Origin of the sequence: Brevundimonas sp., assembly GCF_046299535.1 — a bacterium.
GTDB lineage: Bacteria > Pseudomonadota > Alphaproteobacteria > Caulobacterales > Caulobacteraceae > Brevundimonas.
This window is the reverse complement of record NZ_JBKBIB010000001.1, coordinates 109,403-287,192: the sequence shown is the minus strand read 5'-3', so window position 1 is coordinate 287,192 and position 177,790 is coordinate 109,403. Positions and strand designations below refer to the sequence as shown.

General features: G+C 67.8%; 183 protein-coding genes and 3 tRNA genes (1 of these 186 only partly in view). 101 read left to right on the top strand and 85 right to left on the bottom strand.

Annotation, left to right across the window (positions count from 1 at the left end):
• Positions 1–59: 59 nt before the first annotated feature.
• From ACK4FB_RS01495 to coxB, 12 genes are all read right to left on the bottom strand, one after another.
• On the bottom strand, positions 60–2,177 hold the full coding sequence (locus ACK4FB_RS01495; RefSeq protein ID WP_409747053.1) for a PBP1A family penicillin-binding protein: 2,118 nt from the start codon (positions 2,175–2,177) through the stop codon (positions 60–62).
• Between the two features lie 125 nt (positions 2,178–2,302).
• Positions 2,303–3,970 carry a putative bifunctional diguanylate cyclase/phosphodiesterase gene (locus tag ACK4FB_RS01490; protein WP_409747050.1) on the bottom strand — a complete coding sequence of 556 codons (1,668 nt, stop codon included), beginning with the start codon at positions 3,968–3,970 and terminating at the stop codon, positions 2,303–2,305.
• 17 nt (positions 3,971–3,987) lie between these two features.
• Positions 3,988–4,587, bottom strand: a complete 600-nt coding sequence (locus ACK4FB_RS01485; RefSeq protein WP_409747047.1) for a GNAT family N-acetyltransferase — start codon at positions 4,585–4,587, stop codon at positions 3,988–3,990.
• A 30-nt stretch (positions 4,588–4,617) separates the two neighbouring features.
• Positions 4,618–5,829, bottom strand: coding sequence for a M16 family metallopeptidase (locus tag ACK4FB_RS01480; RefSeq protein WP_409747099.1), 1,212 nt, complete (start codon positions 5,827–5,829; stop codon positions 4,618–4,620).
• Positions 5,830–5,876: 47 nt separating this feature from the next.
• Positions 5,877–6,623, bottom strand: coding sequence for an SURF1 family protein (locus ACK4FB_RS01475; RefSeq protein ID WP_409747044.1), 747 nt, complete (start codon positions 6,621–6,623; stop codon positions 5,877–5,879).
• On the bottom strand, positions 6,610–6,906 hold the full coding sequence (locus ACK4FB_RS01470; RefSeq protein WP_409747042.1) for a DUF983 domain-containing protein: 297 nt from the start codon (positions 6,904–6,906) through the stop codon (positions 6,610–6,612). The genes ACK4FB_RS01475 and ACK4FB_RS01470 overlap by 14 nt, the downstream gene beginning before the upstream one ends.
• A 95-nt stretch (positions 6,907–7,001) precedes the next feature.
• On the bottom strand, positions 7,002–7,877 hold the full coding sequence (locus ACK4FB_RS01465; RefSeq protein ID WP_409747039.1) for a cytochrome c oxidase subunit 3: 876 nt from the start codon (positions 7,875–7,877) through the stop codon (positions 7,002–7,004).
• Positions 7,878–7,932: 55 nt separating this feature from the next.
• Entirely contained in the window at positions 7,933–8,484 is a 552-nt protein-coding gene (locus ACK4FB_RS01460) for a cytochrome c oxidase assembly protein (RefSeq protein ID WP_409747096.1), read from the bottom strand.
• An 11-nt stretch (positions 8,485–8,495) separates the two neighbouring features.
• A complete protein-coding gene (locus ACK4FB_RS01455) occupies positions 8,496–8,627 on the bottom strand; it encodes a hypothetical protein (protein WP_409747036.1) in 132 nt (43 codons plus the stop codon).
• A complete protein-coding gene (locus ACK4FB_RS01450; RefSeq protein ID WP_409747033.1) occupies positions 8,618–9,595 on the bottom strand; it encodes a heme o synthase in 978 nt (325 codons plus the stop codon). The genes ACK4FB_RS01455 and ACK4FB_RS01450 overlap by 10 nt, the downstream gene beginning before the upstream one ends.
• Before the next feature lie 70 nt (positions 9,596–9,665).
• A complete protein-coding gene (gene ctaD / locus ACK4FB_RS01445) occupies positions 9,666–11,318 on the bottom strand; it encodes a cytochrome c oxidase subunit I (RefSeq protein ID WP_409747030.1) in 1,653 nt (550 codons plus the stop codon).
• Between the two features lie 21 nt (positions 11,319–11,339).
• On the bottom strand, positions 11,340–12,263 hold the full coding sequence (gene coxB, locus ACK4FB_RS01440) for a cytochrome c oxidase subunit II (protein ID WP_409747027.1): 924 nt from the start codon (positions 12,261–12,263) through the stop codon (positions 11,340–11,342).
• 255 nt (positions 12,264–12,518) lie between these two features.
• Between coxB and ACK4FB_RS01435 the strand changes: the two genes are divergently transcribed.
• The 5 genes from ACK4FB_RS01435 (at position 12,519) to ACK4FB_RS01415 (ending at position 17,847) form a co-directional block, all read left to right on the top strand.
• Positions 12,519–12,875 (top strand): PadR family transcriptional regulator, encoded by a 357-nt coding sequence (locus ACK4FB_RS01435; RefSeq protein ID WP_409747024.1) that lies wholly within the window; start codon positions 12,519–12,521, stop codon positions 12,873–12,875.
• Entirely contained in the window at positions 12,872–13,462 is a 591-nt protein-coding gene (locus ACK4FB_RS01430) for a DUF1700 domain-containing protein (RefSeq protein ID WP_409747022.1), read from the top strand. The genes ACK4FB_RS01435 and ACK4FB_RS01430 overlap by 4 nt, the downstream gene beginning before the upstream one ends.
• Complete coding sequence (locus ACK4FB_RS01425; RefSeq protein ID WP_409747019.1) at positions 13,459–14,190, top strand: GIN domain-containing protein; 732 nt, start codon at positions 13,459–13,461, stop codon at positions 14,188–14,190. The genes ACK4FB_RS01430 and ACK4FB_RS01425 overlap by 4 nt, the downstream gene beginning before the upstream one ends.
• Before the next feature lie 61 nt (positions 14,191–14,251).
• Positions 14,252–15,682, top strand: a complete 1,431-nt coding sequence (tldD, locus tag ACK4FB_RS01420; RefSeq protein ID WP_409747016.1) for a metalloprotease TldD — start codon at positions 14,252–14,254, stop codon at positions 15,680–15,682.
• A 119-nt stretch (positions 15,683–15,801) separates the two neighbouring features.
• Entirely contained in the window at positions 15,802–17,847 is a 2,046-nt protein-coding gene (locus tag ACK4FB_RS01415; RefSeq protein ID WP_409747013.1) for a TonB-dependent receptor plug domain-containing protein, read from the top strand.
• A gap of 104 nt (positions 17,848–17,951) precedes the next feature.
• Here the strand turns inward: ACK4FB_RS01415 and ACK4FB_RS01410 are convergent, their stop codons facing one another.
• Together ACK4FB_RS01410 and ACK4FB_RS01405 are read right to left on the bottom strand one after the other, a co-directional pair.
• Positions 17,952–19,697 carry a peptide MFS transporter gene (locus tag ACK4FB_RS01410; protein WP_409747010.1) on the bottom strand — a complete coding sequence of 582 codons (1,746 nt, stop codon included), beginning with the start codon at positions 19,695–19,697 and terminating at the stop codon, positions 17,952–17,954.
• Between the two features lie 190 nt (positions 19,698–19,887).
• Positions 19,888–20,865, bottom strand: coding sequence for an ABC transporter ATP-binding protein (locus ACK4FB_RS01405; RefSeq protein ID WP_409747007.1), 978 nt, complete (start codon positions 20,863–20,865; stop codon positions 19,888–19,890).
• A gap of 109 nt (positions 20,866–20,974) precedes the next feature.
• Here ACK4FB_RS01405 and ACK4FB_RS01400 point away from each other — a divergent pair, with 109 nt between their 5' ends.
• From ACK4FB_RS01400 to ACK4FB_RS01390, 3 genes are read left to right on the top strand one after another with little or no spacing between them, the layout of a single operon-like run.
• Positions 20,975–21,214: a zinc-finger domain-containing protein gene (locus ACK4FB_RS01400; RefSeq protein WP_409747004.1), complete on the top strand. Its 240-nt coding sequence runs from the start codon at positions 20,975–20,977 to the stop codon at positions 21,212–21,214.
• A gap of 2 nt (positions 21,215–21,216) precedes the next feature.
• Positions 21,217–21,657, top strand: a complete 441-nt coding sequence (locus tag ACK4FB_RS01395; protein WP_409747001.1) for a VOC family protein — start codon at positions 21,217–21,219, stop codon at positions 21,655–21,657.
• 13 nt (positions 21,658–21,670) lie between these two features.
• Positions 21,671–22,306, top strand: a complete 636-nt coding sequence (locus ACK4FB_RS01390; RefSeq protein ID WP_409746998.1) for a DUF6655 family protein — start codon at positions 21,671–21,673, stop codon at positions 22,304–22,306.
• 139 nt (positions 22,307–22,445) lie between these two features.
• On the opposite strand, the gene ACK4FB_RS01385 is transcribed toward ACK4FB_RS01390, so the two are convergent.
• Positions 22,446–22,961 carry a GcrA family cell cycle regulator gene (locus ACK4FB_RS01385; RefSeq protein WP_409746995.1) on the bottom strand — a complete coding sequence of 172 codons (516 nt, stop codon included), beginning with the start codon at positions 22,959–22,961 and terminating at the stop codon, positions 22,446–22,448.
• Between the two features lie 293 nt (positions 22,962–23,254).
• Here ACK4FB_RS01385 and ACK4FB_RS01380 point away from each other — a divergent pair, with 293 nt between their 5' ends.
• Together ACK4FB_RS01380 and ACK4FB_RS01375 are read left to right on the top strand one after the other, a co-directional pair.
• The gene (locus ACK4FB_RS01380; protein ID WP_409746992.1) at positions 23,255–24,073 is read left to right on the top strand and encodes an ABC transporter permease; all 819 of its coding nucleotides are present in this window, start codon (positions 23,255–23,257) and stop codon (positions 24,071–24,073) included.
• Positions 24,074–24,107: 34 nt separating this feature from the next.
• Complete coding sequence (locus tag ACK4FB_RS01375) at positions 24,108–24,989, top strand: M28 family metallopeptidase (RefSeq protein WP_409746989.1); 882 nt, start codon at positions 24,108–24,110, stop codon at positions 24,987–24,989.
• 3 nt (positions 24,990–24,992) lie between these two features.
• Here the strand turns inward: ACK4FB_RS01375 and ACK4FB_RS01370 are convergent, their stop codons facing one another.
• The gene (locus ACK4FB_RS01370; protein WP_409746986.1) at positions 24,993–25,661 is read right to left on the bottom strand and encodes a J domain-containing protein; all 669 of its coding nucleotides are present in this window, start codon (positions 25,659–25,661) and stop codon (positions 24,993–24,995) included.
• A gap of 55 nt (positions 25,662–25,716) precedes the next feature.
• On the opposite strand from ACK4FB_RS01370, the gene ACK4FB_RS01365 reads away from it, so the two are divergent.
• From ACK4FB_RS01365 to ACK4FB_RS01350, 4 genes are all read left to right on the top strand, one after another.
• Entirely contained in the window at positions 25,717–26,019 is a 303-nt protein-coding gene (locus tag ACK4FB_RS01365; protein WP_409746983.1) for a BolA family protein, read from the top strand.
• Positions 26,020–26,175: 156 nt separating this feature from the next.
• Positions 26,176–27,930: an ATP-binding protein gene (locus ACK4FB_RS01360; protein WP_409746980.1), complete on the top strand. Its 1,755-nt coding sequence runs from the start codon at positions 26,176–26,178 to the stop codon at positions 27,928–27,930.
• A 58-nt stretch (positions 27,931–27,988) separates the two neighbouring features.
• Positions 27,989–28,921, top strand: coding sequence for a mechanosensitive ion channel family protein (locus ACK4FB_RS01355; protein WP_409746977.1), 933 nt, complete (start codon positions 27,989–27,991; stop codon positions 28,919–28,921).
• Positions 28,922–28,924: 3 nt separating this feature from the next.
• The gene (locus ACK4FB_RS01350; protein ID WP_409746974.1) at positions 28,925–29,941 is read left to right on the top strand and encodes a threonine aldolase family protein; all 1,017 of its coding nucleotides are present in this window, start codon (positions 28,925–28,927) and stop codon (positions 29,939–29,941) included.
• Positions 29,942–29,943: 2 nt separating this feature from the next.
• Here the strand turns inward: ACK4FB_RS01350 and ACK4FB_RS01345 are convergent, their stop codons facing one another.
• Positions 29,944–31,986 carry an NAD(+) synthase gene (locus ACK4FB_RS01345; protein ID WP_409746971.1) on the bottom strand — a complete coding sequence of 681 codons (2,043 nt, stop codon included), beginning with the start codon at positions 31,984–31,986 and terminating at the stop codon, positions 29,944–29,946.
• 182 nt (positions 31,987–32,168) lie between these two features.
• On the opposite strand from ACK4FB_RS01345, the gene ftsY reads away from it, so the two are divergent.
• The 3 genes from ftsY (at position 32,169) to ACK4FB_RS01330 (ending at position 34,522) form a co-directional block, all read left to right on the top strand.
• Positions 32,169–33,104 (top strand): signal recognition particle-docking protein FtsY, encoded by a 936-nt coding sequence (gene ftsY, locus ACK4FB_RS01340; protein ID WP_409746968.1) that lies wholly within the window; start codon positions 32,169–32,171, stop codon positions 33,102–33,104.
• Complete coding sequence (locus ACK4FB_RS01335; protein ID WP_409746965.1) at positions 33,104–33,757, top strand: inner membrane-spanning protein YciB; 654 nt, start codon at positions 33,104–33,106, stop codon at positions 33,755–33,757. The genes ftsY and ACK4FB_RS01335 overlap by 1 nt, the downstream gene beginning before the upstream one ends.
• Before the next feature lie 171 nt (positions 33,758–33,928).
• Entirely contained in the window at positions 33,929–34,522 is a 594-nt protein-coding gene (locus ACK4FB_RS01330) for a MarR family winged helix-turn-helix transcriptional regulator (RefSeq protein ID WP_409746962.1), read from the top strand.
• A gap of 4 nt (positions 34,523–34,526) precedes the next feature.
• Here the strand turns inward: ACK4FB_RS01330 and ACK4FB_RS01325 are convergent, their stop codons facing one another.
• From ACK4FB_RS01325 to ccmC, 4 genes are all read right to left on the bottom strand, one after another.
• A complete protein-coding gene (locus ACK4FB_RS01325; RefSeq protein WP_409746959.1) occupies positions 34,527–35,015 on the bottom strand; it encodes a hypothetical protein in 489 nt (162 codons plus the stop codon).
• A 360-nt stretch (positions 35,016–35,375) separates the two neighbouring features.
• The gene (locus ACK4FB_RS01320) at positions 35,376–35,924 is read right to left on the bottom strand and encodes a DsbE family thiol:disulfide interchange protein (protein ID WP_409746956.1); all 549 of its coding nucleotides are present in this window, start codon (positions 35,922–35,924) and stop codon (positions 35,376–35,378) included.
• Positions 35,921–36,070, bottom strand: coding sequence for a heme exporter protein CcmD (gene ccmD, locus ACK4FB_RS01315; RefSeq protein WP_409746953.1), 150 nt, complete (start codon positions 36,068–36,070; stop codon positions 35,921–35,923). The genes ACK4FB_RS01320 and ccmD overlap by 4 nt, the downstream gene beginning before the upstream one ends.
• Positions 36,071–36,072: 2 nt before the next feature.
• Positions 36,073–36,795: a heme ABC transporter permease CcmC gene (ccmC, locus tag ACK4FB_RS01310; protein WP_409747092.1), complete on the bottom strand. Its 723-nt coding sequence runs from the start codon at positions 36,793–36,795 to the stop codon at positions 36,073–36,075.
• Between the two features lie 124 nt (positions 36,796–36,919).
• Here ccmC and ACK4FB_RS01305 point away from each other — a divergent pair, with 124 nt between their 5' ends.
• Entirely contained in the window at positions 36,920–38,374 is a 1,455-nt protein-coding gene (locus ACK4FB_RS01305; protein ID WP_409746950.1) for a peptidase S41, read from the top strand.
• Positions 38,375–38,386: 12 nt separating this feature from the next.
• On the opposite strand, the gene ccmB is transcribed toward ACK4FB_RS01305, so the two are convergent.
• Together ccmB and ccmA are read right to left on the bottom strand one after the other, a co-directional pair.
• Complete coding sequence (gene ccmB / locus ACK4FB_RS01300) at positions 38,387–39,052, bottom strand: heme exporter protein CcmB (RefSeq protein ID WP_409746947.1); 666 nt, start codon at positions 39,050–39,052, stop codon at positions 38,387–38,389.
• The gene (gene ccmA / locus ACK4FB_RS01295; RefSeq protein ID WP_409746944.1) at positions 39,049–39,666 is read right to left on the bottom strand and encodes a heme ABC exporter ATP-binding protein CcmA; all 618 of its coding nucleotides are present in this window, start codon (positions 39,664–39,666) and stop codon (positions 39,049–39,051) included. Before ccmA ends, ccmB begins: the two co-directional genes overlap by 4 nt.
• Positions 39,667–39,854: 188 nt before the next feature.
• Here ccmA and acnA point away from each other — a divergent pair, with 188 nt between their 5' ends.
• Positions 39,855–42,551 carry an aconitate hydratase AcnA gene (gene acnA / locus ACK4FB_RS01290; RefSeq protein WP_409746942.1) on the top strand — a complete coding sequence of 899 codons (2,697 nt, stop codon included), beginning with the start codon at positions 39,855–39,857 and terminating at the stop codon, positions 42,549–42,551.
• A 73-nt stretch (positions 42,552–42,624) separates the two neighbouring features.
• On the opposite strand, the gene ald is transcribed toward acnA, so the two are convergent.
• A complete protein-coding gene (ald, locus tag ACK4FB_RS01285; protein WP_409746938.1) occupies positions 42,625–43,737 on the bottom strand; it encodes an alanine dehydrogenase in 1,113 nt (370 codons plus the stop codon).
• Between the two features lie 129 nt (positions 43,738–43,866).
• Between ald and ACK4FB_RS01280 the strand changes: the two genes are divergently transcribed.
• Positions 43,867–44,343: an Lrp/AsnC family transcriptional regulator gene (locus ACK4FB_RS01280; protein ID WP_292106398.1), complete on the top strand. Its 477-nt coding sequence runs from the start codon at positions 43,867–43,869 to the stop codon at positions 44,341–44,343.
• An 8-nt stretch (positions 44,344–44,351) separates the two neighbouring features.
• Here ACK4FB_RS01280 and ACK4FB_RS01275 read toward each other — a convergent pair whose 3' ends face one another.
• The 6 genes from ACK4FB_RS01275 to ACK4FB_RS01250 form a co-directional block, all read right to left on the bottom strand.
• Positions 44,352–45,356 (bottom strand): hypothetical protein, encoded by a 1,005-nt coding sequence (locus tag ACK4FB_RS01275; protein ID WP_409746935.1) that lies wholly within the window; start codon positions 45,354–45,356, stop codon positions 44,352–44,354.
• Between the two features lie 83 nt (positions 45,357–45,439).
• Entirely contained in the window at positions 45,440–46,891 is a 1,452-nt protein-coding gene (locus tag ACK4FB_RS01270) for an NAD-dependent succinate-semialdehyde dehydrogenase (protein ID WP_409746932.1), read from the bottom strand.
• A 165-nt stretch (positions 46,892–47,056) separates the two neighbouring features.
• Complete coding sequence (locus tag ACK4FB_RS01265) at positions 47,057–47,194, bottom strand: entericidin A/B family lipoprotein (RefSeq protein ID WP_409746930.1); 138 nt, start codon at positions 47,192–47,194, stop codon at positions 47,057–47,059.
• A gap of 81 nt (positions 47,195–47,275) precedes the next feature.
• A complete protein-coding gene (locus ACK4FB_RS01260; RefSeq protein ID WP_409746927.1) occupies positions 47,276–48,928 on the bottom strand; it encodes a sensor histidine kinase in 1,653 nt (550 codons plus the stop codon).
• Between the two features lie 67 nt (positions 48,929–48,995).
• Positions 48,996–49,607: a sigma-70 family RNA polymerase sigma factor gene (locus tag ACK4FB_RS01255; RefSeq protein WP_409746924.1), complete on the bottom strand. Its 612-nt coding sequence runs from the start codon at positions 49,605–49,607 to the stop codon at positions 48,996–48,998.
• Complete coding sequence (locus tag ACK4FB_RS01250; RefSeq protein WP_409746922.1) at positions 49,604–49,807, bottom strand: NepR family anti-sigma factor; 204 nt, start codon at positions 49,805–49,807, stop codon at positions 49,604–49,606. Before ACK4FB_RS01250 ends, ACK4FB_RS01255 begins: the two co-directional genes overlap by 4 nt.
• A gap of 217 nt (positions 49,808–50,024) precedes the next feature.
• Here ACK4FB_RS01250 and ACK4FB_RS01245 point away from each other — a divergent pair, with 217 nt between their 5' ends.
• On the top strand, positions 50,025–50,819 hold the full coding sequence (locus ACK4FB_RS01245) for a response regulator (RefSeq protein WP_409746919.1): 795 nt from the start codon (positions 50,025–50,027) through the stop codon (positions 50,817–50,819).
• Between the two features lie 58 nt (positions 50,820–50,877).
• Here ACK4FB_RS01245 and ACK4FB_RS01240 read toward each other — a convergent pair whose 3' ends face one another.
• A complete protein-coding gene (locus tag ACK4FB_RS01240) occupies positions 50,878–51,174 on the bottom strand; it encodes a hypothetical protein (RefSeq protein WP_409746916.1) in 297 nt (98 codons plus the stop codon).
• Between the two features lie 349 nt (positions 51,175–51,523).
• On the opposite strand from ACK4FB_RS01240, the gene ACK4FB_RS01235 reads away from it, so the two are divergent.
• Together ACK4FB_RS01235 and ACK4FB_RS01230 are read left to right on the top strand one after the other, a co-directional pair.
• Positions 51,524–52,543, top strand: coding sequence for an NADP-dependent oxidoreductase (locus tag ACK4FB_RS01235; RefSeq protein ID WP_409746913.1), 1,020 nt, complete (start codon positions 51,524–51,526; stop codon positions 52,541–52,543).
• A gap of 2 nt (positions 52,544–52,545) precedes the next feature.
• Positions 52,546–52,956 carry an acyl dehydratase gene (locus ACK4FB_RS01230; RefSeq protein WP_409746910.1) on the top strand — a complete coding sequence of 137 codons (411 nt, stop codon included), beginning with the start codon at positions 52,546–52,548 and terminating at the stop codon, positions 52,954–52,956.
• Positions 52,957–53,028: 72 nt separating this feature from the next.
• Here the strand turns inward: ACK4FB_RS01230 and ACK4FB_RS01225 are convergent, their stop codons facing one another.
• Positions 53,029–53,820 carry a SapC family protein gene (locus tag ACK4FB_RS01225; RefSeq protein WP_409746907.1) on the bottom strand — a complete coding sequence of 264 codons (792 nt, stop codon included), beginning with the start codon at positions 53,818–53,820 and terminating at the stop codon, positions 53,029–53,031.
• A gap of 219 nt (positions 53,821–54,039) precedes the next feature.
• Between ACK4FB_RS01225 and ACK4FB_RS01220 the strand changes: the two genes are divergently transcribed.
• Both ACK4FB_RS01220 and ACK4FB_RS01215 read left to right on the top strand, forming a co-directional pair.
• Entirely contained in the window at positions 54,040–54,426 is a 387-nt protein-coding gene (locus ACK4FB_RS01220; RefSeq protein ID WP_409746905.1) for a Fur family transcriptional regulator, read from the top strand.
• A gap of 71 nt (positions 54,427–54,497) precedes the next feature.
• Positions 54,498–55,307 (top strand): alpha/beta fold hydrolase, encoded by an 810-nt coding sequence (locus ACK4FB_RS01215; RefSeq protein WP_409747089.1) that lies wholly within the window; start codon positions 54,498–54,500, stop codon positions 55,305–55,307.
• Positions 55,308–55,346: 39 nt separating this feature from the next.
• Here ACK4FB_RS01215 and ACK4FB_RS01210 read toward each other — a convergent pair whose 3' ends face one another.
• The 4 genes from ACK4FB_RS01210 to ACK4FB_RS01195 form a co-directional block, all read right to left on the bottom strand.
• Complete coding sequence (locus ACK4FB_RS01210; RefSeq protein WP_409746902.1) at positions 55,347–57,134, bottom strand: response regulator; 1,788 nt, start codon at positions 57,132–57,134, stop codon at positions 55,347–55,349.
• 71 nt (positions 57,135–57,205) lie between these two features.
• Positions 57,206–58,213: a cobaltochelatase subunit CobS gene (gene cobS / locus ACK4FB_RS01205; RefSeq protein WP_409747086.1), complete on the bottom strand. Its 1,008-nt coding sequence runs from the start codon at positions 58,211–58,213 to the stop codon at positions 57,206–57,208.
• A 115-nt stretch (positions 58,214–58,328) separates the two neighbouring features.
• Positions 58,329–58,598 (bottom strand): hypothetical protein, encoded by a 270-nt coding sequence (locus ACK4FB_RS01200; protein ID WP_409746898.1) that lies wholly within the window; start codon positions 58,596–58,598, stop codon positions 58,329–58,331.
• Positions 58,599–58,676: 78 nt separating this feature from the next.
• A complete protein-coding gene (locus ACK4FB_RS01195) occupies positions 58,677–59,105 on the bottom strand; it encodes an organic hydroperoxide resistance protein (protein ID WP_409746895.1) in 429 nt (142 codons plus the stop codon).
• A gap of 64 nt (positions 59,106–59,169) precedes the next feature.
• Here ACK4FB_RS01195 and mutM point away from each other — a divergent pair, with 64 nt between their 5' ends.
• The gene (gene mutM / locus ACK4FB_RS01190) at positions 59,170–60,033 is read left to right on the top strand and encodes a bifunctional DNA-formamidopyrimidine glycosylase/DNA-(apurinic or apyrimidinic site) lyase (RefSeq protein WP_409746892.1); all 864 of its coding nucleotides are present in this window, start codon (positions 59,170–59,172) and stop codon (positions 60,031–60,033) included.
• A gap of 37 nt (positions 60,034–60,070) precedes the next feature.
• On the opposite strand, the gene ACK4FB_RS01185 is transcribed toward mutM, so the two are convergent.
• Positions 60,071–60,147 (bottom strand) — tRNA-Arg (locus ACK4FB_RS01185).
• 149 nt (positions 60,148–60,296) lie between these two features.
• On the opposite strand from ACK4FB_RS01185, the gene ACK4FB_RS01180 reads away from it, so the two are divergent.
• Complete coding sequence (locus tag ACK4FB_RS01180; RefSeq protein WP_409746889.1) at positions 60,297–61,583, top strand: hypothetical protein; 1,287 nt, start codon at positions 60,297–60,299, stop codon at positions 61,581–61,583.
• Here ACK4FB_RS01180 and ACK4FB_RS01175 read toward each other — a convergent pair.
• Entirely contained in the window at positions 61,580–62,851 is a 1,272-nt protein-coding gene (locus tag ACK4FB_RS01175) for a dicarboxylate/amino acid:cation symporter (protein ID WP_409746886.1), read from the bottom strand. The genes ACK4FB_RS01180 and ACK4FB_RS01175 overlap by 4 nt on opposite strands.
• A gap of 98 nt (positions 62,852–62,949) precedes the next feature.
• Entirely contained in the window at positions 62,950–63,675 is a 726-nt protein-coding gene (locus tag ACK4FB_RS01170) for a ribonuclease T2 family protein (RefSeq protein ID WP_409746883.1), read from the bottom strand.
• 114 nt (positions 63,676–63,789) lie between these two features.
• Here ACK4FB_RS01170 and ACK4FB_RS01165 point away from each other — a divergent pair, with 114 nt between their 5' ends.
• Both ACK4FB_RS01165 and ACK4FB_RS01160 read left to right on the top strand, forming a co-directional pair.
• Positions 63,790–64,743 (top strand): ABC transporter ATP-binding protein, encoded by a 954-nt coding sequence (locus ACK4FB_RS01165; protein WP_409746880.1) that lies wholly within the window; start codon positions 63,790–63,792, stop codon positions 64,741–64,743.
• Positions 64,740–65,501 carry an ABC transporter permease gene (locus ACK4FB_RS01160; RefSeq protein ID WP_409746877.1) on the top strand — a complete coding sequence of 254 codons (762 nt, stop codon included), beginning with the start codon at positions 64,740–64,742 and terminating at the stop codon, positions 65,499–65,501. The genes ACK4FB_RS01165 and ACK4FB_RS01160 overlap by 4 nt, the downstream gene beginning before the upstream one ends.
• On the opposite strand, the gene ACK4FB_RS01155 is transcribed toward ACK4FB_RS01160, so the two are convergent.
• From ACK4FB_RS01155 to ACK4FB_RS01135, 5 genes are all read right to left on the bottom strand, one after another.
• Positions 65,491–67,641: a histidine kinase dimerization/phosphoacceptor domain -containing protein gene (locus tag ACK4FB_RS01155; protein WP_409746874.1), complete on the bottom strand. Its 2,151-nt coding sequence runs from the start codon at positions 67,639–67,641 to the stop codon at positions 65,491–65,493. The two genes, ACK4FB_RS01160 and ACK4FB_RS01155, sit on opposite strands and share 11 nt — an antisense overlap.
• A gap of 10 nt (positions 67,642–67,651) precedes the next feature.
• Complete coding sequence (locus ACK4FB_RS01150) at positions 67,652–68,209, bottom strand: biliverdin-producing heme oxygenase (protein ID WP_409746871.1); 558 nt, start codon at positions 68,207–68,209, stop codon at positions 67,652–67,654.
• Between the two features lie 127 nt (positions 68,210–68,336).
• On the bottom strand, positions 68,337–68,885 hold the full coding sequence (locus ACK4FB_RS01145) for a lipocalin family protein (protein ID WP_409746868.1): 549 nt from the start codon (positions 68,883–68,885) through the stop codon (positions 68,337–68,339).
• A 45-nt stretch (positions 68,886–68,930) separates the two neighbouring features.
• The gene (gene putP, locus ACK4FB_RS01140; RefSeq protein WP_409746865.1) at positions 68,931–70,433 is read right to left on the bottom strand and encodes a sodium/proline symporter PutP; all 1,503 of its coding nucleotides are present in this window, start codon (positions 70,431–70,433) and stop codon (positions 68,931–68,933) included.
• A 55-nt stretch (positions 70,434–70,488) separates the two neighbouring features.
• The gene (locus ACK4FB_RS01135; RefSeq protein ID WP_409746862.1) at positions 70,489–70,878 is read right to left on the bottom strand and encodes a hypothetical protein; all 390 of its coding nucleotides are present in this window, start codon (positions 70,876–70,878) and stop codon (positions 70,489–70,491) included.
• Between the two features lie 130 nt (positions 70,879–71,008).
• On the opposite strand from ACK4FB_RS01135, the gene ACK4FB_RS01130 reads away from it, so the two are divergent.
• From ACK4FB_RS01130 to ACK4FB_RS01120, 3 genes are all read left to right on the top strand, one after another.
• The gene (locus ACK4FB_RS01130) at positions 71,009–71,503 is read left to right on the top strand and encodes a MerR family transcriptional regulator (RefSeq protein ID WP_409746860.1); all 495 of its coding nucleotides are present in this window, start codon (positions 71,009–71,011) and stop codon (positions 71,501–71,503) included.
• A gap of 3 nt (positions 71,504–71,506) precedes the next feature.
• Positions 71,507–73,285 (top strand): acyl-CoA dehydrogenase C-terminal domain-containing protein, encoded by a 1,779-nt coding sequence (locus tag ACK4FB_RS01125; RefSeq protein ID WP_409746857.1) that lies wholly within the window; start codon positions 71,507–71,509, stop codon positions 73,283–73,285.
• Positions 73,286–73,520: 235 nt separating this feature from the next.
• On the top strand, positions 73,521–74,684 hold the full coding sequence (locus tag ACK4FB_RS01120) for an acyl-CoA dehydrogenase family protein (protein WP_409746854.1): 1,164 nt from the start codon (positions 73,521–73,523) through the stop codon (positions 74,682–74,684).
• Here ACK4FB_RS01120 and ACK4FB_RS01115 read toward each other — a convergent pair.
• Positions 74,653–75,207, bottom strand: a complete 555-nt coding sequence (locus ACK4FB_RS01115; protein ID WP_409746852.1) for a DUF4334 domain-containing protein — start codon at positions 75,205–75,207, stop codon at positions 74,653–74,655. The genes ACK4FB_RS01120 and ACK4FB_RS01115 overlap by 32 nt on opposite strands.
• A 52-nt stretch (positions 75,208–75,259) precedes the next feature.
• Here ACK4FB_RS01115 and ACK4FB_RS01110 point away from each other — a divergent pair, with 52 nt between their 5' ends.
• The 4 genes from ACK4FB_RS01110 to ACK4FB_RS01095 all read left to right on the top strand — a co-directional run bounded on the left by ACK4FB_RS01110 (position 75,260) and on the right by ACK4FB_RS01095 (position 79,955).
• A complete protein-coding gene (locus ACK4FB_RS01110) occupies positions 75,260–76,051 on the top strand; it encodes a 16S rRNA (uracil(1498)-N(3))-methyltransferase (RefSeq protein WP_409746849.1) in 792 nt (263 codons plus the stop codon).
• Between the two features lie 64 nt (positions 76,052–76,115).
• A complete protein-coding gene (locus ACK4FB_RS01105; protein ID WP_409746846.1) occupies positions 76,116–77,483 on the top strand; it encodes a glutamate--cysteine ligase in 1,368 nt (455 codons plus the stop codon).
• A gap of 64 nt (positions 77,484–77,547) precedes the next feature.
• Positions 77,548–79,161, top strand: a complete 1,614-nt coding sequence (locus ACK4FB_RS01100; protein ID WP_409746843.1) for an ATP-binding protein — start codon at positions 77,548–77,550, stop codon at positions 79,159–79,161.
• Between the two features lie 44 nt (positions 79,162–79,205).
• Positions 79,206–79,955 (top strand): DUF72 domain-containing protein, encoded by a 750-nt coding sequence (locus ACK4FB_RS01095; protein ID WP_409746840.1) that lies wholly within the window; start codon positions 79,206–79,208, stop codon positions 79,953–79,955.
• Here ACK4FB_RS01095 and ACK4FB_RS01090 read toward each other — a convergent pair.
• Positions 79,952–80,356 (bottom strand): cupin domain-containing protein, encoded by a 405-nt coding sequence (locus tag ACK4FB_RS01090; RefSeq protein WP_409746837.1) that lies wholly within the window; start codon positions 80,354–80,356, stop codon positions 79,952–79,954. The genes ACK4FB_RS01095 and ACK4FB_RS01090 overlap by 4 nt on opposite strands.
• 72 nt (positions 80,357–80,428) lie before the next feature.
• Between ACK4FB_RS01090 and ACK4FB_RS01085 the strand changes: the two genes are divergently transcribed.
• Positions 80,429–81,490, top strand: a complete 1,062-nt coding sequence (locus tag ACK4FB_RS01085; RefSeq protein ID WP_409746834.1) for an NAD(P)-dependent alcohol dehydrogenase — start codon at positions 80,429–80,431, stop codon at positions 81,488–81,490.
• A 28-nt stretch (positions 81,491–81,518) separates the two neighbouring features.
• On the opposite strand, the gene ACK4FB_RS01080 is transcribed toward ACK4FB_RS01085, so the two are convergent.
• The 3 genes from ACK4FB_RS01080 to ACK4FB_RS01070 all read right to left on the bottom strand — a co-directional run bounded on the left by ACK4FB_RS01080 (position 81,519) and on the right by ACK4FB_RS01070 (position 82,811).
• The gene (locus ACK4FB_RS01080; RefSeq protein WP_409746831.1) at positions 81,519–82,076 is read right to left on the bottom strand and encodes a lipocalin family protein; all 558 of its coding nucleotides are present in this window, start codon (positions 82,074–82,076) and stop codon (positions 81,519–81,521) included.
• A 91-nt stretch (positions 82,077–82,167) separates the two neighbouring features.
• Positions 82,168–82,243 (bottom strand) — tRNA-Ala (locus ACK4FB_RS01075).
• Between the two features lie 115 nt (positions 82,244–82,358).
• Positions 82,359–82,811 carry a TIGR02300 family protein gene (locus ACK4FB_RS01070; protein ID WP_409746828.1) on the bottom strand — a complete coding sequence of 151 codons (453 nt, stop codon included), beginning with the start codon at positions 82,809–82,811 and terminating at the stop codon, positions 82,359–82,361.
• 142 nt (positions 82,812–82,953) lie between these two features.
• Here ACK4FB_RS01070 and aroA point away from each other — a divergent pair, with 142 nt between their 5' ends.
• From aroA to mscL, 6 genes are all read left to right on the top strand, one after another.
• Positions 82,954–84,258 (top strand): 3-phosphoshikimate 1-carboxyvinyltransferase, encoded by a 1,305-nt coding sequence (aroA, locus tag ACK4FB_RS01065; RefSeq protein WP_409747083.1) that lies wholly within the window; start codon positions 82,954–82,956, stop codon positions 84,256–84,258.
• Positions 84,255–84,905: a (d)CMP kinase gene (gene cmk / locus ACK4FB_RS01060; RefSeq protein WP_409746825.1), complete on the top strand. Its 651-nt coding sequence runs from the start codon at positions 84,255–84,257 to the stop codon at positions 84,903–84,905. The genes aroA and cmk overlap by 4 nt, the downstream gene beginning before the upstream one ends.
• A gap of 154 nt (positions 84,906–85,059) precedes the next feature.
• Complete coding sequence (gene rpsA, locus ACK4FB_RS01055; protein WP_409746822.1) at positions 85,060–86,763, top strand: 30S ribosomal protein S1; 1,704 nt, start codon at positions 85,060–85,062, stop codon at positions 86,761–86,763.
• A gap of 207 nt (positions 86,764–86,970) precedes the next feature.
• Positions 86,971–87,261, top strand: coding sequence for an integration host factor subunit beta (locus ACK4FB_RS01050; protein ID WP_409746818.1), 291 nt, complete (start codon positions 86,971–86,973; stop codon positions 87,259–87,261).
• An 8-nt stretch (positions 87,262–87,269) separates the two neighbouring features.
• Positions 87,270–87,743 carry a GNAT family N-acetyltransferase gene (locus ACK4FB_RS01045; RefSeq protein WP_409746814.1) on the top strand — a complete coding sequence of 158 codons (474 nt, stop codon included), beginning with the start codon at positions 87,270–87,272 and terminating at the stop codon, positions 87,741–87,743.
• A 26-nt stretch (positions 87,744–87,769) separates the two neighbouring features.
• Positions 87,770–88,195: a large-conductance mechanosensitive channel protein MscL gene (gene mscL, locus ACK4FB_RS01040; protein ID WP_409746811.1), complete on the top strand. Its 426-nt coding sequence runs from the start codon at positions 87,770–87,772 to the stop codon at positions 88,193–88,195.
• Between the two features lie 7 nt (positions 88,196–88,202).
• Here the strand turns inward: mscL and ACK4FB_RS01035 are convergent, their stop codons facing one another.
• The gene (locus tag ACK4FB_RS01035; protein ID WP_409746808.1) at positions 88,203–89,285 is read right to left on the bottom strand and encodes an N-acetyltransferase; all 1,083 of its coding nucleotides are present in this window, start codon (positions 89,283–89,285) and stop codon (positions 88,203–88,205) included.
• Between the two features lie 120 nt (positions 89,286–89,405).
• Between ACK4FB_RS01035 and ACK4FB_RS01030 the strand changes: the two genes are divergently transcribed.
• From ACK4FB_RS01030 to ACK4FB_RS00960, 15 genes are all read left to right on the top strand, one after another.
• On the top strand, positions 89,406–90,170 hold the full coding sequence (locus ACK4FB_RS01030; protein WP_409746805.1) for a type II secretion system protein N: 765 nt from the start codon (positions 89,406–89,408) through the stop codon (positions 90,168–90,170).
• Between the two features lie 165 nt (positions 90,171–90,335).
• Entirely contained in the window at positions 90,336–91,766 is a 1,431-nt protein-coding gene (locus ACK4FB_RS01025) for a hypothetical protein (protein ID WP_409746802.1), read from the top strand.
• An 85-nt stretch (positions 91,767–91,851) separates the two neighbouring features.
• Entirely contained in the window at positions 91,852–94,458 is a 2,607-nt protein-coding gene (locus tag ACK4FB_RS01020) for a TonB-dependent receptor domain-containing protein (protein WP_409746799.1), read from the top strand.
• A 223-nt stretch (positions 94,459–94,681) separates the two neighbouring features.
• Positions 94,682–95,518 carry a type II secretion system protein N gene (locus ACK4FB_RS01015; protein WP_409746796.1) on the top strand — a complete coding sequence of 279 codons (837 nt, stop codon included), beginning with the start codon at positions 94,682–94,684 and terminating at the stop codon, positions 95,516–95,518.
• Entirely contained in the window at positions 95,515–97,617 is a 2,103-nt protein-coding gene (gspD, locus tag ACK4FB_RS01010; protein WP_409746793.1) for a type II secretion system secretin GspD, read from the top strand. The genes ACK4FB_RS01015 and gspD overlap by 4 nt, the downstream gene beginning before the upstream one ends.
• A gap of 2 nt (positions 97,618–97,619) precedes the next feature.
• Positions 97,620–99,104: a type II secretion system ATPase GspE gene (gspE, locus tag ACK4FB_RS01005; RefSeq protein ID WP_409746790.1), complete on the top strand. Its 1,485-nt coding sequence runs from the start codon at positions 97,620–97,622 to the stop codon at positions 99,102–99,104.
• Positions 99,104–100,312, top strand: coding sequence for a type II secretion system inner membrane protein GspF (gspF, locus tag ACK4FB_RS01000; RefSeq protein ID WP_409746787.1), 1,209 nt, complete (start codon positions 99,104–99,106; stop codon positions 100,310–100,312). Before gspE ends, gspF begins: the two co-directional genes overlap by 1 nt.
• A gap of 11 nt (positions 100,313–100,323) precedes the next feature.
• Positions 100,324–100,818, top strand: a complete 495-nt coding sequence (gene gspG, locus ACK4FB_RS00995; protein WP_409746784.1) for a type II secretion system major pseudopilin GspG — start codon at positions 100,324–100,326, stop codon at positions 100,816–100,818.
• Positions 100,790–101,257: a GspH/FimT family pseudopilin gene (locus tag ACK4FB_RS00990; RefSeq protein ID WP_409746781.1), complete on the top strand. Its 468-nt coding sequence runs from the start codon at positions 100,790–100,792 to the stop codon at positions 101,255–101,257. Before gspG ends, ACK4FB_RS00990 begins: the two co-directional genes overlap by 29 nt.
• Positions 101,250–101,606: a type II secretion system minor pseudopilin GspI gene (gspI, locus tag ACK4FB_RS00985; protein WP_409746778.1), complete on the top strand. Its 357-nt coding sequence runs from the start codon at positions 101,250–101,252 to the stop codon at positions 101,604–101,606. The genes ACK4FB_RS00990 and gspI overlap by 8 nt, the downstream gene beginning before the upstream one ends.
• Positions 101,603–102,184: a type II secretion system minor pseudopilin GspJ gene (gene gspJ / locus ACK4FB_RS00980; protein ID WP_409746775.1), complete on the top strand. Its 582-nt coding sequence runs from the start codon at positions 101,603–101,605 to the stop codon at positions 102,182–102,184. Before gspI ends, gspJ begins: the two co-directional genes overlap by 4 nt.
• Positions 102,181–103,170, top strand: a complete 990-nt coding sequence (gene gspK / locus ACK4FB_RS00975) for a type II secretion system minor pseudopilin GspK (RefSeq protein ID WP_409746772.1) — start codon at positions 102,181–102,183, stop codon at positions 103,168–103,170. Before gspJ ends, gspK begins: the two co-directional genes overlap by 4 nt.
• Positions 103,167–104,273, top strand: coding sequence for a type II secretion system protein GspL (gene gspL / locus ACK4FB_RS00970; RefSeq protein ID WP_409746769.1), 1,107 nt, complete (start codon positions 103,167–103,169; stop codon positions 104,271–104,273). The genes gspK and gspL overlap by 4 nt, the downstream gene beginning before the upstream one ends.
• Positions 104,270–104,743: a type II secretion system protein GspM gene (gene gspM / locus ACK4FB_RS00965; protein WP_409746766.1), complete on the top strand. Its 474-nt coding sequence runs from the start codon at positions 104,270–104,272 to the stop codon at positions 104,741–104,743. The genes gspL and gspM overlap by 4 nt, the downstream gene beginning before the upstream one ends.
• Positions 104,740–105,072, top strand: a complete 333-nt coding sequence (locus tag ACK4FB_RS00960) for a hypothetical protein (RefSeq protein WP_409746763.1) — start codon at positions 104,740–104,742, stop codon at positions 105,070–105,072. Before gspM ends, ACK4FB_RS00960 begins: the two co-directional genes overlap by 4 nt.
• On the opposite strand, the gene ACK4FB_RS00955 is transcribed toward ACK4FB_RS00960, so the two are convergent.
• The 4 genes from ACK4FB_RS00955 to ACK4FB_RS00940 are packed head-to-tail and all read right to left on the bottom strand — an operon-like array spanning position 105,051 to position 109,210.
• Complete coding sequence (locus ACK4FB_RS00955) at positions 105,051–105,677, bottom strand: prepilin peptidase (RefSeq protein WP_409746761.1); 627 nt, start codon at positions 105,675–105,677, stop codon at positions 105,051–105,053. The two genes, ACK4FB_RS00960 and ACK4FB_RS00955, sit on opposite strands and share 22 nt — an antisense overlap.
• Before the next feature lie 11 nt (positions 105,678–105,688).
• Positions 105,689–106,183 (bottom strand): LPS assembly lipoprotein LptE, encoded by a 495-nt coding sequence (lptE, locus tag ACK4FB_RS00950; RefSeq protein WP_409746758.1) that lies wholly within the window; start codon positions 106,181–106,183, stop codon positions 105,689–105,691.
• Positions 106,180–108,741, bottom strand: coding sequence for a leucine--tRNA ligase (gene leuS, locus ACK4FB_RS00945; RefSeq protein ID WP_409746755.1), 2,562 nt, complete (start codon positions 108,739–108,741; stop codon positions 106,180–106,182). Before leuS ends, lptE begins: the two co-directional genes overlap by 4 nt.
• A gap of 22 nt (positions 108,742–108,763) precedes the next feature.
• Entirely contained in the window at positions 108,764–109,210 is a 447-nt protein-coding gene (locus tag ACK4FB_RS00940; RefSeq protein ID WP_409746752.1) for a DUF3576 domain-containing protein, read from the bottom strand.
• Between the two features lie 354 nt (positions 109,211–109,564).
• Between ACK4FB_RS00940 and ACK4FB_RS00935 the strand changes: the two genes are divergently transcribed.
• Entirely contained in the window at positions 109,565–109,936 is a 372-nt protein-coding gene (locus ACK4FB_RS00935; RefSeq protein ID WP_409746749.1) for an NtrZ family periplasmic regulatory protein, read from the top strand.
• Here ACK4FB_RS00935 and ACK4FB_RS00930 read toward each other — a convergent pair.
• Complete coding sequence (locus ACK4FB_RS00930) at positions 109,933–110,583, bottom strand: thiamine phosphate synthase (protein WP_409746746.1); 651 nt, start codon at positions 110,581–110,583, stop codon at positions 109,933–109,935. The genes ACK4FB_RS00935 and ACK4FB_RS00930 overlap by 4 nt on opposite strands.
• On the opposite strand from ACK4FB_RS00930, the gene ACK4FB_RS00925 reads away from it, so the two are divergent.
• The gene (locus tag ACK4FB_RS00925; protein ID WP_409746743.1) at positions 110,582–111,256 is read left to right on the top strand and encodes a YggS family pyridoxal phosphate-dependent enzyme; all 675 of its coding nucleotides are present in this window, start codon (positions 110,582–110,584) and stop codon (positions 111,254–111,256) included. The two genes, ACK4FB_RS00930 and ACK4FB_RS00925, sit on opposite strands and share 2 nt — an antisense overlap.
• An 81-nt stretch (positions 111,257–111,337) precedes the next feature.
• On the top strand, positions 111,338–112,024 hold the full coding sequence (locus ACK4FB_RS00920) for a response regulator transcription factor (RefSeq protein ID WP_409746740.1): 687 nt from the start codon (positions 111,338–111,340) through the stop codon (positions 112,022–112,024).
• 2 nt (positions 112,025–112,026) lie between these two features.
• Here ACK4FB_RS00920 and ACK4FB_RS00915 read toward each other — a convergent pair whose 3' ends face one another.
• From ACK4FB_RS00915 to ACK4FB_RS00900, 4 genes are all read right to left on the bottom strand, one after another.
• On the bottom strand, positions 112,027–114,042 hold the full coding sequence (locus ACK4FB_RS00915) for an ATP-binding protein (protein ID WP_409746738.1): 2,016 nt from the start codon (positions 114,040–114,042) through the stop codon (positions 112,027–112,029).
• A 91-nt stretch (positions 114,043–114,133) separates the two neighbouring features.
• Entirely contained in the window at positions 114,134–114,931 is a 798-nt protein-coding gene (locus ACK4FB_RS00910) for an exodeoxyribonuclease III (RefSeq protein WP_409746735.1), read from the bottom strand.
• A gap of 686 nt (positions 114,932–115,617) precedes the next feature.
• Positions 115,618–116,538, bottom strand: coding sequence for a pirin family protein (locus ACK4FB_RS00905; protein WP_409746732.1), 921 nt, complete (start codon positions 116,536–116,538; stop codon positions 115,618–115,620).
• A gap of 34 nt (positions 116,539–116,572) precedes the next feature.
• The gene (locus ACK4FB_RS00900) at positions 116,573–117,058 is read right to left on the bottom strand and encodes an Lrp/AsnC family transcriptional regulator (RefSeq protein WP_409746729.1); all 486 of its coding nucleotides are present in this window, start codon (positions 117,056–117,058) and stop codon (positions 116,573–116,575) included.
• Positions 117,059–117,209: 151 nt separating this feature from the next.
• Between ACK4FB_RS00900 and ACK4FB_RS00895 the strand changes: the two genes are divergently transcribed.
• The 8 genes from ACK4FB_RS00895 to mnmD all read left to right on the top strand — a co-directional run bounded on the left by ACK4FB_RS00895 (position 117,210) and on the right by mnmD (position 126,667).
• Positions 117,210–118,463 carry a thiamine pyrophosphate-dependent enzyme gene (locus ACK4FB_RS00895; RefSeq protein WP_409746726.1) on the top strand — a complete coding sequence of 418 codons (1,254 nt, stop codon included), beginning with the start codon at positions 117,210–117,212 and terminating at the stop codon, positions 118,461–118,463.
• Positions 118,464–118,519: 56 nt separating this feature from the next.
• Entirely contained in the window at positions 118,520–119,587 is a 1,068-nt protein-coding gene (locus ACK4FB_RS00890) for an alpha-ketoacid dehydrogenase subunit beta (RefSeq protein ID WP_409747080.1), read from the top strand.
• A gap of 1 nt (position 119,588) precedes the next feature.
• A complete protein-coding gene (locus tag ACK4FB_RS00885) occupies positions 119,589–121,214 on the top strand; it encodes a 2-oxo acid dehydrogenase subunit E2 (protein WP_409746723.1) in 1,626 nt (541 codons plus the stop codon).
• Between the two features lie 152 nt (positions 121,215–121,366).
• Positions 121,367–121,702 carry a GIY-YIG nuclease family protein gene (locus ACK4FB_RS00880; RefSeq protein ID WP_409746720.1) on the top strand — a complete coding sequence of 112 codons (336 nt, stop codon included), beginning with the start codon at positions 121,367–121,369 and terminating at the stop codon, positions 121,700–121,702.
• 63 nt (positions 121,703–121,765) lie between these two features.
• A complete protein-coding gene (lpdA, locus tag ACK4FB_RS00875) occupies positions 121,766–123,160 on the top strand; it encodes a dihydrolipoyl dehydrogenase (protein WP_409746717.1) in 1,395 nt (464 codons plus the stop codon).
• A gap of 378 nt (positions 123,161–123,538) precedes the next feature.
• Positions 123,539–124,408 carry a flagellar motor stator protein MotA gene (motA, locus tag ACK4FB_RS00870; RefSeq protein WP_409746714.1) on the top strand — a complete coding sequence of 290 codons (870 nt, stop codon included), beginning with the start codon at positions 123,539–123,541 and terminating at the stop codon, positions 124,406–124,408.
• Between the two features lie 123 nt (positions 124,409–124,531).
• Positions 124,532–124,789 carry a hypothetical protein gene (locus tag ACK4FB_RS00865; protein WP_409746711.1) on the top strand — a complete coding sequence of 86 codons (258 nt, stop codon included), beginning with the start codon at positions 124,532–124,534 and terminating at the stop codon, positions 124,787–124,789.
• A gap of 108 nt (positions 124,790–124,897) precedes the next feature.
• Entirely contained in the window at positions 124,898–126,667 is a 1,770-nt protein-coding gene (gene mnmD / locus ACK4FB_RS00860) for a tRNA (5-methylaminomethyl-2-thiouridine)(34)-methyltransferase MnmD (RefSeq protein ID WP_409746708.1), read from the top strand.
• A gap of 7 nt (positions 126,668–126,674) precedes the next feature.
• Here the strand turns inward: mnmD and ACK4FB_RS00855 are convergent, their stop codons facing one another.
• Complete coding sequence (locus tag ACK4FB_RS00855; protein WP_409746705.1) at positions 126,675–128,030, bottom strand: peptidoglycan DD-metalloendopeptidase family protein; 1,356 nt, start codon at positions 128,028–128,030, stop codon at positions 126,675–126,677.
• 342 nt (positions 128,031–128,372) lie between these two features.
• Here ACK4FB_RS00855 and ACK4FB_RS00850 point away from each other — a divergent pair, with 342 nt between their 5' ends.
• From ACK4FB_RS00850 to ACK4FB_RS00835, 4 genes are all read left to right on the top strand, one after another.
• The gene (locus ACK4FB_RS00850) at positions 128,373–131,588 is read left to right on the top strand and encodes a YdbH domain-containing protein (RefSeq protein WP_409746702.1); all 3,216 of its coding nucleotides are present in this window, start codon (positions 128,373–128,375) and stop codon (positions 131,586–131,588) included.
• A gap of 81 nt (positions 131,589–131,669) precedes the next feature.
• Positions 131,670–131,858, top strand: coding sequence for a YnbE family lipoprotein (locus ACK4FB_RS00845; protein ID WP_409747077.1), 189 nt, complete (start codon positions 131,670–131,672; stop codon positions 131,856–131,858).
• A 12-nt stretch (positions 131,859–131,870) separates the two neighbouring features.
• Positions 131,871–132,233: a DUF1318 domain-containing protein gene (locus ACK4FB_RS00840; protein WP_409746699.1), complete on the top strand. Its 363-nt coding sequence runs from the start codon at positions 131,871–131,873 to the stop codon at positions 132,231–132,233.
• Positions 132,234–132,327: 94 nt separating this feature from the next.
• Positions 132,328–132,570: a hypothetical protein gene (locus ACK4FB_RS00835; protein ID WP_409746696.1), complete on the top strand. Its 243-nt coding sequence runs from the start codon at positions 132,328–132,330 to the stop codon at positions 132,568–132,570.
• On the opposite strand, the gene ACK4FB_RS00830 is transcribed toward ACK4FB_RS00835, so the two are convergent.
• Entirely contained in the window at positions 132,554–133,684 is a 1,131-nt protein-coding gene (locus tag ACK4FB_RS00830; RefSeq protein WP_409746693.1) for a DNA cytosine methyltransferase, read from the bottom strand. The genes ACK4FB_RS00835 and ACK4FB_RS00830 overlap by 17 nt on opposite strands.
• 83 nt (positions 133,685–133,767) lie before the next feature.
• Here ACK4FB_RS00830 and ACK4FB_RS00825 point away from each other — a divergent pair, with 83 nt between their 5' ends.
• The 3 genes from ACK4FB_RS00825 (at position 133,768) to ACK4FB_RS00815 (ending at position 135,436) form a co-directional block, all read left to right on the top strand.
• Positions 133,768–134,238: a COG3650 family protein gene (locus ACK4FB_RS00825; RefSeq protein WP_409746691.1), complete on the top strand. Its 471-nt coding sequence runs from the start codon at positions 133,768–133,770 to the stop codon at positions 134,236–134,238.
• Positions 134,239–134,361: 123 nt separating this feature from the next.
• Complete coding sequence (locus tag ACK4FB_RS00820) at positions 134,362–134,889, top strand: CHAP domain-containing protein (RefSeq protein ID WP_409746688.1); 528 nt, start codon at positions 134,362–134,364, stop codon at positions 134,887–134,889.
• Positions 134,890–134,914: 25 nt separating this feature from the next.
• Entirely contained in the window at positions 134,915–135,436 is a 522-nt protein-coding gene (locus ACK4FB_RS00815; protein ID WP_409746685.1) for a GNAT family N-acetyltransferase, read from the top strand.
• Here ACK4FB_RS00815 and ACK4FB_RS00810 read toward each other — a convergent pair.
• Together ACK4FB_RS00810 and ubiG are read right to left on the bottom strand one after the other, a co-directional pair.
• The gene (locus ACK4FB_RS00810; RefSeq protein WP_409746682.1) at positions 135,426–135,791 is read right to left on the bottom strand and encodes a hypothetical protein; all 366 of its coding nucleotides are present in this window, start codon (positions 135,789–135,791) and stop codon (positions 135,426–135,428) included. The two genes, ACK4FB_RS00815 and ACK4FB_RS00810, sit on opposite strands and share 11 nt — an antisense overlap.
• Positions 135,792–135,836: 45 nt before the next feature.
• On the bottom strand, positions 135,837–136,643 hold the full coding sequence (ubiG, locus tag ACK4FB_RS00805; protein WP_409746679.1) for a bifunctional 2-polyprenyl-6-hydroxyphenol methylase/3-demethylubiquinol 3-O-methyltransferase UbiG: 807 nt from the start codon (positions 136,641–136,643) through the stop codon (positions 135,837–135,839).
• Positions 136,644–136,697: 54 nt separating this feature from the next.
• On the opposite strand from ubiG, the gene ACK4FB_RS00800 reads away from it, so the two are divergent.
• The gene (locus tag ACK4FB_RS00800; RefSeq protein ID WP_409746676.1) at positions 136,698–137,957 is read left to right on the top strand and encodes an aspartate kinase; all 1,260 of its coding nucleotides are present in this window, start codon (positions 136,698–136,700) and stop codon (positions 137,955–137,957) included.
• A gap of 14 nt (positions 137,958–137,971) precedes the next feature.
• Here the strand turns inward: ACK4FB_RS00800 and ACK4FB_RS00795 are convergent, their stop codons facing one another.
• Entirely contained in the window at positions 137,972–138,337 is a 366-nt protein-coding gene (locus ACK4FB_RS00795) for a hypothetical protein (RefSeq protein WP_409746673.1), read from the bottom strand.
• Positions 138,338–138,430: 93 nt separating this feature from the next.
• On the opposite strand from ACK4FB_RS00795, the gene thrS reads away from it, so the two are divergent.
• Both thrS and ACK4FB_RS00785 read left to right on the top strand, forming a co-directional pair.
• Positions 138,431–140,365, top strand: a complete 1,935-nt coding sequence (thrS, locus tag ACK4FB_RS00790; RefSeq protein WP_409746670.1) for a threonine--tRNA ligase — start codon at positions 138,431–138,433, stop codon at positions 140,363–140,365.
• 322 nt (positions 140,366–140,687) lie between these two features.
• Positions 140,688–140,909: a DUF6968 family protein gene (locus ACK4FB_RS00785; protein WP_409747074.1), complete on the top strand. Its 222-nt coding sequence runs from the start codon at positions 140,688–140,690 to the stop codon at positions 140,907–140,909.
• A gap of 71 nt (positions 140,910–140,980) precedes the next feature.
• On the opposite strand, the gene ACK4FB_RS00780 is transcribed toward ACK4FB_RS00785, so the two are convergent.
• Positions 140,981–141,895: a hydroxymethylglutaryl-CoA lyase gene (locus ACK4FB_RS00780; RefSeq protein ID WP_409746667.1), complete on the bottom strand. Its 915-nt coding sequence runs from the start codon at positions 141,893–141,895 to the stop codon at positions 140,981–140,983.
• Positions 141,892–143,787 (bottom strand): glycosyltransferase family 39 protein, encoded by a 1,896-nt coding sequence (locus ACK4FB_RS00775; protein WP_409746664.1) that lies wholly within the window; start codon positions 143,785–143,787, stop codon positions 141,892–141,894. The genes ACK4FB_RS00780 and ACK4FB_RS00775 overlap by 4 nt, the downstream gene beginning before the upstream one ends.
• Positions 143,788–143,939: 152 nt before the next feature.
• Between ACK4FB_RS00775 and ACK4FB_RS00770 the strand changes: the two genes are divergently transcribed.
• Entirely contained in the window at positions 143,940–144,368 is a 429-nt protein-coding gene (locus ACK4FB_RS00770; protein ID WP_409746661.1) for a hypothetical protein, read from the top strand.
• 143 nt (positions 144,369–144,511) lie between these two features.
• Here the strand turns inward: ACK4FB_RS00770 and ACK4FB_RS00765 are convergent, their stop codons facing one another.
• From ACK4FB_RS00765 to trhA, 3 genes are all read right to left on the bottom strand, one after another.
• Positions 144,512–144,871, bottom strand: coding sequence for a hypothetical protein (locus ACK4FB_RS00765; protein ID WP_409746659.1), 360 nt, complete (start codon positions 144,869–144,871; stop codon positions 144,512–144,514).
• A complete protein-coding gene (gene phaR / locus ACK4FB_RS00760; RefSeq protein WP_409746657.1) occupies positions 144,868–145,518 on the bottom strand; it encodes a polyhydroxyalkanoate synthesis repressor PhaR in 651 nt (216 codons plus the stop codon). The genes ACK4FB_RS00765 and phaR overlap by 4 nt, the downstream gene beginning before the upstream one ends.
• Positions 145,519–145,594: 76 nt before the next feature.
• Positions 145,595–146,299: a PAQR family membrane homeostasis protein TrhA gene (gene trhA / locus ACK4FB_RS00755; protein WP_409746655.1), complete on the bottom strand. Its 705-nt coding sequence runs from the start codon at positions 146,297–146,299 to the stop codon at positions 145,595–145,597.
• Between the two features lie 149 nt (positions 146,300–146,448).
• Here trhA and ACK4FB_RS00750 point away from each other — a divergent pair, with 149 nt between their 5' ends.
• Positions 146,449–147,624, top strand: a complete 1,176-nt coding sequence (locus tag ACK4FB_RS00750) for an acetyl-CoA C-acetyltransferase (RefSeq protein ID WP_409746653.1) — start codon at positions 146,449–146,451, stop codon at positions 147,622–147,624.
• Here ACK4FB_RS00750 and ACK4FB_RS00745 read toward each other — a convergent pair.
• Together ACK4FB_RS00745 and ACK4FB_RS00740 are read right to left on the bottom strand one after the other, a co-directional pair.
• Positions 147,621–147,809, bottom strand: a complete 189-nt coding sequence (locus ACK4FB_RS00745; protein WP_409746651.1) for a hypothetical protein — start codon at positions 147,807–147,809, stop codon at positions 147,621–147,623. The genes ACK4FB_RS00750 and ACK4FB_RS00745 overlap by 4 nt on opposite strands.
• Positions 147,810–147,947: 138 nt before the next feature.
• Positions 147,948–148,613, bottom strand: a complete 666-nt coding sequence (locus tag ACK4FB_RS00740; RefSeq protein ID WP_409746649.1) for an OmpA family protein — start codon at positions 148,611–148,613, stop codon at positions 147,948–147,950.
• A gap of 163 nt (positions 148,614–148,776) precedes the next feature.
• Between ACK4FB_RS00740 and ACK4FB_RS00735 the strand changes: the two genes are divergently transcribed.
• Complete coding sequence (locus tag ACK4FB_RS00735; protein WP_409746647.1) at positions 148,777–149,715, top strand: isopenicillin N synthase family dioxygenase; 939 nt, start codon at positions 148,777–148,779, stop codon at positions 149,713–149,715.
• On the opposite strand, the gene ACK4FB_RS00730 is transcribed toward ACK4FB_RS00735, so the two are convergent.
• Both ACK4FB_RS00730 and ACK4FB_RS00725 read right to left on the bottom strand, forming a co-directional pair.
• The gene (locus ACK4FB_RS00730) at positions 149,712–150,464 is read right to left on the bottom strand and encodes a DUF502 domain-containing protein (protein ID WP_409746645.1); all 753 of its coding nucleotides are present in this window, start codon (positions 150,462–150,464) and stop codon (positions 149,712–149,714) included. The two genes, ACK4FB_RS00735 and ACK4FB_RS00730, sit on opposite strands and share 4 nt — an antisense overlap.
• Complete coding sequence (locus ACK4FB_RS00725) at positions 150,464–150,694, bottom strand: DUF1674 domain-containing protein (protein ID WP_409746643.1); 231 nt, start codon at positions 150,692–150,694, stop codon at positions 150,464–150,466. Before ACK4FB_RS00725 ends, ACK4FB_RS00730 begins: the two co-directional genes overlap by 1 nt.
• Positions 150,695–150,787: 93 nt before the next feature.
• On the opposite strand from ACK4FB_RS00725, the gene htpX reads away from it, so the two are divergent.
• The 3 genes from htpX to ACK4FB_RS00710 all read left to right on the top strand — a co-directional run bounded on the left by htpX (position 150,788) and on the right by ACK4FB_RS00710 (position 153,098).
• Complete coding sequence (gene htpX / locus ACK4FB_RS00720) at positions 150,788–151,717, top strand: zinc metalloprotease HtpX (protein ID WP_409746641.1); 930 nt, start codon at positions 150,788–150,790, stop codon at positions 151,715–151,717.
• A 41-nt stretch (positions 151,718–151,758) separates the two neighbouring features.
• Positions 151,759–152,115, top strand: a complete 357-nt coding sequence (locus ACK4FB_RS00715) for a hypothetical protein (protein ID WP_409746639.1) — start codon at positions 151,759–151,761, stop codon at positions 152,113–152,115.
• A gap of 119 nt (positions 152,116–152,234) precedes the next feature.
• A complete protein-coding gene (locus tag ACK4FB_RS00710) occupies positions 152,235–153,098 on the top strand; it encodes a hypothetical protein (protein WP_409746637.1) in 864 nt (287 codons plus the stop codon).
• Positions 153,099–153,159: 61 nt separating this feature from the next.
• Here the strand turns inward: ACK4FB_RS00710 and ACK4FB_RS00705 are convergent, their stop codons facing one another.
• Complete coding sequence (locus ACK4FB_RS00705; protein ID WP_409746635.1) at positions 153,160–154,032, bottom strand: isoaspartyl peptidase/L-asparaginase family protein; 873 nt, start codon at positions 154,030–154,032, stop codon at positions 153,160–153,162.
• Positions 154,033–154,144: 112 nt separating this feature from the next.
• Between ACK4FB_RS00705 and ACK4FB_RS00700 the strand changes: the two genes are divergently transcribed.
• Positions 154,145–155,149, top strand: coding sequence for an NADPH:quinone oxidoreductase family protein (locus tag ACK4FB_RS00700; RefSeq protein WP_409746633.1), 1,005 nt, complete (start codon positions 154,145–154,147; stop codon positions 155,147–155,149).
• Between the two features lie 4 nt (positions 155,150–155,153).
• Here ACK4FB_RS00700 and ACK4FB_RS00695 read toward each other — a convergent pair whose 3' ends face one another.
• Complete coding sequence (locus ACK4FB_RS00695) at positions 155,154–155,561, bottom strand: YkvA family protein (protein ID WP_409746631.1); 408 nt, start codon at positions 155,559–155,561, stop codon at positions 155,154–155,156.
• A 55-nt stretch (positions 155,562–155,616) separates the two neighbouring features.
• On the opposite strand from ACK4FB_RS00695, the gene ACK4FB_RS00690 reads away from it, so the two are divergent.
• From ACK4FB_RS00690 to lpdA (ACK4FB_RS00665), 6 genes are all read left to right on the top strand, one after another.
• Entirely contained in the window at positions 155,617–156,399 is a 783-nt protein-coding gene (locus ACK4FB_RS00690) for an SDR family oxidoreductase (RefSeq protein ID WP_409746629.1), read from the top strand.
• 131 nt (positions 156,400–156,530) lie between these two features.
• A tRNA-Gly gene (locus ACK4FB_RS00685) sits at positions 156,531–156,605 on the top strand.
• Between the two features lie 205 nt (positions 156,606–156,810).
• Positions 156,811–158,646, top strand: coding sequence for a fibronectin type III domain-containing protein (locus ACK4FB_RS00680; protein ID WP_409746627.1), 1,836 nt, complete (start codon positions 156,811–156,813; stop codon positions 158,644–158,646).
• An 85-nt stretch (positions 158,647–158,731) separates the two neighbouring features.
• A complete protein-coding gene (locus tag ACK4FB_RS00675) occupies positions 158,732–160,507 on the top strand; it encodes a PAS domain-containing protein (RefSeq protein WP_409746625.1) in 1,776 nt (591 codons plus the stop codon).
• Between the two features lie 71 nt (positions 160,508–160,578).
• The gene (locus tag ACK4FB_RS00670) at positions 160,579–161,049 is read left to right on the top strand and encodes a hypothetical protein (protein WP_409746623.1); all 471 of its coding nucleotides are present in this window, start codon (positions 160,579–160,581) and stop codon (positions 161,047–161,049) included.
• A 117-nt stretch (positions 161,050–161,166) separates the two neighbouring features.
• Entirely contained in the window at positions 161,167–162,588 is a 1,422-nt protein-coding gene (gene lpdA, locus ACK4FB_RS00665) for a dihydrolipoyl dehydrogenase (RefSeq protein WP_409746621.1), read from the top strand.
• A gap of 25 nt (positions 162,589–162,613) precedes the next feature.
• On the opposite strand, the gene ACK4FB_RS00660 is transcribed toward lpdA (ACK4FB_RS00665), so the two are convergent.
• Genes ACK4FB_RS00660 through ACK4FB_RS00650 form a run of 3 tightly spaced genes read right to left on the bottom strand, consistent with a single transcriptional unit; the run spans position 162,614 to position 163,965 of the window.
• Positions 162,614–162,838, bottom strand: coding sequence for a YdcH family protein (locus ACK4FB_RS00660; protein WP_409746619.1), 225 nt, complete (start codon positions 162,836–162,838; stop codon positions 162,614–162,616).
• A 36-nt stretch (positions 162,839–162,874) separates the two neighbouring features.
• Positions 162,875–163,357, bottom strand: a complete 483-nt coding sequence (locus tag ACK4FB_RS00655) for a TIGR02444 family protein (RefSeq protein ID WP_409746617.1) — start codon at positions 163,355–163,357, stop codon at positions 162,875–162,877.
• Positions 163,354–163,965, bottom strand: coding sequence for a UbiX family flavin prenyltransferase (locus ACK4FB_RS00650; RefSeq protein ID WP_409746615.1), 612 nt, complete (start codon positions 163,963–163,965; stop codon positions 163,354–163,356). Before ACK4FB_RS00650 ends, ACK4FB_RS00655 begins: the two co-directional genes overlap by 4 nt.
• Before the next feature lie 116 nt (positions 163,966–164,081).
• Here ACK4FB_RS00650 and ACK4FB_RS00645 point away from each other — a divergent pair, with 116 nt between their 5' ends.
• Positions 164,082–164,255 (top strand): YdcH family protein, encoded by a 174-nt coding sequence (locus ACK4FB_RS00645; RefSeq protein WP_409746613.1) that lies wholly within the window; start codon positions 164,082–164,084, stop codon positions 164,253–164,255.
• A 55-nt stretch (positions 164,256–164,310) separates the two neighbouring features.
• Here ACK4FB_RS00645 and ACK4FB_RS00640 read toward each other — a convergent pair whose 3' ends face one another.
• The gene (locus ACK4FB_RS00640) at positions 164,311–165,453 is read right to left on the bottom strand and encodes an MltA domain-containing protein (protein WP_409746612.1); all 1,143 of its coding nucleotides are present in this window, start codon (positions 165,451–165,453) and stop codon (positions 164,311–164,313) included.
• Positions 165,453–166,055 carry a TIM44-related membrane protein TimA gene (gene timA, locus ACK4FB_RS00635; protein ID WP_409747071.1) on the bottom strand — a complete coding sequence of 201 codons (603 nt, stop codon included), beginning with the start codon at positions 166,053–166,055 and terminating at the stop codon, positions 165,453–165,455. The genes ACK4FB_RS00640 and timA overlap by 1 nt, the downstream gene beginning before the upstream one ends.
• 219 nt (positions 166,056–166,274) lie before the next feature.
• Here timA and secB point away from each other — a divergent pair, with 219 nt between their 5' ends.
• Complete coding sequence (secB, locus tag ACK4FB_RS00630; RefSeq protein WP_409746610.1) at positions 166,275–166,796, top strand: protein-export chaperone SecB; 522 nt, start codon at positions 166,275–166,277, stop codon at positions 166,794–166,796.
• Positions 166,797–166,803: 7 nt separating this feature from the next.
• On the opposite strand, the gene dnaQ is transcribed toward secB, so the two are convergent.
• The 5 genes from dnaQ to ACK4FB_RS00605 are packed head-to-tail and all read right to left on the bottom strand — an operon-like array spanning position 166,804 to position 170,451.
• Positions 166,804–167,520 carry a DNA polymerase III subunit epsilon gene (gene dnaQ, locus ACK4FB_RS00625; protein ID WP_409746608.1) on the bottom strand — a complete coding sequence of 239 codons (717 nt, stop codon included), beginning with the start codon at positions 167,518–167,520 and terminating at the stop codon, positions 166,804–166,806.
• A gap of 6 nt (positions 167,521–167,526) precedes the next feature.
• Entirely contained in the window at positions 167,527–168,165 is a 639-nt protein-coding gene (gene coaE / locus ACK4FB_RS00620) for a dephospho-CoA kinase (RefSeq protein ID WP_409746607.1), read from the bottom strand.
• On the bottom strand, positions 168,162–168,992 hold the full coding sequence (locus ACK4FB_RS00615) for a shikimate dehydrogenase family protein (protein ID WP_409746605.1): 831 nt from the start codon (positions 168,990–168,992) through the stop codon (positions 168,162–168,164). Before ACK4FB_RS00615 ends, coaE begins: the two co-directional genes overlap by 4 nt.
• On the bottom strand, positions 168,989–169,585 hold the full coding sequence (locus ACK4FB_RS00610; protein ID WP_409746603.1) for a Maf family protein: 597 nt from the start codon (positions 169,583–169,585) through the stop codon (positions 168,989–168,991). Before ACK4FB_RS00610 ends, ACK4FB_RS00615 begins: the two co-directional genes overlap by 4 nt.
• Positions 169,582–170,451 (bottom strand): pyruvate, water dikinase regulatory protein, encoded by an 870-nt coding sequence (locus ACK4FB_RS00605; protein ID WP_409746602.1) that lies wholly within the window; start codon positions 170,449–170,451, stop codon positions 169,582–169,584. The genes ACK4FB_RS00610 and ACK4FB_RS00605 overlap by 4 nt, the downstream gene beginning before the upstream one ends.
• Before the next feature lie 446 nt (positions 170,452–170,897).
• On the opposite strand from ACK4FB_RS00605, the gene hemE reads away from it, so the two are divergent.
• From hemE to mnmG, 7 genes are all read left to right on the top strand, one after another.
• Positions 170,898–171,938 carry a uroporphyrinogen decarboxylase gene (hemE, locus tag ACK4FB_RS00600; protein ID WP_409746600.1) on the top strand — a complete coding sequence of 347 codons (1,041 nt, stop codon included), beginning with the start codon at positions 170,898–170,900 and terminating at the stop codon, positions 171,936–171,938.
• On the top strand, positions 171,935–172,978 hold the full coding sequence (gene hemH / locus ACK4FB_RS00595; protein WP_409746598.1) for a ferrochelatase: 1,044 nt from the start codon (positions 171,935–171,937) through the stop codon (positions 172,976–172,978). The genes hemE and hemH overlap by 4 nt, the downstream gene beginning before the upstream one ends.
• The gene (locus ACK4FB_RS00590; RefSeq protein WP_409746596.1) at positions 172,975–173,427 is read left to right on the top strand and encodes a CopD family protein; all 453 of its coding nucleotides are present in this window, start codon (positions 172,975–172,977) and stop codon (positions 173,425–173,427) included. Before hemH ends, ACK4FB_RS00590 begins: the two co-directional genes overlap by 4 nt.
• A gap of 202 nt (positions 173,428–173,629) precedes the next feature.
• The gene (gene rho / locus ACK4FB_RS00585) at positions 173,630–175,018 is read left to right on the top strand and encodes a transcription termination factor Rho (protein ID WP_409746594.1); all 1,389 of its coding nucleotides are present in this window, start codon (positions 173,630–173,632) and stop codon (positions 175,016–175,018) included.
• Positions 175,019–175,090: 72 nt separating this feature from the next.
• Positions 175,091–175,318, top strand: a complete 228-nt coding sequence (locus ACK4FB_RS00580) for a DUF6489 family protein (RefSeq protein WP_409746592.1) — start codon at positions 175,091–175,093, stop codon at positions 175,316–175,318.
• 85 nt (positions 175,319–175,403) lie between these two features.
• The gene (gene mnmE / locus ACK4FB_RS00575; protein WP_409746590.1) at positions 175,404–176,717 is read left to right on the top strand and encodes a tRNA uridine-5-carboxymethylaminomethyl(34) synthesis GTPase MnmE; all 1,314 of its coding nucleotides are present in this window, start codon (positions 175,404–175,406) and stop codon (positions 176,715–176,717) included.
• Between the two features lie 51 nt (positions 176,718–176,768).
• Positions 176,769–177,790, top strand: partial view of a tRNA uridine-5-carboxymethylaminomethyl(34) synthesis enzyme MnmG gene (gene mnmG / locus ACK4FB_RS00570; RefSeq protein WP_409746588.1) — the 5' portion only. Its footprint extends 913 nt past the window's final position; only the first 1,022 of its 1,935 coding nucleotides appear in the window; the start codon lies at positions 176,769–176,771; its stop codon lies beyond the right edge, outside the window.

The following is a 177,790-nucleotide window of genomic DNA, read 5'->3' as shown; positions in this document are numbered from 1 at the left end:
CTTCCGCTTCTTTTATGCGGCCTGACATCGCGGCCTGACATCAGGGGGTGACGCCGGGATCAGAAGAACAGCGGATCCGGGCGGCGCTCGGGGGTCCGGTCCGGCTCGGGGTTCTGGGCCGGCGGTTCCGTCTGGATGGGGTCGGGCGGCCGCACCCCGGGCCGATCCGGCGCAGGCTGTACAGGGCGCGGATTGGCCGGCGCTCCGGCCATGGGATCCCCGGCCGACGGCGGGAGCTGATCATCGCCGAACAGGTCGCCCAGCCCCCCGAGAAGATCGCCTACCGGATCGACGCCCGGCGGCGCCGGCGCAACCCAGCCCTCTGGCAACGGCGGGCCGTTGGGGATCGACTGAACGTTCAGCCGCGGCAGGGCCGCCTCCATGAAGCCGCGCCAGATGGCGGCGGGCGACGACCCTCCGGTGACCCCGCGCATGGCGGTGTTGTCGTCCTTGCCCACCCAGACGACGGCCGTGAAACCGCCGGTGTAGCCCGCGAACCAGGCGTCCTTGTAGTCGGACGTGGTGCCGGTCTTGCCCGCCAGATCCCGGCCTGAAATGGCCACCGACCTGGCGGTCCCCGAGGTGATCACCCCGCGCAGCATCTGGTTCAGGTAGTAGAGGGACGGGTTCTGGATCACCTGGTCGGCCCGCCGATCCTCGCCCTGCCTCTGATAGATCACCCGGCCCTGCGGCGTACGGATGCGCGTGATGCCATGGGCCTCCGCCCGGCGCCCGCCGTTCGAAAAGGCGGCGTAGGCCTGGGCCATCTCGAGCGGGCTGACCTCGACCGCGCCCAGAGCCATCGCCGGCTCCAGTCCCACCCGCGAGGTGATCCCCAGCCGCCGGGCCGCCCGGGCGACGCTGTCGCGCCCCACCTGGTCCGCCAGTCCGGCGGCGATGGTGTTGGTGGACTGGGCCACGGCGTTGGCCAGGGTGGTCTGTCCGATAAAGTTGCCGGAATAGTTGCGCGGCGACCAGTTGCCGATGGTGATGGGCTGGTCGACCACCGGGGTGTCCGGGGTGTAGCCCGCCTCCAGCGCCGCCAGATAGACGAACGGCTTCCACGCCGATCCGGCCTGGCGACGCGCGTCCACGGCGCGGTTGAACTGGCTGTCGGCGTAGGACGCCCCGCCGATCATGGCCCGGACCCGCCCGTCGCCATCCACGGCGACCAGCGCCGCCTGCTCCACGCCGCGCGAACCGTCCCGCTCCAGGATGCGGCGCACCGAACGCTCGGCCGAGGTCTGCAGGGTCAGATCCAGGGTCGTCTCGACGATCATGTCCTCGGTAGGCTCGCCCACCAGACGGCGAATGTCCTTGTCCAGCCAGTCCACGAAATACTGGGCGTGCTGGGTGGCCAGGGTGCGCGACACCCGCACCGGCTCCAGAACCGCGGCGTTGCGCTGCTCTGCGGAGATGACGCCGGATTCCTCCATCTCGTTCAGCACCACGGTGGCGCGGCCGGCCGCCCGTTCGCTCTCGCCCAGCGGGCTGTAGCGCGAGGGCGCCTTGAGCAGTCCGGCCAGCAGGGCCGCCTCGCCCACCGTCAGTTCATCCGCCGACTTGTCGAAATAGCGCTGGGACGCCGCCTCGATGCCGTAGGCGCCGGCGCCGAAATAGACCCGGTTCAGATACAGGGCGAGGATCTCGTCCTTGGAGAATTTCATCTCCAGCCAGACCGCCAGCATCAGCTCCTGCACCTTGCGGCGCATGTTCTGGTCGGGGGTCAGGAACAGGTTCTTGGCCAGCTGTTGGGTCAGGGTCGAGCCGCCCTGCACCACCCGCCCGGCGCGCATGTTGGCAAGAGCCGCGCGCATCATGCCGATAGGGTCGAACCCCGGGTGATGGTAGAAGCGCCGGTCCTCGATGGCGATGAAGGCGGCGGGCACATAGTCCGGCAAGGTGTCCAGCTCCACCGGGGGGGCGTGCTGGCTCCCGCGCACCGCGATCAGGGCGCCGGACCGGTCCAGATAGGTAATTGAGGGCTGACGCTCCACGTCATACAGCGCCGAGGTGTCAGGCAGGCCCCGGGCGAACACCAGGAAGAACACCGTCAGGAAGATCAGGCCCCACACGGCAAGCACCGCTGACCAGTAGATCAGCCGCTGCAGCAGCGTGCGGCCGCCGCCCTTGCCGCCGGCGCCCGAAGCCCCGCGTCCGATGGATGGACCCGCCATGAAACCCTCTAGCCCGTTGCGCTCTGCTCATAGCCCGCGAACGGGATCGGTGAAACGCCCCGCGTCAATGAGGCGAACCTGCCCGATGTTTCCGCCGAAAGCATGGCGACGGGCTTAACGTTCGTTCAGGCCGAGCGCGCCTTGATGGGCGCCGACCCGTCCGCCACCGACTCGTTCAGATACACTTCGGCTTCCTGCGCCGGCAGGGCGGGTGCGTAGCCGAAGCCCTGGCCGTAGTGGCAACCGGAGTCCAGCAGCAGGCGCGCCAGCTCCGCGTTCTCCACGCCTTCGGCCACCACCTCGAGCGACAGGTCGCGGCCCAGGTTCACCACCGACCTGACGATCTTGGCCGACCCTTCGTCCTGGCCCATGGTCAGAACGAAGTAGCGGTCGATCTTGAGCGTGTCGAAGGGCAGCCGCGCCAGATAGGACAGGGACGAGAAACCGGTGCCGAAATCGTCCAGCGCCAGACTGGCCCCCGCCTCGCGCAGCGACTTCAGCACCTCTGCGGCCCGCTCCGGGTCGCGCATGATGTCGCTTTCGGTGACCTCCAGCTTCAGGGCGCCCGCAGGCAGACCCGTGTCGGCGCGGATGCGCCGCACGTCGTCCACCAGTCCGACGCGCTCCAGCTCGTTGGTGGACAGGTTGACGCTGCAGAACAGCTTGCCGGCGCCCGGATGGCGCTTGAGCCACTCCGCCAGCTGGGCGGCGGCCTGACGCATCATCATCAGGCCCAGGTCGTTCATCAGGCCCATTTCGTCGGCCAGGCCCAGAAACTCGTCTGGCGGCACCAGGCCGCGCCGGGGATGGCGCCAGCGCGCCAGGGCCTCGAACCCGGCCACCGCGCCCGTCTCCAGATTCACGATGGGCTGGTAGAACGGCTCGATCTCGCCGCGCACGAAAGCGTTCCTGAGATCGCTCTCCAGCGCCAGACGCGACAGACTGTCGGATTCCAGGGTCCGGCCGTAGGCGGCCATGCCCCCCCGCCCGGCGGTCTTGGCGGATTCCACCGCCAGTTCCGCGCGGCGCAGCAACTCGGCCGCATCCGCCGCATCGGGCCCGCCCTCGGTGCGCACCGCGCCGATCGAGACGGTGGGATAGATGTCGAAGCCCGCCACGCGCAGGGGTTGCTCCAGCGCCTGACGGACGCGGGCGCAGGTGTCGCCTTCGTCGGCGCGGGCGAAGATCGCGAACTCGTCCTCGCCGATGCGAGCCGGCGCGGACTCTCCCGAAAACGCGGCGGCCAGGCGCGATCCCAGCGCCGACAGGACCATGTCCGCCCGCTCGTGCCCCAGGGCCTCGTTCAGGCGGCGAAGGCGATCCACGTCCGCCACCACCAGATCGTAGTCCCCGGGAGCCGTGAGGGCTTCGCCCACACGCGCCAGAAAGGCGCGGCGATCCAGAAGCCCGGTCAGGGCGTCGCTGGAGGATCCGGAAAATTTGCTTTCAAGCGCCACCACCCCGGCGGCCCGCAGCCCGTCCTCGAGCCAGACGCCGCGCCAGATACACAGGTCACCGCCCCGCATGCGCATACGAACGGCGATCTCGCCCCCTTCGTCCTGGGGCTTGAGGACCCGTTCGGCGAGGGCGCGATCCTGGGGCAGGGCCAGGGCCGTGAAGGCTGCGGCGGTGCATTCCGGGGCCAGCGGCCCCAGACCCAGCGAACGGGTGGAGCCGGTGAACTTGAGCTGGTCCAGGGCGGGGGTCCACACCCACAGCGCGGCGTCGGCGGCGGCGAGCGCCTCGATCGCCGTGGTAGGGTCCCACGCCAGGGCTCTGGATCGGCTGTTCAAGGCTTGCCGCCCTCCGGTCAGGACGGCGCGCGTCCGTCAACGCCAGCCTCTTCTGCAAGAAGGCCGAACAACAGATGGTCTGCCCATATCCCGTTAATTTTCAAATAAGCCCGGGCCTGACCCTCCAGCCTGAAACCCGACTTTTCCAGCACCCGGCGCGAGGCCTCGTTGGTGGGCACGCAGGCCGCCTCGAGGCGATGCAGCCTGAGCGCGCCGAAGGCATAGGTCGACAGGGCGTGAACGGACGCGGTGGCCAACCCCCGTCCGGCGTATGGCAGACCGATCCAGTACCCCACGGTCCCCGTCTCGGCCACGCCGCGCCGCACGTTGGAGAGGGTGATCCCGCCCGTCAGGCGGCCGTCCTGATCGAAGATGAAGAACGGCCAGGCGTTCCCCAGTTCGCGCTCACGCTCGTAGATCGACAGCCGGCGGCGAAAAGCCGTCCGGGTCAGGTCATCCTCCGGCCAGGCGGGCTCCCACGGCTGCAAATGGGCGCGGGAAAGGCTGCGCAGGGCCGACCATGCAACATAATCCCCGGCATTTGGCGTGCGCAGGGTTACGCCCTGGCCCTTCAGCACGGGGCCGACCGGTTCCGATATCCAGTCCAGAAGGGCCATGAGGCTGTATACCTGTTTCCCGGGATGACGTCAGGCGTACAGGGTCTCGGCGAAGACGCGCCCCGCATGGCCCGCCGCCTTTGGTCCCAGAACTGCCGTGGCGCTCTTGCCGGAGGCCAGCAAGCGTCCGCCGAGCCGCTGCAGGTCTTCCCCCGTCACCGCCGCCACGCGGGCCGTCAGGGTTTCAGAGGGAACAGGCGCGCCGAACAACAGGGTCTGGGCGGCGTTGCGTCCCGCCCGGGACGCCGGGCTTTCGTCGGCCATCCAGAGGCTGGCGCTCAGGATCGCCTTGGCCCTCGCCAATTCTTCCCCGGTGGGCCCGTCCATGGCCAGGGATCTCAGTTCAGTCGCCGCCACCCGGGCCAGCTCCTCGGACCGCCCCGGGGCGGCGCCCGCATAGACGCCCAGGACGCCTGTGTCCTCATAGCCCTCGAACCAGGCATCCACCGCATAGGCCAGCCCCCGGTCCTCCCGCGCGCTCTGAAACAGGCGCGAGGCCATGCCCCCGCCAAGGATTTCGGCGAACAGCCTGAGCGCCGGGGTGTCAGGATCGTGCGCCGACAGTCCCGGAATTTCGAAGACCAGATTGGCCTGCTCGATGCGACGAGTGAGGGCCGCGTCTCCTCCGGTGAAAGCGGCGTGCGCCGGCTCTTCGGCTGCTTCATGCCCGGCCTGTCCAAACCAGGCCTCGGCCAGCTCGCCCAGACGCACCGGGTCCACAGCGCCGGAGACCGCAACCACCATGCGGTGAGGGGCATAGAGCGCCGCCCGCCACGCCTGCATGCCTGCACGGTCCGCGCGGCCGATGCTCTCGACAGACCCGAGAATGGGTCGTCCCAGCGGTTGGCCGGTGAAGGCCTTCTCCCCGGCCATTTCGAACACATGGTCGTCCGGCGTATCGAAGGCCTCGGCGATCTCCTGAGCGACCACGTCCTTCTCGCGAGCCACCTCGGCCTCGCTGAGGGTGGGACGAAAGACGATGTCGGAGACCACCTGCATGGCCAGCGGCAGGGAGGCTTCCATGGCGCGCACTTCGAAACTGGTGCGCTCCTGACCCGTGGCCGCGTTGATGGAGCCGCCCTCGGCCTCGATGCGCTGGACGATCTCCCGTGCGCTCATCTCGCCGGCGCCCTTGAACACCAGATGCTCAAGGAGATGCGACCAGCCCGAGCGGTGCTCGTCTTCCCAGCGCGCGCCGCCACGCACCGCTACGGTCAGGGCGAAGGTCTTGAGGCCCGGCATGGGGTCGGCCACGACGCGGACGCCGTTGGGCAGGGTGTGGAGATGGGTCAACTGAAATCCCGGCCCGTCTGCGGGTCATTTCCCGGATGCGGACGCCGCCGCCGTTTCAGCATCAGGGCGTAAAAGACGATCAGGGCTGCGGCGAGACCGAACCATGTGAGGGCATACCCGAGGTGATTGTTGGTGAAGGCGGCCGGCGGAACCACCGGGGTCAGGGCCGCCCATTCGGGATTGGCGGAGGTCTCGGCGAACAGGACACGGGAGTCCACGGGCCCCTCGACGTCCAGCGCCCGGCCCATGGCCTCGTGGTCGCGAGCGAAGAAGCGACCGTCTTGCGGCGGGGGGCTCATCCAGTTCGGCTGCGGGGCCTCGCGCACCACCGCGATGATCCGGACCGGATCCAGGCCGGATGTGACCGCCGGGCGTGCGGAAATCTCTTCCCGCACGAAGCCGCGATCCACCAGAAAGGTGGTCTCGACTCCCGCGGGCCGACAGGCGGAGATCAGGCGCACGCCCGCGTCGCCGTCATGGATGGACTGAAGCTCCACAAAGGGCGCGGCGTTCAGGTTCGGGCATTCGAGGATCACTCGCCGGAACTCGCCGCCCGGCTGGTTCAGCGCCTCTGCGGCCGGAACCGGCGCCACGACGGCCGCAGCCCGGGCCTGGTCGATCAGGCCCTCCTTCCAGGCCATCCGCTGCACCTGCCAGACGCCGAGGCCCAGCAGGACGGCCAGCACGACCGCCGCCAGGACCGTCAGCAGCCAGGGAAAGCCCTTGAGTTCAGAAGTCGTCATTGCGCACCTCTCGCGCCCGGTTCCGCATGTGCAGCGCCGTCATCAATCCCTTGCCCGGCCGCATCAGGCCCAGCGACAGGGCCGCCACCAGCGGCAGCCAGATGATCAGATGCAGCCACATGGGGGGGCTGTAGGTGATTTCAACATACAGGGCCGAGAAGCCGACGATGGCTCCCGCGATCTGCATGATGAAGCTGGCCGCGCCGTCGCCGGTGGCTACGGACGCCAGATCGTAATTGCATGCGCCGCACACAGGCCGGACCTTCAGGAACCCTTCGAACAAGGGCCCCTTGCCGCAATTGGGGCACCGGCAAAGCAAACCCGCCCGGATCGGGTTGATCCGGGCGGGGGCTGAAGGCTGGGGCTGGTCGCTCAAGATCAGCCGTAGATGACGTAGACGAAGGCGAACAGGAACAGCCACACCACGTCCACGAAGTGCCAGTACCAGGCCGCCGCCTCAAAGCCGAAATGCTTCTCCGGCGACATTTGCCCCACCAGCAGGCGGATCAGGCAGACGGCCAGGAAAATGGTCCCGATCAGGACGTGGAAGCCGTGGAAGCCCGTGGCCATGAAGAAGATCGAGCCGTACAGCGTCGAGTTCAGGGCCTCATCGTTGAAGAACAGGTTCTCGTGCAGAATGTGATAATATTCATAGACTTGGATCGCCGTGAACAGCACCCCAAGCGCAACCGTCAGCCCCAGGCCGATCTTCGCGGCCTTGCGGTCGCCGACGACAATGGCGTGGTGGGCCCAGGTCACCGTGGTGCCGGAGAGCAGCAGGATCACGGTGTTCAGGAACGGCAGTTGCCAGGCGTCCAGCGTCTCGATGCCGGCCGGCGGCCAGGTGGACCAGGCTGCGGCCGTATCCGTCCAGTTGCCGAATTCGGGAATGAGCGTGCGCGCCTCATTGAAGAGCGTCATCTCGAAGAACATCCAGAAGAAGCCGGCGAAGAACATCACTTCAGAGGCGATGAACAGCACCATGCCGTAGCGCAGGCCCAGCGAGACAACGGGGGTATGATCCCCCGCATGGCTTTCCTTGATCACGTCGGCCCACCAGCCGAACATGGAGAACAGAACGCCGGCCAGGCCGGCGAAGAACACCCAGCTGGTGCCTGACGGCAGGCCGAACAGGCCCTTCATCCACATGACCGCGCCGATCATCATGATCGTCGTGGCGACCGAGGCCACCAGCGGCCACGGGCTCGGCGGGAGGATGTGATAGTCGTGATGAACGGCGTGGGCGTCGGCCATTTATGCGTCTCTTGGATGCGTCAGCGCGGGGTCGTCAGATGGGGCTATAGCGTCGCTATCCCTGTCCGCCAATAGCCGCGCGCTGTTCAAAGCGGTTCGTGGGATAGAAGGTATAGGACAGGGTGATGTCGTGGACGCCGCGGGCCTCGGGATCGGTGGCGATTTCCGGCGCGACGAAATACTGGATTGGAAATTCGACCGTCTCGCCCGGCTGTATCTCCTGGGGGTCGAAACAGAAGCACTGCAGCTTCTGGAAATACGGGCCGGCCCGCTCGGGGACCACATTGTAGGCGGCGGTGCCGCTGATGGGGCGGTCCGAGGTGTTGGTGACCCGGAAATAGGCGATGCCGGTATCACCGATCCGCACGGTCTGGCGCGTCTGCTCCGCCTTGAACTCCCAGGGCAGACCCCGGACATTGGTGTCAAAGCGGATGCGGACGGAGTCCTCCAGAATGCGATCAGGGGCGACATCGGCCCGCATCACCGTGCCGTTGAAGCCGGTGACCTGACAGAACAACTGGTACAGCGGCACGGCGGCGAAGGCGGCGCCGGTCATCAGCGAGAAGGTCCCTGCGCAGATCAGGGCGACTTTCGTATTCCTGTTCATGGCCACGCCGATCAGCCCCCCACGTTGGCCTGAAGCCGCAGCAGGGTGGTGGCGAAAACGAGCACCATGAAGGCCACCAGTCCCAGGGCGATGGCGATGTTGCGGCGCTTGCGCGCCTTCAGTTGTTCCGGCGTCAGCTGCATGAGGGGCAGGCTCCGATGACAGGCGCGTTCTCGACCAGCAGGACGGCGAACAGAGCCATCAGATACAGGATCGAGTAGGCGAACAGGTTCCTCGCAGGTTTGGCCTCCGCACGCACGTCATACAATGCGGCCTCTCGCCCCACCGCCTCGGCCTTGTCCGGCTGATCCCCCGCCCGGGATCGCCAGAGGCGCGCCGCAAGGGCGATGAAGAACACGCCGCCAAGGGTCGAGACGGCCAGATAGGCCGTGCCCGCCATGCCCAGCAGGGCCGGCGCGATGGCCACAGGCACGAAGATCAGGCTGTAGATGAGAATCTGCAGGCGAGTGGACTTCGCCCCCCGGGCCACGGGCATCATGGGAATGCCCGCCCGCGCGTAGTCTCCGGCTGAATAGAGCGCCAGGGCCCAGCTGTGCGGCGGGGTCCAGAGGAAAATGATCAGGAACAGCAGCCATGCCTGCCAGGGCGCGTCACCGGTCACCGCGGCCCAGCCGATGACGGGAGGGAGGGCGCCCGCCGCCCCGCCTATCACGATGTTCTGGGGCGTCCGGCGCTTAAGAAGCAAAGTGTAGAAGCCCGCGTAATAGACGATGGTCAGGGCCAGAAGGCCCGCTGCGAACCAGTTCACCGCCATACCCAGAAGCATGACCGAGAACAGCGACAGCACCACTCCGTAAGTCATGGCGTCGTTCGCGCTGACCCGCCCCGCCGCCACGGGACGGCCTCGGGTGCGCCGCATCAGGGCGTCGGTTTCGCCTTCCAGCGCCATGTTCAGCGCGCCGGCCGCGCCGGCGCCCACGGCGATGCACAGCACCGCGATGGCCGCCAGGAACGGATTGATGTCGCCCGGCGCCGCCACCAGCCCCGTGATGGCGGTGAACACCACCAGCGACATGACGCGCGGCTTCAGCAGCTGGAAATAATCCCCAGGCTGGGCGGTGGTCAGGGCAGGCGCTGCAGGTTCGGTCATGATGCGAAAAGGGGGCCGCGTGATCGGCGGCCCCCCATCCTACTCGGTTCGAGGTCCGGTGTGGACCGGATCAGTGATGGTCGTCCGCCTTCACCACCGGCAGTTCATTGAACTGGTGGTGCGGCGGGGGCGAGGACAGGGTCCACTCCAGGGTCGTGGCGCCTTCGCCCCAGGGATTGGCCTCCGCCGGGCGACGCCGCACGGCGGCCTCGATCAGGACGATGAAGAACACGATCACGCCCACCACGGTGATGCCATAGCCCACCGTGGAGACATGGTTCCACAAGGTGTAGGCGTCCGGATAATCCACGTAGCGGCGCGGCATGCCCTGCAGACCCAGGAAGTGCTGCGGGAAGAAGACCACGTTCACGCCGACGAACATGATCCAGAAGTGCGCGGCGCCGAGAAACTCGTTGTACTTCACGCCCCACATCTTCTCGAACCAGTAGTAGAAGCCTGCGAAGATGGCGAACACGGCGCCCAGCGACAGCACATAGTGGAAGTGGGCGACCACGTAATAGGTGTCGTGCAGGCTGTAATCGATGCCGGCGTTGGACAGGACCACGCCGGTGACGCCGCCGACCGTGAACAGGAAGATGAAGCCGATAGCCCAGAGCATGGGCGTCTTGAAGTCCAGCGAACCGCCCCACATGGTGGCGATCCAGCTGAATATCTTGATGCCCGTTGGCACCGCGATGATCATGGTCGCTGCCACGAAATAGGCGCGCAGGTTGATGGGCATGCCCACGGTGTACATGTGGTGCGCCCACACCACGAAGCCGATGAAGCCGATGGCCACCATGGCGTAGGCCATGGCGAGATAGCCGAAGATGGGCTTCCTCGAGAAGGTCGAGACGATATGGCTGATGATGCCGAAGCCCGGCAGAATCAGGATGTAGACCTCGGGGTGGCCGAAGAACCAGAAAAGGTGCTGGAACATGACCGGGTCGCCGCCGCCGGCCGGGTCAAAGAAGGCGGTGCCGAAGTTCCGGTCCGTCAGCAGCATGGTGATGGCCGCCGCCAGAACCGGCAGGGACAGCAGCAGCAGGAAGGCCGTGATCAGCACCGACCAGGCGAACAGGGGCATGCGGTGCAGCGTCATGCCCGGCGCGCGCATGTTGAAGATGGTGGTGATGAAGTTGATGGCGCCCAGGATCGAGGAGGCGCCGGCCACGTGCAGCGAGAAGATGGCCAGGTCCATGGCTGGGCCCGTATGTCCCATGGTGGATAGCGGCGGATAGATGGTCCACCCCCCGCCGAAGCCTCTGCCCGGGCCTCCGTCCACGAACAGCGAGAGGCACAGCAGCACCCACGCCGAAACCAGCAGCCAGAACGAGATGTTGTTCATCCGCGGGAAGGCCATGTCCGGCGCGCCGATCATGATGGGCACGAACCAGTTGCCGAAACCGCCGATCATGGCCGGCATGACCATGAAGAAGATCATGATCAGGGCGTGGGCGGTGACGGTGACGTTGTAGCCGTGCTTGGAGGCCTCCACGATGCCCAGGTACTGCACCAGAGAGCCTTCAGTGAAGACCTGGATGCCCGGCTCGGCCAGTTCCCAGCGGATCAGGCCGGACAGGGCGCCGCCCACCACGCCCGCCATGATGGCGAAGATGATGTAGAGCGTGCCGATGTCCTTGTGATTGGTGGACAGGAACCAGCGGGCGAAGAAGCCCGGCTTGTGGTCATGATCGTCGTGATGGGCGGTTGCGGTGGCCATGATGGTCGGGCTCGCGTTCTCTTACTGGGCCGCTTCGGCCGCGTCGGCGGCCGGGGCGACTTCGGTTTCGGTGGCTTCGACTTCAGAGGCCGAGGCGTCGTTGGCGGCATCTTCGGCGGGCTCCGCGCCAGGCATGGCGCCGCCGCGACCCGCCACCCACGCCTCGAACTCGGCCTGGGTCACCACATTGATCTGAATGGGCATGAAGGCGTGATCGACGCCGCACAGCTCGGAACACTGGCCGTAGAAAACACCGGTGCGATCCGCGCGGAACCAGGTCTCGTTGACCCGGCCCGGAATAGCGTCGGTCTTCAGGCCGAAGGCCGGCAGGGCCACGGCGTGAATGACATCAGAGGCGGTGATCAGCAGCTGGACCACCTGGCCCACCGGCACCACCATGGGCTCGTCTGCGGCCAGGCGGAAAGGAACGCCCTGGGCGATGGCCTCATCTTCGGGCAGCTGGTTCGAAACGTACTCGCCCACGCCGTGGTCAGGGTACTCATAGGTCCAGTTCCACTGGTTACCCGTGACCTTAACCGTCAGATCCGGCTCCGGCATGTCGTGATAGGCGAACAGAAGCCGGAAAGAGAACAGGGCGATAAAGATCAGGATCAGCACCGGGACCACGGTCCAGATGATCTCGATGGTGGTGTTGTGGCTCCACTTGGCCGGCACAGGGTTTCGACGCTTGTTGTAGCGGAACACGATCCACATCAGCAGGCCGAGCACCAGCAGACAGATGACCGTGATGATCGGCATCAGGATCGCGTCGTGGAAGATGTGCGCCTCGACCTTCAGGGGCGACGCCGCCGGCTGAAGTCCGATGCCGCCCGGCGTCGGTTGACCCACCAGTTCCTGCGCCCAACCCGGCGCGGCGGTGAACAGCGCCGTTGAGGCGAGAATCGCTGAGGCGATGAACGCCCTGGCCCGCTTGCCCATCCCCATTCGAGAAATCCTCATAATCCGTTCTGCAGCAACCCGTTGCGAGACGTTCGCAAACGGGAGTCGCGGGCCCGAAGGCTTCGCGGCGTTCAGGGCCGGTCCATATCGGCTCGACTCGCGCTTGCCAAGCATGCGGAGCGCAACATGGGGTCGCAGGGGGCGCCCCGATCGCCATTAAATCGCTGTCATGTTTTGCACGCTACCTTGCGATGAAAGATACCTTGCGGTAATCGCTGATGGTCACTTGGAGGGCCAAAGGTGCCTGAAGCCATTGAAATACAGCTGAAGAAGGGCGTGCTGGCGCTCTGCGTGCTGGCGCTGCTGGAGCGGGCAGATTCCTACGCCTACGAGATCGCCAGCCGTATGGCCCAGGCGGTCGATATGGGCGAAGGCACCGTCTACCCCCTGATGCGGCGCATGCAGTCCGACGGGCTTGTGGAAACCTATATGGTCGAATCCACCTCCGGCCCGTCTCGCAAATATTATCGCCTCACCGACGCCGGGCGCGCCAGCCTGGTATCCCAGAAAGTCGAGTGGGACGCTTTCGCCCGCGCTGTGAACGACCTTCTCGGCGGCGCGACCCAAACACAAACCGTAAGGGGAGACACGGCATGACCCGCGCCGATTTCATGCTTCGCCTGCGCCGGGGGCTGGCAGGATTGCCGCTCTCGGCCCAGGACGAGATTCTTGGCGATTATGAAACCCACTTCGCTGACGCGCTGGCTGCAGGCCGCAGCGAAGCCGAGGTTGCGGCCGCCCTGGGCGACCCCGGCAGGCTGGCCCGCGAACTGCGACTGGAGGCGGGCCTCAAACGATGGGAGGAGGATCGCAATCCGTCTTCCGCTGCGGCGGCGATCATGGCCCTGGTGGGTCTGGGCGCCATCGACATCCTGATCCTTCTGCCGCTTCTGACCGGCGTGGTGAGCGCCATCGCCGGACTTTATGTCGCGGCCATCGCCGTCTTCATCTCGGGCGGCGGTATTCTGGTGGCCGGGCCGTTCTTCGACCCGCCGGGCGGCCCCCTCTTCGCGGTCCTGCTAGGTCTCGGCCTGATGGGCGCATCGGTGACCGGGGCGGCCCTGCTGACCATCATCACCATCTGGCTGGTCAACGGTCTGGTCTGGTTCGGGCGGCTGCACTACCGCCTGATCAAGCCCGCCATCCAGCCTGAACCTTCGTACAGCGAAAGGGGGCTGTCATGATCCGCTCACTGTTCATCGTCGCCGGAGCCAGCCTGGTGCTGGCCATTGTGTGCCTGGCTGGCGCCGCCGCTATCGGCGGTCATGAGGTCACGCGCAACGGCTGGAGAATTTCGGGAGACGGCTGGGACCTGGCCAATGGCGATTTTCGGCGCGAATCCCTGGATCGGACCGTCGTAACCCGGGACATCGCATGGGAGGGCGGCGAGGCCCTGACTTTCGACCTGCCGGCCCGCGTCATCTACGCCCAAGGCGATCAGCCCTCCATCACCGTGGCCGGGTCCGCCGAGATCGTGGACAGCGTTACCTTCGCCGACGGCCGGTTCGATCTTCAGGACGGCGTCCGGACGGACCGCCGGTCCCGGCCGCGCATCACCGTGGTCGCCCCGGCGGTGACCCGCTTCACCCTGAACGGATCCCAGGACCTGGAGATCCGCGACTATGACCAGCCGACGCTCGCGCTGGCAGTGTCGGGCAGCGGCGATGTAGAGGGCTATGGCCGCACCGGGACCCTCACGGTCACCATTGACGGATCGGGCGATGTGAACCTGTCAGGCCTGCCGTCGACCGACGCAGTCATCGAGATCAACGGCTCCGGCGACGTGGAGGCTGCGCCGTCCGGACAGGCCGATGTGACCATCCGCGGCTCGGGCGACGTGGACCTGATCACCCGCCCCGCCCGGCTGAACAGTCAGGTCATGGGCTCGGGCCGGGTTCGTCAGGCGGACTGACGGTTCCAAGGGGCGGTCCGAACCCCTATCTAGGGCGCGAGATGTTCTTGAAGGACCGCCCATGACTGTCCCCGCCGCCATTCCGTCCCTGCTCGATCAATCCGGTGTCGGAGCTGAACGCGCCGGCTCTGTCCTGAGCGACGCCCTGCACGGCGCCGATGATGGCGAACTGTTCCTGGAGCGGACCGAAAGCGAAAGCCTGGTCTTCGACGACGGGCGGCTCAAGGGCGCCTCCTACGATGCGGGCGAGGGCTTCGGGCTTCGGGTGGTGGCGGGAGAAACCGCCGGCTACAGCCACGCCAACGAGATCTCCGAGGCGGCCCTGAAGCGCGCGGCCGGCAGCGCCGCCCTGGCCAAGCGCGGCCATGCGGGCGTGACGGCCGAGGCGCCCCGCGCCACCAACCAAAAACTCTACGGCGAGGACGACCCCCTCGCCTCGCCCGCCTTTGCCGAAAAGATCGCCCTCCTGCAGGAGATCGACGCCTACGCCCGCGCCGCTGACCCGCGCGTGGTCCAGGTCTCAGCCTCGCTGTCCGGCGAGCGTCGGGACATCGAAATCCTGCGGGCCGATGGACGCCTCCTGCGCGACGTGCGGCCCCTGGTGCGCCTGAACGTCTCCGTCACCGTCGAACGGGAGGGCAAGCGCGAGTCAGCCGGGGCCGGGGCCGGCGGGCGCAGCGGCTTCGAGACCTGGATCACTCCCGAACGCTGGCGCGCCCAGACCGACGAGGCCTTGCGTCAGGCCCTGGTCAATCTGGACGCGGTGGATTGCCCGGCAGGCGAGATGGATGTGGTGCTCGGCCCCGGCTGGCCTGGCGTGCTGCTGCACGAGGCGGTGGGTCACGGTTTCGAGGGCGATTTCCACCGAAAGGGCAGCTCGGTCTTCAACGGCATGATGGGTCAGCGCGTGGCGGCGCCCGGCGTGACCGTGGTGGACGACGGCGCCATCGCCGGGCGACGCGGCTCTCTCAGCGTCGACGACGAAGGCACGCCCACGGGACGCACGGTCCTGATCGAGGACGGCATCATGGTCGGGCTGATGCAGGACCGCCTCAGCGCGCGCCAGCTCGGCATGACCGCCACCGGCAACGGCCGGCGCCAGTCCTGGGCCCACATGCCCATGCCGCGCATGACCAATACCTTCATGGAAGGCGGCTCTCACACGCTGGAAGAGATGATCGCCTCCACGAAGCGGGGACTCTACGCCGTGAACTTCGGAGGCGGTCAGGTGGACATCACCAACGGCAAGTTCGTGTTCCAGTGCACCGAGGCCTATCTGATCGAGGACGGCAAGGTCACCGCCCCGGTGCGCGGCGCCACCCTGATCGGCGACGGCGCCACGGTCATGCAGAACATCACCATGATCGGAAACGACTTCGCCTTCGACCCCGGCGTCGGCACCTGCGGCAAGGCGGGTCAGGGCGTGCCCGTCGGCATCGGCCAGCCCAGCCTGAAGATCAGCGGACTAACGGTCGGCGGTACGGCGGTGTAAGACCACCATTACGGCCCGGTAATGATGTGTCGGTAATTTAATCTACATTTCAATGATGTAACTGGTCCATTCAGGCAGGCGTCAGGCACACATCCTCGCGAAAGTTTCGGGAGGATATCATGCGTTCCACGCTTCTGGCGGCCACATCGGCCTTCGCCCTGGCCATCGCCGCCACACCCACGCTGGCCCAGGAGGCGCCTGCGCCGGTTCCGGCTCCGGCCGTCGCCAACGGCCAGCAGGTGCTGGTCTTCGAGCCGGCCTTCTTCGCCGACCAGACCCCCAACACAGCCCTGGATATGGTCAACCGGGTGCCGGGCTTTCGTCTCAACGACGGCGACGGCAGTCGGGGCTTCGAGGGAGCCGTGGGCAATGTGCTGATCAACGGATCGCGCCCGGCCTCCAAGAACGATACGGGGTCCTCGGTGCTGGGACGGACCCTGGCCTCGCAGGTGGTGCGCATCGAGCTGATCCGCGGCGGGGCGACCGGCATCGACATGCAGGGCTATTCCGTCGTGGTGAACGTGATCACCTCCAGCGAAAGCAGCCGCCAGACCGTCCTGACGGCCAACGCCACCCTGTTTGACGGCGGACAGGACCTTTACGGTGGATCGCTCCAGTTCACCGCCCGCGACGGGGAACGCACCTGGGGTTTCACCCTCTCCGACGGCATGAGCATGAGCGATTCCAACGGCGCCGGTCCTTCCATCCGCCGGGGAGCCGACGGGACCGTTCTGCGGCGCGAGGATTTCCTCAACGACGGCTACGGCGGATCGAACTCGCTTCGGGGCAACTTCGCCTCCCCGCTCATGGGCGGCAAGATCGATCTGACGGCGCGTTACGGCGTCAATGACTGGCAAGATTTCGCCATCCTCACCACGCCCGACACCTGGCGTGAAAGCCGCTATGAGAACGACGGATCCTTCGGCGAGGTGGGCGTCGTCTACACCCGTCCCCTGAGCGAACGGTTGAGCGTTGAGGGCCGCTTCATTCACGAGTTCTCGGACTTCGACAACGTCTCCACGTACAATGAGGATATGGGCGCCGGTCCCGCACCCGAACAGCGCTTTGAATCCGTCGGCGACTCCTCCGAAACCATTCTTCGCGGTCTCGTTCGCTGGGAGCGGTCCCAGACCCTCACGCTCGAGACCGGGGGCGAGGTGGCCTACAATCGCCTGGACACCGCCCAGGCCTTCTCCGTGGGCGGTGTTCCCGAACCCCTGCCATCCGCCTCGGTCACCGTGGAGGAAACGCGCGGGGAGGTGTTTGGCCGGGGGACATGGCGCATCACGCCCGACCTGACCCTGGAAGGCGGCCTGCGGCTGGAGGCCTCCACCATCAGCCAGTCCGGCGACGCGGATCAGGAGAAGTCGTTCTACTTCGCCAAGCCGCGAGCTCTGCTGACCTGGACACCCATGGCGGACAACCAGCTGCGCCTGCGCTTCGAGCGCGAAGTGGGCCAGCTGGACTTCGGCGACTTCGCCGCAAGCGCGGAACTGAGCGACCAGAACGTTCTGGGCGGGAACGCCAACCTTGAGCCGGAGGAACGCTGGGTCAGCGAGATCATCTACGAACGCCGCTTCTGGAGCGACGGTGTGATCTCCCTCGGTTACCGGCACGATGAGATCGTCAACGCCATCGACCGTATTCCCCTTGAAGACGGTCTCTCCGCCATCGGCAACATCGGCGAGGGCACGCTGGACCAGCTGTCTCTGAACATGACCATCCCGACGGAGCGACTCGGGATTCCGGGGGGGCAATTCGGTTTCCGCAACGACTGGAACAGGACCGAGGTCACCGACCCCACAACCGGTGAAACGCGCCCCATCTCGGGTGTGCGGGCCCGTCAGGCTGTGGTCTCGTTCCAGCAGGACATTCCATCCTGGAGACTGAACTGGAATATCGCGTGGATCCCGCGCCTCGGCCAGGGGACCTATGGACCCGACCAAGTTCTGGAATGGGAGGGCAAGGATTATTTCGAACTGGCCGCCGAGTACAAGCCGACCTCATCCCTGTCGCTCAGGGCCCAGCTGAACATCTGGAACGACTTCCTGGTGGAGCGCACCGTCTTCTCCGACCGCACCAGCCCGCGTCCCATCGCCTATGTGGAGACCCGCGAGATCGATCCGCGCACCTTCGTTTCCATCAGGCTGAGAAAGACGTTCTAGGCCGGACAGACATCTGCCCGGGCATCAGACCCAGCGGCGCACCAAGAGAAAAGGCCCCCGTGGATCGTTCCACGGGGGCCTGATCATGTCCGGACAGGGCGGCGTCAGTGAACGCCGGCCATACCCTTCTTCAGGATGGGCGAAATCAGGAACAGGAACACGCCCACCCCCACGCCGACCCAGCCGATGGTCCCGAAGATCGAGCCATAGGTCTGAAGCGCCAGGGACGGGTCGGTGACCACCCCGGCCACGGTGTCGGTTGCGGTCGCCTGGGCGATCCAGCCGGCCACAATGTGCGCCACGGCGCTGGACAGAAACCACACGCCCATCATCAGGCCCACCACCCGGTCCACGGACAGTTTGGTGATCATCGACAGGCCCACCGGCGACAGACAAAGCTCACCGATGGTGTGCAGCAGGTAGGTGATGAAGAGGAACATCAGCGGCACCCGGAAGTCCACGTTCGCCTGTGTCGCAGCCGCCCATGTCAGCACCAGGAAGCCCGCACCCACGAACATAAGGCCGAAAGAGAACTTGACCGGCGTTGAAGGCTCAAGATTCCGGCGCGCCAGCCAGACCCATAAAGCAGCCAGCAAAGGTCCGCCGATGACGATGATGCCCGGGTTGAACATCTGCGTCTGGGCCGCATTGAACCAGCCCGGCATCTGGGTCGACTGGTCGGCGAACAGGGTCAGGGAAGACCCGGCCTGTTCGAACAGGGCCCAGAACAGCACCGAGAAGAAAATCAGGACCTGGGCGACCAGCATGCGCGTGCGCTCGGCGCCTTTCAGCCTGATCACGGTGTAGCCAACCACCAGCGCAAAGATGACACCGGCCAGCGTGGGCAGGGTGGCGGAGATGAACTCGTGCCGCTGCATCATCAACCAGGTCGGGAATACGGCGACCAGACCGCCGATCCAAAAGATCGCCTCGAACGGAAGGCCGAACAGGCCCTTGCGCTTCAGGCGCTCCGGGTTCGGAGCCTCGCCGCGGCCCTCCAGCCAACTCTGGCCCAACACGAAGGTAAGCAAGCCGAACAGCATGCCTATGCCCGCCAGCCCGAAGCCGTAGGCCCAGCCATAGGCGATTCCCAGCCAGGCGCACAGGCTGGTGGCCAGCACCGCACCCAGGTTGATGCCCACATAGAACAGGGTGAACCCGGCGTCGCGTCGCGGATCGTCCTTCTCGTAGAGGGCGCCCACCACCGTGGAGATGTTGGCTTTCAGGAAGCCGACGCCGACGATGATCAGGGAGAGTGCCAGAAACAGCACCGGCTCGGCGCTCAGATCCCGTTCCGTTCGGCGCTCATAGTCGCCGGACGTCACACTGGCGGGAAAACCACCGGCTGCGGCCACGCCGGCCTGAGGTGCCGGGGCGGCGCCTGCCTCCGCCTCCGCGACGGCCGTGCCCGCCAGGTCCGAGGCGATGGCTGCGGAGGGTTCTGCGCCCACCGTGGAAATGCCTTGCGGCGTGATGCGGATTTCAGATCGCTCATCGCCGTTGACCGCGAAGATGCGACGGTCGGTGTCGCGCCCTTCGACCTCAAGCATGTATTCGACGCCGGCCACCGTGATGTATTCGCGCCCGCCGCGGCCCTCGAAGGCCATTGTGAAGTGGCCCATGACCAGCAGCACGGCGCCGATGATGACAGCCTTGCGGGACCCCAGATATTTGTCGGCCAACAGGCCGCCGATGACCGGCATCAGGTAGACCAGCGCAGCATAGGCGGCGTAGATGCCCTGGGCCTCGGCGGGTCCGAACAGGAAGTGCTGGGTCAGGTACAGGACCAGCAGGGCCCGCATGCCGTAGTAGGAGAAGCGCTCCCACATCTCGGTCAGGAAAAGGATCACCAGCCCCCGCGGGTGTCCCAGGAATTCTTTACGGGGCGCGGTCGAAAGCGCGCCTCCCCCATCCGTCGTGCTCAACGGCGTAGCTCCCTAAGCCTCGCGCCGACATGGCGCGCGAAAGCGCATAACGAGCACGGTCGCGATTGCGTCACAAGAGGCCGTCCGGAATCGGGACAGAACGATCAGCGATCGGTCAGTCGCGGGTGGGGTCGGGCTGCGCCGCATCGCCATAGGTCAGGGCCAGGAAGACGTCCTCCAGATCGGGATCCTCGGTGGCGATGTCGCGGATGGCCACGCCTGCCGTACGCACCGCCGCCAGCACCTGCTCGACGCTGGATTCGCCTGTCCGGTAGGTGACGGCGAATGAGCCCTTGGGCCGCCCCTTCACCTCGAACCCCTTCAGCATGGGCGCCGTCGCCGAGGGATCGACCGGGGTCACCACCACATTGCGGGTGTCGAGCCGGGTCAGCAGCTGGGCCGTCGGCTCGCAGGCCACCACCCGGCCCCGGTTGACGATGGCGATGGTGTCGCACAGCTCCTGGGCCTCCTCCAGATAGTGGGTGGTCAGCAGGATGGTCACGCCCTCGGCGTTGATCTTGCGAACGTATTCCCAGAGTTGTCGGCGCAGTTCCACGTCCACCCCGGCGGTGGGTTCGTCCAGGATCAGAATGGGCGGATTGTGCACCAGGGCCTTGGCCACCATCAGGCGGCGCTTCATGCCGCCCGACAGGGCCCGCACATAGGCGTTGGCCTTGTCCGACAGGCCCAGGGCGGCCAGCAGCTCGTCCGACCGCCGCTCGTTCGCCGGCACGCCGTAGAATCCGGCCTGGACCTCAAGAGCCTCGCGCGGCGTGAAGAACACGTCCGCCACGATCTCCTGAGGCACCACGCCCAGGGCGGCGCGGGCGTCGCGGGGCCGCTCGTCGATGTCGCGACCCCATATGGCGACGGTCCCGCCGGACTTCTTCACCACCCCTGCCAGAATATTGATCAGGGTCGACTTGCCAGCCCCGTTTGGCCCCAGCAGCCCGAAGATGGCGCCGCGCGGCACCACGAGGTCGACGCCATGCAGGGCTGTCTTGGGCGGCGACTTTCGGTTTCCGGCATAGGTCTTCTCAAGCCCCCGGACCTCTATGGCGTTGTCGGGCAGTGGGGCGTCGGTCTGGGTCATGAAGGCTTCGGTTCGCTATGGAGGGAAGCGTGTCGTTGAAATTGACGGCTTATGGCGCGGGTCGTAGGTATGCCGCCTTCCTCCCCACGCCAAGGTCATGAGCCTGATTATGCCGCCGCGCCACCCAGACATCGCCGTTCCGCCGCCTGAACAGATTGTTGTGGCCACCAAGCGGGTGGCTTGCGACGGCGGCGGGGGCGCGCTCGGCCATCCGTTGGTGTACATGGACATGGGCGAGGACGACTACGTGGAGTGCGGCTATTGCGATCGTCGCTTCGTCCTGGCCGCCAACCCCGTGCCCGAAAACGAATATCTGGACCCGGCGCCGCGTCACGGCGAGGCGCACTGAGCATGCGCTATCTGCACACCATGGTCCGGGTGAAGGATCTGGACGCCTCGCTGCGCTTCTATTGCGATCTGCTGGGCCTCGAGGAGGTCCGGCGCGTGGACAACGAGAAGGGTCGCTTCACCCTGGTGTTCCTGTCCGCGCCCAAGGACAAGGCCCGCTCTGCCGCGGAACGGTCACCCGAGCTGGAGCTGACCTTCAACTGGGACCCGGAGGATTATTCGGGCGGTCGCAATTTCGGACACCTGGCCTACAAGGTCGACGACGTCTATGCGGTCTGTCAGCGGCTCATGGACGGCGGGATCGCCATCAATCGGCCGCCTCGCGACGGCAACATGGCCTTTGTCCGCTCTCCGGACGGTGTATCTGTTGAATTGCTTCAGGAGGGCGACCCCCTGCCCCCCGCCGAGCCCTGGTCCTCCATGTCCAACACCGGAAGCTGGTGATAGTCTGTCCTCGATGACGCGAACGGTTCTCCCCAGCCGCACAGCGCCGATCCTCTCCGCCCTGCTTGCGGCGGTTCTGGCGGCGGCGTGCGCCTCGACCAGCGAGACCAATCCCTCGCGCACGGCCACCGAGCAGCTTCTGGTGGCGCGGGCGGCGGATCGGGCGGTCGAGAATCTGACCCTGCCCGTTCCCGACGGCTCCGTCGTGTTTGTGGACGAGACCTATTTCCGCGCCGAGGCGTCCCCCTACGCCATCAGCGCCATCCGCGAAGCCCTGTCACAGGCCGGATACGCCTTGGCCCGCAACCGCGACCAGGCCGATGTGATCTTCGAAATCCGGGCGGGCGCCCTGTCGCTTGAGCAGATGCGGCGCCTGCTGGGGATCCCGGCCATGAGCGTGCCCCTGTCGGACTACCGGGTCGTTTCGTTTCCCGAGCTGTCGCTTTACAGCCGCCGCGACCGCTCAGGCGTGGCGGAGTTCTCGGGCTTCGTCTACCGGGCCGGGGACGGAGCGCCCATCGCCGCCGTCGCGCCCATGATCGGCCAGTACACCATCCGCAGCCACCGCCTTCTCATGATGATGACCTGGGGTCAGCAGTTCGCCGAACCGGGCGAGCAGGACCCTGGCGAGAGCTGGTGGGAATTCTAGGATCGATCCACCCGAAGGTGGGTGAGGGGCCGCGCCAACCCGGAGAATCGCGGCCCCGCCCCAGGCCCGCCGGCGAAACCGGCGGGGCGGACGGCGGCCCCTTAAGGGGCTTTCGTGACAGCCGTATGGCTGATCCGGGTCAGATGTAGCGACGCAGGGACCGGGCCAGTTCAGTGGCGCCGTCGCGCGAACCGCGCCGGATCTGCGGTTGGTAGGCCAGCTTGGCGTGCTCCACGCAGTAGGTTGCGCCTTCATCCGAGCGGCGGCCGCAGAAGCTGAAATCCGAGGATGTCGGATCCCCGATGGGCCATTTGCACATGTGGGCCCCGAGAGTCAGCACCGTCGCCGTGCCCGGCATGTCCGGCACCCGCGGCGCGGGCGGCGTCGGCGGTACGGGCGCAGAGCGCGGCTGGGCGGCCTCGATGCGACGCGGGGCCGAGGGCTGCGCCGGGCGCGGACGCGGCGCGCGGAAGGTCGTTCGTGCAGGTTGCGAGGGCGCGGCGCGGCCCGACAGGCCAAGCCGGTGCACCTTGCCGATCACGGCGTTTCGGGTGACCCCGCCGCCCAGTTGCTTGGCGATCTGACTCGCCGACTGGCCCTCAAGCCAAAGCTTCTTCAGCGCGCCGACGCGGTCTTCGGTCCAGCCTTGAGACATGCCACCCTCCAAGGTCGCGGATTCAATATCTTGTGCGAGAGGCGTCCTGCACGCCCTTCAACCACAACTGATCGTAAACCACTCCTTAAGAGACGCAACATCTGGCGCCCGTCGTATCCACAGAAACCACATCTTGAATCAATGTTCCGCCAAATTGCAGGGCGTTCCGGAAATGCACGGTGCAATTGGTGCAATTGGTGCAATCCGGACCGCTTCCTGATCACCCATAGGGCATGGCTGCGCCAATAGCGGACGCCTTGCGAACCATGGCCGGAAGGCGCATCTGGCGGCCCATGACCGATCTGAGCCGACTGCCCGCCACGCCGCCCAGCCCACGCGCCTACCCCGGGATCAACTGGATCGGGGTTCGGACGCTGTATCTGCGTGAGGTGCGGCGGTTCATGAAGGTCGGCGCCCAGACCGTCGCCGCGCCTGTGGTCACCACCCTGCTCTACATGATGGTGTTCGTCGTGGCCTTGCAGGGCGGCCGCCCCCCGCTTCTGGGCGTGACATTCGCCGAGTTCGTGGCGCCCGGACTGATCATGATGGCGATCCTGAACAACGCCTTCGCCAACGCCTCGTCCAGCCTGATCCAGGCGAAGATCATGGGCACGGCGACGGATTTCCTGACCCCGCCCCTGAGCCCGCTGGAGTTGATGATGGGGTTTTCGCTCGGGGCGGCCACACGCGGCATCCTGGTGGGGCTGGTGACGGCTCTTTGCGTCCTGCCTTTCGCGCGTCTGGGTATGGCCAACCTGGCCGCCATCCTGTTCTTTGGCGTCATGGCGTCCATGCTGATGGGACTGCTCGGCGTGCTGGCGGGGCTCTGGTCCGAGAAATTCGACCATCTGGCGGCGGTCCAGAACTTCCTCGTCATGCCCATGACCTTCCTGTCAGGCACCTTCTATCTGGTGGAGCGCCTTCCAGAGCCGTTCGCCACCTTCAGCCACTTCAACCCGATGTTCTACCTGATCGACGGCTTCCGCTACGGCTTCATCGGCCATGCGGAGGGGAACATGACGGCAGGGGTCATCGCCAGCCTGCTGATCACCGCCTTGCTGGCCGTGGTCTGCTATCTGGTGTTCCGCAGCGGGTGGCGGCTCAAGAGCTGATCCGCTAAGCGTGGCGGGAAACAAGGATACCGTCATGCTTCGCACCCTGACCGCCTGCGCCCTGCTGACCCTCGCAACGCCGGCTCTGGCCCAGGACGAGACCGCCCTGCGCGAGGCGGTGGCGGCTTATGCGCAGCCCAGCAACGCCGAACGGCTGGCGGTGCTGACCGGCCAGCTTGAGGCGGCGGGGCTCAATTACGAGATCCAGACCTTCGAAGGCGGCGGACGCGAACCCATGACCGGCTCGAACGTCGTCGTGACCCTGGGCGAGGGCGGGCGGGATCTGCTGCTCACCGCCCATTACGATTCCGTCGTCCTGCCCTCCGGCGAACTGGCCGACGGGCTGGTCGACAATGCAGCCTCCACCGTCGCCCTGATCGAAGCGGCCCGGGTTCTGAGCAGCCGCGACCTGAATCACCGCGTGCAGGTCATCTTTTTCGATCAGGAAGAACTCGGGCTGATCGGCGCGCAGCGCTGGATCGCGGCCAACGGAACAGACCGCGTGACCGCTGTGGTCAACTCGGACGTGGCGGCCTTCGGCGACACCCTGATGTACGGCGAGAACAATGGCGAGAGATCAGCCTTCGTGCTGGCCGCACTGCGCGAGGAATGCACGCTGCGGGCAATGACCTGCGTCGGCTTCCCCGTTTATCCGCCCAGCGACGATCGCGCCTTTGTCGCCGCCGAGGTCCCGGTGGTCTCAATCGGCTTCCAGAATCGCATCGGCGCCCACCAGATGTGGCTGGCCTTCAACGGCGGTCGCGACAACGGCCTGGCCGAAGGCTTTGTCCCCGAGGTGTTCCAGCTGATCCATTCTGAAGGCGATGTGCTCGAAGCGGTCGATCCGGCCACCGTCGCCCTGGCGGCTGATGTCTATGTGGATCTGATCACGCGCCTGGACGCCGCAGCTCAGTAGCCGTCAGGCCATCTTCGCCTTGGACAGGGTCTTCCACGCCCGGATGACCCGCTGAAGCTTGTCCTCGGCCGAACGGTCGCCGCCGTTGTGGTCGGGATGGCAGCGCTTGAGCAGTGCGTGATACCGGGCGCGGATGGCGGCCTTTTCAACCCCCGGCTCCAGGTCCAGGTCGGCCAGGGCCTGACGCTCCAGCTTGCCGATGTGCGCCGTCTCGGGGCCCTCGGCCTTCCGACCCTGATGATCCTGCCCAAACATGGCGAAGGGGTCGGACCAGCGGCCGGCGCCGGTCTTGTTTCCCGTGCCGAATTTGGCCGCGAAGGCGGCGGCCTCGCGCGACATGCGCCCGGCCTTCATTTCCCAGGTGGGACGCCCGCCGGTCATCTGCTCATTCTCGTAGCGGGCCCGGATCTCGCCCTCGCTCATGCCGGCGTAGAAGTTCCAGCTCTTGTTGTACTCGGCGGCGTGAGCCTGGCAGAAATCATAAAACTCGTTCAGCTGCTCGCGCGAGCGTGGCGCGCGGGCGGTGGCGGCCTTGCTGCAGTCGGGGTGCTGGCACGGCTTCTCGCCGGGCTTGAGACGCAGCACGTCGGCTGCGGCCTCCTCCTCCTCTGGGCGCGGCGGCTTGATCCGCATATCCTTGAAGCGAGGCTTGTATTGAAACGAGGCTGACATCACCCGAAGTGTAGGTGCGAATTGGACGTCATCAAGGAAGCGCGGCGGAAAACCGATGAATGAAGGCCCTGTTGCGACGATTATTCGCGAAAAACTGACTTCAGCCCTCTCTCCGGCCCGTCTGGAGATCGAGGACGACAGCGCCCGGCACGCCGGCCACCACCATGAGGGCGGCATGGACGCTCGCCCCGGGGGCGAAAGCCACTTCAATCTGGAGGTGGTTTCAGCCGCCTTCGAGGGCAAGGGACGGGTGGAGCGCCAGCGCATGATCAACGGTCTCCTGGCTGAAGAATTGGCCGGCCCTGTGCACGCCCTGTCGATCCGTGCCCGGACGCCTTCCGAGGACTCGGCGAAATAGAAAATTCTCCGTTCACCCCCTCTTAGGTGTTCCCGCTTAGCGTTCGCGCCATACTGTTCAGATTGGGGACTGAATATGGTGAGAGCGGCGCAGGGCGCAGAAGGCGCAACAACCAGGACGCCGCAGACGCCAGGGCGCTCTCGGGAGGCCGCCACGGTGCTGCAGAGCATCCTGGAGACCGGCAACCTGCGCTACTGGATCATCGCCAGCTGGGCTCTCGCCCTGGCGACGGCGGTGGGCCCGGTTCTAGCCCTGGCCTGGTTTCTGATCACCATGACCGCAGGCTGGATCCGCGGACGGGTCGAAAAAAGGGTCGCCGCAACCGGCCGCCGGGACTATAGCGCCACCTTCACCACCGTCGCCTTCCTGACGACATTCGCGTGGTCGCTTGCTCCGGGACTGGCCTGGTTCATGGGCGGCGTCCATGGCCCCGCCCTGGGCGTGGCGCTCCTGTGCGCCGGTTATGTGATGGTCTTCACCCAGATGCGCACCGCTCCGCGCCAGGCCCTGGTCATATCGGCGCCCTACAGTCTTCTGACATTCGGCATCCTGATCAGCCTGTGGGGCGATCCCGGCTTTCTGACGCTGCTGGCCGTTCTCCCCGTTCTGGGTTCAGCCATCCTTGTGCTGGTCATCATCACCATGATGAAGGAACGCAAGATCGAGGCGTTCCAGGAGCATCAGGCCCACCTGATCGGCGAACTGGAGGCCGCGCGCGACAAGGCTGACGCCGCCAGTGAGGCCAAGTCCAACTTCCTGGGCGTCATCTCGCACGAACTGCGCACGCCCATGAACGGCGTGCTGGGCGCCGCCCAGCTGATGGGCGCAACGCGGCTGGACCAGACCCAGAAGGAATACCTGTCGATCATCCGCAACTCGGGCGACAACCTGCTTTCCCTGCTCAACGACATCCTGGACATGACCAAGATCGAGGCGGGAAAAATGACCTTCGAGGTCGTGGATGTGTCGCTGCAGGATCTGCATGAGCGGGTCACCGGCCCCTTCACCGCCCAGGCCCAGGCGAAGGGTCTGACCTTCGTGTCGGAATTCACGGGCGAAACCCCCGCCGTCGTGAGGGGTGATCCGTTGAGGGTCTGCCAGGTGATCCAGAATCTCTTGTCCAATGCGGTGAAATTCACCGACGCAGGCGAGGTGCGGTATACGGTGCACAGCCAGCGCATCGCCGATGACCGCGCCCGGTTCCGGTTCTCCGTCAGGGACAGCGGTCCCGGCATATCCGACGAAGACCTCAGTCGCTTGTTCCAGCCCTTCACCCAGCTCGACGGCTCGTCCACGCGCCGGTTCGGCGGCACGGGCCTTGGCCTGACCATCTGCCGGCGCCTGGCCAACATCATGGGCGGCGACATCGAGGTGAGCTCCGAGGTGGGGCAGGGCTCCACCTTCGCCTTCGTGGTGGAGGCCGAAGTGTCCCAGTGGTCCAGGGCCGAAGCCGTCGAGGCCATCGGCGCCGAGATCGAGAACGGGCAATCCCTGAAAGTGCTGGTGGTCGAGGACCATCCGGTCAATCGCATGATCCTGGAAGCCTGGATGGCTTCGTCAGGCCATGTCACCGCCGCCGCCGAGAACGGCCAGGTGGCGCTGGAGGCGGCCTCTGCGGACCGTTTTGACCTGATCGTCATGGATGTGAACATGCCCGTGATGGACGGCCTCACCGCCACACGGACCCTTCGCGATACCGAAGGACCAAACCGCGATACGCCGGTGGTGGTCCTGTCCGCCTCCGCGCGCACCGAAGACCACGAGGCCGGCATGGCTGCCGGAGCAGACGCCTATTTGAACAAGCCCATCGACTTCAAGGCCCTGGCGGGGGTCATGGTGAAGGCCAGAGACGGCCGGGAGGCCGTGAGGGAAATCCAGAGCTTCGTGATGAGCGAGGCGGCGGCCGCCTGATTTCGGGAAATCAGCTCCGGCGGGTTCAAAACCGGTCTGGCCGCGCTAAACCGGGACCATGACCGACCTGACAACGACCCTGGCCGCTGTCGCGGCCTCATCGGACCGCGTACTGGCCCTTGACGCCGCCCTGGTGGCCCGCGCCACCCAGATGGCCGGCGACCTGGCAGTGAACCTGAGCATCGCGCTCCTGATCATCGCCGCCACCTGGTTCGGGTCGAAATGGGCCGCACGGACCGTTCGCCGGGCTCTGGGCCGGGTCAAGAGCCTCAAGGATGACCGGACGGTCGAGGGCTTCGTCGTCCAGGTGGTCCGCGTCGCGGTGGTCGTTGTCGGCCTGGTCGCCGTGCTTCAGCGTCTGGGTGTCCAGACCACGTCGATCATTGCGGTGCTGGGCGCCGCCTCCCTGGCCATCGGCCTGGCCATGCAGGGGGCCCTGTCCAATGTTGCGGCGGGGGTGGTCCTGTTGATCCTTCGCCCCTACCGGGTGGGCGACGTGGTCGACATCGGCGGCATGGCTGGTCTGGTGCAGAAACTGGACCTGTTCACCACTCAGATGTCCAACGCCAACAACGTCAAGATCGTCGTCCCCAACAGCCAGGTGCTGGGCGGGGTCATCCAGAACATCTCGGGCCAGATCACGCGCCGCATCGAGATCGATTTCACGGTCTCCTACAGCGCTGACCTGAACGAGGCGCGCGAGGTCATCCGCTCCACCACAGCCGGTCACGGAAAGGTTCTCGAGAATCCCCCGGTCTGGACGGGCGTCACCGGCCTGCTGGACAGCGCTGTGCAGATCACCCTGCACGCCCATGTTCTGTCGGGGGACTGGTGGCAGACGCGCGCCGACGTTTTCCAGACCGTTAAGGAAGCGCTTGACGGGGCCGGCATCGAAATCCCGTTCCCGCAGGCTGTCGAGTATTTCGGCGGCAATGTGGGCAAGGCCGCCGAGCCGCCGCCCCACAAGACGCCCCGCCGCAAGGAGGCCTGAACCGTGCGTTATGATTTCGGTTCGGACAACACCGCCGGCATGGCGCCCCAGGCCCTGGCCGCGCTTCAGGACGCCAATGCGGGCTTCGCACGCGCCTACGGCGCGGACGACGTCACGGCGCGGGCCGCAGACCTGATCCGCCAGCGGCTGGACGCCGACGCCGAGGTGCGGTTCGTCTTTTCCGGCACGGCGGCCAACGCCCTCGCGCTGTCCATGCTGGCCTTTCCGTTCGAGGCCGTGATGGCTCATCACGCGGCCCATGTGTGCACCGACGAGACCGGCGCGCCGGGGTTCTTCGGGCAGGGCGTGGGCCTGATCGGCCTGCCGGGCTTCTCGGGCAAGATCGATCCCAAGGCCATGACCGCCATTCTGGACGAGCCCGAGGTGGGTCATCGCCAGCCCCCCGCCGCCCTGTCGGTGACCCAGGCCACGGAGTATGGCGCGGTCTATACTGTCGATGAGTTGCGCCATCTAATCGAGCCGGTGAAAGCGAAGGGCTACGGCGTGCATATGGACGGCGCCCGTCTGGCCAATGCGGCGGCGGGCGGGTTCGACCTCACACAAATCGCCCGACTGGGCGTGGATATTCTGGTGTTCGGGGGCGCCAAGGCGGGGGCGCCGTGCAGCGAGGCCATCGTCCTGTTCGACAAGACCCTGGCGCGCCGTCTCGACAACCGGCTGAAACAGGCCGGACAGATGGCGTCCAAGGGCCGGTTCCAGGCCGCGCCGTTTCTGGGCCTGCTGGAAAGCGGCGCCTGGGAAGCGGGCGGCGCCCACGCCAATCTGATGGCCCGCCGGCTGGCCGAAGGCGTTGTCGCCAACAGCCGCTTCGTTCTGGCCCATCCGGTAGAGGCCAACGCGGTCTTCGTGCGCATGCCGGCCGCCGCCCACCGTCGCCTGAACGAGGCGGGATGGGCATGCTACCGCTTCGACGATGGTTCGGTACGCTTTGTCTGTTCCTGGGCCACGACGGAAGAGGCGGTTGATGATCTGATCGCGTCGGTGGCGAGCCTGGGCTGAGATCAGTCCGGGACGTTCGCGTCCAGCTCGTCCAGCCACACCCGCGCCGTGGCGTCCGACGGAGCCCGCCAGTCCCCGCGCGGCGACAGCGAGCCGCCGGTGACGACCTTGGGCCCGTTGGGCAGGGCCGAGCGCTTGAACTGGCTGGTCTGGAAGAACCGGATCAGGAATTTGCGCAGCCATGACTTGATGGTGGCCAGATCGTATTCGACCTTTTCCGCCTCCGGCAGATTTGCGGGCCAGGCGCCGTGGGTGCGGTCGCCCCACGCCTGATGGGCCAGATACGCCACCTTCGACGGCTTGAGGCCGAAGCGTGTGATGTAGAACAGGAAGAAGTCGTTCAGGGCATAGGGCCCTACCGCCGCCTGGGTCGACTGGATCGCCCCGCTCTCGTCGGCGGGCACCAGTTCGGGCGAGATCTCGGTGTCGAGGATGGCGTGCAGGGTCGGCGCCGCCTCGGACCCGACGATCGCCTTGTCGGCCACCCACCGGATCAGGTGCTGGATCAGGGTCTTCGCAACCCCGCCGTTGACGTTGTAGTGGCTCATGTGGTCGCCGACGCCGTAGGTCGCCCAGCCCAGCGCCAGTTCCGAAAGGTCGCCGGTGCCCAGCACGAAGGCGCCGTGGTGGTTGGCCAGGCGGAACAGATAGTCGGTGCGCAGACCCGCCTGAACGTTCTCGAAGGTGATGTCGTGGACGGGCTCACCCTGCGAATAGGGATGGCCGATGTCCTTGAGCATCTGTTCGGCCGCCGGGCGGATGTCGATCTCCTCGCCGGTAACCCCCAGCGCCTTCATCAGGGCCCAGGCGTTGGATTTGGTGCCCTCGGACGTGGCGAAGCCCGGCAGGGTGAAGGCCAGGATGTTCTGGCGCGGCAACTCCAGCCGGTCGAACGCGCGGCACGCCACCAGCAGCGCCTGCGTCGAATCCAGCCCGCCGGAGACGCCGATGACGATCCGCTCGCCGTTCGTCGCCTTCATGCGCCGCATCAGGCCCTGAACCTGGATGTTGAAGGCCTCGTAGCAGTCCTGATCCAGCCGCGCGGGGTCGTCCGGCACGAAGGGGAAGCGGTCCAGCGGGCGGATCAGGTCGGCGGCGTCTCCTGCGTCCCGAGCCTCGAACAGAACCCGGTCGAAGACCACGTCTGATTCCTCGCGCCGCGCGCAGTCCGCGAAAGTGCCCGTGCGCAATCGCTCCAGACCGATGCGCTCCACGTCCACATCGGCGATGGTCAGGTGGCTCTCGAGCGAGAACCGCTCGCCCGAAGCCAGGCAGGCGCCCATCTCGTGGATGGAAGCCTGACCGTCCCATGCCAGATCGGTGGTGCTCTCGCCCCATCCGGCGGCGGTGAAGACGTAGGCCGCGACGGCCCGCGACGACTGGCTGGCGCACAGCATGGCCCGCTCGTCCGCCTTGCCGATCACCACATTGGAGGCCGACAGGTTGCAGAGGACGCGGGCCCCCGACATGGCCTGACGTGTCGAGGGGGGCAGCGGAGCCCAGAAGTCTTCACATATCTCGACGCCGAACACGAAGCCCGGCCGATTGCCCGCTTCGAAAAGGAGGCGCGTCCCGAACGCGCCCCAGCGACCGCCAAGGTTCGCGAGCTCGTCGGTCGCCGGCGAGAACCAGCGCTTTTCGTAATACTCCCGGTAGTTCGGAAGGTAGGTCTTCGGCAGAGCGCCCTTGGCCTCGCCATTGGCCAGCACGACGGCGCAGTTGTAGAGCCGGTCGCCTTGCCTGAGGGGTGCGCCGACGATGACCGCCAGACCGGCCTTGCCCGCCGCCTCGGCGAGCCGTCCGATCTGCGCCTCCACCTCATCCAGCAGCGCATCCTGCATGAGCAGGTCGTCGATGGCGTAGCCGGTCAGGCTAAGTTCCGGGAACACCAGCAGGTCGACGCCCTGCTCGCCCGCCTCGGCGATCAGGGCGATGTGCTCATCCGCATTGGCTACAGGGTCGGCGGTGTGGACCACCGGCGTGGCCGCGGCCACGCGCACGAAGCCGTGGGCGGCGGGAGTGAAGAAGGGGTGCGTTGTGCTCATCAATCTTTCCGCTCATCCCCGCGCACGCGGGGATCCAGTGCTGTCCAGCATGGCCCGACGGGTTGGACCGACCCTTATGCTCATATAGGACTAATCCTTCACCCAAAGAACCGGCTCCCCGCTTTCGCGGGGATGAGCGGTATTTTGTGGTCGCACACCCGGCGGCCGGTTAAAGCGAACCCATGAACGACGCGCCGAAAACGGGCTGGTTCCAGCGGCTCAGCCAGGGACTGTCCCGATCCTCCAAACAGATGACCGAGCAGGTCGTCTCCTCCTTCGTCAAGGAGCCGCTCGACGAGGCGGCGCTGGAGCGGCTGGAGGAGCACCTGATCGAGAGCGATCTGGGTCCGGCGGCCGCCGCGCGGATTACGGAACGCTTCCGCGCCCTGCGCTTCGGCAAGGCCTCGGACGAGCGCGAGATCAAGGAAGCCCTGGCCGAAGCGGTGACCGCCGAACTGGCGCCGCGTCAGGCCGTGTTCGATCCGCTGTCGGGACCGAAGCCCTATGTGGTGCTGTTCGTGGGTGTGAACGGTTCGGGCAAGACCACGACCCTGGGCAAGATCGCCGCCGACCTGACGGGCAAGGGCGCCAGGGTCATGGTGGTGGCGGGCGACACCTTCCGCGCCGCCGCCCGGGACCAGCTGAAGGTCTGGGCCGAGAGGGCGGGCGCCGACTTCGAGAGCCGCCGCGACGGCGCCGACCCGGCGGGTCTGGCCTTCGACGCCTTCACCCGCGCCCGGAACGAGGGCCACGACGTGGTCCTGATCGACACCGCCGGCCGCCTGCAGAACAAGCAGGCCCTGATGGACGAACTGCTCAAGGTGGTTCGGGTGCTGAAGAAGATCGATCCGGATGCGCCGCACGAAACCCTGCTGGTGCTGGACGCCACGGTGGGGCGCAATGCGCTCGCCCAGGAACAGATCTTCGGCCGCACCGCCTATGTGTCGGGCATCGTCATGACCAAGCTGGACGGCACGGCCCGCGGCGGGGTTCTGGTGCCGGTGGCCCAAGCGTCCGACGCCCCCATCAAGCTGATCGGGGTGGGCGAGGGCATTGAGGATTTGCAGCCGTTCGACGCGCGGGCGTTCTCCCGCCTTCTGGTGGGACTTGAGGACTGATGACGACCGAGACGCCGGCAACGGAAAAGAAACGCCCCCAATGGATCCGACAGGCGGTGGATTTCGGGGCGCTGGTGGCCTTCATCGGCGCCTATTTCATCACCCGCGACCTGATCAAGGCGACCTGGGTTCTGGTGATCGCCTCGGGGATCGCGCTGGCGGTCGGCTATGTGGTGGAGCGGCGCTTCGCCCCCCTGCCCCTGATCACCGGGCTGTTCGCCCTGGTGTTCGGGGTGCTGACCATCTTCTTCAACGATGACCTGTTCATCAAGCTGAAGCTGACCATCCAGAACGTGATCCTGGGCGGCATCCTGCTGGGGTCGCTGCCGCTGAAGAAATATCCGTTCAAATATCTGCTGGGCGACGCCATCAAGGTGACGGATCACGGCTGGCGCATCCTGACGTTCCGGTACGGCGCCTATTTCCTCATTGTAGCCGCGGCCAATGAGGTGTTCCGCAGCGAAGCGGCCGTTCTGGCCATCTGGGACGCTTTCGGCTGGGCCACGCCGGACCCGGATGCGGTCTGGACCAGCTTCCGGGGCGTATTGTGGATCGCCGCCTCGGTGTTCGGCCTGTCGCAGATTCCGGTGATCCTTAAGCACATGATCAAGGACGAGGAGCCGGGGCCTGTCAGCCCGGACACCGGGCTTTAGACCGAAAGCCGGATTGACGGCATCGGTGGGATCGCGAAGCGATTTCATCTCGACCGATCAGGCTTCGGCCTGCGCAAGCCTTCACGGACCTGTCGCCAAACCGAAACACGGCGCTGCTAACCCTGCCGTGAACCGTGCCTTGCACGGATTATCGGCAAGCGGGGTCACGGCATGGTCAAGGATGGAAAGAAGGCGCGCTCCGGCCCGCTGGACGCATCGCCCAGTCACCTGATGCACCGGGCGCTGCAACTGGCGCTGGACATCTACGCCGAGGAAGTGGGCGCGGGCGGCCCGACCCAGCGACAGTTCGCCGTGCTGGAGATCGCCTCGCGGAACGAGGGCCTGACCCAGACCGATCTGGTCCGCGCCACCGGCATAGATCGCTCTACCTTGGCCGATCTGGTCGCCCGCATGACGGCAAAGGGCCTGCTCAACCGTGAACGTTCCGTGCTGGACGGACGGGCCAAGGCGGTCAGCCTTTCAGACGAAGGCCGCGCCCTGCTCGAGAGCGCCCGGGCCAGGGTCGAGGCGGCCGACCGCCGCATTCTGGCGCTGATGCCCAAGGCCAAGCGGGACAGCTTTATGAAGCTGCTGGCTGACCTGGCCGCTGTCGCTGACGCCGGACCGGACGAGGCCAAGGCCGCCAGGCGCGCCGAAAAGATGGCGCGCAAGGCGGAAAAGGAGGCCAGGAAAGCCGCCGAAAAGGCCAGGACCGCCAAGCCCCGTCGCAAGACCCGCGACGATCTGGACGCTCGCGCCGCCTGACCGGTCAGCGGACCTTGCGGGAACGCTCCAGAACAGGCCGTTGGCCTTCAGCGTTCAGGGCCCCGGAGGGAGCGATCTTGGCGTTGGGTGTCGGGTTCAGGCCTTCATCCGCGTTGCGATAGGCCGGGCCCGACCACTGATTGGCCTGCTTGCGCTTGAGGGCCTTGCGAAGATTGGCGGTGGCCGCATCGCCCCGGTTTTCCGCGCGGCGGCGATCCAGTTCTCGGTTCACCCGTTTCATGCCCGCAGCCAGAAGGGCTTTTTTGCGATCCGAACCCGTCTCGCCTTCCGTCGCCTTGCCCCCCCGCCGCGCTGTGCGGCGCTGATCCCGGGACACATCCCTGGCGCGGTTTCGGCGCTCCCTCAGCCGCTTGGCCAGGTCGACGAGCTCTTCGTGTTTCATCTCTTTGAGCGCGGGCTGGCGAGCGCTGTCGCAGAGTTCACGTTCGTCCTTGGTGAGATAGCGTTCGTCAGCCTTGCGAGACTGGGCCATGGGGCGCCTCCGTTCATGTCTGGGGTTCGGGAGAGAAAGCGCCTGAACGGTGAAGGTCGTTCCCGACCGATCGTTCAGACCCGGATGTCAATCAGCGACCCGGGTCGCCGCAGACGGTCTGAACTCTCGACTTCAGGCGAAGGGGATGAACGCCTTGCAGGTTCAGCGACGGGCGTCCTGTCCGTGGGCTGAGACTGCTGCGCCGCCCTTACGCCGGCCAGCGCCTGCTGAAAAAACGCAGCCTGGGCCACCCGCGCGGTGGTGGTGGCCACCGGGTGGGTGGCGGCGTGACGCGGCGTCGGCAAGTCAGGACGAATCGGGCTCATGCCCTGATGGTTAACAGGGCGTCTGGAAAAAGGGTTAACGCGACCAGCGCGCAGGGGCGAGACCTTCAGTCAGGCGGTCAAGATCGGCCTGGTCCACGATCGGCCCGGAATGCTTGGCGGTGATGGTTCCCCACGGATCGACTGCGAAAGTCTCAGGCACCCCTGACGATCCCAGTTCCAGTCCCAGCCTGCCGTCAGCATCCACCAGCACCAAGGCGAACGGATCGCCCAGCTCATCCAGGAAAGCGGCGGTGGCGGCGGGATCGTCCTTGTAGGCCACGCCAATGACCCGAACGCCCTGCTCGCGCAGCGCCATCAGTTGCGGATGCTCGATGCGGCACGGCGCGCACCAGGACGCGAACACATTGACGACTGTCGGCTGGCCCGCCGCCGCCGTGACAAGATCGGCCTGCCCCGGCCCGGCCGCGCCATCGATCAGAACCGCAAGGGTCAGGGCGGGCACAGCCTGCCCCACCATCGCGTCAGGCTGATAGGCCGGGTCCCGGCGCAGGGACCAGCCGGCGAACAACACCGCGAGAGCGACCAGAACGATCAGCGGAGCGACGGCCAGCCAGCGCTTCATTCTCCGTTCTCCAACCGGTCCAGCTCGCGTTTCCAGCGTCGCGCCGCGATGGTGCTGCGCGCAACGAGGGCGGCCAGGGCCAGAGCGCTGATCCCCCAGGCGGGCCAGACGAAGGCCGCGTAGGCGCCCATGTCCAGGTCGAGCATGGTCAAGCCTCCCGGGCCGCGCGGGCGCGCAGGGAAAGAACACGACGCCGACGCACCTCGCTGCGGATGTCGGTCAGCCACAGCGCCGTGAACAGCATCATATAGGCCAGCCCCATCACCAGCAGCGGCGTCAGGTGGGCGGCGGTCATCGATGGTCCTTCGGCCCGCAGCAGGGACGCGGGCTGATGCAGGGTGTTCCACCAGTCCACCGAGAATTTCACGACCGGCAGATTCACCAGTCCCACCAGTCCCAGAATTGCGGCGGCGCGAGCGGCCCGGGCCTCATCGTCGATGGCGGCGCGCAGCGCCATGTAGGCCACATAGAAAAGGAACAGGACCACGACGCTGGTCAGGCGCGCGTCCCATACCCACCAGGCGCCCCACATGGGCTTGCCCCAAAGCGAGCCCGTCGCCAGCGCCAGCGCCGTAAACACAGCGCCGGGCAGGGCCGCGGCGCGAGCGGCCGCGTCGGCCAGCGGATGACGGAACACCAGGGCGAAAAACGATGAAACCCCCAGCGCCACATAGGCGGCCAGGCCCAGCCATGCGGCCGGAACATGCACGAACATGATCCGCACCGTGTCCAGCTGCTGATAATCCTCCGGCGCGGTGAAACTCAGCCATACGCCAGCCAGCAGCAGCACGCCGGCCAGCGCCCAGACCACGGGCGTCACGGGCCGCGTGAACCGCATGAAGCGATCAGGATTGGCGAGGCCGAAAACCATGGTCAGGCGCATACGCGCGGGGGGGGCCACGGGCAAGCGGACGCGGCGCCGCATGACGTATCTTTAATTGGCCAATTCTCGCACTTCGGGCAGTCTGGGTCTTATTCTGAGGGGGGACATCGGCATGATCATTCTGGCTGCGCTGACGGCGTTTGCGACCGCGCAGGATCCTGTTCCGCAGCCCGCCGACTGGGGCGCCGCACTGGCGGAGGACGCCCGCGCCTTTCACGATGCAGTGGCCGAGAACCACGCGGGCCCGGTTGATTCCGAAAATCCCGGCTTCGGCGACCTTCTGGCGAACGGCCTTGCCCGCGCACTCGAGCGCGCGGAGACGGCGGACAGCTACCCGCACTGGTATTATGCCCTGCGCGAGTACGAGGCCTCTTTCGACGACGGGCATCTGGGCCTGACCGATTGGCAAGGCATGGGCCACAGGTGGCTCCTGCAATGGCCGGGCTTCATGACCGGCCTGCGCGACTCCGGCGGCGTGGAGCGGCATGAGGTTGTGTTCACCGGCGATGAAACAGCCCCCCCCATCGGCGCCGTGCTTCTTCAGTGCGACGGGCGTCCGGCCGGGACGCTGGCGACCGACCTTCTGGGGCGGACGGCCGGACGCTGGAACCTGAAATCCCAACGGTCCCGCCATTCCGCCAATCTGTTCATCGACCAGATGAACCCCTACGTCGCGCGGCCCCGCATGTGCGATTTTCAGGTGGGGGGCGAGACGCGGACCTACCGCCTGACCTGGCGGCCCTTGTCCGAAACGGAGCGGGATGAAGGCCGGGCCGCCGCGCGCGCCCCGCGCCATTTCGCGCCCGTAGAGATGCGCGTTCTTGATCAGGGGGTCTGGATCAGCCTGGGGAGCTTCGAGAGCGACCCGGCCACCGAGGAGGGGCGGCGCCTCACCGCCCTCACCGCAGAGGTTGAAGCCCGGGCTGATGAAATCCGGGCGGCGCCGATGGTTGTCTTCGACCTGCGCGGGAACAACGGCGGCTCGTCCCTCTGGTCCTCCCGCATCGCACGGGCCTTGTGGGGCGATGATCGATTCCGCGCACTCGGGCCACGTTCAGAGGGCGTCGACTGGCGCGTCTCGCCCGGAAACCTCGAAACCATAGAGTACTACAGGGACGTGGTCTTCGCCGATCAGCCGGAGGCGGTGACCTGGGCCAGCGAGATCGCCGAAGGCATGCGGGCCGCCATGGAGGCCGCACAGCCCTTGTGGCGGCAGAGCGAGGACGAGCCGTCCCCTGCGGCTCCGGAAGGACCTTCACCCATGAGGGGTCGGGTCTATGTGCTGACGGATTCCGGGTGCGCCTCGGCGTGTCTGGACGCCGTGGACTTCTTCACCGCCATGGGGGCCGTGACCGCAGGGCAGGAAACGTCGGCCGACAGCGTCTACATGGACGTCCGCGACATCCCGTTGCCGAGCGGACGGGTCGCCGCCTATGTGCCGATGAAGGTCTATCGCGGCCGGGCGCGGGGCAACAACGAAAGCGTGCCCCCCGCCCACGACTGGACCGGCGACATGGGCGACACGGCCGCCATCGAGGCCTGGCTTGTCCATTTGACGGCGAACTGAGACGGCCCGCGGCTACCCCTGTGCGTTCCGGATGGCCGCCGCGCCGGCGACGGGGCTGAGCGCAACCGCGAACAGGGTGTAGGCCCCCAGAAGCGCAAGGGCCGGCCATGGGGACAGCCCGGTCAGCGCCTGCTCCAGCGCACCCGCGCCGAAGATCACCGGCGGGATGAACAGGGGCAGCACCACCACAGCGATCAACAGGCCGCCCCGCTTCGAACCCAGCGCCAAAGCGGCGCCCAACGCCCCGGTGAAGGCGAAGCCCAGACTGCCCAGCAGGGCCGAGCCCAGGATCAGCGGCGCCCAGCCCGGATCGACCCCCAGCGCAATGGCCGCCACAGGCGCGGCGACGGCCAGCGGCAGGCCGATGGCCAGCCATTGGGCCAGAGCCTTGACGGCGAACACCGCCTCCAGCGGCAGGGGCCCCAGCGTCAGCAGATCCAGCGCCCCGTCCTCGAAATCCCGCTCGAATAGCCTTTCCAGCGACAACAGGCTGGCCAGGGCCAGCGCAATCCAGGCGACGCCGCCCGCCACCGGCTGGAGCACGCGCGGGTCGCCGCCCGCCGCCAGCGGCACGATGGCGGTCAGGGCCAGAAAGAAGCCGCAGGCCAGCAGCGGCCCCCCGCCCCCGCCCCAGGCCAGGGACAACTCGCGCTTCAGCAGGACGCGGACAGCGCTCATCGTCCCCCACCCACGTCCAGCGTGCGGCAGGGCAGGTCCAGCGGGTCGTGAACGGCGGTGATCACCATGCCGCCGCCCGCCAGATGCTCCCTCATCAACTGCGCCGCGACCCCACGCCAGCGAACGTCCAGCGGCGCCAGCGGCTCGTCCAGAAGCCACAGGGCGCGGGGCGCGGCGATCAACCGGGCCAGCGACAGGCGCCGTCGCTGACCGGCCGACAGCTTGCGGGTCTCCAGGTCCAGAAGGGGGGCGAGACCCAGGGCTTCTGTCGCCGGGGCTATGTCCGCGCCACCGCACCAGGCGGTCTGGAAGGCCAGCTCTTCCCGCGCCGTGCGGGCGCCCTTCAGCCCTTCCAGATGGCCCAGAAGATGGATGTGGCGGGCGCGGACGGTCTCGGGTTCGAGGTCGACGCCGGCCTTGTCGAGGAAGCGCACGCCGCCCGCATCCGGACGAATGAAACCGGCCACCGCGCGCAACAGACTGGTCTTGCCCGCTCCGTTGGCCCCGGTCAGGGCCAGGGCTTCGCCAGCCTTCAGATCAACGGTCAGGCCGTGAAACAGCACCCGCTCGCCCCGCGACAGCCCAAGATTGTCGATGGAGATGAGGGCGATCATGTGCGATCCGTTCGCAATGTCCACGTCGGCGTCGTGGATACATGGACGCCCGCGCCGCTTGGGCTTATATCCAGCCTCGCCGCAGCAGGCTTTCGCCGCGCGCGCCGGGGACCTGTGCGCCCCTGCGCCTGCAGCGCGAAGGCGCAACCGGATTGTCGGGCGGCGTAGACCAGAGGAACTCTCCTACCATGCCGTCGAACGACAGCCTCAAGACCCGTCAGGACCTTTCCGTCGGGCGCAAGAAATACGCCTATTACAGCCTTCCCGCCGCCGAGGAAGCCGGTCTGGCCGGGATTTCCCGCCTGCCGCGTTCCATGAAGGTGCTGCTGGAGAACCTTCTTCGCAACGAGGACGGTGTTTCGGTCACCGAGGACGACCTCAAGGCCGTGGCCGCCTGGATCGACAACAAGGGCTCGGTCGAGCACGAGATCGCGTTCCGTCCCGCCCGGGTGCTGATGCAGGATTTCACCGGCGTCCCGGCCGTGGTGGACCTGGCCGCCATGCGCGACGCCATGACCGCGCTGGGCGCCGATCCGTCCAAGATCAATCCGCTGAATCCCGTGGATCTGGTCATCGACCACTCGGTCATGGTGGACCATTTCGGCACCCCCAAGGCGTTCGACCAGAACGTGGACCGCGAGTATGAGCGCAACATGGAGCGCTACAAGTTCCTGCGCTGGGGCTCGACCGCCTTCAATAATTTCCGCGTCGTGCCGCCCGGCACCGGCATCTGCCACCAGGTGAATCTGGAGAATCTGGCCCAGACCGTGTGGACCGCCGAGGAAGGCCGCAAGACCGTGGCCTATCCGGACACCGTCGTCGGCACTGACTCTCACACCACCATGATCAACGGCCTTGCCGTGCTGGGCTGGGGCGTCGGCGGCATCGAGGCCGAGGCGGCCATGCTGGGGCAGCCGATCCCCATGCTGATCCCGGAAGTCATCGGCTTCAAGCTGACCGGGCGTCTGCCAGAAGGGGCCACGGCGACTGATCTGGTGCTGACCGTCACCCAGATGCTGCGCAAGAAGGGCGTGGTCGGCAAGTTCGTGGAATTCTTCGGCCCGGGCGTCACCGCCCTGACCATCGAGGACCAGGCCACCATCGCCAACATGGCGCCTGAGTACGGCGCCACCTGCGGCTTCTTCCCGGTGTCCCGGGCGACGCTGGACTATCTGACCGCAACCGGCCGCGACAAGGCCCGGGTGGCGCTGGTCGAGGCCTACGCCAAGGCGCAGGGGCTGTGGATCGACGAGTCCAGCGAGGACCCCGTATTCACCGACGTGCTGGAACTGGACATGGCCGAGGTCGTGCCGTCGCTGGCCGGACCCAAGCGTCCGCAGGACAAGGTCGAGCTGACCATCGCCGCCTCGGCCTTCGAAACGGCGCTGGGCGAGGTCTTCAACCGACCGACCGACGCCCCGCGCGCCGAGGTCGAGGGTGAGAAATTCGATCTGGGCGACGGCGACGTGGTGATCGCCGCCATCACCTCCTGCACCAACACCTCCAACCCTTCGGTCCTGATCGCCGCGGGTCTGGTGGCGCGCAAGGCCCACGCCCTGGGGCTTACGGTCAAGCCGTGGGTCAAGACCTCGCTGGCGCCCGGCTCCCAGGTGGTCACGGACTATCTGACGGCCGCGGGTCTGCAGAAGGATCTGGACGCCCTGGGCTTCAACCTTGTGGGTTACGGCTGCACCACCTGCATCGGCAACTCCGGCCCGCTGGACCCGGCCATCTCGAAGACCATCAACGACAACGATCTGGTCGCCACCTCGGTGCTGTCGGGCAACCGCAACTTCGAAGGCCGCGTGAACCCGGACGTGCGCGCCAACTACCTGGCCTCACCGCCGCTGGTGGTGGCCTACGCCCTCGCGGGCTCCATGCGCATCGACCTGAACACCCAGCCGCTGGGCCAGGACAAGAAGGGCAAGGATGTCTTCCTGAAGGACATCTGGCCGACCGGCGCCGAGATCGCCGAACTGCAGCGCTCCTGCGTCACGCCCGAGATGTTCGCCAAGCGCTACAAGGACGTCTTCAAGGGCGACAAGCACTGGCAGAAGATCGACGTGGAGGGCGGCCAGACCTACGCCTGGGACGACACCTCCACCTATGTGCGCAACCCGCCCTATTTCGAGGGCCTGTCGATGGAGCCGACCCCGGTCGAGGACATCATTGAAGCGCGCGTGCTGGGCATCTTCGGCGACTCCATCACCACTGACCACATCAGCCCGGCCGGGGCCATCAAGAAGGCCTCGCCCGCCGGCGCCTACCTGACCGAGCACGGCGTCGATCCGCTGGACTTCAACAGCTACGGCGCGCGCCGGGGCAACCATGAAGTCATGATGCGCGGCACCTTCGCCAACATCCGCATCCGCAACAAGATCACGCCGGAGATCGAGGGCGGGGTGACGAAGCACTTCCCGTCGGGCGACACCATGTCGATCTATGACGCGGCCATGCGCTATCAGGCCGAAGGCCGTCCGCTGGTGGTGTTCGCCGGCAAGGAATACGGCACCGGCTCGTCGCGCGACTGGGCGGCCAAGGGCACCAACCTGCTGGGCGTGCGGGCGGTCATCGCCGAGAGCTATGAGCGCATCCACCGCTCCAACCTGATCGGCATGGGCGTGGTCCCGCTGCAGTTCAAGCAGGACGGCTGGACCCGTCTGGGCCTGACCGGCGAGGAGATCGTCACCATCCGCGGCCTGTCGGACGTCAACACCGGCAAGCTGAAGCCCCGTCAGGAGCTGTGGGTCGAGCTGTTCCGCCCGTCGGACGGCAAGATGGCCCGTTTCCCGGTGCGCTGCCGCATCGATAACCAGACCGAGCTGGAATACTTCAAGGCCGGCGGCGTCATGCCGTTCGTGCTGCGGAATCTGGCGCGGGGCTGATCGCCTCCATACTGAAAAAACGAAGGGCCGGAGCATCGCTGCTCCGGCCCTTTTTCATGGCTGCGGTCCTGGTTCAGGCCCAGACGCCGTAGGGATCCACGTAGTCCATGCCGAGGGCTTCAGCCACGGCGGGATAGGTGATCTTGCCGCCCAGCACGTTCAGGCCCCGCGCCAGATGCGGGTCCTTCTTCAGGGCGTCCAGGCCATGGTCGGCGAGCGCCAGGCCGAAGGGCAGGGTGGCGTTGTTCAGGGCCTCGGACGAGGTGCGCGGGGCGGCGCCCGGCATGTTGGCGACACAGTAGTGCACCACGCCGTCCACCTCATAGGTGGGGTCCTCGTGGGTGGTCGGCCGGCTGGTCTCGAAACAGCCGCCCTGATCGATGGCCACGTCCACCAGCACCGAACCGGGCTTCATGCGCGACAGATGCTCACGCTTGATCAGCTTGGGCGCCGAGGCGCCGGGCACCAGCACCGCGCCGATGACCACGTCGGCCTTGAGGATTTCCTCCTCGATGGCGTTGATGGAGGAGAAGCGCGTGATGACCCGGCCCGAGGTGGCCTCGTCGATCTCGCGCATGCGGGGGATGGAGCGCTCCATCACCACCACCTCGGCGTTCAGGCCCAGGGCCATGCGGGCCGAGTTCATGCCGACCACGCCGCCGCCCAGAACCACCACGCGGGCGGGCGCCACGCCGGGCACGCCGCACAGCAGCAGACCCATGCCGCCGTTGTGCTTCAGCAGGGTCTCGGCCGCCGAGAACACGGCGATGCGGCCGGCCACCTCGGACATGGGCGCCAGCAGCGGCAAGCCGCCTTTGGCGTCGGTGACCGTCTCATAGGCGATGGCGGCGCAGCCGGACTCCAGAAGGCCTTTGGTCTGATCGGGATCGGGCGCCAGGTGCAGATAGGTGAACAGGATCTGGTCCGGTTTCAGGCGCGGCCACTCGGTCTTTTGCGGCTCCTTCACCTTCACGATCATCTGGGCCTGGTCGAAGACGGCGGCGGCGTCGGGGACGATCTTCGCGCCGCACGCCTCATAGGCGTCGTCGGCGAAACCGGCGCCCAGGCCGGCGCCCTTCTCGATCAGGACCTCGTGGCCCCGCGCGGCGTATTCCCGCACGGCGGTGGGGGTCAGGCCGATGCGGTGTTCGTTGGGCTTGATTTCCTTGGGCACGCCGACGCGCATGATGATCTCTCCCTGAGCTTGGTCCCGGTGTGGGTTGAGCGCAATCTACGCCCGGGCATTGGGCAGGTTCCTGCTTCTTTTCATCGCCTGATCCGCGTAAACATGCAGGATATTGCGTCAGGAGTCGCCATGAAGACCGTTTCCGCCGTTGAACTGGACGTCACCGACCGAAAGATGCTGCGCACCCTGCAGGAGGACGGCCGCATCAGCAATGTGGATCTGGCCCGCGCGGTGAACCTGTCTGAGTCCGCCTGCCTGCGTCGCCTGCGGGCCATGGAGGCAGCGGGCGTCATCAGCCGCTACACCGCCATCATCAATGAACGGGCCGTGGGCCTGCCGATCAGCGTCTTCGTCACCGTGACCCTGTCGTCCCAGTCGGAAAGCGCGCTGACCGCCTTCGAGACCGCTATCGCCACGGTGCCCGAGGTGGTGGAATGCCACCTGATGACCGGCGGTTCTGACTATCTGCTGCGTCTTGTGGTCCGGGACGTGGATGACCTCGAACGTATCCACTCCAAGGAGCTGACCCGCATTCCCGGGGTGACGCGGGTGTCCTCGTCGGTGTCCATGCGCACAGTGGTCAAGCGCGGGGCCTTGCCGGTCTGAACAGAAGGTCAGTCCAGCTTGGTGAGACAGGCCATCATCAGTCGGGCCTCGCCGGGGCCGTGGCCGGTCAGGGTGACGCTCAGACCGTCGGGATCGGTTGGAAGCTCCAGCTCGATGACATTCACCGTCGGCGGGCCCAGCGGTTCCAGTGCAATGACCTGGCTTTCGCCATCGTCGACGGTCACGGTCACTTCCGTCGGCGCGTCGCCGTCATTGGCCGCGCCGATCACCAGTCGCCAACGTCCCGCGGTCGCTCGAACATCGGTCTGCATGACGCCCTCGCCCTCGGCCAGATAGAGCGGCCCCTCGCCGGGCGTTTCCGGGGATGTCCAGCGCGGGGGCCGGCCGGCGGCGGCCTGCCACGCCCACAGCGTTTCCCTCGAGCCCATGAACACCCGCGAGACTGGAACCGCGCCGTCGTCCGTCGACGTCGATCCGGGAATGGCGAAGAAGGGGTTGCGCATGAGGTTGCGATAGCAAGAGGCCTCCTCGACGGACGGGATCGCAGCCGCCGCGGCGGCCGCCGCCTCGGCGATGACTAGGTAGCGGGCATGGTCTTCGGCCTCCAGTTCCCGGCCCGCGGCGAGGGTGGAGATTTCGTCCGCGCCGGCGTCCTGGCCGTTGCAGACCATGCCGTACACCACATAGTCCGGGATCACCGGGCTGAGATCGCGAGTCGCGTCATCCCACGCGTCCGCGTAAAGTTCACGGCCCCCGGCGTCGAAAGTCCTCGCCTCGATCGGACGGGTGCGGTTCTCGCCGCAATGGTACTCGGTCGTGATGACTGACCAGCCGCCATCCGGGTTCAGCATCATCATGCGCAGGCGCGGCCGTGCTTCGCCCTGCGCGACGGCCAGATCGGGCACGGAGAGCCAGAAGCGGAATGGCTCATGCACCTCGGTCGTCGGGGCGTATAGCCGCTGCAGCCGCCACGGACCGCCATCTGGCGTCTGGGCGACGGCGGGCGCGCAGGCCAGCAGGGCGGCGGCCACGGCGGCCGGTCGTACGATCATGAACCCCTCCCATCATGTCGCCGGCCAGTTGAAAGCGACGCGCCCAAGAGGGCAAGATGGCTCGGCCTGACGGCGCCTGACCTCTAGCGCAGGTTCAGGGTCACCGCCTTGATGTCCAGATATTCCTCGATGCCGTGGATCGATCCCTCTCGGCCGTAGCCGGACTGCTTGACCCCGCCGAAGGGAGCCACCGGCGTCGAGACCATGCCCGCGTTCACGCCCACGATGCCGTTCTCCAGCCTGCGGGCCACGCGCATGGCCCGGTCCAGATCGCGGGTGAAGACGAAGGAGGCCAAGCCATAGGGCGTGGCGTTGGCCTTGTGCAGGACCTCGGCCTCGTCCTCGAACGGAAACACGGGAATCAGCGGCCCGAAGGTCTCCTCCTCGCGGAACAGGGCGTCGTCGCCGCCCAGGGTCACGGTGGGCTGGAAGAAGCGGCCGCCCAGCGCGTGGCGCGATCCGCCGGTCAGCACCTTTCCGCCGGCGGCCTGGACCTTCGCCACATGCTCCTCGACCTTGTCCAGGGCCTTTCCCTCGATCAGCGGGCCGACCTTCACGTCCGCCTCGAAGGCGCTCCCGACCTTGAGCTTCGCCACCACGGCGGCCAGGCGCTCCGCATAGGTCTCGGCGATGGAGGCGTGCACATAGACCCGGTTGGGGCAGACGCAGGTCTGGCCGGAGTTGCGGAACTTGCCCTTGATGGTCTCGGCCACAGCCAGATCCAGATCGGCGTCCTCGAACACGATCAGGGGCGCGGCGCCGCCCAGCTCCATGGACACCCTCTTCAGGGTTGGGGCGCACTGTTCCGCCAGCTTGCGGCCCACCGGCGTAGAGCCGGTGAAGGACAGTTTACGGATCAGGGGCGAGGCTGTCAGGACGCCGCCGATGGTCGCCGCGTCGCCGGTGACGATCGACAGGGCGCCCTTGGGCAGGCCCGCCTCATAGGCCAGTTCGACCAGGGCGATGGCGGTGAAGGGCGTCTGGCTGGCGGGCTTGACCACCGCCGTGCAGCCTGCGGCGAAGGCGGGCCCCAGTTTCCGGGCCAGCATAGCGGCCGGGAAGTTCCACGGCGTGATCATGGCGCAGGGACCCACGGCCTCTTTGAAGGTCACGATCAGATGCCCCAGCGGGGTGTCCTGGGTTTCGCCCAGAATACGCTCGGCCTCGCCCGCCGACCATTTGATGAAGCCGTTTGCGTAGGCGACCTCGCCCTTGGCCTCGGTCAACGTCTTGCCGTTCTCCAGCGCCATCAGGCCCGCGAGGCCGTCGGCGTTTTCATCGATAAGGGCGGCCCAGCGGCGCAGGAAGGCGGCGCGCTCGTGAGGGTCCGATCGCGACCAGTCGGCGAAGGCGTCGTGTGCAGCCCGTACGGCGCGCTCGGTCTCGGCCGCGCCGAGATCCGGCACATGGCCGATTATCTCGCCCGTGGCCGGGTCGTCCACGGCGATGCCTTCGCCCTTCACCGGGATCGCTTCGCCTGAGATCAGGGCGTGTTCGCGGATCAGCGCGCGGCCGGCGGTCCTGGGGTCGGGCATGGCGAAACTCCTGGCGATGGGGAAGATGTCACGGGCAAACGTTCGCGCCGGGACCCGGATTTCAAAGCCGAATTCTAGTCTGTGAGCCGGAATGGGTCCAGACAGACGAAAGCCCCGGAACCATGAGATTCCGGGGCCTGGTCATGACTCAGACTTGGGCCGTGATCAGCAGGTCTGACCTTCGGCGCATTGCTCGACAGCCTGACCAGCGGCCTGGGCGTCCTGGCCAACGCCCGAAATGGTATTGCAGGCGGCGACGGTCATCAGGGCCGCAGCGGCGGCGAGGGTGAAAAGCTTGCGCATGAGTCTTGCTCCTATGGCCCCGGCGGCGCCGGAGCGTGACATTGACGGTCAAGCTAACGCGCGCGTGAGGCGGGCGTTCCGTCAGGCTGCGGCGTGGGGTGACGAAGGCGGCGGCCCGGGCTTCGGGAAGGTCAGACGCGCAATCATGCCGCCTTGTTCAGGGGTGTCGAAATCAAGGGTCCCGCGCAGTTGCCGAGCGAATGCGGTCATGAGGGTTCCACCCACGCCATCCACCAACGCAGCAGCGCCCGCCCCCGGGCCATCATCCTCGACTTCCAGCACGCACCGGTCCTCAAGGACACGGAAGCGCACCTTGAGCGATCCTCCCCGCTCGGCGAATGCGTGCTTCTGGGCGTTGGAGATCGCCTCCACCGCCCACAGGGCGAGCGGCGCCAGACGATCCGGATCGATAATGAGGGAATCCGCCGAAACCTCGCTGGAGACCACGGGGCCCCTTCCGGACTCTCCCGCAATCAACTGGCCTGTAAGCTCGCGCAGGAAATCCGCCAGATCCGCCTCGCGGATATCCTCGCTCTGGTAGAGGGTCCGGTAAATCAGGGCCAGGGCCGATATGCGTTGGCGTGTGTCGCCGATGGCGGCCCTGGCGGCCGGATCGGTCAGGGCTCGCTGCTGCATGCTGAGCAGCGATGAAATGATCTGGAGGTTATTCTTCACCCTGTGGTGGATTTCGCGCATCAGCGCGTCCTTCTCCGCCAGAGACTTGGTGAGCTCATGATCGCGTTCGCCTATGGCCTCGGCCATCTCGTCCAGGGTACGCGCGAGAACCCGGATTTCAGCCGGCGCGTTCTCGGCCTGCACGGGCCGCACGGTGAACCTTCCCTTGGCGTAGATCGAGGCGACCCGTTCCAGATAATCCAGCCAGCGGATGACGATGCGTTCCGTGAAAATCATCACAGCCAGAAACGCCATCAACCAGGCCGCCAAGGGCAGCAACAGCGTTCCGGTGGGGTTGAGCTGGGCCCAGGACAGAAGTCCCGGATCAGGCGTGGACAACAGAACATATACATCGCGTCCGGCAAGGGCCGCACCCGCGTACAGCCGGTTTCGACCGGAAGAATCTCGTGCGCGAAAATCAAATGCGCCCTGCCGCGCACGCTCCACCCACCCGGTGAGCCCGTCGGGCTCCCCCGTACGAAATGCATCCGCATCGGTCGCCGTGAGAATTGCACCCGACGCATCGGTCAACGCCACTTGGGTGCCTTCGGGAAGAGCCCGGTCGCTGACGTCCGGCTGTAGCGCCGACAGGGGAATGACGGCGACGAGCACCCCGTCAAACGCGCCCAGGGGCCGTTCTGAACGGACCGCCGCCAGCAGCGAGGGTTCCGTCGCCAGCCCATCGGGGGCGCGCGTCAGAACGACGGGCTCTCCGCCCTGAATTCTCGCAAACCAGCTCTCGTTGCGAACGGTAACGTCGCCCTGGACAGATGTTGAAGCACAGGCCACGCGACCCGTAGGGCTGAAACGATAAAGAGCGTCGTACCCATCCAGGTCTGTCACCAGCGCGCGCAAGCGCGGCGCACAATACAGACCCAGAGCTTCCGGCCGCAGGACCTCCAGCAACACCGTGGCGCTGTCCAGCCTCGCCTTGGCCGTGGCGGCGCTGCGTTCTGCGGCAAGGACCAGATCGTGGCGTCGGTCTTCCGACTCCCGCTGAAAGGCGGATTGGGTCTGCACCGCGCTGAGCAGGAGGATCGGCAGGAGCGCGACCGCCATGGCGGCGGCCAGACGGAAGCGAATTCCCTGGGCCCTGGAGGAGCGTCGCCCCAACCTGACCACGGCCCTAACCCTGCCGCTGCGCGCTCAGCCGGTCCGCGTCGGCGAGAATGGAGCGCATGGCGTCGCCGGCCGCCTTGCCGTCCCGGGCGTAGCCGCCGCGCTCCAGCGTCTGCTGAAGCGCCCTGCGCGCACGACTGACCCGGCTCTTCACCGTGCCGACCGCGCAGTTGCAAATTTCAGCGGCTTCCTCGTAGGCAAAGCCTCCCGCGCCTACCAGGACAAGGGCCTCACGTTGTTCTTCCGGAAGACTGGCCAGAGCCAGCCGCAATTCATCGAGAGCGACGGGCGCTTCCGGGTCATCCACCGCCACCAGCGTGCGTTCAGCCGCCTCCTGGTCCAGTTGGGACTGACGCCACGACCGACGCTTTTCGGAATAGAACTGGTTGCGCAGGATCATGAAGGTCCAGGCCTTCATGTTGGTGCCCATCTGGTAGCTGGCGCGTGCATCCCACGCCTTCATCATCGCGTCCTGAGCCAGGTCGTCCGCCGCCGTCGGGTCGCCGGCCAGCGTCCGCGCGAAAGCGCGCAAGTGCGGAATGAGGGTGACGAGCTGGGCCTTGAAGGCTTCATCGTCCGCCGAAGGGGGCTTGGGAGCCGCTGACCGCGCGCCCGTCATGAGCCGCCCTCGGCCTTCTGGTCGGCCTTGCGAAGAATATCGAGAAATTCGTCCGGCACGGGCTCATTGACCACCTGGTCGAACATGTGCCGCAACTTGACCCCTATGGCCTGCTGGCGCAGCCGCGCCTCTTCCAGCCCGGCGTCTCCTTCCTCCGACGGCTCCGGAATGCGTCGCGAGGGATGTGATTGATCGATCATGAAGCGCTTGCCGCCCAACTCTTGATGATGCGCACGCCATTGCGTGTCAGTGCGGGACGGTGAACGCCCGCTTCCGGCGGGAGTTCCTGCATGAACCCGATTTAATGCTCAAGCTTGATCATCCATCGGGAACCGTTGCCTTGCGGATACGTTGGCCCAGATCACACCCGGTTACGTACCGGGCCGGACGGAATGCAATTGTCGGGGAAATCCAAGAATGAGCCTTCTGGCGAGACTCGCGCCTCACCTGCCTTACGTGCGCCGCTATGCACGCGCCCTCACCGGCGACCAGAGCACCGGCGACAACTATGTCCGCGTTGCGCTGGAGGCGCTCGCGGCCGGGGAGCAACAGCTTCCCGCCAGCATGACGCCGCGTGTGGCGCTGTATCACATCTTCCATACCATCTGGCTCGCGACTGGCGCCCGGCTGGAGGACAAGAGCGGCCTTGAGAGCGGCGATGACGCTTCGCAGAGGCTGATGAAGATCGCGCCCAAATCCCGTCAGGCGTTCCTGCTGACGGCGCTGGAAGGGTTCACGCCCTCGGAGGCGGCCCAGATTCTGGGGGCTGAGCTCAGCGATATCGAGAGCCTCATCGGCGAAGCCCAGCGTGAGATTGACGCCGAACTGGCCACGGACGTGCTGATCATCGAGGATGAACCGATCATCTCGGCTGACATTGAATCCCTGGTCAAGGAATTGGGCCACAAGGTTTCGGCCACCGCCACCACCCACGACGAAGCGGTGGACGCGGTTTCCCGTCATCGCCCCGGTCTTGTGCTGGCGGATATCCAGCTGGCGGACGGCTCATCGGGCATCGACGCCGTCAAGGACATCCTGAAGAGCATCAATGTGCCGGTGATCTTCATCACGGCCTTTCCCGAGCGCCTCCTGACCGGAGAGCGTCCCGAGCCCACCTTCCTGATCACAAAGCCGTTCCAGCCGGAAACGGTCAAGGCGGCGATCAGCCAGGCGCTGTTCTTCCATCCGGCGCGCCAGACGGAAGTCGCCTGACGCCGTTCGGCCTCATTGGATAAGAAAAGGCCCGGCTTTCGCCGGGCCTTTTTTGTTCCTACTCAGGCGTGGCTGGCTGGACGCCATCCACGGGCGGCGGGGGGCCCGAGGCGTCACCCTCGAAAGTCGCGGCGGCGGCTCTTTCATCGGCGGAGGTTTCCAGCTCCCCCATCTGCTCCTGGGTTCCGCCCCACAGAAGCATGTAGAGCAGCACGATCAGGGCCAGAGAAACCACCATCACCAGAAGGATCCGTACGCCGGACCGCCCCTGACGGGCGCGTTGGGGAGACACTACTGCACCGGGGGCATCGGCGTTCCTGGTCCTGTCGGGGTCGTGCGGCGGCTGATCAGTCATTCTGGGCTCCAGGGTCTTTGGCCTTACAAGGGCCGTTGCTCGTTCCCTGAAGCAACGCTGAGCCGGCTTGGCTGTTCCGAAGCTTTGCCGTTCGCCCGAACGGGGAATTATTTTCCGAGGCGGCGGAACTGCCGGGGGCCCTTGGTGTTCTCATCATGCGGAGGCGGCGACGCCCCCCCGACTTGAGACTGGCGAAAGCCAGTCTGTCGCCTCCGCGCCTCATTCTCGATGATGCAGACTGGGCGGGTTCCTTCGGGAACCCGCCCTTTTTCTTGCCTTCGTATCGACAGGCGGCTCCCGCGCCGCCAAGGTGCGTTCTGAAAGAAAACGTCTTCAGTGGAGATTGATTATGGCCCTGACCAATCGTGAATGGCTCCTGCGACAACGCCCCAGGGGTCTGGTTCAGCCGACCGACCTGGAGCTGGTCGAAAGCCCTGTCCCCGCCTTGAGCGAAGGCGAGGTTCTCGTCCGGACCGTATATCTGTCCCTGGACCCCACGAACCGCACCTGGATGAACGACGCTGAAGGCTATCTTCCCGCTGTGAAACTCGGCGAGGTCATGCGCGGTCTGACCCTGGGCGTGGTTGAAGACACCCGGTCCGGTCGGTTCAAGAAGGGCGACATTGTCACGCCGATCTCGGGCGGCTGGTCACTCTACGCCGTGGTCCACGAAGACGGCCTGCGCCCGGTGCACCGGGCTCCGGGCCTGCCGTTGACCGCCAATCTCAGCGTCCTGGGGATGACCGGTCTGACCGCCTATTTCGGGGTAACCGACGTCTGCCGTCCCGAAGCGGGCCAGACCATGGTGATTTCGGCAGCGGCCGGCGCTGTGGGCTCCATCGCGGGCCAGATCGCCAGGCTGAGGGGCGCGCGGGTCATCGGCATCGCGGGCGGACCGGAGAAGTGTCGCTGGTTGACCGAGGATCTCGGTTTCGACGGCGCGGTGGACTACAAGAACGAGGACGTGGGCGAGGCGTTGGACCGCCTGGCGCCGGACGGCATTGATATCAATTTCGAGAATGTCGGCGGCGACATCATGAATGCGGTGTGGAACCGAATGAATGTGCATGGACGCATTGCGGTCTGCGGCCTGATCTCGGCGTACAATGCAACACGGCCGCCGCCCTCGCCCAATTTCGCCCGCATCATCACCCACCGTCTGAGCGTGCGCGGCTTCCTGGTGCTGGACTACGCGCACCGCGCCCGCGAAATGGTCGCTGAAATGGGGCCATGGCTGGCCGAGGGGAAAATCCAGTGGAAAGTCCATGTGGACGAGGGACTGGAATCAGCGCTGGATTCGCTGAACCGCTTGTTCACCGGCGACCATGACGGCAAGCTGCTGGTCAAGGTGTCCGAGGAGCCCGCCTGAGCATGACAGAACCGACCGACCCCCTGCATTTCGAGGACATCCAGGTCGGTCAGGTCATTCCTATTGGCGCGTGCGCCGTGGATGCAGAGGCGCTGGAAGGCTTCATCGAACGGTTCGCGCCTCACTGGCCGGCCGCAGACGGGGCCCCGGAGGCCATGGTCTACGCCCTTTGGCGAAGACTGGCCGATGAAGCCGAGCGGGGCATGGCGATCAGCAAGGGGCTGGCGGTTGACGCCCTGCGGTTCATGCGAAACCCGCCGGTCGGCGAGCTTTTGCGTGGAAGATTGACGGTGATGGGCAAGGATCCGGTTGGAGACACCCGCGGCGTCGTCATCGCCCAGCACGATCTGCTGGACGAGGACGGGCGGCTGGTTTTCTCGTGCCTGACCCGCACGCTTCTCATGCGCCGCTGAACGACTCGCGACCAGCAAACATACAAAAGGCGGCGGATCCCTCCGCCGCCTTTTGAACTTCAGCCCGGGTGATCAGGCGTTGGCGGCGGACGGCGCCGGGTTGGCGCGCTCGAACGTCATTGCCACAAGGCGGTCCCACCCCAGCAACGAAACCAGGTGGGCGTAAATCTGGCCCAATGCGCCGTTGTCGCGCAGTTCAGCCAGCTTCTCGGCGGGCAGGTTTTTCAGCTTCTCTTCGGACACGGCGTGATACTCGGCCAGCCGCTGCACCTGACCGGGCGTGCCGTCGGGATTACGCGGGGTGAAGTTGGCTTCCTTGACCTCGAACAGATCAAGCTCCTCCAGCACCTCGACGAAACGGACGGTGCGCTGGCGCTCGGTCTCGAAGTCGTTGCAGAACTTCATGGCCTGTTCGGTGAAGCTGGACGGCTTGCCGTCCTGAAACAACGGCACGGCGCCGCCCTCGGCCACGAAAGGCGCAGCGCGGTCGATACACAGCACCATGCGCTGGTTCTGGTCGTCATTGGCGAAAACGAACGGATAGCGCCGCACGAACGCCGGCAGATAGGCCGAGGCCTGATACTGACCGTCCTCATTAACGAAGAGGTTCTGGTCCTGACGCAGGCCCATAACCGCAACCGGCGACTTCGGCTGGCCGAGGAAAACGACCGGGAAGGACAACGCCGCAGGGGCGAACTCGGTCACCGTCAGGGGGACCAGATTGGTGCCGCTGACGAAGGAATAGGGCTTCTCCGCCTGGTTCACGCCCAGCTTGCCGTGAGTCTCCGCGTTCAGCGGTTCCGGCTGGCTGTAGAACAGAACGTTGCCGCTGAGCGGGCTTTCGGTCGCTTGTGTGTCGGACATGAAGACAAAGGCTCGGGTGTTAATGGGGAGCACGCGTTTACCCCACGACGCCGTCATCGGCAACGCAGGCGCGGATTGCGGATCGGCGCCGGAAGCACTAGCTGAGGGGATATGGCCGAAACATGCGCACATCACCGGCACGATACGGGTCTTGGGAAGGACGATGTGCGCGTCGCGCTCGTTGAAGCCGAAGCTCGTTGCGCCCGCCGGGGAGAGCGCATGACCGAGCCCCGCCGACGGGTGCTGGAACTGCTGCTGGCCTCCGGCGAGCCGGTCAAGGCCTACGACTTGATCGCGGCCTATGGCGCCGACGGACAGGCCGCCAAACCGCCGACGGTCTATCGGGCTCTGGAGTTTCTGGAGCGACAGGGTCTGGCCCACCGCATCGCCTCCATCAGCGCCTATGTCGCCTGCAGTCACGGGGAGCGGTCCCATGCGGCGGCCTTCCTGATCTGCGACTGCTGCGGCGCGGCCGTTGAAGTCAGCCCGCCGGCCATGGCGGGGCTAGGCGATCCTGCCGCCGAGCACGGCTATAAGCTGGAGCGAGTGGCCATCGAAGGTCACGGCCTGTGCCCGGATTGCCGCCGACCCGCGGCCGGCGCCTGAGCCCGCAGTCGCCATCGCCCCCATGCCGGACTGTGGCCGTTCCGGATCCACAGGGCGGCGCTCTGTCCGTGATGGACCTGGGCGACAGCGCTCGCCCCCCAGACCTGGTCTTCATACACGCCAACGGATTCAACGCCCGAACGTACCGCACCCTTCTGGAACCGCTGGCCGGGAAGGCGCGCATTCTGGCCCCGGATCTGCGCGGCCATGGTCTGAGCACGCTGCCGGCCCCGCCCGTGTGGCGCCGATCCTGGCGGGACCTGCGTGACGACATGGCGGCCCTGATCGACGCGATTCACGGGCCGCCCATGATCCTTGCCGGCCATTCCATGGGGGCGGTGGTGGCGCTGCTGGCGGCGGCTCAGCGTCCTGACCGGGTGCGTTCCGTGGTCATGCTGGATCCGGTGGTCCTGCCGCGCCCCACCGCCCTCGCCATGAGCCTGCCGGGGATCGGGCGCGTAGCCCGGCGCTATTCCCTGGCCAGAAACGCCTTGCGACGCCGCGACCGGTTCGGGAGCCGGGCTGAGGCCATGGACGCCTATCGCGGACGCGGCGCCTTCAGGGGATGGCCCGACGCCGTCCTGGCGGACTACGTCGCCGATGGATTCCGCGGCGCGGGCGACGGCGTTGAGCTGGCCTGCACGCCAGGATGGGAGGCGTCCAACTATGCCGCGCAGGGGTGCGATCCGTGGCCTGTGCTGCACAGCCTGGGTCGACCCGTAGTGATCCTGAAGGCCGAGCACAGCTCCACCTGCAGCGTGGCGCCGGGCCAGATCGCGGGAGTGGATGTATCGACGGTCCCGGGTGGAAACCACTTCTTCCCGCTGCTGAAGCCCGATCAGCCACGGGCGGCTCTGAGCGCGGCGTTGGACGTCGCCTAGTCGGCCCCTGTTCCCCTGCAGCCGGCTTCGGCCTGGCTCTCAGGCGTCGGCGTGCCGGGAGGTCGCTGCTTCGAGGACCGCCTGAAGGGCGGTGATTTCGATGGGCTTGCGCAGGACGCCGTCAGCGCCGGCCTGGAGGTAGCGGGCCACATCCTCATCAAAAACATTGGCGGTCAGCATGTGGATCGTGGTGCGCGGGCGGTCAGAAGCCGCCTCTTCGGCCCGGATTGCGATCAGCGCCTCGACGCCGTCCATCACCGGCATCATCACATCCATCAGGACCAGATCGAACTGGTTCGCGCGCACGGCCTGGACGGCCTCCTGACCGTTTTCGACCAAGGTCAGGTCCAGATTGAAGGACTGGAACAACAGGGTCAGCAGCTTGCGATTGGCCGGGTGGTCCTCGGCGGCCAGAACGCGCGGAGGCATGCCCCGTGGGGCGTGGACGAGCGAGCCGCGGGACGTGGACGATTCAGGCGTCAGCACGGCGCCGGGCTCCGCCCGATCAGCCGTGAAACGAAACCAGAAGACGGCGCCATGGGGCTGGGCGGAGCGAACACCCAGGGCTCCGCCCAGGGCCTGGACGCTGGCGCGGCACAAGGCGAGGCCCAGGCCGGAGCCCCCCGCTGCGCGTCCGGCGGCCAATTGTTCGAAGGGCAGGAAGATGCGGTCGCGCTGATCCTCGGGTACGCCTGGGCCCTGGTCGTGGACCTCGAAGTCCAGGTCGATGCGGCCGTCGCGGGCAGGCAGCGCGCGGGCCAGGATTCGCACAGTGCCGGACGACGTCAGTTTCAGCGCATTGGACAGATAATTGATCAGGATTTGCTCGACCCGCCCCTCATCTGTCAGGACGACGAAATTCCCGCGTTCGCCCTGAATTTCGATCTCCAGGGTCAGGCCCGCCTCATCCACCCGCGCACGCCAGACGCGGGCGATGGCCTCGATTCTCTCGCCGATATCGACGGGGGCGAGATGAAGGTCCACCTTCCCGGATTCAATCTTGGAAATATCGAGCGCGCCGTTCAGAAGGCGCAGCAACATGCCGCCGGCGTCCGCCATGTCCTCGATCACGGCCGCCTCGGCCCTGGGACGGCGGCGGCCGCGCAGCACTTCCGTAAGGCCCATGACCACATTCAGGGGCGTTCTGACTTCGTGGCTGATCATGGCCAGGAAACGGGACTTGGCCTGGTTGGCGCGCTCGGCAGCGGCGCGGTCAGTCTCCGCCTGGGCCAGGGCGGCCTGAAGTTCTCGCGAGCGCTCCACGACCGAGACCATCAGTTCGACCCCCTCGCGATCGCTGCGCCACTGGCGCCATGCGGCAGCGATCACGCCCAAGATGAACAGGGCTGTGCTCAGTTGCAGCGCGACGTCTCCGGGAGCCTCGGCGAACGTGATGAACAGCAGGGCGGTCGCGGGCGGCAGGACCGCGGCTGCGAAACTGCGCCGGCTCACGTGGACCTGGAGGGCCCCGACCATCAGACTACCGATGAGCAGAAGCAGCGCATAGGTCAGATGAGCCGGTTCCGCCAGCCACCCGGCCACGGAGAACAGCGCGTTGTGGGTGGCGAGGCCAAGGGTGACGGCCTCGCTCCACAGGCCGAGCCGCCGCCCGGCCCCGGCCGCCTCGGGATGGAGGCGTGCATCCTGAACCGCCCGCCAGAGCAGCGCATAAAGACAGTACTGGGCGATCGCGAAACTGGCCGCCCACCCCCAGCCCAGAACGATGATGGCGAGAATGACGATGCCGGCGATGGTGACCAGACGAACCGGGAACATGTCGCGGTACCGATCAGCGTACGCGCGCACATAGTCAGCATTGTAGATCACGTCGAACTCACACTACTCATACAAGCTTCGCCATAAAGATCGGAGCTTAATGAGGTCTCAACCGTGGAGAGTCAGCCCACTTTCACCCGCGTCGCCGCCTCGGGCAGATCCTCACCGAAGGCGCGCTGGTAGAACTCCGCGATCGTGGGCCGCTCCAGTTCGTCGCACTTGTTCAGGAACGTCAGGCGGAACGACAGCGCCAGGTCGCCGCCGAAGATGAGGGCGTTCTGGGCCCATGTGATGACGGTGCGTGGGCTCATGACCGTGGAGATATCCCCGTTCATGAAGGCGTTGCGGGTCATGTCGGCGACGCGGACCATGGCGGCGATCTTGCGACGACCTTCCGCGTCACGCCACTCCGGCACCTTGGCGGCCACGATCTCGGCCTCCACGTCGTGGTCCAGGTAGTTCAGGGTGGTGACGATGTTCCAGCGGTCCAGCTGGGCCTGATTGATCTGCTGGGCGCCGTGATACAGGCCAGTGGTGTCGCCCAGACCCACGGTGTTGGACGTGGCGAAGAGCCGGAACCAGCGGTTGGGGCGAATGACGCGGTTCTGGTCCAGGAGGGTGAGGCGTCCCTGCGCCTCCAGCACCCGCTGGATAACGAACATCACATCGGGGCGGCCCGCGTCATATTCGTCGAACACCAGGGCCACCGGTCGCTGGATCGCCCAGGGCAGGATGCCCTCCCGGAACTCGGTGATCTGCTTGCCGTCCTTGAGGACGATGGCGTCCTTGCCGATCAGGTCGATGCGGCTGACGTGGGCGTCCAGGTTGACGCGCACCATGGGCCAGTTCAGCCGCGCGGCCACCTGCTCGATGTGCGTCGACTTGCCGGTGCCGTGGTAGCCCTGAACCATCACCCGGCGATCGAAGGCGAAGCCCGCGCAAATGGCCAGGGTGGTCTGGGGATCAAACCGATAGGCCTCGTCCAGATCGGGCACATGACTGTCCTTCGTGTCGAAACACGGTACCGTCATGTCGGAATCGACGCCGAACGCCTCCCTGACCGTCACCTTGCGGTGCGGCTCCAGAGTCAGCATGGGATCGGGCGATGCGTCGAGGGGAGAGGGGGCCATGCTGTCCATCTAGAAACTCCGCGCCGCCGGGTCCAGCGGGTCGATGGGTTCCCAACGAAGAAAGCCCCCCGCCGAGGCGAGGGGCTCCCTTCTGAAATCCGAATGACCGGAAGGCTTAGTTGGCTTCGCTGCTTTCGCGAATCTGGTCGGCCTGGGCGTCAGCCTGATCCTGAACGGCGTCGGCTTCCTCGTTCAGGGCGTCGCCGCGCTGGTCCATGCCTTGATCATAGGCGGCGTCGGCTTGCTGCTCCAGCTGGGCGGCCGTCACATCGGCTTCCTGCTCGACCAGTTGAGCTTCCTGTTCAGCCACCGGATCGGCGGGCTGGCAAGCGGCGAGAGCCAGGGCGGCGAAAGCGCCGGTCGTCAGAATGGCGATCTTCTTCATGGGAAGTGTCTCCGTTAGTGTTGGAGCCTCACTAACCCCCCCGCCTCGAAAAGGTTCACGCGTTCGTGAGAAAAGGCCTCAATCGCGCCCGATTCGCACGTCCACGTTTCCGCGCGTGGCGTTGGAATAGGGGCAGACCTGATGGGTCTTTTCCAGGATATCGTCCGCCACGGCCGCGTCCAGGCCGTGGCCGGTCACCTTGATCTCGATGTCCAGATTGAAGCCCTCGCCCTTGTCGTTCTTGCCGAAGCCTACGGTCGCCTGAACGGCGGTGTCGGCAGCAACCGGGTGCTTCTCCCGGCCGGAAACCAGCCGCAGGGCGCCCAGGAAGCAGGCCGCGTAACCAGTGGCGAACAACTGCTCGGGGTTGGTCCCCTCCCCGCCCTTGCCGCCCATCTCGGTCGGCGTGGACAGTTTTACGTCGATCTTGCCGTCGTCGGTGCGCGATCGTCCGTCTTCGCGTCCACCGCCGGTGGCAGTCGCATGAGCCTTGTAGAGCACGTCCATCTTGATCTCCCTGTCTGTGAGACCGGGATGTAGGCGCCGCCCCGGGTCCGCGCTATGGCGGTTCATGCCTGAACTTCCCGAGGTCGAGACGGTGCGGCGCGGCCTGGAGCCGATCCTCACCGGCGCGCGTCTGACCCATGTGCGCCAGAACCGGCCGGATCTGCGCTTTCCCTTTCCGCCCGATTTCACGGCGCGGCTCGAGGGAACGACGGTGCGGCGGGTGGACCGGCGCGCCAAGTATCTGCTCATGCCGTTGTCCACCGGGGAGACCTGGGTGGCGCACCTGGGCATGACCGGCCGCTTCACCCTGGACGGTCGCCAATTGGGCGAATTCGAGGAACCTGCGCCCATCGCCGGCAAGCACGAACATGTCAGCCTGTGCGCCGAGGGAGCGGCCGGGCGCACCCGTGTGGGCTTCGCCGACGCGCGCCGGTTCGGCTTCATGGGCCTGATCGCCACCGACCAGGTGGAGACGCACCCCTGGTTCGCGGGACTGGGGCCTGAGCCGCTGGGCAACAGCTTCTCCGCCGCCCATCTGGCCGAAGCGTTCCGGAACCGGAAGCAGTCCGTCAAGGTCAGCCTGCTGGACCAGCGCATCGTGGCCGGTCTGGGCAATATCTATGTGTGCGAGGCCCTGTTCCGGGCCGCCATTTCGCCTCTGACCGCGGCGGGAAAGATCTCCCGTCCCCGGCTTGAGCGGCTTACCGGCGAAATCCGCAATGTCCTGAACGACGCCATCAGGGCGGGGGGCTCAACCTTGCGCGACTTCGCCAATGCCGATGGCGGGCAGGGCTATTTCCAGCACAGCTTCGACGCCTATGGCCGCGAAGGGCGCCCGTGCCGCACGCCGGCCTGCAGCGGCGTCATCCGCCGCACGGTCCAGGGCGGCCGCTCCACCTTCTGGTGCCCGGTCTGCCAGAAACGGTGATGAGGGCCAGGCCAGCCCACGACCATAAATGAGAAAATGGCGCACCCGACAGGATTCGAACCTGTGACCTCTGCCTTCGGAGGGCAGCACTCTATCCAGCTGAGCTACGGGTGCGTGAGCGGGCCGGGGCCCGTCGCGAGGGCGCTGCTTACAGCATGGGCGGCGGGCGCTCAATCCGCAAATCGCGAGCCATTCACGGGCCCGAGGCTTGGCGAGGCGCAAGTCACGCCCTAGCCTGAGAAAAATCACGGAGGAGACGCGCCATGAGGCCGATCCGCATCATTGCCGCCCTGTGCCTGGCGGGCGCCCTTGGCCTGACTGCCTGTTCCGGACGCAGCGACGACAGCCTGAACGCCATCGCCCAGGACTATGTCATCATGACACTGGAGATCGGCGAGCGCGAAGAGGGCTATGTGGACGCCTACCACGGCCCCGCGGAATGGGCCGAGACGGCGCGGGCGAACCCGCGCACGGTGGAGCAACTGCGCGCCGCCGTCGCCGCCCTGACCCGGCGGCTGGCACAGCTTTCCACCCGCGGCCTGTCAGAGGAGGAGGTTCAGCGCCGGGCCTATCTGATCGCCCATGTGCGCGCCGCCGAGACGCGTCTGCGCATGATCGCAGGTGAAGATCTGGCGTTCGCGGACGAAGCGGAGGGCCTGTTCGGCATCCGCCCTGAAACGCCGGCCCTGAGCGCCTATGACGACACCCTGGCGCGCATCGCCGCCCTGATTCCCGGAGACGCGCCGCTGCACGAGCGCGTCTCCGAATTCCGCAACCGATACATCATTCCCCGCGACAGACTGGATGCGGTGATGCGCGCGGCCATCGAGGAATGCCGCGCGCGAACCGTGCGCCATTTCGATCTGCCACAGAATGAGCGCTTCACCCTGGAGTTCGTCACCGACCAGCCGTGGTCAGGCTACAACTGGTACCAGGGCGATGCAGTCAGCCTGATCCAGATCAACACCGACCTGCCCATCTACATCGACCGCGCCGTGGATCTGGGGTGTCACGAGGGCTATCCGGGCCACCATGTCTACAACGCCCTGCTGGAGCGCAGCTTTGTGGACGAGAGGGGCTGGATGGAAATGAGCGTGTATCCGCTCTACAGCCCCATGTCCTTCATCGCCGAGGGCAGCGCCAACTACGGCATCGACTTGGCCTTCCCCGGCGAGGAGCGGGTGCGGTTCGAACGCGAGGTTCTTTACCCCCTGGCGGGTCTGGACCCCGCCACCGCCGATCGACAGGCGGAATTGCTGGGCCTTATGCGGGGGCTGCAGCGGGCCGAGTACACCATCGCGTCGGACTATCTGGCCGGGCGGATCGACCGGGACACGGCGCTGGATCAGCTACAGGCCTATTCGCTGGTGGCGCGGGACCGGGCTGAGCAGCGCCTGTCCTTCATCGAGCGCTACCGGAGCTATATCATCAACTACGGCCTGGGCCGCGACATGGTCCAGGCGTGGGTCGAGAGCCAGCTGGGTGATCGCTGGAGCGTCACCGAACGGCTCCTGTCATCCCAGACCCTGCCGACAGATCTGAAGGACTAGGCGGCTTCTCCGTCCGGTTCGCTATCGTCCAGAACGGCGGTGACGGCCATGTCGGCGCTGACGTTGCCCAAGGTGCGGAAGATGTCGGGGATCACCTCCACCGCCAGCAGCAGGGGCAGCAGCTCCAGCGGCACGCCCAACGCCAGGCAGATGGGCGCCATGGAGGTGAAGAAGGAGACCTGGCCGGGCAGGCCCACGGTGCCGATGCTGACCGCCAGGGCCACCACGCCCGCCGCCGCCATCTGGCCGAAGGTGGGCTCCAGTCCGAACACATGGGCGATGAACAGGGCCACGGACAAATTGGCCACCGGGCTGGTAATCCGGAAGATGGCCACCGACAGCGGCAGGACCAGCCCCGCCACGCGCTCGGGAATGCCCAGGAAGTCCTGGGCCCGCTCCACCATCACCGGCAGGGTCCCCAGGGACGACTGGGTCGAGAAGGCCACCGCCTGAACCGGCACAAGGGCGCGGGCGAAGCGGGCGATCGGCACCCCGCCGCCGAGCGCCGCCAGGGGATAGCTGGCCAGAACGGCGACAATACAGGCGCCCGACACCAGCACGATGTAGTGGATCAGGGCCGGGGCCGAGCCGAAGCCGCTGCGCAGGCCCAGCACCAGGGCAAGGGCGAAGACGCCTATGGGCGCCGCGAGCAGCACCCAGCGCACGATGATGATCATGATCTGGGCCACGGCCTCGAACACATTGACGATCAGAGCGCGCTGGCCGGCCGGCAGGCGGGTGGCGGCGAACCCGAAGAAGGCGGCGAACATCACCAGCGGCAGGACCGCGTTCTCGGCCGCGGCGCGTACAGGGTTGGCGGGTGCGAGCGAACTCAGCCACTGGGCGAAGCCGCCGCCCTCGGCCGCCGCCGCCAGCCCCTCCGCCGAGGCGCCGCCGGCCCCGGTGATCAGGGCCTGGGCCGCCTGGGGCGCCACCGGCCACAGAGCCAGCACCAGGGGAATGATCAGCAGGGTCAGGGCCGCCGCCGCCGCAACCAGTCCGACAAACAGCGCCACCGCCCGCGCCGCCAGACGGCCCGTGGCCGCCGCGTCCGAGGCCGCCGCGATACCGACGACCACCAGCGAAAAGACCAGCGGGATCACGGTCATCTGCAGGGTGTTCAGCCACAGGCCGCCGATCGCCTCGATCCCGGCCACCACGCCGGGGCTGATGACCATGTCCGAGCCCTGAACGACGGCGCCGATGCCGAGACCGATGAGGAGGGCGATCAGGACACGGGCGCTGAGGGAACGTAGGACGGCGGTCATGGGCGGCTCCGCGTAATGAGGGCCGCGAGCCTTAGCTGATTTTCCGCCCGCGTCGAATCCAGCCGCGCTGTCAGCCCCGTGGGAGGCGGGCTTCAGGCTCAGCGAGGCTGGACGGTCAGGGCGGCGCGGTCCGGGGCCCCCAGGCCGCGCGGGCAGGCGCTCGGGGCATAGTCCAGGTCGTAGCAGAGGCGAACCTCGCGCAGACGTCCGTCGTCGGTGGTCGCCAGATAGACGCCATCGCGGCGCAGATGGGGATTGGCCCGGACCCAGGCGTCGCGCAGGGCGCCCGCCGTGGTTCGCGTCGGCGGCTCGGGCAGGGTCAGGGCGTTCCAGAGTTCGGCCGACTGGTCGAAATAGGTGTCCGGGTCGTCCCAGCCGCAGGTCCCGTGCGCGGCCCATTCATGCTGGAGCAGGGACTCCGACGGCATCATGCAGAAATGCTCGCGCACCTCGGCCTCGGTCATGGCGCGGGCCGGCGTGACCGAGCAGTAGCGCGGGTGATCGCCCTCGGCCGCGTTGGGCCACAGGCCGTGCAGGAAATAGCCCACGTCGCGGTCCTGGGGCGTCAGGGCGTAGCCGCGACCGTCGCGGTTGCCCTCCCGCCAGAAGGGTCCCCAGGCCACGGCCAGCATGTAGTAGGCGACCTCGGCGTCCGCGACGATCTCGTCCGGGTCGGGCGTTTCGGGCCCGGCGGGGCGGAGGCGGTCCGGCACGGCGCAGGCCTCGGCGGCGGGGGTCAGGGCGGCGGACGGCGGCACCTCGGGCTGGGACCGGCAGGCGGCGGCGAGAAGAAGCAGCGGAATCAGGGCGAAGGCGCGTTTCATGTCGTGTCTTCTAGCGGCTGCATGTGACGGCTGCGACAAATTGTGCGCGCCGCGCCTTGTGATCCGCGGATCGAAGGCCATCTTGTCGGGACTGCACAGCTAGGGGCCCGATCCATGTCCGCCGTATCCGTATCCGGCCTCACCAAGACCTACGCCGGGGGCCATCAGGCCCTGAAGCGCGTGGATCTGGAGATCGCCAGAGGCGAGATCTTCGCCCTGCTGGGCCCCAACGGCGCAGGCAAGACCACACTGATCAGCATCGTCTGCGGCATCGTCAATGCGACGACGGGCACGGTGCGCGCAGGCGGCTTCGACATCCGGAAGGACTATCGCAAGGCCCGGTCCATGATCGGTCTGGTGCCCCAGGAGCTGACCACCGACGCCTTCGAGACGGTGTGGGCCACCGTCAGCTTCAGCCGGGGTCTGTTCGGCAAGCCGCCGAACCCGGCCATTATCGAACAGATCCTTCGCGACCTGAGTCTGTGGGACAAGAAGGACGCCAAGATCATGACCCTCTCCGGCGGCATGAAGCGCCGGGTGATGATCGCCAAGGCCCTGAGCCATGAGCCGGAAATCCTGTTCCTGGACGAGCCTACCGCCGGGGTGGACGTGGAGCTGCGACGGGACATGTGGAATCTGGTGCGGGGCCTGCGGGAAAAGGGCGTGACCATCATCCTGACCACCCACTACATCGAGGAGGCCGAGGAGATGGCCGACCGGGTGGGTGTCATCTCGAAAGGTGAGCTGATCCTGGTCGAGGAGAAGACCGCCCTGATGAAGAAGCTGGGCAAGAAGCAGCTGACCCTCAACCTGCAGGAGCCCATGACGGCGATCCCGCCCGAGCTTTCGGAGTGGGCGCTGGCGCTCAAGGCTGACGGCGCCGAGCTGGAATACGTCTTCGACGCCAACGCCGAGCGCACCGGCGTGCCCAGCCTGCTGAGAAAGCTCAGCGACATGGGCATCGGCTTCAAGGACCTCAACACACGCCAGAGCTCGCTGGAGGACATCTTCGTGGGTCTGGTGCACGACAGTTCGCGCGATGCGCCCAAACAGGAGGCCGCGCGATGAACGGTTATGGAATCTGGGCCATCTACCGGTTCGAGATGGCCCGCGCCCTGCGCACCGTGTGGCAGAGCATCGTCACCCCCGTCATCACCACCTCCCTGTATTTCGTGGTGTTCGGGGCCGCCATCGGCTCGGCCATGACCGAGGTGAACGGGGTGCCCTACGGCGCCTTCATCGTGCCCGGGCTGGTTATGCTGAGCCTGTTCACCCAGTCGATCTTCAATGCCTCATTCGGCATCTATTTCCCGAAATTCACCGGCACCATCTACGAGATTCTGTCGGCCCCGGTCAGCTACATGGAGATCGTCATCGCCTATGTTGGCGCAGCGGCCACCAAGTCGATCATCCTGGGCGTCATCATCCTGGCCACAGCGCGACTGTTCGTGCCGCTGGAGGTGCTGCACCCCCTGACCATGATCACCTTCCTGGTGCTGACGGCGGTGACCTTCAGCCTGTTCGGCTTCATCATCGGCATCTGGGCCCAGGGGTTCGAACAGCTGCAGTTCATTCCCATGCTGGTGATCACGCCGCTGACCTTCCTGGGCGGGTCGTTCTATTCCATCGACATGCTGCCGGGCGTCTGGCGCACGGTCAGCCTGTTCAACCCGGTAGTCTATCTGATCTCCGGATTCCGCTGGAGCTTCTTCGGAACCTCGGACGTGAACATCGGGATCAGCCTGACGGCGACCCTGGGTTTCTTCGCCATCTGTCTCGCCATCGTGGCGTGGATCTTCAAGACCGGGTACCGGCTCAAGAGCTAGAGGTCGGCTGGATCGGGGCGGTGACCACTATCCTCAGGCCCGGCTCATTGGGCAAGTGCTCGATCCGGCCTTCCAGCTGCTTGACCAGACTGTCGATCATGCGTGACCCGAAGCCGCCGCCCTGCGGAGCACCCTTGGCTTGGCCCTCGCCCTGATCGGCCACGATCAGGCGCAAGCGGTCCCGGTCTTCCTCAAGGCTGATCCAGACGGGACCGGCGCCGCCGCCATAGGCGTATTTCTGGACGTTGATCACCAGCTCGGTCAGCACCAGCCCCAGACTGACAGCACGCGTGGTCTGGATGGAGACCGGCGCCAGGGTCATCTGCACCTGCCGGCCCCAGTCGGCGCCCATGGACTCGATCAGCTCGTCGCCCAGTTCGCGAAGATAGCGGGACAGATCCAGGGTCTCGAACTGGTCGGCGCGGTAGAGTCGGTTATGGACGAGCCCCACGGCCTTGATGCGACGCCGCGCTTCCTCAAGGGCCGCGGCGACCGCGACCTCCTCCCTGTGCTCGCGCACCTGGAGGGCCAGGAAGCTGGAGACCAACTGCAGGCTGTTCTGGATGCGGTGATTGACCTCTCTCAGCAGGAAGTCCTGTTGCTTCAGCAGGGTGTCCTTGTCCGCCACGGTCTCGTGCAAGGTGTCATTCAGGCGGCGCAGCTGACGGGCCGACCGCAGCTCGAAGATCGACTGCCGCAGGCGCGTGGCGCTTTCGATCTGGGCGGCGGTCCAGCGACGGGCGCGCCCCCTCACCGTTTCGGCCCAGGCGTCGAAGGAAGCGCGGGGCGTCAGCTCGCCGGAAGGGCCATGCTTGACGGCCTCATGGGGATTGCCGGCCCAGCGCACCGTCTCGATCTGTTCAGCGCGGAACCACATCAAGACAAAGGGCTCCTCGGTGGTGACGGTGAAGGCCAGCATTCCGCTGGCGCCGGACGCCCAGTCGGCGGCGGCCGGATAGAGTTCCGGCAGGCGGTCGGTGACCAGGGGCTCGACACGGCCGCGCCCCGCCGCCCATCGGGCAAGGTCAGGCAGGGCTTCCTGCGGCGGGCACGAGCCGTAGCTGGCGATCTGATCGCCGCGAAGCACCACCGCGCCGTCCGCGTCCAGCAACTGGACCACCCGCGACAGGTGCCGGCCCAGGGGACGGTGCAAGGGTTCACTGAACGGAAGGCGCGCCACAAGCTCGTCCTCGAGACCCCGCAGGCGCAGGCGCTCGCGATAGATTTCAGCTTCCTCGCGCGATTTGATCTGACGCGAGAGATTGCGGGCCATGCTGGCTGCGGCGACACGGACTTCATGGGTCATGAGCTGGGGCCGCGCACTGTGACACGCGACCAGCCCCCACAGTTCGCCGTCCTTGACGATGGAGACGGAGGCCGAAGCGCCCACGTCCATGTTGCGCAGATACTGCAGATGGATCGGCGAGACGCTGCGCAAGGCGCAGTCGCTCATGTCCAGGGCTTCATCGGCGGCGGGACGCAGCGGCTGCGGCTCGTAGCGAACGTCGGGAATGGCCCGCACCAGATTGCGTACATAGAGAGCGCGGGCCTGACGCGGAATGTCCGCGCCGGGAAAGTGGTGGTTCATATAGGACGGAAGCTCGGGAGAGCCGTCCTCGGCCAGCACCACGCCGGATTCGTCATCCAGAAAGCGGTAGATCATCACCCGATCAAAGCCGGTCAGGCGACGAAACTCGCGGGCGGCGTTCTCACAGAGGGACTTGATGCTCGCGGCCCGCTCAAAGGCGGCGCCCGCACGATCAAGTCGCCCCAGCAGGTCGACCCCCAGGAAGGCCTCCTGAGAGCTCTGTTCGACCTCCACGATGTGAAAGTCGCCGACCCCGTGGGTCGTGACGTCGTAATGCAGACGGGACAGGGAACGCCACCGGGCCACATGCCCCGTCAGGCCAGCCGCCGCCATCTCCCGCAGGCTGTCGGCGACCGCTGCGCCAAGCACATCCGAAACTGGCGCGCCCTGCCAGTCCTCGACTCCGGCCAGACCCTCAATGTCACCGCCGACACGGCGGATGGTCAGGTCCGCACGGTCCAGAACCATGACGAAGCCGTGTGGCTGGATGGCTTCCGGAATATGGATCGGCTCTTGCGCGCACAGGTCCAGGTCGAGAGCCGTATCCGTCATATGCCGCGCCTTACTCAGTCAACCACATTCGCGCCAGTCGAAACCCGTCCAGGGCCCCGGCGACAATCTCTTTGGAGTCCGCGCGGCCCGCGGCATGCTCGCGGTCCAGAACGGCGATGAACGCACGCCATTGCGCGCCCGTCTGATCACCATAGGGATCGAAGAACGAAAGGCCGCGCTGGTCAACGTCCGTATGAGACAATTGCTTGTGGATCACCCGTCCCCCCAGGGACGACCCTTCGAGCACATAGAACAGGCCGAGCGCATAGCCCAGGGAGGTCACCGTCGGACGCTCTCGCGAGGGCGCAGGCTTGCCGCCCAGCGCCACGAGGTCCGCTCCGATGCGAGGCAGGCGCCTGCGCGCAGCGAAATCGAGGCCTTCCACCGGTTCCAGCCAAGGGGCGAGGCAGTACTCGGCGTCTGCGTGAAAACCATAGAAACCGGCCACAAGCGCGCGCCGCCGATCCGGGTCCGACAGACGGGCCTCCAGATTGACCGCGCCTTCCAGCGCCAGGTGCTCGGCGCCGGTTGCGCCGCGCAGGATGAAGATGATCTCAGGCTGCTTCATGCCGTCAAGCGTAACGGCGGTGTTTGGTCTGAAAGGGCCGCAAACTAGGCCGCACGGCCGGTTCCGGCCTCGCACGGGGCCATATCAAGGCCAAAACAAGAGCTTGGCCGTTAAATTCGCAGAATAATCAGTTCGCCAAGGGCTCCGGAAACTCCAGACGGTCGGTATCGTAGCCCAATTCTGCGGCCCGGCGGACCAGGGCGTCCAGTTGCTCAGGGGTGGGAATCTCTCGCGTGTAGATGAACAGCTTGTCGAAGGACGGGTCCGACGAGATGAACCAGCTGTAGTCTTCGGCCCGGTCCAGCACCCAGTACTCCCACACGATCAGCCACAGATAGCGGACGCGCAGTTTGGCGTTGGTTCCCGAATCGACAAAAGTCCCGACGCCGGAGATGGCGCGCTCGCGCCCCTCAGGCGTATCCACGTGGCAGGTGTCGCGCACATCCACCTTGCCGTCGTCACGCAGGGCATAAGCGGTGGCGGCGGCCACGCAACCCTCGGTGATATCCATAGGCAGACGGCCCACCTCCAGCCAGCGGCCTGAATAGAAGCGCTCCGCGTCGATGGGCTTCAGGGGCTGGGGCGCGCCGGGGCCGGAGCCGCCGCCGCTGAGGCTGGCGCATCCGGCCATGGCCAGGATCAGGGCGGCTGCGGCGATCAGGCGAAAGGCGGGCATGGGCGGGCTCCGGGCTGGGGTCGATCCCAGCTACGGAGCGCTGTCTCAGTCGGATGAGCGGGCGGCCCGAAGTTCGGCTTTGGCCTGATCGAAGGTGGCCGTGACGCTTTCCGGCGGACGACCCATCAGGCTGACGATAACGGTGGCCAGGGTCGCCAGGATGAAGCCGGGCACGATCTCGTAGATCACCGTGGTCAGGGCCTCGCCGCCCGGCAGGACCGGCGCGAACACCCAGAACAGCACCGTCACTGCGCCGACAATCATGCCGGCCAGGGCGCCGTTGCGGGTGACGCGGCGCCACATCAGGCTGAGGATCACAAGCGGTCCAAAGGCTGCGCCGAAGCCGGCCCAGGCGTTGGACACCAGTGTCAGGACATTGCTGTCCGGGTCATAGGCCAGATAGATGGCCACCAGCGACACCAGCACCACGGCCAGCCGGCCCACGGTCACCAGCTCCTTCTGGCTGGCGGCGCGGCGGAAGAAGACGCCATAGAAGTCCTCGGTCAGGGAGCTGGACGAGACCAGCAGCTGGGACGAGATGGTGCTCATGATCGCCGCAAGGATGGCGGCCAGCAGGAAGCCGGTCACCAGCGGGTGGAACAGCACGTCCGACAGGATGATGAAGATGGTCTCGGGGTCGGCGACCTCGATCCCGTTGTTGGTGGCGTAGGCCAGGCCCGTCAGGCCGGTGGCCAGGGCGCCGATGATGGTCACGGCCATCCAGGTCATGCCGATATTGCGGGCTGCGGGAATGTCCTTGACCGAGCGGATGGCCATGAAGCGCACGATGATGTGCGGCTGGCCGAAATAGCCCAGTCCCCAGGAGAGGGCGGATATGATTCCGATGAGGCTGGTCCCGGTCAGAAGTCCGAGCAGCGCCGGGTCGACGCCGCGCACCGTCTCGTTCAGGCCGCCCACCCCGCCCACGTCGGTCAGGGCCACGACGGGCACCACGATCAGCGCCACGAACATGATGCAGCCCTGGACGAAGTCGGTCATGCTGACGGCCATGAACCCGCCGAACAGGGTATAGGCCACGACCACGCCCGCAGTGACCCACAGGCCCCAGGCGTAGTCGACTCCGAAGGCGCTGTCGAAGAGCTTGCCCCCCGCCACGAGACCGGACGAGGTGTAGAGGGTGAAGAAGATCACGATCACCAGGGAGGAGATCACCCTGAGCAGGCGCGACCGGTCCTCGAACCGCTTTTCGAAATAGTCGGGAATGGTGATCGCGTCCCGGGCAAGCTCTGTGTAGATGCGCAGGCGGGGCGCCACGAGCAGGTAGTTGGCGAAGGCCCCGACAAACAGGCCCAGGGCGATCCAGGAGGCGGACAGGCCCGAAACGAACATGGCGCCCGGCAGACCCAGCAACATCCAGCCCGACATGTCCGAGGCGCCCGCCGACAGGGAGGTCACCGCCGGCCCCAGCTTCCTGCCGCCCAGCATGTAGCCGGACACATCGCTGGTGGAGCGCTTGAAGGCGTATAGCCCGATGCCCAGCATGAGGATGAAATACAGGGCGAGGGTGATCAGCGTGCCGGTTTCCATGGCCGAAAGGGGTAGCAGCCCTACGGTCAGGCTTCAAACGGCGGTGGCGAACACTTCAGCCTGGAGACGACGGCGGCGTTAGGTAGCCCCGCTCGACCATGCGTCGCATACCCTCATAGGCCTCGCTGAGCTCTTCGAAAACCGAGCGCATCTGGCCCAGACGCTGAGCCTGTTCGGCGGTGACAGCCTGACCTGCCCCGGTCAGACGGAGCGCCTCGGCCACCCAGGCGCCCCGAGCGCTCGCCGCAGCCACGGCAAGGCGCTGGAAAGCCGCCATATCGACTTGACCCAGGGTCCGCCCGATCAGCTCACGGTTGGAGATGAAGGCGGCGTAGTCGATCTGCTCCAGCTGACCGCGCAGGCGACGCTGCTCTTCCGGACTGATGTCCTGCGGCTCGAAATGATCCCGAACGCGGCGATAGCTGGAAGTCATCGTGGACGCCATGACGCCCCTCCCGTGAACGCGGCCCGATGGCCGCCAGACGCAGGATCGCGCACGTCGGTTAAGGCTTGGACAACAGGGGCTGCGGCGGAAAAAGCTTCCCTTTACGCACACGTCAAGTTATGAATGGGGCATGGCGTCCGCAGACGATCACCGCACCTATTCGATCCGCCAGCTCTGCCGCGAGTTCGGGGCCACGGCGCGCGCCCTGCGCTTCTACGAGGACAAGGGCATGCTGTCGCCAGCCCGCCGGGGCCAGACGCGGGTCTATGACGCCAAGGACCGGGCGCGGCTCAAGCTGATCCTGCGCGGCCGCCGCATCGGATTCACCCTGGCCGAAATCCAGGAGATGATCGACCTGTATGATCGCAAGGATCACAACGTCCATCAGATGGCGGTCGCCCTGCCCCGCCACCGCGCCCAGGTCGAGGCGCTGAAGCGCCAGCGCGAAGATCTGGACGAGGCCATCAAGGTGGCCGAAGAGGCCTGCGAGGCCATGGAGAAGCGGCTGTCGGAACACCGGCCCGACCTCCTGCCCGGCGCCGAGGACTATGAGTCCGCCCTGCGCTCGCGGCTGAACCACCACCATCACGACGACGATCAAGAATTTTTCAAAGCGAGAGCCTGACCCATGGCCTACAAGGCGCCTGTCCGCGATTTCCGGTTCATCCTCAACGAGGTGCTGGAGATCGACCGCTACGAAAACCAGCCCGGCTTCGAGGATGTGTCCTCCGATCTGGTGGGCCAGATCCTCGAGGAAGGCGCCAAATTCGCCGAGGAAGTGATCGCGCCGATCAACCGCGCGGGCGATCAGCACGGCTGTGAATGGAAGGACGGCGTCGTCACCGGCCCGCCCGGATGGAAGGAAGCCTACAAGCAGATGGTCGAGGCCGGCTGGCCCGCCCTGCACGCCCACACCCAGTACGGCGGCCAGGGCATGCCGGCGGTGGTGTCCATGGCCGTGGGCCAGATGACGGCGGCGGCCAGCCCGGCGTTCAGCATGTATCCGGGCCTGACCTCCGGCGCCTATGCGGGGCTGCACGCCAACGCCACCGACGCCATCAAGGACCGCTACCTGCCCAAGCTGGCCACCGGCGAGTGGGGCGGCACCATGAACCTGACCGAGCCCCAGTGCGGAACGGATCTGGGCCTGATCCGCACCAAGGCGGTTCCCAACGGCGACGGCAGCTATGCCATCACCGGCCAGAAGATCTGGATCTCGTCCGGCGAGCACGACTTCACCGACAACATCATCCATCTGGTGCTGGCCCGCATCGAGGGCGCACCCGCCGGGATCAAGGGCATAAGCCTGTTCGTGGTGCCCAAGGTGTTCGTCAATGACGACGGCTCGCTGGGCGAGCGCAACGAGGGCGTTCAGTGCGCCGGCCTCGAGCACAAGATGGGCATCCACGGCAACGCCACCTGCGTGATGGCGTACGAGAACGCCAAGGGCTGGCTGGTGGGCGAAGAGAACCGCGGCATGCCGGCCATGTTCGTGATGATGAACGAGGCGCGGCTGGGCACGGGCCTTCAGGGCCAGGCCATCGGCGACGCCGCCATGCAGGCCGCCGTGGAGTTCGCCAACGACCGCCTGCAGGGCCGCAGCCTGACCGGCCCCAAGAACCCGGACGGCCCCGCCGACCCGATCATCGTGCACCCGGACGTGCGGCGCATGCTGCTGGAGTCCAAGGCCTATATCGAGGGCGGACGCGCCTTCATCCTGTGGACCGCCCTGCAGGCCGACCTGCAGAAGTCCGGGGACGAGGCGGTCGCCACCAAGGCGAAGGACTACATGGGCCTGATCACCCCGGTGGTGAAGGCGTTCCTGACCGACCGCGGCTTCCATGTGGCCAGCCTGGCCATGCAGGTGCACGGCGGCTCGGGCTACACCGAGCATTTCACCGCCTCCCAGTCCCTGCGCGATGCGCGGATCACCATGATCTACGAGGGCACCAACGGGGTTCAGGCGCTGGACCTGGTGGGCCGCAAGCTGCCGGCCAACGGCGGGCGGGCGGTCATGAGCTGGTTCGCGGACATCGACGCCTTCGTGGGCGCGAACGGCGGGGACGAGGCGACCAAGCCCTTCATCGACGGCCTGGCCGACGCGAAGAAGAACCTGCAGGAAGCCACCATGTGGCTGATGCAGAACGGCATGCAGAACCCGGACAACGCCGGCGCGGCCTCCACTGACTATCTGCACATCTTCGGCCTGACCGCGATGGCCTACATGTGGGCCCAGCTGGCCGTGGCGGCGCATAAGAAGGCGGGCGACAGCGATCCGTTCTACGCCAACAAGCTGGCCGTCGGCCGCTACTTCGTCGAGCGCATCCTGCCCGACGCCGAGGCGCACCTGAAGAAGCTGAAGACCGGCTCGGACGTGCTGATGGCGCTGCCGGCGGAGGCCTTCTGATCCGTGCCTGCCTGCCCCGTCTGCAAGTGGGGACTGAGTTTCGACCCGACCCAGTCGTTCGAGATTTGTCCCTGCTGCGGCACCCAGTTTGGCTATGACGACGCGTCTTCAACTCATGCCGAGTTGAGGCAGAAGTGGGTCAGCATGGGTTCCCGATGGTGGTCGAAGTCAACGCCACAACCTGATGGCTGGGATGCCGAAACCCAGTTGAAGTCGTAGTCCTCGGAAGGACAGCATGAACATCCTCAACATCCCCGCCCCCGATTTCATGGCCGAGGAGGAGATCACCCTCTTCTCCGACAGCGTCGGCAAGTGGATCGACGAGCACGCCGGACCCGAGAAGATGGCCGAGTGGATCGCCGCCTCGTCGGTGCCGCGCGACCTGTGGACCAGGGCGGGGGAAGCGGGCTTGCTGAATCTGTCCATGCCCGAGGAATGGGGCGGCATGGGCGGCGACTATCGCCATGAAGTGGTGCTGATGGAGCAACTGGGCTGGAAGGGCGCGGACCATTTCGGCATCTCGCTGCACAACGCCATCGTCGCCCCCTATGTGGCCCACTACGGCTCCGACGAGCAGAAGGGGCGCTGGCTGCCGAAACTGGCCTCGGGCGAGCTGGTGGGCGCCATCGCCATGACCGAGCCGGGCGCGGGCTCGGACTTGCAGGGGGTCAAGACGACCGCCATCAGGAAGGGCGAACACTACGTCCTGAACGGCTCCAAGACCTTCATCACCAACGGCCAACTGGCCAATTTCATCATCGTGGTGGCCAAGACCGATCCGGCCGAGGGCGCCAAGGGCATCAGCCTGGTGGTGGTGGAGACCGACGGGCTGGAGGGCTTCGAGCGCGGCCGCAACCTGCACAAGATCGGCATGGAGGCCAACGACACCTCAGAGCTGTTCTTCAACGATGTGAAGGTGCCGGTGGAGAACATCATCGGCGAGGCGGAAGGGCGCGGCTTCTATCACCTGATGGAGCAGCTGCCCCAGGAGCGGCTGAACATCGCGGTGCAGGGCGTCGCGGCGGCCGAGCGCGGGCTCAGGGAGACCCTGGCCTACGTCAAGGAGCGCAAGGCGTTCGGCAAGCGGGTCATCGACTTCCAGAACACCCAGTTCAAGCTGGCCGAGGTCAAGACCAAGCTGACCGTGGCGCGGGTGTTCGTGAACCACTGCATCGGCCTGCACCTGAAGGGCCAGCTGGACGCCGCCACCGCCTCCATGGCCAAATACTGGGTCACCGACATCCAGGGCGAGACCATCGACGAGATGCTGCAGCTGCACGGGGGCTACGGCTACATGACCGAATATCCCATCGCCCAGCTTTACAAGGACGCCCGCGTCCAGCGCATCTACGGCGGCACCAATGAGATCATGAAGCTGCTGATCGCCCGGACGCTGTAGTCCTCGTCAGCAGGAAGAAGAACGGCGCCGGGGTCGGCCGCAGGTCCATCAGGCCCAGCAGCCGGTCCTCGTCCACGCGGCGGAAGTGATCGATGATGGGCTGATCGTCATAGATCATGGCCGCCGAGATCAGACCCCGGTGCTCCATGGAGCGCAGCCGGGCTGTGGGCCGGTCGGTGGCAAGCACCGGCAGCAACAGGCGGAACAGGCCCTGGGCCGCGCTCGTGCGCGCGATCCGCGGCAGGGCCAGCGCCAGACCGAGGGGCAGCCGGGCCGGATCCACCGCACGCACGGCGCCCGAATCCATGAACAGCAGCGGATCGACCCGGTCGCGGTCGGTGAACCGCTTGCCGTACCAGCCATAGGCCGCCAGCAGCCCGTCCAGCGGATGGCCGCTGGGCAATTCGCTCCCACGCCACTCGCCCGTCATGTCCTCGGGACGGACGGCGGGGAGGCTGTCGAAGAAGGCCAGACCCGCCTCGGCGGTCCAGCCCTGTTCGGCCCATTGCTGCAATCGGGGCATGGCGGTCTCCGCGACAGTGGAATGATCCCCTCATAACGATCTAGAACACGGCATGATCCGTCTTCATGTCCGCTCAGACCTGTCCCCCGGCGCCGCTGTCGCGCTGACCCTTGAGCAGGCCCGCTACCTGACCCAGGTGATGCGGCTGAAGGGGGGCGACGACCTGCTGGTGTTCAACGGCCGCGACGGCGAATGGCGGGCGACGGTGGCCGAGGTGCTCAAGCGCGGCTGCGTGCTGAAAGCGGAGGAACAGGTGCGGCCGCAGTCCTTCGGACCGGACCTGGACCTGATTCTGGCGGTGGTGAAGAAGGCGCGGGTGGAGACGGTGGTGGAGAAAGCCGCCGAGCTGGGCGCGCGGCGGGTGCGGCTGACCCTGACCCGCTACACCAACGCCGAGCGGCTGCGCATGGACCGGCTGGACACCATCGCCGAGGAAGCCGCCGAACAGACCGGTCGTCTGGATGTGCCCGAGATTCACGATCCGCTGAAGCTGGACGCCCTGCTGGACGGCTGGCCTGAGGGGCGGCAGTTGATGTTCTGCGACGAACGGGGGGGGCCGCCGGCCATGGAGGCCCTGCGCGACGGAAGCACCCCCTCCACCGCTACGCGGTCCCCCTCCACCGGTGGGGGAGGAGAGCCCTGGTCCATCCTGATCGGACCCGAGGGCGGGTTTTCGCCGGATGAGCGCGAACGCCTGCTGTCCCTGCCCTTCGCCACGCCCGTGTCGCTGGGGCCGCGAGTCCTGCGCGCCGACACCGCCGCCATATCGGCCATGACCCTGTGGCAGGCCGCGCGAGGCGACTGGAAGGGCGCGCATGTGACCACATGGTCAGAAGGGGCTTGAGCATTGACCCCGGCCCGCCCATCTAGCCGCCACAGGCCGCGCATGCGGCGAAGGGGCGACCGACATGGCCGACGACGCGAACGAGCCGCTGACGCTTGAGACCATGGCGGGCTATCTGGCCGAGGGCGCGAAGCCCAAGGACCAGTGGCGCATCGGCGCCGAGCACGAGAAATTCGGCTTCCTCAAGGACGGCTTCGGCCGCCCGGACTACGAGGGCCCGTCGGGCATCCGCGCCATGCTGATGGGCCTGACCCGCTTCGGCTGGGCGCCGGTGGAGGAAGGCGGCCACGTTATCGCCCTGGAGAAGAAGAACACCGAGGGCTATGCCGCCTCGGTCAGCCTCGAGCCGGGCGGCCAGTTCGAGCTGTCGGGCGCGCCGCTGAAGGACATCCACGACATCTGTTCGGAGACCGGCCAGCACCTGGTGGAGGTCAAGATGGTGGCCGACGAGCTGGGTCTGGGCTTCCTGGGGCTGGGGTTCGACCCCCTGTGGACCCGTGCCGACATCCCGGTCATGCCCAAGGGCCGCTATGACATCATGCGCGCCTACATGCCCAAGGTGGGAAGCCTTGGCCTCGACATGATGCTGCGCACCTGCACCATCCAGGCGAACATGGACTTCGAGTCCGAAGCCGACATGGTGATGAAATTCCGCACCTCACTGGCGCTGCAGCCCGTCGCCACGGCCCTGTTCGCCAACAGCCCGTTCACCGAAGGCAAGCCCAACGGCTTCCTGTCGGCGCGGGCCAATGTCTGGACCGACACCGATCCGGACCGCACCGGCATGCTGGATTTCGTGTTCGCCGACGGCTTCGGCTTCGAGACCTATGCGGAGTACGCGCTGGACACCCCCATGTATTTCGTCAAGCGCGACGGGAAATATGTGGACGCCTCGGGTCAGTCGTTCCGCGCCTTCCTGAAGGGCGAACTGCCCGCCCTGCCGGGGAATGCCCCGACCCTCAAGGACTGGACCGACCACCTGACCACCCTGTTCCCCGAGGTGCGGCTGAAACAGTATCTGGAGATGCGCGGCGCCGACGGCGGGCCGTGGAGCCGCATCTGCGCCCTGCCGGCCCTGTGGGCGGGGGTGCTGTACGACGCCCCGTCGCTGGCCGCCGCCTGGGACCTGTGCAAGGACTGGGACATCACCGATCATGAGCGCCTGCGCCGCGACGTCACCCGGCTGGGACTGAGGGCCGAGGTGGCCGGGCGTTCGGTCCAGGACGTGGCGAAGGACATGGTCGCCATCGCGCGTCAGGGCCTGAAGAACCGCGCACGCTTCTCCGGCGGCATGGTGGACGAGCGCGGCTATCTGGCGGAGCTGGAGGACATCGCCGAAAGCGGCGTCACGCCCGCAGAGCGCCTGCTGGAGGCGTATCACGGCCGCTGGAACGGCGATGTGCGTCAGGTCTATGCGGAGCAAGCGTACTGAGGGCGAAACCCGACCTTAACGGGTCATGGTCAAGCTGGCGGCAGTTCGCCTAGAGAGTTCGCCCATGACCTGCCAGCCGCTCGAAGCCTCCCCTCGTCCGAACGACGCAGGCGGGGCGTCGTCCGAGGTGGACTTGGGCACCTTCTTCGACGTGTCCCTGGACCTGCTGGTGGTGCGCGACCTGGACGGCACGGTGGTCAAGGCCAGCGCGTCCTGGCGCGCTGTACTCGGCTATCGCCCCGACGAGATCGAGGGCCACGGCCTTTTGCGCCTGGTCCATTCCGACGATCTGGCCGTGACCCGGCACAGCATCGTCGAGGTCGAGACCCGACGGCCCGGCGATCCGGTGCTGGGCCAGGTCAACCGTTATCGGCACAAACAGGGACATTACGTCACCCTGGAGTGGCGCGCCCGGCGACACGGCGACCGCATCTACGCGGTGGCGCGCGACGTGACAGACAAGGTCGCCGCCGAGCGCGATCTGATCGAGGCCAAGGCCGCGGCAGAGGCGGCCAGCCGAGCCAAATCCGACTTCCTTGCCAATATGAGCCACGAGATCCGCACGCCCCTGAACGGGGTGATCGGCATCGTCGACGCCCTGTCGCGGACGCCCCTGTCGCCGGACCAGTCGGAGATGGTCGCCCTGATCGCCTCGTCGGGCGTCACCCTTGAGCGGCTGGTGTCGGACATCCTGGACGTGTCCAAGATCGAGGCCGGACAGCTGGACCTGGAGGCGCGCCCGTTCGATCTGGACGAGGCCCTGGCCGCGCCGCTCGACGTCATGCGGCTGCGGGCCGAGGACAAGGGGCTGGATTTCGTCGTGCGTCGGGAGCCGGACGCCCGCGGCCTGTTAATGGGGGACAGCACCCGCATCAGGCAGGTGCTGGGCAACCTGCTGTCGAACGCCGTAAAATTCACCCACCAGGGCGCGATCACCGTCGGCATCGCCGTGGCGGAGTCCCGGGACGGCGACTCGCGGGTGATGCTGACGGTGGAAGACACCGGCGTGGGCTTTGATTCCGATCACGCCGCGCGCCTTTTCGACCGGTTCAACCAGGCCGACGCCACCATCACGCGCCGGTTCGGCGGCACCGGCCTGGGGCTGTCCATCTGCCGCTCTCTGGTGGAGATGATGGGCGGCCGTATCGCCGCGTCCTCCACCCCGGGCGTCGGCAGCCGGTTCGAGGTGGAGATCCCGCTCAGCCGCGCCGCCTCCCTGGCCGACTATGACGCCCGCGAACGCACCACCACCCTGACCGGCGGCGGATTGGACCGGCCATTGCGTGTGTTGCTGGCGGAGGATCACCCGACCAACCAGCGGGTGGTGCAGCTGATTCTGGGCGCCCACGCCGCCGAGGTGGTCATCGCCGAGGATGGGGCCCAGGCCGTGGCCGCTTTCGCAAATGACCGCTTCGACGTGGTGCTGATGGACATGCAGATGCCGGGCATGGACGGCCTGACGGCCACCCGCGAAATCCGTCGGCTGGAGGCCGAGCGAGGCGCGGCCCCCACTCCCATCGTCATGCTCAGCGCCAACGCCATGCCCGAGCACCGGGACCAATCCCGCGACGCGGGTGCGGACATCCATGTGCCCAAGCCGATCACCGCCGCCACCCTGCTGGCGGGCATACTGGCGGTGACATCGCCAGGATGCGCGGGCGAACAGACTGCGTCATAGTCCGAGGGCCGCATCAGGCGGCTGAATACGGAGCGGGACCGGTCATGAGCGGAGCCATCCACATCGGCGTCGGCGGCTGGACCTATGAGCCGTGGCGGGGCGTGTTCTATCCTGACGGCATGGTCCAGAAGCGGGAGCTGGAATACGCGGCCTCGAAACTGACCTCCATCGAGATCAACGGCACTTACTATTCCACCTTCAAGCCCGACAGCTGGCGGAAGTGGCGCGACGAGACGCCGGACGGGTTCGTCTTTTCAGTCAAGGCCAGCCGCTACTGCACCAATCGCAAGGTGCTGTCCGAGGGCGGCGAGAGCTTTGACCGGTTCCTGTCGCAGGGCCTGACCGCGCTGGGCGACAAGCTGGGGCCGATCAACTGGCAGTTCATGGCCACCAAGAAATTCGACCCGGAGGATTTCGAGGGCTTCCTGAAGCTGTTGCCGAGGGAGAAGGACGGCCTGCGCCTGCGCCATGCGCTGGAGGTGCGGAACCCCGGCTTCGATGTGCCGCAGTTCCATGACCTGGCGGCGAAATACGGCGCGGCCATCGTCTACGCCGAGGATGACGAGGCGCCGGAGTGGCCGCGCATCGACCAGGACACGACCGATTTCCGCTATGCCCGGCTGATGTCCAGCCGCGAGGACGAGCCCGCCGGCATGACGGCGGCGGAGCTGAACGCCGTGGCGAACCGGGTGAAGAGCTGGAGCAGGACAGGCGAGGTGTTCGCCTATTTCATCGCCGGGGCGAAGGTGCGGAACCCGGCCGCGGCCATGGCTCTCATCGAACGGATGGCCTAGCCGCCGTTCCTTGCGAACCAATCGACGATGGCGGGCATGTCTCGCTCGAAACCGCCCGGCACATAGATATTCAGAAGACCCGCGCGCCGGTCGGTGCGATTGGCGAAATCGTGGGTCACGCCCGGCGCCGCGCGCACGAAGGTTCCGGCGGGCGCCTCGATCCAGTCGTCGCCCACCAGGATGCTGACGGTTCCTTCCAGGACGTAGAATATATCGTCATTGGCCTCATGGCTGTGGGGGCCGGGGCCCTCCGTGTGCGGATCCAGCCACCATTCGGAGATAGAGTAGGCTGCTGAGGTCTCGCCTTCGTCCGCCTTGAACACCGCGCGCATGCCGCCCATGTCGTAAGCGCGTCCCTCGCCTGGCCGCAGGATGATGGGGTCGTTACGCTCAGCCGTCATTTGGAGCCCTCCGGGCGTCGGATTGCGATATTGTCGCGGCCTTCGCCGTCTGACCAGCTGAAAGGTTCCTTCATGCCTATCGCCGCCCGCGCCTTCGCCGCCGTCGCCGCAGACAAGCCGCTGGAGCCTTACCGCTTCGACCGTCGCGATCCGGGGGCGGACGACGTGGCCATCGAGATCAAGTACTGCGGCGTCTGCCACTCTGACCTGCACATCGCCAGGAACGACCTGGGCGGCACGCGCTATCCCGTCGTGCCGGGCCATGAGATCGCGGGCGTGGTGACGGCAGTGGGTGGGAATGTCAGCCGCTTCAAGGTCGGCGACCGCGTGGGCGTTGGCTGCATGGTGGACAGCTGCCGCACCTGCCCGGCCTGTCAGGAGGGCGAGGAGCAATACTGCGTCCCCGGCATGACCCAGACCTACGGGTCCGCCGATCCGTTGGGCGAACCGGTGGGTCAGAGCATCACCCAAGGCGGCTATTCGGACCGCATTACGGTGAACCAGGACTTCGTACTGCGCATCCCCGACAGCCTGCCGCTGGACGCCGCCGCGCCCCTGCTGTGCGCGGGCATCACCACCTGGTCCCCCCTGCGCCACTGGAACGTGGGCGAGGGCTCGAAAGTCGCCGTGGTGGGCCTGGGCGGCTTGGGCCACATGGCGGTCAAACTGGCCCACGCCATGGGCGCCGAGGTGACTGTGCTGTCCACCTCGGACCGCAAGAAGGCCGACGCCGAACGCATGGGCGCGAAACATTTCCTGATCAACTCGGACAAGGCGGCCATGAAGGCGGCGGCGGAGAAATTCGATCTGATCATCAACACCGTCTCCGCCACCCACGAGATCGCCGGGCACCTGAATCTGCTGGCCCGCGACGGGACCATGGTCATGCTGGGCCTGACCACCGAGCCCATGCCGGTATTCGCCATGCCGCTGCTATGGCGCCGCCGTTCGGTGGCGGGCAGCCTGATCGGCGGCATCCGTGAGACCCAGGAGATGCTCAACTTCTGCGCCGAGCACGGCATCGCCTGCGATATCGAGACCATCGCTCCGGACCAGATTAACGAAGCCTACGCCCGCATGGAAAAGTCGGACGTTCGCTACCGCTTCGTCATCGACATGGCCCGGATGAACTGACGGCGGCCGAAAGCCCCGCAGCCGGCCGTTACCGGGTCGGCTGACGGGTGGAGCGCAGCAGGGACAGATCATAGCCCAGGGCATGCGCGCGGCTCATGATCTCGTCACGGGTCGCCTCGTCTGGCCGGGGCTCGCGGCTGAGCAGCCACAGATAGCGGCCCGAGCCCTCGCCCACGATGGACCAGCTGTAGTCCTCCGCCCGGTCCAGCACCCAGTAGTTCCCGAAGTAGAACGGGCCGAAGAACGACACCTTCAGCTTGGCGCTGCCGCTGCCCTCCACAACCTTTGCGCGGCCCTCAATGGTCCGCAATTCGCCCTCGAGGCTGCCCTGGCGGCAGGCGTTCAGGACGCCCACCAGACCGTCGTCGCGCACGGTGTAGGTCGCGGTCGTTCCTTCGCAGCCCCGCTGAAATCCGTTTTCGTAGCGACCGATCTCGTACCACAGCCCCGCATAGCGGTTCAGGTCCACCGCCCGGGCGGGCTCGGGCACGGACGGGTTGCCCACCGGGCCTTGCTGAAGGGTTGCGCAGGCGCCCAGGACCGAGCCGGCGGCCAGGATCGACGCAACGGTCGTGACGGGTTTCATGAGCGGCCAAACGGCCAGGCTTGCGGCAGGTTCCGACGTGCGCAACGCCCGGAAATGGAAAACCCCCCGCCGTTTTGCGGCGAGGGGTTTATGGTGGAGCTAAGCGGAGTCGAACCGCTGACCTCTTGAATGCCATTCAAGCGCTCTACCAACTGAGCTATAGCCCCGAACCTTTCGGTCGGCCGCCGCATCCATCAGGGATGGGGCGGCGAAGGCGGCGGAACCTATGTCAGGCCGATGGGGCGATCAAGCCCTTCCGCCGCCTATTTTTTCATCCTGATTTCAGTCTTCGTCCTTCTTGGCGCCCTTGGTGATTTCTCCGTCGATGGAGTCGTCGTCCTCGTCTTCAAGGAAGGGGACGGAATCGTCGTCATCACTGATGTCGTCGTCATCGTCGTCGCCAGCGCTTACGGTGATCCCGGCGTCGTCTTCAGCCGCGTCGTCGTCATCGTCATCCGGCGTGAGGATAGGCTCATCGCCGCCCTGGTCGATTTCGGGGGCGGTGACTTCCTCGTCCTCGTCCTCGTCCGCATCGGCGGGCTTGGCCTTGACCTGATCCTCTTCGGTCTCGTCGACGAAGGGGGCTCGGCCCTTGCCACGGCGGGCCTTGACGGCTTCCTCCGGGTCGAACTCGGTGTCACATTTGGGACAATGGGCCGGGCGGCGGTTCAGGTCGTAGAACTTCGCCTGGCAGTTGGGGCAGACTTGCTTCGCGCCCAGTTCGGGATTGGCCAAGGTTCGAGCCTTACGGTTGGTCGATTTGAATTCGGGCGGCTCCCTTGCCACCACAGGACGCCGCTGTCAAAAGCGGATTCCGCGCCACGCGCATCTGATTGCAATTCGACCCACGGAATCGCGGGTGACATTCTCTGAAATCCTGACCGCGCACCGCTCGCGCGCACTGACCGGCGTGGTGAGCGCGCCGGGCGACAAATCCATGTCCCACCGGGCCCTGATGCTGGGCAGCCTGGCCCATGGCGACACCACGATCGAGGGCCTGCTGGAAGGCGACGACATCCTCGCCACCGCAAGGGCGGTCCAGGCGTTCGGCGCAACGGTTCAGCGAACAGGCGACGGCTCCTGGCGGGTCGAGGGGCGGGGCGGCTATCGAACGCCGGGCGGCGTCATCGACTGCGGCAACGCCGGAACCGGCGTACGTCTGCTGATGGGCGCGGCGGCCGGATTCGATCTGTCCGTCACTTTCGATGGCGACGCCTCGCTGAGAAAGCGGCCCATGAAACGGGTCACCGATCCCCTGTCGGACATGGGTGCGCGCTTCGACTGGGGCGGGGCAGAGGATCGGCTGCCCCTGACGCTGCACGGCGGCAAGCTGCAGGCCATGGTCTATCGCCAGCCGGTAGCCTCGGCCCAGGTGAAGTCGGCCATCCTGCTGGCGGGGCTGAACGCCGCTGGCGAGACGGCGGTGATCGAGCCGGAGCCCAGCCGCGACCACACCGAGCGTATGCTGCGGGCCTTTGGCGTGACGGTGGAGACCGTCGAGACCGTCGAGGGCCGTGTGGCGCGCCTGGGCGGCGGACAGCGGCTGACAGGGACTCACGTGGCCGTCCCGGGCGATCCATCGTCGGCCGCCTTTCCGCTGGCGGCGGGGCTGATCGTCCCGGGATCGGCGGTGACGGTTGAGGGCGTGATGCTGAATCCCCTGCGCACCGGCCTGTTCCAGACCTGGATCGAGATGGGGGCAAACCTAACCATCTCCAACCGCCGCATGGCGGGCGGCGAGGAGGTCGGTGACGTCACTGCGCGGTATTCCGCGTTGAAAGGGATTGTCGTTCCGCCTGAGCGGGCCGCCTCCATGATCGACGAATATCCCATCCTGTCGGCCACGGCCGCTTATGCGGAGGGCGGAACAGTGATGCGGGGCATAGGCGAGATGCGGGTCAAGGAAAGCGACCGGATTTCGCTCATGGCGGCCGGACTGGCGGCGTGCGGAGTGAAAGTGGATGAGGAGACGGAGGGCTTCATTGTCGCTGGCGCACTGCGCGTGGCCGGCGGCGCCACCGTGCGCACGGCCCACGACCACCGCATCGCCATGAGCCATCTGGTGCTGGGGCTGAACGCCGAGGAGCCGGTCGCCGTGGATGATCCCGGCATGATCGCCACCAGTTTCCCGGGGTTTACCGAGTTGATGCAGGGGCTTGGCGCCTCTATCGAGCGCGGATGAGCGCATCCTTCATCATCGCCGTTGACGGCCCGGCCGCATCGGGCAAGGGCTCCATCGCCTCGCGCCTGGCGGCCCTCTATGGCCTGCCGCATCTGGATACGGGGCTGCTGTACCGGGCCGTTGGGCTGAAGGTTCTGGCGGCGGGGGGCGACCTGGCTGACGCGGAGGCCGCGGCGCGGGCGGCCGAAAGCGTGACGCCGGACGACCTGATCGACGAAACCGCCCTGACCAGTCGGGGCGCGGGCGAGGCGGCCAGTCGGGTGGCGTCCCATCCGGGCGTGCGGGCGGCGCTGCTGAAGTTCCAGCAGGACTTCGCCAGACAAGCCGGCGGGGCGGTTCTGGACGGGCGGGATATCGGCACGGTGATCGCACCGGATGCGCCGGTGAAGTTGTTCGTGACGGCCAGACCCGAGACGCGGGCGCGGCGCCGCTGGCTGCAACTGACCGGGCGGGGCGAGGCCATCGCCTTTGACGACATGCTGGCCGACATCGTGCGCCGGGACGAGCGGGACGCCGGACGCGGGGCGGCGCCCATGATCATGGCCGATGACGCGGTCTTGCTGGACACCACCGAAATGGATATAGAAGCCGCCTTCGATGCGGCCCGCCGTATCGTCGAGGCGGCGCGCGTCCGGCACGGGTTCTGAACCCGCGGACAAATCCAACGCTCCGGTCCCTCGATAGCCGCGGGCGTTCAGGCCGGTTTCCTTAGCCGCCCGCATTCCAACTGCCTGACATTTCCGTTCAACCGCCGCGCGGACTCCGTTCGTGCGCCAACCTCTTTAGAAACAACACCAACGCATGACCGACACACTCTCCCCCACCCGCGACGATTTCGCCGCCCTTCTGGACGAACAGCTTTCCGGCCGTGACCTCGGCGAAGGCCAGGTCGTCCATGGCCGCGTCGTCGGCATCGAAAAGGACATCGTCATCGTCGATGTCGGCCTGAAGACCGAAGGCCGCATCGCCATGCGCGAGTTCGGTCAGGGCGACGGCGCCGCCCTGCCCAAGGTGGGCGACAACGTCGAGGTCTATCTGGAGCGCGTTGAGAACGCGCTGGGCGAAGCGGTCATCAGCCGCGACAAGGCCCGCCGCGAAGAGGCCTGGACCCGTCTGGAAGGCGTGTTCGCCGATGAGCAGCCGGTCATGGGCGCCATCGTCGGCCGCGTGAAGGGCGGCTTCACCGTCGATCTTGGCGGCGCCTCGGCGTTCCTGCCCGGTTCGCAGGTGGACATCCGTCCCGTGCGCGACGTCGGCCCGCTGATGGGCAAGGAACAGCCCTTCGCGATCCTGAAGATGGACCGTCCGCGCGGCAACATCGTCGTGTCGCGTCGCGCCATTCTGGAAGAAGCCCGCGCCGAGCAGCGCACCGAGCTGGTTGGCCAGCTGGCCGAGGGCGAAGTCCGCGACGGCGTGGTCAAGAACATCACCGACTACGGCGCCTTCGTGGACCTGGGCGGCATCGACGGCCTGCTGCACGTCACCGACATGAGCTGGAAGCGCGTGTCGCATCCGTCTCAGGTCCTGGCCGTGGGCGACACGGTCAAGGTGCAGATCATCAAGATTAACCCGGACACCCAGCGCATCAGCCTGGGCATGAAGCAGCTGCAGGCCGACCCGTGGGAAGGCGTGGAGGCCAAGTACCCCGCCGGCGCCAAGATGACGGGCCGCATCACCAACATCACCGACTACGGCGCCTTCGTGGAGCTGGAAGCCGGCGTCGAGGGTCTGGTGCACGTCTCGGAAATGTCCTGGACCAAGAAGAACGTCCACCCGGGCAAGATCGTCTCCACCTCGCAGGAAGTGGACGTGGTCGTTCTGGACGTGGACAGCGCCAAGCGCCGCATCTCGCTGGGCCTGAAGCAGGCCCAGAACAACCCGTGGGAAGCCTTCGTCGAAGCCCACCCGATCGGCTCGACCGTCGAGGGCGAAGTCAAGAACGCCACCGAGTTCGGCCTGTTCGTGGGTCTGGACAACGACATCGACGGCATGGTGCACCTGTCGGACCTGGACTGGAACGTCTCGGGCGAGGAAGCCATCCAGCGCTACCACAAGGGCGAGACCATCAAGGCCAAGGTGCTGGACGTGGACATCGAGAAGGAGCGCGTCTCCCTGGGCGTCAAGCAACTGGGCGGCGACCCCATGGAAGGCGACACCTACCGCAAGGGTCAGCAGATCACCGTCACCGTGACGGCGATCGAGAGCGGCGGCATCGAGGTCAAGTTCGGCGAGGACGACACTCCGGTCTCGGCTTTCATCCGCAAGTCGGACCTGTCGCGCGACCGGGCTGAACAGCGCCCCGAGCGTTACGCCGTGGGTGACCGCGCCGACGCCATGATCACCGCCGTGGACAAGGCCACCCGCCGCGTCTCGGTGTCGATCAAGGCGCTGGAGATGAAGGACGAGAAGGAAGCCATCGATCAGTTCGGGTCGTCGGATTCCGGCGCCTCCCTGGGCGATATCCTGGGCGCCGCCCTGCGCGAGAAGGCCGGCTCCAAGGAGTAGGTTTTCACCCCGGGAAGACAGATCAGGCGGCCGGGGCGACCCGGCCGCCTTTTTTGCGCCCGTTGAAGATTAAGGACGAATTCGCGCCTGAATCGCGGGTGGGGCTTTATTCCAAGCCCCAACGGTGGCTAAGGTCACCTCTTCGACGTCGCCCGGACGTGTGCCGGCGCGGTCTGGCGCACATCTCACGGCGGGGGCCGATCTCCGATGATCAAGTCACAGCTCATCGAAAAGCTGGCCGCGGAAAACACCCATCTGACCCACACGGAGGTCGAGCGGGTGGTGAACATCGTTCTGGACCGCATGATCGGCGCCATGAGCGGCGGCGGTCGTGTGGAGTTGCGCGGCTTCGGAGCCTTTTCCGTACGTTCGCGTCCGGCGCGCGCCGGACGTAATCCCCGCACCGGCGAGACGGTGGAGGTGCCCGCCAAGTCGGTGCCCTTCTTCAAGAGCGGCAAGGAACTTCGCGAACGGCTCAACGCCTCTGGCGACGCCTGAACACCTCCATGGACAGCCGCTGGCGCATCGCCCCGGCCGATTTCGAACATCCCCGGCTCCTCCATCTGTTGCGGTTTCATCTGGACGCCATGCGGCGGTCGTCGCCGCGCGACAGCGTGCACGCGCTCGATATCTCGGGTCTCAGGGGCCCCGGTGTGACGCTGTTCGCCCTTTGGGAGGATGACACCCTGCTTGCCATGGGGGCGCTCAGGACGAGCAATGGGTTCGGAGAGATCAAATCCATGCGCACCCATCCGGATCACCTTGGACGGGGCGCCGGGCGCGCCATGCTGGAGCACCTGATCGCTGAAGCCGCCCGGCTGGCGTGCCGGCGCGTGAGTCTGGAAACGGGATCGGGTGCTGCGTTCGAGCGCGCGCTGAACCTGTATCGTCGTCGCGGGTTCAGAAATGGGGCGGCCTTCGGCGGCTATGAAGCGACGGATTTCAACCAGTTTCTACATCTCGATCTGGCGCCTGGCTGAAGAGGCGTCAAAAGCAGGAGCAAGATATGGGCCTTTTCAGAGAGTTCCGCGAGTTCGCTGTTCGGGGCAACGTAGTTGACCTGGCCGTCGGCATCATTATCGGAGCGGCCTTCAACGGAATTGTCCAGGCCCTGGTCAACGGGGTGATCATGCCGCCGATCGGCCTGCTGACCGGCGGCGTCGATTTCGCTGAGCTGAAGTGGGTGCTGGTCCCGGAGAATCCTGCCACCGAAGCCGTGGAGGAGGTGGCCATCCAGTACGGCGCCTTCATCAACACCATGGTGCAGTTCGTCATCGTGGCCTTCGCCGTCTTCCTGCTGGTGAAGGGCATTAACAGCATGCGCCGCAAGCAGGCCGCCGAACCAGCTCCGGCAACGCCCCCCGCGCCCACGCCCACCGAGGCGTTGCTCACGGAAATCCGGGACGCATTGAAGGCGCGGCGCGACGCCTGACCGTGACTCAGGACGCAGGAACCGGGCGCAGACAGAAGCTGTAGTCGCCGTCGAAGGGGGTTGGCGACCATCCCCCCCGCAGTCGCCCGGCGTGTTCAGGGGCGAAGCGGGCATGGCCATGACCCCAACCGCCTTCTCGGCGAGCGCGGCGAGCCAGGGGGCCGAGCGCCTTGAGCATATCCGGCGAGACCACCTGAAGCCTGACCTTGGCTCCGCCGAGACGATGCGCATTGGCGATCAGGGCGCCGGCAAGGGCGGAGGCAGCGTCAGGCTCGGTTTTCAGGGTGACAAGATCGATGATGTCCAGAACCGGCGGCTCAAGGCGGCTCATCTTGGCCATCTGCCCCCATAGAAATCCGGTGATGGCGCCGTCCCGTCGGTAGGTCAGCAGGACAGGCGACAGGGTTCCGTCCGGTTCGCCCAGCCTCCAGCGCATGGTTTCAGCGCTTCGATCGGCGAGCACCCGGTCTTCGGACTTCAGCCGGGACCAGAACAGAGTCCAGTCGTCGCCGAACCCTTCGAGGGGAGTCACCCGGGGAGGCAATCGCAGCTGGGAGTTCCGGCCGAGGCGGCGATTCATCAGACGTTCGGGGCCGGATCTCCCGCTGAGGTCGGGCCACAGCCTGCGGACGATCCCGGCGCCGGCGGCGACCACCGGATCGATCATCCATGCCAGCTTCAGCGCATTGGAGGCCTCCGGGTAGGGCCCAAGGCCATGCCGATGGTACAGCGGCGCGGACAGGGCGTTGGCGTTCAGGGTGTAGATCAGGGCCGCATCGTCCCGGTTCATGATCTTGCGGATGAGACGTCCCGCCGCGCCCCTCAACTCCGGCGGCACGATAATGGAGTAGCCGGTGACGCCGAGAACCGGCTGTTCCCCGATCCAGAACCGCTGCGGAAATTCGCCCACGAAGGCGGCGCGCCCCCGGTCCTCCGCCAGCCATCCGATGGGAAAGTCGGGTGCACGCGCCGGATTGGCGGCCAGCCAGCGCCAGCTCTCAGCGGAGCGCACAGGCCAGTCCACCGCACTGTGCAGGGCGGCGACAGCGGGTGCGTCGGCAGGTGTGAACGGGCGGAGGGTGAGGGACATTGCGAGTCGGCGAGTTGGAGGGCCCACACCCTGGGGATCAAAGATTGTCATATGGTGACCTGCCTCCATGCCCGGCGAAGACCACGAAAGACTGTCACGATCACCGCTTAGGCTGGCTCCATGTTTGACTCCGGCCTTTTTCGCCGCCCCGCCACACGCGCCCAGGCCCTGACCGAGATCGTCCTGGTCGCACTTCTGGCGATTCAACCGGGGCTTTGGGCGTGGACGCTGACCGACAGGGGGCGCGGGGACGCCAAGGACTCGGTGATGCTGACGGAGGCGGCCGCCGCGCCGCATTTCACCACGACCTCGGACCCGTTCTTCGTCAGGCTATCGACGCACACGTCGCTCTTGCCCCACACCCTGTACGCCGTGAGGACTGGCGAGAGGGCAGGCGCAATTCTGGCCGGTCATGACGGAATCCAGAGGGCTGTAACGGTCGGCGAGACCGTCAGCGAAGGCGTCGTGCTGGCGGCGGTGGCGTCCGATCATGTGATTCTTGCCCACGGCGGGGCGCACACACGGCTGGATTTTCCGGCCTCGCCGCCGCCGTCGCTTTCGCCCGCGCCCCCGTCCACAGGCGTCGCCTCCGGCTACGGCGCGCCGGGAGCGGGCGCGGCCGACGCCTCCACCTACGCCACGGCGCTCCGACCAGTGTCGGGGAACGGCGCCGATGGCTATGTCTGGAGGCCAGGCGCCGACGGCGGCGTTCTGGCGGCGGCGGGATTGCGGCCGGGCGATGTGATCGTACGCCTCAACGGCACACCCTTTGACAGGGCCGAACGGATGGAAGAACTGGCTGGGGATATCGCGGCAGGCCACGCTGTCGACCTTGAGTATAAGCGAAACGGCCAGATTTTTTCAGCCCGTTACACGCCGGATTGAGTATATCATAAATATAAATATTGCTCTGCCATCGGACAGTTAGAGAATGTGGCGGAAATATTGTCATCTGATCATTGCAAAGAGCGGCTAATGCCGTCTCCCGAGTTGCGGGGGCGTCGGCATGGTGCGCGACAAGCCCTGGTTTCGCGCAACGAGGGGACTCTCATGTCACGTACCTACAAAATCCTGATGGCCGGCGCTGCTGCGCTCGCCCTGGCCTCCTGCGGCGCGGCCGAGGTGGCCTCGCCCGGCGAGGGCGGCTTCGGCGGCGGCGGAAGCGGCGGCGGCGGCGGCACCCCTCCCCCCACTGGTGGAGCAGCCGCAGACTGCCCGACCGGTTTCGACAACGTGGGCGTGATCGCGAACCTGCGCAACTGCCAGCTGCCGGCCAGGATCATCGGCAATCTGGTGGTGCCGCTGCGTGACGGCACCATCTATTCGCTGGGCGGCCGCACCGACGTGGGCGACGACCAGGGCGCCAACCCCGCCGCGCCGATCGCCGGGGCCCAGGACGGAACCCTGACCATCGAAGCCGGCGTGACCATCTTCGGCTCCAGCGGCGCCGACTTCATCGTGGTCAACCGCGGCTCGCAGATCTTCGCCGAGGGCACCGCCACGGCTCCGATCATCTTCACCAGCCGTCAGAACATCGAAGGCGCCACCGGTCCTGACTCCATCGGTCAGTGGGGCGGTCTGGTCATCCTGGGCCGCGCGCCCATCGCCGCCTGCCCGGGCGGCGTGACGCCGCCGAACATCGCCTGTGAAGCCCAGGTGGAAGGCACCAGCGCCTTCTACGGCGGCAACTCCGTGGCCGACAACTCCGGCCGCCTGCGCTATGTGCGCGTCCAGTTCCCCGGTTTCGAAATCCTGCCCGGCAACGAACTAAACGGCATCACCCTGGCCGGTGTCGGCAACGGGACCCTGATGGAGTACATTCAGGTCCACAACTCCTCCGACGACGGCATCGAGCCCTTCGGCGGCACGGTGAACCTGCGCTACGTCGTTCTGACCGGCAACGACGACGACAGCTTCGACACCGACACCGGCTATCGCGGTTCGGCCCAATTCATGATCATCCGCCAACGGGCTGCGGGTGGCGACCGGATGTTCGAATCCTCGTCCGCCGGCAACCAGGCCCTGTTCACGCGCCCCTATATCTCGAACGTGACCGCCATCGGCCGTCCGAACGGCGGCGACGCGATTATTCTGAACACCGGCCATTCCATGCAGATGTACAACTCGGTGATCACCGGGTCGGCCGCCTGCCTGGACATCGACGACGCCGCCACTGTGGCCAACGGCCCAACCTTCAACTCGGTCCACTTCAGCTGCCCGATCGCCTTCCGCGACGACACCAACGTCACGGGCGCCGAGGCCGCCGCCATCTTCAACGCCGGGTCGAACAACACCGCCAACGGGACCTCGACCCTCAATGGCTTCATCAACGGGACCAATGAGAACGCCGTGACCGCCACGCCGGTCAATTCGGTCAGCGCCTTCCTGCAGAACGTCGACTACATCGGCGCCGTCCGCGACAGCAACGACAACTGGTGGCGGGGCTGGACCTGCGGCCTGGAGAGCGGCTCGACCTGCTGATCAGAGCCCAAGGAGACGAGCGGCGACCTTTCAGGGGTCGCCGCTCATTCCCGTTTCGTCGACATCTCAAAGGCGCAAGAAGACCATGACCCGCATCATCCACACCCTGAGCGGGCTTCTGCTCGCCACAACGGCCCTGGCCGCGCCGCACTTCGCGGCGGCCCAGACCGCCGAACCTGAACAGCCCGACACCACCTCTGTCGAGGAAATCGTCGTGCTGGGCCGGTACATCCCCGAGCCCATGAGGGCGACCTCCGAAATCTCGGCCTTCGTCACGGCCGAGGATCTGCAGCGTACCGGCGACGCCAACGCCGCCGACGCCCTGGTCCGCGTCGCCGGCCTGACCGTAGCCGAGAACCGCTTCGTCTACGTCCGCGGCCTGGGCGAGCGGTATTCGGCGGCGCGCCTGAACGGTTCGCCCCTGCCCAGCCCCGAGCCCCTGCAGCGGGTCGTGCCGCTGGATCTGTTTCCAGCCTCCATCCTGCGTAGCGTCGCGGTGCAGAAGACCTATTCGCCGAACTATCCCGGAGAGTTCGGCGGGGGCATCATCGACCTCTATACCGTAGCCACCCCCAACGAGCCGTTCTTCAACTTCGGCGTCAGCATGGGCGGCAACACGGAGACGACCTTCCAGGACGGTCTGATCTATTATGGCTCGCGCTCCGATTTCACCGGCTTTGACGACGGAACCCGCGACGTGCCGGGACGTCTCCGCGCGGCCATGGCCACGGGCAACCGCGTGGTCCAGGGCGCCAATTTCAGCGCCGAAGACATCCAGCGCATCGGCTGGGACTTCGTCAACGCCCCCCTGAATTTGCTCCAGCTCGAGAACCGGATTCAGCCGGACTTCGGCTTCGACATCTCGGCGGGACGGTCTTTCGACGCGGGCTATGGCCAGTTCGGCGTCATCGCGGTCCTGGGCTATGACAACCAGTGGCGCACCCAGACCGGCGTGCAGGGCGAAGGCCGTGTGGACGTCGATCAGCTGTCCGCCACTCGCCAGTACGACTTCATGTCCACGGACAACACCATCGGCTGGGATGGCCTGCTGGGACTGAGCTGGCGCACGGCGGATCATCTGGTCCAGTGGACCAATCTGTATGTCCGGCGCACCACCAAGGAAACGCGCAGCCGCGAGGGCTTCGACTTCGACGCCCCCGGCAACAACCTTGTTCGTGACGACTACACCGCGTGGTACGTGCGCACCCTGCTGAACACCCAGCTGGCCGGTGAACACACGTTTGGCGACCTGGGCGTCAACTGGCGCGGGGCCTGGGCTCGTTCGACCCGCGACGCGCCCTACGAAAAGACCATCCGTTACTCCATCGACGATGACGGCGTGCCTTTCCACGAAGGGCAACGGAACTCGACCTCGTTCAGCGAACTGACCGACGACGTGGTCAGCGGGGGAATTGATCTGACCTACGCCGTAGCCCTGTCGAACCTGCGCGACATGACCTTCACAATCGGCGCGGAAACCTATGAGAACACGCGCGACGCTGAACAGCGCATCTTCTCGTTCCAGGGTTCGGGCCTGTCGCCCGAGTTCCAGCGCCAGCGGGTCGACTTCTTCTTCGCCGACTTCAACCAGGGCCCTGGCCTGATCCGCCTGGTGGAAACCACAGGCGGCGGCGGCGCGGCGGCCTATGACGCTGAACTGACCGTCAACGCGGCCTATGCCCAGGTGGAGGCGGACGTGCTGCCCCTGGTCAGCGCGTCCGTCGGCGTGCGCTACGAAGAAGCCGAGCAGACCGTCGTCTCGCGTGACCTGTTCGGTGGGACATCCCCGTTCCAGCCCACCCGGCTTGAGAACGAGTACTGGTTGCCCGCCCTCACCCTGACCTGGAACTTCGCCGAGAACATGCAGGTCCGTTTCGGCGCATCCCAGACCATCGGTCGTCCCCAGTTCCGGGAACTGGCGCCCCAGCAGTATCTGGATCCGGACAGCGACCGCCTGTTCATCGGCAACCCGTTCCTGACGGACAGCGAGTTGATGAATCTGGACCTGCGCTACGAGTGGTACTTCCAGCGCGACCAGTATCTGACCGCCGGCGTGTTCTACAAGGACATCGACCGCCCGGTTGAATCGGTCATCAACGACGTGGGTTCCGTGACCCAGCAGACCTACCTCAACGCTCCGCGCGCGGAGCTGTGGGGCATCGAACTGGACGCGAAGAAGTACTTTGACAGCCCGATGCGCGGCGGGTTCTGGGACGGCAAGCGCTGGCTGGTCCAGGCCAACTACACCTATGTTCAGTCCGAACTGCGGGTCGGGGCGGATGACCTGGTGTTCCCCCTGTCCGGCAACGGCACGTCTCAGTTGGCGACGAACTTCTTTACCGACGGCGTGCGTCTGCAGGGCCAGTCCGAGCATCTGGCCAACCTGCAGTTCGGCTGGGAGGACGACATTGTCGGCTCCCAGGCGACAATCCTGGTCAACTACGCCTCGGAACGGTCGTCCGCGCGGGGCCGTCCCGGCGAGCCGGACCTGATCCAGGAACCCGGCGTCATGCTGGACTTCGTCTATCGCCGGGACTTCGGGGCGTTCGGACGGGACTTCCGCTTCGGACTGGAGCTGCGCAACCTGCTGAACACCGAGTTCCAGGAGTATCAGGAACTGGGCCAGCGCGTGGACATCAACCGCTACGACATGGGCGCTTCCGGCTCCATCAGCCTGAGCACCAGCTTCTGACGCCCTGACCGAAATCGGCTCCTCCGGACGCCCGTCCAGGGGAGCCGAGATTTCGGGCAGCGCCAAAACTCTGGTCCGGCGGGGCGGTTCGCCGCCTCGCCGGATCGTCCGTGAACCCGGCGATCGTCACACGATTGTCGCCATTGCGTCATCGTCCCGAGCGGGCTTCGGACCCCTTCGCCGCGCTAATCAAGCGGCCGAAGAGGCCCGGGGGCGAACGTCCGTGTTCCAACTGATCCACAGGCTCAAAGCGGCGCGGCTCCCCACGGGGGCCGCGTTCGCCGTTCCGGGCGGCGCCCGCGGCCTGACCGAATCTGTGCTGGCGGGTTTGCTCGCGCTTCCGGCGGCCGCCGTCCTGTGGACCTTCGTTACCCCCGCCGGCCCGTTCGGAGCTCCGCCGCCCCGGGCGGTCGGCACGCCGGACATCTCCGTCCTCGCCCGCACTGACGGCTTTTTCCGCACCGGCGCGCCATCCAGTCTGGCGGAAGCCACGGCGGCCAACAGCGGCTCGCTGCGACTGTTCGGCGTACGGTCGGGCGGCTCAGGGAGCGGCTCGGCCATCATCGGCCTTTCCGACGGTCGTCAGGTCTCGGTCGCCGCAGGCGAGGAAATCGAGCCGGGCCTGAGACTGGAAAGCGTGGCCTCAGATCACGTGGTGGTGACGCGCGGCGCATCACGCACCCGCCTGGCCTTCAGCGAGGCGCCAGCAGGCGCCGCCTCCCCCCCGCCCCCGCCTTCGGGCCAGCAGATCATCGCCCCCAACCAGGCGGCTGCGGCCGGGTCGGGCGATCCCATGTCGTTGCTGACCTCCGGCGCCCTGACCCCCCATGTGGTGGACGAGCGCATCACCGGCTTCGTCGTCACCCCGGCGGGCGCCGGACCGGCCGCCCGGGCGGGCCTGCTGCCTGGCGACGTCCTCCAGGCGGTGAACGGGCAAGCGCTGGACAGCGTCTCCAGCCTGCCGCGCATCGCCGCGGGGCTGGCGGGCGCCGAGTCCCTCCACATTCGCTACGAACGCGGCGGCGAAGTCCGCGCCGCCACCTTCAGGATCGCTCAATGACCCCTGGCGCCAACCGCATCCTGGCCATTTTGGCCGCCGCCGTGATCGGCGTGTCGGCCCCCCTGGGCGCGGCCGCGCCTGCCTTCGCGCAGTCCAGCCCGCGCCAGACCCTGAATGTGCAGGGCGCCGACATCCGCGCCTTCATCCAGGACATCGCCCGCACCACGGGCCACACCTTCATTGTCGATCCACGCGTGACCGGTACGGTGACCGTGACCAGCGACCGGGCGCTCAGCCGGTCGGAACTGTTCGAGGTGTTCCTGTCGACCCTGAGGGCCAACGGCCTTGTCGTGTCGCCCACAGCGTCGGGCGCCTACCGCGTGTCGCCGGCGGAGGGCGCCGCGCAGGGGCCATCCACCGTGGGCTCAGAACGCTTCGCCACCGAAGTGTTCCAGATCGCCAACATCGACGCGGCCTCGGCCGCCGAGGTGGTGCGTCCGCTGGTGGGCGCGCAGGGGCAGGTGCTGGCCAATCCGCGAGGAAACACCCTTGTGGTGGCCGACTTCGCCGACAACCTGCGCCGCGTCCGCGGCCTGATCAGCCAGATCGACGTGGACCGGTCGGCGTACGAGGTGGTCACGCTCAGGAACTCCTCGGCCCGCGAGATCGCAAGGGTGGTGAACGAGGTGCTGGCGCCCCCCGGCGGCGGTTCGCCCGGGATGGTCAGCGTCGTGCCGGTGGAGAGCTCAAACTCCATCATCCTGCGCGGCGACCCGGCCGCCGTGGCACGCATCCGCCCGCTGGTGGACGATCTGGACCGCCGGGCGGAGTCCGCCGACGACGTGCGCGTGGTGTTCCTGGAACACGCCGACGCCGAGCAGCTTCTGCCGGTCCTGCAACAGATGACCGGCCAGATCTCGCGTCCGCTGGACGGCGTCCAGACCGCGTCGGCGGAGGGTGAGCCCTCCGCCGCATCCGCCGCCACCCCCGGCGCCCCCGGCGCCCCCGGCGCCCGCGCCAACATCGCCCGCTTCCCCGGCGCCAACGCCCTGGTCATCGCCGCCGCGCCTGAAACCCAGCGCATGCTGTCCGAGGTGATCCGCCAGCTGGACACCCGTCGTCAGCAGGTGCTGGTTGAAGCCATCGTGGTGGAGGTGTCCGACGACGCCGCACGGGCCCTCGGGGTTCAGTGGGCGCTGGCGGGCCGCGACGGGAACCCCCTGTTCGCCACCAACTACTCCAACACATCGCCCCGCATCCTGCCCATCCTTGGCGCCATCGCCGGGGAGCGCGAACTGGACGATGACGATCCGCTGCTGGAGGACCTGCGGGGCGCGGCCCTGAATTCCCTGCTGGGCGCCAACGGGGTGCTGGGCATGGGCGGCGGCCGCATCGGTTCGGACGGCCTGTTCGGCGCCATCATCAACGCCGTGCGCAGCGACGAGGGCTCGAACCTGCTGTCGACCCCGTCCCTGATGACCCTCGACAACGAGGAAGCCACCATTCTCGTCGGTCAGGAAGTGCCGGTGGTGGTGGGCGAGGTGCTCGGCTCCAACAACACCAACCCGTTCCGCACCACCCAGCGCCAGGACATCGGCGTCAAGCTGGAGGTGCGGCCCCAGATCAACGCCGGGGGCGCCATCACCCTGTTCCTGCGGCAGGAAGTGTCCAGCATCAACGGCGTGCTGACCGCCGGGGCCAGCGATCTGGTCCTGAACAAGCGAGAGATCCAGACCACCGTGCTGGTCGATGACGGCCAGATCGCCGTGCTGGGCGGGCTGCTGGACCAGAACGAGCGGCTGTCGGTCGAGAGCGTCCCGGGTCTGGGGGACATCCCGGTGATCGGAAACCTGTTCCGGTCAACCGCGCGGCAGCGGGGCCAGACCAATCTGATGATCTTCATCCGCCCCACCATCATCCGAAGCCCCGGGGACGCCGCACGGGTGGGCGCCCAGCGCTGGGACTACATGCGGGGTCGCCAGATCGACCGCGACCCGACGGTGGAGCCGTCGCTGGACATGCTGATCCGCGATTACATGGGCGGCTACCGTCCGGCCGCGCCGGCGTCGGGCGGCGACGTGATCTCGCCCGCCGGCATGACGCCCGGCCCCGTCGAAGGCGCGCCGCTGCCGCCGCTGCCGTCATCACCCGGGGGCTGATCATGATCACCCTGGTCAATCCGACCCTGCCCTATGCCTTCGCCAAGCGGCATGGCGTGGTGCTGCTGGACGCGGGCGAGACGGCTCTGGTCGGGGTGCGGGACGGCGCCGATCCGCTGGCGCTGGTGGAGGCGCGCCGGGCCCTGGGCCGGCCGCTGCGCATCGAACGGCTGACCGCCTCGGGCTTTGATCGCCGTCTGTCGGAAATCTACGCCGACGATCCGTTCTCGGGCGGGGAGCCCGGCGAGTTCGACATGCCATCCGGGCTGGACGGGCTGATCGACGACATGCCCGCCGCCGCCGACCTGCTGGACGTCACCGACGACGCCCCGGTCATCCGGCTGATCAACGGGGTGATCGCCGAGGCTGTGCGCTCCGGCGCCTCGGACATCCACATCGAGCCCTATGAGCAGGCCCTGCTGATCCGCATGCGGGTGGACGGAGTGCTGCACGAGGCCCTGCGCCTGAACAGCCGCATCACGCCGCTTCTGGTGTCGCGCATCAAGGTCATGGCGCGGCTGGACATCGCTGAAAAGCGCGTGCCCCAGGACGGGCGCATCCCCCTGGCGCTGGGCGGCAAGACCCTGGACGTGCGGGTCTCGACCCTGCCGTCCCGGGCGGGCGAGCGGGTGGTGCTGCGCATTCTCGACAAGGATCAGGCGGGCCTCAGCCTGGCCGAACTGGGCATGGACGAGCCTACGCTGGAGGCCTTCAGCCAGGCGCTGGCCGAGCCCAACGGCGTCATTCTGGTCACCGGCCCCACCGGCTCGGGCAAGACCACCAGCCTGTACGCCGGTCTGTCGGTGCTGAACGACGCCAGCCGCAACATCCTGACCGTCGAGGATCCGGTTGAGTACGCCATCGACGGGGTGGGCCAGACCCAGGTGAACACCAAGGTCGGCATGACCTTCGCAGCCGGCCTGCGCGCCATCCTGCGTCAGGACCCGGACGTGGTCATGGTCGGCGAGATCCGCGACGTGGAGACCGCCCAGATCGCGGTGCAGGCCGCCCTGACCGGACACCTGGTGCTGTCCACCGTCCACACCAACGACGCGGCGGGCGCGGTGACCCGGTTGCGCGACATGGGCATCGAGCCGTTCCTGCTGGCCTCCACCCTGCGCCTGATCGTGGCCCAGCGGCTGGTGCGGCGCCTCTGCCCCGACTGCCGCCGCCCGGAGCCGGCCGACAAGGCCACGGCCAAGCTGGCCGGGATCAAGGAAGGCAAGACCATCTGGCGCGCCGCCGGTTGCGCCCACTGCAACCAGACCGGCTATCAGGGCCGGGTCGGCCTCTATGAGACCATCCGCGTCACCGACGCGGTACGCCGCCTGATCGCCGAGGAAGCGGGCGAGGAGGCCATCACCACCGAGGCCTTGGGCAGGAAGGCCAGCCTGTCGGGTCGCGCCCGCGCGCTGGTGCTGGAAGGCGTAACCACCGTTGAGGAATCCGTCCGTGTGACCCGCCAGTCGGTGGAGGATCAGGACTGATGGCCGCCTACGACTATGTGGCGGTGGACCCGAAGGGCCGGACCCTGAAAGGGGTGGTCAGCGCGCCGGACGAGGCGGCCGCGCGCACTGTGCTGGGTCGCCGCCGGCTGATGCCGCTGGAGCTGTCCGTGTCGTCGGCGCGGCCCAATCGGGAAACCAAAGCGGGCGGGGGTCGTCTGGGCTCCAAGACCCTGGCCCTGACGACCCGCCAGCTGGCCACCCTCGTGGCCGTCTCGCCGGTGGAAGAGGCGGTGCGCACCATCGCCCTGCAGAGCGAGCGGCCCGCCGTGCGCCGGGTGCTGATGGGGGTGCATGCCGGGGTGCTGGAAGGCTTCCGCCTGTCCGAGGCCATGCGGCGTCAGGGCCCGGCCTTCCCGCCTCTGTACCGGGCCATGGTGTCGGCGGGCGAAAGCTCCGGCGCCCTCGGCCCGATCCTGGAGCGCATGGCCGATCTGCTGGAGCGCGAACAGCAGGTGCGCGGCAAGGTCATCACGGCTCTGGTCTATCCCATCGTGCTGGCGGTGGTGGCCATCGGCGTCATCGGCGCCCTGATGGCCTTTGTGGTGCCCCGGGTGGTGGAGCAGTTCACCAGCATGAACCAGACCCTGCCCCTGCTGACGCGGATAGTGATCGCGATCTCGAGCCTGATCACCGACTGGGGCTGGCTGGCGCTGATTCTGCTGGCCCTTGGCGGCGTGCTGTTCGCCGCGGGCCTGCGCCAGCCTGCCTTCCGCCTGAAAGTGGACGGGCTGATGCTGAAGCTGCCGGTGATCGGGCGACTGATGCGCGACCTGCATGGCGCGCGCATGGCCCGGACCCTGTCCACCATGATCGCGGCCGGCCTGCCCGTTCTGGAGGGGCTGACCATAACCGCCCGCACCGTCTCCAACCGGGTGCTGCGCGCCGCCACCGAGTCCATGGCCGAGTCCGTGCGCGAGGGCGGCGGGCTGTCGGCCGCCATGCGCCGGGCCGAGGTCTTTCCGCCCATCCTCGTCTACATGACCGCCTCGGGCGAAAGCAGCGGCCGGCTGGAGCCCATGCTGGAACGCGCCGCCGACTATCTGGAGCGCGAGTTCGCCACCTTCACCGCCGTCATGCTGAGCCTGCTGGAGCCGGCCATCATCGTCGTCATGGGCGGGATCGTCGCCGTGATCGTGCTGTCGATCCTGCTGCCCATTCTTCAGATCAACACCCTGGCCCTCGGATAGGGAAAATGCCCATGAATATTTTTGGCCCTAACGCTCGCCGCGCGGCGGCTCGCTGCCTGAGGGCGACGCCAGTCCGCGCCAACCGCCGCAAGCGCGCCGGCTTCACCCTGGTCGAGGTCATGGTGGTGGTGGTCATCATCGGCCTGCTGGCCACCGTGGTGGTCATCAACGTCCTGCCCGCCCAGGACCGCGCCATGATCGAGAAGGCTACGGCCGACATCGCGGTGCTTGAGCAGGCGGTGGAGACCTATCGCCTGGACAACCTGACCTTCCCCCGCAGCGAGGACGGCCTGCAGGCCCTGGTGGCGCCGCCCGCCAGCCTGACCCGGCCGGAGCGCTATCGCCAGGGCGGCTATGTGCGCCGCCTGCCCGAGGATCCGTGGGGCAACCCCTATCAGTATCGCCAGCCGGGTCGCGACGGCCGGCCCTTCGAGATCATCTCCCTGGGCGCCGACGGCCGCGAGGGGGGCGAGGGCAATGACGCCGACATCTCCAACTGGCGCTGACCGGGTCCGCCGCGCGGGCTTCACCCTGGTCGAGGTGATGGTGGTCACGGCCCTGATCGGCCTGGCCGCCGGCGCCGTGGTCATGACCCTGCCCGATCCGCGCCCGCCGGTGGGCCAGCAGGCCGAGGTCTTCGCCGCCCGTCTGGTGCGGGCGCGGGAGGAGGCGATCCTGACCGGCCGCCCGGTGGCGTTGACGGCGGACGCGCGCGGCTATGGGTTCGAGGTGTTCACCGGCGGCGAGTGGCGTCCGCTGGAGGATGGCCTGTTCCGCCGCGCCGACTGGGGCGAGGACGTGCGCGTCGCCCTGCCGCGCGAGACGGCCCGCACCGCCTTCGACCCCACCGGCATGGCCGAGCCACTCACCGTGGCCCTGTCGCGTGGCGAAGGCACCGTGAGCGTGACCGTGGACGGCTCCGGCGAGGTGCGCATTGATGACTGAGCGGCCGGGGTTCAGCCTGATCGAGATGGTGGTGGCCCTGGGCGTGTTCAGCCTGGCGGCCCTGGCCCTGCTGAACCTCATGGGCGAGGGGGTGCGCTCGGCCGTGCGCGCCGAGACCCGCGCCTTCGGCGCCGTGGTGGCCGAGAACGTGGCGGTGGAGGCCGTGGTCGCCCGCGATCCGCCGTCACAGGGGACCAGTGACGGACAGGTTGAACTGGCCGGGCGCGACTGGCGCTGGACCCGAACGGTGACCGTAACGGAAGACCCAGGCATCCTGCGCATCGACGTGTCGGTCACCGATGGCGGTGAGCACGCAGCCGACCTGGCCGTCTTCCGGAGCGTGCGATGACCCGGCGCGCGGGCTTCACCCTGGTGGAGGTTCTGGTGGCGCTGGCCATCTTCGCCATGGTCGCCTCGGCGGGCGTGGGCCTGCTGTCCTTCGCCATCGACAACCGTCTGGCCGTGCGCGAGGTCAGCGAGCGCACCGCCGCCTTCCAGCGCGCCCGCGCCCTGATGCGGGCTGATCTTGGCCAGGCCGCGCCCCGGCGAGTGCGCGGCGCGGACGGCGCCCCGCAGGCGGCGTTCGAACTGGGCGGCGATTCCCTGTTCGCCGTCACCCGCCGCGGCTGGATCAATCCGAGCGAGGCGCCGCGCGCCTCCATGCAGCGGGTGGATTACCGGCTGATCGACGGACGGCTCGAGCGCCGGGTGCGCGAGCGTCTGGACGGCGCCCGTCCGGCTGAACCGCAGGTGCTGCTGGAGAATGTGGAGAGCGCACAGGTGACCGTCATTCTGGACGGCGACCCTATCGCCGACTGGCGGCCGGTGCAAAACCGGCCTCTGCCCGACGCGGTGCGCATCGATCTGACGCTGGCGGGCTACGGCCCGGTCAGCCAGCTGTTTCTGGTGGCGGGAGCGGACGCATGAAACCGTCCCGGCGCGAGCGCGAGGGCATGGCCCTGCTGACCGTCCTGCTGCTGGTGGCGGTGATGGCGGCACTGTCCGTGGTCATGCTGGACGACATCCGCTTCTCCGTGCGCCGGACCACCAACGCTTCAGCCATGGACCAGGCCCGGTGGTACGGCCTGGGCGCCGAGACCCTGGCTCGGAGTCAGGTGCGCCGGCTGATGGACCAGAACAGCAGCCGCACGCCGCTGGAGCCCGAATGGAACGGCCGCACTTTCGACTTTCCCGTCGACGAGGGCGGCGCGATCCGTGTGACCGTGCGCGACGGTCAGGCGTGCTTCAATCTGAACAGCGTGGTGACCGGCCAGGGTGAGGCGCTGGCCCGCAATGACGACGGGGTGCGCCAGTTCCTGGCCCTGTCCCGCGCGGCGGGCGTGGCCGAGGCGCGGGCGCGGGCCATGGCCGACGGGCTGGTGGACTGGATCGACACCGACAGCCGGTCCGAGCCCCTGGGCGGAGAGGATGGCGCCTACGCCGGTCAGGCGACCCCCTACCGCACCGGCGGCACCCTGCTGGCCGAGGTCAGCGAACTGCGCGCCGTGCGCGGCGTGTCGGCCGAGGACTACGCCCGCCTGCGGCCCCATCTGTGCGCCCTGCCGGTGACGGGGGTCACCGGGATCAATGTGAACACCCTGACGCCGGATCAGGCCATGCTGCTGGTCATGATGACCGACGGCCGGCTGTCGGAGCCCGCGGCCCGGCGCGTGATCACGGCGCGTCCCCGCGGAGGCTGGACCGACACCGCCGCCTTCTGGAGCCAGCCGACCCTGGCCGGAATCATGCCCTCCAACGCCGCCTATGATCAGGCCGGCGTCTTCACCCGCTTCTTCGCCCTGGACGCCCGGGTCGCCCATGGCGGCGCCGAGGCGGTCATGAGCGCCCTGATCGAGGCCGTCCCCGGCGGGGCGGTGCGGACCGTGGCGCGCCGATGGACAACCGACGAATGACCCTGACCCGACTTCTTCTGCTGGCGCCCTCGGCGGACCAGCCCTCCCCCTGGCTGGCGGTGGACCGCGACGGCCGCGTGATGCAGCGGGGCCTGCTCACGCTCGACCGCGCCGGCGCTCCGCCGACCCCCATGCGCACCGTGGCCGTGGCGCCCGGCGCCGACGTGATGGTGCGCTGGCTGGACCTGCCCGGACGCAACGAGGCGCAGGGCCGGGCCGCCGCCCTGTGGGCCCTGCGTGACGATCTGGCCGCCCCGCCAGACCGGCTGCGGGTGTCGCTGGGCCCGCGACGGGAGACGGACGGAAAGCGTCTGGTGGCCGTGGCCAATGCGGCGCTGGTTGACGCCTGGATCGCCTATGCCCAGTCGCTGGGGGTGACGCCGGACGTGATCGTGCCGGATCACCTGACCGTGGCGCGGCCGCAACAGGGCGGGGGCCTGACCTCGGTGGGCTTCGGGCCGATGACCGCGCTACGGGGCATCGATCTGTCGGTGACGGTGGAGCCGGATCTGGCGCCCCTGATCGCGGGCGAGCGCCCCGTGACCCCGGTGGAGCGGGCCGAGGACGTAGAGGCCATGTTGATCCAGGCCGCACTCAACCCGCCGGTCAATCTGATCGGCCGCACCCGTACCGCCGCCGAAGGGCTCGGCGCCTGGCGCCGCGCGGCGGTGATGGCGGGCCTGCTGGTCCTGTCGCCCCTGCTTCTGCTCGGGGTGACGGCCGCGCGGGACGACCTGGCGGCGCGTGAGTTGAACAGCGAGAGCACGGCCATGCTGCGCGAGGCGTTCCCTGACATGGCGGCGGACGCCGATCCGGCTGCGGAGGCCCAGCGGCGCCTGAACGCCACCGCCGCATCCGGCGGCGTCTCCGGCGTCACCGCCGCCTTGTTCGCCGCCGTGGAGCAAGTGGCGGGGACCGAGCTGGACGCCCTGTCGGTCTATGACGACGGTCAGGTGCGGGCGACGCTCTCCTACGGCGCCTACGGGGATCTGGAGGCGCTGGAAGCGGCGCTCGCCGCCTCGGGCCTCGGCCTGACCGACGAGACCACCCTTGAGGAGGACAGCCGCATGGTCAGCGACGTGATCATCGGAGCCGCCGCATGAACGCCTTCAACGAACAGATAAAGGCCGCTCGCGTCTGGTGGGACGGCCGCACCGCCCGCGAGCATGTGATGTTGGGCGTGCTCGGCGGGGTGCTGGCGCTCGTGCTGGCGTGGTTCCTTATCCTTGCGCCCCTGCTGGCCTGGAAGGACGGGGCCGCCGACCGTCTGCACGCCGCCGTTCAGACCCACGCCCTGGCCTCGGCGGCGGCGGGGATCGACACCTCCGGCGGGGTCCCGCGGACGCCCGCCGATCTCGAGACATTGCTGACAGACAGCGCGGCCGAGGTGGGCGTCGCCGTTCAGGTTTCGCAGGATGGGGCCGATACGACCTTCACCGTGGAGTCCGCCGAGACCGCCCGCCTGTTCGGCTGGATCGCCGCTCTGGAGCGCAGCGGTTTGAGCATCGCCAGCCTCAGCGTACTGGAGAACGCCGACGCCACCCTGCAGGCGCAGGGGACCGTGGCGCCGTGAGCCGTCTGACCCTGTTGATCGTCTTCGCCGCGTCGCTGGTGCTGATGCTTGCGGTGCTGACGCCGCTGCGACTGGTGCTGGGCATGGCGGGGGCCGACGATCTGGGCCTGTCCGCCGAGCGGGTCGAGGGAGCCTTCTGGGGCGGGCGGGTGATCGGGGCGCGGGCGGGCGTCATGCCGCTGGGCGACCTGAAGGTTTCGGTCAATCCGTTCGGCCTGATGCTGGCGGGCGATGACGCGGGGCGGCTGAAGGCGGTGACCGTGCGGGACGCCTCGGGCGAGCGCATTCCGCTGGAAGGCTTCGCCGCCTACAGACCCAGCGGCCCGTAGAGCCAGGTCATCCAGATCCCGAGCGCCAGGAAGACGCCGAAGGGCAGGCGGTCCTCGCCCGACACCGGCTGTTTCAGGACCAGGCGCGCCAGCACCAGACTCAGGCCCGCCACGGAGGCCCACAGCAGCACGCTGGGCAGGCCCATCCATCCGGTCCAGGCCCCCGCCGCCGCCAGCAGGCGAAAGTCCCCGCCGCCCAGCCCCTCGCGTCCCCGCGCTCTTCGATAGAGCGCCGCAATCCCCCACAGCACGGCGAACCCTGCCGCCGCGCCGATCAGATGGTCGATCAGGGCGGGTCGGTCGAACAGCGCCGTCGCCGCCAGCCCGCCCGCCAGCAGCGGCAGGGTCAACCAGTCCGGCAGCCAGAAATGCCGCGCATCCACGGCCGCGATCAGCAGCAGGCTCCAGCCCAGCATGGCGGTCAACACGACTGGCGTGGCGACGCCTGTCCCGGCCCAACCGCCCAGCACGGCTCCGACAGCTGCAGATACGGCGACGAGAAGAATCGACGGCCGGCCCGGCCCCACTTCATCCAGCCGCGCGGTCAACCATGCTGACGCCGCGCCCGCCAGCAGGCCCAGCGGGATGAGAGCCCATGAAAACAAGAGCTCAGGCCCTAGGGTCGGTTCAGATCGGCAAGGGCGCGCGACAGGTCCAGCCGGATCAGACGCGCAGCCTCGGCCACGGCGCGCTGTTCGCCGTCGCGCTGGGCGGCGATGGCGGCGTAGGCCTGGTCGGCGGCGGCGTAGGTGACCGTGGCGGTCACGGCGTCGGTGATGGCTTCTCCGCCGGAAACGGGCGCCAGCTGGTACCGCACCGTCAGCACCAGCTCATAGCGCGAGACGGTGTCGTCCACCCGGCGCCCCAGGGCAACGCGGCGTTGCTCCACATCGGTCTGGAGGCGCCACAGGGGCGTCTGGCCGCGATCCCAGGCCAGTTCATCCTCCAGCGCCTGGCGCAGTTCGTAGCCCGCCCGGGTGTCCGGGACCGAAACCGAAATGCGCGACAGGGTCGGCGACACGCCAGGCTCGGCGTAAAGGGGCGTGAAGCCGCAGGCGGCCAGCATCATCAGGGCGCTGAAAGCGGCGCCGATGCGGGCCAGACGGGTCATCCGGCCACCAGGTTGATGATGCGGTCGGACACCACGATGACCTTTCGGACCGACTGGTTGACCGAGGCAAGGTAGGCCTGAACCGCGGGGTTCGCCAGAGCCGCCTCGCGCACCTGGTCCTCGGGCGCGCCGCGCGGCATGACCACCTCGCCCCGGCGCTTGCCGTTGATCTGGATGGGCAGGGTCACTTCGTCATCGGTCGCCAGCGCCGGATCGTACTCGGGCCAGGGCGCGTCCAGCACCATCCCGTCCTGACCCAGGCGGGTCCAGCATTCCTCGGCCAGATGCGGGGTGAAGGGCGCGATCAGCCGGGCGAGCGCCGACAGGGCCTCGCGCCGGGCCTCTCCGCCCGCCTCCGCATGGGCGCGGATGACGGCGACGAAGGCGTAGAGCTTGGCGATGGCGGCGTTGAAGCGGAAGCCCTCGACCCCCTCGCTGACCGCCTTGATCGCCTTGTGGGTTTCGCGGCGCAGGGCCTCGTCCAGCTTGATGTCGCCTGTCTTCGCGGCGTCGAAGCCGTCGAACTCGGTCCATACCCGCTGGACGAAGCGGCTGGCTCCCTCGACGCCGCCGGAGGTCCACTGCACGTCGCGCTCGGGCGGGCTGTCGCTGAGCACGAACAGGCGCCCTGCGTCCACGCCGTAGGTCTCCAGAATCTCTTCCGGGGCGACCACGTTCTTCTTGGACTTCGACATCTTCTCGATGTCGCCGATGGTCAGGGCCTCGCCGGTGGAACGGCGCGTCGCGGTGCGTCGGTCGCCCTCGGTGACGATCTCCACGTCGGTGGGCTCGACCCACTTTCCGTCAGGCGCCTTGTATGTCTCGTGGACCACCATGCCTTGGGTGAACAGGCCGGCGAACGGCTCCTTCACGTTCATCAGGCCGGCGTCGGACAGGGCGCGGGTGATGAAACGGGCGTAGAGCAGGTGCAGAATCGCGTGCTCGACCCCGCCGATGTACTGGTCCACCGGCAGCCAGCGATCCGCCGCCGCCTTGTCGATGGGCGCGTCGGCCGTGGGGTCGGCGAAGCGCGCGAAATACCACGAACTGTCCACAAAGGTGTCCAGGGTGTCGGTCTCGCGCCGGGCGTCCACGCCGCACGAGGGGCATTTGACGTGCTTCCAGGTGGGGTGGCGGTCCAGCGGATTGCCGGGCACGTCGAAGGTCACGTCCTTCGGCAGCTCCACGGGCAGCTGGTCGTTCGGGACCGGGACGGGTCCACACGCCTCGCAGTGGATGATCGGGATGGGGCAGCCCCAGTAGCGCTGGCGCGACACGCCCCAGTCCCGCAGGCGATAGACCGTGGCGCCTTCGCCAAGGCCCGCCGCCTCGATGCGCCCCACCGCCGCCGTCTTGGCGGACTCCACGTCCAGCCCGTCCAGATCGGCCGAATTGAAGATGCGGCCCGGGCCCACATAGGCCTCGTCGGCCACGGTGAAATCCTCGCCGGCGTTGTCGGGGCGCACCACCGGAATGACCGGCAGATCGTACTTGCGGGCGAAATCCAGATCGCGCTGGTCGTGGGCCGGGCAGGCGAAGATGGCGCCGGTGCCGTATTCGGACAGGATGAAGTTGGCGATCCACACCGGGACCTTGCGCGCCGGATCCAGCGGATGGACGGCGGTCAGGCCGGTGTCGAAGCCGATCTTCTCGGCCTGGTCGATTTCGGCCTGACTGGCGCCGCCCTTCTTGCACTCGGCGATGAAGGCGGCGGCCGCCGGATTGCGCGCGGCGAGGGCGGCGGACAGCGGATGATCGGGCGCCAGACCCACGAAGGACGCGCCATACAGGGTGTCGGGCCGCGTGGTGAACACCTCGACGCTCTCGAAGCCGGACGGGACATCACCCTTCAGGGGCCAGGTCACCCGGGCGCCGGTGGAGCGGCCGATCCAGTTGGCCTGCATCAGCCGGACCTTTTCGGGCCAGCGGTCGAGGGTGGACAGACCCTCCACCAGATCATCGGCGTAGTCGGTGATCCGCAGGAACCACTGGGTCAGCTTCTTCTTCTCGACCTCGGCGCCGGAGCGCCAGCCGCGGCCGTCGATCACCTGCTCGTTGGCCAGGACGGTGTTGTCCACCGGGTCCCAGTTGACGACGCCTTCCTTGCGATAGACCAGACCGCGCTTCAGCAGTTCGATGAACCACGCCTGCTGCTTGCCGTAATAGGCCGGGTCGCAGGTGGCGAACTCGCGGCTCCAGTCCAGCGACAGACCGAGCAGCTTCAGCTGGTCGCGCATGGCGGCGATGTTGGACCATGTCCAGTCGCCCGGATGCACGCCCCGCTCCATGGCTGCGTTCTCGGCCGGCATGCCGAACGCGTCCCAGCCCATGGGGTGCAGAACATCGAAGCCCTGGGCCCGCTTGTGACGGGCCACCACGTCGCCCATCACATAGTTGCGGGCGTGGCCCATGTGGATGTTCCCGCTGGGGTAGGGGAACATCTCCAGCACATAGTATTTGGGCCGCCCGGTGTCGCCGGTCGGGGTCACGAAGGCCTTCGCCGCCTCCCAGCGCGCACGCTGGCGGGGTTCGGCCGTCCGGGGATCGTAGCGCGTCATGCGGTCAGTCTGGCTCCGGCGATCAGCCGGCGTGGGCGAGGTTCAGTTGCCGGGCCCGCGTCAGGATGGCGTTTTCCAGGTCCGTTTCGGTCTGGGGATTCACCGGCTGTGCGATCCACTGGCCCGCCTCGTTTCGGACTTCGCGGGTCACGGTGACGTTCAGGGCGTCGGCGCGCAGGCGGGTGTCCAGAATGAACACCGTGGCCTTGAAACGCTCGCCTGGCGACGCGGCCGGGGTATGCCAGTCGTAGTTGATCACGCCGCCCCACGGGTCCGCCGTGATCAGCGGCATGAAGGACAGGGTGTCCAGGGAGGCGCGCCAGAGGAAGCTGTTGACCCCGATGCCTTGCTCGGCCCCGGCGGAAGCCGTGCCGCCCCCGCCACGCGAAAAGGGGTTCAGGCCGCCGCAGCTCGCCAGGGCGACGCTGGAGGCGATCAGGGCGATCGACACGCCGCGAGTGATGGCCATGGGAAACTCCGTCAAATATATTGCCGTCCCGCCCGGACGCGCACGACCGGACGACCGGCGCCGCGCCCCCACGGACCGCCTGAGCGTCTATAGCATGGCGAACCGCCGCGCTGACAAGCGGTCCCGCGCATTCTGATCCTGAACTCCCGTGTTGCGCGAGCCACAGGCCTGCATGAACCTGTCACGGAACCTTGTCAGGGCCATCGCATTGCGTTGACCGGGCTGTGAGACCATGTCTAATCGACTTCGCCGGTATCGGTCCCACCGACCGGTCGGCGAAGGGACGACCAACGGTCCACGCCGCTTTGGAAGGGCGGAAAAAAGGTGATGCGAGTCCAGGGACTCCTTGTTGCGATGGCCGCTGCTGCGGCTCTGATAGCGGCGTCGGATGACGTCGCCGCGCAGACTCGCGACTCCGCCAACGCCTCCGTCCAGCCATCCGCCGCCGTCCGCAACGATCTGGTCTCCGGGCGCGACACGCCAAGGCGTGGCCTGCAGTGGAACGAAGACGGTCGCTGGGGCCTTGACCTGAACCTCAGTCAGCCGGTCGGCCGTGAAGCGGACTGGAGCGACGTTCAAGCCGGCGCCTACTATCGTCTTAACCCGCGCCTCCGCGTCGGCGCCGCAGCCTCGCTGTCGGAGCCGCAGACCGATCCCGCCCGGCCGGTGGAGACGGACCGCCGCTCCCAGCCCCGGGTTCGGCTCGAGACTATTTTCAAATTCTAAGCGGATTCCGGGGCGAAAGCCCTGACGATCCCGTCGACCGCGCAGAGACCCGCAGCGCCGCTGGAGGCCAGCATGCGGACGTTCGCCGCGTGAATTCCGCCCAGCGCCAGAACCGGCAGGCGCGCGCCGCTGATCATTGCGCCGAAGCGTTCAGATCCCAGTGCCTCTCCGCCGGATGGACTGGCCGTCGGAAAGACGGGCGACAGCACAGCGGCGTCCAGTCCCGTGTCCGCAGCCCGGTCCAGCGCCTCCGGGGAATGGGCCGCGCCGGTGACCAGCGCCAGTCCGGCCGCTCGCGCCTCCCCCGCCCGGTGAAGCGTGCGTTCTGGCAAATGCACGCCGTCCGCGCCGACGGCGACGGCCAGGGCGATGTCCAGCCCGATCAGCAGGCGCACCTGCCCCTCAAGGGTGACAGCCCTCAGCCGTCGCGCGTCGGCCTCCGCCTCGGCACGGCCAAAGCCGCGATGAATGACGGCGGCGCCGGGAGGCAGGCGGGCTGCGATCTCCCATGGACGAGGCGTGCGGTCCGGGTCGGTGACGAAAAGGAGCGGCGGCAGGCGCGCCGCAGACGGGCTGACACGGGCCGCGGCGCGGTTTAAGGCCTTGGCTGTCTCCCACAGCCGGGTCGCTTCCTCGGACAGGACCATGGACTCTCTCGTCGCCTCAGCTCTGGAAACGGTGCGCCGCCGCATCACCAGGGCGGCCCGCGCGGCGGGGCGGGATCCCTCGGATATCACGCTGACCGCTGTTTCCAAGCAGCAGCCCGAAGCAGCGGTCCAGGCCGCCCTCGATACAGGCCAGCGTATTTTCGGCGAGAACCGGGTTCAGGAGGCGCAGGGCCGCTGGGCGGAACGGCGGGCCGTCCTGCCCGATCTGCATCTGCGGCTGATCGGCCCCCTGCAGTCCAACAAGGCGGATCAGGCCCTGGCCCTGTTCGACGTCATCGAAACCCTGGACCGGGAAAAGCTGGCGCGGGCGCTGGCCGAGGCGGGCCTGAAGGCCGGGATGCGGCCCCGGGTGCTGATCCAGATCAACACGGGCGAGGAACCACAGAAGGCGGGCGTCATTCCCGCCGGGGCGGACGCCTTCATCGCCCGGGTCCGCTCTGACTACGACCTCGACCTGCAGGGCCTGATGTGCATTCCGCCGCTGCAAGAAGAGCCGGCCATGCATTTCGCCCTGCTGTCGCGAATCGCCGCCCGCAACGGCCTGGGGGTGTTGTCCATGGGCATGAGCGGTGACTACGAGACGGCCGTACGCTTCGGCGCGACCCATGTTCGGGTGGGTTCGGGCCTGTTCGGCGCCCGTCCTGCCCCCTGATCGGTCGCAAAGTCCCGCCTCGGGAGCGAATTTCGCCGTTCAAGCCTTGGCGATCGGCCCGGCGCTCGCCATTCTTGTTGCATGGCGCAATCCAAGACCCTGCTGATCATCGACGACGATAACGAACTGCGCGAGGCCTTGGCCGAGCAGCTGGACATGCATGACGAGTTCAAGACCGTCCAGGCCGCCACGGCGACCGACGGCGTTCGCATGGGCCGCGAGATCCGCGCCGACCTGATCCTGCTGGACGTGGACCTGCCCGACATGGACGGACGCGAGGCCTGTCGCCAGATGCGCAAGGCCGGGGTCAAGTCGCCCATCATCATGCTGACCGGGGCGGCCGCCGATTCGGACGCCATCCTGGGGCTGGATTCCGGCGCCAATGACTATGTCACCAAGCCCTTCCGCTTCGGGGTGCTGCTGGCGCGGATCCGCGCCCACCTTCGCAGCCACGAACAGTCCGAGGACGCGGTCTTCGCCATCGGCCCTTACGAGTTCCGGCCCGCGGGCAAGATGCTCATGGGTCCGAAGGACAGGAAGATCCGGCTGACGGAGAAGGAAACCAACATCCTCAAGTACCTCTACCGCGCCGGCGCCAAGCCGGTGTCGCGCGAGGAGCTGCTGACCGAGGTGTGGGGCTACAACGCCGGGGTCACCACCCATACCCTTGAGACCCACATCTATCGTCTGCGGCAGAAAATCGAGCCCGAGCCGGGCCAGGCCCGCCTGCTGGTCACCGACGCGGGCGGCTATCGCCTTCAGCCTTAGGCCTAGACCCCGAGCGCGGTTTTCAGGGTCTCCAGCATGCGGCGGGCGTCCACGGGTTTGGGCACCCAGCCGTCCATGCCGACGGCCAGATAACCGTCGGTCTCGTGGGCCAGGATGCTGGCGGTCACCGCGATGATGGGCGTGCGGGGCCGGTCCTCGGATTTTTCGCGTTCGCGGATGCCGGCGGTGGCGGCGATGCCGTCCATCCTCGGCATGTGGATGTCCATGAGGATGGCGTCCCAGTCGCCCGACGCCCAGGCCTCGATCGCGGCCTCGCCATCCTCGACAGTCTCGCTCTCGATGGCGAACTGGCTGAGCAGGGTCGAAAGCACCAGCCGGTTGGCGGGATTGTCCTCGGCGATCAGCACCCGCACCGGGCGATCCGGGGCTGCGCCGCGGGCGTCCTCGCGCGGCGCGGAGTCCACGGGCGTCAGGGCGATCTCCAGCGCGAAGGTCGACCCCTCGCCCGGTGTGCTTTCAACGGTAACCGCCCCGCCCATGAGCGCGGCCAGATCCCGGCAGATGGCCAGACCCAGCCCGGCGCCGCCATGCTTTCGGGTGCTGGAGCCGTCGGCCTGGACGAAACGGTCGAAAAGGCGGGCGCGGTCCCGGGCGGCGATGCCCGGCCCGGTGTCGGCCACGCTGAGGCGCAGGATGTCGTCCTCCCGGGCGATGCGGCCCTCGATCCCGCCGGTTTCGGTGAACTTCAGGGCGTTGGAGAACAGGTTGCCCATCACCTGACGGATGCGCACCACGTCGCCCAGGAACCAGCCCTCGGCCTCCGGCTCCACGACCAGGCTGAACGCAAGGCCCTTCTCGGCGGCCAGCGGACCATAAAGGGCCGCCAGATCATTCCCGAAATTGCGCATGTTGAAAGGCGCAGGCTCAAGCGACAGCCGCCCGGCCTCGATGCGCGAGATATCGAGGATGTCGTTGATGATGCGCAGCAGGGCCGCGCCGGACTCATTGATGGTGTCCAGCCTCTGGCGCTGGGCCGGGGACAGTTCGTCGTGCGCCATGATCTGGGCCATGCCCAGCACGCCGTTGAGGGGGGTGCGCAATTCGTGGGTCATGGTGGCCAGGAATTCGGACTTGGCGCGATTGGCGGCCTGGGCCTCGATCATCAAGGCTTCGGTCTGGCGACGATGCTCCTCGGCCTCCCTTTCAAGGCGCATCTTGACCACGGCGGCGCGGCGGAAAGTGTCCACCGCCCGCGCCATGTCGCCGATCTCGTCGCGACGACCCACGCCGGGCGCGACGAAGTCGGTTTCGCCCGCGGCCAGGCGACGCATGATCCGGGTCAGGGCCGAGACAGGCGAGCCCATATCCCGCACCAGAATGGCGCCCATCAAGGCCGCGATCAGGGCGGCGCTCAGGATGCCCCCGACCAGGGCGATCTCCATGACAACCAGCGCCCGGCCGTTGGCCCCGTGGTATCCCCGCAGGGCGCTGCGAGCGTCATCGCGCAGGGCGTCCAGCACGTCCTCGGCCGGAGCGATCAGGCCGTCCGCCAGCCCGGCTTCGCCCACCAGGGCGACGGCCTCGGCCCGGCTTGCGGGGTCGGCGGCCAGGGCCATGGCCGGCGTCATGGCCTCTGCCTCCCAGCGGGCGTAGGCGGCGTTCAGGGCCGCAACCCGCGCCTGCATGGGGGGATCATCCGCCGCGAGACGCGCCAGTTCGTCGGCGTGCCGGATATAGCTGGGCCGGTGAACGGTCTCGATGCGGCGCAGATAGTAGGGCTCGCCCGTCAGCATGAAGCCACGCAGCGAGTTCTCTTGGCGGGCCAGGTCAAATCGCGCGCCGGCAGACGCGCTCAGGGTCGCCAGGGCCTTGACGCTGGCGGCCTCGAACCGCTTGACCGTCTGCATGTGGGTGAAGAGCACCACGCCCATCACGGCGATGGCCGTCAGGACCACCGAGAAGGCCACAACCATCTTCAGCGGGGTGCGCAGATGGAACAGGCCCATGCCCCGACTCAGGAGGGCCGTCAGTGCGCGCGAGGCTCCATAGTTCGGCATCAGCCCCCCTTGGACCGGCCCTCAATCCTGTACGGTCACACTAGGCCCTGACGCCGGTTGCAGGGGCGTTAATGTCAGACCATTTCGTCGATCAGACCGCCAGGTCGAGGGCCACGGGCGCATGGTCGCTGGGCCGTTCCCATGCGCGGACGTCCTCGTGGATGCGGGCCGAACCGGGGATGACGGCGGGGGTCAGACCGGGCGAGGTCCATAGGTGGTCCAGCCGAAGGCCCCGGTTGGACTGGCGGAAATCGGCGGCGCGGTAGCTCCACCAGCTGGCCAGCTTCTGGTCTTCGGGATGGGCGGCGCGGACCACGTCGGTGAACCCCAGCGAGGCCTGAAGCGCGCGCATGGCATCCACCTCGACCGGCGTGTGGCTGACGATCCTCGACATGTAGCGGTGGTTCCACACGTCGTTCTCGCCGGGCGCGATGTTCAGGTCGCCGGCCACCAGCAGGGGGGCCTTCGGGTCCCGGGCGCCGAACTGGCGGGTCAGGCGCTCGTAAAAATCCAGCTTGTGATCGAATTTGGGATTCAGGGTCCGGTCGGGAATGTCGCCGCCGGCGGGGATGTAGAAATTCTGGATCTCCACCCCCTGGATGACGCCGGAGACGCAGCGGGCGTGGCCTTCACGACAGGCGGCCAGATCGGGCGCATCGGCGATGGGGTGGCGCGAGGCGATGGCCACGCCATGCCAGCCCTTCTGGCCCGCCACCTTCAGGTGGGGCAGGCCCATGTCGCGAAAGGCGCTTTCCGGAAACTGGTCCGGCAGGCATTTGATTTCCTGCAGGCACAGCACGTCCGGGGCCTGTTCGGCCACGAAGCGGGCGACCTGTTCGGCCCGCAGGCGCACGGAGTTGACGTTCCAGGTGACGACGCGAAGGGACATGGCCCGGACCTAGAGGATTAGGGGGTGGCGCGCCACTTTTGTGCGCTACCGCGCGCCGCGCGGCGCTCGCTGCTTGAGCGCGTTTAGGGCGCTACCGCTCTCGGGACGCGGTCCCTCGCTGCTTGAGCGGGTTTCCTGGTGCGCTACCGCTCGGCGCGCGGCGCCTCGCTGCTTGAGCGCGGGCGTGCGCAATTGCTTGGGCTGAGCCGCGCTCAGGCTGAAGCGCCCGTCGGTGCGGGTTGATGGGAAGGGGACGGGGCGCCGGGCCATCGCCCGGTGTAGGGATAGACAAATACCGTTTCGACGAAGGCTGACGCCCCGCGCGATCGTTATCCCAGAGCCCCCGGTGGGCACGCGTCTTAGGCGCTAGCCGGTGTTTAGGCCCTGAACGGGCGGGCATGGACAGCGCTCCATGTCCCGGACCCGGCGAGTAATCCGCCCCGCCGCTATATCCCGCTCGATCACAGCCCGTCGCCGCAAGGTCGCCGGCCGAGCGCCCTTCCCGTGCGACGGGATGGGAAAAGCATACGGGCCGGGGGAACGCGGTCGGAGAACTGCACTAAGAATTTTGCGGAGATCTTATGCGGCAATGCATTGGCCCGGAAAAATGCGGGACGAACTCGGCAGTTCCGCCCGCATCAGAGCTGTCCCTTCTCCCTCAAGGGGAGAAGGAAAGGCGCCGTGGATCAAACCGGGTGGGTCGGCTCCGGTTTCGGGGCCGCGGGCGGCTCTTCGGGCAGGGGGATGAACTCCAGCGAGTCCTCCGACGGCAGGGCCATGCGTCCGGCCTTCCAGTCGGCCTTGGCCTGGTCGATGCGAGCCTGGCTGGAGGAGACGAAATTCCACCAGATGATGCGCGGGCCAACCGGCTCGCCGCCCAGCAGCATCACCGAGGCCTTTTCCAGCGCCTTGATGGTCGGCTCGGCGTGGGGCTCCAGCACCGCCATCTGGCCGGCCTGCAGCACCCGGTCGCCGATCTCGATGGAGCCTTTGGCCACGAACACCGCCCGCTCGCTCATGCCCCCGGCGCCCCGGCCCGGCGGCGGGGCGGAGCGCACGCCCGGCTCCATTTCCCAGTGCACATAGAACAGGGGCGAGGAGGTCTTGACCGAGGCGGCCGCGCCATAGGCCTCGCCCGCCACCAGCCGGGCGAACAGGCCGCCGTTCTCATAAGCCGGCAGGTCGGGCTCGCCGTGGTGGAAGAAGGCGGGATCGGTCTCCTCCGCCTCGTCGGGCAGGGCGATCCAGGCCTGCATCCCGTGCATGGGGCCGCCCTGGGTCTTCTTCAGGGGGTCCGTGCGCTCGGAATGGACGATGCCCTTGCCGGCGGTCATCCAGTTGACCTCGCCGGGACGGATGGCCTGGGTGTATCCCAGACTGTCCCGGTGCATGATCTCGCCCTCGAACAGATAGGTCAGGGTCGACAGGCCGATGTGAGGATGCGGCCGCACATTGATGGCGTCCGAGCCCGGCGCGAACTCGGCCGGGCCCATCTGGTCCAGAAAGACGAAGGGTCCCACCATGCGGCGCGCATGGAACGGCAGGATGCGCCCCACCTCGAACCCGCCAAGGTCCTTTTTCCGCGCGTCGATGACCATCTCGATCATGGCCGTGTCCCCTTCATATCCCGGCGAACGCAGACTAGACGTGCGGCGTGACCAGCGCCAGCGGCAGGGCGGTGACGTTCTTCACGCCGCGGGTGACGATGTGGCTCTCGCAGTCCGAGACGATGCCCAGGCTGAGCAGCTTCTCGCGCAGGAACAGGTCGAAGGCGTGCATGTCGCTGGTGATGATGCGCAGCACATAGTCCTCGCGCCCCGTGATGGTGGCGCACTGGATCACCTCGGGCCAGTGGGCGACCGCCTCCTCGAAGATCTGGAGGTTCTCCCTGGAGGGCAGGCTGAGCTTGACGATGGCGTAGACCTCGAAATTGAGGCCCAGCAGATCGGCGTCCAGCAGCGTGACCCGCTTGCGGATCAGGCCGCTATCCTCCAGTCTCTTGATGCGGCGCCAGCAGGGCGAGGCCGAAAGGCCCACCCGTTCGGCCACCTCGGCCACCGGCAATCCGGCATCCTGCTGCAGGATATCCAGGATGCGGGCGTCGATGGGATCCAGTTCTTCGGCCAAGCCGTTTCTCCAAATTGCGATTTGGCGCAATAATCTACCCCAATTCGTCCTTGTGCAAGGGCAAAATTGGGCGGACGTGGAGCGACCCCTCGTGCTATGCGTTCGCTGAGGAAGCCCCGCCCGCCAACGGCCGCAGACGCTGAGACGGACCATGAGCAAGACGCCCCCGGCCAAGCGGCCGAACGCACGACCGCTGTCGCTGCGAATTCCAGAGCCCTCGGGCCGGCCCGGCGACACGCCGGACTTCAGCCATCTGAGGCTGGACGAGCCCGGCGCGGTGGACCGCCCCGAGACCAATACGCCGCCGCTGGACATGCGCGACCACGCCTTCCGGCTGGTGCGTGTGCTGAACGATGCGGGCGAGGCGGTGGGGCCTTGGGATCCGAAGCTGGACGCCGAGACCCTGCGCAACGGCCTGAGGGCCATGATCCTGACCCGCGCCTTCGACGACCGGATGCACCGGGCCCACCGCCAGGGCAAGACCAGCTTCTACATGAAATGCACCGGCGAGGAGGCCATCGCTGTGGCCCAGGGCATGGTGCTGCCGCGCGAGGACATGGGCTTTCCCACCTATCGCCAGCAGGGCCTGTTGATCGCGCGGGGCTATCCGCTGGTCGACATGATGAACCAGATCTATTCGAACGCCTCGGACCCCATCAAGGGCCGCCAGCTGCCGATCATGTACTCCAGCCGCGACTACGGCTTCTTCACCATCTCGGGCAATCTGGGCACCCAGTATCCGCAGGCTGTCGGCTGGGCCATGGCCAGCGCCTATCGTGGCGACGACCGGCTGGCCATCGCCTGGATCGGCGACGGGGCCACGGCGGAAGGCGATTTCCACAACGCCCTGACCTTCGCGTCCGTCTACCGGGCGCCGGTGATCCTCAACATCGTCAACAATCAGTGGGCCATCAGCTCCTTCCAGGGCATCGCCGGGGGTCTGGAGACCACCTTCGCCTCCAAGGCCGTGGGCTACGGCCTGCCCGCCCTGCGGGTGGACGGCAACGACTTCCTCGCCGTGTGGGCCGCGACCCAGTGGGCCGAGGAGCGGGCGCGCGCCAATCTGGGGGCCACGGTGATCGAGCTGTTCACCTACCGCGGCGCCCCCCACTCCACCTCTGACGACCCCAGCCGCTACCGGCCGGGGGACGAGCACGAGAAATGGCCGCTGGGCGATCCGGTGATGCGGCTGAAGCAGCACCTGATCAAGCTGGGCGAATGGTCCGACGACCAGCAGGCCGAGGCCGAGCGCGATGCGGTGGAAAAGGTCCGCGCGGCGGGACGCGAGGCCGAGGCCATCGGCACCCTGGGCCAGTCGCGGCCCAGCGTGAAGACCATGTTCGAGGAGGTCTATGCGACCGAGGACTGGCGCCTGATTGAACAGCGGCGCGAGGTGGGGGTCTGATCATGAGCAACACCACCTTCACCGACGCCGACCGCACCGACGGCCTCGAGCCGGACATGGTCGATCAGGACGCGGCCCCGAAGTCCGTCGCCCCGAAAGGCGACGTGGTCCCCATGAACATGATCCAGGCCCTGAACTCGGCCCTGGACGTGAAGATGGCCGAGGACGGCAATGTGCTGAGCTTCGGCGAGGACACGGGCTATTTCGGCGGCGTGTTCCGGGTCACCGACAAGCTGCAGGCCAAGCACGGCATGACCCGCAGCTTCGACGCCCCCATCAGCGAATGCGGCATCGTGGCCGCGGCCATCGGCATGGGCGCCTACGGCCTGCGCCCGGTCGTCGAGATCCAGTTCGCCGACTACATCTATCCGGCCTACGACCAGATCGTGTCCGAGGCGGCCAAGCTTAGGTACAGGTCGGCGGGCATGTTCACCGCCCCCATCGTGGTGCGCTCGCCCTATGGCGGCGGCATCTTCGGCGGCCAGACCCACAGCCAGAGCCCGGAAAGCCTGTTCACCCACATCGCGGGGCTGAAGGTGGTGATTCCATCGAATCCCCATGACGCCAAGGGCCTGCTGATCGCCGCCATCGAGGACGACGATCCGGTGATCTTCCTGGAGCCCAAGCGGCTGTACAACGGCCCCTTCGACGGCTGGCACGAGAAGCCGGTGTCGCCGTGGAAGGCGCAGGATCTGGCCCAGGTCCCCACCGGCAAATATGTGGAGCCCATCGGCAAGGCGCGGGTGATGCGCGAAGGCGCCGACGTCACCATCCTGGCCTATGGCACCATGGTCTGGGTTGCGCTGGCTGGCGCCGAGCACGCGGGGGTGGACGCCGAGGTCATCGACCTGCGCACGCTGGTCCCGCTGGACATCGAGGCCATCGAGGCGAGCGTGAAGAAGACCGGCCGCTGCGTCGTGGTGCATGAGGCGCCGCGCACGTCCGGTCTCGGCGGCGAGCTGAGCGCGCTGGTGCAGGAGCGGTGCTTCTATCATCTGGAGGCGCCCATCGCGCGGGTGACCGGGTGGGACACGCCCTATCCCCACGCCTTCGAGTGGGAGTATTTCCCCGGCCCGCAACGCGTGGCCGACGCCCTGAAAGCCGTCATGAGCGGGGGACGCTGATATGGGACGTTATGTCTTCAAGCTGCCCGACGTGGGCGAAGGCACCGCCGAGGCCGAGCTGGTGGCCTGGCATGTGAAGGTGGGCGACACGGTCGAGGAAGACCAGGTCATCGCCGACGTCATGACCGACAAGGCCACGGTGGAGCTGACCAGCCCGGTGGCGGGCAAGGTCACCGCCGCCCACGGCGAGCCGGGCGAACAACTGGCCGTGGGCTCGCCGCTGGTGGAGTTCGAGGTGGAGGGCGCGGGCAACGCCGAGGCCGCCGCCGCGCCCGCCGCGAAACCGGCTGAAACCCCTGCCCCTGCACCGGCGGCTGAACCCGCCGCTCCGCCCCGTGCGAAGGATGAGGCGCCCGCCGCCAACGTCGGCCGCGTGTTCAAGCTGCCCGACGTGGGCGAAGGCACCGCCGAGGCGGAGCTGGTCACATGGCATGTGAAGGTCGGGGACGCGGTCGAGGAAGACCAGATCCTGGCCGAGGTCATGACCGACAAGGCCACCGTCGAGATCACCAGCCCCGTCGCCGGGACCGTCGCGATCCTGCACGGCGAGCCGGGTCAGGCCCTGGCCGTCGGCGGGCCGCTGGTGAGTTTCGCGGGGGAGGCCGGGTCGGCTGAGGCCGCCGCGCCCGCCCCTGCCCCCGCCGCGAGCACGGCGTCATCGGCCCCCGCGCCGGAGAAGGCCAAGGCGCCGGCGCTCCAGCCCGCCCCGGCGCGCGACGTCATCGCCCGCCAGCCCCAGGCCCCCGGCGTGCGCCCGCTGGCCTCGCCGGCGGTGCGCCAGCGCGCCCGGGACATGGGCGTGGAGCTTCAGTTTGTGCCCGGCTCCGGCCCCGGCGGCCGCATCGAGCACGGGGATCTGGACGCCTTCCTGTCCGGCGGATCGACCCCCGCGGCGGCGTCCTCCGGCGGCTCGCTGTATGCGGCGTCGGAGGGGACCACCGAGACCCGCATCATCGGCCTGCGCCGCAAGATCGCGGAGAAGATGGCCGACAGCGTCCGGCGCATTCCGCACATTACGTACGTGGAAGAGATCGACGTCACAGCGCTGGAGGCGCTGCGGGCGCACATGAACGCGACCAAGGCCAAGGACCAGCCCAAGCTGAACGTCCTGCCCTTCATCGCCCGCGCCATCGTGGTGGCCCTGCGCGACCAGCCCACTATCAACAGCCACTATGACGACGAGGGCGGGATCCTGACCACCCACGCCGCCGTGCATCTGGGCATCGCGGCCCAGACGCCGAGCGGCCTGATGGTGCCGGTGGTCCGCAACGCCGAGGCGCGCGACCCCTGGGACACGGCCAACGAGATCGCCCGGGTGGCGGGGGCGGCGAAGGACGGCTCGGCCAAACGGGACGAGCTGAGCGGCTCCACCATCACCATCACCTCGCTGGGGACCCTGGGCGGGGTGGTGCACACCCCCATCATCAACCACCCGGAGGTGGCCATCGTGGGCCCCAACAAGATCGCCGAGCGCGTGGTGGTGATCGACGGCCAGATGGTGGTGCGCAAGATGATGAACCTGTCGTCCAGCTTCGATCACCGCATCGTCGACGGCCACGACGCGGCCGTGTTCGTCCAGCGCATCAAGGGCCTGCTGGAGCACCCGGCGACCTTGTGGATGGGGTAGGCTTCCTTTCTTTCCGCTCATCCCCGCGAACGCGGGGACCCAGTGCTTTGGGTGATGAACCGTGAGAGTCTTGTTGGAACGATCTCCTCAAGCTCCAGCGCCAGGCTGGACAGGACTGGGTCCCCGCGTTCGCGGGGATGAGCGGAGCTAGAATGGCGTTCTTCACCTACATCGTGGCGAGTGGGCGAAACGGGACGATCTATGTGGGCTCGACCGACGACCTGGTCACGCGTGTGAACCAGCACAAGAACAAGACCTTCTGTGGCTTCACCGCGAAATACGGCGTGGATCGGCTGGTCTGGTACGAGGTGTTTGACAGCCGTGAGGCCGCGTTCAAGCGCGAGCGCCGGATCAAGAAATGGAATCGGGTCTGGAAGCTGGACTTGATCGAGAAGGCCAATCCGGGCTGGGACGACCTTCACGAACGCCTTCGCCTCGGCGATCTGGTGGATGTGAAGGACTGGGCGCCTCCCGTAGAGGAAGGCTGAAACGCCGGCGTCAAGCTGGATAGAACTGGGTCCCCGCGTTCGCGGGGATGAGCGGAAAAGAAGATGCAAAACATCAAAACCAAGGTCCTCATCATCGGCGCCGGGACCGGCGGCTACGTCGCGGGAATCCGCTGCGGGCAGCTGGGGCTGGACACCGTTCTGGTGGACGGGGGCGACGGCCTCGGCGGGACCTGCCTGAACGTGGGGTGCATTCCGTCCAAGGCGATCATCCATGCGGCCTCCAAGTTCGAGACGGTCGCGAAAGCCGCTGACGGCGGCACGCTGGGGATCACGGCGGCGAAGCCGGCCATCGACCTGAAGGCGACGGTGGCATGGAAGGACGGCATCGTCAAAAAGCTGAACGGCGGAGTCGCGGCCCTGCTGAAGAAGGCCAAGGTAAAGGTCATCACCGGCTGGGCCACCTTCTCCGACGCCAAGACCTGCACCGTCTCCACCGATGACGGCGACATCCGCATCACCGCCGAGCATGTGATCCTGGCCACGGGGTCCGAGCCGGTGGAGCTGCCGTTCCTGCCGTTCGGCGGCGACGTGATCTCGTCCACCGGGGCCCTGTCCCTGTCGGAAGTGCCGAAGAAGCTGGTGGTGGTCGGCGGCGGCTATATCGGGCTGGAACTGGGCATCGCCTACCGCAAGCTGGGCGCCGAGGTGACGGTGGTGGAGATGGCCGAGCGCATCCTGCCGCTCTACGACAAGGCCCTGACCGATCCGGTGATGAAGTGGATGGAGCGCCACGGCGTGACCCTGCATCTGGGCGCCCGCGCCGGGGGCTTCGAAAAGGGCAAGCTGTCGGTGACGACGAAGGACGGCAAGCCGATCCAGATCGCGGCGGACAAGGTGCTGGTGACCGTGGGCCGGCGCCCGCGCACGCAGGGCTGGGGTCTGGAGACCATGGGCCTGGCCATGGACGGGCCGTTCGTGAAGGTGGATGAGCGCTGCGCCACCGCCATGAAGAACGTCTGGGCCGTGGGCGACCTGACCGGCGAACCCATGCTGGCCCACAAGGGCTCGGCCCAGGGCGAGGTGGTCGCCGAGATCATCGCCGGGCATGAACGGGTGTTCGATCCCGTGACCATCGCGGCGGTCTGCTTCACCGAGCCGGAGATCGTCTCGGCGGGCTTGGGCCCCGACGACGTGAAGGGCCGCGACGACGTGATCCAGTCGGTGTTCCCCTTCTCCGCCATCGGCCGGGCGCTGGCGCTGGAGGCCGGCGACGACGGCGGCTTCGTGCGGGTGATCGCGTCGAAGGCCGATCACCGCATTCTGGGCATTCAGGCCGTCGGCCAGCATGTGTCGGAGCTGTCCAACAGCTTCGCCCAGATGATGGAGATGGGCGCGGTGCTGGAGGACGTGGCCGGCGTCATCCACGTGCACCCGACTCTGGGCGAGGCCTTCCACGAAGCCAGCCTGCGCGCTCTGGGCCATGCCATACATATTTAGGGCCCTACCGCTCGCGCCGCGGGCGCTCGCTGCTTGAGGGCGTGGAGCGCTTCTCCTCCCCATCGCTTGGGATGGGGAGGTGGCGCGGGCGCGACTCAGCGCCCGTGACGGAGGGGGCGTTGCGGGCGGTCAGGAACTGGCGATCATGGGGCGACACCGAGCCGCCCCCTCCACCACGCGGGCTGAGTCGCCCGCGCGGTCCCCCTCCCCGCAGGCGGGGAGGAGAAGATTGGCGCGAGGCGCTCTCGCGCCTGCGCTCAAGCAGCGAGCCGCCGCGCGGCGAGCGGTAGCGCACCTTAATGAAACACCGTTTTAAGCATTAACCGGCATGGTCCCCTGAAATCCGCGCCAGAACGGCGTGAAAAGGGCTGGCTTTCCATGTTTCAGATCATCGGCATCATCGTGCTGTTCGCAATGGTGTTCGGCGGATACACCATCGCGGGCGGGAAGATGGGGGTCATCCTGCACTCCCTGCCCTATGAGATGATGATGATCGGGGGCGCGGCCGTCGCCGCGCTGCTGATCTCGAACTCCGTCACCACCCTGAAAGGGGTGCTGGGCGGCCTGGGCAAGGTCTTCGCCGGGCCCAAGTGGAAGAAGGGCGATTACCGCGACCTGCTCAGCCTTCTGTTCCTGCTGACCAAGACCATGAAGTCCAAGGGCGTGATCGCCCTGGAAAGCCACATCGAGAAGCCGGCGGAGTCCACGATCTTCCAGAAGTATCCGAAGATCATGAAGGACCACTTCGCCACGGACTTCATCTGCGACACCCTGCGCATGATGACCATGAATCTGGAGGATCCCCACCAGGTCGAGGACGCCATGGACAAGCAGCTGGAGAAGCACCACCACGAAGCCCTGGCCCCGGCCCACGCCCTGCAGAACACCGCCGACGCCCTGCCGGCGCTGGGCATCGTCGCGGCGGTGCTGGGCGTCATCAAGACCATGGCCTCCATCACCGAGCCGCCGGAAATTCTGGGCGGCATGATCGGGGGGGCGCTGGTGGGCACCTTCCTGGGCGTGTTCCTGGCCTATGGCCTGGTCGGGCCGCTGGCCACGCGGCTGAAGGAGATCATCGACGGCGACGCGGCCTTCTACAAGATCATCCAGTCGGTGCTTGTGGCGCACCTGCACGGCAATGCGGCGCAGATCTCGGTGGAGATCGGGCGCGGCGACGTGCCGTCCAGCGCACAGCCGTCCTTCATCGAACTGGAAGAAGCCCTGTCCGAGGCCGGCGCCGCCGTCTGAACGCCAAAAGCTTGGCCGTAATCACGAACCCGTGAGAATCCGCTTGACGGGTCGCCTCACGATCGCGTTATCTGAGGGAGCGGGAATCATGACCCCGCACCACCCTTCTGAAGGATATCCCATATGACCATCCGTCAACTGCTCGTCGCCGCCGCCGGCGTCGCCGCCCTGTCCGTCGCCGCCTGCCAGCCGGCCGCCGAAGCCCCCGCCGCTGAAGAAGCCGCTGCCGAAGCCGACGCCGCCGCCGACACGGCCGCTGACGCCGCCGCCACTGCGGACGCCGCTGCTGAAGACGCCGCCGTCGCCGCCGGTGAAGCCGCCGCCGCCGCTGGCGAAGCGACCGAAGAAGCCGCCGCCGAGCCCGCTCCGGCCGCTCAATAATCCTTCGCTCGCAAGAGCACGGGATAAGAAAGGGGTCGCCCGTCGGGCGGCCCCTTTTTGCATGTCCGGCCTTGATCGCGCCGCCACGCGGATGCTCTAGCCCAGTCCATGACTGACGCACCCGACGCCCGCCTGGACTGGTCCGAGCCCGGCGCGCCGCGATCCCGGCGCTTCGGCGACGTCTACTATTCGATGGAGGACGGCCTCGCAGAGAGCCGCGCGGTTTTCCTCGAAGGCTGCGGCCTGCCGGACGCCTGGCGGGGCCGCTCCGGCTTCACCGTGGCTGAGCTGGGCTTCGGCACGGGACTGAACATCGCCGCCCTGCTGCACCTGTGGCGCGAGAGCGGCGCGACGGGACGCCTGCATGTCTTTTCCGTGGAAGGCTTTCCGGTTTCGCGCCAGGACGCCGCGCGCGCCCTGTCCGCATGGCCCGACATCGCCGAAGACGCCCGGGCCCTGTTGACGCGCTGGCCAGACGCCACGCCGGGCTTTCACCGCATGGACCTGCCCGGGTGGAACGCGACTATCGACCTGTTCGTGGGTGATGTGGCCCAGGCCCTGGCCCAGTGGAGCGGCATGGCCGACGCCTGGTTTCTGGACGGGTTCTCACCGGCCCTGAACCCGGACATGTGGTCAGACGCCGTGCTGGACGGCGTGGCCGCCCGGTCAGCGCCGGGCGCCCGCGTGGCCACATTCACCGTGGCGGGAGCCGTTCGCCGAGGCCTGACGGAGCGCGGGTTCGAGGTCCACAAGCGGCCCGGTCACGGCCGCAAGAGGGAGCGGCTGGAAGCCGCCCTGCCAGGCAAGCGGGCGGATCCCGGCGCGACCCGGGTCGCGGTCCTCGGGGCGGGCGTCGCCGGGGCGAGCATGGTCCGGTCCCTGCGCGCGCTCGGTCTCGACCCCCTGGTGATCGCGGAGGCGACAAGGGGCGCTTCCGGTTTTCCCGCCGCCCTGGCGACTCCCCGTCTGGACGTGGGCGACGAGGAGTTGGCCCAACTATTCGCCCAGGCGCTGGAGCGGGCCGGACAATTGTACGACGGCGTGGCGGGCGCGGTGGTGTCGCGCGGCGTGCTGAGACTGGAGCATGGCGACCGGGATGCGGGACGCTTCGACAAGGTGGCGAGACAGCCGATCTGGGGGAGCGCGGCCATGACCCGCATGGACGCCGCCCGGGCGTCAGGGATGCTGGGCGAGGCGGTGCGCGTCGGCGGCCTTATGATGCATGACGCCCTGACCGTCCGGCCGCCGGCGATACTGGACGCGTGGCTTGCGGGCGCGCCACGCGTGACGGCCCGGGCCGCGCGGCTGGAGCGAAGCGGCGCCGACTGGCGCGTCCTGGGCGAGGCCGGCGAGGTGCTGGCCCGGGCGGGGGCCGTGGTGCTGGCCGCCGGGTGGGGCGCAGCGGGGTTGGGCGTGGCGGGGCTTCAGCCTGTCCGGGGACAGGCGGGCTGGGCGGACCTGGCCGGGGCGCCGGCCATGGGTGCGGCCTGGGGCGGCTATGCCGCGCCCACCGGTGAGGGCGTGCTGTTCGGGGCCACCCATGACCGAAACGACACCGACGAAGCGGCGCGCGACGCCGACGATCAACGCAATCTGGAAACCCTGAAGGCGATGTTGCCGCAACTGGCAGGACGGCTCGGGGCCGGCCACATCCATCGCCATGCGGCGATCCGCGCGACCACCCGGGACCGACTGCCTGTGGCGGGCCGTCTGGAGGAGGGCCTGTTCGTTCTCGGCGGTCTGGGATCACGCGGCTTTACAGCGGCTCCGCTGCTGGCGGACCATGTGGCGAGCCTGATCGCCGATACGCCCTCGCCGCTGCCTCGGGCGCTGGCCCGGCGGGTAGCCCCGGACCGACCGGGGCTTGCGTCCCGCTGAGGGAAAATCAGCCCTGGGCGGGGCGAAGACCTTCGGTCGCGGCCTGCTGCGTCGGCGCGGCGCCGCCGTTGCGGCGCGCGGCGATCAGGGAGTCGATGCGACGACGCTCAGCCTGGAAGGCGGCCAGTTCACGCCCCGAAAGCTCGGACCCCTGCGGAATCTGCGCCCCGGTCGGATTGACCCGGGCGCCGTTGCGCCAGACTTCATAGTGCAGGTGCGGCCCCGTTGAGGCTCCGGTGGACCCCACATAGGCGATCACATCGCCCTGGCTGACCCGCTGTCCGGGGCGCAGGCCGCGGGCGAAGCGCGACAGGTGGGCGTAGCCGGTTTCCCAGCCGTTGCTGTGGCGCACACGCACCCAGTTGCCGTAGCCGCCCCAGCGACGCGCCTCGACCACCACGCCGTCGGAAGCGGCGAAGACAGGCGTGCCCGTAGGGGCGGCGAAGTCCATGCCCTGGTGCATGCGCTGGTAGCCGGAGATCGGGTGACGGCGCACGCCATAGTTGGACGAGATGCGCGCCCCGTCGATGGGCGTGCGCAGCAGGAAGCCGCGGATGTTCTTGCCGTCGGCGTCGAAATATTTCGCCTCGTTCGAGCCCTCGGGCTTGAAGCGATAGAACACCTGGCCCTTGATCTCGGCATAGAGCAGTTCGCCGGTGTCCACCGTGCGGCCGCTTTCGGTCACGGTGCGGTCGAACACCAGGGTGAAGCTGTCACCGGCCTTGATGTCGCGCGAAAAGTCGATCTTGTGCGAGAACAGGCGCACGGCCTGGGCCACGATGCGCGAATTGGCGCCAAGACGACCCGCAGAGGCGGACAGGGAGCCGTGAATCTCGCCGGTGGCGACCGTGGTTTCGTTGGTGACCTGCTCCTCGAGCTCGCGAAGACGCAGCGCGCCGTCGAAGCTGCGCGACACGGTCAGCTGGGTGGCCGGCCCGGTGCGCACCGTCAGCCCGATCAGGCGGGCGTCGCCGCGTCCGGCGCGGGGCCGCGAGATGGCGGTTTCGAAGCGCTGGCCCGCGCGGATGTTCACCACGTCATAGGCATTTCCGAGCGTGCGGACGATGGCCCGGGCCTCGTCGGCGCCGATGCCGGTGCGCAGCATGGCCTGCTCCAGGGTTTCGCCGCGCTGGATCTGGACCTGGACCGCCTCGGGCTGGCTCATGCCGGCCGGGGCGCCGGCGGACGCGAAGGCCTGGATTTCGAGGGCGGCTATCTGTTCGGCCGTCAGGAGCGGAACTTCCGCCGCTGTGACCGGTTGGTATAGCTTGCCGGCCAGCAGGGCCACAGCGACCGCGGCGGACGCCGTGAAAATATGCGGCGTGAAGCGCCTGGGCTGTCGGCGTGGATCGAACTGAGCCATCGGTCCCCGTCATTCGGCAGCGCCCTTACCGTGGCGCCTTGTCACTGAAAACTGTCTCGCCGGGGCTGGTCAACCCCGAAGATGCGAGCCGAAGCCTATAGCCCGCATGTCCCTTAATGGGAAGCATCCCGTTACAAATCGTTAACCGCCACCGTTTTCTCCGTGCAGGAGATGTTTTAACCGCGTTTGCCGAAGATCGCGCGTAAAGCTGCGCCGTTCGCCCGAATACCGTCACAGGCGAGGGGCAAGACCAGCGCCCCAAGCAGGATTCAAGGCTGGTGGTTTGCGCGGTCGCGCGTTCCGGCTATCCCGGTAGCGGCCATGCAGGACGATGGAGCGCGCGTGAGCGATACCCAGATCAGCCAGCCGGCCTCCCCCGTCATTCCCGACGGCGTCCGCCGTCGTCGCCGGCCCGGGGGCGGCCCCGGGCGTCTGCTCGTCGTGGCGCTGGTGATCCTGGGCCTGCTGCTGGCGGCCGCCCTGTCGCTGTACGCCGCGCGCCGCGAGGCGGCCCGGCAGATTCTGGTGGGTTGGCTGGAACAACGGGGGATCGAGGCCGACGTCCAGATCGAACGGCTTGAGCTGGACACCCTGACGGCCCGCATCCGCGTCGGCGACAGGGACAATCCGGACTTTTCCGTCGAGCGGGTCGAAATGGACTACGCCCTGGGTCTTCCTTGGTCTCCGTCCGGGCTGGGCGTGACTCCAAGCCGCATCCGCCTGATCCGCCCGATCCTGCGGGCCGGCTGGCGTGACGGAGTGTTCAGCATGGGATCGCTGGACCCCCTGATCGACGAGTTCCGCGGTCGCCCGCCGGGTCCGGACGCCCGCGGACCGCTGGTTCTGATCGAACAGGGCCGGTTGCTTCTGACCACAGACTACGGACCTCTGGACGTGCGCGCCGACGCCCGGATCGAGGACGGGCGTCTGATGCGACTGAGCGCGCGGGCGGCGGAAGCGAATCTGGTCAGCGGCGACACGCATCTGGCCCTTTCGGGCGCCCGTCTGGATCTGGCCACCACGGGGGAGCGCACCCGGTTCGACGTCGCAGCAGTCTTCGCGGAGGTCAACGCCCCGGGGCTGTCGGGCGAGGCCGTACGCGCGGGGTTGATCGGCGAGGCCCCCTACCCCGACCTCAACGCGCGGCGCAGCGAAGGCGATCTCCACCTGACCGCGACCCTGGCGGCCGGGCGGCTGGAGGCTGGCGATGTGTCCGGTCGGGCCGTGGGCGCGCGGGTCGGCCTGAACGGCCGGGTGAACGGCTGGCTCGAGTCCTTCACCCTCTCGGGCGAAAGCGAGGGCATGATCGGCGCCGACGTCCTGACCCTCGGCCAGACCAGCGCCTCCGGCGCGCGCATGTCGATCAGCGAGACAGTGCTGGACATGAGCCGGCGTGACGGCGCCCTGCGATGGCGGCTGGACGGGCCCATGACGCTGCTGGCCGACCGTATGCGGTCGGGCGACCTGACGCTGGCGGGTCTGGATGTCCGCTCCGGCGCCGTATCGGCGGGCGGGCGCAGCGGCGCGGGTCGGGCGAGCGCCTTCGAGATGACGGCCCCGGCTTCCTTCCGCGCGCGCCGCCTGCAGTTCGGCGACCTGAGCCTCACCGGCATCGACGGGCGGATGGACGCCGACGTGACCGGTCAGGGCGTCGTGCTGGTGGAGGCGGCCGGGCGGCTCCGGGCCGCGCGGGGCCGCTGGCCGCTGCTGGGCGAACCGGGCGCCGACGATCCGCCCGAGCTGGCGGCCCTGAAGCAGGCGCTGGGCGGCTTCGGTCTGGAGGCGTCGTCGTTCCGGCTGAGGACCGGCAGCACCGGCACGGAACTGGTGCTGGGCCAGGCGGCGCGCATCACCCCCCTGAACGGCGGCCTGATCACGCTGGGCGCCCACTCCGGCGCCCCGCTGTACGCCGCGAGGCCGGGTCAGACCGGCGGCGGGGCCTTGATTCTGACGGGAACGGCGCCGGAGACGGATGTGCGGGTCGCCGTTCCGCAATGGCGCCTGACCTCCGGCGGATTCACCGCCCTCCTGGACGGCGCGGCGGGCTTTAACTTCGGCTTCGCGCGCGATGTGAACGTGGCGGGGGCCGGGACCCTCACGTCCGGCGGCGGACGGCTCACATTCCGCCCGGACGGCTGTGTGGCGATCACCGCGGCGCAGCTGGCCTTCGGCGAGAACGACGCCCGGGGATTGTCGGGCGCCTTGTGCGCCCGTGACGGACCGCTGGTCACCGTGGCGGACGGGGGCTGGACGGCCGCCGGGCGCATGCAGGACGCCGCCGCCGAAGTTCCTTTCCTGGCCATGGGTTTCAGCAATATCGCCGGGCCGCTCACGGTGCGCGGGACCAGCGACGGGCTGGCTCTGGAGGCGGAGGTCGAAACCGCACGGGCGGCCGACACGACCCAGCCGCAGCGCTTCTATCCGCTGGAGGCCGCAGGCGCTGTTTCCCTGGCGGAAGATGTCTGGCAGGGCCGGTTCGACCTGTCGCGAGGCCCGCACAGGCTCGGGTCGGTGGACCTGAAGCATGACGGGCGCGCAGAGGCGGGCGGCGTGGCCTTCGACGCCTCGGGCCTGACGTTCGCAGAGGGTGGCCTGCAGCCGGGTGATGTGACCCCCCTGACCGCCGGTTTGGTCGATCCGCCCGTGATCGGCGGCGCGGGCTTTACAGGCCGATTCGACTGGACGCCCGAGGGCGCGACCAGCAGCGGCGTGCTGACGGTGCGGGACCTGGATTTCGTCAGTCCGGTCGGGCCGGTGACGGGCCTGAACGGCGAGGTGGCCTTCACCAGCCTCACGCCCCTGATCACCGCGCCCGATCAGCGCCTGACCGCCGAGGGGCTGGCGGCCCTGGCGCCGATCACGGACCTGAATCTCCTGTTTGAACTGGGGGCTGGATCCTTCCAGGTCTCGGGCGTGGATCTGGACGTGGCCGGCGGTCAGGTGATCATCGAGCCGTTCACCGTGCCGCTGGACCGCACCTTGCCCTTCGCCGGGACGCTGGTGTTCGAGAACGTGCAGTTGAGCGAACTGATCGGCGGCGCGGGCTTCGGCGAACAGGTGCTGTTGAACGCAGTCGTATCGGGGCGCGTGCCGTTCACCTGGGATCAGGCCAACGGCTTCCGGGTGGTCGACGGCTCGCTGTATGCGGTTCAGCCTGGCCGTCTGGAGATCGAACGCGAGGCCCTGAGCGGGCTGGAGGCGGGCGGCGGGGGCGAGGATGTGCCGCCCAACGTGGTTCAGGACCTGGCCTACCAGGCCATGGAGGATCTGGCCTTCGACATCCTGACGGCCCAGGTCAACAGCCTGGACGAAGGCAGGCTCGGCGTGCTGTTCCGAATCCGGGGCAGGCATGATCCGGCCCAGCGACAGGAGTTGCGCCTGACCCTGTCGGAGTTGATCAGCCGGGACTTCCTGAATCGCGAACTGCCCCTGCCGTCGGGCACCGAGATCGACCTGACCCTGGACACCACCCTGAACCTGAACGAGCTGGTTTCGGACCTCCTGTCCCTTAATCGGGCCCGACGCGGCGAACGTGACGAAAATTCTCGTGAAGATTGATGAAACTTCGCCGTTCAGGGCCGGTTCAGGCTAGATGGCGCTTGTTGGATGCGAACCCGTAAGCCGTGGAGCCTGCCGCCCATGATCTCGAAACGTGAAATCATCGCCGTCTGCGGCATCGCCCTGATCGGGTCCGCGGCCGCCTGCGCCCCCACGATCCGCCTGCAGGTGGACCCGATCCAGATATACGCCAAGCTGGACGCCGACGTGCGTGTCCGTCTCGACCAGGAGCTGCGTCAGCTTCTGGAAGAGAACCCCAACCTGTTCTGATCGGAGGATCGGATGATGAATTTTCGCAAGCTGTTCGTAATCGGCGCCGCTGTCGCCGCCCTCGGCGTAGCCGGCGCCGCCCTGGCCCAGACCAACGCACAGAAGTCCCTGATCGACCAGGCCAAGGTCGAGGGCGTGGTGGGCGAGCAGGCCGACGGCTATCTGGGCTTCCGCGCCGGATCCTCGGACTCCGCCCTGCAAGAGGCCGTGCGCGTCACCAATGACGCCCGCCGTCAGGCCTACGCCGCCCGCGCCGCCGAGACCGGCGTGTCCACCGAGGTGGCCGCCGCCCGCATGTTCGAGGCCCTGCTGCGCGCCCGCCTCTCGCGGGGCGAATGGTACCGCAACGCCCAGGGCCAGTGGGTCCAGAACTGATCGATCGGGCCTGACCATGCCGGCCTCCGCGCCCGCCCCGGATCCCCGGGCATCGTCGGCTCCGCGCCGAAAGGGGCCGGGGCCGCGCGGACGCGTGGCGCTGATCCTTCTGGGCGCCGCTGTTCTGTCAGGTCTGTCCGTGGCGGCCATGGGGTGGGCCTGGGAGGCCATCGGCGCGTCGCCCATGACGGTTCACGGCTGGATCGCCCTGGGCATCGGCGTGGTCGGCACGGCCCTGCTGAGCGCCGGTCTGATGATGCTGGCCTTTCACTCGGCCCGCAGCGGCCACGACGACCGCGTCGAGTCCGCCGACGAGCGAATCAGGCGGCGGTTCTGACCCCGCGCTCCAGCAGCGGCCGCAGGATCTGATCCGCCAGGGCGCGGACCACCGGCACGGCCACCGCGTCTCCCATCAGCTTCAGCGCCGCCACTTCGCTGGCCGGCAAGGCGTAGCTTTCCGGCAGGCCCATCAGCCGCGCAGCCTCGCGCCCGGTCAGACGCCGCACGCGGGCCCGTCCCCCCTCACAGACCACCACGAACTGGCGTGACGAGCCCCCGGCCGGCGTGCGCAGGCATCCGGCCAGGCCGTCAAAGCGGATCTCCAGCCGCTGGATCTTGGCCCCATTCTCCGTGCGCACCCGTCGATAGGCCGCGCCGACGCGCCGTTCGCCCGAGGCGATCACCGCATCCAGACGCGCCCGGTGCAGGGGCGACAACAGGTCCAGCAGAGCCGCGGCGCTGGTCTCATCCAGCCAGCCGGCGGACTGATCCGGCTGAAGCAGGGCGGCCAGATCGGTGTTGCGGCGCGCCGGCGCGGCCAGCCGCCACCAGATCCAGCCGGCCTTCAGTTCGTCCGGCAGAGCCGCCTGGGCGGCGCGGATGCGGCCGGTATGAAAGGGATGCTCCCCCTCCTCGCCCCCCGCCACCGGCTCGCGAGAAGCGATGATGAACAGGCGCGGCCGCGACTGGGGCAGCCACAGGGCCGCGTCCGCCTCCACCGCCCCGAACACATAGCCGCCGTCGTGAAGCGCCTGGCATACGGCGGCGAAATCGCGCCCCTGATTGGAGGTGAGAAGGCCCATGACGTTCTCGATGACGATGAGGCGCGGGGCCCGGCCCTGTTCGGCCAGGCCGGTCATGAGCCGCCAGAATCCCCAGAAGGCGCCCGAACGCCGGGCGTCCAGCCCGCCCCGCGCGCCCGCAAGGCTGACGTCCTGACAGGGCGACGACGCCCAGGCCAGGTCGGCCCGGCCCGGCAGGTCGCTCGGCGTCAGGTCCCAGACATCGGCCAGTTTCAGGATGTCCGGATCGGCGTGATTGGCCCGCCAGCTGGCCGCCTTGGCCCGGTCGAGGTCATTGGCGAAGGTCGTGCGAAACCCGGTCAGGCCCAGCCCGGCCAGCCCGCCCCCGGCGAAGAACTCATAAAGGTTGAACGGCCCGCGATTCGCCATGCGGCGACGCTAGCCCACCACGCGCCCCCTTGCACGACTGTCGTCGGCGCAGGCAGTCTGCAACTGAATACGGAGACCTGATCATGCGCGCCCCAGCCATCCTCGCCGTCCTCGCTCCTTTCGCCGCCCTGACCCTGGGCGCCTGTGCGGAGGGCGAAGCGCCGGATCAACCCGCGCCCGCGCCGGCCGCGCCCGAGGCGGTTCTGGGCGGGGTGACTCTGACAGAGCCCCTGCGGGTGATCGGGACCGAGCCCTTCTGGGCGGTCAACATCAATGGCGACGGTCTGGTCTATGACGGCGTCGACCGGCCCGAGGAGCGCGCGCCCAACGCCGGGCCCCAGATTGCGGGAACCACGGCCAGCTGGAGCGGCCAGACCGATCAGGGCCGGGCCCTGAACGTCACCTTGATCGAGACGCCCTGTTCGGACGGCATGAGCGACCGCACCTATCCCCTGACGGCGCGGGTGCAGATCGGCGAGGAGGCCCTGAACGGCTGCGCGGCCTCGGTGGATTTCCTGATGAATACGGACGAACAGGGCCAGCCGCGCACCTGAATGGCGGATTTCGCCCACCGCCGATCGCCACGAAAAGACCCAAATTGATCCCGGAAAGGGTTCTTCAACCCTTCGCGAACATGATTTATGCCTTGTGACGCGAAACGTCCGGAGCACGCCAGAATGATGAAACGGCTCACCGCCGCAATGGTTGCGGTCTCGCTTGGGGTTTTCACCCTCGCCACGCCCCAGACCGTCAGAGCCGATGAACCCTACTGGCAGTGCGTGACCTTCGCGCGCCTGCTGTCCGGCATCCAGATCTTCGGCGACGCCTGGACCTGGTGGCGTCAGGCCGTCAGCAATTTCCGCACCGGCGAGGCGCCCGAGGCCGGATCGGTGCTGGTGTTCCAGCCCCACGGCCGCATGAACCGGGGTCACGTGGCGGTGGTCAGCGACATCCTGACCGAGCGGGTCATCCGCGTCACCCACGCCAACTGGGGCGGCAGCCGCGGCCGGGTCGAGGAGAACGTCACCGTGGTGGACGTGTCGCCCGCCGGCGACTGGAGCCGGGTCAAGGTCTGGTACAACCCCATCAACGGCCTGGGGTCCACCGTCTATCCCACCTACGGCTTCGTCTATCGCAGCGCGGAGGGCGCCACCCGCGACGCCATCCAGACCGCCCGCGCCGGTCAGGCCCAGGGCCAGCCCTGATCCGATCCTGAAAGGCGGCCCGGCCTTGTCCAAAGCCGCATTCGGCGCCCTGACGTGGCGGCCAATGACGGACGCCGATCTCGATGGCGTCGTGCAGGTCGCCGCCGAGGCTTTCCCGGACCATCCCGAAGACCGCGCCTGTTTCGCCAATCGCCTGGATCTGTATCCGGCCGGATGCCGGGTTCTGGTCGATGAGAGCGGCCTGGTGGCCGGCTATCTGGTCAGCTATCCGTGGATGCTGGACGCCGCCCCGGCGCTGAACGCTCTGCTGCCCGCCCTCCCCAAAGCGCCCGAGGTCTATTATCTGCATGACCTGGCCCTCGCCTCCGGTGCGCGCGGCGGCGGACATGCGGCGCGCGGAACCGCCCTGGCGGTGGAGGCGGCAAAGGCCGCCGGCCTGCCCGCCGTCAGCCTGACCGCCGTCAACAACGCCGCGCCGTTCTGGACGCGACAGGGCTTCATCGTCCGGTCCAGCCCTGCCCTGGCCGCGAAACTGTCCAGCTATGGGCCTGACGCCGTCTATATGGTGCGCCCCGTCAGGGCATGACCGGCGGATCCGGCAGCCGGGCGCGGCACTGGTCGGCCAGAGCCGTGACCTCCTCGGTGGACCGCGACTCCAGGGCCTGGGCCTCCCGCGCCCGGATGGTTTCGGCCTGCTCCATGCGGGCGAAGTCGAAGCGCTCGCCCATGCTGCCGATCAGGGACATGGCCAGGTCGTCATACAGGACGGCCCGGTCGTCGTGACCGGCGCCCGAGTCCTGGACGTGGGCGGCGAAGCTCTTGGAGGCGGCGGTCTCGAAGGCGGCCAGACAGCGGACCGCCTCGCGCCAGTCTGTGATGGGCTCTGCAGGCTGGGTGGCGTTCAGGGATAATGCGGCGAACACTGAAACAAGCAACAACATGACTCTTCCTCCCCGGAAGGTGTTGAAACTATTATAGTTCAGGCGTCAGTCGCGGGTGGCGACCATCATGTAGTTCACGTCCGCGTCCACGCCCTGCGACCATCGGTCAGAGAGCGGATCATACGCGATCCCGAACGGGCCTTCCACTGCAACCGGCTCGTGCGACAGCATCAGGCGGATTTCGTCCGGCTTGAGGAACTGGCGCCAGTCATGGGTGCCGGCGGGCACCCAGCGCAGGACGTATTCGGCGGCGACCTTGCCGAGCGCCAGCGACTTCAGGGTGCGGTTGAGGGTGGCCACGATCATCAGGCCGCCGGGGGCCGTCAGCCGCGAACAGGTGCGGATGAAGGCCTCCGGATCGCGGACATGCTCGATCACCTCCATAGTCAGGACCACGTCGAAGGGACCGGCGCGTTCCGCCTCCAGCTGCTCGACCGTGGCGGCCCGGTAGGCGATGGGCAGACCCTGCGGCGCCGCATGGGCGCGGGCGGTGCCGATGTTCTCGGCCGAGGCGTCGATGGCGGTGACCGCAAAGCCCAGACGGCTCATGGGCTCGGCGATCAGCCCGCCGCCGCAGCCCACGTCCAGCAGGGACAGGCCCTGGAACGGCTTGCGGGCGCGGCTGTCGCGGCCGAAGCGGGCGGCGGCCTGATCGCGCACGAAGGCCAGACGGGCCGGATTGAACTTGTGCAGGGGGGCGAAGGGGCCTTTGGCGTCCCACCATTCCGCCGCCTGGGCCGAGAAGCGCGCCACGTCGGCCGGGTCGATGGAAGCGCCGCTGGCGCCATCGGCGAGGATTTCTTGCGGCGGCGGGGCTTCTCGCGCCGGGCGGGTGTGACTAGAAGCGGCCATGGCTCAAGGGATGAACGCCCGGGCCGCGGTTTGCAACGGGGGATTCGCGCCACGATGACGCGCCTGGTGATGAAGTTCGGCGGCACCTCCATGGGGGACCTGGAGCGCATCCGCCGCGCCGCGCGCATCGTCGCCGCTGAGGTCAGGGCCGGGCGCAAGGTGGCGGTGGTGGTCTCGGCCATGGCCGGCAAGACCAATGAACTGGTGGCCTGGACCGACGGGGCGGGCAAGCCGGGGGCGGGCGTTGCCCTGTCCGACGACGAATACGACGTGGTGGTGGCCTCGGGCGAACAGGTGACGGCGGGGCTGCTGGCCCTGACCCTGCGCAATCTGGGTCTGGACGCCCGCAGCTGGATGGGCTGGCAGATCCCGATCCTCACCGATGACGCCCACGGCCGGGCGCGCATCGAGGACATTCCCGGCGAGGTGCTGGGCGCGGCGGTGGACTCCGGCCAGGTGGCGGTGGTGCCGGGCTTTCAGGGGGTGACCCGCGACGGCCGGATCACCACCCTCGGCCGGGGCGGCTCGGACACCTCGGCGGTGGCGGTGGCCGCGGCGCTGGGCTGCCCGTGCGACATCTACACCGACGTGGACGGGGTCTACACCACCGACCCGCGCATCGAGCAGAAGGCGCGCCGGCTGGAGCGGGTGTCCTACGAGGAGATGCTGGAGATGGCGTCCCTTGGCGCCAAGGTGCTGCAGACCCGCTCGGTGGAGCTGGCCATGGCGAAGCAGGTGCCCGTGCGGGTGCTGTCCAGCTTCATCGAACCGGACGAGAACGGAACCCTGCCCGAGAAGTCGGGCACCCTGATCTGTGAAGAGGACGAGATCGTGGAAAAGCGCATCGTGTCGGGGGTGACCATGAGCGGCGACGAGGCCCGCATCACCCTGCTGGGTCTGCCGGACCGGATCGAGACCACCGCGCGGCTGTTCACCCTGCTGGCGGAAGCGAACGTGAACGTGGACATGATCGTCCAGTCCCGCGCCCGCACGCCCGAGACCGTGAACCTGACCTTCACCACCGGCCGCCGCGACGCCTCGCGCGCCGCCGACCTGACCCGCGCCGCCCAAGGGGAGCTGGGCTTCGACGAGGTGGCGGTGGACGAGGACGTGGCCAAGGTCTCGGTCATCGGGGTGGGCATGCGCAGCCACGCGGGCGTGGCCCAGACCATGTTCCAGGCCCTGGCCGACAAGGGCGTGAAGATCCAGGCCATTTCCACCTCCGAGATCAAGATCAGCGTGCTGATCGACGCCGCCTACGCCGAACTGGCGGTGCGGGCGCTGCACGGGGCCTATGGTCTGGAAGCCGCCTGAACCGGGCAGCCCGTTTACAGGGGAGCTGTAACGACTCCTGTCCCGACCGGGCGGTCCCGCTCGAAGGCCTCGAAGGTCTGTCCTTCGCGCAGCGGCACGGGACAGGTCAGGGTGATGCGTCGGGTCGTTCCCGGAGCGACGCCGCCCCCGCCGGGAACCGCCACCACGCATTCCACCCGCGGACCGCCGTCAAACGAAACATTGGGGCGATAGGTCCTGTAGATCGAAGTGGTTCGACCGCCTCGCGGGCTGCGTTCCTGGAGGCTGAAGTCCACGGTCGCAGCCTGGCCGGCCGGGTAATGATGACGGTCGGCGGCGCCCGGTTGGGCCATGACGGGGCTGGCGGCGAGCAGGCCGACCATGAGCAGGGGCTTGAACATGCCCCAAGGCTAACCTGTAATTCGCGCCCTGCAAGTCGCAGCCGGACAAGGGGGCTATGCCGTGGGCGCGCCCGCCATTAAGACAGCGCCATCATGATCGAGCTCAAATTTCCCGACGGCGCCGCGCGCCAGTATCCCGCAGGTGTGACGGGCCGCGAGGTGGCCGCGTCCATCTCCCCGTCGCTGGCCAAGAGGGCCGCGCTGGTCGAGCTGAACGGCGCCCAGCTGGATCTGGACCGCACCCTTGAGACCAGCGGCGACTTCCGCCTGCTGATGCGTGAGGACCCCGCCGCCCTGGCCACCATCCGCCACGACGCTGCCCACGTCATGGCCGAGGCGGTGCAGAGCCTGTTCCCCGGCACCCAGGTCACCATCGGCCCGGCCATCGAGGACGGCTTCTACTACGACTTCGCCCGCGACGAGCCCTTCTCCACCGACGACTTCGCCGCCATCGAGAAGAAGATGGCCGAGATCATCGATCGTGGCGCGAAGCTGGAGCGCGAGGTCTGGGACCGCAACGAGGCGATCAAATATTTCGAGGGCATCGGCGAGGCCTACAAGGCCGAGATCATCCGCGACCTGCCGGAAACCGAGACCATTACGGTCTACCGTCAGGGCGAGTGGCTGGACCTGTGCCGGGGGCCGCACTTCCCATCGACCAAATTCGTGGGCAAGGCCTTCAAGCTGACCAAGCTGGCGGGCGCCTACTGGCGCGGCGATCACCGCAACGCCCAGCTGCAGCGCATCTACGGCACCGCCTGGGCCACGAAAGAGGATCTGGACGCCCACCTGCAGCGCCTCGAGGAGGCCGAGAAGCGCGACCACCGCAAGGTCGGCCGCGCCATGGAGCTCTTCCACATGCAGGAAGAGGGCCGGGGCATGGTGTTCTGGCACCCCAAGGGCTGGGTGCTGTGGCGGGTGATCGAGGACTACATGCGCCGCCGCCTGGACGCGGCCGGCTATGTGGAGGTCAAGACGCCCCAGGTGCTGGACCGCAAATTCTGGGAGGCCTCGGGCCACTGGGAGAAATACCGGCCCAACATGTTCGTGTGCGAGACGGTGGAGGGCGAGACCCTGTCGCTCAAGCCCATGAACTGCCCCGGCCACGTGCAGATCTTCGATCAGGGCCAGCGCTCCTATCGCGAACTGCCCCTGCGCATGGCCGAGTTCGGGGCCTGCCACCGCTATGAGCCGTCGGGCGCCCTGCACGGCCTGATGCGGGTGCGCGGCTTCACCCAGGACGACGCCCACATCTTCTGCCGCGAGGACCAGATCGTCGCCGAGACCTCGGCCTTCATCGAACTGGCGCGCAGCGTCCACGCCGATCTGGGCATGGAGACCGCCTACATCAGCCTGGGCACGCGCCCCGAGGTGCGGGCCGGGTCCGACGAATTCTGGGACAAGGCCGAGGCCCTGATGGCCGAGTCCGCCCGCGCCGCGGGCACGGAGCCGGTGGTGACCGAGGGCGACGGCGCCTTCTACGCGCCCAAGCTGGACTTCATCGTCAAGGACGCCATCGGCCGCGAATGGACCTGCGGCACCATCCAGCTGGACTATGTGCTGCCCGAGCGGCTTGACGCCTCCTACATCGCCGAGGACGGCCAGAAGCACCGGCCGGTCATGCTGCACCGGGCGATCCTGGGGTCGTTCGAGCGCTTCATCGGCATCATGATCGAGAACTACGCCGGGGCCTTCCCGCTGTGGCTGGCCCCGGTGCAGGCGGTGGTGGCGACCATCACCTCCGACGCCGACGGCTATGCCGAAGAGGTGGCCGCGAAGTTCAAGGCCGCGGGCCTGCGGGTCGAGACGGACCTGCGGAACGAGAAGGTCGGCTACAAGGTGCGCGAGCACTCGGTCGGCAAGGTGCCGGTCATCGCCGTGGTGGGCAGGAACGAGGCCGCCGAGGGCAAGGTGGCCCTGCGCCGCCTCGGCTCCCAGGCCCAGGAGATCCTGACGGTGGAAGAGGCCATCCGCGTCCTGACAGACGAGGCGACGCCGCCGGACCTGAAACGGGCGGGCGCTAGCTAGTCAGTTCTGGCTGGCTTTAGCTACAGGGCGTTTTTCGACCTTGACCTTTAGCCTATTACAGGTATCTTGCCGTCAAGCACAAGGATGAATAGTCATGCGCCTTGTGTTTGCCGCGACGATTTCCGCCATTGCTCTTATAGCGCTAAATTCTTCGACTGTCGAAGCTGCATCTGCGTCCTTTAATGCTGAGCAACAGTGCGAAGGATGCTTGTTTCAGAAGCTACCTGTTTCAAACCTCTATGTGTAGTGGGTGGCCAACGCCACGCCAGCGTGAAGGATGCTACGCTGACGCGGCCGATAGTCTCGGCCGATGCAACAGTAACTGCCAGGTAATCCCATTCCCTTAAACATTAAGAATATATCGGCTAAGGACGAAATTTCAGTCGAAATATTCGAGCCAAATTTTGACAGCAAAATGCAGGCATTCGGCTGCAGAGTTGTCATTCAAGGTGATCAATCGATCGATCAGGTAATATACGGCGAAGACGAACTTCAATCTATTCAGCTGGCGGCTTTAGTTGCCAAGATGACGATTTACGGATGACTCTATAAATTCCTCACCTCGCACGTTAGGTTTGCGAATAGTAACGGGGAGGGGCGGTGTGCGCGGCCTGATCAGACCTTCCGGAATGGCCCGGCGCGGCTGAGGCTGGACGGGGGCGCCTTGCCGAGGCGCTGGCCGACCCAGCGGGCCGTCTCGATCAGGGCGTCCAGATCATAGCCGGTCTCGAACCCGCCGCGGTGCAGCATGTGCACCAGATCCTCGGTGCCGATGTTGCCGGTGGCGCCCGGCGCGAAGGGACAGCCGCCGATGCCGCCCACCGAGGCGTCCAGAATGTCCACCCCCGCCTCCACGCCCGCATAGGCGTTGGCGAGTCCCGTATTCCTCGTGTCGTGGAAGTGCAGCCGCAGCGTCGCGTCCGGCGCGGCCTTGCGCGCGGCCTCGACCTTTTTCGTCACGGCCCAGGGATCGCCGGCGCCGATGGTGTCGGCCAGGGCGATCTCGTCCACGCCCAGCGCGCCGATGCGGCCCACCAGATCGGCCACCTGATCCACTGACACCTCGCCGTCGAAGGGGCAGCCCCAGACGCAGCTGATGGTCACCGACAGGGACGGCGCCGCGTCGCCCGGGGCGGCGTTGTGACGGCGGGCGACGATGTCGGCGAGCATGGCCGCCTGACCCTTCAGGTCCAGGCCCTGGTTCTTCAGGCCGAAGCCGTCGGTGGCGGCCACCGAGACATTGACCTCGTCCACCCCGGTCGTAAGGGCGCGGTCATACCCCTTGGCGTTCAGCACAAGACCGATGCGGCTGTGTCCGGCCTCGGGGCGCAGGTCGGCCATGACCTCTTCGGCCCCGGCCATCTGGGGCACGTATTTCGGGTGAACGAAGCTGACCGCCTCGATGCGGCGCGCGCCGGCCGCCTCCAGCCGCCGCACGAACCCGGCGCGGACGGCGGGCTCCAGCACGGCGTTCTCGTTCTGGAGGCCGTCGCGGGGGCCGACCTCGACGATCTGGATGAAGCGGCTCATTGGTCGGGCCCAGGCTCCGGCGCGGAGGGTGGCGAGGCCACAGGCGTGTCCGGGTCCTCGGCGGGCGCCGCCGCGTCGAGCGCCGGATCGGCGGCCTCCCCATCCGGATCGGGCAGGGTCTGGTCGTCGGTCCCCGGTTCGGCGTCGGGATCCAGCAGCGCCGGTTCAGGCTCGGCCTCGGGCCGCGCGGGACGGCGCACGGGCGCGGGCCGGGGCGCGGGGCGATACAGGATCAGCTCGACCCGGTCTCCGTTGGCGTAGTTGACACCCTCGACCCGGTCCTCGGCCCGGGCCTCGGCGCCCAGGCGGCCCAGGGCGGCGCGGAAATTCGCCTCCTGCCGGGCCTCCACCACGGCGGGGCGACCCGCAGCGATGGCGGCGGCGGCTCCGGCTTCATCGGTGAAGCGCGCGGCCGGTCCGAACAGGAACAGCACGCTGGGCTGGCTGTAGCCGGTCACCGCCACCGGCCCGGGCAGGCGCCCCTCGACCGGATGAAGCCCCGTCTCGATCATGGCGGCCTTCAGGCGCGGCGACACCCACAGAGGCTCCAGATTGCGCATCAGGCCCGCCAGGCTGGCGTGGGCGAGGATGCCGAGCGCCAGCGAGATCAGCACCGCCGTCACGCCCATGCGGTGGTACAGCAGGAAGCCGCCGATGGCCGCCGCCGCGAGAGTCAGGCCGATGGTCGGGGTCGCCCAGGCCTGGGACGCCTCGCCGCCGAACTCGGACAGGGCGTACAGGGTGGCGCCCAGCACATAGACCCCGCCCAGCACCGCCAGCGCGGTCCCGGCCCAGCGCGAGACGCGGCCCAGCGGACGGGTCAGGGCCGCTGCGGCCAGCCAGGTCACCGCGCCGTACAGGGGCAGGGTCTGGTGCCACATGGGGTCGGGCGCCACTTCAAACAGCAGCCAGGCGGGAACCAGCCAGGCCACGGCGAAGCGCACCCCCGGCTCGGCCCGGCGGGTCAGACCGGTCACCAGGGCCGCCGGAAGCATGAGGGTGGCCGGGAACAGCAGCAACGGCGCCAACAGCAGATGGCGCCCGGGAACCCCCCAACTCGCCTCACCGCGGACGATCCGGGCCATGATGTTGTCGTTCAGGGCCTGGCGCCACACCTCGCCGTCCGTCGAGACGGTGGCGGCGATGGCCCACGGCCCGACGATCAGCGCCAGCAGAGGCAGGCCGCTCAGCCAGCCCAGCCGCCCCATCCATCCCCAGCGCCCGTCCATCAGCCCGAGAGTGACCAGCGCCAGGCCCACGACCAGCGGTGCGGTCAGGCCGCCCACGAGGATCGCCGCGCCCAGGGCGCCCCACACGATCAGCTTCAGGGGGCGGGGCAGGCGCGGCGGCGGCCCGCCGCTGGCCGAGGCCTCCGCCTCGCCTTCCCGCGCCAGCACATACAGGCGCGCCAGGGCTGCCATGGCCAGCGTGATCAGGCCGGCCAGCAGGGCGTTGGCCTGGGCCACCCCCGCCAGGGTGGACATCAGGAAGGCGCCGCCCAGCAGGGCGCCGGCCAGAAACCCTGCGCGGGCGCCGAACAATGCGGCCGCGCCCCAGGCGCAGGCCCAGGCCGCCAGCATGGCCCCCAGCAGGGAGGGAAGACGATAGGGCCGGATGTTGCGGTCCTGGACGTCCGAGGTCAGGGCGGCTGAAACGGCCTGTAACCAGTGAAGGCCCGCAGCGGTTCTGAGCCTGTCCTGATCGTCGGCCCGGGTGTCGATCCAGTCTCCCCGGTCCAGCATCCGGGCGCTGACCTGGGCCGTTCGCGCCTCTGTGCGATCCAGCACAGGCGTCATGATCAGGCCCGGCAGGCCCGCGATCAGAGCGATCAGCGCCGCCAGCACAGGGCCGCGCCAGCCGAGGATCAGGCGGTCAAGGTCGGGTCGCTGCATCATCGTTCCTGTATCACGCCCGCGCCCGCCGTCTCCAGAAATCCTCGCCCCGGGCCTCAAGCGAAGCCGTAGCGATCCGTTCCGAACGGCGTTATTAACCATTGTGAACGGGCGTCGCCGCCCCTGCCTGGAACGAGACGAGGAGGACGACCATGCTGATCGCCTTGCCGCTGCTGGCCATTCCGGTGCTGCTTTACACCCTCATCGTCATCTTCGGCATGGACGGAGGTTTCACCGCCGCCGGGGCTGACGCCGCGCTCAGGGATCCGCTCTTCACCATTCCCATGACCTCGGGCGCCACCTGGACCGTCGGGCCGGGAGACCTGCTGATCCTGTTCTCCCTGATCCTGCTGTTCTTCGAGCTGTTGAAGTCCACATCCAGCCAGAAGATCGCGATCGTCAATCACGCCCTTTCGATGATCCTGTTCGTGATGTGCCTGATCGCCTTCCTCCTGCTGCGGGGCTTCGCGACCTCGACCTTTTTCCTCATCACGGCCATGGTGATGCTGGATGTTCTGGCCGGCTTCATCGTGACCATCATCAGCGCGCGCAAGGATTTCGAGATCGGCGCGCCGGGCTGAGCGGCTCAGCCGAAGGCCAGAAACACCAGGCTCACGGCGAGAATGTCGAAGAAGCGGGCGGCGAGGGCGGTCATGGTCGGCGGTCCCTGAAGACGGATGTCGTCGTTCAGGACTGCAAGGACCGGGCCAGTCGAAGGCCTTGATCAGACGTCTGTGCGGGTGGTCTTGCCCGGCTTCGGCCGACGGTCGCCGGCGCCGGAATACTCGGCCCCCATATAACTGCCCCGGGCGGCGTCCAGCACGGGCGGGCCGCCCTTCAGACCTTTCCTGGCGCCGGTCTGGCCGATCATCTGGGCCGCAAATGCCGACGGCTGCGAGGGATTTGGCGGCGTGGGCGAGGCCGGCGGCTCATCGGACAACGCGGCCGACTCGCCGCGGGGAACAAGGGCCCTTACCGGGCGAGGGGTCCCTTCGCGGCGCTCCTCTCCCTGACGGCGGTCGCCGGTGCGGCGCTGGGGGCCGCGCGGCTCGACGGGACCGACCGGGCGCACCGGACCGGTCATTTCCTGCCGGGCTCGTCGGCGCGGGCGCCGGCCAGACGATCCAGCTGGGCGCGCATCTCCTCCATCTGGCGACGCATTTCGTTCAGGGTGGCGTCACCGGCGGGGGTCGCGGCCTCCGCGGACTTTTCAGGCTCGACCCTGGGCGCATAGGCCATGGGGGTGAACATCTTCATGGCCCGTTCGAACATGGCGATGTTCTGCTTCACCTGCTCATCGAACATGCCGACACCCGGCGCGGCCCCGAAGGCGCGCGAGAACTGCGAGCGGAACTGCTCCTGCTGGCTGACGAAATTGTCGAGCGAGAGTTCAAGGTAGCTGGGCAGGACCGACTGCATCTGGCCGCCGTAGAAGCCGATCAACTGGCGCAGGAACTGGACGGGCAGCAGGGCCTCGCCCCGGCTCTCCTCCTCGAAGATGATCTGGGTCAGCACCTGACGGGTCAGGTCGTCGTTGGTCTTGGCGTCATAAACGAGGAAGTCGACGCCCTCGCGGACCATCCCCGCCAGATCTTCCAGCGTCACATAGGCGCTGGTGGATGTGTTGTAGAGGCGCCGGTTGGCGTACTTCTTGATGACGACCGCGCCGCCGTTCCTGTCGCTCTGGGCCTTGCTGGATTTCTTGCCGGCTGCCGGTTGGGTATCCGCCACGCTGTCACCGTCCATTGTTGTTCGACCTCGCATTATTCCGCAGCGCGGTGCCATGCGCCAGTGCATTGCGAAGCGCTCAGGCGGGCGCCAGAACGACTCCCACCAGAATCGCCGCCCAGTGGGTTCCGGCGCCGGCCACCACGAAGCCATGCCAGATGGCCCGGCGGAACTTTACGCGCTGGTTGATGAACACGAAGACCCCCGCCGTATAGATCAGTCCGCCCGCCACCAGCAGGCCCAGGGCGAGGGGGTGGACCGTCTCGATCATGGGCTTGAGGGCGAACACCGCGAGCCAGCCGAACAACACATAGACCCCGCTCCAGAAGGCGTCGGAAATGCGCGGCGCCAGCATCTTGGCGAACACCCCGGCCAGGGCGAAACCCCAGACCAGCAGGGTGAAGCCGACGGACCAGGCGCCCTCGAACCGCAGGACGGTGAAGGGGGTGTAGCTGCCGGCGATCATCAGGAAGATGGCCGCCTCGTCCATGCGCCGCAGTACGGGTCGGGCCGCGCAGGGATGGGTCAGATTGTAGATGGTCGAGCAGGTCAGCATGGCGATCAGGCACAGGGCGTAGATCGCGGTGGCCATAGCGGTTCCCGCGCCGCCGTATACGGCCGACAGCACCGCCAGAACGATCCCGCCCACCGCCGCGAGGGCCAGGCCGACAATATGCACCCACTTATCCGCCAGCCGCTCGCCACGTGTAAGGTAGTGCTCCGCCATGTCCTGCTCGTCTGGCGTGCAGATGTGACTGGCGAGGCGGCGGAACAACACGAGCATGACCTTTCAAGCGGGGAAACGGGCCGATCGTTCCCGCCCAGCATGGCCTCCACATGGTGACGAACCGCTGAATCAGCGGCTTTATGGTGACGAAACGCCTGCGTTGAGGCAGAACCGCCACACCGAAATTCCTCCCGGAGTGAAATCCCATGTCCGATATCGTCATCGTCTCGGCCGCCCGCACCCCCGTCGGCTCCTTCCTGGGGGCCCTGTCCTCCCTTTCCGCGCATGAGCTGGGCGCCGTTGCCGTCAAGGCGGCGCTGGAGCGCGCCGGGGTTGACGCCGGCGACGTCGACGAGGTGATCCTGGGCCAGGTCCTCCAGGCGGGGGCCGGGCAGGGCCCGGCGCGTCAGGCGTCGATCGCTGCGGGCCTGCCCGTCGAGACCCCCGCATGGAGCCTGAACCAGCTGTGCGGCTCCGGCCTTCGGGCTGTGGCCCTGGGGTACCAGCAGATCCTCTCCGGCGACGCGAGGATCGTCGTGGCCGGCGGTCAGGAAAGCATGAGCCAGGCGCCCCACGCCGCGAACCTGAGGGGCGGCCAGAAGATGGGCGACCTGTCGTTCACCGACACCATGATCAGGGACGGCCTGTGGGACGCCTTCAACGGCTATCACATGGGCCAGACGGCCGAGAACATCGCCGAAAAGTGGTCCATCGCGCGCGCCGATCAGGACGCCTTCGCCGTGGCCAGCCAGAACAAGGCCGAGGCGGCGCAGAAGGCCGGCAAATTCGATGACGAGATCGCCCCTGTGACCATCACCACCCGCAAGGGCGACATCGTGGTCGACAAGGACGAATACATCCGCCACGGCGCGACCATCGAGGCCATGGAGAAGCTGCGCCCCGCCTTCACGAAGGACGGTTCTGTAACGGCCGCCAACGCCTCGGGCCTGAACGACGGCGCCGCCGCCGTGGTGCTGATGACCGCGGAAGAGGCCGAGAAGCGCGGTATCAAGCCGCTGGCGCGCATCGCGTCCTGGGCCACCGCAGGGGTCGACCCGGCCATAATGGGCACGGGCCCGATCCCGGCGTCGAAGAAGGCCCTGGCCAAAGCCGGATGGTCCGTGGGCGACCTGGACCTGATCGAGTCCAACGAAGCCTTTGCGGCCCAGGCCCTGTGTGTCGTCAAGGAGCTGGGTCTGGATACGGCGAAGGTGAACGTGAACGGCGGCGCCATCGCCATCGGCCACCCCATCGGCGCATCCGGCGCCCGCATCCTGACCACCCTGCTGCACGAAATGAAGCGTTCGGGCGCCCGGAAGGGTCTGGCGGCCCTTTGCATCGGCGGCGGCATGGGCGTCGCCATGTGCGTGGAGGCGGTCTAGCGCTCCATTGAGGCCCGGACCACGGGAGCGGCGCCCGGGTCGTCAAGCAGGGAGGGCAGCAGGACGGGCAGGACGGCCCTGCCGGCGCCGATGACCGCAGCGGCGACGATGAAGGCGGAGACCACGGCCACCCCGGTCAGGCGCAGGCCCTCCCGGACATCGTCGTCATCGCTGTGCTGATCCATGCCGCCTCCCGGTTCGCCCATCGGCGAACACGGGATTGAGAACAGCATGGGCGCGGGCTGCTTCGCAAGCGCAACCAAAGGAAAAGGCGGCGGTTTCCCGCCGCCTTCGCCATTTTCACGCGATCGCGTCGCCGAAGATCAGGTCAGCGGGCGGATCAGGATTTCCACACGCCGGTTCTGGGCGCGGCCATCCACGGTGTCATTGGATGCGATCGGATTGCGCGAGCTGGCGCCCGCAACATACAGACGCTCGCGCATCACGCCCTCGCCGATCAGGAACTGGGCCACCGAAGCGGCGCGGCGCTCGGACAGGGGCTGGTTGATCTGGTCCCCGCCCGTGGAGTCCGTGTGGCCGACGATGTCCACCACCGAGCGGTCATACTCGTTCATGATCCGCGCCACGTCCCGCAGCACCGGATAGAACCGCGCGTTGATGTCGGCGCTGTTGGTGGGGAAGGTCACGTCGCCGGGCATGCGCAGGACGAGGTTGTCGCCCTGACGGGCCACGCCCACGCCGGAACCGGACAGCTCGGCCTCGAGCGCGCGCTGCTGGCGGTCCATGTACTGGCCGACGGCGGCGCCGCCCAGGGCGCCCACGCCCGCGCCGATCAGGGCGTTGCGACGGCCCTGCTCGGAATTGTTTGTGTTGGTCAGATAGCCCAGCACGGCGCCGCCGAGCGCGCCGGCGACGGCGCCCTGCGCGGTCCGGTTCGGCTGGGGCCCCGAGCGATAGGGGTCGGTGGTGGTGCAGGCGGCGGCGACGAGCGCCAGGGCGCTGACGCCGGCGATGATCTTGATGTTCATGACGGTAGTCCTTCCAGGGTTTCTTCAGTGACCCAGCCGCCGGAACGTCCGATGAACGGTCAAGGTTCCGGTGCGGCCGCTTGAAGCGTGGCCATAACGACCTTTTGCCATAGGCTTGATGAACGGCGTAAGACGATCTCCGTTCACCTCCGCGAGAGTTTCCGTGACCGACAGCGCCATCACCCCCGTTTCCATGACCCGCTTCGAGGCGGATTTTCAGGGCTTTTCCGACGATCTGGGGGCCTCTTTCGCCCGCTACGGCTTCGCGGTGGTCGCCGATCACGGACTGGACGAAGCCGTGATCGGGGCGGCCCTGGACGACGCCAGGGCCTTCTTCGCCCTGCCTGACGCGGTCAAGCGCGCCTATCACCAGCCGGGAACCGGCGGCGCGCGCGGCTACACCCCCTTCGGCGTCGAGGCGGCGAAGGACGCCGCGGCCGTGGACCTGAAGGAATTCTGGCACGCGGGACGCGAACTGCCGGAAGGGCACCCCTATCGCAAATACATGCGCGACAACGTCTGGCCATCGGAGGTCCCGACCTTCCAGGAGCACGTGTACGGCATGTTCCAGGCGCTGGACTCGCTGGGCGCGAAGCTGCTCAGGGCCATCGCCCGCTACCTGAAGCTTACGGACGATTTCTTCGCCGACAAGGTGGCGCTGGGCAATTCCGTGCTGCGCCTGCTGCACTATCCGCCGGTGCCCGCCGATGCGCCGGGGGTGCGGGCCGGGGCCCATGAGGACATCAACGTCATCACCCTGCTGCTGGGCGCCGAGGAAGCCGGGCTTCAGTTGCTGGACCGGGACGGGCGCTGGCTATCCATCGCGCCGCCGCCCGGCGCCCTGGTGGTCAACATCGGCGACATGCTGCAGCGCCTGACCAATCATGTGCTGCCGTCCACCACCCACCGGGTGGTCAATCCGGCGCCCGAGCGGCGGGGCTTCTCCCGCTACTCCACGCCGTTCTTCCTGCATTTCGAGCCGGAATACGAAATCCGCACCCTGGACAGCTGCGTCTCGGCCGACAATCCCGAGCGTTACCCCGAAGCGATCACCGCCGAGGACTATCTGCTGCAGCGCCTGCGGGAGATCCGCCTGCTCTAGAGCCGGTCGGGGATGATCGGCGGGGGGGATCCCTGCGGGTCGGGGTTGCCGGTGGTGCGATACTTGACCGACTCGGGCGAGATGACCCCGGCGGAAACGATGAACTGGATGGCCTCGTTCAGGGTCCAGTCCAGCCAGACCAGCCGGTCCACCGGCACGATCTCCACATAGCCCGAGGTGGGGTTCGGCGTGGTGGGCACATAGACCGCCGCCAGCTCCTCGCCCGTGTCCGAGGCGCGGAAGCGCTGGGTCACCAGTCCCACCGTGCGCATCTCCGGCGAGGGAAATTCGATCAGCACCACCTTCTGGGCGCCCTCGGTGGGCGACTGGAAGCTGGAGATCAGCTGGCGCGCCGAGCCATAGACCACGCTGCCGACCGGGATGCGGGTGATGAAGTCCTCCACCATCTGACCCACCACGCGCCCCACCACGCCCTTGGCCATCAGCCCGATCACGATCAGGGCCCCCAGGGCCACCACGATGTTCAGGACGGTGGAGGTCACCGGATGCAGCAGAAAGCCTTCCAGCCCTGGCGCGATCAGCAGCAGGGTGGCGGTGAACGGACCGGTCATCAGTCCGCCCACGAAGGCGGCCACCTGAAGCACCAGCCACAGCACCCACAGGGTCAGAGCCAGCGGGGCCACGGCGATGGCCCCCACCACCAGCGCCTGCGACGCCCGGGCGGCCAGGCTCTTGACCCGGATACGGGTCAGGCGAAGTTCTTCCTCGGTGAAGGCCCAGCGTTTCATCAGAAGTCCACCGCCAGGCCTTTTTTCTCCCAGTCGCCATAGCGCGTGGGCTCGGCCCCGCGCGGTCCGCCCTGTTCGGGCGGCAGATCCAGCGGCGGCGCGGCGGCGCGGCGCGCGGCGGCCTCCTCCAGCGCGCGGCGCGCGGCGGGGCTCAGGCGCTTGTCCTGGGCCGCGTCCGGCAGATCCGGGTTCAGCAGGACGGGGATTTCATCGGCGGGCTGATCGGTCACGGGTGCGGGCTCTTGAGGCGGGAACGGTCCCCCTCCACATAGTATGTCACGGGGCCGGCGACAAAGCCCGGCCGATCATTCACATGGAAAACCATGAACCACATCAAGACCTTCATGCTGCTGGCCGCCATGACCGCCCTGTTCGTGGGGGTCGGTTACCTGATCGGCGGCGCCACGGGCATGCTGATCGCCGTGGTGTTCGCGGTGGCGCTCAACTTCGTCAGCTACTGGAACGCCGACAAGATCGTGCTGAAGATGTACCGGGCCCAGCCGGTGGACGAGACCCACCCCGACCCGGTGGTGCGCAACTATGTGGCGGACACGAAGGCCATGGCGACGGCGGCGGGCCTGCCCCTGCCCAACATCGTCATCATTCCCAATGACCAGCCCAACGCCTTCGCCACGGGCCGCAATCCCGACAACGCGGCGGTGGCCGCCACGACGGGCCTGCTGCGCATGCTGGACCGGGCCGAGATCCGGGGCGTCATGGCCCACGAGCTGGCCCATGTGAAGAACCGCGACACCCTGGTCATGACGGTGACCGCCACCATCGCCGGCGCCATCGCGGCCCTGGCCAATTTCGCCCTGTTCTTCGGCGGGCGCGACCGGCCCGGCGGGATCATCGGGACCCTGGCCATCATGCTGCTGGCGCCCATGGCCGCAGGGCTTGTGCAGATGGCCATCAGCCGCACCCGCGAATACGGCGCGGACCGCGTGGGCGCGCAGATCGCGGGCGATCCCCAGGCCCTGGCGTCGGCGCTGGCCAAGATGGAGCGCTACGCCCGGGGCGAGCTTAACGTGGCGGCCGAGCGCAATCCGGCCACCGCCCACATGTTCATCGTCAATCCTTTGAACGGGAAGGGCGCGGACAACCTGTTCTCAACCCACCCGGCCACCGCCAACCGCATCAAGGCCCTGAACGAAATGGGCGGCGGCGCGCGCCCGGCGTTTTTCGCGGAGCCGGAAACTCCGCGGGGGGCCTTCGTGCCGGTCACGGGCGAGCGGCGCGGGCCGTGGGGGTGAGAGGCTGGTCAGGACGAACCCCGTTCGCCTAGTATCGAGACATGCAGGCCTCGATCATCGTTCTGGTCATTCTCTATCTGCTGGCCGCCGCCCTGTTGGGGCGATGGGCTGACCGGCGGCTCGCGGCCCACGACCGGCTCCCGATGCAGTGGGGCCTGAACGGCCGCCCGAACTGGTCCGCCCCGCGCCGGCCGGCCCTGATCGTCACGCCCCTGCTCAGCGGAGCGGGACTGCTGGTCGGCGCGGTCCTGATCCTCTTCGCCAGCGGCGAACCGAACGTGCGCGAGTCGGACATCCTTGGCCTTCTGGCGGCGCTGGCCGTCGTCGGGATCGGCGTCTATGCGGGTTGGCTGGCGTTTGTGACGCGGTCGGCCCGGACTCCGAAACGGCGCCAGTAGGGTTTCCGGTCTCCGAAATCCTCCCATTTCCCGCCCTAGATCCCTTTCAGAACAACACCTCGCCGCCGGAATCCCGCCTTTTACACCGCCGCGTCCGGGGGCGCCTCACACTGTCCGGCATGGACATCAAATTCAGATACCTCCCCGACAGCCCGCCCGTCTTTGACGCCGCCAAGTCTCGCGCCCGCTGGGCCGCCGCCAGGGCCGACTATCTGGCCGGCGGGAGCGCGCCGGAGGTGTGCGAGCGCCACGGCCTCAGCCTGCGCACCTTCCGCCATCGCGCGAAGATCGAAGGCTGGCGCCGCGCCGACCAGCCCGCCCCCTTCATCGCCCCGGATCCGGCGCCCACGCCTGAGCCTGCGCTCGATCCTGCGCCGACATCTCAGAACCAGCCCCTTGTCATCCCGGACGCGCCGACAGGCGCGATCCGGGACCAGCCCCTCACCACCCTGGAGATGGTCGACAAATGCTGGTCCCACGTCCAGGCCGCCGTGGCCGCCGGCCAGCTGATCCAGGCCCGCGGCTGGCTGCGCCTGTACCGTGAGCTCAAGCCGCTGGTGCCCTTCACCGAGATCGAGGCCCGCGAAGCCGAACAGGCCGCCCCCGCACAGACCCTTGCACCCCCGTTGCACTGTTTTTCCGCCCCGGAGTCGCACACGCCCGAACCGGCGCCAGAACCAGAGCCCTCACCCGCTCCGTCCGCCCCCGAACCGGACCCCACCGGCGATCTGGTGCGCCTCACCACCCGTCTGGCCGCCATCGCCCGTCAGGCGGAAAAGGCCGCCCTCCAGCCGGACCTTGCACCCCCGTTGCACTGTTTTTCGGACCCGGAGTGCAACCCCGCCGACGACCTCACCCGCCTCGTCGCCGACATCCAGGCCCTCACCGGCAAGGCCGAACGGGCCGTCGCCGACGATGCCCTTGCACTCCGGTTGCACTGTTTTTCGGGCGCCGAGGGCGACGGCGTCGGACCGGGGCCGTGACCGGCGCCTCGTCATCCCGGAAACGCGAAGCGCTATCCGGGACGGGAAGGGACGCCGCCCCTTACCCGAACACCTCCACCCCGATCTCGCCCGACACATCCAGCCAGGCGCGCTTCATGCCCTGGCTGTTGAAGGGGTCGGCGCGGGCGCCATTGCGGTCCAGGGCGATCAGGCCGCCGTCGCCGCCCATGGCGCCGATCTGGTCGATGACGGCGCGGGCGGCCGGGGCCAGCGGCTGGTTCGCGGCCACGCGCCAGGCGGTCTGGGCGGCGGCGGCGGTGCGGATGAAGTACTCGCCCTGGCCGGTGCAGGACACCGCCGCATGGTCGTCGGCCCAGGTCCCGGCGGCGGGGATGGGGGTGTCGCCCACGCGGCCGGGCATCTTGCCGAACACCCCGGCGGTGGAGGTGGCGGCCGCCAGCCGGCCCCGGGCGTCCAGCACCACGCAGCCCACCGTGCCGTGCGCGAGCGTGCCCGGCGGATGGTTGTCGTCGCCCTGGCCGGCGCGGGTGAACCAGCCGTCGGGATCATCCACCGGCTCCAGCCTCTGGTCGCGGGCGAAGTCGCCGGCGCCCTGGCCGGCCAGCATGACGTGGGGGGTCTTCTCCATCACCGCCCGGGCGGCGCGGATGGGGTTGCGGAAGCCCTGCAGGGCGGCCACGGCGCCGGCCTTCTGGGTCGCGCCGTCCATCAGGCTGGCGTCCAGCTCATAGCGGCCGTCCAGATTGGGCGAGGCGCCGCGCCCGGCCACATAAAGCCCGGAGTCCTCCAGCATCACCACCGCCTCCACCGCCACGTCCAGAGCCGCGGCGCCGCCGGACAGGCGTGCGGCCATGGCCTCGACCACCTGACGCATGTTGGCGGTCTCGCGGTCGTAGTTCACCGAGCGCCGGGCGCCGGCGCCCCCGTGCAGGATCAGGGCGGGACGGGTCATGGGACTTCCTGAGCGTAATCTGTCTTCGCCCTTTTCACGGGCCTTCGCGCTCATTAGCCTTCGGAGGAGACGGGCGCCACCGCCCGGGCACCAGCTTCAAGCGAGGTTCGATTTGCGCGCGGTCCTGTCCCATGCCCCCGGCGGCCCCGAGACCCTCAAGATCGAGGAGGTCAACGACCCTGCGCCCGGCAAGGGCCAAGTGGTGATCGAGGTGAAGGCGGTGGGGATCAATTTCCCCGACACCCTGATCATCGAGGACAAATACCAGTTCCGCCCCGAGCGCCCCTTCTCTCCGGGCGCGGAGGTGGCCGGGGTGGTCGAGGCGGTGGGCGAGGGCGTCAAAAACGTGCGCAAGGGCGATCGCGTCATCGCCGTGCCGGGCTGGGGCGGTCTGGTGGAGCGCATCGCCGTGCCCGCCAGCCAGGTCATTCCCATGCCGAAGGCGATGTCGTTCGAGGAGGGCGCGGCCCTCGTGATGACCTACGGCACCAGCTACTACGCCCTGAAGGACCGGGCCCGGCTGAAGGAAGGGGAGACCCTTCTGGTGCTGGGCGCGGCGGGCGGCGTGGGCGCGGCGGCGGTGGAGCTGGGTAAGGCCATGGGCGCGCGGGTCGTGGCGGCGGCCTCCACCGGCGACAAGGTGGAGTTCGCCCTGGAGCTGGGGGCCGACAACGGCCTGATCTATCCCACCGGCCCCATGGACAAGGCGGCCCAGAAGGAGCTGTCCGGCGAGCTGAAGCTGGCCACCGGCCGCGACGGCGCCGACGTGGTGTTCGACGGGGTCGGCGGCGACTACGCCGAGCCGGCCCTGCGGGCCATGGACTGGGACGGCCGCTATCTGGTGGTGGGCTTTCCCGCGGGCATTCCGTCCCTGCCGCTGAACCTCACCCTGCTGAAGTCGGTCAGCATCGTCGGGGTGTTCTGGGGCGCCCACGTGGCCCGCGAGCCGGAGCTTCACGCCGCCAACATGGCCGACCTCATGCGCCTGTACGCCGAGGGGAAGATCCGGCCGCGCGTGTCGCGCACCTTCCCTCTGCACAAGGCGGGCGAGGCCATCCAGGCGCTGGGCGACCGCCAGGCCCTGGGCAAGGTGGTGGTGACCGTCGAGGATCGGTGAGTGCCTACTCCTCGCGCAGGGACTCCAGCGTCCGTTCCGCCGCCTGATAGTGGCGCGTGCGGATATGAGAACCGACCAGGGCGATCATGGCCGCGATCACCGCCGCGTCGTCGGTGAAGCCGATGCCCACGAACACATCCGGGATCGCATCCACCGGCATGACGAAATAGCCCAGTCCCGCCAGCATCAGCCCCTTGGCCCTGAGCGGCGTCTCGGGATCGCGGGCGGCGTGCCAGGCCGCCACCGCCTCCCGCGCGAAGGGGATGCGCGTGGCGGTCCGCCGGATCTTGGGCCAGAATCCGCGCCGCACCCGCTGGGCGTTGGTGCGGATCACGCTGGGGACCAGGGCGCGTGACGGCTCCAGCACCTCTTCGGGCGTTTCAATTGAAGACGGTTTGGCGTTTGGCGTCATGGCGTCTAAATCCTCCGCCCAGCTCAACAGTTCAAATCAATATAGGACGAAAGCCATGAAACTGGACGGTTTGATCGCGGCGGTGGTGACGGGTGGAGCTTCCGGCCTGGGCGAAGGCACGGCGCGGGCCCTGGCGGCGCGCGGCGTCAAGGTGGCCATCTTCGACCTGAACGAGGAAGCGGGCGAAAAGGTCGCGGCCGAGATCGGCGGCGTCTTCTGCAAGGTCAATGTGACCGATGACGCCTCGGTGGCCGCCGCCTTCGACAAGGCCCGCGCCGCCCATGGCCAGGAGCGCCTGACCGTCAACTGCGCCGGCATCGCCACCGGCCAGAAGACCGTGTCGCGCAAGAAGGACACCGGCGAGATCCGCGCCCACGACATGGCCCAGTTCGAGAAGACGGTGACGGTCAACCTGTTCGGCACCTTCCGCGTGGCGTCCCAGTCGGCGGCGGGCATGGTGACGCTGGACCCCATGGACGACGGCGAGCGAGGCCTGATCGTCAACACCGCCAGCGTGGCGGCCCAGGACGGCCAGATCGGCCAGGCCGCCTATTCAGCCTCCAAGGGCGGCGTCTACGCCATGACCCTGCCCATGGCCCGCGACCTGATGAACGAGGGCGTGCGGGTCAACACCATCCTGCCGGGCATCATGTGGACGCCCATGATGGCGGGCATGGACCAGAAGGTTCAGGACGCCCTGGCCGCCATGATCCCTTTCCCAAAGCGCCTGGGAACCCCCGCCGACTACGCCGCCCTGGCCCTGCATCTGGCGGAGAACACCTACATCAACGGCGAATGCATCCGTCTGGACGGCGGAATCCGGCTGGCGCCGAGGTAAGGGGGCGCTACCGCTCGCGCCGCGGACGTTCGCTGCTTGAGCGCGTTTCGGGAGGGGATTTCCGAATTTCGGCGATCCCCCCTTGCGGCCCCCGCCGCCCCTCGGCTATAGGCCCGCCCTCGACTGAGAGCGCGGGCGTAGCTCAGGGGTAGAGCATCACCTTGCCAAGGTGAGGGTCGGGCGTTCGAATCGCCTCGCCCGCTCCAGTCGAAACGCAAAGAGCCTCGTCCCCGGACGGGGCTTTTTTGTTTTGGGCGTCAGGGGTCGCCGCGCGTCGTCAGAATGGGCTTGATCCGTTCCCTGCGCATTTCAGGCCCGGCGACACGCCCCTGTCATACACAGGCGTCACCATGCATCATCCCCTCACGATGGCCGGCGCTTGCGCGCGGTCTTGTTCAGGAACGCCGCACCATGTCGCGCAAGCTTCTTCTCGCCCTCGCCCTGTCCGCGAGCCTGGCCTTTTTGCAGACGCCGGCGCTGGCGCTTCAGCCGACCGTCGTCGCGGCGCCCGCTTCGCCCCACGCCGCCCTCGAGGCCGCTGTCTCCGACATCCTGGACCGCATGGTGCGCGAGATGGGGCCGGACGAGCGTCTGGCGCTGACGCCCGAAAGCGCCGCGGCCTTCCTGAATGCGGAGGAGCGTGAGCGGCTCTCGACCGGGTTCACCCGCTTCATCGTCGACCGCCCGGCGCGCCTGTTCGTGGCCTTCGACAGCACCTATGGCGAGACGCCCTTCTGGCTGACGGACCTCGGCTTCCAGCGCCGGGCCGATCTGGACTTCATCGTCGATGTGGAAGACCCCTTCCACGTCTGGGAGACCGTCGTGCCTGCCGGCGAGGTGAACCTGGGCGTGCCCGGCCTGTCGGGCGAGATGAAGCCCTATGTCGTCTTCGCCGCGCCCGCCGAAGGCGAGGGGACGATCGTCATGACGCCGCTGGTTCCGGGCGCCGATGTTCAGACCGCGCGCGAGGGCGGCGAGCCCTATGTGGACGATAACGACTATTTCAACGCCCTGCCCGCCGCACTGGACGGCCTGCCTGTGCTGCGCAGCTTCGAGAGCTGGGAGTTCGTCTCGCGCATGGTGGGCTTCTTCCGGGCCACCGACTATCCGTCGTCCGCCTCGCCCGACCATCTGCAGTTGACCTGGCAGGACGATCCCCGCACCGGGGTGACGGTGCAGTGGCGCACCGACGAGACGGTCGCGGAGTCCATCCTGTGGCTTGCGCCAGCGGGCGATGACGGGGCGGGGCGCATGCTGGCGGCCCGGGCCGCAGCCTTGACCAGCCGCCAGATCGTCAACGACCCCGACATCCGCCTGCACCGGGTCCGGCTGGACGACCTGACTCCGGCGACGGACTATGAGTACGCCGTCAGCGCCGACAACGGCCAGACCTGGACCCGGCGCCGCCCGTTCCGCACCGCCGCCGAGGCGGGGGCGGAGCCCTACGCCTTCATCTATCTGGGCGATCCCCAGAACGGTCTGGACGAGTGGGGCGACCTGATCCGGCAGTCCGACGCCCGCTTCCCCGAGGCGCGCTTCTACATGATCGCCGGCGACCTGATCGACCACGGCACCGAGCGGGACAACTGGGACCAGTTCTTCCACGAAGGCTCGACGGTGTTCGACCGCACGCCGGTGGTCCCCGCGCTGGGCAATCATGACAGCCACGGCGGCCACCCGACCCTGTATCTCCAGCAGTTCGCCCTGCCGGACAACGGCGCCGAGACCTTGGATCCGGGCCGCACCTACCATGTGACCTATCAGGACCTTCTGCTGGTGGTGATGGACTCCAACTACGACCTGGTGGAGCCGGAGCTTCAGACCGAATGGCTGGACCGGGTGCTGGGCGAAAGCGACGCTCGCTGGAAGGTGGTGATCTATCACCACCCCTTCTACGCCTCGCGTCCGGGACGGGATAACCATCCGCTGCGCGACTCCTGGGGGCCGATTTTCGACCGGCACAATGTGGACATCGCCTTCCAGGGCCACGACCATGCCTATATGCGCACCGTGCCCATGCGGGGACATCAGCCGGCCGCCGAGGGCGAGCACGGCACGGTCTATCTGGTCGCGGTGTCGGGGACCAAGATGTACGAGCAGGAGCTGCCCGACTTCGCCGCCTTCGGCGCGGTCAACACCCGCACCTATCAGATCATCGAGGTGGACCCCGTTGCAGGAACCCTGACGTACCGGGCCGTAGACGCCGACGGCGGCGTCATCGACAGCTTCGCCCTCTCCAGGGACTGACGGTCGCCGCATTTTCTTTGGTCAACGAACGTTGATCGGCCCGGCTCTTGCACCGACGTCACGGAATACGGTGTAAGGCGAACGCATGTTTCTCGAAGGCGAGGTCAACTGGGCTCTGGTGTTCGGCATGGCGGCGGCGATCTGCGCCGTGGCGGCCATTACGGGACTCTCTGCGGCCGCCCGCTGGGGGCTGGCGTATCGAAATGCGACGGCCCGCCTTGATCACGCCCTGATGAGCCACGAAGGCTCGGCGCGGCGCCTGCGAGAGGTTCTGGACGCCATTCCCGTCGCCCTTGTGGAAACGGACATGAGCGGCAAGTTCATCTTCGCCAACCGCGCGGCCCACCAACTGCTGGGCCGCCGGGACGCCGAACTGCTGGGCCTGCGCTTCCATTCGGCCACCTGGGGCATCACCTACCCGGATGGCCGCCAGATTCCGCCCGACCTGCTGCCCGGCGCCCGGGCCCTGCGCGGCCAGACGGTCAAGGGCTTCCAGCACATCATGGCCAACCCCTCCAGCCGACGGAAGATGCTGGTCTCGGTGACGGCCATGCCGATCCTGAATCCGGTGGGCGAGGTGATCGGCTCCACAGCCGCCCTGGTCGAGACCGAGAGCCTGATCCAGCCTGAACCCGCACCGGAACTGGTCGCCGCCCCGGTCGACCCCGGCCTGACCCGGCGGGTGTTCGACGCCGCTTCCAGCGCCCTGGTGGTTCTGGATGCTGAAGGCCGGGTGCGCGAGGCCAACCGCACGGCGCTGGAACACCACGGGCTTGATGCGGATGCCGTGAAGGGACTGGATTTCGCAGAGCTGTTCCTGAGCCTGGACGAGAGCGCCCAAGGCCGCATGGCGCTCAAGACCGCCCGCACCGCCGAACCCGGCATGGCCGGGTCGATCACTACCGCGGCGGGCCTGACCTGGCGCATCCTGCCCCTGCCGGGCGAGGATGGCGCCCTGCTGCTGGCGGGTGAGCGGACGCCGGCGCCGATGCGGGAAGCAGGGGACGGGAATTCGGCGGAAAGCCGCCGCGCCATCCCTTTGGAAGAAGCTGACGATGTCCTGCGCGCTGATCTGGAGCAGGCTCGGGCCCGCCTGACGGCTCTGGAAGAGCGCGCCGCTGAGGATCGGGCCCAGCTGACGACCGCCCGGCGGCTGGAGACCGTGGGCCGCCTGACCGGCGGCGTGGCGCACGATTTCTCGGCCCTGCTGGGGGTCATGACCAGCGCCCTCGACATGCTTCTGAAACAGGCGGACCAGCCCGACCGGGTGCGCCGTCTGGGCGGGGCGGCCCTGAACGCGGGTCGGCGCGGCGAGGCCCTGACCCGGCGCCTGGCCGCCTTCAGCCAGGGCGAGGACGCGGTCATGAACCGGCTGGACCTGTCGGTGCTGCTGAAGAGCATGGAGCCGACCCTGCGCCAGATCGCGGGTGAGGACGTGGATCTGATGATCGAGGCGCCGGACCGGCCCATGGACGCGGTGATCGATCCGTCCGCCTTCGACGGCGCCGTGCGGGCCTTGCTGGAGAACGCGGTGCAGGCTCTGGAGGGGCGGGGCTCCGTGGCCATCCGGCTGGACGAAACGGCTGACGGCCAGTGGCGCCTGTCGGTCCGGGACAACGGGCCGGGCATGGGTGGCGACGTCCTCGCCCGCGCCTCGGAGCCCTTTTTCACCACGCGTGACGGCGCCGCGGGTCTGGGCCTGTCGGAGGCCTACGCCTTTGCGCTTCAGTCCGGCGGACGGCTGGCCATGGACAGCGCCCCGGGCGAGGGGACCGAGGCGGCCCTGATCCTTCCGCCCGCGGCGGAAACCCCCGCAGAACCGGCCCCCGCCGCCCCCGAGGCCGAATCCGCCGCGTCCTGAATCGGGATTTCGCCGTTCTTTCAGCGCCCGTCCCCTGCTAGGCTGCGGCCAGAGGGAACAGGGAGGCGGTCATGAAGATCCTGCGGTTCATCCTGGTCATGGTGGTGATCGGCTATGCGGGCTGGCTGGCCTGGCCGTTCATCTCGCCGTTCCTTGAGGGGGCGGGGCCCGAGGCGGCGGCGGCCCGGTCCGGGGCCGTGGTGGCGCTGGACTCCGGCGGCGACATGCCCACCGCGGCCCTGTGGATCGGGGCGGTGGTCCTGTATCTGGTCAGCGCCCTGCTGCTGGGGGCGGGCAATCCCCGCGCCGTCGTCGCCTATTTTCTGGGCTTTCTGGCAGACATCGTGCTGCGGCTGGCCATGAGCCCGGATCGGGGCGTCTCCGCCGACATCGCCGCCCGCTCGGCCGAGGCCGTCCCGGCGCCGGCGGGGCTTGATCCCCAGTGGATCGTCATCGCGGCCCTTTTGCTGGTGGGCCTGCTGGTCATGGCGGCCAGCCGCCGGGTGCGCCGCAGCCGCGCGCCGGGGCAGCTGACGTCCTGACGCCGGACGCGGCGGCTTGCCCTCGCGGCCGCTGAGGCCATATCAGGGGTGGAGACGGCCGCCTGTCCCGGGTTATGAGCGGGCGCGCGCCTCCCCGCCAGAACTCAAGGAACCCTCATGGCCGACGCCCCCCAATCCGCTTCGCAATATGACGTGGTCATCATCGGGGGCGGGCCCGGCGGCTACAACGCCGCCATCCGTGCGGGACAGCTGGGCCTCAAGGTCGCCTGCATCGAGATGCGCGACACCCTGGGCGGCACCTGCCTGAACGTGGGCTGCATGCCCTCCAAGGCCCTGCTTCACGCCTCCGAAATGTACGAGGCGGCCGGGAGCGAGTTCGCCGGGCTGGGCATCAAGGTCGGCGACCGCGCGCTCGATCTGGGTCAGATGATGAAACAGAAGGACGACAGCGTCGGCCAGCTGACCAAGGGCATCGAGTTCCTGTTCAAGAAGAACAAGGTGGACTGGCTCAAGGGCCGGGGCCGCATCGCCGGAAAGGGCCAGGTCGAGGTCGAGGCCGCTGACGGCGCCAAGACCACCGTGGCCGCGAAGAACATCATCATCGCCACCGGCTCCGAGCCCATGCCCCTGCCGGGCGTGGAGTTCGTCCCCGGCAAGGTGATCGATTCCACGGGGGCCCTGGCCCTGTCGGCGGTGCCCAGGAAGCTGATCGTCATCGGCGCCGGCGTGATCGGGCTGGAGCTGGGCTCGGTCTGGCGCCGTCTGGGCGCCGAGGTCGAGGTTGTCGAGTATCTGGACAAGATCGGCGCGGGCATGGACGCGGAGGTGGCCACGGCCTTCCAGCGCGGCCTGACCAAACAGGGCATGACCTTCCGCATGGGCACGAAGGTCACCGCCGCCAAGGTGGTCAAGGACGGGGTGGAGCTGACAGTCGAACCGGCGGCCGGCGGCAAGGCCGAGACCCTCAAGGGCGACGTGGTTCTGGTGGCCATCGGCCGCCGCCCCTACACGGCGGGCCTGGGGCTGGAGACCGTGGGCATCGAGACCGACAAGCGCGGCTTCATCGCCAACGACCACTTCAAGGCCGGTCAGGACGGCGTCTGGGTCATTGGCGACGTGACCCACGGCCCCATGCTGGCCCACAAGGCCGAGGAAGACGCCGTGGCCGCCGTCGAGCTGATCGCCGGCAAGGCGGGCCATGTGGACTACAACCTGGTCCCCAGCGTCATCTACACCGGCCCCGAAGTGGCCTGGGTCGGCAAGACCGAGGAGCAGTTGAAGGAGGCGGGCGTGGAGTTCAGGAAGGGCAAATTCCCCTTCGCCGCCAACAGCCGCGCCAAGATCAATCACGAGACCGAGGGCTTCGTGAAGGTGCTGGCCGATCCGAAGACCGACCGCGTGCTGGGCGTGCACATCTATGGCCCCCAGGCGGGGGAGCTGATCGGCGCGGCCTGCATGACCATGGCCTTCGGCGGCGCCTCGGAAGACATCGCCCGCACCTCCTACGCCCACCCCACGCGCTCGGAGGCCCTCAAACAGGCCGCCATGGGCGTCGAGGGCTGGATCATGCAGGCCTGATTCCGGGCCCGCATCCTGCCCTTCGTCAGGCGATGATGTCGGGCAGGATGCGAGCCTCGATCTTCCCGATCTCGTCGCGCAGGGACAGCTTGCGGCGATTCATGCGGGCGATGCGCAGCTGATCGGGGACGGGCACGGCGCCCAGGGCCTCGATGGCGGCATCCAGGTCGGCGTGCTCCTGACGCAGGGCCTTCACCCGGTCGTGCAGCTCGCGCTCTTCGGTGTCGGAAAGGTCTTCGTCGTCGTTCATGGAGCCCCCGTCCGCACCACTATAGCCGCGCCCGATTCACGCCGGAAGACGCTTGGCCAGAGCCTCGGCCAGATGGCCGAGGGCGGGCCGCGGGATCTGGTCGCCCCATGCGCGCGCCACCCGCACCAACAGGTCGACCGTCGCCGGCGCCTTGCCACGCGGCTCGGGGGCCAGCCCTTCCAGCGCCAGCATCAGGCGGCGCTCGGCCTCCAGCTCCACCGCCTTGACGTGGGCCCGCACCGCCTCGCGGTCGGCGTCGGCCATGTCCGGGCGGCGGGTCTTCAGGGCGCGGCGCAGCTCGCGCAACGGGACCACCGCATGGTCGGCCCAGACCCGGGTGGTGTCGATGGCCCCCTCAAGGGCGTCCTCGTCCGGCGCGCGGCCGGTCTCGGCTTGCCAGGCGGCCCACAGCAGAAGCGGGACGGCCTGTTCGTGAACATCCTGAAGGTGCAGACATTCCTCGGCCACCCCGGGCGCGGCGTAGGCGGCCACGGCCCAATCCCAGAACCCCTCGCTCATTCAGCGTCCGCCGCCATGCCCTGCCAGCGCTGAACCGGATCCCAGTCCAGGCCGAACAGATCCAGCACCCGGCCCACCGACTGGTCGATCATCGCCTCGATCGAGGCGGGCTTGGCATAGAGGGCGGGCAGGGGCGGGGCGATCACCGCGCCCATTTCGGCCAGGGCCGTCAGGGTGCGCAGGTGGCCCAGATGCAGCGGCGTCTCGCGCACCATCAGCACCAGACGGCGGCGCTCCTTCAGGGTCACGTCGGCGGCGCGGGTCAGCAGGGTCGAGGTCACGCCGGTGGCGATCTCGCTCATGGTCCGCACCGAACAGGGCGCCACCACCATGCCCAGGGTGCGGAACGAGCCGGACGAAATCGCCGCCCCCACATCGCCGATCTTGTGCACCACGGAGGCCTTGTCGTTCAGCTCGGCGAGAGAAAGATCGGTTTCCTGAGAAAGGGTCATGGCCGCCGCGCGGCTGACCACCAGATGGCTTTCCACGCCCAGATCGTTCAGCGCGTCCAGCGTCCGGACGCCGTAAGCCACGCCGGATGCTCCGGAAATTCCGACGATCAGGCGCGGCCGGTCGCCGGATACGGCTCTGTTCACATCATCGGCCATATTGGGCGCCATGCTCCTCATGTCCGGCGGCGACCGCCCGTCACCAGAATGTGACTCCACAGGCGGCCGCTTCGGGCGTTGGATTGTTTGGTCCCTTAAACATGGAGGCGCAAGCCATGGCCATTGACGCTCGCATTCGCGAACTGGGAAATCGTCACCGCAATCTGGATGAGACCATCCAGCAGGAAATGACCCGACCCGGCGCCGACTCGCTGCGCGTCAGGGAGCTCAAACAGCAGAAGCTCCGATTGAAGGAAGAGATACGAACGCTGGAGGCGCGGCTGTATTAGCGCGCCTCTCCGTGACAGAACGAAGGGCCCCGCCTTTGGCGGGGCCCTTCTTGCATCAGGACGCCGGGTCGCGCGGAACCAGGCGCCACATGCGCAAGGGGTGACGCACTGTTCCCGCTTCTTCACCCGCCAGAGGGCCGCGGCCCATGTAGAAGTCCGCGCGCACCCGGCCACGGATGGCGCTGCCCGTGTCCAGGGCTGTCATCAGGCCGAAATAGCTGTCGCGCGCCCCGATAAGACCGGCGCCGTTGGCGGCGATCCACACCGCCTCCCCATAGCGCCAGTGGGCCGGGTCGACGGCGATGGCGCGGCGCTCGGGCAGAGGGACCCCCGCAGCACCGGCGGGGCCCTTGCCGTCGTCAGGCTCAAGCCGGAAAAATATGTAGCGCGGGTTCAGGCGCATGACCCGGTCCGCTTCCTGACCCCTGTTGGCCGCCAGCCAGCGCCGGATGGCTTCGCCCGACGTACCGTCGCGGGGCAACAGGCCCTCGTCGGCCATGGGCCGGGCGATGCCCAGGAACCGCAAACCGTTGTCGGCCGCATAGGCGGCCCGCGCCGTCGATCCGTCGGCGAAGGTCAGATAACCCGAACCCTGGATCTGCAGGAAGAAGAGGTCCTCCGGCTTCAGCCAGGCCATGACCAGGGCGGGATCATAGGACGTCTCGATTGCGGCCCGGTCCGGATAGTCACGGACCGACCCATTGGGCAGACGCTGGCGATAGACGGAGCGCCCGTCGGGCCCCTGGGACCGCGTCAGGTCCGGGGGCGGGGCCAGCAAGGGCGCAGAGAATTCAGCGTCGCGCACCGCTCGAGCCTCATACTCGGGCGCGAAATAGGCGGTCAGCAGACCCGTCTCGTCCCCGCCTTCAGGGCGGAAACGGGTCTCGAAGAACAGGCGGGCGTTTTCGCGTGTCACGCCGGGCGTGGCGACCAGCAGTCTTGCGGCCTCGCACACGCTCCAGGCGCGACTGTCGGCGCCGCAGCCCTCGGCATAGCCGCCGAGGGCCGCTAGATGATCGTCCCCGGCCCAGCCGGGCAGGGCGGCGAAGGCGGGGTCCACGGGACCTGGCGTCCACGGGGCCGGCTGGCCGGGAATCTGCGGGGCGGGCTGGGGCTGGGGTTGCGGCGCGGGGGACGGGCCGGTGGCGCAGGCGGCCGCCATCAGGGCCAGGGACCCGGCCAGAAGGACGCCCCGCATCAGGCGCTGGCCGCCTCAACCCGGCTCAGCACCCAGTTTGGATCACTGGCCCCGATGGACCGCTCAAAGGTCCACAGCTCGGCGGTCCGGCGCTCGTCCGTGGTGTCCTCGCCCGAGCCCGAGGTGGCGACGCTGCGCAACTCGGCAAGGAACAGGACCTTGGCCACCGCGCGGTCGCCCTCCGCCGTGGCGGTTTCCAGATCGGCGCGGGGCGGATGGACGAATTCCACGCTTTCGCGTTCGCCGCGAGCCTCGCGCGCCGTGATCCCGGCCTCGAAAGAGGTAAGGACGGCAGGCGCCAGAAGGGGTCTGAGCGCCTCGCGATCGCCCGAGGCGTAGGCCCGTACGATGGTTTCATAGGCGCCGCGCGCGCCGTCCAGGAACCGGACCGGATCGAACGAGGGATCGCGCGCCTTCAACCCCGCTGCTGCGGACGCCAGGGCGGCGTCAACCGGGGTATCGGGGCGCTGCTCGGGGTCAGGGGCCGCCGGGGCTCCGGGGATTCTGGGCGGCTTCTTCACCCCGTCCTCGGGCTGACGTCCCACCTTCTTGCCCAGCACGTTATAGAGCTGGAACAGAACGAAGGCGGCGATCGCCGCCATCAGAAGAAGTTCGTAGGGGAAAGAGGACACGGCTATGGCTTTCTGATCGGCTGCAGTCGGGGCTTAAGGGCTCATATGGGGGCGCGCAAGGCGGGCGCGAGCCTTCGCCTGCCGGGTGCTGGGGCGTTGCGGCCCGTCGCTGCCGATGCTAGCAGCCCCGCGACCGCCATTTTCGGCGAAACCATGGCGCATGGCCTCAAACCGGAATCTTCCCAGCTCATGACCGACACAAACGCCGAGAACGGCGCATCCAATCCCGTTCCCCAGGGCGGCCAGCCCCCCGCCGGCCCGCACTTTCGCGTCCTGACCCAGTTCATGCGGGATTTCTCGTTCGAGAATCCCAAGGCGCCGGAAAGCCTGCGCTTCGAGGGCAAGCCCCAGATCGACATGGGCGTGGAGATGAACGCCCAGGGCCGCGCTGACGGCCTGTTCGAGGTTGACCTCAAGCTGTCGGTGAAAGCCACCACCAATGATCAGGCCATGTTCCAGATCGAGCTGGTCTATGGCGGCCTGTTCCAGATCGGCGGCGTCGAGGAAAAGGCCATCGAACAGATGCTGCTGATCGAGTGCCCGCGTTACCTGTTCCCCTTCGCCCGCCAGATCATCGCCACGGCCAGCGCCGACGGCGGCTTCTATCCGCCCTTCCTGCTGGAACCGCTGGATTTCGCGGCCATCTACGCCGCCCGCAAGGCCCAGCAGACCGGCGCCCCGGCCATTCCGCCGGCCCAGGGCCAGGCCTGATCGCACGTCAGGAGGCGGTTTCGGCCGCCTCCACCCCGTAGCCGCGCCACAGGGACAGGTCCTTGAACTGGCTCTGCAGGAAGGCGGCGTGGGCCGCCGCCTCCTCGGGCGAGACGCGGCCGGGCAGCGGCCGGGGCCGTTCGCCATGGCTGACCGGCTTAAAGCCCGGCGCCGTGGGGCCGCGTGCGGCGCTCAGGTCCAGCACCCGCTCCTTGCCGCCCTTCAGCTCCAGATAGACCGAGGCCAGCAGCCGCGCATCGATCAGGGCGCCGTGCAGGGTGCGCTCGGCCAGCGAAATCTTGAAGCGCTTGCACAGCGCGTCCAGCGAGTTCGCCATGCCGGGAAACCGGGTCTGGGCCAGACCCAGGGTGTCGATCCAGCGCACCTCCTCCACCACCAGCCGGCCGCACAGGCCCAGCTCGTGGTTGATGAAGGCCCGGTCGAAGGCGGCGTTGTGGGCGATCACCGGCGCATCGCCGATGAATTCCAGCAGATCGTCGGCCATTTCGGCGAATTTGGGCGCCCCGCGCACCTTGTCGTCGGTGATGCCGTGAACCCGGATCGCGTCGGGCGGGATCAGCCGCTCGGGATTGACCAGCCGATGGAACGTCCGCCCCGTGGGGAGCAGGTCGTCGATCTCGATGCAGCCCACCTCGATCAGCCGGTCGCCCGTCTTCGGATCAAAGCCGGTGGTTTCGGTGTCGAGAACGATTTCGCGGGCCATTGACCCTTATTGCGGCGTTTCGACGCCCTTTGGAATCCCCCGGCGCCCCGTCCAGCCGGGTTTCAGCACCTCATCCACAACCGCGCGTACCTGATCGCGCGCATGGTCCAGCCCCTTGTGGGTTTCGATGATGAAGTCGGCCCGGGCGCGCTTGTCCGCGTCGGGCGTCTGTCGCGCCAGAACCTCGGCGAACCGCTCCGGCGTCATGCCCGGCCGGGCCAGAACCCGATCACGCTGGACCTCGGCCGGAGCCGTGACCACCACCACCGCGTCCACCTCGGCGTCGCCGCCGGTCTCCATCAGCAAGGGAATGTCCAGCACCAGCAGTCGCGCCCCCGCCGCGCGGGCCTCGGTCATCAGGTCGGCCCGGTGGTCCCGCACCAGGGGATGAACGATGGCCTCCAGCCGGGCGTAGCCGTCACGGTCCGTCCCCAGGGCCGCGGCCAGCTTCGCCCGATCAATCCCTTCCGGCCCCGTGACGCCTGGAAAGGCGGCCTCAACCGCCTCAACCGCCACCCCGCCCCAGGCGTAGAGATCGTGCACCGCCGCGTCCGCGTCCCAGATCAGGGCGCCTTCCTCGGCGAACAGGGCCGCCGTGGTGGACTTCCCCATGCCGATGGAGCCCGTCAGGCCCAGCACGATCACGGCTGAAGACCTTGCAGGTGGGCCAGCACCACCGCGCGAGCGTCCAGATCGGGCGCGGGCCGGTCGAAGATGAATTCGAACGACGGTCCGGCCTGTCCCGTCAGCATGCCCAGCCCGTCCACGCCCGTCAGGCCCCGCTCGCGCGCCGCCATCAGGAACGGCGTCTCCAGCGGCTTGTAGGTCATCTCCAGCGCGGCCGCCGCGTCAGGCGTGCTCCCGAAATCGAACGCCATGGGTCCGCTGACCGCATTGATCACCAGTCGCGCGCCGGCGATGTCGGCCGGATTGTCGCCCGCGACCCCCACCCGTCCGTCGAAGGTCTCCGCCAGCGCCTGCGCACGGTCCCGCGTGCGGTTCAGGATCACCACCTCCTGCGCGCCGCCCGCCAGCAGGGCCGCCACCGCCGCTCGCGCTGCACCGCCCGCGCCGAGAAACAGCACCGGCCCCGCCGTCAGGTCGAAGTCCGGCGCCTGTTCGGCCAAAGCCTTCAGCAGGCCCTCGCCGTCGGTGCTGTGCGCCCGCACCCGGCCGTCCCGGAACGCCAGAACATTGGCCGAGCCGCAGGCGCGCGCGGTCTCACTGGCCTCATCGGCGCAGGCCAGCGCCTGTCCCTTGAAGGGGGCGGTGACGTTCAGCCCGTGGATCATGCCCGCCCGGCCCGCCTGGATCAGCAGGTCAAAGGCCGCCTCATCGGGCGGAGCGAAAGCGGCGTAGACCGCGTCCATGCCCGCCGCTTCGATCCAAGCATTATGGATCACCGGGCTGAGCGAGTGGGCCACGGGCCGCCCCACGACCCCGGCCAGCAAGGCCGCGCCTGTAATCGTCATGACGCCAGAACTCCCCGTGTCCGCAGCTCCGCAAGCACCGGCCACAGCGGCATGCCCAGCACGGTGAAGTAGTCCCCCTCGATGCGCGCGAACAGCTGGGCGCCCAGACCCTCCAGCCGGTAACAGCCGACGCTGGACAGGATCGCTTCACCCTCCGCCGCCAGATAGGCGTCCAGAAAGGCGTCCGAGAAATCCCGCACCTGCATCCGCGCCGAATCCGCCGCGCTCCACACCGTCTCGCCGCCGACCGCGAGGGCCGCCGCTGAATGCAGCACGTGGCCCTTGCCGCGAAAGGCGCTCAGCCGCGCCCGCGCCTCCTCCAGACTGTCGGCCTTGTCGATCAGGGCGCCGTCCAGATCCAGCGTCTGGTCCGACCCCAGCACCAGCCCGGCGTGCGCGCGCGAGGCCGCCTCCGCCTTGGCCCGCGCCAGAGCCAGGGCCACCCCCGCCGGATCGGCGCCGCCGGCCAGCAAGCCCACCTTGAGCGCGCCTTCGTCCACATCGGCCGAGGTGGCCTGATGGGGCACGCCGGCGCCGGTCAGCATGGCCCGCCGCGCCGCGCTCTTCGACGCCAGAATCAGGGTTCCGGTCATGACTGCGCCCCGCCCGCGTCCGGCTCGCCGGTCTTCGCCCGGCGTTCGTTCAGCAGATTGATGACCTGGGCTGCGGTCTCCTCGATGGAGCGGCGGGTCACATCGATGGTGGGCCAGCCGCGCCGCTCGAACATGCGCCGGGCCCGCACCGTTTCATCGCGCACCGCCTCGTGGTCCACATAGGTGGAGCCGCGCACCTCCCCCAGACCCTCAAGGCGGTTGCGGCGGATCTGCACCAGCCGGTCCGGCGACACGGTCAGGCCCACGATCAGCGGAGTTTTCAAGGCGTTGAGCTTTTCGGGCGCCTCCTGGCCAGGCACCAGCGGCACATTGGCCGCCCGCACGCCCCGGTGGGCAAGATAGATGCAGGTGGGCGTCTTGGAGGTGCGGCTGACCCCCACCAGCACCACGTCGGCGTTCTCCAGATCGTTCTGGCTCTGGCCGTCGTCGTGGGCGATGGCGTAATCCAGCGCGCCGATACGGTTGAAATAGTCGGTGTCCAGAGCATGCTGGGCCCCGACCCGCGTCGAGATGGCGGCGCCCAGATAGCGGGACAGGGCTCCCACCAGCGGATCCAGCGCGCCGATCTGGGGCATGCCCAGTCGCCGGCAGCCGTCCTCCAGCGCCGCGCGCAATTCGCGGTCCACAATGGTGTGCAGCACGACGCCGGGCGAGGCGGCGATGGACTCCAGCACCTTGTCCAGCTGCTTGTGGGAGCGCACCAGGGCGTAGATGTGCTCGATGGGAATGACCCCGTCGAACCGGGCCACCACGGCCTTGGCCATGGCGTTCAGGGTCTCGCCGGTGGAATCCGACACCAGGTGCACATGGAAATAGGTGGCCAGACGGCCCGGCTTGGCGATCATCGGGGGGCGAACCTGTGGGCGGCGACCCGGACGGCTGGGGACGGTTTCATGACTTTTCCATAGCCTCTCGAGCAGCCGGGCGCATCCTCCGGGATTGCGGGGACGATCCCGTTGATCAGGACCATTCCGTCCCACGTGTGTTATCCGCGGCGCCCAGCATGGGGACGGGCGCCCCGGATGTGGACTTATCCCCGCCGCGCAGGTTTCCACCAGGCCCCACGCCCAAAGGGCTGGTAAGGTTTTGTTAACACTATCCCGCCTGATCATCCCCATGGTCGTCCCCGGTGGATGATCGGCGACCGGCGGGGGAGGAACGGGGCGCCGTCGGGTCGCACCGCTGAAACTGTCCCCGTCGTCCCCGGCCCAAGACTCTACCCCCATCTCTCAAGACTCTAATTCATGAGTAAGGATTGAGTGGGACGGTCAGGGCCCGTAAACCGCTCGGCATGGCCAGTGACGACCCCGTTTTCCTTCGCGCCCTTCGGGGAGAGACCCTCGAGCGGCCCCCGGTATGGTTCATGCGTCAGGCCGGGCGCTACCTGCCGGAGTACCGGACCTTGCGGGCGAAATCCCCTGACTTCATCGCCTTCTGTCTGAACCCCGAGATGGCCGCCGAGGTTACGCTGCAGCCCATGCGGCGTTTCGGCTTCGATGCAGCCATCGTCTTCGCCGACATCCTGCTGATCCCCCGCGCCCTGGGCCAGGAGGTCTGGTTCGAGGCCGGCGAGGGCCCCCGGCTGGGCGCCCTGCCCGATGTGGCCGCCATGCGCGATCTGGCCGCAGGCGCCGGCGAGGCCCTGTCCCAGGTTGGCGAGACCTTGTCGCGGGTCCGGGAGGCCCTGGAGCCCGAGCGCGCCCTGATCGGCTTCGCCGGGGCCCCCTGGACGGTGGCCACCTACATGCTGGACGGCGAGGCCCACACCATCGGCAAGGGCGAGCGGGCCCAGGCGCGCACCTACGCCTATGCGGAGCCGGAGAAGGTGGACGCCCTGCTGGACGTGCTGGTGGAGTCCAGCGCCTGGTACCTGAAGATGCAGGCGGACGCCGGCGCCCAGGCCCTGAAGATCTTCGAGAGCTGGGCCGAGGGACTGCCTGACGACCTGTTCGAGCGTCTGGTCCTGAAGCCGCACCAGAAGCTGGTCGCCCGCCTGCGCGAGCTGGGCGTCACCGTGCCCCTGATCGGCTTCCCGCGCGGCTCTGCAGCCCTGGCCGAGGGCTATGCGCGCGATGTGGACGTCCAGGCCGTGGCGCTGGACACCGCCTGCCCGCTGGCCGTCGGTCGCCGGGTCCAGGCTATCAAGCCCATCCAGGGCGCGCTGGACCCCCTCCTGCTTCGGGCGGGGGGCGCGGCGCTAGACCGCAGGGTGGATCAGCTGATGGAGGCCTGGGGCCAAGGTCCCTGGGTCTTCAATCTGGGTCACGGCATCCTGCCTGATGTGCCCATCGCCCATGTGGAGCAGGTGCTCCGACGGATCGGAGCCCAATGACCGACACAGCCTCGCCCCGCCGCATCGCCGTCGTCCTGATGAATCTGGGCGGGCCCGATGGTCAGGAGTCCGTCCGGCCGTTCCTGTTCAACCTGTTCAACGACCCGGCCATCATCGGCCTGCCGGGCCTTGTCCGCACCCCGCTGGCCAAATTCATCTCCTCGAAGCGCGAGGAGGAGGCCAAGGCCAACTATGCGATGATGGGGGGCGGCTCGCCCCTTCTGCCCGAGACGGAAAAGCAGGCCGCCGCGCTGCGCGAGCGTCTGAACAAGGACTGGCCCGGCGACGACGTCCGGGTCTTCATCGCCATGCGCTACTGGCATCCCCTGACGCCCGAGACGGCGAAGGCGGTCGAGGCGTTCGCCCCGGATCAGGTGGTGCTGCTGCCGCTTTATCCGCAGTTCTCCACCACCACGACCCAGTCGTCCCTGAAGGCCTGGCGCGAGCACTATCGCGGGCCCGGCCGGATCAGCGCCGTGTGCTGCTATCCCGAGGCCACCGGCTGGATCGAGGCCCAGGCGGCCCTGATCACCGCACAGCTCGCGAAGGCCGGGGACAAGCCGGTGCGGGTGCTGTTCTCGGCCCATGGCATTCCCGAAAACCTCGTCCACAGGAAGGGCGATCCCTATCAGGAGCAGGTGGAGCGCACCGTCTTCGCCGTGGTCGAGCGCCTCGGCTTGCAGGACTGGACCATCTGCTACCAGAGCCGGGTCGGACCGCTGAAATGGCTGGGCCCGTCGACACCGGACGCCATCGAGCAGGCCGGTCGTGATGGCGTCGGCGCGGTGGTGGTTCCCATCGCCTTCGTCTCCGAGCACGTGGAAACCCTGGTCGAGCTGGACGTGGAATACGGTCATTTGGCGCAGGAGAAGGGCGTCAGCCCCTATCTGCGCGTGTCGGCGGTGGGCGTGGCCGGTGATTTCATCGGCGCCCTGGCCGACGCGGTCGGCTCGGCCGTGGACCGGACCGGCATCGCGCCTTACGGGCCGGGCTGTCAGGGGGACTGGAAAGCCTGCCCCTGCCGCGGGATGGCGGCATGAACGCCTATGATCTGGCTCGGGCCCTGCACATTCTGGCGGTGATCGCCTGGATGGCGGGCCTGCTCTATCTGCCGCGCCTCTACATCTATCACGTCAAGGCGGCCCCGGGTGGGGAGATGGACCAGACGTTCCAGACGATGGAACGCAAGTTACTGAAATTGATCATGAATCCATCCATGATCGCGGCCTGGGTCTTCGGCCTGTGGCTGTTCTGGCTGCTCAGCGGCTCCGGCGCGGACTGGTCCTTCGCCCATCAGCCCTGGATGGTCGCGAAGATTGCGGGCGTCCTGTTCCTGACCGGCTGGCATCACTATCTGGGCGTGGCGCGCAAGCGGTTCGCCGCCGGGACCAACCAACGGTCCGAGCGGTACTGGCGCATGACCAACGAACTGCCCTTCATCGCCGCGATCGTCATGGTCCTGTCCGTGACCCTGGAGTGGACCTTCTGACCCGTTCCGCTTGACCTTGCCGCCGGCCTGTGGTGTCGCTGGCGGCGAGGCGCAGAAATGCGCTGCCCTTCTCTCAAGACGCCCTGACCGTCCCGCTTGACGCTCGGGTGTTCGTCTTTCCCCTCCGGCCTTGCGGCCAGACATCGCCTTTTCCTCCCCCGTCCGCCCGGCCCTCGCCGCGCGGCCTCTTCGCGATACGCTCATGACCGACACCGAAAACCAGACCCCTGCCGACGACGCCTCGGTCGAGGATCAGACCGCCGACACCCCGTCCGACAGCGAGGGTGAGTCCGAAAACGGCGATGAGGAACGCGGCGCCGGTCTGGGCGAGCGCATCTCGCTGGAGGAGTTGAAGGAGAAGTCGGCCGCCGACCTGGTCGCCTTCGCCGAGGGTCTGGAGATCGAGAACGCCTCAAACCTGCGCAAGCAGGATCTGCTCTTCGCCATCCTCAAGGTGCTGGCCGACGAGGAGGTGGAGATTTCCGCCGACGGCGTGCTGGAGGTTCTGCCGGACGGTTTCGGCTTCCTGCGCAGCCCCGACGCCAACTATCTGCCCGGCCCCGACGACATCTATGTCAGCCCGTCCCAGATCCGCCGCTTCGGCCTTCGGTCCGGCGACACGGTTCACGGTACGGTCCGGGGCCCCCGGGAGGGTGAGCGCTATTTCGCCCTGCTCAAGGTCGACACCATCAATTTCGAGGACCCGGAGACGGTCCGCACCAAGGTCAATTTCGACAACCTGACGCCGCTTTATCCCGACTCTCGCCTGAACATGGAGATTGAGGATCCGACGCTGAAGGATCGCTCGGGCCGGGTCATCGACATCGTCGCGCCCCTCGGCAAGGGCCAGCGCTGCCTGATCGTGGCCCCGCCGCGGGTCGGCAAGACGGTGATGCTGCAGAACATCGCCAAGTCCATCGAGCAGAACCATCCCGAGGTCTATCTGATCGTCCTGCTGATCGACGAACGCCCCGAGGAAGTCACCGACATGCAGCGCACGGTGAAGGGCGAGGTCGTGGCCTCCACCTTCGACGAGCCGTCCACCCGTCACGTGGCCGTGGCCGAAATGGTCATCGAAAAGGCCAAGCGCCTGGTCGAGCACAAGCGCGACGTGGTCATCCTGCTGGACTCCGTCACCCGCCTGGGCCGCGCCTACAACGCCACCGTGCCGTCGTCGGGCAAGGTCCTGACCGGCGGTGTGGACGCCAACGCCCTGCAGCGGCCCAAGCGTTTCTTCGGCGCCGCGCGGAATGTGGAGGAGGGCGGCAGCCTGACCATCATCGCCACCGCCCTGATCGACACCGGCAGCCGCATGGACGAGGTTATCTTTGAAGAGTTCAAGGGCACCGGCAACTCCGAGATCGTGCTGGACCGCAAGGTGGCCGACAAGCGCATCTTCCCGGCCATCGACGTGCTGAAGTCCGGCACCCGCAAGGAGGACCTGATCGTGCCCAAGGATCAGTTGGCCAAGACCTATGTGCTGCGCCGCATCCTCAACCCCATGGGCCCCCAGGACGCCATCGAGTTCCTGCTGGACAAGCTGCGCCAGTCCAAGAACAACGGCGACTTCTTCCAGTCCATGAACACATAATCCGGCCCTGACGCCTCGCACGCGGTGCGACGCTGCTTGAGGGCTGTTTCACGTGAAACACGGGAGCCTGCGATGAAGGTCAAGATCGAGATCGACTGCGAGCCGGCCGAGGCCCGGGCCTTCCTGGGACTGCCGAATGTGGAGCCGCTGAACGACCACATGGTGGCCGAGATGCAGCGCCGCATGGACGAGAACATCGCCGCCATGCAGCCCGATGAGCTGATGAAGACCTGGACCAGCTTCGGCCTTCAAGCCCAGGACCATTTCCGCCGCCTCATGGAAAGCGCGACGAAGTCATGATTGGTCTCCTCCCCCTTTGGGGGAGGGGGACCGCGAAGCGGTGGAGGGGGCCTGTCCGCCGCTCAGACTTTTCCTCACCCTGCCAATGACCGACACCCTCTACGCCCTCGCCACTCCGCCCGGTCGCGGCGCCATCGCCGTGGTCCGCCTGTCGGGCCCCGCGACCGAGGCGACGCTGACAGCCCTCGGCGCCGGCGGCCTTGAGCCGCGCCGGGCCTCGCTCCGCAGCCTGCGCGACGACTGGGGCGAAGTGTTCGATCAGGCCCTGATCCTCTGGATGCCCGGCCCGGCCAGCTTCACCGGCGAGGACTGCGCCGAGCTGCACCTGCACGGCGGCCGCGCCGTGTTCGAGGCCTGCGCCCGGGCCCTGTCCGATCTGGGCCTGCGCCCCGCCGAGCCCGGCGAGTTCTCGCGCCGCGCCTTTCAGAACGGCCGCATGGACCTGACCCAGGCCGAGGCTGTGGCCGATCTGGTGGATGCGGAATCCGACGCCCAGCGTCGTCAGGCCCTCGGCCAGCTGGGCGGCGCCCTGTCCGAACGCTACGCCGGGTTCCGCGCGTCCCTGCTGTCCATCCTCGCCCTTCTGGAGGCCGAGATCGACTTCCCCGACGAGGAGGGCGTGCCGGGCGGTCTGTCGGACCGGGTCGGCCCCATGATCGCCGCCCTGTCCGCCGACATCGACGCGGCGCTGGGTCAGGCCCGGCGCGGCGAGCGCATCCGCGAGGGCTACCGCATCGTCCTGATCGGCGACACAAACGCGGGCAAGTCGACCCTGTTCAACCGGCTGGCAGGACGCGAGGCCGCCATCGTCACCCCCACCCCCGGCACCACCCGCGACGTGCTGGAGGCTCATCTCACCATAGGCGGATACGCCGTCACCCTGATGGACACGGCCGGCCTGCGCGACACCGCCGACCCCATCGAGGCCGAGGGCGTGCGCCGGGCGCGGGCACGGGCGGCAGAGGCGGAGCTACGCCTTTGGGTCCGCGCCCCGGGCTTCGACGGCGCGGCCGTGGCGGATCTGGTGCAGCCGGGCGATCTGGCGGTGCTGAACAAGGCCGATCTCCAGACCCAGCCGCCGCCCGACGGCATGGCCCATCTGGCGATCAGCGCCGGGCGCGGGGAGGGGCTCGACGCTCTGGAATCCTGGGTCGCCAGCCGCATCGCCGAAGATCTGTCCGGCGCCGACTTCCCCGCCGTCACCCGCGAACGCCACCGCATCCGGCTGGAGCGGGCGCGGGATCATCTGGCCTCGGCCGGGACGGCCATGGCCATCGGCCCCGAGATGGCGGCCGACGACGTGCGACAGGCCGCCAACGCCCTGGCCGAGATCGTCGGCGCGGTCGGGGTGGAGGATGTGCTCGGCGAAGTCTTCGCCAGCTTCTGCATCGGCAAGTAGGGCTGTTTCACGTGAAACATCGCCCGCCTGCTCACGAACCCTCGCGCAAGGATGACCGGGCGCCCATCTGATGCTATAGGCCCCGCCCCGAGTTCAGAGTCCCCACCCGTGACCCATTCGCCTGAAAACACAGTCTGGGATGTCATCGTCGTCGGCGGCGGCCATGCGGGCTGCGAGGCGGCGACGGCGGCTGCGCGCATGGGGGCGGCCACCCTGCTGCTGACCCACAAGCTGGACACCATCGGCGAGATGTCCTGCAACCCGGCCATCGGCGGCCTGGGCAAGGGTCATCTGGTGCGCGAGATCGACGCCCTCGACGGGGTCATGGGCCGTCTCGCCGACCGCTCGGGCATCCAGTTCCGCCTGCTCAACCGCTCCAAGGGCGCCGCCGTGCGCGGCCCGCGCGCCCAGATCGACCGCAAGCTCTACCGCGAGGCCATGCAGGCCGAACTGGCCCGGACCCCGAACCTGACCATCGTCGCTGCGGCGGTGGAGGATCTGGTCATCGAGCATGGCCGCGTGGTCGGCGCCGTGGCCGACGACGGCCGGACGTTTCGCGCCGCCGCCGTGGTTCTGACCACAGGCACCTTCCTGAACGGCGTCATCCACCGCGGCGACGAACGCATTCCCGCCGGCCGCCACGGCGACCAGCCCGCCATCGGCCTGTCGAAGCGCCTCTACGGGCTCGACCTGAACATGGGTCGCCTCAAGACCGGTACGCCCGCGCGTCTGGACGGCCGCACCATCGCCTGGGACCGGCTGGAGATGCAGCAGGCCGACGAGGCCCCGGTCCCGTTCTCCTTCCTGACCGACCGGATCACCGTCCCCCAGATCGCCTGCGGCATAACCGCCACCAACGCCCGCACCCACGAGATCATCGCCGCCAACCTGGGCCAGTCCGCCGTCTACGGCGGCCATCTGTCCGGGCGCGGCCCGCGCTACTGCCCGTCCATCGAGGACAAGGTGGTGCGCTTCGCCGACAAGGACAGCCATCAGGTCTTCCTCGAGCCCGAAGGGCTGGATGACCCCACGGTCTATCCCAACGGCATCTCCACCTCGGTGGCGCCGGAAAC

Coding starts and splice junctions, on each gene's coding strand:
- ACK4FB_RS01495 (WP_409747053.1), bottom strand. CDS start 2,177: ATGGCGGGTCCATCCATCGGACGCGGGGCTTCGGGCGCCGGCGGCAAG.
- ACK4FB_RS01485 (WP_409747047.1), bottom strand. CDS start 4,587: ATGGCCCTTCTGGACTGGATATCGGAACCGGTCGGCCCCGTGCTGAAG.
- ACK4FB_RS01480 (WP_409747099.1), bottom strand. CDS start 5,829: ATGCCGGGCCTCAAGACCTTCGCCCTGACCGTAGCGGTGCGTGGCGGC.
- ACK4FB_RS01475 (WP_409747044.1), bottom strand. CDS start 6,623: ATGACGACTTCTGAACTCAAGGGCTTTCCCTGGCTGCTGACGGTCCTG.
- ACK4FB_RS01465 (WP_409747039.1), bottom strand. CDS start 7,877: ATGGCCGACGCCCACGCCGTTCATCACGACTATCACATCCTCCCGCCG.
- ACK4FB_RS01460 (WP_409747096.1), bottom strand. CDS start 8,484: ATGAACAGGAATACGAAAGTCGCCCTGATCTGCGCAGGGACCTTCTCG.
- ACK4FB_RS01455 (WP_409747036.1), bottom strand. CDS start 8,627: ATGCAGCTGACGCCGGAACAACTGAAGGCGCGCAAGCGCCGCAACATC.
- ACK4FB_RS01450 (WP_409747033.1), bottom strand. CDS start 9,595: ATGACCGAACCTGCAGCGCCTGCCCTGACCACCGCCCAGCCTGGGGAT.
- ctaD (WP_409747030.1), bottom strand. CDS start 11,318: ATGGCCACCGCAACCGCCCATCACGACGATCATGACCACAAGCCGGGC.
- coxB (WP_409747027.1), bottom strand. CDS start 12,263: ATGGGGATGGGCAAGCGGGCCAGGGCGTTCATCGCCTCAGCGATTCTC.
- ACK4FB_RS01430 (WP_409747022.1), top strand. CDS start 12,872: ATGACCCGCGCCGATTTCATGCTTCGCCTGCGCCGGGGGCTGGCAGGA.
- ACK4FB_RS01425 (WP_409747019.1), top strand. CDS start 13,459: ATGATCCGCTCACTGTTCATCGTCGCCGGAGCCAGCCTGGTGCTGGCC.
- tldD (WP_409747016.1), top strand. CDS start 14,252: ATGACTGTCCCCGCCGCCATTCCGTCCCTGCTCGATCAATCCGGTGTC.
- ACK4FB_RS01415 (WP_409747013.1), top strand. CDS start 15,802: ATGCGTTCCACGCTTCTGGCGGCCACATCGGCCTTCGCCCTGGCCATC.
- ACK4FB_RS01405 (WP_409747007.1), bottom strand. CDS start 20,865: ATGACCCAGACCGACGCCCCACTGCCCGACAACGCCATAGAGGTCCGG.
- ACK4FB_RS01400 (WP_409747004.1), top strand. CDS start 20,975: ATGCCGCCGCGCCACCCAGACATCGCCGTTCCGCCGCCTGAACAGATT.
- ACK4FB_RS01395 (WP_409747001.1), top strand. CDS start 21,217: ATGCGCTATCTGCACACCATGGTCCGGGTGAAGGATCTGGACGCCTCG.
- ACK4FB_RS01390 (WP_409746998.1), top strand. CDS start 21,671: ATGACGCGAACGGTTCTCCCCAGCCGCACAGCGCCGATCCTCTCCGCC.
- ACK4FB_RS01385 (WP_409746995.1), bottom strand. CDS start 22,961: ATGTCTCAAGGCTGGACCGAAGACCGCGTCGGCGCGCTGAAGAAGCTT.
- ACK4FB_RS01380 (WP_409746992.1), top strand. CDS start 23,255: ATGACCGATCTGAGCCGACTGCCCGCCACGCCGCCCAGCCCACGCGCC.
- ACK4FB_RS01375 (WP_409746989.1), top strand. CDS start 24,108: ATGCTTCGCACCCTGACCGCCTGCGCCCTGCTGACCCTCGCAACGCCG.
- ACK4FB_RS01370 (WP_409746986.1), bottom strand. CDS start 25,661: ATGTCAGCCTCGTTTCAATACAAGCCTCGCTTCAAGGATATGCGGATC.
- ACK4FB_RS01365 (WP_409746983.1), top strand. CDS start 25,717: ATGAATGAAGGCCCTGTTGCGACGATTATTCGCGAAAAACTGACTTCA.
- ACK4FB_RS01355 (WP_409746977.1), top strand. CDS start 27,989: ATGACCGACCTGACAACGACCCTGGCCGCTGTCGCGGCCTCATCGGAC.
- ACK4FB_RS01345 (WP_409746971.1), bottom strand. CDS start 31,986: ATGAGCACAACGCACCCCTTCTTCACTCCCGCCGCCCACGGCTTCGTG.
- ftsY (WP_409746968.1), top strand. CDS start 32,169: ATGAACGACGCGCCGAAAACGGGCTGGTTCCAGCGGCTCAGCCAGGGA.
- ACK4FB_RS01335 (WP_409746965.1), top strand. CDS start 33,104: ATGACGACCGAGACGCCGGCAACGGAAAAGAAACGCCCCCAATGGATC.
- ACK4FB_RS01330 (WP_409746962.1), top strand. CDS start 33,929: ATGGTCAAGGATGGAAAGAAGGCGCGCTCCGGCCCGCTGGACGCATCG.
- ACK4FB_RS01325 (WP_409746959.1), bottom strand. CDS start 35,015: ATGGCCCAGTCTCGCAAGGCTGACGAACGCTATCTCACCAAGGACGAA.
- ACK4FB_RS01320 (WP_409746956.1), bottom strand. CDS start 35,924: ATGAAGCGCTGGCTGGCCGTCGCTCCGCTGATCGTTCTGGTCGCTCTC.
- ccmD (WP_409746953.1), bottom strand. CDS start 36,070: ATGCTCGACCTGGACATGGGCGCCTACGCGGCCTTCGTCTGGCCCGCC.
- ccmC (WP_409747092.1), bottom strand. CDS start 36,795: ATGGTTTTCGGCCTCGCCAATCCTGATCGCTTCATGCGGTTCACGCGG.
- ACK4FB_RS01305 (WP_409746950.1), top strand. CDS start 36,920: ATGATCATTCTGGCTGCGCTGACGGCGTTTGCGACCGCGCAGGATCCT.
- ccmB (WP_409746947.1), bottom strand. CDS start 39,052: ATGAGCGCTGTCCGCGTCCTGCTGAAGCGCGAGTTGTCCCTGGCCTGG.
- ccmA (WP_409746944.1), bottom strand. CDS start 39,666: ATGATCGCCCTCATCTCCATCGACAATCTTGGGCTGTCGCGGGGCGAG.
- acnA (WP_409746942.1), top strand. CDS start 39,855: ATGCCGTCGAACGACAGCCTCAAGACCCGTCAGGACCTTTCCGTCGGG.
- ald (WP_409746938.1), bottom strand. CDS start 43,737: ATGCGCGTCGGCGTGCCCAAGGAAATCAAGCCCAACGAACACCGCATC.
- ACK4FB_RS01280 (WP_292106398.1), top strand. CDS start 43,867: ATGAAGACCGTTTCCGCCGTTGAACTGGACGTCACCGACCGAAAGATG.
- ACK4FB_RS01275 (WP_409746935.1), bottom strand. CDS start 45,356: ATGATCGTACGACCGGCCGCCGTGGCCGCCGCCCTGCTGGCCTGCGCG.
- ACK4FB_RS01270 (WP_409746932.1), bottom strand. CDS start 46,891: ATGCCCGACCCCAGGACCGCCGGCCGCGCGCTGATCCGCGAACACGCC.
- ACK4FB_RS01265 (WP_409746930.1), bottom strand. CDS start 47,194: ATGCGCAAGCTTTTCACCCTCGCCGCCGCTGCGGCCCTGATGACCGTC.
- ACK4FB_RS01260 (WP_409746927.1), bottom strand. CDS start 48,928: ATGGCGGTCGCGCTCCTGCCGATCCTCCTGCTCAGCGCGGTGCAGACC.
- ACK4FB_RS01255 (WP_409746924.1), bottom strand. CDS start 49,607: ATGACGGGCGCGCGGTCAGCGGCTCCCAAGCCCCCTTCGGCGGACGAT.
- ACK4FB_RS01250 (WP_409746922.1), bottom strand. CDS start 49,807: ATGATCGATCAATCACATCCCTCGCGACGCATTCCGGAGCCGTCGGAG.
- ACK4FB_RS01245 (WP_409746919.1), top strand. CDS start 50,025: ATGAGCCTTCTGGCGAGACTCGCGCCTCACCTGCCTTACGTGCGCCGC.
- ACK4FB_RS01240 (WP_409746916.1), bottom strand. CDS start 51,174: ATGACTGATCAGCCGCCGCACGACCCCGACAGGACCAGGAACGCCGAT.
- ACK4FB_RS01235 (WP_409746913.1), top strand. CDS start 51,524: ATGGCCCTGACCAATCGTGAATGGCTCCTGCGACAACGCCCCAGGGGT.
- ACK4FB_RS01230 (WP_409746910.1), top strand. CDS start 52,546: ATGACAGAACCGACCGACCCCCTGCATTTCGAGGACATCCAGGTCGGT.
- ACK4FB_RS01225 (WP_409746907.1), bottom strand. CDS start 53,820: ATGTCCGACACACAAGCGACCGAAAGCCCGCTCAGCGGCAACGTTCTG.
- ACK4FB_RS01220 (WP_409746905.1), top strand. CDS start 54,040: ATGACCGAGCCCCGCCGACGGGTGCTGGAACTGCTGCTGGCCTCCGGC.
- ACK4FB_RS01215 (WP_409747089.1), top strand. CDS start 54,498: ATGGACCTGGGCGACAGCGCTCGCCCCCCAGACCTGGTCTTCATACAC.
- cobS (WP_409747086.1), bottom strand. CDS start 58,213: ATGGCCCCCTCTCCCCTCGACGCATCGCCCGATCCCATGCTGACTCTG.
- ACK4FB_RS01200 (WP_409746898.1), bottom strand. CDS start 58,598: ATGAAGAAGATCGCCATTCTGACGACCGGCGCTTTCGCCGCCCTGGCT.
- ACK4FB_RS01195 (WP_409746895.1), bottom strand. CDS start 59,105: ATGGACGTGCTCTACAAGGCTCATGCGACTGCCACCGGCGGTGGACGC.
- mutM (WP_409746892.1), top strand. CDS start 59,170: ATGCCTGAACTTCCCGAGGTCGAGACGGTGCGGCGCGGCCTGGAGCCG.
- ACK4FB_RS01180 (WP_409746889.1), top strand. CDS start 60,297: ATGAGGCCGATCCGCATCATTGCCGCCCTGTGCCTGGCGGGCGCCCTT.
- ACK4FB_RS01175 (WP_409746886.1), bottom strand. CDS start 62,851: ATGACCGCCGTCCTACGTTCCCTCAGCGCCCGTGTCCTGATCGCCCTC.
- ACK4FB_RS01170 (WP_409746883.1), bottom strand. CDS start 63,675: ATGAAACGCGCCTTCGCCCTGATTCCGCTGCTTCTTCTCGCCGCCGCC.
- ACK4FB_RS01165 (WP_409746880.1), top strand. CDS start 63,790: ATGTCCGCCGTATCCGTATCCGGCCTCACCAAGACCTACGCCGGGGGC.
- ACK4FB_RS01160 (WP_409746877.1), top strand. CDS start 64,740: ATGAACGGTTATGGAATCTGGGCCATCTACCGGTTCGAGATGGCCCGC.
- ACK4FB_RS01155 (WP_409746874.1), bottom strand. CDS start 67,641: ATGACGGATACGGCTCTCGACCTGGACCTGTGCGCGCAAGAGCCGATC.
- ACK4FB_RS01150 (WP_409746871.1), bottom strand. CDS start 68,209: ATGAAGCAGCCTGAGATCATCTTCATCCTGCGCGGCGCAACCGGCGCC.
- ACK4FB_RS01145 (WP_409746868.1), bottom strand. CDS start 68,885: ATGCCCGCCTTTCGCCTGATCGCCGCAGCCGCCCTGATCCTGGCCATG.
- putP (WP_409746865.1), bottom strand. CDS start 70,433: ATGGAAACCGGCACGCTGATCACCCTCGCCCTGTATTTCATCCTCATG.
- ACK4FB_RS01135 (WP_409746862.1), bottom strand. CDS start 70,878: ATGGCGTCCACGATGACTTCCAGCTATCGCCGCGTTCGGGATCATTTC.
- ACK4FB_RS01130 (WP_409746860.1), top strand. CDS start 71,009: ATGGCGTCCGCAGACGATCACCGCACCTATTCGATCCGCCAGCTCTGC.
- ACK4FB_RS01125 (WP_409746857.1), top strand. CDS start 71,507: ATGGCCTACAAGGCGCCTGTCCGCGATTTCCGGTTCATCCTCAACGAG.
- ACK4FB_RS01120 (WP_409746854.1), top strand. CDS start 73,521: ATGAACATCCTCAACATCCCCGCCCCCGATTTCATGGCCGAGGAGGAG.
- ACK4FB_RS01115 (WP_409746852.1), bottom strand. CDS start 75,207: ATGCCCCGATTGCAGCAATGGGCCGAACAGGGCTGGACCGCCGAGGCG.
- ACK4FB_RS01110 (WP_409746849.1), top strand. CDS start 75,260: ATGATCCGTCTTCATGTCCGCTCAGACCTGTCCCCCGGCGCCGCTGTC.
- ACK4FB_RS01105 (WP_409746846.1), top strand. CDS start 76,116: ATGGCCGACGACGCGAACGAGCCGCTGACGCTTGAGACCATGGCGGGC.
- ACK4FB_RS01100 (WP_409746843.1), top strand. CDS start 77,548: ATGACCTGCCAGCCGCTCGAAGCCTCCCCTCGTCCGAACGACGCAGGC.
- ACK4FB_RS01095 (WP_409746840.1), top strand. CDS start 79,206: ATGAGCGGAGCCATCCACATCGGCGTCGGCGGCTGGACCTATGAGCCG.
- ACK4FB_RS01090 (WP_409746837.1), bottom strand. CDS start 80,356: ATGACGGCTGAGCGTAACGACCCCATCATCCTGCGGCCAGGCGAGGGA.
- ACK4FB_RS01085 (WP_409746834.1), top strand. CDS start 80,429: ATGCCTATCGCCGCCCGCGCCTTCGCCGCCGTCGCCGCAGACAAGCCG.
- ACK4FB_RS01080 (WP_409746831.1), bottom strand. CDS start 82,076: ATGAAACCCGTCACGACCGTTGCGTCGATCCTGGCCGCCGGCTCGGTC.
- cmk (WP_409746825.1), top strand. CDS start 84,255: ATGAGCGCATCCTTCATCATCGCCGTTGACGGCCCGGCCGCATCGGGC.
- rpsA (WP_409746822.1), top strand. CDS start 85,060: ATGACCGACACACTCTCCCCCACCCGCGACGATTTCGCCGCCCTTCTG.
- ACK4FB_RS01050 (WP_409746818.1), top strand. CDS start 86,971: ATGATCAAGTCACAGCTCATCGAAAAGCTGGCCGCGGAAAACACCCAT.
- ACK4FB_RS01045 (WP_409746814.1), top strand. CDS start 87,270: ATGGACAGCCGCTGGCGCATCGCCCCGGCCGATTTCGAACATCCCCGG.
- mscL (WP_409746811.1), top strand. CDS start 87,770: ATGGGCCTTTTCAGAGAGTTCCGCGAGTTCGCTGTTCGGGGCAACGTA.
- ACK4FB_RS01035 (WP_409746808.1), bottom strand. CDS start 89,285: ATGTCCCTCACCCTCCGCCCGTTCACACCTGCCGACGCACCCGCTGTC.
- ACK4FB_RS01030 (WP_409746805.1), top strand. CDS start 89,406: ATGTTTGACTCCGGCCTTTTTCGCCGCCCCGCCACACGCGCCCAGGCC.
- ACK4FB_RS01025 (WP_409746802.1), top strand. CDS start 90,336: ATGTCACGTACCTACAAAATCCTGATGGCCGGCGCTGCTGCGCTCGCC.
- ACK4FB_RS01020 (WP_409746799.1), top strand. CDS start 91,852: ATGACCCGCATCATCCACACCCTGAGCGGGCTTCTGCTCGCCACAACG.
- gspD (WP_409746793.1), top strand. CDS start 95,515: ATGACCCCTGGCGCCAACCGCATCCTGGCCATTTTGGCCGCCGCCGTG.
- gspE (WP_409746790.1), top strand. CDS start 97,620: ATGATCACCCTGGTCAATCCGACCCTGCCCTATGCCTTCGCCAAGCGG.
- gspF (WP_409746787.1), top strand. CDS start 99,104: ATGGCCGCCTACGACTATGTGGCGGTGGACCCGAAGGGCCGGACCCTG.
- gspG (WP_409746784.1), top strand. CDS start 100,324: ATGAATATTTTTGGCCCTAACGCTCGCCGCGCGGCGGCTCGCTGCCTG.
- ACK4FB_RS00990 (WP_409746781.1), top strand. CDS start 100,790: ATGACGCCGACATCTCCAACTGGCGCTGACCGGGTCCGCCGCGCGGGC.
- gspI (WP_409746778.1), top strand. CDS start 101,250: ATGACTGAGCGGCCGGGGTTCAGCCTGATCGAGATGGTGGTGGCCCTG.
- gspJ (WP_409746775.1), top strand. CDS start 101,603: ATGACCCGGCGCGCGGGCTTCACCCTGGTGGAGGTTCTGGTGGCGCTG.
- gspK (WP_409746772.1), top strand. CDS start 102,181: ATGAAACCGTCCCGGCGCGAGCGCGAGGGCATGGCCCTGCTGACCGTC.
- gspL (WP_409746769.1), top strand. CDS start 103,167: ATGACCCTGACCCGACTTCTTCTGCTGGCGCCCTCGGCGGACCAGCCC.
- gspM (WP_409746766.1), top strand. CDS start 104,270: ATGAACGCCTTCAACGAACAGATAAAGGCCGCTCGCGTCTGGTGGGAC.
- lptE (WP_409746758.1), bottom strand. CDS start 106,183: ATGACCCGTCTGGCCCGCATCGGCGCCGCTTTCAGCGCCCTGATGATG.
- leuS (WP_409746755.1), bottom strand. CDS start 108,741: ATGACGCGCTACGATCCCCGGACGGCCGAACCCCGCCAGCGTGCGCGC.
- ACK4FB_RS00940 (WP_409746752.1), bottom strand. CDS start 109,210: ATGGCCATCACTCGCGGCGTGTCGATCGCCCTGATCGCCTCCAGCGTC.
- ACK4FB_RS00935 (WP_409746749.1), top strand. CDS start 109,565: ATGGCCGCTGCTGCGGCTCTGATAGCGGCGTCGGATGACGTCGCCGCG.
- ACK4FB_RS00925 (WP_409746743.1), top strand. CDS start 110,582: ATGGACTCTCTCGTCGCCTCAGCTCTGGAAACGGTGCGCCGCCGCATC.
- ACK4FB_RS00930 (WP_409746746.1), bottom strand. CDS start 110,583: ATGGTCCTGTCCGAGGAAGCGACCCGGCTGTGGGAGACAGCCAAGGCC.
- ACK4FB_RS00920 (WP_409746740.1), top strand. CDS start 111,338: ATGGCGCAATCCAAGACCCTGCTGATCATCGACGACGATAACGAACTG.
- ACK4FB_RS00915 (WP_409746738.1), bottom strand. CDS start 114,042: ATGCCGAACTATGGAGCCTCGCGCGCACTGACGGCCCTCCTGAGTCGG.
- ACK4FB_RS00910 (WP_409746735.1), bottom strand. CDS start 114,931: ATGTCCCTTCGCGTCGTCACCTGGAACGTCAACTCCGTGCGCCTGCGG.
- ACK4FB_RS00905 (WP_409746732.1), bottom strand. CDS start 116,538: ATGATCGAGATGGTCATCGACGCGCGGAAAAAGGACCTTGGCGGGTTC.
- ACK4FB_RS00895 (WP_409746726.1), top strand. CDS start 117,210: ATGAGCAAGACGCCCCCGGCCAAGCGGCCGAACGCACGACCGCTGTCG.
- ACK4FB_RS00890 (WP_409747080.1), top strand. CDS start 118,520: ATGGTCGATCAGGACGCGGCCCCGAAGTCCGTCGCCCCGAAAGGCGAC.
- ACK4FB_RS00885 (WP_409746723.1), top strand. CDS start 119,589: ATGGGACGTTATGTCTTCAAGCTGCCCGACGTGGGCGAAGGCACCGCC.
- ACK4FB_RS00880 (WP_409746720.1), top strand. CDS start 121,367: ATGGCGTTCTTCACCTACATCGTGGCGAGTGGGCGAAACGGGACGATC.
- lpdA (WP_409746717.1), top strand. CDS start 121,766: ATGCAAAACATCAAAACCAAGGTCCTCATCATCGGCGCCGGGACCGGC.
- motA (WP_409746714.1), top strand. CDS start 123,539: ATGTTTCAGATCATCGGCATCATCGTGCTGTTCGCAATGGTGTTCGGC.
- ACK4FB_RS00865 (WP_409746711.1), top strand. CDS start 124,532: ATGACCATCCGTCAACTGCTCGTCGCCGCCGCCGGCGTCGCCGCCCTG.
- mnmD (WP_409746708.1), top strand. CDS start 124,898: ATGACTGACGCACCCGACGCCCGCCTGGACTGGTCCGAGCCCGGCGCG.
- ACK4FB_RS00855 (WP_409746705.1), bottom strand. CDS start 128,030: ATGGCTCAGTTCGATCCACGCCGACAGCCCAGGCGCTTCACGCCGCAT.
- ACK4FB_RS00845 (WP_409747077.1), top strand. CDS start 131,670: ATGATCTCGAAACGTGAAATCATCGCCGTCTGCGGCATCGCCCTGATC.
- ACK4FB_RS00840 (WP_409746699.1), top strand. CDS start 131,871: ATGATGAATTTTCGCAAGCTGTTCGTAATCGGCGCCGCTGTCGCCGCC.
- ACK4FB_RS00830 (WP_409746693.1), bottom strand. CDS start 133,684: ATGGCGAATCGCGGGCCGTTCAACCTTTATGAGTTCTTCGCCGGGGGC.
- ACK4FB_RS00825 (WP_409746691.1), top strand. CDS start 133,768: ATGCGCGCCCCAGCCATCCTCGCCGTCCTCGCTCCTTTCGCCGCCCTG.
- ACK4FB_RS00820 (WP_409746688.1), top strand. CDS start 134,362: ATGATGAAACGGCTCACCGCCGCAATGGTTGCGGTCTCGCTTGGGGTT.
- ACK4FB_RS00810 (WP_409746682.1), bottom strand. CDS start 135,791: ATGTTGTTGCTTGTTTCAGTGTTCGCCGCATTATCCCTGAACGCCACC.
- ubiG (WP_409746679.1), bottom strand. CDS start 136,643: ATGGCCGCTTCTAGTCACACCCGCCCGGCGCGAGAAGCCCCGCCGCCG.
- ACK4FB_RS00800 (WP_409746676.1), top strand. CDS start 136,698: ATGACGCGCCTGGTGATGAAGTTCGGCGGCACCTCCATGGGGGACCTG.
- ACK4FB_RS00795 (WP_409746673.1), bottom strand. CDS start 138,337: ATGTTCAAGCCCCTGCTCATGGTCGGCCTGCTCGCCGCCAGCCCCGTC.
- thrS (WP_409746670.1), top strand. CDS start 138,431: ATGATCGAGCTCAAATTTCCCGACGGCGCCGCGCGCCAGTATCCCGCA.
- ACK4FB_RS00780 (WP_409746667.1), bottom strand. CDS start 141,895: ATGAGCCGCTTCATCCAGATCGTCGAGGTCGGCCCCCGCGACGGCCTC.
- ACK4FB_RS00775 (WP_409746664.1), bottom strand. CDS start 143,787: ATGCAGCGACCCGACCTTGACCGCCTGATCCTCGGCTGGCGCGGCCCT.
- ACK4FB_RS00770 (WP_409746661.1), top strand. CDS start 143,940: ATGCTGATCGCCTTGCCGCTGCTGGCCATTCCGGTGCTGCTTTACACC.
- ACK4FB_RS00765 (WP_409746659.1), bottom strand. CDS start 144,871: ATGACCGGTCCGGTGCGCCCGGTCGGTCCCGTCGAGCCGCGCGGCCCC.
- trhA (WP_409746655.1), bottom strand. CDS start 146,299: ATGCTCGTGTTGTTCCGCCGCCTCGCCAGTCACATCTGCACGCCAGAC.
- ACK4FB_RS00750 (WP_409746653.1), top strand. CDS start 146,449: ATGTCCGATATCGTCATCGTCTCGGCCGCCCGCACCCCCGTCGGCTCC.
- ACK4FB_RS00745 (WP_409746651.1), bottom strand. CDS start 147,809: ATGGATCAGCACAGCGATGACGACGATGTCCGGGAGGGCCTGCGCCTG.
- ACK4FB_RS00740 (WP_409746649.1), bottom strand. CDS start 148,613: ATGAACATCAAGATCATCGCCGGCGTCAGCGCCCTGGCGCTCGTCGCC.
- ACK4FB_RS00730 (WP_409746645.1), bottom strand. CDS start 150,464: ATGAAACGCTGGGCCTTCACCGAGGAAGAACTTCGCCTGACCCGTATC.
- htpX (WP_409746641.1), top strand. CDS start 150,788: ATGAACCACATCAAGACCTTCATGCTGCTGGCCGCCATGACCGCCCTG.
- ACK4FB_RS00715 (WP_409746639.1), top strand. CDS start 151,759: ATGCAGGCCTCGATCATCGTTCTGGTCATTCTCTATCTGCTGGCCGCC.
- ACK4FB_RS00710 (WP_409746637.1), top strand. CDS start 152,235: ATGGACATCAAATTCAGATACCTCCCCGACAGCCCGCCCGTCTTTGAC.
- ACK4FB_RS00705 (WP_409746635.1), bottom strand. CDS start 154,032: ATGACCCGTCCCGCCCTGATCCTGCACGGGGGCGCCGGCGCCCGGCGC.
- ACK4FB_RS00695 (WP_409746631.1), bottom strand. CDS start 155,561: ATGACGCCAAACGCCAAACCGTCTTCAATTGAAACGCCCGAAGAGGTG.
- ACK4FB_RS00690 (WP_409746629.1), top strand. CDS start 155,617: ATGAAACTGGACGGTTTGATCGCGGCGGTGGTGACGGGTGGAGCTTCC.
- ACK4FB_RS00680 (WP_409746627.1), top strand. CDS start 156,811: ATGTCGCGCAAGCTTCTTCTCGCCCTCGCCCTGTCCGCGAGCCTGGCC.
- ACK4FB_RS00675 (WP_409746625.1), top strand. CDS start 158,732: ATGTTTCTCGAAGGCGAGGTCAACTGGGCTCTGGTGTTCGGCATGGCG.
- ACK4FB_RS00670 (WP_409746623.1), top strand. CDS start 160,579: ATGAAGATCCTGCGGTTCATCCTGGTCATGGTGGTGATCGGCTATGCG.
- lpdA (WP_409746621.1), top strand. CDS start 161,167: ATGGCCGACGCCCCCCAATCCGCTTCGCAATATGACGTGGTCATCATC.
- ACK4FB_RS00660 (WP_409746619.1), bottom strand. CDS start 162,838: ATGAACGACGACGAAGACCTTTCCGACACCGAAGAGCGCGAGCTGCAC.
- ACK4FB_RS00655 (WP_409746617.1), bottom strand. CDS start 163,357: ATGAGCGAGGGGTTCTGGGATTGGGCCGTGGCCGCCTACGCCGCGCCC.
- ACK4FB_RS00650 (WP_409746615.1), bottom strand. CDS start 163,965: ATGGCCGATGATGTGAACAGAGCCGTATCCGGCGACCGGCCGCGCCTG.
- ACK4FB_RS00645 (WP_409746613.1), top strand. CDS start 164,082: ATGGCCATTGACGCTCGCATTCGCGAACTGGGAAATCGTCACCGCAAT.
- ACK4FB_RS00640 (WP_409746612.1), bottom strand. CDS start 165,453: ATGCGGGGCGTCCTTCTGGCCGGGTCCCTGGCCCTGATGGCGGCCGCC.
- timA (WP_409747071.1), bottom strand. CDS start 166,055: ATGGCGGCGATCGCCGCCTTCGTTCTGTTCCAGCTCTATAACGTGCTG.
- secB (WP_409746610.1), top strand. CDS start 166,275: ATGACCGACACAAACGCCGAGAACGGCGCATCCAATCCCGTTCCCCAG.
- dnaQ (WP_409746608.1), bottom strand. CDS start 167,520: ATGGCCCGCGAAATCGTTCTCGACACCGAAACCACCGGCTTTGATCCG.
- ACK4FB_RS00615 (WP_409746605.1), bottom strand. CDS start 168,992: ATGACGATTACAGGCGCGGCCTTGCTGGCCGGGGTCGTGGGGCGGCCC.
- ACK4FB_RS00610 (WP_409746603.1), bottom strand. CDS start 169,585: ATGACCGGAACCCTGATTCTGGCGTCGAAGAGCGCGGCGCGGCGGGCC.
- ACK4FB_RS00605 (WP_409746602.1), bottom strand. CDS start 170,451: ATGATCGCCAAGCCGGGCCGTCTGGCCACCTATTTCCATGTGCACCTG.
- hemE (WP_409746600.1), top strand. CDS start 170,898: ATGGCCAGTGACGACCCCGTTTTCCTTCGCGCCCTTCGGGGAGAGACC.
- hemH (WP_409746598.1), top strand. CDS start 171,935: ATGACCGACACAGCCTCGCCCCGCCGCATCGCCGTCGTCCTGATGAAT.
- ACK4FB_RS00590 (WP_409746596.1), top strand. CDS start 172,975: ATGAACGCCTATGATCTGGCTCGGGCCCTGCACATTCTGGCGGTGATC.
- rho (WP_409746594.1), top strand. CDS start 173,630: ATGACCGACACCGAAAACCAGACCCCTGCCGACGACGCCTCGGTCGAG.
- ACK4FB_RS00580 (WP_409746592.1), top strand. CDS start 175,091: ATGAAGGTCAAGATCGAGATCGACTGCGAGCCGGCCGAGGCCCGGGCC.
- mnmE (WP_409746590.1), top strand. CDS start 175,404: ATGACCGACACCCTCTACGCCCTCGCCACTCCGCCCGGTCGCGGCGCC.